Genomic DNA, 170,139 nt, shown 5'->3' on the forward strand with positions numbered 1-170,139 from the left:
CCGCACTGTACCGCCTTCCACCGTATACCGAAATAGCACATCTTCGGCGCCCCCGATATCATCCGTAACCATAAACGTCGCTGCATCTCCCGCCTTATAAACCCCACCCGTCATAAAACTGAACACCACATGGTCATCTTTGCCCCAATATCGATTCAGCATGACAAATGTACTGCCGTTAACTCCCTTCACTGTGCGGTTTCCATTGGCATTATACAGACCATTCTTGTCTTTCGCGAAGCTCTGGGGATCGGCATCAAATAGATGTGTAAAACTGGCTCGATCGATATGTTTATTCGGTTTACCCCATAGATACACACGATTGGCATCCACCGCCCAACTGCCGGAAGGTGTTATTAACTCAAACGTCGCTGCGTCAGCCCCCTTAATGATCTGAAGCACATCGTCAGGATGACCGAAGGGCTGACTTGTCCGAACAACCTCCGCACGATACACATGTTGCTGATCCATGGAAAGTCCAAGATGCTCCGTCCCGGCAAACGCTACAAAATGCTGAGCATCTGCCTCGTCGACACGGTATCCGTTGTAATACACATGATTGCGGTCACGACCAAAAGGTCCACCTAGCGGCTCGAACGTATCCGGGTCTGCTCCTTTTACAGTACGCCACTGAAAATAAACACGTTCCCGGTCCCGTGCAAACTGCTCATCAAGCGGTTCAAAGGTAGACCTGTCTGCTCCACGAACAAGGTTGAATACCGCTTTTGCTTCTCGATGTGGAGTACGGCCCCATTCTGTTCTATAAAAAATGGACGACGCCGTCTCATACCAATTGCCTCTGATTTGCATAGCGCCCTCTGCACTGTGGGCATAATTCGCATGCCACCAGCCATGTACGTCGGGATGATGTTCTTGCAGCCATGCCCTCACCTCATCCTTTTCCCCATTCGCATAGCGAAGAGAACTGGACAGATGGAACAGATGGTCCTTGTCGGTGCAATAGTCGTGATGAGCAATCACAGCATTCGTATCAATATCCTCAAATAGATGAAAATGCGTGCTGCTCTTTACATATAAATAACGTTGGTCCTGAGCAAAGTAAGGCGTATCCGGCAACAGCCGAAAGCTGCTCGGATCGGAGTCAGGCACGACCTGATCTTCTAGATAGACATACTGAGAGTCGAAGCAGTAATCTTCATCGATCACACGAAAAGCTTCCGTATCCCGACTGAACAAACTCGCCTTATTCTTGCGGGCATTGAACCACCATATTCCCTGACGATCACGCAGATAGGCGAAGGTCAACCATCCCTTTTGATACGTAGAGATGACTTCAAAATCCTGAGCAGTAATACCTCCCTTAATCGGAGTGTTCGTTCCATCCTCGTCATTATGCAATATCACCTGAAGGTCTTCATCTACAATAAACTTGTTCATGACGGTCCACCCTCCAACCATGATGTGAATTCAGTCTAGCTTTATTTTAACGTGTGTATTTGATCCACTCTACATCATCGTACTTGATATTTAGGAACATTTCCTCCGCTCTCACCGCTCAGCCACGATGAAATGAAGGTTTGTTCAGCAATGGATGGATTGTTCACTTGAAAAAGAGTCTGACCCAACTACAATATAAATGAAAGCGCTACATTTAATCTGATATCTTTCGGGAGGTGTATGTAATGGGTAACAGGAAAGCCGTCTGGTTTCTGGTCTTTGCACTCACGTTCACCCTGTTTGGACTTCATCCTGAACGAACAAGCGCAGCAAGTGTCACGATAACCAACGGTACCGATTGGCTCGACACCGCAGGTAACCCCATCCATGCGAACAGTGGCAACATTCTGCAGGTAGGCTCGACGTATTATCTGTATGGTGAACATGCGGTGGGCGGCAAGTTCGACAGCGTGAACGTCTACACCTCCACTGATCTGAAGAACTGGACTTTCAGCAACGCCATCCTGACCAAAGATTCTGCAACCGAGCTGGCCTCCAGCAAAATCGAACGCCCCAAAGTCATCTATAACGCCTCCACTAACCAGTATGTACTCTGGGCACATTACGAGAACGGTACGGACTACAACCTCGGGCGTGTAGCGGTCGCAACAAGCAATACCCCGAATGGCAAATTCACCTATGAGGGCAGTTTCCGCCCAATGAATTATGAATCCCGTGACATGACTGTCTTTGTTGATACAAATGGATCAGGTTATCTGGTTACTGCTTCACGCAAAAATGGCGGTGCCAATGATACGATGGCTATTTTCAAAATGAATGCAAGTTACACCGGAATACAATCCTTCGAGGGCTGGTTGTTCGAGAACGCCTATCGTGAAGCGCCTGCTGTTGTGAAAAAAGGCAACCGTTACTACCTCTTCACCTCTCAAGCCGCTGGCTGGTATCCGAATCAGGGCGCTTATGCTACAGCAACTTCCATGACGGGTCCATGGACTGCGCTTACGCCATATGGCAATCCATCTGCCTTTGGTTCGCAGATTCATGATATTGCCACGATTACAGGCAGCAACACCACATCCTACATCTACATGGGGGATCGCTGGAATCCGATGAACCTCGGAGAGCACAAACATATCTGGCTGCCGCTAACCTTGAATGATTCGAACGGAACCGCATCACTGGAGTGGTATACAACGTGGAATATCGACGCAGTAACGGGTGCGGTAACACCGCCTGCTCTCGTCAATCATGCACAAGGCAAAGCAGCTACCGCCAGCTCCACAGCCTCCGGCTCGTCTGCATCCAACGTCAATGATGGCAACTACCAGACTTCATGGGTGGCTTCCTCCAATAGCTGGCCTGCCTGGTGGCAGGTGGACTTCGGCGCACCGAAGACGATCACCGAGATCGACACGTCCTGGTTTATGTATAAAGGTTCCGAAGGATACTACAAATACAAAATTGAAATTAGCAACGATGGAGTCAATTACTCCACCTTGGATCGCACCAACAATCTGACCTATGGCTTTACGACCGATGCTGTGCATTTCACAGCCCGTTATGTGCGGATTAATATGGTGAACGCGGTCTTGTGGAATAATCCGGGTAACTGGTACACCCCAACTCTGCACGAAGTCAAAATGTTGGGTCCTGCAACACCAGAAGCCACAGGTTACAGCCGGTTCAGTTCACACAACGTTCCGGATCGATACATCCGTCATGCCAACTACACGGCTCGCGTGGATGCCAACGTCTCCCCTGTTCTGGATTCCCAGTTCCGCGTCGTACCGGGTCTTGCCAGCTCCACAGGAATCTCGCTTGAGTCCATTAACTTCCCAGGCTACTTTCTGAAGCGTAATGCCAGCAACAAAATTGTACTTGAAGCATATGCGGACACTGCAGCCTATAAGGGAGATGCTACGTTCCTAAGCAGCCCTGGTTGGGCTGACAGCACCAAAGTATCCCTTCAATCGTACAGTCAGCCCGGATATTACATCCGGCATTATGATTATGTTTTGCAGTTGGATGCTGTAAATGCAGCCAGCAGCGCAACTGTGAAGAGTGATGCCACGTTTGGGCGAACCAATTTCTAAGCAAGATAATTGGAGTTGAGGATGAGCCATCTACATCTACAATTTAGATCTCGGGAAAGGCCGTTTTTCAGGGTTCAAAACTGAAGAAGCGGTTAACGTGAAGGTGTGATAAAACGAGTTAAGTACGATCAAACCCCGCCCAAAGTGGAGTATTACTTAACCCACCGAGATAAAAGTCTAATGCCCATTCTGGAGGAAATCTGCAAATGGGGTGTGCATAACGTCCCAGAGACACAAACGCTGCATGAAATATAGTGAGTTATGTAATATATGCAAAAAAGCCTACTCCGATGGGAGTAGGCTCTTCTGCCAGTCTGATCTATCCAAGTTATTTGAAATTAGGATCAAACTTCATCACGTTCATTTTACCTTGTTCCTTATAACTCACATAGATGTTATCGGTGCTGTCTATGGTGATGTCTAGCTGAAGAACATCACCAGCGGAGAATCCGGCAGACCCTACGGGTCTCCAATCCAAATTCTCGTATTTCATCACAGTCACCCTGTTGCCGTCTGCTGCATCTCGATAAGCAACGTAAGGCGTTCCTTCGCTGTCAAAGGCCATATCTATGCTTCCTTCTTGAGATGAACCGACCAAGAATTCGGGAGTACTCACCTTCTCCCATGCTGTATCTTCTGACGGAATGGTGTGCGGATATTTCCACATTTCAACAACGTTGGAGCTGCTGAGATAGATCATATAAGGTACGCCAGATGGATCAAGCGCGGATGCAGCATCCATATTCGCAGTTATTAGATATGCTTTACGATCCAATTGTTTCCATGATCCATCTACCAAGCTATATCCTGTTGCCACAGGGGTACCAGTTAACCTGAATGGAGCAAATAAATACATGCCGTTGTTTGGTAATGGTGCGAGGAAGGCTCTTAGACCTGCGAATGCCTCTAGTCTCGCTTCTTGTTTCCATCCACTACCTTCATGATAACTCCATGACATAAGCATTGACGGTTCCGCAGCATTACCGGCCAAAATACCTCTAAACATCAGAAAAGGATTATCATCCTTATCGAAGGTAATGAAGAAGCTATCATTAACTTTATCCACTTTTCTGCTCGTCTTTCCATCATTCCAACTGAAATCAGAGATAGTAGATACTGGTCTCCACCACTTATGTTCATCATTATAATTCTTAAAGCTTACTTTACCTGAGCTATTCTTATAAGCAACATAAAGCTTGTCCTTACTGTCTATTCCGAGCGATATAGCTGAGCTCCCTAATCCTCCCGCTTTTTCAAGATCGCTTTGATTGCCAAAGGACTGCCACTTGCCTCCCTTAAATTGCATCACAAACACTTCGTAATTGTCCTTTATATAAGCCACGTAAGGAGTTCCTTGACTGTCGAAGATGACATTGGACTTACTATTCAAATCCAACAAGTCACCTACTTGCAGCCACGATGTCATCGTCCACTTCGCGTACAGGGTGATGTTTGACGTCACCGGCGTCATGAAGTCGTAGGCGATCTCCAGATCGCGATCGCTGTACCAACCTTCAAATCGATACCCTGCCCACTTCAGCGCAGCAGGTGCCACAGCTTTGTCGCCAGTAACCACCGTCTGACTACCTACTGCTGCTCCACCGTTACTGTCAAAGTCCACCGTGCGGCTGTTAAATGTCCACTTCGCGTACAGCGTGAGGTTACCCGTCACCGATGTCGTGAAGCTGTAGGCTTCATTCAGTCCAGCGTCGCTGTACCAACCGTTAAACACGTAACCGTCCCTCGTCGGTACGGCAGGCTCCGTAGCATTACCGCCGGTTTGCATATTCTGTTCAGCCACCAGTGATCCGCCGTTACTGTTGAAGGTGACCGTATATATAGCCGTCCACTTCGCGTACAATGTGAGGTTATTCATCACAGGTGTCATGAAGCTGTAAGATTCATTCAGACCAGCATCGCTATACCAGCCTTCAAATACATGCCCTGCACGGGTCGGTGCGTCAGGAACTACTGCCGTGTCACCTTCACTCACGGACTGACTGCTCACCGACGATCCGTTGTTACTGTTGAAGCTCACTGTGTAGCTGTTCTTTGTCCACTTCCCGTACAGCATCACATTGGCAATTACACCTTCTGTGAAACCATAAGGTATCATCAATTCGCTATCGCTATACCAGCCATCGAACGTATACCCTTCCAGCATCGGAGCGCCAGGAGCAGTAGCCACGGCACCTTCATTCACAGTCTGTTCTGTGACCAACGATCCGCCGTTACTCTCGAAAGTTACAGTGTAGGTAATCGGTACATATACCGTCCACTTCGCGTACAATGTCAGGTCTCCCGTAACCACCATAGTCGTGAAATTGTAGGCGTTCATTAGCTCACTATCGCTGTACCAGCCGCTAAACACATAGCCGTCTTTCGTCGGAGGGGCAGGAGCCATAGCCTTGACGCCTTCATTCACTGTTTGGGCATCTACTACCGACCCTTCATTACTCTCGAAGCTTATCGTGTAAGGGATCAGCCACTTCGCATACAGTGTGAGATCCGCCGTCACCGCTGTAGCGAAGTCGTAAGCATTCGTCAACGTGTTATCACTGTACCAACCGCCGAATACATAACCATCTTTCGTCGGTTCAGTCGGCGTACTAATCGTGGCGCCAAACCCCACAGTCTGAGCCGGCACTTCTTCGGACCCACCGTTACTGTCGAAATTTACAGTGTAGTCGTTAATTGCCCACTGAGCGGTAAACTGGACATCTTCAGCAGGCATCGTGGTCGGAGGCGTTGGCGACCAACCCGTAAAGCTATATCCCTGCCATGTCGGAGTGCCTAGACGCAACAGCATCGTCGCTCCGAAAGGAACATTATCCGTTTTATTTGTTGCCCCAGAACCGTTATAATCAACCGTCATTTGGTATACATCACGCTTATAATATACCTTCAACGCCGTTTTGCCGTTGCTCGTGATTAGATCCGTCAGTACCGAAATGCTGTCGTCCCGCACGAAGCCATCATAGGATCTCGGCTTGACATCCGCCAAATTCGCCTCGGTACCCGTAACTCCACGATACGATTCCGTATCTGCAACCGTATAGGTGTCACTTCCGATATTTTGCAGCAAGTACACGACCTGATAAGGCGTACCCTCTCTCCCCGTCCACTTCGCTGTATACGTAGTATCCTCAATCGGCATTGTACTTGGAGCTTCTGGCGACCAACCGGCAAACGTATATCCCTGCCTTGTCGGCACAGGTATACGAGCAGCAATGTTCTTGCCAACGGCTTCCGTTAGCGAGATTTTGGGCGCACCGGCATAACCCCCAACGAAGGTCATCTTTCGATTCTCCGGATAGTAATTAACTCTTACGACTGTCGAGCCGTCTCCCTTGATTAATACGCCGCTTACCGTTCCGGTCGCATAGCCCTGCTCCTTAAACCTGTCGGAGCTGATTCGAATCTCTGTGTCCGTTGTTCCAGTCCTATTTTCAGTATCCACAGGCGGAGCCTGTATTCTGCTGTTCGGGTCTAGCACATAATACTCAACCGTATACGGCGTATTCTTGTTCGCAATCCAGTGCGCGTACAGTTTCCGATCCTCCGCAGCCATTCGGTTCGGAATCGTGATCTTCGTGCCGCCGGAAGCGGCCGTATACCAGCCGTCAAAGGTGTATCCTGGATATACCGGGGTGACCACACTGATTGGCGCGTTATAAGGAGCCGCCACAACCTGGGTCACTCCGCTGTTCTGTGGATCCAGCTGAAGGATGTAGTCACCCACTCTGGCAAGCCAGCTTAACTGAATCGTACGCTTGAGTGGCTCGGACATGAACGACGCCGGTGCCCCCTTCCAGGTGATAACCAGATTGCCATCACTCACCTGAATGTTCTTGTCCACCACTTCAATCATCCCGTTTGCTGCGTCATACTTGAAGTTTGGATTGTCCACCTGAATATCGAAATTCGAGCGATCATACGCCTGTTCATCCGTATCGCCTGTCTTCAAATCAAAGGTATTCATCGTGACCCACAACTCCGGTACAGCGATGGATGACGCAGAACCCGCCATGTTCACTTTGAGCGACTTATCCTGTGGATAGGCGAAGTCGTAGACGTTCTGTTCTTCTCCAATCGTATACAGTGGCCACTCTTCATCGACCAGCTCCACGCCGCCGGAAAGCGCTCCATCTCCTAATTGAGCGCCGAGTTCGACCTCCAAATAGATCCCAATCTCGACGAACAGGGCACCTAAAGACTTCGTGGTCTTCACCCCGCTAATATTTTTCAATTGATAATAGAAGTAGCCCCAAAGATTCACATACACACCGGGTTCTACAGCAAGCCCGATACTATTCAACTTGACGCTTCCAATCCCCGCTTTGACCTCCATATGAATACCAGCTCGTAAACCGATCGTCCCCATCACATAGAAGGTAAATTGGTAATCTCCGTCTCCCGGCAAGCTGACCGTATTGCTCGAACCACTGAAACTCAATACGCGCAAGCTAACCGAGTAGCGCTTCGCCATCTTATAGTAGAAATCTGCCCCCACCGTCAGGTTCACCTGGGCGCTGACCACAAACTCCGCTTCAAATTTGACTTCCACAATACCTAAAGCCACGCGTACGCTCTTTTCAAAAAGCTCTTTCTTGATTAACGGAACCCACTCCGTGTCTTGCTCCAACATCTCTTGATACTTTTCCTTCAACGATTCCGCATCTACGGCAGTATCCTGCACACCCGCCATTACCGCTTTAATCTGTGTCGCAATGTTCTGAACCTTTCCCAACCTGCCAGCGTTCTTCTCGCCCACCCAGTCATTCATTGCATCATTTAACTTATCGTGTTCAACGAGAGCTATCTCTGCCGTGATGTTCATCCCGGTATAGCTATAAGCATCCAGATTCGCCGTAATTACATAATCATCAATGCTGTACCAGTAAGGAATCCCCCACTTTTTCAGCCAGTGCCCTTTCATATCCCCATTGATACCGAGGTCCAGGCTCATCTCCTGCACGAATGTACCCGTCATATGGATGACAAGATCGCTGTCTTCATTGATATTGACAACAATATCGGCACCCACTTGTAATGTAACGCTTACGCCTGAGGTTCGGCCGTCAATATTCTTCAGCCTCGTGCCGAGTGAAGCAAAAACGGTCAGATTCTCCACACTTACCCGGCTCCCTTTACTGGACGCTAGGGAGGACTGAGCCTTGATCTCCTGAATTTCCTTTGTCTCCATGGCGATGTCAGACAGATAATCCGCGGCTTCATTGACGAATCCGCTGTCTCTCGCTTGCTGCTCAATTTGCTCTTCGAGCTGTGCAATCTGTTCTTCCGAAAACAGATCGTCGCCGTCAATTGCTTGCTTCTGATAGATGTTGAAGGCATTTTCAATATCTTCAATGGTGGCATCTTCATACGTAATTACGTCCATCTCCGCCTCAGGCGTAATCGACGTAATACGTCCATAACCCATGATCTCAATACCTTCTTGATCGAATTGTCCATCATAAAAACCAATAAAGTCGCCCACATCAACAGTGGTCAGCTCATCCAAACCAAAGGGCTTGTACAGGCTGTCACTGTAGTTCATGGCAGTGTGCTCAACCGTGATGGAATGGTTATTGGGAATTCCATCCTTATCTGCTTCTATGCTCACCGGTAGAACATCCGGCTTGAACAACACTTGATTGGCATCTGCGTGATCATAAGTGTAGACACTTCCATCTACCGCCGTGATCTGGACATAGGCCACATCACCATCGTCTTCACCAGTCGTTTCGACTGTGCGCAGTTTGGGACTAACTCCCTCATAGATGGCTACGGTATCACCGACTTGAATTACCGTGCCAGTGCTTCCGGTGTACTTGAACGTTCCACTACTCGCATTCACTTCGGCGAGTGCATTTTCGCCACCTACCGTCGTAGTAACGACTGAAATCGCGGGCGAATCGACATCTGCTCCATTTATCACCATATCCGTGACATCCGTGAACGGAATGTAGATCATATTCGGATTGAGTGGAACATTCATGACTTCTTGTTTAGCAACGCTAAATACATAAATACTTGTCGTCGCGTCTTGGCCTTGGAAGGACAAGCTGTCATCCGTCAACGTAAGTTGATATGTGTTACCTTCAACGAACTTGCCGTTTTCGGCTGCTGACGATACCGTGAAAACTCCGTTCCCGCCAGAGACGGTAACCCCTTCGAATTCGGGATTCGCCGTATCCACGAAGTTCATCCCCTCTTTGACCTGGGATTCCGTTAGACTGCCCGATGAATCCTGCACCTTAATGGTGAAGTTCGGCGCGACATCCAGTACCGAATAGCTTGGTACGCTCTGTACTGCACGATCTATGCTATCCGTATACTTTGCATACAACTTTGTATCCGCGTTCAGGGTGCTGCCGCTTGCGAAGATGAGTGAAAGATCACTATCCGCAAACCACCCTTGGAATATATATCCTTCTTTTGTTGGAGCAGGTAGATTATTTAGCACCTGGCCTTTTCGTACCGTCTGCGCAGCAACTGCCGTGCCTCCGTTGCTCTCAAACGTGAGCGTATACGCAGTGGAACCCGTGCCTGGGTTACCTCCGTTATCTCCAGGCGTTCCGCCACCACTATTACCGCCGGTTGTTGGTGTCACCGGCGATGTCGGTGTTGGTGTTGGAGTAGGCGTCACCGGCGTTTGATTCTGATTTTTCCACGCCTCTACAACCGCGTTGTTGCGCATGAAGAGAACCGCTGCTTCCGCGCGAGTCGCTTGTGCACGCGGATTGAAGTTCCCCTTTTCGTCCCCGGTGAACACACCGGCTTGCCACAGCTTGATGACCGCATCAGCCGCCCAAGGCGATACATCCCCGAGATCGCCCGGTTCTGTCGTGACCGGATTCTCGGTCTGATAAGGGATCTGTTCGCTTTCGAAATACCGCAACGTCATCGTCGCCATTTGCTCCCGAGATACGGTAGCATCCGGCGAATATTTCCGATCCCCCGTGCCATCGGTAATTCCCTTCTTAACCGCCCATTCGACATATGGCGCATACCAGCTGCCCGCCTGTACATCGGCAAAGCTCGAAGTGGAGTACGCCCCCACATCGACTCCGGCCATCCGTCCAAGTGCCGTTACATACATGGCACGTGTCATTGTCCCCTTAGGAGAGAAGCTACTCGCGTTCGTTCCGCTGAATATGCCCTTCTCCTGCACATGGACGACTGCATCATAGAACCAGTCGGTGGGACTCACATCCTGGAATCCAGTAGATGTGGTTACTTTTGTCATCTGCATCGGCAGTTCAGCCGCTACTGCCGATTGCGCTGGTAATAGGGGCACGGCAGAAACTACTAAGCTGATCACCAGCATCCACATCAGGATCTGCCGGCTCACCTTCCATCCCTGTCTTACTTTCTTCACTTTCATTCATCCCTTCTATGTATAGATCAAACTAAAAAAGACCTTCCAAAATTGGTTTCTAATCAAGCTAATCAACAAAGCCAGACTAATAGCGGATACCACTGACCCAGATCGGGATCATTGGTTTCCTGCGAGTCAGTTCGCTCGACACGTGGAGATCAAGCGAGGAAAAACTTTACATACAGAAATGGAATTGTCCTAGCTGCGGCGTTCAGCACATTCAGCACATCAACGTCAGCTCAAACATCCGACTGAAGAGATCCGACTGCTTTAAGGTACGATAATGCCAACTTTACAGATTGAATTCGTTCACCGACCTTCCTGATCAGTCGCAGTCGAATTGTGACACCGACACAGCAAATTATGTCGTTTTTTCTTCCGTATTTTATCATGCGAGATAGGGGCGCTTGTGAATTATAAAGAAAACTTTAAGTAAGCAACTACTCGCAAGTGAGAACATCAATGACATCAAAAAATAGCGGCGTAGGGAAGGTAACTCCCACACCACTCTTTCATGAATTCTTTAGCTCGTCTGCAATCCATTCCAGATGGTTCTCTTCCCAACGATTCATCTACCAGAATCGACTATAACGAACTACTCTTCCCCCAACGCAGTCTTGGAGGAAGTGAAAAAACACTAATATGCCTCTTGGGTTTCAATGAGATAAAAGGCTCCTGCTGATTCTTCGCCACATTGTGGGCGATATGCCTGAAGCGCAGCCCGCTTTCAAACTCAGGATTAAGCGCAATCGGGATGCCCTTATGTACGGAACGTATAATTTCTACATCGGCATGGATCACGCCAATCACACCGATATTGAGAATATCGATAATATCCTGCATCTTTACCGTTGCCGAACGGGCTTCCTGTCCGTCGGCCATATTAATGATGAGCTGTGGCGGAGCCGGAATCATATCTTCTAATAATCCGATTACGCGATCCGCGTCCTGAAGCGATGTACGATGAGGCGTAGTAACGACAATAGCCTCACCTGCTGCCAAAGCCGCATTCCAGAATCCATTTTCAATGCCTGCCGGCGAATCGATCAGCACATAATCATAGTTCTGGGCTATTTGCTGTACAACCTCGCCAAAAACTTGCGGATCATCGTGATGCACCGTGTCGTTACTACAGGAGATAAAGGACAAGGTACTGATTCGCTTATCTTTGACGATCACTTGATGTAAAGCACATCGACCCGTCAGAAAATCAGAAATATGATACCTTACCCTATTACTCAAACCAAGCGGAATATCCAGATTTCTCAATCCAAAATCAGCGTCGATCAGGCAAACGCTGCTCCCCGATAAGGCAAGGGCAGTCCCGAGATTAGCCGTGACCGTTGTCTTGCCAACTCCGCCTTTCCCTGATGTGATACATATAACTCGTGCCATCGGAGCCACTTCCTTCTCTTCAAGTACTAATGCGGGACAGCAAGACAACCATTTCTTCACGTATTATCGTTTGATCCGGCTTGAATGTAACGTCCTCGTAGCTAATAATCAGTTGCAATTTGATGAAATATGTCGTTATATCGACCACAGTGATTTTATCATGATGGATTATCCTACTTGAGAAATCTAAAGAAAACTTTAAATCCGTGCGTATTGGATCGTTTAATTTTTCGGAGAGATGGCACATCATTTTGACGAGGATGGAAAAGCGCAGACTGGTGTTGAGGGATTCAATATCTTGAGTCGATTACGAAGCTAGTGGAAAGAACAAAAAATGGGCCAATAGCGTCAGATACTGCTCCAACGCCATTTTCCCATTTATAATAGACTACCCTTACTGCTATATTCATGCTTGTGACGCACTGTTAGCAACCAGCATATATCCGCTACCCCGAACCGTAATGATTCGCTCGGGGTCGGCAGGGTCAGACTCAATTTTTTTGCGTAAATTACTGATATGTACAGCAACCGTTCTCGTATCCTCCAGACTTTCCATTCCCCAGATGATTTGAAACAACGTATCGACACTGACGACACGATTCACGTTTTGTGCCATATAGGACAGCAGACTGAATTCTTTTTTCGATAAAGAGATAGATGTACTTCCCATGTTGACGGACTGCGTGTAGAAATCCAGTGTCAAACCTGGTAACTCCAGCAGTTGTTCCCTTCTACCCGTCGACACTCTGCGAAGGTGAGCCTTGATCTTGGCCATGAGCACTCCCGGACTGAACGGCTTGGTCACATAATCGTCCCCGCCATAGGATAATGCGCTAATTTTTATTTCGTCTTCCTCTTGACTGCTCAGAAACACAATCGGCGCACTGGTGAGATTACGCGCATTCCTGCACCAGTCAATACCGTTTTCATTAGCCAGCAATATATCCAGTATAATTAAATCCGGCTCAAACGATGCAAGCAGCTCCATCGCTTCTGACCCGCTATGACTGCAGGTGGAGACAAATCCCTCCCTATCACAATACACCTGCACAATCTCGCATATATGAGGATCATCATCAACGATCATGATTTTGTGCGTGTCCATCTCATCACCCCTTTCCTTCAATCACCGTACAAGGAAACGTTACATAGAATGTCGCCCCCATCTTGCCGTCGCTCTCCGCTCGAACCATTCCTCCGTGCGCTTGTACGATTTCCCTGCAAATTGCCAGCCCCAGTCCACTGCCCTCTATGCCCATTCCCGGCCGATCATATCTGTAATTACGTTCGAAGATTTGCTCAAGCTGATCCGGAGGAATCCCCATTCCAGAATCCTGTATGCTAATGACTGCATGGGGAGCATGATTCACCACTTCCACAACTAGTGCAATACGCACCAGCCCCCCGCTGGAGGTGAACTTCATGGCATTTGACACTAGATTAAATAAAGCCTGCTCTATTCTTTTCGCATCCATCTCGACAACTGGCAAAATAGATCGTCTATCCTCGGCATCTCCGATATCCAGTATGAAGTCTAATCCTGCGTCGCGTACTACCAACTCATATTGTTCAAAAAAACCATGCAAGAAAGGAATCATCTGAACTGGCTCCATTCGGTACGAGACTTGTCCAGTCTCCAAATGAGACAAGAAGGACAACTCCTCGATCATACGGTTAATCCTTATCGTGTTCTCCCGGATGTACTTCAGATATTGTTCATTGCGTTCCGGCTTGACCCTGTCCTGTATAGCTTCTACATATCCAAGCATACTGGACAACGGCATACGCAGATCATGCGTAATATAAGCAAGTAGCTTCTTCCTCCCTTGCTCGGAGTGAAGCAGTCGGTCATACGAGGTTTGGAGATCATCATGCACTGTAGATAAGGCCTGTGTTCGCTCCTGAACGGTCTGTTCCAGATTCATATTCATTTCAATCAGCTTGTCATTAACGTACTGTAATTCACGTGTAATTCTCTCTTCGTTCGATGCCGTCCTCGTAGATCGCGAAGACAGCAGAATCAGCTGCGCGATCGTAAATATCAATAAGCCAAGCGGAGATGTATTTCCAACTAGCGACCATCCGTTAAAATACAAAAAATCGTTGACAACCGTGACCAAAGTAACCACCGACACCAGCAGGAAGATCAGCGCTCCCTCCATACGTCGCACAGCCGCCTGAACCAGCCCGATCATCAGATAAATCATATGTAGAACTACCATCACACCGATTACCAGCAAAAATTTTGTATATATAATTGCAGGGGTTACCACTACAAGGATACAGAATGCACCAGTTACGATCCGGGTGCCAAGGCGAAACCATCGCGACACATAATTCGGAAAAATACAATCAAAATACATGGTGATGATATAACCGCTGAGGCAAAGAATCAGATATTCGATCTTGAACTGCAATTCCCAAGGAAAATGAGGCAACCATTGTGTAAAGATAAGCTCGCCGTTGAACAAGGATCGAATACCAAGCAGTACAGTAAACAGGCCAAAATATAACGGAGCTTTATCCTTACGTCGCAACATAAACAACAGCAGATTATACAAACCGATCACTAGCAAACTTGCCGTGATGAACATATCCCTGGCAAGATTCAGATTGGTCTTGGTCGTTAGTACGTCACTGCCACCCAGCTCGATATCCTTGGTAATGCCGCCCCGATGATGTTGGAAGTTGGATACTTGCATGACCAGCTCTAACGTGTCGCTTTCAGGCTGAAAATACACCAGCTTTGTTTCCAATTGCGGGGTCATGCTGTGCTTGTCCTGACCAACCTCACCAACTTCTGCCAGCAGCTCGCCATTGACCCATAATTTGTACGCATTAAAAATGCTAGGCAGCCGCAGAGCAAGCATCTCATCGCGATCCTGCTCGCTTAGATGAACGACCAGTCCAAAGGTTGCATAGCCTGTACCGCTCAGCCGCTGACCTTCTAACGGGTAGCCCAACCAGGAGCTTGGGATGTTAATCCAGTGGTCCTGATTTCCTTCCCTTGCCGAACGAACCCGCATATCCTCAGGCGACAGCAGTTCTTGCCAATAGAACGCCCACTTCCCTGTTAATTTTTGCGGATTCGTACTAAGTTGAGCCTGCGTTAAATCCAGAATACCTTCTTCACTTTGGAGCCTAGGAGAGTCCGGCGAAGAGAGGACGACATAGCCTGTAACCAAACCAATAACAGCAGCAATGATATACAACCAAACCTTACGAGAACCGACTCGGAGAATCTCCCTCATGATGAACCCAACCCCATTCTACAAGAGCGCAATAAGTAAGTTGATCATCCAAATAATATCATCAATACAGGAGAATGTACCCTGCAAATTTCTAGCAGGTGTCGATAGCTAACATCGCGATGATACCCTTTTGACGACGCGCGCTTAGCTGGGTGCGCCGCCACAAAAAAAGTACACACTTTGAAGTGCATACTGATATGAAGGATCTTATTCGCAATGAATAATTCGAGCACAATCTGTATGTGCCAGATTCACAGATGACTCATGCATTATAGTGAATTATTGATGATTTCTGTGAAGGGCTTCATGTTGTACGTGTCATCCTGAATGCGCCATTCTCCCTGATCTTGCAAAAAGGTGATATCGCCTGATAGCGGAATAGACTTGAACTCCTTGTCGTTCTTGTCTGTAAATTTCAGATCAAGCGTGTATTCCACCAGAATCCAGTCGCTCTTGTTATCTTTGATCTTGGTTTGTATATTTTCAGGATGCAGTTTCGCTTGTTCGATGTGTGCAACCTGAAGAGGCAAGACAATATATCGATTAGCCATGTAAGCCTCATAATTCCTGGAGGTCAGGAATGGCTTCATCGTGTCTCCTTTGGCCAATAGCCCTTCCATCTCTAACGTATCCTCATAGTCCTTGCCATCCACAGTGAGTTCTGTTGTCTTATACTCCAGTGACATTTCGAGCGCTTGTTGCTGCTCCTCCGCAGTCGCCTTCTGGTCCTCCGTATTACTTGGCTGCTCCGTTGCTGGTGGAGTGACGGGTTCAGTGCTTTCCGCTGGTTCAGATGGTGTACATCCCATTAACATGGCGGTGGAAAGAAATAATATACCCATCACATATGCCAACTTGCGCATGGTTAACCCCTCCCTTTCTCGTCAGTATTACTCTCAATTATCCCTTCAATAGGATATAATGTCCAGTTATTAGGTGCATCTGAACAGACACCCAGTGAATTACATCCATTGGGTGTCATCTTCATCATAGATTGTGTTATAGTCATCGGGAAGTGATTTGGAGGAGATAATGATGATGATCAAAATTACAACTGGACCAACTCTCGAAGGATAGCGCCTGCGGGTCCAATAACTGCGTGTTTCCTTCAACAATGAAGGTGTGAAAGCTATGTCAACCTATCAAATCGTTCCTATGGTCTATAATTCCAAGGAACAGATTGATACTATTATTTTGCTCGAACAACAATGTAAACAACTGGATTCCGCCCATCTAAAGGCAGACCTTGACCATATCAGCAAAAAAGACGGAGACCATGCACTCCTCTGTTATCGCCACGGTGATTTGGTAGGACTCCTCAGTTGGTATCCATCCGACGGCGTAACCGGGAATATTAATGCCATCGTACACCCAGATTTTCGTCGCCAAGGTGTGTTCGGCAGCCTACTGAAAAGAGCCATCCTGGATATGAAACCACAAGGGATTAACCAACTCAGTTATCGCGTTCCTCAGGGATTATCTCCGGGTGTTCATACTGCCCAATCCCTCGGAGCCATTTATGATCGTGCGGAGTACTCGATGCAACTTGTGAATGAGGTCCTTTCGGTTGTGGAGCCTCCTGAACTAACGTTGTCCTTGGCAGAAGCCGAGGATATGGAGTTTATGGTCACTTGCTCCTCCCAAGCCTTTGGAGATTCGGAGGACTGGACACGCGAGTACTTTATGCAAACAAATGAACCCAGCCGAGTCACCTATATTGTATGGCAGAATCAACTGCCTGTTGGGCTGGTACGGGTCAACTCCATTAATGCAACAACCGCATTTATTCATAACTTCTGTATCTTGCCTGCTTATCAGGGACAGAAACTGGGGCGCACTGCGCTTAGCATCCTGGTTGATCTCCTAAGGAAACAAAGTTACACAGATATTCGCTTATCCGTTGTTACCGAGAACAAACGTGCTTTGAATCTGTACCGCAGTGTTGGTTTTGAAGTGATTTCTGAGTATCACTATTTCAACGGTAGTTTATAAAAGGTAGTAGAGAGAGATCGTTTTCCGCAAAGGGAGACGGTCTCTCTTTTTATATATTGGAGAATTGAAAAATCAATTTATAACCATCGAACGTTTGCCCGTAAATCTCCCGATAGTTACCTTTAGTATAATTATCCACTGTTTTTCGCCAGAAAGATTGGCCAATCTTATTTTTCTCCGATGGATTGGTGAACAACTCCCAGTTTCCTATAAACATGCCGAAGATCGTCGATGCCGCGTATTCAGCAACGCCTACACCTCGAAACGGCTGCATCAGAAAGAAGTCATGTACAAAGAAATTCGTGCCTTGTGAACAATATGGCGGAGTAGCTATGAACGCAAACCCTGCCGGTATGCCATCCACAATCATGAGGAACGGATAAAGACACTCCGGTTTTTCCCACCATATGTTCTGGACGTTATACTGATCCTGCAAAGTTATATAATCAGGACTTGGCTCAAAAATGCCATGTTCGTTCGGGGTATGCTCTCCACCCAGACCATAATGTCCGGATAGATCATGAAGGTATAGCGGGTACATATTTTTAATCACATACGCCTCGTCTTTATTCGTTAATTTCACTTCTATATTCATATTCACCAACCTTACCAGATGATTTAAGGAGTTAATTCATGAACTCTCACAGCATAACCTTCTACCGTCAAATGAATTGTACGCGTAATTAACAACCTCGAATATGTAAAAAAGCTTTAATAACTATTCTTTATTCTTACAGGAAAAAGCCACATTCGATTGCTCGAACATGGCTTTTATAGTTTCATCCCTTTTTGCAATACACAATTTTCTTGATGCTATCGATGGATAAACAGTATTGGTCCGCAAGCTGATCGATGGTTGTTCCGGCAGCAAAAAGCTGGCGGATCTCGTCGTTCCGCTCCCGGACAATCCTTCTGCCACCCGAATTCTCGCCCCACTTCTTGTGGGCATCCTTGGGCCTCGGAATATAGATCAAGCCACCAGAGATATGACGCTGTATTTCTTTGAGTAATTCTTCCGGGAAGATTGTATCCGCATTAATATATTTCACGTTGCTCCACTCCTTAAAAGTTAAAATCTTTAAGGCAGCAGAGTCGTACAATGAACACATTGGATATGCACTACAATGATATGGCGGAAAAGAATTTCAAGCTCTATGCAAACAACCGCCGTTGTTCATCACATGGACTCTGCATAGAGCGGGTCGTTAAATTTATTATGAATCGAATCATGGTAGCCCCCCATTCAGTTAATCTTATTCGTGCTGAAGAACTTTTAACTGTCTATACCATAATAAGGTTTACTTTCCCTAATGGCAAAATCTACACGTCGAATCTGTAATATACCCCTGTTAATTCTTCTGATACGCTCCATAGCTTGTTTGAAATGTTAGCGTCATATAATTTTTCGATGATCTTAGCGCTCTTGGGATAGCCCTTAGTGCCGCCCATACCGCTGGGAGCAATATACTCCCCTCCCGTGATCGTCGGATCTGCTGCAGCATATAAGGTAGGTAATGCCCCCATATGTGCCGGTTGACTAATGATTTTCAAAAGACTGCGCATGAATATATTGGTCTGTTTCCCCGAACCGAAGGAAAATAGGTTGGTATGCGAAATTCCTGGATGAGCGGCGATACTCATGGAATCAATATGGGCGGAATTAAATTTATTCTGCAGCTCTTTCGCAAACATCAGATTGGCTAGCTTGCTTTGACTGTAGAACTTCATGGGATTATATCCTTTGGAGCCATCTAAATTATTAAAATCAATCGCACCATTATGAGCTGCCATACTACTTACAGTGACTACTCTCGATTTCGGAGTAGAGATCAATCGAGGCAATAGTAGACCCGTAAGCGCAAAATGGCCTAGATGATTACTACCAAACTGTAATTCAAAGCCATCTTTCGTCAACTGGAATGGAGGGTTCATAATTCCTGCATTATTAACGAGAATGGACAAAGAATCGTATTGCTCAAGAAAAGCGGCTGCGAACTTACGGATACTAGCTAAATCGCTAAGGTCAAGCTGCATAACGATTACCTCTCCAGCTACATGCACAGACGACTTTATTTTATTAGCTGCCTTTTCACCTTTTTCCAGATTACGAACTGCAAGGATAACTTTTGCGCCTTTTTCAGCTAACGCTAATGCCGTTTCATACCCTAACCCGCCGTTCGAACCTGTCACAATCACTACTTTATTGGATACAGTCGGGATGATGTCTTTAGTCCAAACTTCGCTCATTTGTCTACACACCTTTCTTATCTCTTCCTTGATACCCGAATATCCAGCGTTTGAATGCTCTTATCCCCCACCATACTGGCTTAAACTCCGTTCCAGCATCCCTCTAACCTGCTGCTGCAGTTCGAGCGGAGACACCACCTTCACTTCCGGCCCATAGGAGAGTAACTTTCGTGCTGTAAAAGAAAACTCTTCAGGCGGAATCAGTCCGCGCCATTCGTTATCTTGAACCGACTTGAACAACACATCTGACGCAGCAATCCTTGCTCCAAATTCCGTGAATTGCAGCACCACTTCTACGCTTGCTCTATCTTCTTTGGCATCTAGCCATGCCTTCAGGCTCGGAACAGATTTATCCACTGATTCCATAACCGTCAATTGCTGCATGCGATCCACCCGATACAATAATACGCGGTCCTTATTTCGGGCTGGCATGTACCAATGTCCCTGTTCATAGTAGATACCATAGGGAAAGACCTGGACTTTTTTACGCCCATTGCGGGCATGATACATAAATTCGATTTCTCTCTTTTCTACCGCTGCACCCAATATCGCTGTTGTTAAAGGCTCGGAATGCCCACCAGGATGCTGGACAAAGGTGATATGCTCTCTCATTCGCATAATCAGATCCTGTACATCTTCGGGCAAAGTAGAGAAATACTGCTCAGCCAGATGTTCACGCATGGATCCATAAGGAAAATCCGGTACTTGCTGTAGATATTCCAGCATCATAAACAGCCCTAATGCCTCCTGCTGTGTCAGTTGAAGGGGTGGCAAAATCCGATTGGGCAACACCCGGTATCCTCCGTTCACGCCAACTTCTGTGTACAAAGGGAAACCCAGCGCCTGCAATGCATCCAGATCTCGCTGGATCGTACGAATCGATACGTCGAACCGTTCTGCCAATTCCCGGGCAGTGAACTTTTGTCTGGAATCCATCAGGCGCATGATCGCCAATTTCCGATGATTCATTTATTCAACATCCTAACTACGTCAACTTTTGTCATAGTTAAAGTGTATCATACATTTTAGAAGGGAGCGATGAACATGTCTGATAACAAAACAATTTTGTACATTGCTATGAGTTTGGATGGATATATCGCAAGACTGGACGGTTCGGTCGATTGGTTATTTGATGTGGAGGGTGATGGTGGAGACAACGGGTATGCTGCCTTTTATGAAACGATCGGTAGCGTTGTTATGGGACGTTATACGTATGAAGAGGTGCTCACACTTTCCGAAGAATTTCCCTATGCGGATCGCCCAACGTATGTGCTTTCCCGCTCGGAACAGCCGCCCGCTCCGCATGTACAGTTTACAACCGAGGAGGTAGATACGCTCATTCCCCGGTTAAAACAAACTTCTGATGGAGATGTATGGATTGTGGGTGGCGGCATATTGGTTCAAGCTGTGTTAGCAAAAAAATTACTGGACGAGATTGAAGTCGCCATCATTCCCAAGATTCTTGGCGAAGGCATCCCCTTATTCCCGACAGGCACTGTGCCAAGTCAATTCAAAATGGTCCGAACCCAGACACTTGGACAGATCATTTCGATTCGTTATGAGGTACAGAACAGCGGCACAGCGGATACACCTTCGAATGTCTAGATAAGTAGAAAAGGGAAAGACCATTCTTGTGATAAATGGACACCATAAAGTTAGACACCATCTAACCATTGGGGTACCCGTTCATGAAAGAGTGGTCTTTCCATTACCATGTATCAAGTATCAAGTATCAAGTATCAAGTTATCCTATCATTCCTCGTACATATTCCGCTAACACCTCTGCCGTCCTACGGTGAGATAACTCGCCTGGATGGGTGCGCGCACCTACCGTCTCTTCGGTTGTATCAGGAAGCTGGATGATTGAGACCTTGCGGTCTCCTGTCCCCTTTGTATACGCATCAACCGCACGGTAGATGGCAGGCATCATGGGAAAACCAAGCATGCCATATGCCCAAACGAGTTGTGCTGCCGGATTGTTTTTTCGAAGTTTGAACAGGAACTGCTCCACTGCTTTCTCAAAAGCGGTCAGATCCTCTTCATGATACGTACCGTCTTCGTTCAGCCGCTGCTTGTACACCTTGCCCGTGTCGGGATCTTTCCACTCCGGTGACTGAAATGCACCCCCATCATTGCTGCCCAGGTTCACGACTACCACATCCGGCTGCCAGGAACTAAAATCATGCTGATCTCCTGCGCCTAGCGCATCGTTACGTTCACCAGTAAGCAAGCCACAGACCTTTTCGTAATACTCGGGGATGTTCCCTTTTGGATTGTTATCCCAACTTGTCAGCACACCCCAGCCACTTTGCGAGATGACCCGATACTCCGCATTCAATGCCTCTGCTGTCATAAACGTATAATTATGTATGGCGCTGAACCACATCGGAATCCAATCTTCCTCCGCTTTCGCTCCAATCGCACCTTCGCCAGATGTAATACTGTCACCAATGAACTCGATCTTGTACGGTTTTTCCTGCACAGGCAGGAACGCTCCATCGGATTTCAACGCATGAATCTGCAAGGCACAACCCGGGTCACCACTCATCGCTTGAACATCTTTGACGATCCGTACATTCTTCACCACACTCGCGTTCATACCTCGGAATACACAGACCCAGTACCTTCCCGCCGTTAACATCTGTCTGCTCACCGGAACACCGTTGATCAGAATGCTGATCCATGACTCATACATGTCATACTGCGACTCTACTTCAACCCATAGTTCGGATCCCTGTACATTGAGTTCAACTGCACTCCCCGTCCAAAATAACGTCAACGGCGATCGCTCTCCAGTTGTTCTGCCATGCACTTTAAGATTTCCGATCTCAGGCAGAGCATATACCTTTAAATTCTCATTAGATATCACGGTGCAGACCTCCTACGTTTGGCTCAGATTATAAGCAGGCTCTCTACATGCCTCGGATGTACGCTTAACTGATATTATGCAACTTTTGAAGCGCTTCCTCTTTGTTTTTCAAAAAGAAAACATGCTTGCCATTGTTACACTCATAGATGAAATCTCTCAGGCTCTTGCTGTTATGCCCTTCGAAATCTCCCACAATAGCAAGCTTAACATGATAGTTCACGTATTTCTGCAAAATCTCGCCTGCAAGCTTGGTTTTTAGTTCGAAGAACTCTTCCGTGATGTTCGATTTGTCGATAATGAGTTTATCAGCATCATCGGTATACCTTACCGAAGCCATCAAATCCAGTGCATCTTGAGCATTATTGATGACGATGCCATCACTTTCAATGATGGCGACCTTGGAATTTCCTTGCTGATCAATGGTTATGTTCATTTCACTTTCTCCTCCTCTGGAATTCGGCTTTTGGTTAAGAGTTAACATATCTCAGTTACTATAATTATTTAGTTATTCATCTTTTCAAGCGTCTCCATGTAGAACACATGCAGGAACTTTTTGATATTAACCTTGCCTTTGTCGCCTGCCTGATCTTCTTCCATGGCTCTCATCTTCATTCGAACATCCTGGAAGTCGAAGTACAGGGGAGCATAGTGCTCAAACTTGTGGTTGCTATAATCGGTGAGTCCAATCGAGGCCATGTTCGTTAACGCGCCAATTACCGTTCTGCGAATGCGTTGTTCCATCGCCTTGCTCTCTTTCTCCACGTCTTTGGGCGTAGACTTATAAGTCTGGGCAACCGCTTCATAGGACTCCTTCAGCGGCGGCCACTCCGCGACCTGCTTCTGATCAATCGCATACTCCATGAGCGCAATGATGTCCTTGCTACCACTTTCTCCGATAATCCCCAGATCCATTAGAATGCTTCTTGCCGCATCTCGCACCGTACGACCTTGAGCAGGGGCCGGCGCTTCCACCAGATTCAGTCGGGCCATCGACTGCTTGATCTCCAGCACGTAACGTTCATACTTCCACTGGTCATTCACTTTGCTGAGCACATGCTCCACTTCCACCCGATTAATCGGTTTATGAATGAAGAATTCAATGCCGTTCTGGTAGGCCGCCCCCACCATCTCCTTGTTCTCCACCTGAGAGATCATGATGAATTTCCCGGTATAACCGCCGTGCTTCAGCTTCGCTACCGTCTCAATTCCGTCCTGATCCGGCATCAGCAGATCAATCAGCACCACATCGGGACGAAGATCCATGATCATCCGTGCTCCTTCTATGCCGCCCTCAGCCATACCCGCAAGCTCGCCGATTCCACAGGATTCAATGATATCATGCAGCATGCTCCGACTCACCACATCATCATCCACGATCATGATAGAAAGTGTCATCGACATCGGCCCCCTTTATTAAATTCATCTTGGGAATAGCTATACGAAATGTAGTCCCTCTCGCTCCCAGAGGCGCCGATTCCACTGTGATCTGTCCCGTCAACGACTGAACGATATCACGTACATGGGACAGGCCAATGCCTGTCGCGGCAATGCCAACTTCATTGAACTTCGTTGTGTACCCCGGTTCAAAGATGACATCCCATTTGGCTTCGGGTACGCCTTTTCCAGAATCCATCACAACGAAATGCACGTTTTCTTCCTGCTCATATATACGAATTCGAATCGTCCCATCATGCTCAATCGCCTCTACCGCATTGGCAATCAGGTTATTCATTACCGTGAGAAGAGGAATGTAATACGGAGACTCACAATCATACTGTTGCTCAATGTCGATCTCGACCTGCTTATGCAGCATTTCGCTATATTTTCGGTTTGCTTTACTGGCAAAGTTCAGCACTTCAGACAGGCTCATGTTGACTGCTTTTTCATTATCATACAGCTTCAGCAGACCCGCCAGAATACGTTGTGAATCCTTCTTCACTTCATGAATCTGCTGAGCAATGCCCAGGGTGCGCTGACTGTATTGGTTCATGTCCTGCTCCCGGAGATCGCGATATAGATCATAGCTGTCAGCTGTAATGCCTTCGATCGTATTCATCGCTTTCTTCAGGTAAAAGACCTCGCCATACAGACCCGAGTTCACACTCAGCATCTGCTCCATCCGCTTCTCCTGCTCTGCATGCAAAAGCCGCATCTGCCTCACCGCAATGCTGTTATATAGCCCAATCACAAAGTAACTTCGCAGACCACCTACCACAAGCAGATACAACCATTCCTTCATATAAAAGATATTGGTCCCGCTTAACATTCCGCGAAAAAGCAGCTCAACAAGATTAGAGGAGAAATCGATACATGTGATTAACCCGCCAAGCAGAAGAGGCTGCATCTCATGGAATCGATGCTTGAATTTGCTAAGCCCATAGGCAAAGACCACATAATACACACCTGCCCCCAGGTTGTCCCGCATGCTTTCCAGTATGGAGACGGTCTGTACATGATTGATTAGATCTACCGACTGGAACAGCAAATTCGCGATGCCTGTCAGGATTCCTGTCTTCACATAAGACAGGTGTGGCATGATCATCAGCAGAAATAAAAGGATGCTAACCCCCAGCCCGATTCTGAAGTAATCTTCCCGGAACGGATTTATCTTGAATTGCGCCCCTACCGCAGTGGTAAAGGCAATGGCCGTCATCTGCACATTCTCATTTTTGACCCAATTGCGCATCGATCTTTTCACCCACTATAACAACGTTCAGCGCCCAATGTCGGAATCCGCGCTTCTAATGTTAAATATACTAACATATGAAAGAAGCATTAGAAATAATTAAAATTAGGGAATGAACACGCAAGCAGAACAAAAAGGCCGGAAGTTTTCACTTCTGCGGCCTTTTCCTTATATCTCATCCGGAATATCAAATGATACCATCGTTCCCTCACCCAGCTCACTTACAATCGATAATCCCTGACCATAACGTTGTAGCAACCTACGGTTCGTATTTGCAATGCCTATTCCGCCTTTTCCACCCAGTGTAGCACGCAGTAGCTCAGCAACCTTCTCGGGTTCCATGCCTTTGCCATTATCCTTCACCTCAATACGGGTATAACCCTCATGGCGAGTGATGGATAGGCATAACGTACCGCCTACATTGCGGCTTAATAGTCCGTGTCTGACGGCATTTTCAATCAAAGGCTGAATGGATAGCGGCGGGAGAAGCAACGGAAGGTCCGGCTCTACGTTTAATACCACCGACAATCGATCTTCAAATCGTGTTTTTTCAATAAAAAGATAGGCTTCAACAAGTTCCAGCTCATATGATAATTTCACCAGTTCCCCTGTGTTGAGATAGTTGAAGCTGATCCGTAAATAGGATGAAAAAGCATCGCCAAGCTTCCGCATATGCTCTGTATCAATATCACTTAAGACCATAAGTGAATTCAACGTATTAAACAGGAAGTGAGGCTGAATCTGAGCCTGTAAATAAGCGGCCTCCATGCGCAGGCGCTCTTGGATAGACTGATTTAGCATGGTCAATGCACGTATCCGATATTTCAGTTCCACCGCATCTACAGGCTTCGTGACATAATCATTGGCCCCCGATGCAAACCCCGTGTAGATATCTGGCGGCTGACTTCGTGCCGTCAACAGCAGCACAGGAAGCTCCGACATCGAGAATTGTTCCCTCACCTTCTGGGTTAACTCATATCCGGACATATTGGGCATCATCACATCTGTAATGAGCAGATCCCACTGACGTGTCCCGAGCAATTCCATAGCTTCCTGACCCGAACCCGCTGTAGTTATATCATATGGTTCCGTCGAAAGAATGCTGACCAACACATCCAGATTCACCGGATCATCATCCACAGCCAGAATGGTAGCTCTCCCCTCTTTTAACAACGGGGCCATCTCTGCTGTCGCCAAGGCTTCCGCGTCCCCCATACCTTGGCGGGGTAACAGGAATCCGCTAGGTGCATCTTCCATCATCTCAGCGGCCTGTTCCCATATCAGGGGAAGTTGTGACTGAGCCTGATCGGCGGCTTCATCCGCGAGTGGTAGATCGAAGCTGAATACCGAGCCCTTTCCGAGTTCCGAGTGAACCGTAAGTGCCCCGCCGTGCAGTTCTACGAGCTCTTTGCAGATGTTCAGTCCAAGCCCGATGCCTTGTCCATCACTGATTCCATACGACCCTTGTTCATACGGGAGGAAAATACGCATCCGTGTATCCTCATCCATGCCAATGCCTGTATCCGTCACATGAATCAGAGCATGTCCTTCACGAATTTCGGCACTTACGGATATCGTTCCTTCCTCTGTATGTTTAAGCGCGTTATGCAGTAGATTATACAAAATCTGAACGAGCCTTTCTTCATCAGCCATGACCTGAGGGAACGATTCTGGAATCTCCATATGAAGGCAAACCGGTTTTCGTTCTGCCATGAATTGCAGCATGGCGATAACGCCAGGCACAACCGACTGTATGGAAAGTGGCCCCTGACGTAACTCAATGCGGTGCTCCTTCAGCCGGACTACATCCAGTAGATCACCAAGGAGATGTGACATCCGTCGACCGATCGTAATCAGCAACTCCATATCCTCCAGGCTCCGTTCATCCAACCGGTTTTTCTCTCGGGTGATCACGTTGTGAGCGATGTTAATGATCCCGTGCAGCGGGGTCCGCAGTTCATGTGATGTATTCGCCAAGAATTGATCTTTAATTTTGTCGCCCTTCTGCAGTTCTGTGTTCAGCTTCATATTCTCCCTGACATTCCTGAAATATTTCTTGAACCAATAGGCGGAGAAGCCGGTAATGGCAAAGATGATGTCGATGGGATAATAGACTGTTGTCACATCTCTGGCTGTCTCGGCCACACTCCATATCAGGTTGGATGTAATGCCTCCTGCAGTAAGCAGCAGAAAAACAATATCCCGGTCCGCCTGTTTCCTGAAGATCATCGTTCCGACGATATATAGAAACCATATCAGGGATACAAGAAAGAATAGGTTAATGACGTTGTATTGGATCATGGCATAGGTAATATGAATGGGCACCACCACAATCACGGCCGTATAGATCAAGGTCATGACAACATGCCACTGTAGCCATGCCTTTCGTACATGAACCACCGTTAATCTCTGGAATAACAGAAGGATACAAGCATTTTGCAGCAACAATGAGATCAATCGAATTTTAATGCCCCAAGTATAATTAATTGGAAGCCATAACATCAATATATTATCATGACCCATCGTAACCGTGATGCCAACAGATAAAGTTAATACGGCTCCAACCAGCAAGGAACGTTCCTGTCGATTAAATGCGTAAAGAATACAGGCATACATGCCGTGGAGGAGCAGAACCAGAAAGGTGAGCATCTGAAAACCAATGGAATACCAACGCGAAAAATCAACGGCTGCCTGTGAACCAAAGCGAACAGGTTTGCTAATTCCGCCCATATAAGGGCTGTCGTAATTGGCCACGCGTATCAATAACTCAATGGATGTTGTTCCTTCCTGATCATAGGTCGCTGTATACGAAGTACTTCGGGGGATATATGTACTCCTATCCACGGAGATCTCACCCATGCCCCCGTCCGCGTCTCCATTCATCTCGATCTCGGAGGAACTTCGAATTCCCTTGAACCAGAAGGTAACAGGCGTCTGAAGCGGATCTGTCAAAATACGCAAGCGATATGTCCCGTAACCGTACGAACCCTCTTGTTTCTGATTCTGTGCACTCCCCCAGTCTCCTGGGACCTGAACACTCTTCGCACCGCCATTCCTCTTCGCAATATCTTGTTGGGTCAGCAACTCATCCGGGTAAAGTTCCCATTCCCCATTCAAGTACATGACAGGGGACTGATCCAGATCCACATCTCTCAAATCAAGCACCCCGTTAACGGCGCGATGCTCATCTACTGTGTGGAATAGCTCCGACCATACCGAGCGCATGCCAATTAACAATGCAAAAATGATCAGCATAATGAACAAATATTTGTAACGGTCCATACGTTTCGTTTGAAGTAATTTCATTAATTATTTTTTCATGACTTTGGTTAAACCGAGCTTCCAGTCCTGATACCATTCGGTAATGTCCTCACTGATCGGTATCTCCAAATCTTGCTCCATTCTGGTGGTTAAGAGACGATACTGCTCCTCCACACCGAGATCGTTGTGCATTTCATCATATAACTTCATTAGCATAAAATAACTTTCTTCTTCATCCGGAAGCATATGCTGGATACGTTGTGTACTCTCGACCACTTTCTCCGCCAGCCCATGCTGCTGGTAATACAGACTTAGTTGTCTCATATGATACAGCCACAGATAGCGTAATCTTTCTCGCTCAGGTTCAGCCCACATGTATTCATAATTGCCAAGATAGGTACCCTTATATAGATGAAGCGCTTGCTCATAGGCATGAACGGTACTTGCGTCTACGACTTTCCATTGCCTGATTTCCCGTTCCCACTGCTCACTATCCAACTGAGCCTCACCCAATTCGAGTCGATAGCCTGCCTCCAGGTGTCCACTCTGAATCGTGATCATATCCATATTGCAAGTTTTCAGGGTTTGGCGGACATGATACATTGCAGTGTAGAGTTGATGTGTCGTCTTCTCCTCTTCCATTCCCGGCCACAGAAGCTCCAGCAGAACACTGCGATGGATGACCTGGTTCCGGTGGTGAAGCAAGTATGCAAACAGCTCCTGCGCCTTGCTTGTACGCCATTTGGCAACCTGAACATCCTTGCCTGGAAGCTTAAACTGAATCTGATTAAAACAGCAAATTAAAGGTACGTTTGTATCCTTTGACCGCTGCTCCCGTTTTACGCTCAGTTTCTCTCTTACGCGGCTCACCGTCTGCTTCAATCGATCCTTTTGGATGGGCTTCATCACATAGTCCAAAGCCTGTAATTCGAAAGCATGCACCGCATATTGATCGTAACTGGTCACAAATATAATTTCGGTGCCCGGTGTTGCCGCCTGAATCTGTCTTCCCAGATCCATACCATCCATCTCCGGCATATGAATATCCAGAAATACAACATCAGGACGGTACTCCACAATACCCGCCACAGCCTCTGTTGGATTCATATATGTAGCGATAATTTCAATGCCGCTTACTTCTTTTTCTAGTGATTTTTGAAGGCCTATCAACGCTAGACGTTCGTCGTCAACCAATATCACTTTCACAGGAGCTTCCTCCTCGACCCTGAGGTCTTGAGATTTATTTTCACTATTATATCATAGGCATTTTAAGTATTTAGCGTTCTTCGTTATCCATTTTTAATTTTTAGCAATTTAATTGTATAATACTAAATAGAAGACAGGTTATCAGATCCGGTCTTGGAAGAGAGGAAGGTACCATATGTCAGATGTTAATCAAAGCTTTGGGCAAGCCCTTGTCAAATCATTAGTGGGGGAACGCGGTCATATCCGCATCGCCCGTGCTCTACCCGATATCGATGTCACACTTGCTGCTCGTACGCACGATGCCATGCCATATACGATCTATCAGTTGGTGAAGCACATGCATTATTGGCAACAATTCATGCTCGAACACTTGGAAGGACGCAAGCCACAGCTCCCTGCTAACGTGAGTGAAAGCTGGCCTGAAGAGAAGGGTCCACAGGACGAAGCGACGTGGAAGGCAGATATTCAGGCATTCTTGGATGGAGTTGATCAAGCCGTAGCCATTGCAGAAACTGCACAATTAGATGATCCACTGCTCTATTTCCCGGGTGAAACTAAAGCAGGACTTCTGCGCAATATCGCCTCCCATAACTCGTACCATCTAGGGGAGATTGTTCTGCTGCGTCGCTTCTACGGCGCATGGCCGCCTCCAGGTGGCGGGTTCCCGGCGTAAACGATATCTACAACAGATCTATGGAACGAATATACAGACACACCGAAGCTGTGAAAGGACGATTGTTCCTTTTACAGCTTCTTGTGGTTATAGGTAATTAACCTCCTTTGAAGTGCCAATTATAACGCTCATATCCTGCTCCAGGCTCATATATTACTTCAAAGTACGTATATGACTTTGAGGTGCGTACTTCTCATCCTTCTTTTTCTGACCCACAATATGAACAGAAGAAGAGAGGAGCATGTCCATTGAAACCCGAACAATCCGTTACCCGTTACACCGCACTTGTCATTGGTGCTGGAGGCGTCATTGGAAGAAACCTTATTGATTATCTGATGACACTTCCGCAATGGAATGTGATTGGTGTATCTCGCCGCGGAGGGGAAGATGCCCCTAGGTTACGTTATATATCAGCTGATTTACTGAACGAAGCAGACACACAAGACAAACTGAGTCATTTAACGACGGTTACGCATATTTTCTACGCCGCGTATCAGGATCGCCCAACTTGGGCCGAATTGGTACAGCCCAACCTGGCGATGCTCGTCAATGTGGTGAATACCATCGAACCGATCGCTCCAAATCTCCAACATATTAGCCTAATGCAAGGTTATAAAGTGTACGGCGCACATCTGGGTCCTTTCAAAACACCTGCCAAAGAAACGGACGCATATCATATGCCCCCTGAATTTAATGTCGATCAGCAACAGTTTCTCGAAGATCGGCAACCCGGAAGCAGCTGGACCTGGTCAGCCCTTCGCCCGTCTGTGGTATGTGGATTCGCCCTGGGCAATCCAATGAATCTTGCCATGGTTATTGGCGTGTATGCGGCTATCTCCAAGGAGCTTGGCTTGCCACTTCGATTCCCTGGGAAACCAGGAGCGTATCATTCGCTTCTTGAAATGACTGATGCAACATTGCTGGCTCATGCAACCGTATGGGCAGCAACCGATCCGCAATGTGCCAATCAGGCATTTAATATCACCAATGGTGATCTGTTTCGCTGGAATGAGCTATGGCCCAAAATCGCTGCGTTTTTCGAATTGGAACCAGCACCTCCACTGCCCCTTTCACTTGCAACAGTGATGGCAGATAAAGAAAATCTTTGGAATTCAATGATTGAAAAGTATGGTTTGATAAACACCCCTTATGATGATGTCTCTTCCTGGGCATTTGGTGATTTTGTCTTCTCGTGGGATTACGATTTCTTCGCAGATGGTTCCAAAGCTCGCCGCTTCGGATTCCATGATTTCATTGACACTGATACTATGTTTATGGATATTTTCAGAAATCTACGTGATCGCAAGATCCTTCCGTAAAGTAAATAAAATGCAAAATAAGCCGATTCCTGAATTCCAGAATCGGCTAATATAAGTCCCTCAACGGTCAGTAGTCGTTGGCGGCTTAAACAGAATTTTTCCTCGATCACCATATACATTCTCCACGTGTATATCGCCCCACCTACACATCAGATGAAGAATCTCTTTAAGACTCCATCCATACGCTGTTAACTCATATTCCACTTTAGGTGGGACCTGGTGATGGGAAATACGGACAATAACTCCCGCCTCCGTTAATTCACCAAGTTGCTGCGTCAACACTTTCTGAGTGATCGCAGGGATCAGTTTCATCAGCTCACCATTACGTTTCTTGCCAAAGGTAAGATGGAATAGAATAACAGGCTTCCACTTCCCCCCGATTACTTCAAGAAAAGCTTCCACTGCGGTGTTATATACCTTGATCGGTTCCTCCATATCACCTTCTGTCTCCCTTCCACACAACAGTTTAAAGAATCCCTGTCGATTTTTTAGACTTCTGGAGTCATCAGCCCTTGGATAAACGTCTCAAAGTTCGGTGCCAGCGGAATGATCTCTTTGGGATTCTCCCTCTTCACATAAACGACCTCAGGTTCTCCATCATTACCGAATGAACGATAATCGAGCATGACAACCCCCGACTCCGAAGGAGATACCGCGATGACGACACCAATCTCCGGATAACCTTCACGTTCAATCAAATTCCAGCTGCCTTGAATACCCGCTAGTGTGCGAGGCTTCTCACGGCCAATGCCCAGTATACCTTCAATTTCAACATAATCCGTAGCTCCCGTATCTGTGTTCGCCACAGGGAAATAACGATTGTACGGAATACCACCGTTATGTAGCTTCATCATCTCAATGTAGGAAGCCGGAAGTCGGAACACCAATTGCTCCTCCACAGACTCAATGAGACCATCACTTGGCGGATTGGACACATAGTGCTCCAGTGCCTGCTCACTATCGTTCCAGAATTCGCCGGATTCCGGTCTGGGAATCGCTTCAAAGGTCGCTACAACGTCAACGGGTACATGGAATTCTCCAACAGCCTCTGGATCCGTTTCAACTTCAGGTTCAGATTCGGACGGCTCCTCCATTTTGCTTCGAATCCATCCCAGAAACTCCAGCGTATCTTCATCCTCAGGGTCCAATTCATCCGCTCTTTCAAACGCCTGCAGCGCATGCGCATATTGCTCCAGATAATAATAAGCCAGTCCAATCCGATAATGCCAGAGTGGGTCACCTGTGCCCTCTTTAGCAACCGTCAGGAATTGTTCAACCGCTTCTTCATACTGTTCCAAGTTATTCAGCGCTCGTCCCAAATGGTTAACCAGCTCATAATCTCTTTCTTCCACAGGAATGGCTTGAATTGCATCTACAATTTCCTGAAATTCATCTTCTTCATGCCACTCTTGCAATTGAACCAACAGATCGTCTCTCATTCTCTTTTCCTCCCCGTTCATTCACTCATGATTACGTATTGAAAATTATACCACTATCCGGATCACCATCTCCAGCAAAGCAAGATCCTTAGGGATATCACGAAGCGATATCTTTTCATTTCCGATGACAAAGCTAAAAGAGGTAACCTGAACCTGGTTAAGAAAACCAGACAGGCTACCTCCTATATTCCTTCCACTATATTGCATTCTTCATTCAATTCAGCAATTCAACACAATCGTAGACCCAGCCTGCACTTAACCAGTTACCCAAGTCACTTGAACCGCTGATTGGCGTAATCGTGATGGTATTAGAACCATTCACGAAGTAGGATGCTGGAACATTCCAGCTAAAGGTTGTGTTGTTCCCACGATACGTACCAATGGTGAAGCTACGAGAATTGGGTTGTGAAGATGCAGCAGGATTGGTTAAAGCATGTCCATTAACCGTTACACTCGGTCTGCCATTATTGTAAGCTGCCGTAATACCGATGTTGAGCGTATGAGAAGATGCCGCTTGAGATGCATTCAAATTAAACGTTATTGTGGTTGGAGAATTCTGACCACGGAACTGGATTGCCGGGAATCGATTGGTCGCGCTACCGGTAGCATAGGTGACAGGTCCCCAGCTTGGGTTGCGACTATCGGAAGGGTGACGGATCGGAATCGTCTGTCCATTCAGCAACTCCCGTGGTGTACCATCCCAGTTGCCGATTCGCCAGATGTTAGAGGCTTTACTTGGGTCATTGTTGATCGTACGTGTATTCAGAGTCGTCGTTTGCCCTGCCGTGACATTAACCGTTTCCGTATATACGGCTAGTTCTCCCTTATAAGCTGTCATAGTGTACGTGCCCGGGATCATGCTGTATTTGGCTGCCGCGCCACTTGAAGACGTCCCCACCCAATACTGGGCATTGTTATTGGCGAACCCAATTGTGTATGCATAACCCGTATCCATCCCGGAGAGGCCATTAAGCACTACGTTCCCCCGACTGGATACCCAACCCTGCAGATTCAGACCAGACATCCAGCTGAAATCGGGTACACTTGGCGTACCTCCCGTTGTAAAGATCAAAGCGTACGGCCCATGCAGACCCAGGCGCCAATTCTCCGTCTGTGCATGTCCCGAGTTCATATAGTTATATACTTCCGTCTCTGTTCCACTTTGGAACTGGATGTCGCGGAAGAATGGACCACCAGAGCTTTTCTCCCGATTGCCGTAGGCCATAAATACACCGACGCCATTCCCCGTAACTCCACGAACGGATAAATCTTTGGCCTGATCATTACCATAATATTTGGAGGCCGACTGTCCATTTGCAAACCCGAACACATCCTGACTTTCAATCGCTCCTGTGTTACCTCGATTATTGGAATTCGCCGGAACACCTGTCAACACACTACCATTACCGCGGAAAATGTATCGCAGCTCCCCGATCGAAGGTTGAGCCGTGATATGCGTGGCCATGTATATGATATTCTCCCCACCACGTGAAGCATAATAGTGAGTTAGTGTGCTTGTGGATACCGTGATTAACACGGTTGATCCTGAAGGAGAGGTATTCCACGTCACATTGGCAGAGGAGCCCAAACCTGAGCCTATATGTGATCCTCTGTTGCTGTTCAGCTCCGTACCGTTCATTTTGGCTGAGATAATATCCCCATTGGTTTTGTTCACCACATAGACTAATCCTGATCCGGTGTTTACTTCAATTCTGGAGCCGTTATCCGTAACATTAATGGTTGCCGCGTGTCCGGTAGATGCAGGGTATACAACAGCTGTTGCGATCATAACGATGATTAAAAACAAACCAAGCGCCTTTCTCACTATACTTTTGGTCATGAGTAATTCCCTCCTTGGAACTCATTTAATAAAGCGCTTACATTATAATGTATAATAACTGACACTTCCGTCTCATATCGATATGTCTGCGTGCGTATAGAATAGAGTCATCACTTCATGTAAACCTGATCTCGCCACCCCCTTTTTAAATCACTCTTCTACATACAAGTATTCTTACAATTCCAATAAAATAATACCATTATATTACATAAATTTGCAATGAAAACGGCACGTATATCCGATAGCAAATTCTGAAAACAAAAAACGCAGCTTCAAAAAGCTGCGCCCGCAGATACCAAGCTAGAGACAGTATCATCTCTTCCGAATAGGTATCCATATCTCGCTTCTATATTGCTCTACAGTAACATCCTTGTGCTCATTCCATAACATTTCCGGTCCCTTACTCAGCTCATAGTCCGATGAAGGAAACCACTCTGCGTAAATCCGGCCCCACACCTCCTGAAGCGTATCAGGAAACGGACCCACCACGGTAAATACAGCCCACGTCGAAGCAGGAACTTCCAGCTGTTCCAGTCCTTCAGGCGTCTCTTTTGTCGTAGCTGCACCAATGTAATGATCCAGTTCTCCCTGTTCCACCATACGTCCCTCACTGAAATGGGCTGAAGCACTGATTAAGCCCAGAGGTTGGACGTTCGATGCCCCCTTAATCGAATCAATCAATTCCGGTGTAAGGCTCTGGTACATTGCAGCGATCTCCGGATTAACCCCGTTGAATACAATCGGCACCTTTTTACGAATACCCACGATTCGAAACGCCTCTTTATCTTCAATGCGGTAGTTCATTTCGCTTCCTCCTTGAATGGTCAGTTGAAATGTCATCCGTGGAAAGGCTTTAAGGGATGGGGCATGGTTTCGCGCTTCGGAGGGCGTAGTGTCATGCATGCTTTGAAATGCCCTAGTGAAAGAATCCGGCGATGTATACCCGTACTTTAGCGCAATATCAATGATTTTGCTGTCACTGTGGCTTAACTCCATGGCCGCAAGTGTCATGCGGCGACGCCGAATATATTCCGAGAGTGTTACACCACTAAGAAAAGAGAACATGCGTGTAAAGTGATACTCCGAGCAGCAGGCAATTCGGGAAATCTCCTTCATGTCCACGACATCCATCAGATGCTCCTCAATATGATTCAAGGCTTCATTTAACCGCCTCAGCGTATCCATATCATCCCTCCCACGTTAATTTAAGCTTAGCAAAGTCATTCTCTTTGCATCCGACATTACCTGCACCATTCTGTAGGCTCTTTGCACCCAAACCAGAAAAAAAGAGCAGCATCAGCTACTCTTTTCTAACCTTTATATTCACATAGATATTCACATATCGCCAGTAGTCAGGTCAAACCAGATACTCCGCCATAATCTGCTCGATATCATAGGGTGTAATACCTTGATCCACCGAATAGATTGTATCCGCTTGATCTATTGTATCCACCAGTTCTCCTCTAGCTTTGGCGTGGAGCATGAACAAGTCGTGCAGATCGGGTTTGCGTAAATTCGTTAGTGCTTTACCCATCAGCACGATACCTTTCTGATTCCCCTCTACGTTATTGTAGTATTCCGGATATCTGGTCAGCGCCAGGTCTGTCCAGATGACGGTGCGTTCGACCAGATCCATAATGACAGGGATCGCAATCTGCGTATCCGCGGTAATATCGATTTTGTTCGCTACGGTAGACGGTTCGAAAATCTCGCCAGACCCCGGCTTCTTCCTCATCATCCAGCCCACAAAACATTCGGGCAGATCACAATACGGATGACTGGTAAACGATAGCAGTGTCGCCACCACATATCGTCCACCATAAGCCACGATGGATGGAATATGCAGATCAATGAACTCACTTGCGCCATAAGGTGCAGTCACGATATCTCCGCTATGGACAGCCTTATAGTTAGAGGATCGCAGATTCGTATAGGAAATATGCTCCACATAGTTCCAGTCCTTATCGTACATCACCGCAGACAAGTCAATGTCCACGCGCCCTGTAGACTTTCCATCCACGTCCCCCTCTTTCCACCAGTTGAAGAAACGAATGGTATCACCCTCTGCCATCGGCACACGACTTCCACGAACGATGGTATGCAGAGCCTTGCTCGCCGATCTCTGGGAAAAGGGTACCAGATAATCATGAAGCTGTGGATCGACATAGGTCTTCCCAAGCGGGGAAAGGTTAGCGAATCGTTCTACCAGTGCCTGCTCGCACAACTGTACGACATCCTGACACGTCACTTCATCGATCTCTGGCAGCTCATTCGGAACAGCAAAAGCTTTGGCTACATTTCCTTTCGGGAAGAAGACACGCAGATCCTGCGGTTCATTACGGTGGGCAAAATGCTGTCTCACCTGCAATAACACCGGGGTAGATACTTGCTCCAGTACCTCACCAAATGCCAGCAGTACATACGCTTCATCTTCGGTCATCCGCAACAAGTGATCCAGTCTTCTCGCAAATTCACCTGGACGCTGTGACAACAGATCAATCAGACTCCAGACATTCCGATATTGGAAGGCAAGCTCCACACTTCCGTTGAAGGTCGAATAAGGTTTATTATTACGCAAAATATCAAAGGCTTCTTCGCATCGCGGATACCGAAGCTTATATTCCGAAGGATGCAGAATTTCGCCAAGGCGAATCCAGCGATCCTTATATCGCAGCATATCCTCCGTCATGGAGCCACACTGCTCCAATAATCCGAGCAAAAGGCGTCTCTCGCGGCGTTTGAATTTCCGGAAGGGAGAAGCCGCAGCCAGGCTGACATCACCATCGGACCAGGCAACAGCCAGACGCAGGACATCACTTGCCGTTTTGAAATACGGACCGATCCGGTCGATGTTCGCTTTTTCATGCTTCAACAGCGAGGCGACCACAAAGCCCACATTTTCTTTGAACGGAATCTCAGCGGGTAATAGCGCATCCACGTCTTCCGGGTCTGCATGCTCCAATACCGTGTCGATATCCGCCTTGTCTGTTTCCGAGATGGAACCTTTTGCTTCAATGATCTGACGGATGAGTGTCTGGAATGCTTGCTGGTTTCCCAAACCAATGACTTTCAAGTCCGTCTTCTCCAGCAAAGGCATTCGCTCCACAGATTGTTGATCCGGATAGACCACAGTCAGGTTGGTCAGATAATGAATAATCGCATTGAGATATAACTCGGCCTCATCCGCTTGCATCACCTGCATCGGGAATCCTGCATACATCGGTGTGTACTTCACATGTGCGCCGACCATGACTCTTAGATCAGCCACGAGTTGATGATACACTGTTTCAAATTGTTCCTTGGACAGCTGCCGCATCGCCTGCAGTAACTCATCCGAGAATGTGTATCCGAGTGCTTCAATATTTTTGAGGGCAGTCGCCAGATGTGTCTTAGGCAACTGTTGCTTCCCTTCGTTTGATTCGATAATGAGTTCATTCGCTCTGCGCAAATAGATTGTATTGTTCATGATAAAAGAGTCCAGGAAAGCCACATCCCTATATAACGTGGAAGGTTAGGGTTAGAAGGAAGGAATGTGATAGCCTGGACGCCTCCTCTCTGAAATAAAATCTTCAGGAGAGCTGCGACCCTATGATCTCCAATGATTGTAGAAGGAAGGATCGCAATAGCCTGAAGGCCAGCAGTTCAAAGTTTGTCGCCCGAACCTCTGGTGAACCCATCATCTCAGATTCCACGATCTGCCAACAGGGCGAAAGTATTACGACATGAATTTAAGAATTTAATAAAAATAAAAAAAAGCCTTTGCCGACCCCCAATGTCAGCAAAGGCTTTTCATTTTAAATTGTGTTTATTGATCAATCAAGTTTGTTACTTTCAACATTCTTGCAATCAATGCAGTGACCTCGGCACGAGTCATCGTGGTCTTTGGACTCAGCACCTCCGGCCCATTACCTTGGATGATCCCCGCTGCAATCAACTGGGCTACATCTTCTTTGGCCCAATTCGATACATCCGCTGCATCACTGTAACGTTCCAGTTCAGAGTTCATCTGATCCGGGCTAATTGCCGCTTCCGGCTCAATCAGACGGTAGGCACGAGCAACCATAGCAAATCCTTGCTCACGTGTGATCTCCTGATTACCGTTGAAGTTCCCATTATCGTAACCGCGAACGATACCGAATTCATTTGCAAGGGCTACCGCAGAGCGGAACCATGCGGAATCGTTAACGTCAGGGAATAGATTCTGTGGTGCATCCTGACGCATTAAGCCCAGTCCAAGCACAACAATCTCGGCAAACTCAGAACGAGTAACCTGACGGTTCGGTGAGAATGTGTTATCTCCGTTACCCTGCAAATCCAGTCTTGCAGCAATGTTGTTCACATCAATTTTACCCCAATGGGATCTGGCATCTTCAAAATCCTGCGGGTTCCAGATAACCGAGTAACTTCCGCTGCTACGCAAGTCATTAATGAGTGCGTAGTAACGACTACTGATCTTAGTGACAACCGTTGGTACATGGAAGATGCTACCGTCCGGATTAATGATTACGCCTGTAGTAATCCGGTTCGGATCGATACCTTCCGGAAGTGCAATATACTTCGGTGCATAACCGTTCAGCTGGCCGGATCGCACGGTCTGTCCATCTTTCGTAAACGTCAGATCCAGATCAACCGGTGTGACAAGTAGCTCGTATCCTTGGGATGCGGCTCTTGTCTCAGCGCTGTCAATCAAAGCATCCGAGGAACGTGCGATATCAACATGGACATCAATATCATTCAACGCTGCATTACCAAGCTGTCTGGACACACCATTCACGTCCATTTTACCGCCAGGTACCGGATAGATTGCCAGCGGATTGCTAATGTTCAGTTTGGAACCTTGATCCACCAATTGTTTCAGTGTTTCGAGGGTTAAACCGTCCACCTTCATATCCCCATCATTCGGTGAATGAATGGCGAACTGCTGGCCTGTGCCTTGTGACATGGCAACATTCAGCTTGGCTGGATCAACTTGAACCAATGTTTCTTTGTTATTAGATGGTTTGGATGTAGCAAATGGTTGATGGCTACCATCCCGTGTTGTTTCCAAATTATCCTTCACGGGTGCCGGAGTTGGCGTTGGTACTGGCGCAGGTGTAGGTGCTGGTGCTGGTGTACTTCCGCCGTTACCTCCCGTATTTCCACCGCCGCCATTGTTGCCTCCACCATTGTTACCATTGTCACTGGATGCTCTAGTCACGTTGATTTTATACGCCGTAACATTTCCAAGTGAATCGGTTACTCTAACAACGATCTTATTCCCACCGACTTGAAGCAGTAGATTCTCACTTACACTGCCACTTGAAACCTCGTTCCATTCTCCATCTCCAACAGCTATTTCAATCTTCGCAAGTGGATCAAGTGCCGTTGGCGTTAACTGAAATTGATATACGCTATTCGGAACAGAGATGGTGTACGTGTCTTTAGCCGGATCAAAGGCCGGGGACAAGCTTCCCACGGAAGGGACCAGCGTCTGCAACGTAGATTCATCTGTACCAATTACTTTGGTAAGTCCCGTTCTAGCGTTAGTCAGATCCTGAAGTGCCTTATCTACCAGCGCTTGAGTCGCTGTCGGTTCATTTAACACTCGCTCTGCTTCATTCATCGCAACTTTGAGTGCTTCCCAGCTCGCTGGTGTGTACGCTGACTCTTCGAGGCTTTCACCTGTAATTTCAGTTACTTTCGCTTGCAAAGCTGATTTATCTACAACAGGTACAGATGTTGTAGGGATTAAGCCCGTTCTTGCATCAGTCAGATCCTGAAGTGCCTTGTCTACCTGCGCTTGATTCGCTGTCAGATCATTAAGCACTCGATTTGCTTCATTCATCGCATCTTTGAGTGCTTCCCAGCTCGCTGGTGTGTACGCTGACTCTTCCAGGCTTTCACCTGTAATTTCAGTTACTTTCGCTTGCAAAACTGATTTATCTACAACGGGTACAGATGTTGTAGGGATTAGGCCCGTTCTTGCATCAGTCAGATCCAAAAGAACCTTGTTTACCTGCGCTTGGGTCGCTGTCGGATCATTCAACACTCGCTCTGCTTCATTCATCGCATTATCCAGTGCTGTCCAGCTCGCTGGTGTGTACTCCTCTTCGTCCAGTTCGCCTGTTTCGATATTACCGTTAATCTCATCGATTTTGGCTTTCAACTTCGCCTTATCAATAACATCATAACTTTTCGAATTCGACTCTTCTGAATCTGAATAGGCTGGATTGTTCGTCTTCGCTGTTACTGTCACTTTGTAGGTGCCTACTTCTAGCGATGGTACCAATTGCGACAGGTTAAGCGCCATTCCGGTTACTTCCACCGTCCGCTTCGTGCCGTCTTCCAGTTCGATTGTTACTTCATATTTATCTGCATGTGCAACTGCTTCCCATGTCAACTCATCGTCGGTCAGTGTGACGTCGGGTACCGTCAAAGGAGTAGCAGCAGTTGCAATGGTAAAGTACGAGTTCGGACCAAAACTAGAGGTATTCAGGGTTAATTGGCCATTCTCAATTAAATGTAATGAGTTTGGATTACCAAATTTAGCATCATCGCTGATCACAACATATTGAGGCAACGCCGGGTTAGCTCCCGTTTCGTCTACCTGAAGTGTAATCTGTGATTCAGTCCAGTTTGCTTTCTGTACCTTGTAGATACGCTCCATCCCAAGCATTTTTTTCTCATCTTTCGTAATCGGTGTTTTGAATTCAGTACTTGCTCCATTGTCACCAAACGTAAAGAAAGAAGAATCCTTTGAGAATTCATTTTTATTTGCAGAATTGGTATCCTCAACACTGTTGCCCAATGCAATCGTCAACGCAGATCCCTGTTCCTGCGCTTTGGCTTGTTTCTGCATCAATCCGCTCTGATCATCTCGACCGATGCTTGTAATGCGATGGGTAAAGACTGCGTTCTCCTGGGCATCCCAGATCGTAGCCATGTTTGAATCGACATATGAATTGGCTTTCGTCTGATCAAGCGTATAGCCGTATTTGATCGCCAGATATGTGCTGACTTTTTGGCGTTCTGCGTCCGTAAGAGCATGGTCAAATACGATGATTTCTTCAATCGTACCCTGCCAATATCCACTATTGGACGCAGTTGCCGGAATTAGCTTACCAACTACGGCTCCGTCCGAGTTACCAGTATTCCACGCCTTATTAAGTTCTTTTCCCCAACCACCCAGTTCCTGTACCTGCTTCATTTTACTGTACAATCTAGCTATATTCGTTCCAGTGTCTCCACCTGTCCAAGTAACAAATAGCTCGGTCGGGAATGTCATTTCCATAAACTTGTTGGGAGTGTATAAAGTCTGATTACTGTCACTGTTAAATGTTGTCAAGCCGCCCCTTGCGTCAACTTGAAGCATCCCCATACCCGTATAACCACCCGTTTGTACTCCCCATGAAATAACATAATTGATGCCATCAGTTTTATTGGTTTTACTAACGGTAATGATCGATCTGGGACTCTTCCCTTGAGGAAGCTTACTTACATCCAGATTCATAAAACTACTCGTGCCGTTATATTCCAATAGCGGATTGAAATTGATATTATGATTTTTATCATCCCAATAGGTCGGTTGATTAGCTTCCGTACTTTGGGTTGCGTTGTTTATTTTACTGCCTTGATCTTCCCAGATACTCACCTTTTCGCCGCTGGCAACTCCGCTTACCCGCTCTGGTCGTAGCCATAGTGAAGGGGATCCAACTCCGCCCGGACCAACAGGAGTCTGGTTAGTTGCCTCCGCTTGAGCCAAACTCATGGGCAACGTTCCAATCGCTAGAATAAAGGAAAGAACCAGCATGGAAATTCTTTGCCATGGTTTCTTCCGGATTTTTGCTGTGTACATAGTTTCCTCCTACTTAATATGTTATTTTTGGACTGCTTACTGACTCAAAACATCATATCTACCCTCATCTTGCTTATTCTACACATGGCCTCTTACCAAACTCTTACCAAACCTTTCACTAGCAAATACAACAAAAAACAGCCTTGCAAATGAAGCTGCAAGGCTGTATATTTCCAATTAACTATTCGAATTTTTCCATTGTTGGTACCATAACTCAACTTCTAGGCCAGGGCGTATACCTGCCTCTTGTTCTAAAGCGATAACCAACTGATTATATTGAGCGACCACAGGATCTTTATTGCCTAATCGATCGTAGGTCTTCATTAAGGCCAGTCCGACTTCCTCCAATGATGGTTCGAATTGCTGTACCCGGTAATATAACGTGAGTGCTTCCGTATTCTGTCCCAGTTCGATGTAATATTGTGCAAGTTGCATGGCATGATTACGCCATAGTGCATGCAAGCGCTGACGCTCCAGTTCAGCCCATACGTAATCGTCCTCACCATAATATTTGCCTTCATATTGATCTGAGGTCTGCCGATGTTCAGTTATTGTAGACGAAGATAATAGAGGCAATCGGGTAAGACGACTCTCCCATTCTTCCGCATCAATCCTGAATTCACCCGTTTCCAACAGATAACCAAACTGTTGATAACGAATGACCATCTTGTCCTCACCCATGAATTCGTTCATCATGCTGCGTAAGCGATGGATCCCACTGTGCAGATTGGATATACCTCTCCGCTCATCCAACTCTGGCCACAACAGTTCAAGTAGCGTATCCCGCTTAATTGGTTTGTTCCGATGGTGGAGCAAATAGGCGAATAACTCTCTAATCTTGGTTGTTCTGAACTTCATATGTTTTGGCGGCTCATTTGGGTGCACTTGGACTTGAAGCATCCCCAGACAACGGATCATCATGGATGGCCCTTCTGTTATATTCAGACTTGCTGACACCGTTCGGCGTTGATACATCTTCATCGTTTTTTCCAAACGGTCACGCGTTACAGGCTTCATAATATAGTCCAGCACTTCAAGCCCATAGGCTGTCAGTGCATGTTCGTTATATGCGGTTGTGAAAATAACTTCTGTTCCAGGAGAAACCTCATGGATACGTTCGGTCGCCTCGATCCCGTTCATCCCCGGCATTTGAACGTCCATGAAGACGATTTCCGGCAGATGAATTTCGATCTGATCTATGGCTTCCTGTGCCGTCAGAAAAGAGCCGATAACTTCGCAATCCTCTCTCTCTTGCAACAGTTTGTTCAACCTGCTCAGAGCGAGATATTCATCATCTACCAAAATCACTCTCATATGCACAACTCCTCTGGCTCACTGATCACCCTTTAATCTATAATTTTACCATAAATCCTAACGTGGGACCGCTATCATTTAAATATAGAATCTATGTTCCGGTATTCAAAAAAATGTTCATCTTTGGCAGAGGGCATGCAGGAATTTGAAGTAAACTGTCGAAAACTAAAGTCTGCCATGAAACCAATAACCTATAAAAAGATACCCCGTTATGTAGTGCTGTCGATTCTATTCCTGACTATTTTGCTTGGCTTTCGCTGGATATGGTCCGAGACTTTCACTATACCCGCACATCCTGAACCCATTGAAGGCTTGTTAGACCTTCGAGGCTGGGACCTCGCCAACACTTCACCCATATCCCTGGATGGAGAATGGGAGTTTTATCCCCAGACGTTAATCTCTAATCGTGACGTGAAAATAGCGGATAACCCATCCACACCGATTCAAGTTCCTGGTGACTGGCGTGATGCATTACCACAATCCTCATCGTCGTTTGGATATGGGACATACCATCTTCGCATACTTTTAGATCCATCTGTGGAGGAAGTCTCTCTCTGGGCTCAGAAAATCCAGACATCATCGATCATCGAGATGAACGGGACCATTGTTGCCGAATTCGGCCAACCTGCCACTCATGCCGAAGCCTATCGACCAGAAAGGACTGCATTTACAACTTCCTATGTGCTTGACGGTTCTACCGAACTCAATCTTTTGGTGCAGACAGCCAATTTTGACGATCCTTATAGCGGAGGGATCACACGCTCTCTCTATTTTGGTTCTCCAGAAGCCATTGGAAGTGAACGAGGACTATCCATTGACTTGCAAAAGATTACATTCGCTATACTGCTTTTGCACAGCCTATACGCTTTTGTCATGTTTCTATTTATCCGAAAGGAACGAGCTCTTCTGACGTTCTCGATGCTAACGCTGGTAGCTGCCCTAACGGTCGCTTCCGACCATGACAATCTGTTATTAAGTTGGATTCCACTCAACTTCACTTGGATCGTTAAGGCCAAAGCGTTCTCCTATCCGTTGTTCGCATTCTTTCTTTTACAAATGGCTAAAAGCTTCTCCCATAGTCTACAATGGCGTAAACTGTTCCGCATCTATGCCAGCGTGCTTGGCGTTTACTGTTTATTTTTGCTCGTCGCACCAGTGACGCTGATCTATCATGTACTTGAGATTGGGCTCTCTGATTTCCTTTATCTGTTTGCCATCGGCTGGTCTGTGTACCTATTCTTCCGAATGGCAGCCGAGAAACGAAGGGACGCAAGCTTTTTGCTCTTTGCGGCTACTAGCAGCCTATCAAGCGTGTTATGGGGAATTGTGAACTCACATAGCGAAATTACCAACGTGTATTATCCGATCGATGTGATCGCGGCCATGTTCGGCTTCTCCGCCTATTGGTTCAGAAAATACTTCCGTAATTCAAGTGAGATCGAGAAGCTGTACGAACAGCTCAAAGAAGAGGATCGCCAAAAGGATCAGTTTCTTGTGAATACGGCTCATGAATTGCGTACACCGCTGCACGGGATCATCAATATCGCCGAGAGCATCGCGGTCCGTGAACGTCGTAAATCAGGTGGGCAGCAGGCAGAAGACATGAAGCTGTTAGTTACCATCGGCCGACGCATGTCCCAACTGGTTGATGACCTCCTTGATGTCATTCGTTTGAAAGAAAAACGTATTACGCTTCAGAAGAAACCTTTATCTCTTGCCTCTGTCATTCCAGGCGTGATCGGTATGTTCCGATTCATGGCAGAGGGCAAGCCCATCCATATGCAGGTGGATATTCCTGAATCACTGCCGTTGATTCAGGCCGATGAGAGAAGACTTGTTCAGGTGCTCTACAACCTGTTGCATAATGCACTCAAATTTACCGATGAGGGTACAATTACCGTGTCCGTTCGGGAACATGGAGAGTACGTCTTGATTCAAGTTTCAGATACAGGTGTTGGTATGAGTGAGGAGATACAACAGCGAATATTCGAGGCCTATGAACAGGGGACCCCAGAGGCTCGTTTAAGCGGAGGAATCGGCCTCGGTCTCAATATCAGCAGGCAGCTCACAGAACTCCATGGCGGCCAACTCACCGTGCAATCCGTACCTGGGCAAGGATCGACCTTCCAGATCTCACTTCCACGGGAAGACACCGCATCGCTATCGGACCAGACTGAGCAGCAATGGGACGCTCACAGCTTCGATGAAATTGCGATTGCAGAGCCGCAGCAGCAGACCGTCTCTCAAGATAAGACTGCTGCAAGAATTCTTGCCGTCGATGATGATCCTGTAAACCTGCGAGTACTGATCTCCATGCTGGCGAATGAACCGTATCATATTCAACCCGCGGCCTCGGCGCTTGAGGCACTTGAATTATTGGATAAGGAGCCTTGGGACTTACTGATTGCCGATGTCATGATGCCTCATATGTCCGGTTATGAACTGACCGAGAACGTACGCAAGCGTTATTCGGTATCCGAGCTTCCCATCCTGTTGCTGACGGCCCGTAACGAGCCAGCGGATGTATACGCCGGATTCATGGCCGGTGCTACAGACTATGTCACCAAGCCCGTGGATGCCGTTGAATTAAGACATCGCATCGGGTCTCTGATCGTACTGAAACAATCTATTGATGAGCGACTGCGCATGGAGGCTGCTTACTTACAAGCACAGATTCAGCCCCATTTTCTTTTTAATACGCTCAATTCAATCATGGTTCTTAGTGAGATGGACACGGAGCGAATGCAGAAACTGGGCGATGCTTTTATCGAGTACCTTCAGACCAGCTTTCATTTTGTCAATTCGGAGAAAATGGTTGAGGTCACTCATGAGTTGGATCTATCCCGCGCCTATCTCTACATTGAGAAGGAACGATTCATGAATCGGTTGAACGTCATCTGGGATATCCCTGATGACCTTGATCTATCCCTGCCGCCACTCACCATTCAACCGCTCATTGAGAATGCTGTTCGACATGGTATTCTCAGCAAAGTGGAGGGTGGAACCGTCCATATCCGAATCATCAACCAAACAGCGTCCACCTTGATTGAAATCGAGGATGACGGTGTGGGGATGCAGCCCGAGCAGATCGAACGGGCACTGGCGTGGCCCAAGAAAGGTCCAGGCGGAACTGGAGGCATTGGATTAACCAATACACATCGCCGGTTGACCCAGATGTACGGACAAGGTTTGACCATCGTCAGCTCGCCGGGTCAAGGCACGAAAGTTTCCTTTGTCATCCCTTTGGACCGCAGCACAAGAGCCTGAGCGATAAGATCGTTCTATGACTCTACAGCGGCATATTGTACGATCCATATCCGTTTGCTTTGTGTAAGGTCTACGGGGAACGCGATGATAGCGGACATGTTCAAGTTCAATTCCAAGCCCAGGCTCGAGTTCAAGTTCAGGTTCTGATATACCAAATAAACCAAAAGAGAGCTAAGCACAGGGTTCGTCCCGGCTTAGCTCTCTTTTCTATGGCTTCATTATGATCTAACACGATAAACTAAACGTTATACGTGCAGGACATGTTTTTCATCCGATAATCCCAGCGCCTTGGCTGTTGAAGAATGAACCTCTTTGAGGAGATCCAGATTCTCCACAAGGGATATGCCGTAGGAAGGAATCATTTCCTTGATCTTTGGCTCCCATGCCTCCATATGCTGCGGAAAGCACCGCTGAAGAATCTCAAGCATGACCTGAACCGCGGTGGATGCACCCGGTGATGCACCTAGCAGAGCCGCAATCGTTCCATCTGCAGACGTGACCACTTCTGTACCGAATTGGAGCGTACCCTTGCCACCTTGAACGGTATCCTTGATCACCTGCACACGCTGGCCCGCCAGAACCATATCCCAATCCTCGCTCTTCGCACCCGGAACAAAGTCACGCAATTCTGCCATACGTTGTTCTTTGGATAACATTAGTTGTTGGATCAGATATTTGGTCAAAGAGATTTCTTTGACACCTGCTGCGAGCATCGTAAGCAGATTATGCATCTTAACCGACGTGATTAAATCAGCATTGGAACCCGTCTTCAGGAACTTCGGCGAGAACCCGGCAAACGGTCCGAATAGCAGCGACTTCTTATTGTCGATAAAACGGGTATCCAGATGTGGAACCGACATCGGCGGAGCCCCTACCGAAGCCTTGCCATATACTTTGGCGTGATGCTGTTCCACGACTTTTTGATTTTTACACACCATAAAGATCCCACTGACCGGGAATCCGCCGATATGTTTACCTTCCGGAATGCCCGTCTTCTGGAGCAAATGCAGACTTCCGCCGCCCGCGCCGATGAAGACGAATTTTGCCTTATGGCGTTCGACTGCACCACTCTTCAGGTTTTTCACGGATAATTCCCATTGTCCATCGCTGGTGCGTTTCATATTCTTCACGCTATGTTGGTAGTGGACGCCCACTTGTTGTTCCTTCAAATGTTTGATCAGCATACGCGTTAAAGCACCAAAGTTAACGTCCGTACCGGAGTCAATTTTGGTCGCTGCAACAGGTTCATTACTGGTACGATCTTTCATCATCAGCGGCATCCATTTCGCCAGCTCTTTCTTGTCATCCGAGAATTCCATGCCTGCGAACAACGGGTGATTCGACAAGGAGTCATAACGTCTTTTCAAAAACTGGACATTGCTCTCTCCATGTACATAACTCAAATGAGGAATCGGCATAATGAAGTCCCGCGGATTACGAATCAGACGGCTATTGACGAGATAGGACCAAAATTGCTTTGAGATCTGAAATTGTTCATTCACTTTAATCGCTTTGCTAATATCTACGGTTCCGTCTGGTCGTTCAACGGTATAGTTAAGTTCGCACAATGCAGCATGCCCGGTTCCGGCATTATTCCATTCGTTGGAGCTTTCCTCTCCTGCAGTGGCTAGCTTTTCGAAAACCTTAATATTCCAGTCTGGTGCCAATTCTTTTAGCAAAGTTCCCAAAGTTGCACTCATAATTCCGGCACCAATCAAGATAACATCTGTACTCGTTTGTCCCTGGCTCATGTCTACCGTCCTTATATCCTATATTTGCCAAAAGGATGTAAGCGTTATCGATTTGGCATTTGCAGCAAGCCCATTCTTGAACGGGATCGCACCTTCTCTGAATGATTATAACCTTGAACTAGTGTATCAATAATATAGAGCAATTTAAATATGCAATTTCAAGATATTTGCTATTCCATCAGTATACGCTAGTTTACATCGGAACGTTAGCCCGGTTATAGGCCTGAAAGATATATTTGTTCAAAACAAAGAAAGGAACCCGGTTTTAGGGGAACTTTGGTGATGAAATGGATGCACTAAAAGCCGCTCTCGAATCTCTTCGTAGGGCGGCTTCATATATAAATTAACGATTACAACCCCCGGCGTCTCCGGGAGTACTCAGAAGATTGAAATCAGTTCCTTTGTATACGGATGGCGTTCTTCAGCGAACAACGCATCTGCACCAAAGCGGTCAACGATCTGACCTTCCCGCATGACGATGATGCGCTGGCTCATGCGATGTACCGCGGCCAAGTCATGCGAGATGAACACGTATGAAAGACCAAGCGATGTCCGCAGATCGGTGAGCAACTGCAAAACTGCTCCTTGCGAGATCACGTCCAGGCTGGCCGTCGGTTCATCCAGAACAACAACGTCCGGTTCAATGCCAATAGCACGTGCAATCGTGACGCGCTGACGCTGTCCACCACTTAGCTCATGGGGGTAACGTCCAGCCAAATCGCTTGGAAGCTCGACCGCTTCAAGCAACTTTTGGACGTAAGCCTCCTTCGACGTATAGGTAAAGTGGGACAGCTCGGCGTTCCGTCCAAGTTGTTCGTACGGATCAATCAGCGAATCAGCAATCTTGAGCTTCGGGTTTAGTGCAGCCATTGGATTCTGGAAAACAATCTGAATCTTCCGGCGATGTGGCCGCAACCGTCGGCCGCTCAGCCGTGCAATATCCTGTCCACCCAGTGTAATCGAACCTGTATCTGCATCTTCAATCCGTAGCAGACAGCGGGCGAGCGTACTCTTGCCGCACCCGCTCTCGCCAACCAGGCCAAGGCATTCGCCGTGGTTCAGGGTGAAGGAAATATCGTTCACAGCCGTTCGGTCTGCCCCCGCATACGTTCGGCTCAGATGTTCCACGTGAAGCACAGGATTGCCAGGGGTGCTGAGCGATGAAGATTTGTCTGAACCGGCAATATCTATATCCGCATCTATATCTGTATGATCTGAATTTGTAGTATTTATGACTGCATTGTCTGTGTCTGCATGGTTTACGTCTTTTGCAAAATCTTGGCTTCGCACACCATGTTCTTCGGACTGCAGGAGCCCACGGTGTTCATCATTTGCGGTTGTCTTCATTCGGTTCCTGCCTCCTTCAATCCCGACTTCAGCGAACGACTCAGAACGGGAGCCGCATCAATCAGCTGGCGCGTATATTCATGCTGGGGATGGTCAAGAATGCGATGTTTCCCCCCAGATTCAACGATCTGCCCTTCCTTCATCACAGCCAAGCGGTTGGCATAGCGACGTACATGGCGCCAATCGTGTGTGATAAACAGAATGGCACAGCCCGTCTCCGCTTGCTTGCGTGCCAGCAACTCCAATACGCGATGCCCGGAGACACTATCGAGTGCCGTTGTTGCTTCGTCAGCGATCAGCAGACGAGGTGAGAGCATCAGCGAGGTGGCAATTGATGCCCGTTGAAGCTGTCCACCGCTCAATTGGAACGGATAGCGGCGCAGCAATTCAGCGCCAAGGCCAACCGATTCCAGCGCTTCCTCCGCTCGTTTCTTGCGGATGGCAGAAGACTTTTCCCCATGTACCTTCTGGTATTCATCAAAGTGCCCACCAATGCTGCGAAAGGGCGTAAATGCTCCCTGATAGTCTTGAAAAATATATGAGATGCGGCTTCCCCGCAGGGCGCGCATCTCCTTTGGCTTCCGTTCGAGCAGGTTGCTGCCTTCGAACATGACTCGCCCCGACGCATGCAAGTTGGGCGGCAGCAGACGACCAATCGCTTGCGAGAGCAAGCTTTTGCCACTACCACTCTGTCCAACCAATGCCATGAACTCGCCTTCGCGAACAGCCAGAGAGACTTGATCTACAATCGTACGATCCCGACTGGAGATGCTCAGTTCCTCAATGGAGAGAATCATGGCTGCACCTCTTTCTTCACGTCAAACCGGTCTCTTAGATAGTCGCCCAGCATGTTGGCGAGCAGCACTACCGAGACAATGGCAAGGCCCGGATAGATCATCAGCTCCGGCCGAGACTGGAAGTAAGGCCGTGAGTCGTTCAGCATCGCACCCCATTCAGGTGTTGGCGGCTGTGCGCCAAGGCCAATGTAAGACAATGATGAGATGAGTAGAATGATTTTACCCAGATCAAGACTGGCCAGCACAAGCACATGGCCTGCGATATGTGGCAGCAGATGTTTTCTCATGATACGACCGTCAGACAATCCGTTGGTCCGGGCGATGCGAATGTAATCCTTTTGGGACTCCGATAAAACTGTACTCCGAACGAGACGGGCGTAGCTGACCCACTTTACGATCACAATCGCCAATACCAGATTACCGATTCCCGCGCCAAGCAAGCCACTTAGCACAATCGCCACGATGGTATCAGGGAAAGCGAGAAAAGCATCAGCGATGCGCATGAACAGCTTATCGACCCAGCCACGTTTGTATCCTGCTATCAGTCCAAAAGGAATACCGATCAGCAGTGCAACACCGAGTGCCAGCAGACTATAACCCAGTGTTTGGCCGCCGCCAAGCAGCAGACGTGTCAGTACATCGCGGCCCAGATGGTCGGTGCCGAACGGATGGAGAGCACTTGAACCCTGCAATCGTCCGCGCAGATCGGTTAATGTATGATCATGTTTCAGAACTAAAAAGGCATACAAGGAGGCCGCGATGACCAGCAGTGCAAACAGCAGACCAATGATCGCCTGCCAGCTATGTTTTTTAGATTTTGTAGTTGGAATGGGCAGGGGTATGGTTTTCATCGGTGGGCCTCCTTTTCCTTGAGTTTCATTTCGGGATTCAAATAACGATAAGATAGATCAACCGCCGTATTCACGAGGAATACCACGATAGCCATGATCAGGATGTAACCCTGGATCAGTGGATAATCGCGCTGGCGGATGGCATCAACGACAAGCTTGCCAATACCCGGATAAGCGAATAACACTTCAATCACGACAACTCCGCCAATCAGGCTGCCGAGACTGACGCCAAATACCGTAATGACAGGCGGCAGACTGTGCCGGAAGGCGTGAAGCATGAAGATCCGGCCTTCGGATAACCCTCTTGCCCTGGCGGACCGAACGAACTCCTGACTTAGTGAATCTAGCAGGCTGGAACGCAAAAGACGCACATAAACGCTGGAGATGGCAAGTCCCAGCGTCAGAGATGGCAGAATAAGTGAGGTGAATCCATCCCGGCCCATGGTCGGCAGATTGCCAAAGCGTACGCCGAACATATCGATTAGGATTAGACCCAGCCAGAAGCTTGGCACCGCCGCACCCACAATGGAGAGCATCCGGCTGCCGCGGTCAATCCAACTGCCACGATGGAGTGCTGATAGCGAGCCGAGCGGGATAGCTATAACAAGCATGACCAGCAGTGCGCCAATCGTCAGTTCAGCCGTAGCAGGCAGCGCACGCATCAGGGTCTGCATAACTGGCTGGCCTGTTGAATACGATACGCCGAAGTCGAGACGAACAAAATCGAGCAACCAGTTGCCGAACTGGACAGGAAGCGAATCATTGAAGCCCATCTCCTCGCGTACAGCTTCGACCTGCTCCTGACTAACGGACAGTTCGTCCACGTTCAATATCGTCAGCACGGGATCACCCGGAGCCAGACGAATGAACAGGAAACTCACAAACATAATGAACAACAGAAAGATAAATACCTCAAGGAACTTCCGAAGCAAAATGCGAAACATTACATCACATCCAGCTTATTGGTAATCATGTAATATTCACTGCGAGTGGTAACCCAGTTCTTGATCTTCTTGCCGTTGTAGGCAACGATCGTACCTGGATGCAGCACGAATGAATTCAGTACGTTATCATGCACATAGTTGGCTGCCTTCTCGGCAAGCTCTGCGCGCTTCTCCGGTGCAACTGTGAGATTCAGTTCGTCGATGATCTTGGTCAGCTCTGGATCTTCCGATCCGCTGAAATTAAGGGCACCCTTCGGATGGTATGTTGCATTCAGGTAATAACCAGCATCTCCACGAGGGGCCGTCAAATTACTGTACGTTGCAATATCCCAGTCGCGATTAGACGCCATATAATCTTCTGGCGTGTCAATCTGACGAATCTGTACGTCGATACCGATCTTCTTCGCATCAGACTGGAACACTTGAGCGATCAGTGGTAGATCGGCACGAGCTGAATATGTCAGCAACGTCAGCTGCAATGGTTTGCCATCCTTGGTCATCACGCCGTTTTGCTGCGTGTACCCTGCTTCGTTGAGATAGTTTACAGCGACATCAGCTCCGGATTCCGTTGCCGTATCCGTATAGGTTGGTGCGAATGGCAGCGATGGCAGGAACGGCCCGATGGCTGCTTCGCCATAGCCGAGCAGGATCGTGTCCACGATACCCTGACGATCAATCAGCGCGTCCAGCGCACGACGAACATTAAGGTCCTTCATACTCTCCCGCTGCATGTTCATCGTTAGCTGATGCACGCGGAATGTCGATGTGGACTCAACCTTCATGCCGTCCATCGCTTTGAGCGATTCGAGGCTTTCGACTTCCGGACGGTATACGATATCTACCTGCCCAGATTTGAGCGCTAGTGTACGGGCATTGGCATCTTCATTGAATGAGAACGTGATGGAATCCAGAGGCGATGCTCCATCCCAATATTCATCATAGCGATCCAGTTGCAGCTTGCTGCCTGGGGTAAAAGAGGTCAGTTTGAACGGCCCCGTACCAATGGGCTTGTTCACAATGTCCGGCTCACTCACGTCGATAATCGCCGTGTTGGGGTTCACCAGTTCCGAAGCGAACTCCGGGAACGGCTGAGTTGTAGTGATCTCCAATTTGTCGCCCTCGGCTTCAATCGTATCAATCTTCAGCGCGTTCTGGATGGCTACATTCTCTTCCAGTGCCCGCTCAAGGGATGCCTTAACGGATTCACCCGTCATTGGCTTGCCGTTCTGGAATGTCACATCATCTCGCAGGTCGATCATCCAATGCTGCCCATCTTCGCTCTCCCAGCTCTCGGCGAGCCATGGAGCAACCGTCAGGTTATCTTCATCGAGACGAACCAACGTTTCCGTAATGCCCGCGCGCAGCGGCACATAGCTAGAATCCACATGTGGATCTAGCGAACTGGTGGAGAAGTTATATAGGAAATGAACATTTTTATTATCGGTGGATGGTTGCGCAGCGGGACTGGACTCAGATGATCCGCAGGCGCTCAACAGTCCAGCGCTCAAGGCCAAGGAGACCAGCGCTAGCAGTGGCGTCTTTTTATTCAAGGTAATGCCCCTCTCTCTTAATCGTAATCATTATGATCTAAACAATGAGTATTATCATATCGTAATGATTACGTTTTGACAAGAGTTATATTGGTGTTAGAACGAGAAAAAATCCGACTCTCGGATGAGAGCGGATTCTTCATGTTTTTTGTTACATATGAGTGCTTGATTAGTAGGTATTTCATTTGCGATCCGGGATTGTTTACATGTAGAACCATGCAAGATTCCTCGAAGAGTTATAGCCCTGTTTCGTAGTCTTCCAGCATATGTGACCAGTAACCTCGATGTTGTTATCACAATTTTAAAGGCTAACCTTCTTCAGAAAACGTTCTAATAACTCAGCGTACTCTTCCTGATCTTCTTCATCAGCCCATTCGAACTGAGAAAGATTACTCTTGATAGTCTGGAGTAATTTTTTCAGTTGTAATAAGTCTCTAAAATTATTCGTTTCAATAGAACAAAGAAGCTTCAACAGATGTCCATCATACATCTCCCCAGCAAGGGGATCTTCTGATAAAATTTCTATAGCCTTTTCTATACCAAGATCTATAAATACATGTTGGCCCAACATTCTACTAACATCTTCTAAGTCAAGCTCATCCACTTTCTTATTTATAAGTCTATCGTACCAATGATCTAAAGGTGAATCAGAGTTATCAGTCTGGATACTTTGATCTATTGAGTATATTTCTTTAATTAATTTACTCATTTATTTTATTCCTCCAAATGGTTCAAATAAATCCTCAATTTTTTTCAAATTAGTATTGGCCTTGTCCAAAGCCCCCTCCAATGTACTTTTCAGTGGAGAAGATAGATTAGGGTTTTGTAGGGAACCTTCTAATCCGCGCTTTATTTTACTTAATCCTTTGTATGAGTCCTGCATCTCTTGTAAATGATTCCAATACCCACCTGTTTTTTTGTTCGGCACGGGGTTTCCTTGTAAATCTCGTAAAGTACCCGAAAAATCCATCTCAGTAAGATGCTTATCAACTATATTATCTAATGTTGTAAGGTTCCTTTGTTGCGCTCTAGAAAGTTCCTCGACAATAGGAGAGTTTGGTGTTCCCTCAACTGCTCTCTCCGCTGGCTTATTAACCATTTTGGCTTCCGATTCAGCTTTCTTTATATTATTCTGAATCTTAGATGCCAAGCCAGATGACGAAGTTTTAAACGGTCCTGAACGTCCCGGCATGCTCCCACGAACCATCTGAATGGCCATGAATATTTGACTAAACTTCAGAGAGGTCACCATCATCTGAGCATACTTATCGGATACAGGCTCTCCTGTCGTAGGATGAATCCCCATTTCAAACGCCTTGATCTGTAACGCAAAAATATCTTCCCCAGGCGGTTCAACGTTCACAGCTTGCATGCGATTAAAGTCCAGATTTCCCTGATCCCTCTGATAAGCCTGAAGGGCAGCCTGATCAGCAACACCATTCTCGTTGACAGGCATCCATACCAATTTACCGAACATATTGATTTGAGCCATCCGATAGCCCTTATCACCCGAACCTGAATCACCTGATGATTTGGTCATCATAGCTGCGGCACCGACTGCTCCAATTGCACCACCCAGACTTACCTTCTGAGCATCTGCATCTTGGAAACGCGTGGCGATATCCTTCAATTCCTTGGATGTATTCACCATACTCTCCAGCGCTTTATCCAGTATAGGTCGTGACTGCTCGAACTCATAGTAAAATCGCTCCTGCGTCGCGCCCATCCACATCATCTGAACGAACATGATCTGTCTCGTCAGATCACTTCGTATACTCTCCAATTGTTGTCTGGCTTGATCCACCTGATTTGATACGTGATGTAGTTGTTCAGGGGTAACTTTGATTGTACTCATACGTTTCTCCGCTCATTCGAAATAGGATTATCCTATGTTAGCAGAAGTGTAATATGTAAACTATCCGGCTAACATCCTGATTTCACCATGGTAAAAACACAAGCTGCGCTCCTCATCGGTGCTATGGTCCTATATGCATATACCCACTTCAAGGCATATCCTACCAGTTTCAGTAAGCACCTCTTCTACTTCATTTCCTCCAACATCGCCCGATACCGTCCAATCTGCTCCTCTGTCGCCTCTTCCCGCAATGATTCCAACAATGCTGTGCACCTTATAAAATACCGATCCATCCCTAGCTTTTCCGCTAACTGAATCGCCTGCAAAATGAATTCCACGGCCTCCTGTGGTCTTCCCATCCACTGTTCATACAAAGCCCGCTGATAACAGTAATGGTACATATCATCGTTGTTTGAAGAATCCATTTCTCTACCAACACCCTGTATCTGATCTTCATACATATATAAAACCCGATCAATCTGCCATCTATGCCGCACTGCTGCCTCCGTAATCACTTTTAGACCCACCAACCATTCCTCCGGATGCTCAAGCAAAAAGTTCACAAACTCCTCCAGCAATTCCACCTGCCCGGCTTCAATCTCAAGAGCATATCGATTCACCTGTGCCTTATGCCTGAACTCCTGCACCACCTGCATACCTACCTCATCCAGATTCTCCATCCATCCCAGATCTGCATACTGATCGATACACGCCCGTGCCTGATCCACCTGTCCCATCTTCCGGTGAGCCATACCCCGCATCAAATGACTGAACCCGTAATAGTAGATCAAAGGCCGCTCGGTATGGATATACGCTAAAGGTAATACCTTTGACCGATACTCCTCTCGCTCTTCGTGGATCGACTGCACACATTGATATAACATGTCCGCCCTCTCCATCACCTTGTTCCAATTTTCAAAAGCCACAGCCATGTCCAGCATTTCAACAATGATGTCCGGTTTGAGTGATTTTAGAATAGATTTCCGCAAAGAAGAGCCTCCTTCTAAATAGGTTGGAACTAGGCTATTAAACTAAGTCAATTACGCCTTGCATAAAGTATCCCATTTATTTTCTTTTAGAAACTCCAAAGAAGTAGTACAATAAATCTAATATAATACTTAATCGCAGTTTTTTCAATATATTTTACCGCCTTTATGTCTCTGCTAAATACATCAATACTCTCCTAACCTTTAGGAGAGGTGGTTAATATGACAAAATTACGAAACACGGTAGGGGAACGAATTAGAGCAATTCGAAAAACAAAGGGTTTGACACAACAGCAGCTTGCTGAACTTTCCGGATTAGATGACGCGTATATTGGATCAGTTGAACGTGGGGAGAGAAATTTCTCAATTGATACTTTGGAGAAGATTGTCACGGCTTTACAGATTCCTGCAATTGAACTTTTTTTTGATCTAAATAATATGAATGAGTTACAGCTATTTCAACAAAAAGCAATCGATGAATATACAGATACTGTAAGAAAAATGAACATTAAACAAATTACCATTCTAAATAAGCTAGTTAAAAACATGCAAGAAGCTTTTGAATAGATTAATACTAACGAAATCCCCCTTATTATCGGTCAAAAATTCAAGGAATAAAAAAAAGAACGCTATGTTTGAATTTAGCGTCTTTTTCTAGTTTCCAGAAAGTCTATAATTGATCTCTCACGAAATCTCTCAAGATAATGACTAGCCTACTTTATCTATAATAAATTCTGTCACTTCTAATGTTATATTTTCCACGAACCCCTTATAGCTTCCCTTCACAGGGTTAACAGTGATTGCCCATCTATTCCACTCAGGATTCTTAACAGACCAATCAATCGCTTCTAACTGTTCGGTTTCTGTTTCCCAATCCTCTTTCCAGACAATAACTTCATTATCACTGGACATTATTGTAGCATTTAGATAAAGAGCAATTGCATTTTGAATAGGTTCATGACCAAGTACATACTTTACTACATCTCCTGGTACTTCTGGGAGAACAGAAAAAAACATAGTAAAGAACTTACTTAAGAAACTAGATATTTCATCATACTGACTCTTGATTAATTCTTCGTCTTTTCTATTAGGTGTTTTCTTTCCAAAGAGCAAATAACTGATAAATGTTTTAAATCTAGCCCCAGTAGAAAATGCTTGATTAGTTGGTCTAAGAATTTTGCTCTTATTTAATTCGATTTGGACAACTTTAAGAATCGAGGTAGTTCGATGTAACTCTTGAACTAGTAGATTCATTATGTCCCTTGAATCATATTGTGTTACTAATGACATCGATACTCGCCTAGCATTTGAATTAATATCAGAGAAAAGCTTACGCTCATCTTCTTCGGATAGCCCAAAATAAATTTGTGCAGTAAGAAAATTGGAAACGAAATTAATTTGCTCATCCTTATTCAACTTGTTTTTTTCAACGTACTTTTCCATTGCCTTTATCCTGTGTTGTCCATCTATAACTATTAATTTATCATCTTCTTCTAATTCAAGTGTGCTGGTTGCCCTATTATATTTGACAATTGGATTCTCTCGGAAAGAAAAAACTAAAGCTGGGAGAAAAATTCCGATCTCTGATTCTGCTTTATCGAAATATTTTAAAAGACCAGGCAAACGATTGTAGGATAAATCACGATTTATTCTATGATCTATTTTAGATATTTGTAATATATCATCTACTCTGATTTGTGTTGACATCATGCCTTTTGTTCTGCTTTTGTTAATTGTGTCAATAGTTCCTTTCAAGCTGATTTTAGACATGTGCTCTGGCTCCTTCATATTTTTCAATTAAATACATTGAAAATGTTCTTACTATTCTACCAATTGAACCAAAGTTATATTTTCTAGTCTGATTGTTATATTTAGCTGCTAATTTTCTAAAATCATTATTTTTATGGCTCCAATCAACGTTATATATAGCTCCCTTGAAAAACTCTTCCATTCTTTTGTTTGGATATTTCTTTTTCATTTCAAATACATACTTTGCTATTGCAACCATTACATTAGAAGAATAAACAACATATTTTTCACGGTCTAAAGCATCTTTCGGTGTGTACTTCACCAATAGGGTTAAAAACTCTTCTGTATTTTTCTTGTAGACTGGATAAGTTTGTGGACTAATTTTCGCATTCGAAGTTCGAGTATATGTACCTTCATTGAGTGTTTTTGCAATAACATATATTGTGGCCGCGGTAGCAAGTTTACTTCTTGTTGTTTTTGAACGACACTCAAATAAATCCGGTGAGATCGTAGGGTGGTTTGATACTATCTCTTTTATCATTTCACCATATAGATCATCTTTCTTATACATTATTAGTAGAGTATTATTCACCGCCGAAGATTTAGTGTTCACGTCAGTAAATAATTGTCTCTCTTTAACCAAATCTAGATTTGAGTATATTTGCACAGTTAATGGAAATGATTCGAGGTTGTCAGAGAATTCCACCAAACTCTTATCTTGAGGTTTTTGAGTAAGCATTGCTTCTACACGATTTTTAAGATGTTCAAATGCTTTTATTCGATGTTGCCCATCTAAAATAACTAGTTTATCATTCATGTTAAGCCTAAACTCAGATGTTTCTTCATCATACACACCTTTTCCTCTAGAAGAAAATATCATAGGTGCAAAGAATATATCTTCCCCATCTATTCCGGATTGTATATATTTACTTATAGCTGAAACTCTTTCGGGCGCTATGTCCCTCTGAACATCTCTATCTATTAATAAGAACTTAAGAACATCATTTACCGAGCATTGAGCTGTAACAATTTCTTGTCCAAACTGGATTCCCTTTGTAGCCTTTAGGACAATATGATTTCCTTTTTTTCCTAATACTGATAAGTCAAGCATTGGCTTCCCCCTTGAAGTTTTAAACTATATTTGCTTATATAGTACTTCTTTGTGGTTTATATTTCCATATGTATCTTTTATTCTTGATATATATTTCAAGTACAATTTACAATTGAGCATTGTTTTTGCTCTGCTGTATGTACATAATAAGTTCTAAATTAAGTACATATGAGATCTTCAACCGAGATCCATATGTACTTAATTACATTTAATCATACTATAATTTCACTGTTTTTAATTCTTCAATTACACTCTTAATTATATTTTCAATAGGTTTTGCTAAGAATGTGCTATCCTCTTTATCATCAACCATCGTCAAAGCTTTCTTCAAAATAAACTCTATATCTTTTTTACGAATAGATGCTGAACCAGTCCCCCTATGTTTATAAGCAACATCCCATGATGCAAGACACTGACTAACAAGAAGGAGGGTTAATTCATTCTTTAAATCTATTGTAGTCCGTTGAACAATTCCATTTAAAATTTTAATCTTTTTACTATCTGTAGGATTACATTCATTTGAAAAGTTATCTTGCCAAAGTAGAGGCGATTTTATAAAATCATCTAGTTTAATACTAAAGTAACTCATTATATTTGATAATGGCTTAAGGTTATCATAACCATCCCACTGTAATTGACTAATTCGGTGAGTCATGGCCTTGATCTTAGTCCAATGATTATCATCAAGTTTAGACTTAAAATTATCTATAAATAGACTTACAGTCTCCCCAACAATTTTATACAGTTTTCCGTAGTCATAATCAGGTAACCCTTCAATAGTTTCTTCAATTTCTTCTCCTTTTGCATGTATAAATGTAATTAATCTCTCAATTTCCTCTAACAACTCGTTATTACCTTTTATTTCCTTTAATTCATTAGTTCTTGATAAAAACAATGAGTTTCTTTTAAAGTGCTTCTTAGCATCTTCAACTGAAGATCTATTTACTCCAATGTCAATATATCCTTTCATTGCACTAGATAAAACTTTAAATATATTCTTTTTTTTGTCCTTTATATCAATCGCGGCCAAATCCTCTATACGATCTAACTGTGTATAGGCCATTATCATTTTTTGACTATTTCCGTGAGTTATTAGATCTCTTATAGCTATATTTGCAGTCTGGTTAATAGGATTACTACCATTATCAACAAAAATAATTAAATCTGCTTTTGAGGCAGTATCAATAATCTCAGAATCCAAACTATCGATAGCCTTTGTAGAGTGCCCAATACCAATAGTATCAATTAACGTTACATTATTCAGATTCTCATTATTCTTTAGTCTGTAAGGCTTAAAGTTAGCCTTTATTCTAATATCCGTTACTAATGGAGCAAAAAGTTCTCCAAACTTTTTACCATCATTTCCAGCAAAATATTCCATGTATTTTAATATAGTATCTTTTTCACCTTCGGCAAACCAAACTTGTGGCCATCCATTTAATTTTTCAAATTCTCCATATTTCATTGCTGAAACTTTACTTTTTATTAGTGCTATTATCTCCTCAACCAAATCATCTATGCTACTACTTTCATCTTCAAAATAATAATCAATATAAAAATCCAATTTTTCATCGTCATCTTTAAAATTAATATGTTGATTTTCAAAAAAAAGTTCGGCTTCGTTCTTTAAGTTTTTCGTTTTCTCAACAAATTGCTTTAAGGCAATATAATCAGAATTTCTTTTTTCGTCATCTCCAGAGGGTTTTCTAAAATGACCTAATATATAACCAAGTTTAAACTTCATATCTGCATGTGTTAATAATGTGTCTGCAATAGTTTCATCATCGTCTTCATCATCATCACCAAGAATTTGCTCTCTGATTGCTGCAATTATATTTTCTTTAATATATTGTTCTATTTGGGGTTCGCTTGCAAATACCACCGCTGCCTTTGCTTGTTCACTATTATTAAAGATGTATTCGATCCTCGCTGTAGTTGTGCGATTAGATGAAACTGCTGGAAAAGATATATTTGAAGGATTCGTCCCTATTAAATTCCGTATTAAGCTAGTTTTCCCTGAACCTGTAGGTCCAATAGCAGCCACAGTTACATGCTCTTTGCTTCTTGTATGACTTTTAATTTTACTATCTAGTAAATCAGATTTACTTTTATTTTGTTTTTTCAAAATAGCTCCAAAAAAACAATCAATTGTTTTTTCTTCAAATCCTTTAGATCTAGATATCTCCGTAGTTGCAATTTGGTAATTGCTTAAAAGCCAATTTAATTCCTCAACAATCTTTATTGCTAGTTCTTCATTGTTACCCAGTCCCTTTTTAATCTTTTTCCCTTGATTACCCGTTGAATCTAATACTATAGGATGTCTAAACTCAGTGAAAAATGCTTTTCCCTCCCCATTCTGTTTTAGATTTGCAGTATAATTAATATCTTTACGCACGGGATTTCCTCCTTTTAAATAAATGTTTATTTCATCAATAAATAAAATCACAATTTTGATTTATTCCAAAAAAAGAAGAAGTTAGAGGTGCAATACACACCTCTACTATAACCACTACTTAAGCTTTATGTAACCGATGTTTACTTTCAAATTCAATGCTTATTTTCATTACTGCCATAATTGTCAGATTAAGCTTCCACTTCATATACATCCCCCCTTCCAGAAACCACTAAAAATGTGACTGGGTGTTCCTGTGTAAATTATAGTCACATCCAGTCACACTGTCAATTAAAATTTTCAGGATATCTAGATGACACATTCTACTTATGGTATTTGAGGTGATTACGCATACAAAAAGACGCTCTTATTAACACTTTACAGTGTCTTCAGAAGCGCCTTCTCAAATACTCTATATGGTTTAATTTCTTACAACTTTTGGGACATCTGATAAAGGAATCTTTATCATCCTCATAAAACTCAAATAACTTCCCGCTCAAACTCCGCAAACTCCACTCTGTTCCGCCCATTCTGCTTTGCCTGATACAACGCCTTATCCACCGCGGCAAACAGCTGGGTCAAGTACCCCTCCGGATTGTCCGGCACATGGACAACTTCAAAGTCCTCAAAGGAAAGAATCCCAATACTTATCGTAATGGACACCTGCATAATCTCGTGATCCACCATGATGTGGTTGGACTCCACAGCTGTTCTTACGCGCTCCGCGATCTGGTTCGCCAGATCATGCTCCGTATGCGGAAGGTAGATCATGAACTCTTCCCCGCCATAGCGCGTCAGGATATCGGTACTGCGAATGGATTGTTTGACCGCCTCCGCCGTGCGGACGAGCACTTCATCCCCGATGACATGCCCATAGCGATCATTGATCGCTTTGAAGTAGTCGATATCGAGCAGCAGGAGAGAGAATGGTGTTTTGTATTGAATATTGGTAATGACCTCGTGATTCAGATGTTGGGTCAGATAACGACGGTTGTAACAGTTGGTTAAACTGTCCGTCAGGGCGAGTTCCTCCAGTTTGCGATTGGCCTCGGATAACTCCTGACGGATCAAGTCTAGCGCCTGGTTTCGCTCCTGTAGCGTTACGTTCTGGCGATTCATCTCTTTCACGTAGAAACGCTCCTGCGAGACATCCTGGAACGTGAGAATATGACCGATCGGCACAAGAGCCGAATCCACAATCGGAGAAGATTGCAGGATATAGTGCCGGATATTGTTGTCTCGCTCCACGATCACTTCAATGTGAGAGAGGGTATTTTCTTTTTTCTTATAATGATTCACGAACTCCCGGCAGCTGCCCACAACATGAACAGACTCCAGAAAGGCTTCCATATCAAAAGAATCCCCCACATGCAGATCCATAAAGGATCGAGAGGCTTTGTTCGCTTCAACAATAACTTCATTCTCATCCAGTACCAGGATGCCATATGGAATGGTATTGATTACGTCCTCATGGGCGATAGAGACCAGATCGAACACATTGTATCTTTTGATCACATAGACAAAGAACAGGTCCGACAGAAAGATCCCCAGCGAAGTCATGCCAGGAATGATCGGCAACCACCGGGCTAGAACGACATTCAGAATCGCATCAATTGTTGCAAAAACAGCCAACACCAAGATGCCCCACAGGGTGATTCTCACCTGTTTTGTGATCATGGCAGACGTCTGCGAAGAATACACGGCCCGGAATAGAACCACGAGAGAAGTCAAGAAATAGCTCACCAGAATAGTCATCACAACCCAGAACCAAAGGCCGTAATCCCGCTCGATGTACCCGCCCTCCAGTGGAATGACGAACTCGTTCCATGGATTTGCGACCACACCTATAGCCCCGATCACCGCAGGGACAAATAGCAAGAAGGTTCCTTTTGCACTCAGACGCTCTGAATAACCGGTAATAAAGATCGTCAGTAGAAGCCACCCGCTCCCAAGCAAGGAGACCGCAACGAAAGATAAGGTAACGTAGAACAATTGCAGACCGGAATCATCCGTGAGCGTACTCGCAAATTGACAGAAAGGCCAGAGCATCATCAACCCGTGAAATAAAAAGTACACTTTATGTAAGTTCGTAATTCTAACTGTAGCAAACACATATACACCTACACCAAACAAAAGGACAAATAAAAAGAGATCATACCATACTAAAGGGTTCACGAATCTTCTCCTTCTTAGATGCTACAATGACAACGTGGTTGTTCATGATTCTATGTGATACTTATATAAAACTTCAATAAACACCTATACAATTCTGCTACGCCAAACTTATTGGTTAATTTAACCATATCTTATCACACCACCATAAGGGTGAGTAGCCCATACACTGGAAGTCCGACCAACCTCTGATCGAAATGCTGATCTATTTCTGATTATTTATGAATGCTTCTGAAGGTTTAGAGTACTAACAGGAGAGGAAGTTCATCTGCTCTGAAGATATTTGGACATTGTCATGTGATTCATATTGAGCCATCCGGCTATCGGACGGCCCTTACATCATTCGTTTACTTCATCCAGAGGGAGATTGTCCGTGAATAGATCGGGGTTATCCTTCAGCATCTCCGTGATTACCTCTGCCGTCTTAGTCGCATCACACACGCTAACAACCGCATCACCGAGCTTTCCTTTATGCATCGCACCTTCGCGAACCAGTACCTCATCTACTTTCCAGAAATGCTCCGACCATGGCAACCCACAATGTCTGCGGGATGGTACTGAAATCTGACTTCCATCCGGTAAAACTGTATACAGCATCTCATGCTCGTCTGTCATTCTGCCAGGTATGTCCACCCACTCTTCGACCCCGTGGATAAATGTATTCCGCTTCAAATCAACGCCCACTAACAAGATGGTCGCTTTCCGATCGAGTAGTTTCCCCCATGCTGAACCTCTCGCACACGGTGTATCGAAGAGATGATCGTCCTTCGTAAATGCCTCTGCGTCCCTTCCCAGTGCCGCTACCGAATGCGTAGGGTGCCACGAACGAACTACGCCCGCACGTTTACGAAAAAGTTCAGGCAGAATGCCCACGCAACAGGTAGAATTTTCCACGTGGAACACTGGGTTATCCGCATTAATGGTAGACCACGTATGAGTGGGAAGCACCAACAATCCCTCTTTCATATAGTCGCTAAAGGCATCCAACACTGTGTCTGCTCCACCTTCAACCTCGCCTATACTTTTCATTGAAGAGTGAATGAGCACCGTGCCTTGCCTATCCACACCAAGCTGCTCTAGCTGCTGCATCAAGCTTTCTTTTGTATACATGTCCTTCCTCCTTCATTTCTTATCCCTTTTCGATGAAAAAGCAAAGCCTTGCTCAGCTTCACATCATGCTTCTCAGCATAACAAACAAAGGGCCGAGGGTTAACCCCCGGCCACAGAGAAAAAAATTGGTTGAGTTCAGGCAGTAGCTGCTAATCCACTTTTACTTAATAATAACGTACTCCAGATTCACCAGCTTCGCATATGTCACGATCTGATCTGTAGTCAGGTTCAAGGATACAACCGTATGGTGACCACCACCATTTTCGATCCATGCTTTCACTCCATCTTGGAAGTTCGGCTTCACGCTCCACAGAACACGTGCTACCGGCAGGTTAGGTGCTGGAACGGTTGGCTCAAATGCGGATACTTCATTGATCAGCAGTTTGTAATGTGTACCGAAGTCTGCCATGGATACCACGACACCTTCGCCTGCTTTACCATCGAATACGAGACGTGCCGGATCTTCACGATCGCCAATACCCAGTGGGGACACGATGATTCTTGGTTTCGTGCTGGCAAGTGTAGGATCAACTTCAAGCATGTGAGATTGAAGAATCGCTTCCTGTCCAGCAGCCATCTCGTATGTGTAATCTTCCATGAAGCCCGTGTTCTCGTTATGGGCCATGATTTTTAGCAAGCGATCCAGCGCAGCTGTTTTCCAGTCACCCTCACCGGCAAATCCGTACCCTTGAGCCATCAGGCGTTGTACAGCCAGACCCGGAAGCTGTTTCATGCCATGCAGATCTTCGAAGTTTGTAGTGAAGGCACTGTAACCACCTTCGTCCAGGAAACGTTTGATCGCAATTTCATAACTCGCTTGCACACGTACGCTGGCTTCCCAAGCTTCCTTGCTGTTCGTGCCGTAATCGAATTCGTAGAGGTCTCCATACTGAGCGATCAAATCATCGATTTCCTGCTCTGTTACGGCGTTCACGTATTGCACGAGGTCGCCAATGCCAAAGTAATCAACGGTCCATCCGAATTGGATCTGTGCTTCTACTTTATCACCTTCGGTTACGCCCACGTTGCGCATGTTGTCACCGAAGCGCGCTACTTTGATGTTAAAGCTCTCATTATAAGCTACCGCTACGTCCATCCAGTCAGCAACCTGTTGTTGCACTTCTGGGCGCTCCCAGTAGCCAACGACAATTTTATTTTGTTTTCTCAGGCGGGCATTAATGAAGCCATATTCACGGTCACCGTGTGCCGCTTGGTTCAAGTTCATGAAGTCCATATCGATGGTTGCCCAAGGAATGCTTTCGTTGAATTGGGTTGCCAAGTGCAGCAAAGGTTTTTGCAGCAATTTTGTACCACGAATCCACATTTTCGCTGGGGAAAACGTATGCATCCATGTGATCACACCTGCTACTTCGTCACGGTAATTGACTTCTTTCATCGTGCTCGTGATTTTATCTGCGCTTACCGCCAGATCCTGCAATACGAGCGGGTACGGCAGTACGCCGCTTGCATTAAGGGCATCCGTAATTTTCTGTGCGTTGGCTTTTACTTCACCCAGTGCTTCTTCTCCGTACAAGTGCTGTGAACCGACCACAAACCAGAATTCTTTTGCTGCTGACATATAATCATCCTCATTTCATTATTTTATAGTTGAACAAATGGGTTACACTTACCACTCCGATTGCAATACCATCTTCCGATCGCTGGTTATCCCCGGATTTTTTGATTCCCTTTTTGCAAAGGGAAAATCCTGTGATAAACGCGAAGTATATCCTTCCGAAGTAGCTTTCTTGCAGAAAGCTTTTAGCTTCGCTTCTTCAGATTGGTTCTGCACTCTCCGTTATCGTGTAAAAAGTATAGTTGAACAAGTCATTCCCACACTAAACCACTTGGAAGCCAGAACATGCTTCCAGTCACTGTTATAACCTAATTACTTTTGTCCGTAATACGCGTCTTTTCCGTGTTTTCGCAGATAGTGTTTATCCAAAATGCCTTGTGGCAGTTCCTTCGCGAAGTTATTCAATTGCCGCGCGTACAGGTTCATTTTGCACACTTCCTCCAGCACGACACTGTTTACCACCGCAGACTTGGCATCTTTCCCCCACGTAAACGGTGCGTGACCATGGAGCAACACTGCTGGAACAGCCATAACATCAATCCCACGCTGTTCAAACGTTTCAATAATGACGTGTCCTGTCTCCGCTTCGTATCCACGATCAACCTCATCCTGGTTCAGGAAACGTGCACAAGGCACTGCTCCATAGAACGTATCTGCATGTGTTGTACCCATTACAGGTACGTCCAGTCCGGCTTGCGCCCAGATAGTCGCCCACGTGGAGTGTGTGTGCACGATGCCACCAATCTCCGAGTAATGCTTATATAGTACGGCATGTGTTGCAGTGTCCGAGGAAGGTCTCATTTCACCCTCCACCACGTTACCGTCCAGATCAACCACAACCATGTCGCTTGCTTTCATCGTATCGTAGCTGACGCCACTTGGTTTGATCACGAACAGACCGCTTTCCCGATCGATTGCGCTGACGTTACCCCATGTGAATTTCACAAGTCCGTGCTTTGGCAGTTCCAGATTCGCCTGGAATACCTCTTCTTTCAGTTGTTCTAACATGTTATTCCCTCCCGTTCTCTAAATAGTGAATGTTCAAAAAGTCGGTTTTCAGTACCGAGAAGATGGGATGAAGCTAGAAATGGAGTAGCGGAGCGTAGATAGAGCTACGTGAGCCACGGACATTTCGGCTGAATTCCATATTCGATGTTGATGATGCCACTAGGCATCCTTCGTAATCAAAAGCGGTCTTTTTGAACAACCTCTACCAGATGATCTACAGCTGCCTGCTCAATTGTGAGCCCCTTCCGGTAGCGTTCGATAAATGCTTCGAACCCTTTCACATCCGATGCATCCGGCGCCACTTCGACACCCTCCACATCGTTAAAGACTTTCTGCTCCAGGAACACATCCAGGCTCTCCTCTTGATCCTTGTTGATCATGTACGAAGCCAGAAGCGCCATGCCCCATGCGCCGCCTTCACCAGCGGTAGACATTACCGACACCGGTACGTTCATCGCAGCAGCTACAATCCGTTGCCCGACGACAGGAGTCTTGAACAGGCCACCGTGAGCCAAAATGCTGTCAATCGCCACATTCTCTTCTTCCGTCAAAATGTCCATACCCAGCTTGAGTGCACCGAAGGCACTGAACAGATGTGTCCGCATGAAGTTTGCCAGATTGAAGTTGCTTTCCGGGGAGCGGACGAACAATGGACGGCCTTTCTCAAGTCCCGTAATGTTCTCACCTGAGTAGTAACCGTAGCTGAGCAAGCCACCACCATCAGGGTCTGCCTCCAAAGCCTTGTTAAACAACACGCTAAACAACTTGGCGTTATCCACTTCATATCCCATTGCTTGAGAGAATTCACGGAACAGTCCAACCCATGCGTTGATATCACTGGAACAGTTGTTGGCATGCACCATCCCTACTGGACTGCCATCCGGCGTGGTGACCATATCGATCTCGGGATACACTTTGGACAATTCCTTCTCCAGTACGATCATCGCAAATACGGATGTGCCAACGGAGATGTTGCCCGTACGTTTTCTCACGCTATTTGTTGCCACCATACCCGTTCCGGCATCGCCTTCTGGCGGGCAGAGCGGAATGCCTGCTTGCAGATCTTGCGAAGGGTCGAGTAACTTGGCTCCCGCTTCCGTTAGCTCACCTGCATTCTCACCCGCGAGATATACCTTGGGCAGAAGGTCCTCAACTTTCCACGGATAACCTTTGCCTGCGATCTGTTCGTCGAACTGTTGGATCATGGATGGGTGATAGTTATGTGTAGACTCGTCAATTGGGAAAATGCCTGAAGCATCGCCGATCCCAATCGCCTTATTGCCCGTCAGCAACCAGTGGATGTATCCAGCCAAGGTTGTCAGGTGATCGATCTGTGGTACATGCACCTCTTCGTTCAAAATCGCTTGATACAAGTGGGCAATGCTCCAGCGTTCCGGAATATTGAATTGCAGAAGCTCTGTCAGCTCCCTTGCAGCTGCTCCCGTCGTAGCGTTACGCCAGGTGCGGAAAGGTACCAACAGTTCACCCGCGCTATCCAACGCGATATATCCGTGCATCATGGCCGAGAATCCGATGGAACCGACCGTGCGCAGCGTGATTCCGTATTTCTGTTCCACATCTTGCTTCATCTCACGATAAGCCGTTTGCAGACCTGTGATGATATCCTCCTGGTTGTACGTCCAATATCCATCTTTCAGGAGGTTCTCCCATTCATAACTGCCTGAAGCGATGGTCTCAAAACGCTCGTCAATCAACACCGCTTTAATCCGCGTTGATCCAAATTCAATTCCGAGCGAAGTAGCGCCCTTGGTAATGGCTTCTTTCAAGTCCAATTGACTCATAATCACGTGTATCCCCTCTCCGGTCGCGATTTCACATCCCAAAGGATGCATATATAAGGTGAAGCTTTTACTTATGGCAGTAACTAATAATGAATTTTGTATAAATGCTTCCTGTTGTGTTTTCAAAGAATGCGCTTTCCTTTTCTGACAGCCTTAGTATATTTTTTGTACGTACATTTGTCAATAATATATAATAGTTATACTTACAAAGGACATATATTGTGCTCATTTTGACCATTCAAAGGTCTTATATGGCTATAAAAAGGCTATGCTGTAAGGTACACCTCTCTCTAAAAAGACCTGATGTGTACGGTTTACTTCAAAAATTGTGCTGTTTTATATGCATTCAAACTGAATCATGCTAAAATATGTACGTACAACTATTTGAACAACAACGTTGATATAGATGAGTAACGATGAAAGAAGTGGACTACGTGAAGCCAAAATATCAGGTCATCATTGATGATATAAAGAGTCATATCCTTTCGGGAACATATAGCATAGGCGAACAGATCCCCACCGAGTTGGCATTACAGGAAAGCTACACCGTAAGTCGCCAGACGGTGCGGAAGGCTATTTTGGAGTTATCGAACGAAGGGTTTTTACGCAGCGAAAAGGGTTCAGGGACTTACGTTAGCAATCAGTATCGATCACGATCAGGTGGCAATACGTCTAAGAAAACGATTGGTGTGATCACGACATACATCTCGGATTACATCTTTCCGTCCATCATCCGTGGCATCGAGAGTCGTCTGAATGAGGACAACTACTCGTTACTGCTGGCCAGCACCAATAATGATGTAGCGCAGGAGAAAAAAGCCCTCGAAATGATGCTCTCCTACGGCGTGGATGGCCTGATTGTCGAACCGACCAAAAGTAATCTCTACAATCCCAACATTGCATACTACCTATCGTTCAAAGAGCAGGATGTGCCGTTTACGATGATTAATGCATTTTATGAGGAGCTGGAGGTTCCGTTCTTCTGCCTGGATGACGTGCAATCCAGTTATCTTGCCACACGTGAATTGATCGCCAAAGGCCACACCCAGATCGGCATTATTGCCAAAATGGATGATCTACAAGGCAAGTACCGGATGAAAGGATACATCAAGGCACTGGGTGAAGCGAAGTTACGGTTCCATCCTGAGCAAGTGCTTTCCTTTGATACCGCATCGAAACCGGATTTATCCTCTAATGTAGCAACGTATCTGGACGAAAACAGGGATTCGCTCACCGCGATTGTCTGTTACAACGATGAGGTGGGACTGGAGGTCGTGAACGCCTGCAGGCAACTGGGCATCTCGATCCCGGATGAGTTATCCATCATTGGGCAGGACAATTCGTACATCGCCAAGAACGCCAACATCAGGCTAACAACGCTAACCCATCCCCAAGAACAAATGGGCCGCGATGCTGCCGACTGGGTAATCAAGAATCTGCAAGGCAAAAAGGATCTGCCAACGAACACCTACTATCAGCCGGTGCTGGTTGAGGGGGAGACGGTGAAGGAGATCGTAGTGGAATAATATTGTTGTGGGACGGGCGTTAAGTTGTTACCGAGCGTTTCTGTCCAACATAATTAAAGAAGGCCGTCAGAATATCCGCGGCCTTCTTTGTTTTTGTTCAATATAATGAGGGATTAACTTCTTCTTACATATACATATACATTTTCTCTAATCGAAACTACTTCGCCTGATCCGCTTCATCGCTTACCAGACTTACAACGACGCCTTTCTTCTCCAGCTTTTTCACAACCTGCTCTGCACGATCATTCAGCGGATTATTAGCCAAATATACCTCTGTTAGATGTGGGATGGTTTCGAGCACTGCAATATCCTCAATGAGGTTATCTTCTACATATAGATACTCCAAGGTCGGATGGTTCTTGAAAGGTGTCAGATCTTGAATTTTATTATCATTCATAATGACCCATTCCAACTTTAATTTCTGAAGAGGACTTAGATCAGTCACCTGATTCCCACTGGCGAGCAGACTGGTCAGTTTATGCATATTTTTTAATGGAGCCAGGCTTTTGATTTTGTTATTGTCCATAACCAGATTTTGCAGATTAGTCAGACCTAAAAGTGGGGAGATATCTGTAATCTGATTGCCTCCAACAGCTAAGAACGTCAATTTTTTTAGCTTGTTGAGTGGCTTAATATTTTTTATATTTTGACCAGGCAAGAATAGATCCGTCATATTAACGGCATGTTCAAGACCTTGCAGGTTAGAAATCTTACTTTTTGTTTCCATAGCATATAGGGATTTTAATTTTTTCAAATCGGCAGCCTTTATTTCCTTCTTAGCCGACATCTTCAGATCTGCTCGAATAACTTTGGCCAAGACCGGGTCCTTAATAAGCGACGACGCAGCCAAAACGCTCGTTGCCGGTAATAATACAAAAACCAAACAAAGTACGATCAACTTTTTGATGAATTGATTATGCATGTAGAATCTCCTTACATTATTTAATACTACAAATATACCATGATCTGGAATTGAATACATGGATATTATCTTCATCCTATTTTATTAAAAACCCTCCTGCTCTCATCCTATAACTGTTCCGTTAAGAACGGATAATGGACTACTTCAACAAGGAATGTAACCCTCTGTGCTTCATACCGGAAAACTTGTGGCTGAGGGTAAGCCCGCAGAGATGATAACCGCACCACAGGTCAAAGACATTTTTGGATTGGAATGTACGGTCATAGAAGACCCCGTCTCGGGATCACCGATGGTAGTACCTAAAGGGCGATATCATGCGAGATAGACCAATAGCGGCAGTTGCGACAAAGATCCCTTTGTCCTAACTGTCGCTATTTTATTTCGTCCACCACACCTCTTCCTCAGTCATGCCGCTTCCCTGTTCCGTTATTCTTATCTCTCTCCCTTGCTTTACTATCTTGGCTGTTATGGGCTCTGATCAAACATCCACTCTACAATGAGGACTACACCAAAAAGCCATACGGATGATGGTCCGTATGGCTAAGATGAATGACGTTGAAAAAGTTACTTCCAAAGCTCTTCAGCAATTTCCTTAATGAAGGAAAGCTTGCGCCATTGCTGTTCCTCGGTCAGATGGTTGCCTTCTTCCGTGGAAGCGAAGCCGCATTGCGGGCTCAGGCAGATTCGATCCAGATCAACATATTGTGTAGCTTCCTCAATCCGTTTCAGGATATCTTCCTTGTTCTCCAACTCTCCGAATTTGGAAGAGAAGAGGCCAAGTACAACCTGCTGATTGTCCTTCAGGAAACGAAGTGGCTTGAAGTCACCAGCCCGTTCCGTATCAAACTCCAGATAGAATCCAGAGTAGTTATCGATGCTCAGAAGTGTCTGCGCAATCGGCTCATAACCGCCACCGACTCCTGCAAATGTCGAAACATAATTACCGCGGCAGACATGAGTGGTTACCACGAGGTCTTCCGGCAGGCCAGATACCACATCTTCGTTCAGTTTTGCGAGTTCGTTTGCGTACTCTTCCACATTAACGCCAATCTGCTCCATCACTGTGATGAACTGTTGGTCACACAATGCACCCCACGTGCAATCATCAATCTGGATGCTGCGGCAGCCGGCTTCATAAAAAGCCAGGATGGATGCTTTGTACGCCCCAGCAATGTCCGAGAGAAGCTCTTGGCGGTTCGGATAGATGGCCTGTGTGCTTTCCTTATTATCTGCCCGGTCCAATTCGAATAGGAACTGGGCTGCTGCTGGAATGGACTGACGGGCAACAACGTCTTCCCCAGCCGCTTCTTTCAAGAAGGCATAATGCGCTACAAATGGATGACTGCTATAGCTGATTTTGCCGCTCAGACGAGCTGTTTCCGGTCTGGATGTCGCACCGTTGAATCGGTAGCCTTCCTCAATGATCGTCCGCTCTACACCATCCAGTCCCCAGAAAAAGTCCAGATGCCACCAAGAGCGGCGGAATTCGCCGTCCGTTACAGCCTGAAGGCCAACCTCTTTTTGCTTCTGTACAAGTTTCACAATCTCGGCATTCTCCACTTCATTCAACTGTTCCGTGGTAATTTCGCCGTTCTGGTATTTTAATCGGGCATCTTTCAACGCACTCGGGCGTAGGAAACTGCCCACAATATCATATCGAAATGGAGTGACTGTTCGTTGTTTAGGTTTTGTTTGTACGCTCATAGTTTAATCTCCCCGTTTATCATTATAGAATTAAATATAACATATCCGATCGGAATAACTGTTCTACAAAAGAGTTATAGCCCGCTATAGGTATTAGCTATAGCGGGCTATATTTAAGGAGACTCTATATACAATCATGTACCAATCTTACCTGACCGGATGTCCGGAACAGGATCTCAACATCTATGTTCTCAAGTCAACGTAAGAACGATCTGATCCCCGGAACGGGTGATTTTGTAGATACCCTCCTGCATGTCGATGCCATAATGCTTTTTCAGCAACCACTTGGCGTTGAGATCGGTCTCGACGACCACTAGATAATCGTAGCCGCTCAGAAGGTTGTCCATATTGTCCTCATAGAACAACACAATCCCATCCACATGAGGAGCATACAAGAAATACTTCCCTACATATTGCATGTAATAGTTCGTGACCTGTTGGTCCCTGTCTGAGGCGTAGAAGAGATATCTGTTATTATCCTCTTGCCCACCTGGGTACCACCGATCACCAGTAACTGCATGAATCTTGTAAGGGAGCGTTGTATCATAGCTTTGGGCGATAGACACGATACCATTATATTCGGACAAAAGGATGGTGGCCGCAACCGCCATACAGCCGATGATACCTTTTTGATAATGACCTTTTGTCTCAACCGTCTTAAAGGACTGATAATCTGGTACTTCACCGATCCGATAGTGGAATGATCGCTCCAGGTCGATCGCAGCGCACAACACCAGCCCACCGGCGAACAGCACCACGATACTCGATGCATAACGCTCAAATCCAGCCAGGACAATTGCTTCATCCAATGGCATGGAGAAGAGATACAACGCCAAAATACCCGCATAGTACAGTAACAGAACAACGTCCAAAGCAATTAATGCTTTCCACAAGTTCCACTTCTTCTTAAGCACCACGATGGCAAATACAGATGCTGCAATCGCGATAAGCTGGAAAATAACAATGCCGATCACTGGCCGTGTCGTCAGATCCGTACTGGCCTTGAGGAAAGTCCACAGAATCTCACGCATCTGCTCTGGCGTTTTGCCGGCTTGAATCCCCGAGGTAGCCACATCGAACTTGTTATCAATCCCTTGGAACACCGTTGCCATTCGCCAGCTCCAGCTGAAGTAGGGAATCAGCGCACCACAGATCGTACCCACTACAGCGAGTGCTGTTTTCCAACTGAACTTTTGTTTATGTTTTAGCCATGTATACACTAGGAATATCAGACCGATCGCGGCGAAAATAATACCCGTGCTCTTGATGATGGTCAGTAATCCCGCAAGCGGAAGAACAACAATACATGCCTTTTTGATCTCATTACGATATTGGTAAATCACTGCCAGGATCGCGAGTGCGTAGATCGGAAGCAAGAAATCCACGAGCAGGTTAGTGATCCGAATCGTAAGATTGAAAAACGAAAGTGTAGATAACCCGAGTCCAAGAAAAGCATACAGAAGAAAGCGTTTCTTCTCCGAAACGATGCCAAACATGGCATAAAAACAGGAAAAGATAAGCAATCCCTGTGCCAAGAGCATTACGGACTGGGAGTGCCCCATGAAGCGACAGACATAATAAATAAACGACGAAGTCCCCAGCGGATAGTTTTTAAAATCAATCAGGTTGGAGTCTGGCGTCGGAAAGGCATCTGTACTCAACATCTGCTTCAATACGATAGCCCAGTGGGAGAAATTATCGTAATGTGTTAATTGGTTCTGAAAGAGCACCAGCAAGAAAACAAAAGTCCCTGCCATGAATGAAAATTGGAATATGGAAAAGGACATACGTAATGATGCCCCTCGGCGTAGCCTAAGAATCAACAGCCACCCATACAAAAACAAACCTGCAATCAGAATGACAAGACTGCCCGTAAACAGCTGCCCTGCCAAACCACTCATGAAAACAAGGCAGGCAATCGAGGAAAACACAAATACAGGGATGAATTCCCAACGTAGTGAAAGTGCCTTCCGTACAAACTGCATATAACCAAGAAAGGAGAATATCAATAAAACTCCCATCACAAAATGAAGCACAATGAGCATCTCTATCTCTCCTAACCCTCTCTGGTGGAACGATCGGAATGTGGCTGAATCAAATCAGTCAGCAATTGGTCGATCATGCCCTTCTCCACAATATCATCGATATTCTCCACCGAGAGAAGCACTTCGCGCTCACGGGCTGTCGTTTTTCCCGTATGTTGCAAAATGACTTCAATATTACTCTTCGTATAAAAAGTAACGACCGCTCCTGCCGCAATTTCACCATGGAAACCCGTCGCGGAGAAGAAACGATAATTGAAGCTGCGCAGCGTACAGCTAGCATCATTGGTGAAATGAACTGGAAGCTGAAGGGAAAGTCGCGGCATTTTTCGCTGATCCGATCTGGGTTGAACAATCCGTTTTTTCACATTACGTAACATATCATCATAAGCCGTATCCCACAGATTCATCTGCTCTGGCAAGGAGTGTTTACGGTCGTAGATGATTTGCATGTATTGGCGGTTATCATTCTCATCAATCGGCTGAACCGTTGCGCAGTAACGCCAGCCTTCTCCATCCTGTTTCACATAAACGATGACTGCATCGAGATTGGCCTCATACCGATCGGTTTTAACAACCAGAGAGATGATTTTCTGCTCAGCCAAATAAATGGGATATGGGACATAGAAGGCAATACCTTGCTCAGATACATCCACCGTCTTGGCCTGATAACGCAGATTGTTGGCTTGGTCGTGAATCGTGACATCTTCCTGCGCCCGAATCCGTTCTGTCTCCCGGTACGCACGGCGGCCAACCATGAAGAACAGGGCGTAACACAGCGCAATCATGTTATGAATCAGCCAGAAAATAATAATACTGCTGAAGAACAGCGCAATGCCGTACTTGCCATTCACATACCGAATCACGGCTGCAATGGAAAGCAACAGCAAGAAGATATGCGGAAGTGCATATAACAGAGCAGACATCCATTGTCGACCGCTTGCTCTGCTTTTGTTGGTGACCTTGAATTTTTTCTCGCGAATTCCCAGCGTCTCCAAGAGAACCGGCCAGATCAGATAAGGCATGAATATGGTATCGATGACCTGACTCCATCGCTGATTCCGAATATTGCTGGACAGATACCGCATGGATACACTATAGAAGAAATAAGATGGAAGCCAGAATATTAGGATTTGCCAAAAGGTTGTATTCACAATCTGGAAGTCGAACAACGCAAACAAAATAGGTGCCAAAATGAAAATCAACCGATTAAAGAAGGACCACCAGTATAAGAAACTGCTTAAGTAGGTCACTCTCGTCCAGAAAGGAAGCTTGCCAGATAAGGGTGCACGCGTATTCTGCAGGCTCTGAATGATACCCCGTGCCCAACGAATCCGTTGTTTAATCATGCTCTTCACTGTTGTTGTTGTCTGCCCGGCAGCTTGAACCTCTTGAGTCGCATAGGTAATATAACCTTCCTGCTGCAAGCGGATGCTTGTCTCAAAGTCCTCGGTGATTGTATTGAGTGGAAAACCTCCGATGTCTTCCATGCCCTGCCGGGAAATGATCGTATTACTTCCTGTATAGGCTACCGCATTGGAGGCATTACGCAGGATGTTCACTTCTCTGGAGAAGAAATCCTGTTCATTCGGAATACCTTGCTCTGCATACAGGTTAAACTGGAATAGATCCGGATTGTAGAAGCTTTGCGGGGTCTGTACCAGACCAAGCTTGAACTTAGAATCCATCTCGTCCTCTCGGCGAGGACGCCATACCTCATTCTCCTTAATAAACGTGGAGAGCATGAAATAGGGTACCGTTTTCATCAAAAAGGTGTGCTGTGGAATCATATCCGCATCAAACGTTGCAATAAGCGGAGAAGAGCTTTTGCTCAGTGCATTGTTCAGATTGCCAGACTTGGCATCCTTGTTTCCGGGGAACCCCAAATATGCTACACCAAATTGTCTGGCAAGCTCCTCTACCTCTGGTCTTGCTCCATCGTCACAGAGATAGATATGAACCTTCTGCTTGTCCGGGTAATCCATGAACGTACAGGCATTAACGGTTTTATATAACAGATCAACAGGCTCATTATGCGTAGCAATAAATACATCCACATCCGGATAATACTCCGGCGGAACGATTGGAAAGTCGAGCTGTGTACGTTCTTTTTGCATCTTTTGAAAGAATAATTCAAAGGTTGTCAGTACGGTGACCGTCTCAGCCACAATCAGCAGCATACCAAAAATGACGTTCAGAACGCCCTCACCCCATGGCAACGTAAAGAACGTGCGCCATACCAAATAAATCGACATCAGGATCATCGTGATGACAAAAAAGATATTCTGCCTTTTTTCGTTTTGCACTACAACTGCTTCCTCCTTGCTGCAAATACCCATCTTCGCTGCAATTGGAAACTGAGCAGGAACAGCAAGGCATCACAGACGAATTTCGCCAATTTCTCATCTACGAAGAGAACGGTATGGAATATATATACACCGGTACTGGACAGCAAGATCACTACTCCGCATAACGTTAGATAGCGCCATAGACTTCCCTGGCTATCCTCCTTGCGGAATACAAAGTGTCTGTTCAGTACATAGTTGACCACAATGGAAATAACTCTCGCAATCACGGTTGCAAGCAGAATTCTTAAATAGTGCTGCTCACCCAATACGGGCCGTAACGCGTCGATCAAAAACCAGGCAATGCCCAAATCTATAACAGAACTGGCCACCGATGAAGAAATGAACCGCAGGAAATTGGAGAACAACACCCCCATGACCCGAGCACTATCCTGGATCGCTTTAAAATGAGTGCCTGCATTGCCATTTTCATAAATGACTTGAATCGGCATGGTATGGATTGGTATACCGGACTGAATGCACGAGATGAGCATCTGCAGCTCATATTCAAATCGAGTGCCACGAACATCCTGCATAAACGCAAGTAACCCTGGACCGAAGGCACGAAGCCCAGTCTGGGTATCTGACAGTTTTTTACCATACAGCATGGCAAAAATAAAGGAGGTCATCCGATTGCCTAACAGGGACTTTGGGGGTATATTCCCCTCGCTGAAGTTCCTTACCCCGAGCACCAATGAGTCCGGATAAATCCTTGCTTCTTGGGCTATGCGGTATACATCCTCAGCTGCGTGTTGTCCATCTGAATCAGCGGTTACGACGAAGGAAGATGCGTCGAATTGCTTCCCAATATACTCAAATCCGGTCTTGAGTGCCGCACCCTTCCCCTGATTTTCCGTATGTGTCAGCAGAGCACAACCGTTCTCACGAAGCTCCTCGAAAATCGACTGGTAGGCCTCACCAGATCCGTCGTCTACAATAACAATATTGGTCAATCCATACTCTCGCAATTGCCGTACATAGGTTGGAAGTCTCTCATCCGGTTCAAGTGATGGAATGAGGATGATCGCTTCGCCGTTTTGTTTACCTATAATCATCCTGATAAGCCTCAATTCGACATATTTCTACAATTTTTTTGAATATTGTGAGTATAACATCGAAAAGTCATACAGTAAACGAATAATTTGTATATATATTGGTAAAAAAGTCGCACTTTTTATAAGCTAATTCATAGGTAAAAAGCACTAGTAGAAGGTCAGTCTAGTACTACTCAAACCATTTCACATTTGGCTCTTGTTTCAGTACATGTGCCAGCACGGCATGCCGTTATCCACGGTGGTGATAGAAGTGAGCCTGCGTATCCAGAAGCCACTCAAAGCGTGAATGAGCGCCTTCCCAGAATGCAGTAATTTTCGCACAAGTTCATCTTCTGTCTCCATCGACCGATTGGACATGCATCGACTTACAAATCTGGACGAATGGCCACTTATGCGGATCACGAATTTGAATTAGAATTACCGTAGACGATTGAAAAAAAGGCTGTGATTCCAATGTTATTCGAAAGAGACAAATGGTTGCAGTATGGCATTCTGCGCGATGAGCCCTCTCTCGCTGAACGGTTGCCAGAAACACAGTTGCTTGAGAAGGATACGCTAACAAAGATGCTTCTTCAGTATCCCAGCGTTGTACTGAAACCTCGTAATGGCAGTTACGGAAGGGGTATCCTGTTCATTAAACGAAGCGGTGCAAATGCTTATCGTATTCAAAATGAAAATAACACAGTCACCATGAGAGACAACGAGCAGTTACTCGAATGGTTCGAACAAACAATCAAAAGTGATGAGTATATTGTCCAAAAGCGTCTGCAGCTTGCTCAAATTAAACACAGGCCGTTCGACATTCGGATCATGGTTCAGCGCAAAAAGGGTTCCTCGTCCACTTGGAACGTGACCGGTTCCTATGCTAAAGTCGCAGCACAAGGATACCAAGTCACCAATGTAAATAACCGCCCCATTCCCGTTATTAAAGCACTGAGACTAGCTCGAATTGGAGATCGGCGCTTACTTGTCAGAGCGGAACAAGTTGCACGATTAGCTGCCAAACGATTGGGAGAGCATTACCCTATGCTTAGACAAGTCGGGTTCGATATAGCCATCGACAAGAAACGGCGAATTTGGATTATCGAAGGCAATTATCAACCAGCCTTACGGCCTTTCCGACTTTTGAAAGATTCCTCGATGCACCGCAGAATATTATGGTACAAAGAACATTAAAGCAAAAGAAGACGACCAGCCTTTTACTCATGGCCAGTCGTCTCTTCCTGTTTAGTACCTGTTCTTGATATTAACCCTCTTCGGTTATTTCCGGCATTTTCTAATCGCACTTGTAACACGTGTCACTCGGAACTGATTTACCCCTACCTGTATAATGGCGAACTGGCTGTACGAAGTACCAGAAGAGGTATACGGTTCAGCCTCAATATTTCCACTCGGTGTTCTAACCGTCGCGGTGATTCTGGTTACCAGGCACACACCACGGTCGGAAGATCTCCAAGTCTCGTCACGCTGAACACTATATCTATCGTTGCTACAAAAGATGGATGCATACTCCACTACTCCACTCGCATTAAACGAAGTAGAGTTATAGATCTGAACAGGGTCATAACCACTAGGTGCTCCAGGTCTTCTATTTCCCATTCTCAAAACCTCCTTTTTATTGATAATCTATTAGATGCAATTAAATAGTTTTGGTGAGGTATAAATGTGGACAAGGCAGAAAAAGTGTGTTTGTCCGAGGGTCGCAGACACAAAAAAGAACCACCCTTTACTGTACAAAGGTGGTTCGAGAATTATAGTCCTACTGTCACTATCATCTTATTGAGCCAATTGAGTCGAAACGGTACATCATAGACGATCAAAACTCCCCATTGCAGATGCTTCTATTCTGCCGCCTCCGCCAACCATGCTTGCATAGCCGGAGATTCTGCCCGATTCAAACGTAAGGCAATTTCGGTATTGATCTTATCCGGCGGCATGACTTCAACAAGGATACATACGGACTCTCGCGATTGATTTAAGGCAAATACGCCTTCATCATCGAGCATTTTCATCGCCAGCTCCATGGCGTTCAGCCTCACATCCAACTCGCGCTTCCAATCATCATTCTCCAGTTCCGCAATGAAAGGACGCTCGTTATATCGTTGTTTGACATCGGCAAAGTGATCATCCCCAAAACAACAATAGGGCGAATCCGCATACGACCATTTGATGAGATCCGCAATCGTGGATACCGGCGTATCACTTTCCTCTGCTTGTCTAGCCGATTCCAACGCCAAAGCTTCCCACGACCATGCAGAAATGCTTGGCGCATGTCCTTCGCCAGTAGTGTATAACGTACAATAATAGTAACGTTCACCATTTTCAAAAAGGGTGCAAAAAGACTTTCTGGCGGCAGCAGCGATCTCTATGGCCAGTGTCTCTATTTCTTGCATTGGCTTCATGAATAGAGTTCCCCTTTCCATTCGTTGATCATTTGCCCCTTCGATATGAATTGGCTATTTGGACTAGATACCAGACACCTGCACCCACAAGGGCAGCAAACACCAGATTGATACAGCCGAACACGATGAGTGACTTTGCTTGGCCTGGACCAATCCGGAAAGCGGTAACAAGCTGGAAGACAGCCGGTAGCAAAAATGCCAGCCAGGAGATGGTTATAAGCTTTTCTGTTCTGAAACTCCACCATACTGCGGAACATGAGGCAACTAGCAGTACCCAGGTACAGATAATATTTAGGGCGAACGTCATTTCAGCCCCTCCTATTTGCCATGAATCACAAGTCTATATTTACTGAAGATCCACGATTGGCTCAATTTGTGCATTGCATCATGGCTTATACGCACAGAGGGCTTTTGCTCCTTCATCGCATCTGCATCAAGGGCTGAGAAGCGAAGGGGTTTGGTCATTTTTTTGATAGAGTCTCTGATTTCATCGAAAAACGCATAGGTCAGTGGCTTATGGTCCCGGATATCCTCATATATATAGTACTTTCCTTTTTCATCTTCCAAATTAACTTGGAAACCTTTCGGAAATGAAATCAAGATACACGGCAGTTCATCCTCTGCCCATTGTCCGTGATATGGAAAAGAAACCCCTTCATTTCTCACAAAAAATCCTGAACTTTCTTGATCCGATGCAATAGAAATAGAGTAAACAAAGAAGGGATGGATGTCATCTCTCTTTTCTCCTGCCACAAAATACTGATAGAACGTCTGATACTCCTCGTACACCTGATTATAATCATGCTCTGTTCGGGCAGCATTGGTACGATGGAATTGCGCTTGCCGATGCTCCAAAAGCTGCAAAAGGCTTTTAAACTCTTCAGGAGTGATGAAGAATCTCAGTTTATAGAATCCGCTATTCTTTAATTTGTCCATTTCTTTTCGCTCACCGCCCTGTTTAGAAATGTTATGCCAATGACCTTAGCAGTTCGGGTTCAACTATATATGTATCTTATTTCCATTATAGTGATTACCTTTCCTGAGTCTACCTACTTTACACCTGAATTTTGCGAATGAACTTTGAAAGGGTAGCGAAATATCAGGATCATTGCGCCTGTACGCGAGCAAAAGACATACGTGAGGTGAATTCCAGACTACCCGCCTTGTGAGGATGGGAGCACGCCAACATCTCATAATCAGCACAAATTAGCCGTACGGATGATCACCCGTACGGCTAATTTTGAATTATTCAGCTTTGCGAAATTGGAATTGTTAAGGTTTAACTACAGAGAGAAGAGACTCATTCCCCTCAGAGATCACCGTCACATCTGCTGCAAACGTAGCATCACTTACATGTAACGTTTCACCAAGGTCCATAGCACTAATGTCGAATTCAATCGACGTTGGCAAGTGTCTCGGCAATGCCTCCACTTCAATAGAAGATAATTGAACTTGCACGACTCCGCCCTGTTTTGTACCAATCGGTGTGCCGTTGAACTTCACAGGAATTTTAGTACGCAGGATCTCATTGGTCTGCACCTGCTGAAAATCCACATGAAGTAAATCCCGTGTAACTGGATCACGCTGGAGATCTTCCAACAATACAGTCAATGAGCCTTTCTCTTCAAACTGCAGTTCTATAAAACCAGACGTACCCTGCTTCAACCATTTTTGAAATTGTATTGTTGGAATATGAATCATTTCATTCTCCGTATTTTTGCCAAACACAATACCTGGCAAACGCCCGGATTTACGTAAATCCCTAAGTCGGGATGTATTTAATGGAATGCGGGTCTCCGCCTGAAAACTAGTAGTCATGCTATGTTCGCTCCTCTTTATTAAATGATATTTTCACATTTTTCATACTCATCCAACCATCCCCTGTTGGGGCTAAAGAGAGAAACATAGCATCACCACCTCCATATACGATCCAATTAATTTTAAAATACATTTAATGTAAGCACCCATAATATACATGAAGGCACTCTACTCCGAAGAGTAGAATGCCTATGGGATGATTCAACCCTATCATAGAAACATCAATTTGTCGATTTAACCCGCCATTTCCCATTTTGACGACTGGAACAGGCCTTCATGTCCTCATCTCAAATGTATACATCCTCGATACTCGTTGGATTCGTCAGAATTTATCATTCTGCGTAATTCCTCAAGCCACATGTCCATGAGCACCTTATTTCGGGGACAAGAAAAATCGCGTCCTCTAAGGAGAGAACGCGAAATAAAATAGATTGATTTTGTGTTTCAGCATCGTCAATTAACGCTTTCGGGCCACCACCGCTAACCTACCGTTTTCGGTCGAATACTCGCATGTGGACAGTACAATAAGCTTGTCCCCATACTGTGCTGTTACACCTGTGTCATAAAGAGAGAGTTGTTTGATATTCTGAACATATGAATCGAACTCGGCGGGCGTACTTACATTCTCAATCTGGTAGTATTTAAACACGTCGTCCGATTTGCGATAAACTTTTGACAGAATAACGGCAACAATCTCATACTCTTCCTTTTCGTAAAGCGTGCTGAACTGGAACGTCGCATGTTCTTGATAAAAGCTTTCGTTCTTGTACTTCATTAAATCTTTAAACATCCAACCACTTTTCATGTGATGACCATGAACCAGCAAAATGTCCGAATTGTTGGTCGTACTAGACTCGTCCAAAAAAGGAAGACCGCCTTGGTTTTCTTTTCTATCGAAATCATGATTGAGATAGTACTCCGAATCCTGTGGGCTCTGCATGACTGGGTACTCAATTCGGGTACCGTCAATCTTCAGCCAGCCGACGATGTCTGAGTTCCTCTCGTAAAGATCTCGAAATTCGGGAAGCATAACCGGCTCATTGCCTTTATTGAACAAAAGGGAAGGGAATGCATCCCCTCCCCCTTGTTCTGATCCTTCTTTCCAAACCTTTGTTAACTCTTCGATTTTCTGCTTCTCGGCATAATCTCGCAAGAAAGTCCTCGCAAGACTGACAAGTGAAAATACCAACACAAGCAAGGAAACAGCGATAAGAACTTTTTTAGTTTTGCTCATTTTTCTTACCGCCTTCCCTTCCATTACTGGATGTGCTTTTTCTTCTTGTACCCGAGTAGACAGAACCCGATCGTCATTAAGGACATCAGCGCCAAAACCATATACAAGAATGGCGATTCACTGTTATCTCCAGTTTTCGGAGCATCGTCCAACTCGTTGCTATCGTTCTTAAGCTGATCGTTACCATTGCTTGGTTCAGGCGTTACCGTGCTCGGATCTGGCGTTACGGTGCCTGGTTCAGGCGTTACCGTGTCCGGATCTGGCGTTACCGTGCCCGGTTCAGGCGTTACCGTGCCTGGTTCAGGCGTTACGGTGCCTGGTTCAGGCGTTACCGTGCCTGGTTCAGGCGTTACAGTGCCTGGTTCAGGCGTTACCGTGCCTGGTTCAGGCGTTACCGTGCCCGGTTCAGGCGTTACGGTGCCCGGATCTGGCGTTACGGTGCCGCCTCCGTTGTTACCATTGCCGCCATTGCCGCCACCAGAACGAATTGGCTTCATTGGCACATCGTACCTGACAATGTCAAAATCGACTGAAATGGTACCACTTGTGTGCGTTTCGTATCCGTCCTTCGTTACGATCAGATAGTAATCCGCTTCAGGAAACACCATGTACGCATAGAAGCCATCTGCATCACTACTCTGCTCCGGGCTCTCGTTGTCGTACGGGGGGAAATTTGGAACCTTTGGAAGCGTTACTTTCGTACCCGGAATGCGGCCGTTATCTCTATTCCGCTGCGTATCCGCATAATACAGTGTAACTTTGGCTCCATCAATTTTCTTGCCAGTGACGGCATCTCCTGTCGTTTCATCATAGACCGTACCGTAAGGGTCGACTAACTCCTCTGAAATATTCAGCTCTCCGTTAGCTTTAACGTCAAGTTGCGCCACTTTGAGGAGCAATTCCTCGCCGGTCTCAGCTTGATAGCGAACTTCCATTGTGTACGTCTGCTCGCTTAGCCCTTCCACAGAGAAAGTTCCATTCGTAGCCATAGGGAATGCTTTAGGTTGGCCGTTTTCCTTAATATAAATGCCATCCTTGTCTTTCAAATAGATATGCATCTGGCTAGTCAATAAATCGTTGAATAGCACTGTTGTTCCATCCAGTTGTTTAAACAGAATGATCCCCACGGCCGTAATGTCCGCTGGAACAGTCTCGTCCGTTACACTTCTGTTCACATTTGCTTTCTGCGTAAACTCAACAGGTACATCCTTACCGCCTACCCGATACATCTTCGTATATCTGATCGTATAGTCGGTATCCGCTACGGCTGGGATTGAATATTCACCCTTCTCATTCGTCTGCGTCTGAATCTCTTCGCCTGTCTTCAGATCGGTTACCTTAATCGGTGCATTCGGAATGACTTCTCCTGTGTTATTGTTACGCAACACGCCTTCCAGATACGGTCGGGTATTGACAAAATGTGCTTCAGACCATTTTTTCTCTGGAATAGTGCCAATGTGAATGAGACTCTCTGGATCAGTCACATAGCCATCTTGCGTATAATCATCTTGGGTCACTTTGTACTGAAGATTGGTTGGAAGCCCTTGGACAATGAACGTCTGGCCATCTGTAAGCTCAAAGCTCTCACCGCTCTTGATCATGCCCTTGCTGCCGTCTGATTTCTCATAGACGTAGGATTCGTCCGATCCCTCGCCGGTGAAGGCAACCGTGTACTTAAACAGCTTCTTCTTGTCTTCATCTTTGCCTTTAACTGTGTTGCTGATTAATAGGCCGCCCTTCAAGACTCGCACGTTCGTGAATGGGGCATCTTCATCAATGCCTTTCATGACTCCGGTATAGTACCGTTCCTCAGGAGTAGTCATGTATTCATCGGTTGTATAATCTTGTTGGGTAACTGTGTATTTCAGATTCTTAGGCAGGCCCAAAATATCCAGTGTCTCTCCATCCTTGAGGCGGAAAGTACCGCCGGACTTGATCGAACCTGTGTTGCCGTCCGTCTTCAAGTAAGAGTAACTTTCCTCTTTGCCTGTATCCTCAAAGTTGACGGTGTACTCGAACTCCTTCGTTTTATCGCCCCCGTTGCCCATGACCGTATTGCTGATGGTCAGCTTGTTAACGGTCCGTTCATTGATGAAGTCCGCCTTGTGATCACCTTTATTCACGATTGAGCCAGACAGCTCTCTCTTACCCGGTGTGGTCGTATAACCATCAACGGATGTATAATCAGCCTCGGTTACGGTATAGACCAGATCCGCAGGCAAGGCTGGGAACGTCACAGATTCCCCGTGCTTAAGGGTAATCTTGCCTCCGCTCTTGATCGTGCCGAACGTATCATCCGACTTCTTATAGGTATACTCTCTGTCCTTACCTTCGCCGGTGATGGTCACGGTGTACTCAAACTCTTTGTCCGGATCACTGCCGTTGCCTTCCACCTTATTGGTAATGGTCAGCTTGCCTTGGGCCGGTGTAGGCACGATCAGTGGATTATCAGAGGTTAATTTCACCCCGTCTACCCAGATGGGCTTCCCGGGCGTATTCCCTACATATACTTGGTATACTCTTGTAGTTGGCAGCCAAGTATTGGTGTCAATATAAGTTTCTTTCAGCTCATAATACCCTGGATCAGGGAATAGCAGATTAAGTTTCCCTCCGCTATCGGTTTTTCCTTTGGTAATTATAGTTCCGCCGTCTTTCTTATAGAGTGTAAACTCTACGTCTTTTAGCGGATTGCCATTGGGATCTACCTTTTTCAGAGGCAACAGAGCATTGGAACTTGAACTGCCAGCCACGTCCGAACTGTCCAGCGTACTTTCGCTTCTGGCACTGACAGATTTCAGATTGTCATCGCCCTCCAGTTTTACCTCGTTGCCCATTGTGTCTCCAGCTTTCGCTGTAGATGGATCAACTTCTGTTTGGTACACAAACTGGTAAAGCTGATTAGGATCGTCCATTTTAAATGTTAGAACCGTAGTGCCACCTGCGCCTGGTACAGCTTCTACTTGAACTTCAGCATTCGGGTCGCTGAGGTCCAGTGCTACGCCCTCTCGTTCAAGAGTGCCGCTTGCGGTCAATTTAGCAGGATAGACTGCCATACTAGGTGATGTCAGCACAAGCTTTCCGTTTTCTTCATAACGCAAATTCATGCCTGCACCCAGGGTATCCTGCAAATAAACACCCTGCTTCATGTTAAATGGCGGGGTATAGTTCACCGTCCATTCCAGCACTCCTGGAACTGGCTTAGTTACCGACTTTCCAAGGGTCTGAATAGGTACAATAACTTTGCGCTGTTCGGTGACAACCTTCTCTACTCCACCCCATGTCATATGAAGGTCGGCTTTGTTATACAGCACCTGTTTGTCTGTGCCGTTGATGGTGTATTCCTCTAAATACTTCTGCAGAGCATCGTTGGAAGGTCTTGCCTTCACCAGAATGATATAAGGACTTTCCAACTTGGAGAAGGTGAAAGTACCCTCGTTTCCAATGTGTGAAAAATGGACTACATGAGAACTAGTACCTGGTTCAATTAGAGTTCTAGCATCGTTTCTAACACCATATTCTGTTCCTGCACCATTGTCCGAAAATCCTTTCCAAAGCTCAAAGTCCTTAGTTTCAGAAAAAGGAACGAATTCCCAGCCTTCGGGAAGTGTATCCACTAGCTTAATATTACTAATGACTCGATTACCGCCATCCTTAGCCATTTCTTCTGTGTTATATCCAGGCATATTTACCCCTAAACGGAATGTGACCGTTTTGGTTGTCCTGTCATAGCCAGAAATTGTCCATGCTTCATTGTTATCATTTCTAATGTAACTGCTAACGTTATTCGGCGTCACATTTTCAAAAGTACCATCTACTTTTAATGGCTTCGAAGCAAAGAGCATATCCTTGTTCAACATATGCAGGTGTAGGTTGGTGCTGTTATCTGCTTTTTTTACGGTTTCGCCATCAATGAGCAAAGCCCGATTCGAAACAGTTTTCCCTGCGTTAATATCCTGTCTGAAGAGAATGTTCGGGTTGGTCTCAAGTGCACGGAAGCTGAAGGATGCCGCTTCTTCGGTGTATCCGGTCACCTTGATCAAATCCGCCACCACTTTACCGTCCACGGTTAATGGAATAGCTTTCATCGTCAATCCGGTTGCATTCGACTTCAGAGTTCCCGCTTTGTACTGCTTCCAAAGCTGCGCAGAAGTGATATTTGCTTTAATTTTCGCAATTGTCTCCGCACTCACCTCGCTGGTTTCATCTACAGCGTTGTCCAAGACGTTCAAGTCACCGCCATGCACAAGGACATCGTATACTGCCGCGTTAGGTAAGGCATACTGTGGTGCTAGATTAACGGTCCACGTGATACTGCCCAGGTTATAATCCTCGGTTGATACTGCGCCTGTTTTTGTAAACGTGTGTGCGCCAATGCTGACGACTGCCTCATCTGTCACCGCAATAGGTCTTTTACCCGTCATTACATCGTTGTTCTGTATACCACCTGTTGTATCCAAATTCCAGTTGGCACGAGGGTCAATTTGGAAGCTGGAACCACTTATTGCCTTGCTTTTAATCAACAATTCGACTTTTCCGTTAATATCCCCGAAGGAATAAACGCCGTTCGAATCTGGTGTAATTAGCGCTTCTTCAGATACAGCGCCATCTACCCATGTCTGCCATGCAGCCGATTCAAATTCCAGCCCAGCCGGTAATACATTTGTGATGGTAAAGTCCTTTAACCCTTTTTTGTTATATTGGTTAACTGTGATCTTCCATGTAATGGTTTCATTCGCATGGTCATACGAAGCGCTGGCCTGAATCCAGTCGGGAGCAAAGGAAATCTCCAAACCTGACTGCACCAACATATTATTGTCTTTTCTCAGTTCCACTTTACCATTCATATCCCGGTGGCTGCGACCGAGATTGGCTGGCGGATTCCGATACTCGTAATAATAAGCTTCCTTTGAAATCCATGTTTTATATTCAACCTTTGGATCTAGACCTGTTCCCTGTGGAAAAATGTAAGTCAGCGATCCGTCTGGACCAACGACTGGAGTTACATTTTGGTCATTTACTTTAAATGATTCCTCCATATAGGTGCCGCGGGCATTTCCAGGGCTGGTATTGTACGTTGAGGGATTCGTATAAAAGGTCTTTCCGTCTAGTGGCAATTTGATTGTTTTATCAAACTGATCAAACGCAGATACGGTTGACTGCCAGGTAACAGCTCCCTCAACAAATTGCGCTGGTTGAATTCCGCGATAACTATACTGATCCCACCTGATCATTCCAGGCGAGCTTAAAGTAATGTTATACTCTGCTGTAACATCTGGGTTCTCTAGCTGATATGCACCACCAAAGATGTTGATCGGCTTTTTATCGCCATACGCTAGTCCCGTTATATCTGCATTGGCCGTAGATTCAAAGCTGAAGGCAATACCTCGTCCAACACCATTGAAAAAATAATCATCACCGTTAAATACAATCTTGATGCTATTTGGAGTGAAATAGGCGGTACCCAGCTGTTTTGTACCTGATTCCGTCTGTGCATTCAAGGTTTTAGTAGCTGTTGGCAGCACCACTTCCTTGAAGTAATCTTCTCTTTTCAGCTCGATCCAGTCACCCTTTTGGATGTATTTCTCAGGATCTGCATTAGTTGGATTTGGGTCATCACCATTCACTGGTACCTTGAGACCTTCCGATTTGAGCGTAAAGGGCTGTCTACCCTGAATAATACCGTTTGGATTAATAACAGCATTCCCCTGCGTCACTTCCAGCGGAAAAGTTGAATTAGATTCCATAAATACCGCTGTTTTGTCCGTTGGGACTGCCGCCATCGCTACGAAATTATTCGGTTTGTCGTTCACTGCCTCAGGTTCCGAAAGCGGTTCGTCGTTCACTGCCTCAGGTACCGAAAGTGGTTCGTCGGCACTCGGTGAGTCAGATTCAATGACCGCTTCCATTCCGGAATCGGTTGGCACACTCTCCGCATATGCGGCGGTGGAGTATATCACTGTCTGCAAGACGAGCAACATTGCCAGAAATAAAGACAATAACGGTTTACCTATATTGCGTTTTTGTTTCAAACGAAAATCTCCTCCACTTCTAAAATTTTTGCAGCAACCAGAAACTTTTTCCCTTTCCTTTGGCCATTCCATCCTTACAACAGAAACTGATAAAATTCATCAAGTTCATATGGCTTGCCTTACCATTTTACTTTAGAGCCCTTACCAAATTCTGAACACTAAACGGTAACCAAACCATAGAGCCAATTCAGACATAGATTTCTCCATAGAATCGTGGATTTTAAGCATAAAAAAACATCCTAAATTGGGATATGGCATTCTCCTGGATAAACCCTTTTCACCAATTAAAGAACTACTTGATGAGAGGGTTTATCCGTAGAGGAATGCTCATTCGCCCGATAGGATGTGTTTCTCTGTTTAATATAAAGTTTGAATAAGTTCTACATTATGAAGCTTTTGCTGCAACAGCTTTTTCAATTAATGCTTTTGCATCGTTAGTAGTCAGACCTAGTTTAGGTTGAAGTGATTTTTTATCTGTTCCAGCAAAAATACCTTTGTCAATCAGTTTTGCCATAGGTTTAATTGCATAGGCAGACACGGATTTACCATCTTCGAAACTAGCAATAATCGTAGCAGCGTCTTTATCAGTCGCTTGATCTTTTACCAATTTAGCAAGAATGGTAGCAGCTTCTTCACGCGTGATATCCCGATCAGGATAGAAATTTCCACCATAACCTTGAATGAATCCAGCATGCGTAGCTTCAGCAATCGCATCTGCATATGCAGCATTAGCCGCAACATCCTTGAATGCAGGTGCTGTAGCTACTTCGTTAAGTTTCAACATGTCGACCAGAGCACTTACAAATTCAGCACGAGAAATGACTTCTGTTGTTACAGGTGTTTCTGTTGGCTCAGTAGATGCAGCCAGGTTTGTGATACGTCCTTCATTTTTAGCTTCGATGCTACCGCCCTTATACGTGTCTACGATGTATTGGTAGAATACATCCAGATCGATAGGACCTGCCAGGGATGATTTAGCATCCAGCAGCACTTTATAGTTATCTCCACCTGCAGCCATAAAGTTGTTAACTACAGCCGTATATGTTTTTGCAGGATCAATCGTTGTTCCATCTTCAAGACTGAGACCAGTTACGCGTTCTGCGACCGGCTTATTGAAATCTGCAGTGTATTTCAAACCAGAGATTTGGAGTGTTTTGGTATTAGGTGTACCGTCAGCATTGGTACCCCATTGCTGCTGCAACAACGTTTTAACCTGTTCGCCCGTCAGCTCAAGTTTTACTAGAGTATTACCAAACGGTTGGATTTTGGCAAGATCAGCAAAGGTCACATCGCCTTGTGGCAGATCCGCACGGATACCGCCTGGATTCATAAATGCAAAGTCAGCAGCACTTGCCTTATCCCCAAAGTCTGCTTCACGCATTGAATCTGCAATGAGGTTGCCTAGAGGGGCTTCGTTATTATAAGCATCTGTACGGGTAACAGAACCATCCGTTGTACCTACTGGCTTCGTCAGCTCAGGATGCTTGTCTAATGATTTTTTAATAATAGCTAATGATTCAGGGTCTTCTTTTACACCCTCTTGGAGAGTCGTTGTAACAGTCGCTGATTTTTCAGTTACATCCCCGGTAGCAGGGTCAATCATCAGCTTGATATCTTCAAACGCCGTACCATAGGAATAAGCTTGAACGATCAACTTTCCATTCACTTCACCGTTAGCCAATGCATGATTGTCACCTGCAACGATAACGTCAACAGGGGAGTCCGCCGGTAAAGCTTTTGCCAGATCAGCTGCTTCTCCAGTGGTTACGCCTTCTTTGGTTGTTGCTGGATCATGTGCCAATACAATGATCGTTTCTACACCTTGGTCTTGCAATTCTTTAGCATATTTATTAACGGCTTCCACTTCTTCTTCTGCGCTTAAGAAACGTACGCCAGCTGTCCCAGATGGAGATACTTTGGCAGGTGTTGATTTCGTCACTAGTCCGATAAATCCAATTTTGACTCCGCCCACTTCTTTAATCACATACGGCTTAATCAATGTTTTTCCTGTGGCAGTTTCAATCACGTTTGCATTGACGTAATCAAATTTTGCACCGGCATGCGTTACCTTACCTTCTTTTGGATCAAGGCCACCAAAGATCTGTGCCTTTAAAGCAGCGACACCTTGGTCGAATTCGTGATTCCCTAAGGACCCTACATCGAAGCCCATCATATTCATCCATTCCATAGTAGGCTCGTCACGATCCAAAGATGAGGCTGGAGCAGATGCACCAACAGAGTCTCCATTATGGAAGAGTAGGGAGTGTTCATATTTGGCTTGAGCTTCTTTGAGATAGGTTGCTAGAATTGGAGCCGTTCCTGCCTTCTTATCACCCACGATTGATGTGGTATCTAACTGACCGTGGAAATCATTGATTCCAATCAAGTGTACTTCTACATCGTTACCTGCGGCAGAGACAGAACCTGCTGCGCCCAATAGTTGCGTGAGTAATAGTGCAACGGTAGCTACACGCAGTGTGCTTTTACCCAAAACTTTTTTCCAAAACATGAATGAAAAAACCCCTCTCCAATTTTAGATCCTGAGATATTTTACCATAGTTCAATTCATAAAAATCATTAAATATATAAAATGGATGTAAAAAGTTGAGAGATTGATAGAGGAGATGAATACCTATGTCTCGAGCTGCACCAAAATTAGTGTTTAGCTTCAATTTATTCAAGCGAATAATAGGTTTTTTTCTAGCTCAGGAGACGAGAAGTTATAACGCATTGGTTGTAAGTAATAGATTCAAAATTTCATATAGAAAAATATGGCTTTTATATTTTTTGTTGCTATAATGGAAAATAAAGTATGTATTTTCACTTGATGATATAACTCCTCTACTAAAAAACACTTAGCTTCCATCTCCTAAAACACACACATCCCATTACATAATATGTATCAAAGATTTTCACACTTCTATTAAAGGAGGTGACCGTTGGGAGCATTTTAGATCTTAGTTCCCGTTTTACACCAGATGGGGACGTGTTACCTCACCGCTCCTGACTGAATACAACGCAGAAACATGCAATAGCTGTAAGGATTTGTTGTTCTATGCATTTAACTTTAACCATTATAAGAAAAATAGGAGCGTGTCCAATGAACAAACGACTTTTTCCCAGATCTTTTCGAGTTCTTATGGCTTGCTTGTTGATTCTTGCATTTGCCGTACCAGCAACAGCTTCTGCTGGCTATCTTGGAGATAAGCTCACGATCGGCCAAAGCATGGCTAAGGGTGACTATCTCACCTCCCAAGATGGTAGATTTTCAGCCATTTGGCAGAATGACGGGAACTTTGTTATCTATCAAAACGGTTCTTCTCTCTGGAGTAGCGGAACCAGTAACAGTGGGGCTCTTTCGTTCAATTTTGAATCACAGTACGGGAAACCTGTCATCTATAAATATGGCATGAAATATCAAGATGTTTACCAATATGGTTATCGTTATGGCTTCAACCCGGCTACAGGTAAATTTGAATATTACACCGGTTGGGGATGGGATAAAGTTTTGATGATCGATACTTCTGTACAGGTAGCTGCTTGGTCTCCCAATACGACCTCATGGATTCCAGGTCATCACGGGAGCAGCTTACCGGCTAACACAACGGGTGACACACTGGTCATGCAAAGTGATGGGAATTTAGTTCTCTATAACACAACCCTGACCAACAGCAATTATCCGAACAGTTGGATTCCTGTCTGGGCTTCCAATACGGGTGGGCGTTAAAAAAATGAAGAGCCGCATGCTTTGCGGCTCTTTTTTGTTTATCAGGAGGATATCATTGATATTGTTCATATTGCTGTTGAATAGACAACGAAGGCTGTAACCCAAGTTCATGAAGCAGTAATTGTGTATATTGCTCATAGTGGTTATGTAGTGATTTTCGATCTCCCATGGCTCCCAATATACTTAACAACAGCAATGTTGCCTCTTCCTCAAACTCATTGCGGGATACAATTCTTCTGGCAATGCGTGCTGCTTCATTATATTGATTCCGTTCCAGCAACCAGGTTGCAAGACGCTTGGCATAGGAAACGTACACAATTAACAATCTCTCACGTTCCCCTGTCGCCCAATCAAAAGATTTACCCTCAAACAACTCGCCTACGAACTGTTTCTCTAACGCTATGGCCGCTTCTTCATTAGCTATATTGAATTCGAATAACTCCAACATGGTCTGTTCGAATCGAATAAAATCAACATCGGCTTGATCTAAATCTACCCGATATTGCTCTTGCGCTGATAGGATCATCTCCTTGAACCCATGTTCGGATAACACCTTTCTAAGCTGATAGACAATCGTATTCAAGTACACTTCCGCCTGCTTGAGAGGCCTCCCTGGGAAGATATCCTCCAGGATTCGGGATTTGGCTACACTTCGACCCTGATGAACAAGCAGATAGGCAAATAGCTCCATGCTTTTTTTGGATTTCCATTTTACTGCACCCGCTTGTTTGCTGCTAGCCTCGAAGCAACTCAGTCCATGAACCGTCAGCCGATTAGGCGCAATGTCGTCAGCAAGATTAGAAGAAGATCTGCGTCTGCTGGCCGCCCTAGTGAGCGTCTGAGCCAGTCGCATTCTGGAAATCGGCTTAACCATGTAGTCCAACGGATAAACATCGTAAGCGTGAATCGCATATTCTGCATGCGAAGTGGTAAACACAATGTCAAGATCATTACAAACTGAGATCAAGCTGCGTGCAAGCTCTAATCCATTGTCCGTAGCAATCTGGATGTCCAGGAATGCGAGATCCACTTCCCTGTTCTTAACGAAATCGAGTGCCTCTGCCGCATTCTGAAAGCTTCCGACAATCTCCACATCTTGCATACTCGACAGCATCCGCTTCATTGCCAACAGCATGGCAGGCTCATCATCAACGATGAGTACTTTCATCTCTCTGTTCCGCCTCTCAAAGTGAAGTGAAATACGCTTCCTTGTTGCACCGTGCTTTCTGCCCACATATCTCCACCACTTAGTTGTACGAACTGCCGACTTACGAGCAGTCCAAGCCCTGCCCCTTTTTCACCTAATGTACCCGCCATGGAGTTGAGTTGCTTCTCGTTAAATAGCTGACGAACTCGCTCCTCTTCCATACCTACTCCGTTATCACGAACGGACACGATCACCATGTCTCCTGACAACTGAGCGTACACTTCGATTAAACCACCCAATTCGGAAAATTTGATGGCGTTGGTTAATAAGTTACGAATAATTAAACCAACTGTTTCCCGGTCTGCATATACATGGGTGCCTATAGCAATCTTATTCATCACGCTGATATGTTTACTCTCACTTTTAATGTGTAACATATGACAACAGTCCTCAACAACCTCCGAAAGCTCCAGTAACTCTGGACGAAGTGTCATGTCTTCAACCTGACTGCGAAACCACTCCAACAAGTTATTAGCCATTCCAAGTGCATTACGAATCTGGTCACCCAGCTGCTCAATGATCTCCTGATGATCCGCAGCGAAGGATTGCCTGTCCGCCTCCAGTAACTCCACGAGTTGAAACTGCAGCGCTAGCGGACTGCGAATATCATGCGATATAATTGTAACCAGTTGATCCTTCAACTGGTTCAACTGTGCCATCTGCTCCAGATGCCGTTGTTTCTCTGTAATATCAAAAATAAGAGAAATATTACCCTGTGCCTTACCCAGTGTATATAATGGATATACGTTTACACTATATATTTTTCTTTCTCCATCCAGCCACTTATCAATCTCTACACTGCCCGGTTGCATAGACTTGCTCAGCTTATACCATTCTGGCCAGGACGCTAGGATTTCCGATATATTCCGACCCGAAATATTGGTATAGCCCAACTCTGAGAACCATTGTGAAGCTCGATTATTGTTATCGATGACCTTTCCCGAACCATTCACAATCACAATACTCTCCTGCAACGTATCGAGCACAATATTCCTGGCAATCGGAACGGTAGAGAAGAACTTAATCCTCAGAATAATCACCAGCATAATTGTCCCTGTAGATCCGCAGTAAACTGTTAATGGAAGTAACCATGATGACCACTCAGGCTTCACAAATTTGATAATCTCCAGGACAAACGGTAATGTAGCCAGAAGGAGAACCCACATTCCCGGCTTACGATAATCACTCCTAATATTCCTTACATACTGAAATAAATAGTAGAGGCATATAACCACTGCACTATAGCAAATGAGGCTGAATGCTCTAGAATAGAGGGTTTTTGTTGTGACTAGGTGGCCATTATAAAGCTCAATCGTCAGATATATAAAATGAAGGTTTGGGTCAAGCCACATAAGCAACGACCACGATACAAATACGGCAAACAATAGGATCTTCCATTGGGTCTTCAGCAGCTTGTCTCGACCGACTAAGTGATAAACGAATAAGATCAAGAAAGGGACCATTACATTTTGGGTCGTATTCTGAATATTGCGAAAAATTAATTTAGTCATAAATACATCGCTATGTCTCTCCAGAATGATACTGCTTGAGTACATCATTCGGCATACGATCAAACCTACGAGGTAGATTACTCCGCGCTCTCGTCTAAACCCGTACACAGTGAGTAAGATGATACCCGTCATGATCAATGAAACAATCATCAGGATAAGTTCTACAGTGGAATTCATACATCAGGTCCCTTTATATTTAAATTAAGAAAATAGACACCTTATGCCTTTTCTATCCATAATAGTAGAGGGAATTATGGATTACAAGCATATCTCCTATCAGGCTTCAACAAAAACTGACCCCTGTTGTCATCTAATGACATCAGGGGTCAGTCCTTTATTGCTTAATGTATAGATTTCCAAAGTCGCAAGAGTACAACCGCAGCTTCGGCTCTTGTTGTTCGTCCCTCCGGAACAAATCTATTACCCGCTTGCCCTTTCAGAAGTCCGTGCTCCTGAGCAGCTTCGACATATGCCTTGGCCCATGTTGGAATGCTTGTATTATCAGAGAAATAAGAGCTAGCCGTACGATCAGCATTCCACTTCATGGCCTTGGAGACCATCGTAGCTATCTCTGCACGGCTTACCGTTTGCTTCGGACGTAATGTTCCATCGGGATATCCTTGCAGAATTCCCTCGGCTACGGCTGTCTGGATCGTCAGGTGTGCCCATGCCGGGATGCTCTCTGCATCGCTGAAAGACACCTCACTTGATTCGTTACGTATCGGGATCTGAATTGTCCGCATCAGCATAACGGCGAACTCCGTTCTTGTTACGTTGCCTCTTGGTACAAAGGTGTAGGCATCTATCCCCTCCACAATACCCAATTCTGCTGCCTCGCATATATCTGATGTTGCCCAGTGATTCTCGATATCCGTGAACCGACATACCGGAGCTGAAGGAACATGATGTTCATCATGGGTCATACGGTTAATGGTGACGGTATACGTCTTGATCGTTCCATCCTCAGCTTGAACCGTAAGGGTTAACACATTAGCACCCATCACCAAAGGAACAGTCGTCATCTCACTTATCCGTTCTCCCAACAGCTTCACAACCGCCTTGGGATGGGCTGAAGCTACTTCCAGTTCAACCTGCGCAGCGTCTGTTTCTACTGTATACGTCGTAGTCCCCGACGTGAACTTAGGAGATAATTCCAATGTCTTTCCGGAATTATAAACATTTATTTTAGCTAAAACTGCCTGGTTAGATCGGGATGGGGTTACCGAAGGCCCAACAGGTGAACTACCGCCTTGATCTATTGGGCTCGGTGCTGGTGCCGGCGTTGTGTTATCCTGTAGAAATGGATTCGAAACAGCAGCCTTAACATTCCCTACTTTGTCTACTGCGCGAATGTGTAAGTACCAACTTCCATTCCCGCTAGTCTGACTCAACGTATCGCCGTCACTAAATGGCAACCAGCCCATTGCCGGAACGGCGGTACTTTGCGTCCACACATATTGCAGTGAATGATCATCTATTCCGCTTTGTAGGTCGCTGACCGTTACGATACTCGCTGCAGTTTTCGCTGCCACTACACCACCATTCGTACCAAACTGCACTTCCGGAGGCGTTGAATCGATCGCCAGCGTAATGGTATACGTTTTACCGGGTAACAAGTAGGGCTCCACGCGAACAGGAATAACCGTATCCGTGGTTGCTCCCGCAAAGTTTATCGTCTTCGTGCTACCTGACGGCAGCAGCTCACCGTTCACATACATAACTGTCTGGTCAGTGCTCTCGAGTGTCGGCGTTACATCTACACTGGATAGCGATTGACCGTCGTAATAATACGTGTAGTCCATGACTGCAGGATCAAAGGATTCCGTGAAATTCCCTTCCTCTAGCTTAAGATCTCTCAGATTGGCATTCCCAGGTACATTCATTTGTCCATCCTGATTATATCCCCAAGTAACTAGGGTACCATCTGACTTTAAGGCAAGCGAATGTAAATGACCTGCAGCGACCGCCACTACTCCTTCTAAGTCGGTTGGTACATCGGTTTCACCACTAATATTTTCCCCCCAGGCGACCACCGTGCCATCTGACTTTAGCGCTAGTGAATGAGCTTCTCCTGCAGCGATCGCCACTACTCCTTCTAAGCCTACGGGCACATTGGTTTGACCACCATTATTACCTCCCCAGGCAACCACCGTGCCATCTGACTTTAGCGCTAGTGAGTGAGATGCTCCTGCAGCAACCGCCACTACTCCGTCTAGGCCTACAGGCACATTAGTTTGACCAACATTATCGCCTCCCAAGGCGACCACCGTGCCATCTGACTTCAGTGCAAGCGAATGGAGGTTACCAGCAGCAATCGCCACTACTCCGTCTACAACCACGGGTACATTGGTTTGACCGTTGGCATTGTTCCCCCAGCCGATCAACGTGTTGTCTGACTTCAGCGCAAGTGAATGGTTGCTTCCTGTGGCGATAGCCACCACATCATTCAAGCCCGCTGGCACGTTTAGTTGACCAACGCTATTGTTACCCCAGCCGACAACAGTACCGTCCGATTTCAATGCAAGTGTATGGAAATACCCAACATCGATTGCTACAACTTCACTTAAACCTAAGGGAACGTTTAGTTGACCAAAGTCGTTTCTCCCCCAGGCCACCAACGTCCCATCTGACTTTAACGCCATTGAAGCAAGACCGCCTGCGTCTATTTTCTCTACTTTAACAGGTGAAGCAGGACCTGCAGCATAAGCCGATCGAACATCAAATGGAACGATTGTGCTGAACAACAATACGAAGCATATAACAAGATAATCCATCTTTCTCCAATTAAACGATAACAATATGTATTCTCTCCTTCATCCCTTTGATTCAGGCAACGCCAGAGCATACTTTTTGATCAGATCCGAGAGTCATCACCCTCTATGGATATTAACAGAGCGCTATGAAAGAATAATGAAAGAAATAGAGTGGTGTTCTTACTGTTTTTTATATTAGACTAATACTTAACATATAGAGGATGTGATTGTTTGACAGGTATCATAGGTGTTTTAGTCTTATTAACAGGATTAATTATGGCAATTTGGCCTTACTTTGCTTGGTATATTCGACTGGGATGGAAGTTTAAAGATGCGGAGCCAAGTGATTTAGCACTAAGTACTGGACGGATCTCAGGCATTGTCTTGGTGATTGTCGGTTTTATACTGATCGTTTCAAGTTGCTCCACGGGAAGCGGAGCGGACAGCAAATGGGCAGAACAATTTAAAGAGAAACTTGATGCAGGGCAAGTAAAAGAAATCAGTATCGGTATGATTAATCCCACCATATTAAGCGAGGAAGAAAAAAATACGGTTATCCAAATGATACAAGATGCAGAACTTAGACCTTTTGATGCAGGTGATGTGTTTGGATCGAACAATGCTGGAAAAATTACATTTACAGACGAAACGAGCCTAGACATCATTATTTTCGGACCTTCTGGAGGAATCGAATTGCATCCGAAGGCTACTGAGAAGGAGTTTGAGATCATGAGTGAAGAGTTAAAAAATTGGATTGACTCAAATTATAGTGATTAGTAGTGTCATAAAACTTTTGCAATTGCCCTCCAAGCAAAAAGGATCTGGCAGCTTAATTCCAGATCCTTTTTCCATATTGAGGCTTCGAATTTTTAATGTCAGATCAGATACTAACGAATATTTCAGCCGCAACTAGTTCTTATTTCGTTTGTTAACTTCAATTGCAATGAACTCTGGCAAATAATTAGGAGTACAGCCCTTTGATACCATTTCATCTTTATAAAGACCTGTATTTTCACCAAGTTTAATACAACGCGCACGATACTTTTGATCATAAATGCCTATCCAGCCTGCAATGAAATTCATAGCCCACTGAACTTCCGGCTCTTCCTGCGTAATACTAGCTTCAATTGCAGATAGTAAGTCCTCGGTGTTATTAGGAGGCGTTTGTCCGGTCCATCTCAATCGCGCTTGATAATACCAAAAAGCTCGCCTTTGAAGAGCAGAAGGACTTTTTTCCCATGACTCCATCAATGCAATGGTCTTCTTGTCTTTGGTGAGCTGATTAGCCATTAACCAATCCATTAAGTTATTTCGCTCATCAAAAGTGTGAGTCTGCATATCATTATCAAACTTATTAAGCAATTCTTGTGAGAGAAGTTTTTTATCCATAATTAAAATAGCTAATAGTCTGGGCAAAAACGCTTCGGTCGACCAAAGTTCCATAGCTAGTTCGTGATCTTTTTTAATATCCTTTGCGATTTTTCGTAATTCGCCTAGCTTAGTTTTACTATTGATCTGCTGTAGAATGTCCCCTGCTTTTGAAGAGTAGTTCATTTCTATACTTTTATCCTTATTCATTTGATACCACAGCTCCTTTATGGTGAAAATCTTTGAAAAGCGGAAGGGCTATTTCCCATGACTCCATCAACCGCAGTAAGATAAGCTTATTTTCATATATTGACAAATAAATGTGTTAGACTACTGAAAGAAGAATTGCCGAATCTATACTAAAGAAAGCTACACAACTGGATACAGGCAGTTATTACGATAAACGTAGTTAGAAAGGAAACCCCATGAATAGTTCCTTGAAGCAACGAATGAAATCATTATTAGCACCAGTGTTTCCCGGTGGAATCATAACCATTCTGATATTTTCCCTTGATTACTTCCAATTCGAACTTGTTGAAAAATTTCTACTTTTTGCGGCTTTTGTCATTGTACCTCTTGTGATTTTACTTTTGAATCATGACGAAAAGAATAAACATCAACGAATGATTTATGCTGCTATGAAATGGCTTCAATTTCCCGCTGCGCTTCTTACCCTGGCCTCGGTAATGAGTAATAAGATGTGGGGGTTAGAAAGTACGGAAATCCCAGGGATTCTGTCTCTTGGATGGCTACTGTTCACACTGCTGCTTGGCATCTATGGCTTGACCACGATTGTAATCTCTAAAGGAAAAGCAGCTGAAATAGCGATTGGTGCGGGGCTCGTTTATTTTTTTATCGGGGGCATTTGGTTTACCTTATATCAATATCAATTGACCCTCTTTCAAGCTAATCCTGCAACGCACGCGTTAAGCTCGCTCCACTTTCATTTCTCATCTGCGATCGTTCCGATTTTTATTGGTGCACTGGGACGCATCATGACGAAGAAAAGTTGGTATCCCTGGGTTGTTGCCATCGATATCATCGGACCCATATTGATTGCTATTGGTATGATTTTCTCCAAGCCAATTGAATACGTCGGTGTCACTTTGTTCGCCTGTAATATTGTGGTTTACACCGCTTATCTCCTTACTTACTTGAGGAAAAACGCTTTGGATATTAAGGCAGCCTTCTTTTTAGGCCTTTCTTGTCTAGCCTTTTACACGGTTATTGTCATTTCCATCTTCTATCCGTTACTGAAAAATATGTACTCCTTAACCATACTCGATTTCATTCCCATATACGGATCTCTGCATGCGTTTGGTTTTGTCTTATGTGGACTGATTGGTTGGGTGTATATGGTGGACTTCATTAAGGAAAAGGCTAACCAATCGGCTTCATAGGAGTAGTTTAGTCAGGTTCGTGCTATAATAGTGATCACATAAATAACATTCATCATTCTGCCGAGATGGCGATGATTAAGGAGATTGAATTTTGACGAACAACCATGATACTGGAGCAGTTAACGAACTACCGGAGAACTTTGAAGAGCTCAAACGAGCGGCTAACCGGACGTCGAGCTGGAGAGAAAGACTGAATGCAGTGAACGAATTGGGGAACTGGAATACAGCCCCTACCATTAAATTGCTGCAGCATGTTTTGAAAAATGATCAAGTGTTTCAAGTGCGCGAAGCCGCATATCACAAGCTCAAGCAGTTGGATGAAGATGTACAAATGCCTGCCAAAAACAAAGGTGAGCTGTTTAAAGGTACTAACAAAATTTTGCTACGGATTAAAAAAAGCCTTCCTGAAGGTCACACATTCGAGCAATTTAAGGAAAAACTGCAAAAGACACGTCTGGATATCTATGATACTTACGAGGGCGACAAAGATGCTGAGTTCGATTCCTGGCTCCATGGAATTTGGGAGACACTAGGTAGAAAATAACCGCCGTTCACCGTATAATAGCTGAGTACCAAGCCACTCCATCAATGGAGTGGCTTCTTTATTTTTTCAGCGTCACCTCCATTAGATATGAGTTAATTTTTTCTAAAAAGTTGCTGCGGTCAAACTTATCTGACAAAAAAACGCCCTGCCTACTGATTCTTAAAAATCAGTAAACAAAGCGCAAAGTTAGAGCCTACATTCAATTTCACATGTACATTCCCCTGTACGATGCGAAGTTGTGTGCTATAAGATTTATTCTGGTATATAAGGAAGATCCAGTGTCTTCGGAACGTTGATGACATGCTTTTCTGTATAAGTGCGGATACCTTCCACGCCGTATTCACGGCCAATACCGGATTGCTTAACCCCACCGAAAGGGAACCGAACGTCGAGCCCCTGCACAGCAGCTGTATTGATCATAGTCGTTCCAGCTTCGAGTTGACGTGCAACGGAGATGGCATCCTCTTCTTTCCCCCACACAGAACTCGTCAATCCATATATACTTTCATTGTGTAGATGAATAACCTGCTCTTCATCGTCAAATGGAAGAATCGGAACCGTAGGACCAAACTGTTCCTCCACTACAATCGGATCATGAACATCGCAACCTAAGACAAGCGTAGGTTGTAGGTAGTAACCTTGTTCAAACAGCTTCTGATCAAGAATTTGACCGAGAGGGATGACCTCAGCCCCACGCTTTTGCGCATCTTCAACCAAACCAAGCACATAATTTTTCTGCTTCAGGTTATTAAGTGGACCTACTGTCGTATTTGAATCAAATGGGTCACCAATTCGAATCCAGCGATTAGCCGCCTCTATATATTTTTCCACAAACTCATCATAAATAGAACGGTGTACATACACACGTTTGGCGATCATACAGATCTGGCCTGCTGTCAAGAAATTAGAAATGACAATCCGGCGCATTGCTCGCTCATCATGAACATCAAAACTTTCCAAGAAGATAGCCGCATCATTACCACCAAGCTCAAGCGTCATATCCTTAATCGTTTCCGAAGCCGCTTTAATAATATGCTTAGCTGTTGCGGTTCCACCTGTAAAGGCGATTTTAGTAACAAGAGGATTACTAGTCAGTTCAACGCCCACATCCGCATCACCATGAACGACATTGATTACACCAGCCGGGAACTCACTCGCAATAATCTCTGCCACTTTCGCTGCCGCCAGTGGCGCATATGGACTTGGTTTAAGCACAATGGTGTTACCCGCAAGTAAGGCAGGAGCGATCTTAATCGTAGATAAAGCAATGGGATAGTTCCATGGACTAATTGCTGCCACCACACCAATGGGATCATAGGAAAGAATCGTTTTACCATTCTCATGCTCTTTGATCTCTTCCTGTAGAGCCGATTTAGCTTCATTACAAGCAAACTCCATCCACATTAACGAAACATAAATTTCACCGTGTGCATCATACAGGGGCTTGCCATGCTCTCTAGACAGCAAATGTACAATTTCATTCTCAGCCGTTCTAATCTTCTCAATCGCCTTGCGCATCATCATAATGCGTTCATCAATGGGGGTCTGCTTCCATGTTTTAAAAGCCCCTGCCGCCGCTTCAATCGCTTCAACCGCTTGTTCTTTCGTAGTGACAGGGAAATAACCTACGATCTCAGTTGGGTTTGTCGGATTCTCTTTTGCTACCTGCGAAAGGGATTTTACATTCTGACCATTAATGAACGCTTCAACGATAATTGTCTCTTGGTCTGCTTGAATTGTCATTTTACATCCCCTCCGTTATTTAAATGGATTAATTCCAAACTTCTTCTGCAATTTCCTTCACATAACGAAGTTTACGCCATTGTTGTTCTTCCGTTAAAATATTGCCTTCTTCTGTAGACGAAAAGCCACATTGTGGACTCAAACAAAGTTGCTCAAGTGGTACATAGGTTGCCGCCTCTGCAATCCGAGCTTTAATGTGTTCTTTATCCTCTAACTCGCCTGTTTTTGATGTGAGTAAACCAAGCACGATTTTCAGATCTTTTCGATTCACATATTGTAATGGCTCAAAACCACCTGAGCGCTCATCATCAAATTCCAGGAATAATCCATCTACGTTTAAGCCTCCAAAGATAACTTCAGAAGCGTAATCATAACCACCCGTTGAGAAATAGTTCGATTTATAGTTACCACGACAAATATGCATCGTCACCACTAAATCTGCTGGTTTATGAGACAAGGATTCATTAATCATGCGCTGCATCGTTTTCAACTCTTCCGCCGGTTCCAGACCTTTAGCACGTAACTTATCGTGACCAGCGTCTGAGAATAGGTCTGCCCAAGCTGTATCATCTAATTGCAGGTATCGACATCCTGCATCATAGAAGGCTTGAATTGCTTTTTGATACGCCGCAATCGTATCCTGGAGGAATTGCTCTCGGTCTGTATAGATATTAGCGTCATTCTCCAATCGATATAGAAGCATGTTGGGACTTGGAATGGTCTGTTTCGCTACTGCGTCACCTGCATGCTTTTTCAAAAACTCAAAATCCTGAACAAAGGGATGACTCGAAAAATCAACTTTACCAACAACACGAATCCCGCCCTTGCGCGTTTGCATATTATGGAATTTCGGTCCGTCTATTTGCTCATACAACTCTACGCCATCCAAGCCGCCCAGAAAATCAAAATGCCACCAGCTTCTGCGGAATTCACCATCCGTAACTGCCAATACGCCATTTTCTTTTTGCTTATCAATAATTCGAATAATCTCTTTATCTTCCACAGCTCTTAATTCCTCATATGTGATGTTGCCTGATTTATATTGTTCACGTGCCTGACTTAAATCTGCAGGACGTAGAAAGCTACCTACATGATCATTACGAAATGGTATCATAACTATTTCTCCTTCTAACTTTTTAGTCTAATGAGTATAGCATGATGGAAAGGAATGCTTGTTATATGAAAAAAGCATGGCTAGTCATAGCTTTTAACAATAGCTACAAGACTTTAATACGCAAAAATCCACAACTTCATAGGGTAGTGGATGTGATTTTACCTTTTATCAATATCAATTCAGGCTAACATACACCTTCCTATCTCTGCCATTATAATTATTTTCTAGTATAATAACGGGATACAACAAACATTTTAAAATAGAAGGAGAGTTGTTATGGAATATCATGTATCCATACATGGGAATGATCAAGGAAAAGGAACAGCGGATCAACCCCTTCGTACCATATCACGCGCTGCGGCTCATGCCATGGCCGGTGATACAGTTATTGTTCATGCGGGAGTATACAGGGAATGGGTTAACCCGGCTAATGGAGGAACAGCGGAGCATAGAATCGTATATCGATCCGCAGGAGACGGGGAAGTCGTGATTACAGGAGCTGAACGGATTACCAACTGGAATTCTGAAGGAAACCATGTCTGGAGCACAGAAGTGCCCAATTCCCTCTTTTCCGTTCGCAATCCCTATGAGGTAGAGCTCAGTGGAGACTGGTTGTTTGACGGGCCCTTCCCAATTCATCTCGGCGATGTCTATTTGGATGGCAAATCATTGTATGAATGCGATAGTATTGAAAGCGTTCACAATCCTGAAGTTTGGTCCGAAGCCAAGTATCCCAAGGATTCATTGTTAAAATGGTATGCCGAGGTTGGTTCTACAACAACAAAAATCTGGGCCAACTTTGGTGGAAAAGATCCTCGTACGGAAAATGTAGAAATTAATGTACGTCCTTATTGCTTCTGGCCTGTGAAACCGGGAATTAACTACATCACTGTAAGCGGCTTCACTCTGCGTCAAGCCTCCCCCCAATGGGCACCGCCTACAGACTACCAGGAAGGTTTGATTGGACCTCACTGGAGCAAGGGCTGGATTATTGAAAACAATATAATCAGTGAATCCAAATGCGTTGGTATTAGCCTGGGTACCGAAATCGGTACAGGGCACACCAAGTCTTTGGAGAAGCATAGTAAAGGTGGTACTCAACGCGAGCAGGAGGTTATTTTACAAGCATTACGCTCCGGCTGGCATAAAGATAACATCGGCAGTCACACAGTTCGAGGTAATGTGATTCATGATTGTGAACAGGCAGGTATTGTGGGTCATATGGGAGCAGCCTTCAGCCACATTTATCAGAACCGTATTTATAATATTCACCACAAACGACTCAGACATGGTGCCGAAGTAGCGGGAATTAAACTGCATGCTTCCCTGGATACTCAAATTAGCGAAAATATAATGTATAGCTGTTACCGTGCGCTTTGGTTGGACTGGCAGGCACAGGGCACTCGCATCAGCCGTAATGTATTTTTTGACAATCTTTCGGAGGACCTCTTCGTTGAGGTTTGCCATGGTCCATATATGGTCGATCATAACCTATTTCTCTCTCCGATGAATTTCAGGAATATGGCCCAGGGCGGGGCATTTGCTCATAATTTGTTTGCAGGCCGATTTGTAGTTCGTTCCGAAATTACTCGTATTACGCCATATCATTTCCCTCACGAGACGGCCATGGCGGGATACTCCAATATCACTGGGGGCGATGACAGGTACTACAACAATATCTTTATAGGTGACAATGATCCTAATAAGGAGCCTGTGCCCATCACCTTCTTTGAGCATATTCCCCTTAAACCAAGGGATGAAGTTGGAGAGGACGGGAAGACGGTCATGGATGGTATCCCGGACAACTCCAGATGTTATCTGCATGCTGTGGGACTTGGCGGCTACGATCAACATCCGGATGTGAAAGATAAGAAATGGTGGGAATACACCAAAGAGGAGCTTATGGAGCTTGGCGATGCCGCAAAGGATTTCTTTATAGGCAATGCCGTACTTCCGGTAGCTATGGGTGGCAATGTATTTCTTAACGATGCGGTTTCAAGCCGTCACGAATCCCAAGCGAAGATATATACACAAAAGGGTATGAACGTTGAGATTGATCCTGCGCTAGGTAAGGTGCACATTCAGATCAATGAGCCCGAACTTCTTCGGGGAACCTCTGCAATGTTAGTTACCACGGATCTGCTTGGAAAGACTTATCACGCCAACATGAAGTATGAGGAGCCGGACAGTAGTCCATATCATTTTGACTCCGATTTCTTCGGAACAAAGAGACCCGATGCAGATGTAACACCTGGTCCGTTTGAATTAACCGAAACGGGTACTCTTGATTTTGAAATTTAAGTTTATGATTGAGGGTCCAGTCATTTCAGGTGATTGGATCTTTTTTGTGTGTAAAGCCTCTACTACGCTAATTGTGACAGGGTTCACCGGTTAACTCAAAAAGTCCATATCAATATAAGGCCTGTTATTTAATAAATTTTCATAGTAGAAGCGTCGGGCTTGCTCATACCATTCAGTCCAATCAGGAGCGTTAAAGTCTCTGCTTCTATAGAGCGCAGCTAAAACTCTAGCTTGCCTTAAATTTATAAATAGTGGAACTTTGTTTAACTGGCTTTGGCTTACAGTGTATTCCTTGCAATAGCCATTTAAGAAGTTGCAATAGTAGCGTTTTGCAATCTCCTTCCTCACATCTCCAGACACAACCCAAGGAATTGGGATTTCATAAAATAATGGTGTAGCAATATCAGAAACAAACCAGCTATATTCCACCTCATCATAGTCAATAATAAAGGCTTTATCCCCATCATTAAGATAATTGCCAGGGCTGATATCCCCATGAATAAGACCATATGTATTTTTTTCCTTGGGCAGGGCACTAATTTCATTAATTAAACGATCATAGTTACTGTGTAATTCTAACGGACAATACTTCTTAAAAGATTCTAATAGAGTATTACCACTCCATTCATGGCGTGGGTTTTGGGTCGAGTAATTAAGCGATAACTTATGTATTTTCCCGACCATTTGTCCAATATTTTCATAAAACGTATTGCTCTCCTCAGCGATTACTGCATTTCTGCCTGGTGCTTTCTCAAAAGCTGTCACAATAAAGGACCCGTCAATGATATGAATAAGATCCCCTGATGAAGATTGAATAGGCCTTGCTACTTTCATTCCGCGATCAGCCAGAAACATGATGAAATCTAGTTCCGCTCTTGTTAATAATTCATTTCGATGGGTGACATGCGTAATTCTTAAAATGACTTCTCTATTTTCAACGACGCCGGAATAAACGAAATTTTGAAACCCATTTAATTCGATAATGGAGTTCTCACGTATTCCAAAACATTGTGCGGACTCTTTCAATATATCTTTTGTGAATAGTAGTTTAATCTTTTTATCCATATAATTTCTCCCCTTTACTTCTATGGTAACAAGAGGTACCAAATGAGATATATGCAGAATTTGATTAGAATCAACTTTTACACAAAAAGTCACATCGGAAAACTCGATGTGACTTACAAATGAAGATATGTTTCTTGAGTGTATGATTCTTCAATACTTTCGTAGGAAAGACCTTCGCCCTAATTGTTTGAGAAATACAGTAGCTCCTCTCTCCTAAAGATCTGGGAAACAATAGACCCAGATGTATGTAGTACCAAAAATCCCTTTTAACGATTCTTTCGTTATTTATATTTCCTTATTCTGTAATATTTTTTGCAATGTTGAAATTTTAACCCTTCTTCAGATGAAGCGATCAACATTCCAAGCCTTCTTAATCGTGTTTCTTCTTTCTTGGCGCTCATTACCCACCAGATAGAATCTCTTTTATAGGATGGTGATAAATTAGTGAAGAATAACCAGGCTGTTTGATTTGCCTTGATTTGTTCTTCATATTCTTTGGCAAGTTCCACGTTTCTTTGTTCAGAGGAATAGCCTTGTGCATCGGTTCTGTTGTTAAAGACGTGCATTCCTTCTGGTCTCATCTTTCCAAGCTGTATTAGTGCTTTTACCTTCTTTACGTTCACAGCACTCCATACACTATTTACTTTGCGCGGAGTAAAGCGAATCTTATAGCTTTGTTTATCAATGGTTTTTCGTATACCGTCAATCCACCCAAAACAAAGAGCGGCATCTACTGATGCAGACCAAGTAAGGCTTGCACGCCCTGTACTTATCCCAAAATAGCCCACCCAAATTTCAATAGCTTCAGCATGATGTTCTTCTAACCAATCTTTAAACTCTTCTTGGTTTTTGAAAAAAACTACATCTCCCATTATTCCAGCCATTTTAATATCGCTTGGTTTGTTTCTTCCGGCTTTTCTTCCTGGATCCAATGACCGCAATCCAGATTAACCACTTCCACATTGGGCACGAACTTTGTCAGGTTTTCAGACTTCGCAACCACATCCCGGTCGCCGTAGATCATGAGGGTCGGCTGCTGGATGATTGGGTTCACTTTCGCCAATAAGCGCCAGTTGCGGTCAAGGTTCCTGTACCAATTTATGCTGCCCGTGAACCCTGATGTTTCAAAAGCGGAGACGTAAACGGCCAGCTCGCTTTCGCTCAATACGGGCTCACCGAGCGGTGTTTCTGCTCTGGCGAGATTGATCAACGCCATACCTGGCTCAGGTGCTCTGAGAGGCTCGTTCTTCCGGTACAGGTTGCGAAGGAACCTGTATGTATTGTCTTCGAATACGGCGTCCGCGACGCCTGGCTGTCGATTGAAGTGGACGAAATAGAAATCGCCGCCAAGTATTTCTTCCATGAACTCGATCCAGGGTTTTTCTCCGCGCTCTTGATAAGGCAAGCTCAGATTTATCACTTTATTGACGCGGTTTGGATGCAACAAGGTCAGTCCCCAAACGACGAATGCACCCCAGTCATGACCGACAAAGGTAGCATCCTCGTATCCATAGTGATCGAGAAGCGCGATGAGATCACCCGACAAGTGTTCAATGTCATAGTCTGTTACTTCGGTTGGACGGGATGAGTTGCCGTAACCCCTCTGGTTGGGGACGATGACATGGTAGCCTGCTGCGGCAAGTGCGTCCATCTGATGGCGCCAAGAATAGGCATGCTCTGGCCAGCCGTGGCAGAGTACAATAGGTTTTCCAGCGTTTTCTCGGCCTGCTTCAAACACTTCGAGTTCCACACTGTTGACTGAAATAAGGGTGGGCTTGGGAAAATCGGTTGGATTAAACATTGAATTAAAACCTCCTTCTTTTGATACATGTAGTATAATGGATAAAAGGTGACACCTTAGTGTCACCTTTATAAAATCATGTAAAAAAAGAGGGCAATTATGGACAAAGTGGAGAGACTCATTTCGATTATCATGATATTGCTGAGGAAAGAGATTGTTTCTACAACGGAATTCTCACAACTATTCAATGTCTCCAAAAGAACGATCCTTCGCGATATGGAAACATTGAGCTTATCGAACATCCCAATCTACTCTGTCAATGGCGTCAAAGGCGGCTACGGCATAATGGACGAATACAAGGTCGATAAACGCCTTCTAAGCAGCTCCGATTTACAGAATATATTGGCTGCGCTCGGCGGATTGGAACAACTCCTCCTTACTGAAGAAGTGGAAAGAACGATAAAAAAAATAGAGGCAATGGTTAGTCCATTGTCTCTGAATCGTTCCATTCAACTGTCGTTTTATGTTTGGGAAGGTCGGTCCGAGATTCTTGAAACCTTAAAGATATGTCAAGAATCCATTTCTAAAAAAAGGCTGGTTTCGTTTGATTATACAGATAAAGACGGGGCTGTAACGAATAGAATGGTCGAGCCCTATGAGCTGCATTTCAACGAATCGAGTTGGTACTTGAAAGGATTCTGTTTACATCGACAGGGATATCGAACATTCAAGTTATCGCGGATCGATCATATTACGATGGATGAACGTAGGTTTCATCCTAGAGACGATTGGTCAGAGCAAGGTCGCGTTGCAAGTTATCTACCGCAATTCGTCACGATTAAGGCATGGATATCGCCTAGCATAAAAGATCAAATCATCGAAAGGTATGGTCGAAGAAGTATTGAAGACCATAATGGTGGATCTTTATTAGCAACTATTTATGTCCCACAAAATCATATGGGATTTCAATTGTTAGCAAGCTTCGGCACTCATCTAAAAGTTGTAGAGCCCAAGTCCTATGTTGAAGACTTTCGAAATTATTTATATCAAATGATGGAGAATTATTCCTGATATATTTAGCATTAAAGCTTCAACCTTCAACTCAACTTTTCGCCCTATTTATGGTACGGTTCCCCCCGATTGATTTTCACAGCGCGATAAATCTGCTCCACCAATACCAGCCGCATAAGCTGATGCGGCAGGGTCATGCGCCCGAAGCTCAAGCGCTGCTTTGCGCGGCGCAACACCTCATCGGAGAGCCCGTGGCTTCCTCCGATGACAAACACGACATGGCTCGTCCCATACGTGCCGAGCTTGTCGATCTCCAATGCCAGCTCCTCGGAACTCCAGAGCTGGCCATCCAAAGCGAGCGCGACAACGTGCGCCTCGCTCCTCACATGCGCGAGGATGCGTTCGCCCTCGCGCTCTTTTACCGCCCGAACCTCAGCTTCGCTCAGGGTATCGGGCGCCTTTTCGTCTGCGACCTCGATCATCTGAAACTTGATGTACGGGGCGAGCCGCTTGGCATATTCCTGTATGCCCAGCGTGAGATATTTTTCCTTCAATTTGCCTACGCCAATAATCTGAATAAACATGAAATTCATTCCTCCTAAATTGTCTTGCGAGATATTCTATAGGTAAGATGCTTCATCGCATCGTTCGTTCCAACTGTATTATACCTATACTACACATTTCTCCAAATTCTAACGAACTCCACACACCTTAATCAGCCCCATTTCGGCTCTTTTAAAATCTAACGAATCTGAAACACGCTACTTCGCATCAAACGAGCACTCCCCACCACTTTCGAGGCCATTTCAGCAATATAACGTGTCTACGATTCGTTAGATTTCAACCAGGCTGTGTTTGCCTCATATAAGGCGTCTCGAGTTCGTTAGAGCTACTCGGCCAGTCTACACCCACGTCACTACCCACATCGCTGTTACCCAACGGCACTTTCCCCCATGCCTCAGCAGCTTCCATTTCTATTACCTACAACTTGCACCTTTACTACAACCTAGCCCACTCCCAACTCGGAACTCGGCACCTACCTACCTTAATCTTCTCTTACTCTCGGCCTACTCCCACGTTAACCCCTACGTCCCCACCCAGCTCCACGCTGCCTAACAACCACCACCAATTCCCCACACAAAGACAAAAAGAGCGCTCATCACGCTCTCCTTGGCTTCTTGCTGTGATGTTCATACCGGATGGAAAGTCAGCCCGAAGCGCCACCTTAAGTCACGCCTCCGGCCATCTAAGTCCTACAGTACGCTAAACGACGAGAAATTCCGCATGCTGTTCGCACTCTGCGCACTTTGCAGGCGGGTCCCAATCGGCAAATTCCGTCTCCTTCAGATCAACGATATCTGGAGCGTCCTCATACTCATCGACAAACATGTCGATGGCAATGTCCACGTGTTCTTTGCATACAACGTACATCCGTTAAGCATCCTTTCTGTAACCAGCTATGTTCCCGATTCACAACCGCGTATCCCATTACAGGATAGCCACTTCTCAGTTCTATCACACCTGCCGCCGAAAAGAAACCCCTACACGCCTAATGACAGCAAAAACATCCCTCCCACTTAACAGGATAAGGATGTTTGCCCTTTACTTATACCGTTTCTAGAATTCCATTGTTATACTTAAGGCCAAGAAATTTCGCCTTTAATTACCTGAGCGCTCGTCTCCAGATCGCCTGTATTCGTAAAGTCCGGATATGCTTTTTCCATTTTTGCAATCAGTTCTTTAGAATCTTTGGCTGTCTCTGTCTCTGCCTCTGCTTCAAATTTATCAATATAATCACGAGTGAATGTAACACTCGTTATATCCCCGGCACTGGTACCCAGGTAATGACCTGGAATCACTCGCTCTGGATTCAATGCAATAATTTGGTCTAGCAATTGGCGCCAGTAGTCACGGCTCTCTGACGTTTGGTTATCTGCAATCCAGACATGCGAATTTTCGTAGACAGGAACACCACCAAGTACAGTCTTAATGGAAGGAATCCACAGGAATGTATGGGACGGATCGGAACCATCTAGACCGATAATCTCTACGCTTTCCCCATCTACGGTCAATTGAGCACCGTCAAGGACATTCGGAACAATCTGTGCAGTTGGTGCATTTTCTTTCAGAATCGGATTCCAATAGTCATTCTTCACTTGAATAGTTTCCTTGATTCCTTCCACCGTTGCTGGAGTCGCAACGATTTTTGCATCAGGGAACGCCTCACGGATTACCGATAGACCGAAGTAATAGTCCGGGTCCTTGTGGCTGATATATACGGTGGTCAGTTTTTTACCCGAATCTTTAATCATTTTGACCAATTGCTCGGCATCATTCTTTTGGAACTGCGCATCAACGAGCACGACTTCAGTTGGACCTTCAATCAGATTTGATGAAACGCCAAAAATGCTGTTTTCCCCAGGATTATAGGTGATCACTTTCAGCTCCACCGCTGGTGTGTTTGTTTCCTCGCTCTTTGTATTTCCAGCACTAGCAGCATTGGATGAAGAGTCTTCCGCATTTTCGGTTTTACTTGCTGTACCCGCACAAGCACTCAGAATTAACATGAAACATAGAACAAGCATAACGCCCATTGATGATTTTTTAGTAAACATTTAATTGATCTTCCTCTCTTTATGTCGCCGCCATCATCATAACAATGCATCTAGCAGCCAATTCCGTTGATTTTTTAAACCATCCTATAGTCTGGTTGTACAATTGCTTCGACTAAATCCCCCTTCAAATCATTATATGTAACTACTATAGTTACAACTTATATGATGTAATGATTATAGTTACAACTAAATGCGTATGTCAAGTTATTATCAGAAAAATCTACATCTAATTATTTCTCTGCTACTCACAGACTTTATAAAAACAACAAAAAAACCAACCAGAATTTTCTGATTGGCCCCCATTTAACTTCCCCTAACCCTGTAATACGCTTTATTCCACAGATTCAGACTCTATATGTCCAATACTAATTTTACTTCAATCCCGACTGCGCCTTCGTCAACAGCTTCCCACCTTGAAAAGCAATAACAGCATTGGCACCATTGCCGGCTGTGCCTTTATAGTTGTAAACCACCATATTCTCCGCTTCGCTCAGCGCTTCACCTTCGCCGCCGAGGATCTCAATGACATCTCCCACCGACATGCCAACCTCAAGCTTCTCATACTGGGCAAAGGTAATCAGCACCCCGTCGCCTTTCCCGGCCGATCCGTTGTTTCCCGATGTTACAGGCGTTTGACCACCAGCCTCACCTACCGCAATCACACTTGTACTCAACTCATTCAACTTGGTCTCAAGTGCTGCGATCTTTTGCTCCTGCTCAACGCTCTTGGCTCCCTGCTCCACCAGTTTCTTCTCAAGCCCTGCAATCTTCTCTTGCAGAGCACTTGTATCTACAGATGCTCCTGTCGTAGCTACCTCAGATCCACAGGCGGACAGCATAAACAGGGACAGCGCCAAGCTCGTTCCCCCAAGCATCTTTTTCCTCAAATGTTTCATCAAAAATACCCCTTCCATTCTGAAATAAAAATATGATCGACAAACAGATGTTATTGCATCAGCGACCGTCTCCAACATATTGACAACAGTTTACCACAGCCCTAGTCTTATGTATCTGCTCCTTTGGCTCCGGGTCTAACTGATCATGAGAATATAAAATGGTTGATCTACTCATTTACTGTCGAACGAGCACATCCACTCATAGTCGGCCAGTGGTAAGTACCAGTTAAGTACTCCTTTTCTTATTTAATTACAATCTAGCCCACCCCTTACAACTAAGCATTGCGCAATGCTCATCGTCCAACAACTAAAAAAGAGTGGTCAGTTGATCTGATCACTCTTCTAGCATTCCCTATTTCAATCCACGCAAAAGTATGGGCTCGCTCGTTGATCTTCCCTTACTCCGGTTTATCCGTCAGCTTCACTGATACCTTCTCAGCTTTGCCATCCCGGTAGAAGGTCACTTCAATCGTATCCCCAATCTTCTTCTCATCGTACAGATATTTCCGCAGATCCAGCGTGGAGGTAATTTTTTGCCCGTCAAACTCCGTAATGACATCATTCAGCTTCATACCTGCTTCAGATGCCGGACCGGATGCTTCCAGCACAACCACACCGCTGTCCACATGAGATGGCAGCTTCAGATCCTTACGTTGCTCGTCATCCAGTGGTGCATAAGGGTTGCTCAGATCCACCGTGTACACGCCGAGGTATGGACGAGATACTTTGCCGTTCAGTAGCAGGGAATCTACCGTTTTCATCACTTCGTTCATCGGAATGGCGAAACCGAGACCTTCAACGCCCGTATCCGAGATTTTCATCGTGTTGATGCCGACCACTTTGCCGTTCAGATCGACCAAAGCACCCCCGCTATTACCTTCATTAATCGCCGCATCCGTCTGGATTACGTTTTGCTCCCAGTCGTACACTCCGTCCTGATTAATAGATACAGGCAGAATGCGATCCGTGTAACTGACAATACCGGATGTCAGCGTACCGCCCAGACCAAGCGGGTTCCCGATTGCCAACACCGTTTGACCCCGCTGAAGTTTGCTGGAATCACCAATCTCCGCGACTGCACCTAGCCCTTTATCTTCTGCGGATAATACAGCAATGTCACTTACACGGTCTTTACCGACCAGCTTTGCCTTATGTGTCTCCCCATCTACGGTCACAATCTCCAGATCACTCGCACCCTCCACAACGTGGTGGTTGGTCATAATATAAGCCTTGCCATCTTCCTTCTTGAAAATGACCCCTGAGCCCAGCGCCGAATCTTCCATCGATAGACTGCTACCCGTTTTATGGTTCACAATGCTCACCACGGAAGGACGAACATGGGCTGCTGCCTGGATAATCCGGTCGTATGGATCAGCTGCCTGCGCTGTCTGTGCACCGCCTCCACCACCATTACCTGTAGCATTAGCCAGCGGTAACGAAGCGGGCTGTGTGATGAAGCTAAACAGCATGACGGTCACGATGGAGCTGATCACTGAGCTAATCACAGCTACCTTCACTGTGGAACTGATTCCTGTACGCGATCTACGCGGATTGCTCCAGCGGTCACGTCCACGTGCTCTGCCTCCAGGGCGGATGATCTGAAGTTTGCCTTTCTGTTCAGGTTCGGCGCGTCTTGATACTTTGGTTGAATAAAAATCGTCTCCAAACAATCCCATCGTGATCCTCTCCCCTTCGTTGTCACGCATCAAGACCCTGACTGCCGCCTAAGTTGTCGCATGGTTCAACGATGGTGTTCTTACGTTACCCCACTCCAGCCACAGCCGAGCTTCCGATCGCTGTTACTCACAAATTTTTTTATTTCTTTTTCCTAGGTAAAATTTGTTCATAAAGGCGAACGCTACGCTTCTCCAGCCTCGCTCTGTGTCTTTCGTTACGTGCGTACCGTAAATAACCTCTCGTTTTCCCATGCTTTTTTGCAATTTTAAAAAATGGTCTTGCATATCGCCGCATCCCGGCATCAAATCAAGATACAGCGTCTATGTACAACAGAACGGACACGCCATTCTGTCAGTGACTCTATCAATCATGCTCTCGCATTCTATGACATGCCATTTCACACGCAAAACAGCAAAAATCACAATGCTCCTCATATACTAAACACGTCAAATCACAAAAAGTTGCATATTTACGAAAATTAAAGCAAATTTCCGCTATAACGCGCTTAACAATAAAGGTCCATAGTATCTATCACCACAAAATCCGGTCCGCTAAGCGCCATTTTTGCAAATTTGAAGAACTTTTTCACCCCTGCATAGTCACAGGTTCAGCATACACGTCTCATCACACAAATGTTAGCGGCAAAAAGAGGAATGTTTTCCATCAAGCCTGACTACAATAATAGTAAAAGACAATTCGAAGCTTCATAGAGGAGGATATATATGGATCGCACACGTACACTCACTGCCATGGATGAAGTTCATATGGCGGCCAAGCTGGCCGATCTCAAGGAAGAACACTATCGCAACACCCTTGCACTCAGTACCATCATTGAACTGCTTATCGATAAAGGCATCCTAACCCGCGAGGAAGTCGAGCGCAAAGCCGCCGAACTGGACAGCTTTATGGCTCACCCACCCTATCCCATGGCGTAGGACGGTCGTAATACGTATCACAGAGTTTGAACTCATGATCCCGATAAAAGCATCCACGGCTCTCCATCGCGTCGCGCACCGACATTTTCGCCAAGTCCATCATATTATGATCTCGGCTAAGATGTGCCAGATACGTGCGCTTGATGCGTCCGTTCATCAGTTCACTAAGCGCTGCCCCTGCCGCTTCGTTCGACAAATGCCCAATGTCGCTCAAAATCCGGCGCTTGGTGTTCCACGGATATCGCCCCATACGCAGCAATTCGACATCATGATTCGCCTCCAGCACCAGCACGTCAGAATCAGAGATGGCATCGCGAACCTTGTCGCTCATGTACCCAAGATCTGTTGCAACAGACAGCTTCTCCGTACCATCATCGAATGTGTACCCTACCGGCTCAGCTGCATCATGCGAGATCCCGAAGGATTCCACGCGCAGTGACCCAAAATCATGCTTTTCACCCGTCTCAAATACCCTCCGGTTTTCCTCTGGAATCGCCCCGACCGACTTCTCCAGTGCCGCCCACGTATTCAGATTCGCGTAGATTGGTAAATTATATTTCCGAGACATCGCGCCTAGTCCTTTAATGTGATCGGAATGTTCATGTGTAACCAGAATCCCGTCCAATTCTGCCCCAGAAATCTCCCTTTCCTGAAACAGTGCATCCAATCGCTTCGCACTAAGACCCGCGTCAATCATGAGAGAGGTACCCCCATGCTGTATGACTGTGGCATTACCTGTCGAACCGCTGGATAACACGGTAAAATATATCCCCATAACGCATTACTCCCCTGGTTTGTCTGTCTTGGGACTGAATACATCCCCACTGATGCCCTGCACGTACAACACTTCGCCACTTTCCAGCACGAACCGCCATGCCGGCATCGCTACCTGTATATCTGAATTGAACAACTGGCCGTAATAGCCCAGCTGAATATCTTTGACAATTGCATCATTTGGCAAAAAGTTCTCGATCAGCGTTCCCAGCGCCTTCGACGCCGGAAGTACCTGCTGATCGCTCTCCTCTGCGGTCGTAATCCGCACTGGAGTCTGACGGTAACCCGTTATTTTCTGATCGCTGTAGAATAGCTCCAGACTCACATTGAAGAGCGGCCATTTACCATCCACCAATGGGTGAAGCACAAAAGCCCCATCCTCGGCCATCAACTGATCCAGCCGGTATGTCCCAATCTGTGGAATCTCACGCTCTAATGCATCTTCCAGCTCACTTTGCGAGAAGATCAACTTGCTATCTACAGGCTGTTCCAGTTCCATATCCACGCCAGCCCTGTCCTCTTCAATGAACTCATAGGACAACTTGGGCAGCTTTGGCGTTTCATTTGGAATCGGAGCCAGCACCTGAATGCCCTTCTCTTCCATCGCCTGCTGTGTATTATCTGCCAGTGAGGTGAAGTCCAGATTGGCTCCGGCCGTCTCTCGCGCATCCATCCAGATCTGGTAGCCCAGCACCAGATTGAGCAGCAGAAAGGCATAGATCAACACATTTTTCGCCCGTCCCCAATCCAAAACGTTCCCCCCTAACTTAGCTGCTTGCAATACTTTCTCAAGTTGCCTACACCTTCCACCGTAACTGGCCGTTTATAGCCTTTGAACTTAAAGCTATACGATAACGGAGAGGGCAGAAATAACCTGAAGAAGCGGAGCGTTCGCCTTTACCACCAGATTTCTCCCGTGTTAAAAGGGAATTCAAGAAATCTGGGGGTAACAGCGATCGGAAGGTTATTCTGCACGCGTAGTGATAAAGTACAGCTACTCTTTGGTTCAAAGACTACAACCCATCAAGAAACGGTGGTTTCCTCCCCGTTTCCAAAGCGGATCACCCATACCGGGATCAGCTTTAGTCCGTCTTCAATCGAAGAAGGACGATACGCCGGGTAGACATCCACCACCTGGCGATTCTCACCTGCTACCTTTTTAATAAGAGCCTTCAGCTTGTTTCCGCCAGGCAACTTTACCGATTTCTTCGTCTCTGCACCTTCGTTCAGGTATTCCAGTGATCGCTCATAACTGGATACCGTCTCCTGCTGCATCTCCATGCTGATCGTGCCAAAGCGGAACTGCATGGAATCCATAATCGGATAGCTACCATAATACTGTTGGAATTCAAGCTGCGTCTTGATGTCGGCGGTCTCCAGCATCATGCGCGAACGGCCTTTCCAGCCACCATGCTGATTCACAAAGTCAACCGCAGACAACGCATCCTTCGCGGGATCAATCTGTCCCGCAGGCGGTGCCGCCGGATCGGTGTAACTGATCCAGCGCTGTTCCTGTTTTACCTGCAGACTACGTTTACTATCCGTGTAGATCTCCGATCCATCTTTTTCCCGGATATTCCGGGTCATGCTTGGATCGAAAAACAGACTACGCTGCATTTGCTCAACCGTGAATTGCCCTGTCGGCACATCTGCCTCAATCGTCTCCAGAGCTTGGGCCGGGATATAATACCCGCCAGCCATCAGCGTATATGGCGTCCAGTTCGTACCGAAGTCAACATGCTGCTGCACGTCTTGTACTGTCAGGTCCGCCTGCGTTGCTTCGTATACCACGTCTCCCTTGGCGCTGAAGAACAGCGCATGGGCCTTCGTTTCATTTTTGGACGTATAGATCGAGATTCGGTTAATCGTCTCCCCTTGAAATAAGGAATCCGTCCCAAGCCTCATCACCCGCTGTAATAAAGCTACGGGAATACCTTCTTTGAACGATAGTTCAAACCCAGGGTTCTCCTTGCGAATCTGATCCCAGTTCACCGATTGCACACTGCGGCGCTGAAAATCATCGAACGCCCGCCCCTGTAACCTTGAATAGATCAACTGATAGAACGTATTGCCAGGGTAAAACACCGTATGTTTATCCTCACCCAGATGAATAATCATCTGATCAGGGAAGATCAATTCTTCAATATTCCGTTCCTGACCCATATTTTCCGTCTTCACATAGTTCGTTTCTGACGTCACAATGGAATCCCCGCCTCCGGGCAAACGGTAGATCAGAAAATAACTCTGAACCAGACTGGCTACAACAAGGGCGGCAAGCACCAAGGATTTAATCCGTTCCTTCACGGTGCTCACCCCCTTTCTCACGCATCGGCAGTGTGAACGTTACTGTCGTTCCCACATCTACTTCAGACTCCAAAGAGATGCTTCCATCATGTGCCTTCACAATTTCCCGGGCAATGGACAGTCCTAGCCCTGTGCCTCCCATACTGCGGGAACGAGCCTTGTCCACCCGATAAAACCGCTCGAAAATGCGATCCAGATCGCGCTGTGGGATACCCATTCCGGTATCCGATACCGAGATGGCAAGTGCGTGTTCATCACTGCGTCTAGCCGCAATCGTAATGGTGCCGCCTTCCAATGTATATTTCAGCGCATTGGACACGACATTATCCAGCACCTGATCAATCTGGTCGCGATCCAGCGGAACAGCCGGAATATCATTCTCTACAGACAGCACAGGCTGAATATCCTTCTGATGCATCTGGAACGAGAATCGATCCGTCACTTCCTCCAGCATTTCCAGAATATCGGTTGGCTGCTTGCGCAGTAAAGCTTCCTTGGAATCCAGCCGCGATAGATGCAGCAGATCCGTAACCAGTCGTATCATTCGTTCCGTCTCGTTCTGAATAACACCAACGAAACGACCGGCAAGCTGCGGATCTTCCAATGCCCCGTCATCCAGCGCTTCCGCGTAACTCTTGATCGTCGTCAGTGGTGTACGCAGTTCATGGGATACATTGGCCACAAATTCACGCCGGGATGCTTCAAGTTCTTCCTGCTCGGTAACATCCTGAAGTACGGCAATGGTTCCCGTGATTCCCCGTTCACGTCGATGAACCGGTGTGAACGTCATCCGAATGACCACAGGCTCTTCTTGTCCTGCGGGTGCAATCTGCAGCAAAGTTGAACCTGTGAAACCACTCGCGAGGGCTTCCGCATCCTCCGGATCAATGCCGAGTAATATAGCGAAGTGTCTTCCTTCAATATCAGCAGGATGCATACCCAGAATGCTGCTGGCACGACGGTTTACGAGAATAACTTTACCGTACTCATCCGTAGCAACCACACCATCACTCATATTCGTCAGAATGGAGGTCAACTTCTCCTTCTCCTCTTCATTCAGTGAAAGTGCATCCCGAAGCCTGCTGGTCATATAGTTAAAAGCCCGACTGAGCTGACCAATCTCATCCGTGCCAAATACAGGTGTCTGTTGATCAAAGTTACCTTCTGCGACCGCTGTCGCTCTCCGAGTCACTTCCTTAATCGGCTGCGTGATCGTATGGGACAGAATCACGCCAAGCACCGCCGTTAACACCAGGGCAATCAGGATGCCGGAGATGAAGATTTTGTTGATTCCCTCCATCGTGGAATACAGCTCGTTCATGGATGCCGCGATGTAGACCGCGCCAATGATCTTGCCGCCGGACAGCACCGGCTTGGCGACGACCTTTTTGCGAACATTATCCTCGTCCACGATATATTCCTCATTGTCCCGAATGCCTTGCAGCGCACGGCTGACAACGGTTTGGGTATTTTTGCGCCCCACATAGTCCGAATGTGAACTTAGCGAGGTCGTGAGTACCTTGCCGCTGGCATCCAGCACCTGAATCTCGGCACCGTTAATGTTGAACAGGTTGTTCACCAGCACACGCAGATTTTCCGTTTTGTCCTCGCCAGCCTCTGCTTCTCCACCAGCCATCGTCTCCCCCACGAGAACCGACAGCATCTCCGCACGCGCCTGCAAGTCTTCCGTAAAGTTGCTCGTTAGTGAGTTCTTCATCGCGCTCACAAAATAAACCCCGATCAATTGCATCGCAATCAGAATCAGCAGTACATAGATAATGATCAATTTCGCCTGAATCGTTCGGAAGAACGAAAATCGCGCGAATCGGCCCATTATATCCCCACGCTTTTGGCACTGCGCACGAGATAACCGAGCCCGCGGCGAGTCAGAATCGTTTCCGGTTTGCTTGGATTCTCCTCAATCTTCTCACGCAAACGACGGATCGTGACATCCACGGTACGTACATCACCGAAATATTCATATCCCCATACCGCTTGCAGCAGATGTTCCCGTGTCATAACCTTGCCGGAATGCTTCGCCATATAATAGAGAAGTTCGTATTCACGGTGGGTCAGATCAAGCGGTTCTCCGCCTTTATAAGCCGTATACATGTCCATATCAAAAGCCAGATCAAATAGCCGCATGACCTGCTTCTCTTCGTCTTCATGCGCTTCTGCCGTAATCGCAAGCTTTTGCCGTCTGCGCATCTGTGCCTTCACCCGTGCAAGCAGCTCACGCGTACTGAATGGCTTCGTCACGTAATCATCCGCACCCAGCTCCAGACCAAGCACCTTGTCGATCTCGCCATCCTTGGCGGTAAGCATAATGATTGGCATCTCCAGATGAGCGCGCACCTCACGACAGACATCCATACCGTCCTTGCCCGGGAGCATCAGATCCAGCAGCATCAGATCCGGTTTCTCGGATAACGCCAGTTCAACCGCACGAATGCCATCAAATGCACAGATGACCTCGTACCCCTCTTTTTCCAAATTAAACTTCAGAATGTCCGCGATGGGCTGTTCATCGTCCACCACCAAAATCTTCCCCTGCATCGGCTAAGTTCACCCCTATATCCTGCTTAATCCGCGTTAGCGTTTATATCTCTCTTCTATGTTTAGCTTGTACCAAGCCTGCTTGATTTGTTTCTCTAGTTTGTTGTTTATACTCTCTAGTTTAACATACCTGAAGCACCGTCACATCCCGATCAGGGGCTTGGAAGGTCTTTCATCTGAAAATTTTTTACAGCAGCAAAAAACAAGGCCAGCATTATAGCCAACCTTGCTCCACTTAAGCTCTATATTAGTTCAAATACGTTAACGGATTTTCTACCGTTCCATTCTTAATAATCTCAAAATGCAGATGTGTTCCAGTCGAACGACCCGTGTTGCCCATAACGCCGATACTCTCGCCTTTTTCAACCACTTGTCCAACCTTAACGCCAATGCTGTTCAAATGTCCATACAGTGTTTCGTATCCGTTACGGTGGTTAATAATGATGACATTACCATAACCGCTTTTCTGTCCTGCAAAAGTAATTACACCCTCATCAGACGCTTTCACATCGCGGTTACCTACCAGATCGACACCTTTGTGCTGGCGACCCCAACGTTGTCCAAAGCTGCTACTCATCGTTGCATTTGATACCGGCCAAGCAAATTCACCTGTGCCCTCACCAACAACTTTTGTTCCGCTAAGGACTACTTCAGTTACAGCTGCTTTAATCACTTCCTGACCAAGCCACTCTTCCTGAACCACTTCACCATTTTCTTTGGTTATACGGTACTGCATGCTTTTCAAGCCGCTTTGTCCTGGGCGCACGACTTTTGTTGTACCTGCTTTCAACTCGTCACTTTTGCGCACTTCCACTTGCGGTTTGATCTCAATCTGTTCAACAACCTGCTCAACCGATTTAACGGTTACCGCCGGTTTCGGAACGGTCAAGGTCAGTTCGTCTCCGATTTGAAGCGACGTTTCCTTGATGCCCGGATTATGCTGGCGAATCTCGCTTTGTGTTATTTCATACTTGGCAGCGATCGAAGAGATCGTATCTCCTTCACGAACCACATAAGTTACAGGCGCGTCTTTACCAACGGTTAAAGCTTTAACCGCCTCGGACACATCCCATATTTTGTTTGGATCAGCCTTCACCACATCCGTCGCTACATCTTCCTTGATGCCTACAGACTTCAGGGTTGTGCTTGGTCCCTCCTCTTTCTTCGAGGAATTAGCCGATACCGACTTCGTCTTAAGCGAACTTCGCACAGCCGATGCCGATATGTATTTGCTCTGCACTTGTTCCAGGATTGCATCAGCTGTTGCCTGATCCTTCACAATACCAATGACTTCACCGTCTACCTTGAGTTCTACACCTTTGGCGTAGGCTGTCAGCATGTCACCCAGTTTGTCCAGCGTCTCGTCACTGTTCACTTCAGGTTTGTACGCTCTTACCGTTTCGGTTGTGATGCCATCCGTGTTCAGCACCATCTCTGCATCCGGATATTTATGTTGATATTCCTCAGTTTTGTCTGTAAATAGTTGTTGTAATTGTGCCTCATCTGCAATGGTACCAATCTCGCTACCTTTAACCATTACTTTATAGTACGGTACGGTGTTTGCAGTAACATATTGTTTGCCTGCGAACCCGAGCGATGCTGCGATGAATACACCACATGCTGCTGTAATGATCCATTTGCGCGAGGCCAGAACGCGCTTCTTATTCACACTGAAGGTGGACATGCTCATGTTGTTTTTGTCTTCGGCCGTCCGGTGTTCCCCGGATTGTTCGTGTACCCGGTCTTTGCCCGGTTGGCGTATGCCTCTGAAACCTTTCATGATTCTCTCCTTTTCAGCACTTCTCAGTTCGCATTTCTGTCAAGACATCACCCATCGTGTCTGTCCCATGCTCGTTGATACTTGTATTGGGTGTCCGCAAAATCAGGACTTTAGCTGCGCTCGTAAAAGTGTCAAAATTTTAACCTTTTATCACACCCGTATACTTTAACACAGGTTTTACACTCATTTCAACTCTACACGTCACACCGCAAAGCCACGCCCCGCTTGCTTTCCCTGAATTATCCATAAGATAGTACGGCTGGTCCATCACCCATTATGCCTCAACATCCGCTGTACTATGTACTTTTGTTCGCAAATTAAGACTAGGTTCTAAGACCCAGTGAAATATGCTTTATTTTTCATAAAAATACATATAAAATCCCTCACCAGATCAACTCTGATAAGGGATTACGTAAACAACCTGTTTGTGGTTTATCTTAAACTGGATTTCAGCTCATGCCACAATAGAAATTAACTTTTATGTCTCTATTCTTTGACTGCAAGAATTACAAATCGCTTTTGCTGTACTTCCCAGAATCCATTGTGCTCCATCTCCATATGAATATCCATTAACGGCTGACGGAACTGTTCCACTTTGAAATCAGGTACTTGCCACGGGATAGTCTTTAGATAATATACCAGTGCGCCTATATCATAGAAACGTTGTGCAGGGGTTGCTTCCCGTTGCTCCAGAATACGGAATCCACACTGTTCCAGCTGAAGAACAGCACGATCCAGTTCCCATCCAGCGTAATCCGCTGGCATAGGAATGCCGAGCCGATCATTGATCTCCCTGCAATCTGACCAACCTACCTGTTGAGTTAGAAACATTCCCCCTACCGATAGAATCCGCCTAACTTCCCGCTCATCATACGACTCATGCCGATTAAGAATCAGATCGAATTCCCCATCTGTGAAAGGAAGTTGCGAATCATCAGTCACTGGAAGCACCTTCACACCGAGCGGCTGTAAACGTTCCTCTGCAATTGGTATGTTGGGGAGATAGCCCTCGGTCGCACATGTGTATGGAGGAAGGGGACGGAGTCTGGACAGCATCTCTCCTCCACCAGTCCCCATGTCGAGCATTCGTTCTGTTTGATTCAATAATCGGCGCGCCATCGTTCCATATGACCAAGGCAATATTCCGCTCTGGAGTCGCCCACTCCCTGTTACATAGCTAAAATCCCAGCCACTAAACGGCTGGTCCGCCTCTTGCAACCCTTGCTCGTATCGCTCTTTCGCCGCCTCGGCAAACTCTTTTACTGATGGTTCTGAATTAGAATGATATAAGTTCATGGTCAATACAACCTCCAATTAGTGTATTCGTAAACACAAGTCCATAGGTTCTCTTGAAAGCACCTATGAACGGAGGTCCACGAATTGGACTGGAGGTTTCTGCAATGTTGCCTGAACGTTTTTATATGTTGTGTTCTTTACCTTTATATTTCATACACTTTTCCCTCCTATAAGCATTTCCAGAATTTATTTAAATAAATTATATTCAATCATCCTCGACAAGTCCATTACATTATGAATCAGGCGATACGTCTATGAGCACGCCTGTCTTCCCTGCCTGCCTATCATCCTATTCTGTTTGCAGTACTTCCATCAGGTTGTCGTACTCTTCACTGGTCAGGTACTTCGAGATCACCTGTTCAATCTCACGTAATTCCTGTTCCGTTAGGCCACCTTCCATGGCACCTGAGATCTGTTGCATTTCTTTCTGTGGCAGCTTATTCATGAGCAGGCTGAAGATTTTTTCTTTCTCCTCTGCTGGCAGCTTGTCCTTCGCTCCTGTAATGTCATCCGGTGATACAACAATGGCATCATTGCCTGAAGAAGCACCGCCGCTGGCCGCTCCGGTTCCATTACCTGAAGCCGAACCACTACCCTGATCTGTTCCTGAGTCATTACCCGTGCCCGTATCCGTCCCATTGCCTGCGCTTGTGCCTGAGTTTGATCCTACGGTCGTATCTGTACCTGAACCTTCCCCTGTGCCCTCATTTGAGCCGCTCCCTTGGGACGCATCGTTGCCTGCATCTACGCCAGATTGACCACTCTCCGTCCCATTCCCCATAACGGAAACAGCATCTTCCGGAACCTGCTCTTCGTCCGCTCCTGTCGGCTGATCTGTCGTCCCATTTCCTGATTTATTACCCTCGCTGGTTTTACCACCCAAGGCACCTTGGAACATGGCGGTTAACCCCATGGGTTGACCCTCCCACTGAATATTGAAACTCGCGAGTAGCGACTTCGCATATGACTGTACAATTAATCCGGTCGTGAGCAGTGTCAGTGAACTGACCAGCAACACGGTTAGCACGATTTTAACAAACCACACAAGCAACTTCATTCCGTTCTCTCCCTCCGATTATCCCACCCGTCTAGCATGCGCATGCTGGGGTCTGTGACTCTACTGTTAACCAGTATTGACGGAAATCTTGGGATTATATCCGATAAACATACAAAAAACCTCCAGTCATCGCTATAAAAGCAACAACTGGAGGCTTAACATGCCTAAATCGGCAGAGGATTCTATTTTATAATTCAAGAAACAATCTCTCTATTTCTTCGATTACTCGTAGATTGGAAGAACTTGATTCGTTTGCTCACGGTTACGACCAACGGAGAAGATGGCAATTGGAATGCCTGTCAGTTCGGAAACACGTTTTACATAATTCTGTGTGTTCACTGGCAGGTCTTCAAGTTTCTTCGCTCCAGTGATATCTTCGCTCCAACCTGGCATCTCTTCGTATACTGCTTCACATTCTGCCAGCATTTTGAGGCTTGCCGGATAGTGTGTGATGACCTCGCCGCGGAATTTGTATCCTGTGCAGATTTTTACGGTTTCCAGACCTGTCATTACGTCCAGAGAGTTCAGGGACAGACCTGTGATTCCACTGACACGACGCGCGTGGCGAACAACAACACTATCGAACCAACCTACACGACGTGGACGTCCAGTTACCGTACCGTACTCATGTCCAGTCTCACGGATTTGGTCACCGATTGCATCATGCAATTCCGTAGGGAATGGGCCATCTCCTACACGGGTTGTGTAAGCTTTTGCTACCCCAATGACTTGCTGAATACGAGCCGGGCCTACGCCAGAACCGATACATACGCCACCTGCGGACGGATTGGATGATGTAACAAATGGATAAGTTCCTTGATCAAGGTCCAACATAACGCCTTGTGCGCCTTCAAACAATACTTTTTTGTCCTCATCAATATATTCGTTCAGAACAACCGATGTATCACGTACGTAAGGACGCAGAATTTCAGCATATCCGAGGTAATCTTGCAGAATCTCTTCAACATCAACAGGCTGGCCGCCGTAGACTTGCTCGATGACACGGTTCTTTTCTTTGACCAGATGACGCAGTTTCAGTTCGAAATCTTCAGCATCCAGCAGGTCAACCATCCGAATACCAATACGAGCTGATTTGTCCATGTAACATGGGCCAATTCCTTTGCCAGTCGTACCGATTTTGTTCGGGCCTTTGCTCTCTTCTTCGAGTGCATCCAGTACCATGTGATATGGCAGGATGATATGTGCGCGCTCACTGATGGACAGGTTCTTCGTTGTAAAATCATTGTCATGAATATAGTTAATTTCTTCGATGAGTGCCTTCGGGTTGATAACCATTCCGTTACCAATAACACACGCTTTATCCGTGTAGAAAATCCCTGATGGAATCATCGTCAGTTTATATTTTTTGTTATCAATCAGAATTGTATGACCCGCATTGTTACCACCTTGATAACGAGCCACCACATCAGCGCTCTCCGCCAGATAATCCGTGATTTTACCTTTTCCTTCGTCTCCCCATTGCGTTCCCACTACAACTACCGTTGACATAGTTAACATTCCTCCGTGGGTGCCTTGCGCACCTTTGTATTGGTCTGTCCGTCCTCTATCCCGGCAGGCGTGTTACGCAATAAACCGACTGAGAAGCGTGCTAACGGACAGTAAAAATGTCCTTCCGTTACATTCAAGGGAAGGTTTGCGCTGCTTTAACGCAGCAGTATTAGTGTACCAGTACCCTTTTTCAAAGTCAAATCAAATGGCGAACAATTAGATATAGTACAACCGTAATGTTCGGGATTTACCCATTATTTCAACACAAAAAACCGGAGACTTCAGTCCAAGCTTACTTGACTGCTATCACCGGTTCAAGGATACCCATTTCAATGTGAATCTATATCTGGTATTTATAACACATGTTTGCGTTCAGTTGCTCTAATGGTTGATCTTCGGGACAGACGATTCTCGCTTATTGATCGAAGCCGTCAGCACCTGCCCATTACATCGCGAAGGCGTCATTGTGCGCCCTCTCGTAATTGACGAATTTATTAAAGTTTTTCAGAAAGACCAGTTCAACCGTACCTACCGGACCGTTACGCTGTTTAGCGATAATGATCTCGATAATATTTTTCTTCTCGGTCTCCTGGTTATAGTAGTCATCCCGGTACAGGAACGCTACGATGTCGGCATCTTGCTCGATCGAACCCGATTCCCGCAAGTCACTCATCATCGGACGTTTGTCCTGACGTTGCTCTACACCCCGGCTCAGCTGGGACAAGGCAATAACCGGAACTTCCAGTTCCCGGCCAATCTGTTTCAGTGTACGTGAAATCTCGGATACCTCTTGTTGACGGTTCTCCCCTGCTTTACCACGACCACTAATCAGTTGAAGATAGTCAATCAGGATCATACCGAGGCCTTTCTCTTTCTTCAGGCGACGGCATTTGGCACGAATATCCGCTACGGTAATCCCTGGCGTATCATCTATGAAGATGTTGGCTTCTGACAAAGCTGCAATACCCATCGTCAGCTTCTGCCAGTCTTCATCACCCTTGAAGTCACCCATACGCATTACGCTGGCATCCAGGTTGGCTTCAGCACAGATCATACGTTGCACCAGCTGGGCAGCTGACATCTCCAGACTGAAGATGGCTACCGTCTCCTGGGCCCGAATGGCTACGTTCTGAGCGATATTCAGGGCGAAGGCCGTCTTACCTACGGAAGGACGGGCCGCTACAATGATCAAGTCACTGCGCTGGAATCCGGCAGTCATCTTGTCCAGATCGATAAACCCGGACGGAATACCTGTTGTTGTACCCTTATTCTGATGAAGTGTTTCCACACGATCGAATACTTCCATCAGTACGTCCTGTATGGCTATAAAACCACTACTGGAGCGACGGTTGGAGATCTCCAGAATGCGACGTTCAGCTTCTCCGAGCATCGCTGCAACATCTTCTCCGCCTGTATATCCTTCGCTCACGATCTGTGTTGCCGTACGAATCAGGCGACGCAGCATCGATTTCTCTTCGATAATCTGAGCGTAATAGTCTACGTTCGCGGCTGTAGGTACACCATGGGCTAGCTTAGCCAGATAACTAACGCCCCCGATGTCCTCCAACTCACCTTTATCCTTCAGAAGCGAAGTCAGTGTAACAAGGTCAATCGGTTGATTTCCCTCACCAAGCTGGATCATCGCTTCAAAGATTAATTGATGGGGTTTATCATAGAAATCCTCGGTTTGCACCCGTTCCATCGCTGTAATCAGGGCCTCGCCCTGCAACAGGATTGCACCCAGCACGGCCTGTTCGGCTTCCAGGTTCTGCGGGGGAATCCGGTCGAATAACATTTCTCCGCCCATCTTACTCTTCCGTTACCTGTACCTTCAAGGTTGCCTTCACTTCAGGGTGAACCTTGACAGTTACTTGTGTTACGCCGAGTGTACGAATAGGCTCGTCCAGCTCAATTTTGCGTTTGTCTACTTTCAGACCCTTTTTAGACAAAGCTTCTGCGATCTGTTTGCTAGTAATGGCGCCAAACAGACGACCACCTTCGCCGGACTTGGCTTTCAGTTCAGTCACTTCTGCTTCCAGCTTTTTCGCAAGTGCTTCCGCTTCCGCTTTCTCTTCCTGTTTGAGTCTTTCTTCAGCCGCCTTCTGGTTGTCCAGTGTCTTCATGTTGCCGTCTGTTGCCAGACGTGCGATTCCCCGTGGCAATAGGAAGTTCTGTGCGTAACCCTCAGATACTTCTTTCACTTGCCCTTTCTTGCCTTGACCCTTCATATCTTTTATAAAAATGACTTTCATTCGAACAGCCCCTCTTCCTTTTCGATTTCAGCCAGTACGTTCGTCAGCCGTTTTTCTGCCTCTCCAAGCGTTCCTTCAAGCTGCACGGCAGCATTTGTCAAATGTCCGCCACCGCCCAGTCGTTCCATGACAACCTGAACATTCATGCGCCCCAGCGATCTCGCGCTGATGCCAATCAGTCCATCCGGACGCTCACTAATCACAAATGAAGCGACCACGTCGGTCATGTTCAGCAATGTGTCCGCCACCTGGGCGATCATCATCTGTGAAATCTTGCTGCCAGGGTCTGTGACCGCCAGCGCAATGTTTCCATATACCATTTTAGCATGCTTTATGATTTCTGCCTTAGCAATATATTCTGACAGATCCTCTTTCATCAACCGCTGGATCATAATGGTGTCCGCACCGCTACGGCGCAAGAAACCTGCCGCTTCGAACGTTCTGGACCCCGTGTGCAGTGCAAAATGCTTCGTATCTACCGTAATCCCGGCAAGTAGAGCCGTAGCTTCTAGCGGAGTGAATTGTACCTTATCATGAATGTATTGCAAGAGTTCGGTTACCAATTCGGCAGCAGAGGACGCATAAGGCTCCAGATAGATCAACACTGCGTCATTGATGAACTCTTCGCCCCGGCGATGGTGATCCACAACTACGACACGGGTAGCAGACTGTACCAGTTTTGGCTCCATGGTCATGGAGGCCTTATGAGTATCCACCACCACCAACAACGTGTGCTCGGTCATCATCTGGGTTGCCTGTTCCGGTGATACAAATGCTTTGGACAACTTCTCGTCCTTGTTCACTTGCTCCATCATGCGTTCAATCGATGGATTCATTCCATCCAGAACAATTCGTGCTTCCACATTGTACAGACTGGCCGCTTTCCACACGCCGATGGATGCGCCGATCGCGTCCATATCCGGAATTTTGTGCCCCATGATGAGCACCCGATCGCTCTCCTGCATCAGATCACGCAGCGCGTGCGCAATAACGCGGGCTCTTACCCGTGTCCGTTTCTCCACTGCGTTAGACTTACCGCCATAAAAAGACAGGCGTTGTCCGGACTTCACGGCAGCCTGATCACCACCACGTCCAAGTGCCATGTCCAGACTGGACTGTGCCAGTTCTCCCATCTCGCTGATGCTATCCGATCCAAATGCCAGTCCAACACTGAGTGTCATTGGCACTTTGAGGTCAGCAGTCATCTCCCGAACTTCATCCAAAATGACAAATCGGCTCTGCTCCAGTTCCTGCAAAGACTTATGATTCAGCATCAACAGATAACGATCAGAAGACAAACGGCGCAGGTACACTTCGTACCGCTTGGCCCAAGACGTAATTTCGCTGGTCACTCGAGCAATCAGCGCTGTACGCTGTTGATCGTCCATGCCTTGGGCAGCCTCGTCCAGATTATCCAGAACGAGAATTCCCAATGCAAGGCGTTCATTTTCATATTTATCACGAAGAATGGCTAGCTCCGTAATCTCGTATACATATACATACCGCTCCTGCGGGTTATGAATAACTCCATAATGCCGATCATCCAACTGGAATTCGTCATGGAACTCCTTGGATGAATGTTCCTTCGTCCCATCCTTCTTCTCTTTAGGCTGAGGAAGTTTGGGAAACAAATTAAGTAGCGGATTACCCACCATTGTCTTCTCCTGGAACATCTCCGCGACAAAGCGGTTATGCCACTCTACCGTACGATCTTCGCTGTACAGCACAATTCCGAATGGAAGCATGCTGACCGCTTCCCCCTCCATCCGTTTGATCCGAATAGATAGGCCATTAATGTAGTCGTTAAGCTCACGGCGGAACGCGAGCTCCGCCTTAATCATGACGATTCCCAGCGCCGAAGCCAGTATCAGACTAATCAAACCAAGCGTCCAGTTATAAATGGTAACGAACATAACGAGCAACAGCAGCAGTATGAACGCCCATACGGTATAGTAGCCGTGCCAGCGTTTCTTCAGAAATTTAGGCATGACTCATCACCCTATCGTTTTGATTTCGATATTGCCTCACGAAGCGGGAACGCCAGATCGATAATTCCGATAATCCGAAGCGGACCAATGAAGAAGACCGCAGCCGCCAGGAAATATGGTATAACCGGATTCCATTTCTTTGTATGTGAGAGAAAGAAGAAGAAACCGATCGCTTGAATCATGAAGCCCAGATTGATTAACGGCGACAGATTCATGGCAATCATGGTCCAGTACGTTCCATCACTTTGTCTGGAGATCACTTCGATCAACAGTGCAAGGAAATAATACCAGATCAATGCACGCGGCATACGCCACTCTCTCGCTGGTGGAAGCTTCGATACCACCACACCCATCACGTTCAGAATCGGACGAGCTATGGCGTGTGTAATAAAGGCCATTACCATCGATGTGACAACGAGAGCAAACGGAATCATAAGCTGTGTTTGTTTGGCAACATCCTCGGTCATCTCAGGTGTCCATGCAAACCCGTTGATCATCTGATTCGATGTATTGGTTAACGGTTCAATGGTCAATTTGACCACATCTTCAATATAACTGGACAGGTCGAATTGGAAAATGACACTGCCGACCAAGAGCAACAACAAGTATTCTGCCAACATCATGCCACTTCCCGCCATCAGGGCGAACAGGGCTGATTTGCGTGTTTTATACGCGTGACCCATAACGATCGCAGGCAGGGTAAAGATGAGCAATAGTAACAGATAGATGGGGTGGAATACGACCAAAATAACGGCTACGGGCACGAGATGCCATATAAATGATTTTAAAGATAATGAAGCATACAAAATAACTCCCGGAATCATCATAAAAAATATGGCAAGTACCGATAAAGGAGTTAACAGCGAAAGTAGCAAGAGCAGATAAACTGCGCTCCAAACAGCTGATTTAAAGCTAAATTTCAACAAATTCACCTCTTACGCATATGATCTTCTAGCGCGGAAATATCCTGGTACCAGTCTTCAAGCTGGTGACCTTCCTGTTTATGCTTTTTCAACTTCTCAACTAGCAGTGCATCCAGATCCTTGAAAGGAATACCGAGCCTGCGGCCCAATATGTAACTACTCATAATCAAACTGGCAAGACTGTCCCCGATTCGAGTTGTACTGCCTTCCCATAACGCCTTGAATAATCGGGATACCTGATCAAGCACTTCGGTTTTCAGCCATTCAATCACTTTAGCGCGTTTGGCTACATCCAGTTCTTTAGGCATATTGGCGAAAGTCACTCTCCCCCGAAAAAGCTTTATTCTCGATTATAGCATAAAAAGAGGGCCCGCAAAATTACCCCAAAAAACGGAGAAGTTCTCCGAAACTGATGTCAGGTACTTATGCGGAGTCCTCCGTACATCCTATCGACCTATATATTTGTAAAAAACTTCGAATCCGCCCCTGATTCAGGACTTCTTAAGTTTAACATGATACCGGACGGCTGTGATTATCCCTAATGAAACAATAATGTTTAAATTCGTAACAGACTTACTTAGCCTTGATCGATTCTTTGGCTACAATGCCCTCGCAGTACTCAATAATCTGACTCCGTCTGACAATACCAATGAACCGATCCATATCATCGACCACAGGAACAAAGTTCTGAACTTTAGCCAGATTAATCAGGTCCTCCATGTTGGCGTTAATGGATACAGGTTTAATATCCAAGCGAAGGGGAACATCCTTGAGCAAGAACTTTGAAGCGTTTTCAAATGAAATCTTTCCCTCGGCATTCTTCATATACCACAGTAAGTCGCCTTCGGTAACCGTACCAATATATTTGCCCTCTTTATTCAAAATGGGTACCGCCGTAAAACGATGATATTCCATCCGTTCCAACGTTTGCCGCAGCGTAGAATCCGACGTCACGCACGTAACCTCTTGTTTGGGTAGCAAAAAAAATGCGATGTTCATACCCTTGTGTATCCTCCTTGTGAATTTCTTCGTTCAACTTATCTCGCTCAACTTATATTATACGGATTAGAACGCAGGATGTTCCAAAAGGATAATAGTTCTCAATACAAAGAAAAAAAACAGCAGCCCGCGAATAAACGTACTGCTGATTGTGGTCTACAACACATCATTGGTATGGAATTGGTTATTCAATCTTTTGCCGGTCAGGGATCATGACTTCACCGGCTGGGGTCGATTGATCCATCCAGTTGTTAATCAGCTCTTTGGCATATTGGACATCTTTCTCGTCAGCCTGACCATAATAGATACCGTCTTTTTTCATTCCCTCACCCAGGATGGTGAAGCTTGAAATCTGCGGTTTCTCCTGAGTAAGCACTTGTTTGGCCAGATCAATAATGAAAGATGCTCGCATATCCGTCTGGAAACTGTCACCCATGATCTGAATCAATTCCGGAATTTTGGCGATTTGATTCAAATTCAGCATCTCATTCGCCATCGCGTTCAGGAAAATCTGCTGCCGCTTGGTACGATTAAAATCGCTATCCTCACGGTATCTTACATAATACAGTGCTTCCTGCCCGTCATAGATCGGCTTACCACCTTCAATCGTGAATTGCACATGATCCGGGTTCTTGTTCACAATGTCCTCATCAATTGGCAGTTTTACACCACCGAGCGCATCAACCACTTTTTTGATTCCATCGAAGTTGATCGTTGCATAATAACCCACATCAGCATCAAGGAATTTCTCCACCGTATTGATGGACATATTCTCCCCACCAAAAGCATAGGCATGCGCCAGCTTATCATAATCATCTTCGCCGTCCTTGTTGGCATCCCGTCCTACAATCTGCACATACGTATCACGTGGAATGGATACCAGAAGCACACGGGATTCCTTGGGACGAACTACAGCATAGATGACGGTATCGGAACGTCCACGCGTCTTCTCATAGGCGCGTTTATCCGAACCGAGCAGTAATACGGAGAAAGGTTCCTTACGGTATACCGTTGGATCAGGCGTGTTGTTGCCTTCTTGCGGTACATAAGAACGGGATAACTGATCTTCTACCGAACCGGCGAGAAACAGATCAAATGCCGCTACAGCCAGTTGCTGACGGAACAAATACCCTCCGATTAACAAAACAACAAGTGAAACGAGCGTTATATATAGGCCTTTTCTTCTTTTCTTCTTCTTATCCTTAGTTCTGCTTTTCATCCATCGATTCCTTCTTCACTATCGAAATGATACTGCCTACTATATAAGTTTCATCTAATATTTACACTAATAACGGAGAGGTCGGAAAAAACCTGAAGAAGCGTAGCGCTCGCCTTTATCAACGGATTTTTACCTTTTGAATAAGGTAATTTAAAAAAATCTGGGGATAACAGCGATCGGAAGGTTATTCTGAACTCGCAGTGATGAAGTGTAACGATTCGTTCAACTTATATAATACCAATTAAACGTCTGGGATGCCTTGTGACTCGGTGTTCACTGAAGTTTTCTCTCTCTTGAATCAAGACACCGCTTACGCTCGTTCTATTGTAATCATTGCAGGAGCAAGAAAAGTTACAATCCGGTTAAATTGAAAAGAACAGCGACTCCTTTTTAGCTACAAAAGGTGCACTGTTCTCTTCATTTTCACATGCGATCCTATCCGTTCGTGGATACACTTTTCACATGTTGGCTCTTCTCTCTTTGACGCAGACGTCCCGTTATAAGCGCAGCTACCAGCGTAAGCACACTGAATACCACCGCAGACCAGAAAAGGCCATTATAACCCTGCCCTGTCGTTTGATGCACTGCCTGGAGCAACACATCACGGATACCTTCATCAGGAATCTGAGACAGGCCCTCTGTCAGACTGGATACATCACTCCCTGATGCTCCACCCGACGCATATTGCTCCAGCATCTCCGGCGGCACCTGAATTCCTTTGTCAGCGAATCCTGCCTGAATGTTGGACCCCAGATTAATGAAAGAACGTGCCAGGAATCCGGCGAAAATGGTAGGTGCAATAGCCATCGCCATCTGGCGGAATAACGAGCTGGTCGCTACCGCGATGCCTTTGTTGTTCTCCCCCGCCTGTTCCGTGACAAGTACATTAACTGGCGCACCAAGCATCATGCCGAAACCGATACCTACGAGTGTACTCGCGATGACAAATTGCCAGATATGCTCCACCCATAGCGGGAACAGCAGGAATCCAATGGCAGATAGTAGGCCCGCAACCGATAACGTCCAGATTGGCCCCTTGCGGTCAACGAGGTATCCACCTCCACCTGCCCCGATGCCGGATGCCAGCGCGAGTGGAGTAAACCAGTACCCGGAAGCTGTATTGGATACGCCGAGATATTGCTCAACAAATCCGGGAATAAAGATCACCGAGGCCAGAATGGCTCCCGAGAAAAAGGCAATCAACAGCGTCCAGCGAAAGGACGCAATGCCCAGAAGCTGTGTCGATACAACAGGTTCACGTTCAGATCCTTCCAGCCTTTTTTCCATGAAGTAAAAGATCACCAGAATGATCACACCTGCCAAGAAAAAGCCGTAGAACATCGGTGATCCCAGGCTTTGAAGCATGTTCACACCGTTCAGATTGCTGAAGCTATACATTAAACTGAGTACACCCAACGTTAGGACAGCAATGCCGCTCCAGTCCACTGCTGCACGATTCAGTTCCTGCTCTTCCTGAATAAATCGAATACCTGCAATGAATAGCAGAATGGCGATAGGCACGTTAATCAGGAATAACCAATGCCAGTTGCCAGTCAGATCCAGTATAAAAGCACCGACATTGGGTCCCAAGATAGCGGCAACACCATTCATCCCTCCGAGCAGACCCAAGGCTGTACCTTGTCGCTCCGCCGGGAACTTGCTTAATACGTATGAGCTGGCAATGATAAAAATCCCACCACCGCCCAAAGCTTGAATAACACGAGCAATCAGGAAAAAGGTAAACGATGTGCTCAGCGCGACAAGCAGGGACCCGATCCCAAACAACGCCACTTCAATCAAAAATAGTTTCTTGCGACCATAACGGTCCGACAGTTTGCCCGCAATAGGTACACTCACCGCAAGCCCAAGTGTGTAAAGCGTAATCGTCCATGCTCCCCATGTTGGCGACACACCAAATGATGCATTTAAGGTGGTCAGTGAAGAGGTGATGATCCCGTTATCCAGTGCAGCCATAAATACCCCTATGGCGAACAGGATTAGCGGCCATTTCATTTGTTTTTGCATCACATGTTACCTCCCGATCAGATCGTAAATTCAGTATCGTACAGTTGGTTTGGTACATATATATTAAACCGAGTTGAATAATAATGACTCACTGGTCATTTTAAAACAAAAGAAAACCATATGTCAATTTAATAATATGGTTATATGGATCAATTTACCTCAGATTCGATAAAATAGAGCTACCACATGTTCAGTCGAACCTGCGGACAGCCCTCATATCTTATCTATCGTACTAACGCTTGCGTAATGCTTCAATAATCTGGTCTGACTCGGTTTCCCGAAAACCCATAGTTGAATAACTTCCGAGTCTCCACAAAACGCCCTTCACGAGTATCTGTTCCAAATACAACTGATATCAGTCTTTTGCCATCACGTTCAGCTGTCCCCACAAAATGATATCCGGAATCTTCATCATACCCGGTCTTCAATCCGTCATTCCCATCGTAAGCATACGGCCCGCCAATAGAGGACAACATCCAGTTCGTGTTACTCATGTACATCCCTTTTTGGTGCATTGATACTTGCATTTGACTGGAAATTCTTAAAATCTCGGGATGGTTATTCAGCAGATATCGCGCAAGCTTACATGCATCTATAGCCGTCATTAAGGTCTGCCCTTGTATATCCATCGGACGGTTAGGACCAAGCAGCTTTTCACTGAGGCCCGTTGAATTCGTGAATTGTGTATCCTCAGACAGCCCAATCTGAGTTGCTTTTTGATTCATTTGTTGCACAAACTTCTGCTCTGTACCACTGATATGTTCAGCCAGAGCAACCGCTGCATCATTGGCTGAATAGACAGCTATGATCTCGAACAACTCCTGAACGGTGAATTGCTCTCCTTGTTTCAGGGTCAGTTGACTGCCCCCCACTGAGCTGGCATACAGACTCACATTAACAAGATCATTCCAGCCTATATCACCATTGATCACGGCTTCCATTACTAACAGTTCTGTCATCAACTTACTGACGCCTGCCGGAGCAATCTCTTCGGAGCCGTTAAAATCCATTAAGATCTGTTCAGAGTTCATATCCATTAGTACCGCAGATTCAGCTTTAATTCCCGGTTTGCCTACCAACATGTCCGGTTTCACACCCAAATATATAATAAGCAAGAGAGCTAGCAGCATACCTGCCCGTTTCCACCATTTTTTCATAAGATGATCACCTCTTACCTATATAGACGAAGTAAAGAGGCATTTTGTCTGCACTTTTTTGAAAAAAAGTTAAATTTTTTTTATTTTTTGGTTACAAAAAAAACATGAACCCCATACACCCATGCCAGAGTGTACAGAATCCATGTTTTTAAAGACACTTTTTATTCATTTTCCCAGGAGAATTCTTCATTAATAATCTAGCAACCGGCTTCTTAAAGGACCCCAATCCTTACAGCTGCTAATTTAAGAATGTTTTACTGAGCTACAACTGCTTTGTCTGCATTAACTTGCAGGTCGCTCAGGTAAACGCCTGTTCCATCACCAATCGCATAGTTCATTACACGTTTGTTAACGGGTGCTACAACTGCACGATACAGTGTAGGGAATACAGGAACTTCATCTACCATGTATTGTTGCCATTGATTGTAGATCTCTTTACGCTTGTCTACATCAAATGCTTCAGCTGAGATACCTTGTGCCAGCAATTTGTCATTCTCTTCGCTGGAGAATCTGGAGAAGTTGTAGAGTGCATCACGGCCATACAGACCAGATGGATCTACGTCAATACCAACGCCCCATGCTGCTTGATACACATCAATGTTCGGATCATCTTTACCTGTGTTACCTACACGGTCATAGAAGCTGTTGAACTCAACCATTTCCAGATTTACTTTCAAACCAATAGCTGCCCATGATTGAACATAATAACGAGCCAATGGTTCAGCTGTGTCTCCACCAGTCATGGATACAAAGTTGATTTCGAGTGGTGTTCCATCCGGATTCGTACGGAATTCACCATCCAATTTATAACCAGCTTCGTCGAGCAATGCTTTCGCTGCTTCTGGATCATATGTTACACCCTTATTGTTGGAATCATGGAATTCTGGGTGAGATGGTGGAATCAAGGTTGTTGCATTCCAACGCAGGCCATTATAGAAACGTTTACCTACTTGATCGTTATCTACAGCCATCCACATGGCTTTACGCAAGTTTTTGTCGCCCATTTTTGCTTCGGCATTGCTTACAACTTTTCCGTTCTCTTCATCCCACGTACCTAGTTTGAAACCGATGTACGTATAAGCACGATCGATTGCGCCCAGGAATTCTACGTTGGACAGGTTAGCATTGTCTTTGTATTGATCTGTCGGGAATGCATCCACAAGATCTACCCCGCCAGATTTCAGTTCTTGAACAACCGTTGTCGGGTTGATAACTTTCAGAGTTACACCATCCAGTTTTGGAGCTCCACGCCAGTAGTCATCGTTTTTAACAAAAGTTACAGACTCACCTGGAGTGATAACATCCACTTTAAATGGACCAAAACCAATTGGTTTTTCACGTACTTCTTTGGAAGAAGACATTTTGGCTACATCCATATCGCCGAAGATATGTTTAGCCAGTGGATACGTCCATACGCCACCTGTCAGCAGGGACGGAGTAGATTCTTTATACGTAATGCTGATTTGTTTGTCGCTCAGCACTTTAATACCAGAGATTGTTTTTGCTTTTCCAGCATGATACTCGTCCATACCTACTATGCTAGTGAAGTTGGAGTCATAACGTGGACCATCATACGCTTTGTTACCAATCACTTCATAAGCAAACTGCAGATCTTCAGCCGTTACCGGTTTGCCATCATGCCAGTTCACATTATCACGAATGGTCAGTGTGAACGTTTTGCCATCTTCGGAAGTCTCATATGTTGCAGCACCATCATTGGTGTACACATAGTCTTTATCCCAAGTCAGCAAACCTTCATCAAACCATTGAAGAACCTGTGCATCCGGGTTACCGGAATAGAAGTTAAAGTTCAGTGTACCTTCAAAAGCAGTATCCGATACAAGTCCGAATGTAACTGATCCACCCTCAATCGCAGTACCCTCATTCGTTTTGACATTGTTGAAGTCATCAATGGAGTAAACGCCCTCTTCATTAGCAGGTTTTTCCTCCGTTTTTCCCTCTTCTGTGTTGGAAGCTGGAGCTGGAGTAGCTGCTTCTTTCTCAGAGCAAGCTGCGAGCACCAATACAAAGACCAACATCATCGTGAAAAATAGTCCCCGTGAAAATAATCCCTTTTTCATGAACCTTTCCTCCCTTTTTTTAACCTCTTCTTTGTCTTGCATCAGTCGCACGCTTTAGGGCTTGACCGACATTATTTATACTCAACATCAATACCAGAATCAGTACCGATGCGGGTAGCCATATCCACCATCTGGATTCCAGGGTTTGCGGATTACGTGCATAACTTACGAGTGTTCCAAGACTAGGCGTACTTTCGGGAAAACCAAATCCCAGGAAAGATAACCCTGATTCGAGGCCAATATTGGCAGCGAGATTCAATGTCATCGTTACGATGATAATGGAGCTCAGATTCGGAAGAACCTGTGAAAAAATGATCTTGAGATGCGATGACCCCAATGTTTTTGAAGCTTTTACATATTCAAGTTCTCTCTCCTGCAGTGCCTTAGACCGAATTAATCTAGCAATTCCCATCCATAGGAAGGCAGTCATGATTAGCGAGAACGAAACAATATTATATTTGGGTACTGCTGTAACAAACGCGATAACAATCATCATGAACGGGAGAATCATGAAGAAATCCACGATACGCATGAATATATTGTCAATTAGTCCTCCGAAATAACCAGAAAGTATACCGATTACGATCCCCAAGAAACCTGTCATTACCGTAACTAGAATGGCAATGGATAACGAGTTCCGAGTTCCGATGATTAGTTGTCCAAATACATCACGACCTCCGTAATCTGTTCCTAACCAGTATTGTGCAGAAGGCGGCTCATACAAAGCGAATAGATCCACTTTAACAATTTCATCTTGATCCAGGATCAGAGCAGTTCCATAGACTATTAATAAAACCAGTCCCAAAAATATGAGCGAGATTAGTGCCACCTTATCCCGGACAAGCTCTCTCCATAAGATACTCAAGCTGGAGGGGCTTTTATCAATCTTCTGTGAAGTTACAACGACATCATTGGCCTTGCTCATCTTATTCACCCCGAAATCTTCAAGTTCTTACTTGATCCGTATACGCGGATCTACTAATCCCAGAATAATGTCAGATAACAGCGAACCCAGGATTGTAGCTATACCAAATAGCAGGACAAGTGCGGTTACAACACTGAAATCACGAAGAGAGATTGAGTTAAGGAACAGCTGCCCCATGCCTGGGTAACTGAATATACTCTCAATGAAAATAGTACCTCCGATAAGTCCTGTAATCTCATAACCGAAGAATGCGGCAATCGGCAGTAGAGAGTTCCTTAAAATATGCCTGTTGTAAACTCGTGACTCCGAAGCGCCCTTGGCTCGCGCAGTAAGAACGAATTCTTTATGCTTGATATCAACAATTTCGCTACGTAAGTATTGAACGGTTGATACCGTAGTAATCAGTGCCATGGATAATGCCGGTAATAACAGATGATAGAACTTGCTTGTAATGTAACTGAATGTGCCTGGTGTAAGTCCAGGTGCCACGCTGCCCCCCGTTGGGAATAACCCAAAGTGGAAACCAAAAATCCATAACATAACCAGTGCAAAAATGAACAACGGTGCTGCGAACCCCAGATAGGTGTAACCCGTAATTAACCGGTCAGACCATGTATCATTATAACGACCACTGATAATACCAAGTGGGATCGCGATCAAATATGTGAAGACAAGTGTTGCAAAAGCCAGCCAAAATGTATTTGCAATTCTTTGACCAATCAGATCAGAAACTGGCATCTTGAATCGGAAAGATTGTCCGAAGTCGCCCTGTGCGGCATTTCTGATCCAGTCCCAATACTGTACATACCATGGATTGTTAAGTCCAAGTCGTTCCCTCTGTTCATCCAAAGCTTTAGGATCAATACTTGGATCGAGCAATCCGGTTAGTGCATCTCCTGGCATGGCTTTGGCCATCAAAAATACCAAAAGACTTAATAAAAAGATTTGAGGGATCATAATCATGATTCTTCGTACTATTATTTTCCACATATGGCCTTCAACCTTTCTGAGGTAGAGCTACTCGGTGAGTATCGGAAATGGATTTGAGCGAGTATGCAAGCCCTTCCTCATCAAAGAAATTTCGGTATGAATTTTCATACTCAGATTTGACCTGTTGACGGAAGGCTACCATTTCCTCTCGTTTGGTTGGGTCCATATCCGGAATGGCTGCAATGAGACGTTTGGTATAGATGTGTTGTGGATTCTCAAAAATATCATTTGTTGTGCCCTGTTCCACATATCGACCTTTATACATAATTCCAATCTGATCACACATATGACGGATGATGCCCAGATCGTGACTGATGAACAGATAGGTCAGATTTAATTCTTTTTGAATTTCCTGCATGAAGTTGAGTACCTGAGCCTGTACCGATACATCGAGTGCAGATACAGGTTCATCAGCGATAATTAACTTCGGCTTCAGTGCAATAGCCCGTGCAATGCCGATCCGTTGACGCTGCCCCCCTGAGAATTCATGCGGATATTTGTAGATTGATTCCGGACTCAGGCCAACCTTTTCAAGTAATTCTCTTACTTGTCTTTTTTCCTCGGTAGCTGTCAGACGCTCATAGTTACGGAACGGCTCAGCGATAATATCGATAACCCGCTTCTTTGGATTCAGTGATGAATATGGGTCTTGAAAAATCATTTGTACATCCCGCTGAAGCTGCCTGTTCTTACGTCGCTCCGTAGCCAGATTTTTGCCGTTAAACAGGATCTTTCCGTCAGTGACATGGTTTAGCCCAATAATGGCTCTGCCTGTTGTTGTTTTTCCTGAACCTGATTCGCCAACCAGACCATAAGTCTGTCCTTCTTCAATGGAGAAGCTAACATCATCAACAGCCTTTACACTGCCAATTTCCCGTTTAAGCAATCCACCGCGAATCGGAAAGTGTATCTTAAGCCCTTCTACTTCGAGTAATGCCATTATGTTATTCCTCCTCAGCTTTGGTCAGGGAAATGAAAGTGCTGGTAACAGGTACACCGTACAAAGTGACCTGGTGCAATTTCATGCATCTGTGGGTTCTCTTCATGAGCCGATTCACTAATCCATGGAATTCGGGCTTTGAATCTGCACCCTTTGCGAGGAAGATTTTTGAGTGATGGTACGATGCCTTGGATGACATGTAATTTGGATCTTTCTTCAGACAGGGTGGGAATAGAGTTCAACAATGAGCGGGTATATGGATGCTTCGCATCGTTCATCAATGTGAAGATATCTGCGATTTCAACAATTTCGCCTGCATACATAACTGCTACGCGATCAGCCATCTCAGCTACGACACCCAGATCATGTGTAATCAGAATAATGCCTGCGTTAATTTCACTCTTCAGATCACGGATTAGTTCCAGGATCTGTAGTTGAATCGTAACGTCAAGCGCCGTCGTTGGCTCATCGGCTATTAGTAGCTCCGGTTTGTTGGCAATCGCAATGGCGATAACAATTCTCTGTCTCATACCACCAGATAATTCGTGGGGATACTGCTTGTATATTTGTTCGGGACGTGGAATCCCTACCTGATTCAATAAGTGAATGACCTTTTCTCTCTTCTCTCTGGAAGACAGCTTGGACTGATGAAGTGTGAGAATCTCTTCAATCTGTTCACCAATAATCATTAGAGGATTTAGTGCGGACAATGGGTCCTGAAAAATCATGCCCATTTCTTTGCCGCGTAGCTTGTTTAACTTGCTTGGGGAGATGTTGGCAATATCTTGTCCTTTATAGAGGATCTGGCCTTCGATTTTTGCTTTGTTATGCAAACCCATAAGAGAGAATGCAAAAGCACTTTTACCTGACCCGGATTCACCTACAATCGCCAACACTTCATTTTTCTTCACCGTAAGGTTAACGTGATCCACTGCTGCATAATAGTCATCTTCAATTCTGAATGATGTTGTTAGATTTCTGACTTCCAATAGCTCTGTATTCAAATCAATCACCCTAACCCCATAATTTCCGTAGATTGTATTCGTGTGTAGAGAAATGCATCCACTGTATATTTCCAAGTTCTTGAAGATAACGAACAATAGCTTATACAAAATACCAAATTGTTAGGAGAAACAAGTTTAAGAGACTTATATTTAGACCATTGGTCAATTAATGTTGATAATTCCTAGCGGAATTATATATCAAAATAATTAATGTAATCATACGTGTAATTTTAGCTAACGTCAATGCTTATTTTGAGATTTTTGGTATAAATGTTTTTTATACTACAGATTTGGATATTAGTAATACTATAAAGGCTTATAGCAGAGAATTTGAGAGGCGTTATCTTGTTTTTGGCTGTGAGGTGTACATAAGCAATTGGTCAAAATAACATATACATAACATAATAGTTACATCTAGTGTATGTGTATGCTTTAAATTAAGTAGACAATCTTAATTTTGCGTGAGGTAAATGTTACATATATGAGTGATGATTATATCTCGATCTATAGCTAAATTTTATTTAATCAGAGCCGTTATGCTTACAATTGAAATAATATGTGCGATCAAAGTAAAAAATCTAGTTAATCTAGTATAGTTTTATTTATTTGCTAATGTAAAGACCAAATTGTCATCTTTTATCATTTATTTTACAAAAGAAAGAAAAAAGCCCTGCATAATGCAGAGCTTATCTAATAATTATTCATTTAAGTGTATATATAACACTTTTCACTAAGAGTCAGGAGGTCTTTTACCACGTTTTAACTCATTAATACTCAAACCAAAATCCATCTGCAAGTGAGGATAGTCCGGAAAGTTTGCCCAATCTCCACCCCAAGTGAAACCTAACTCTTTGGCGAGGTCCACAACTTCCATCCAGTCTGCCTTGCCATTGCCGTTATCATCCCGTTCCATATCCCACACCACATCACCCTCAGGCGTCCTCAATGCAAAATCAATTGCTAATCCGTAGTTATGATATGACTCACCACCACGCGCATTAGTAACGATATTGCCTGTGCTTGAGCGTCCTTGGTTGAATAGTGCATCTTGCTCCTCGGAACTTCGGTAACCGTGGGTGATAACAATCTCTATTCCACGTCTCGCTGCCTTACGTACCAATAATTTCTCATTCTCTGCAACCACAGGATGTAGGCCGGTGATTGGCAGAGCTTCTTGGATTGTTGTCCCAGGCCACATATTATCTATATCACCTTTTTGCTGTAACCACACATATATAATAGAAAGTAAAAGAGTAGCTATAATCCAGTTTTTCAGACTCTTTTTTCTCTGTTTGCCTTTACGTTTTGATGTATTCATATCCACTCCTGGTGTTTATTCTGAAATAAACAGCTATTTCTGCTGCCTGTACCTTTTCAGTAGATTAGACTCTATTATAATTCATTTGAGCCTTGAATGCTTCTATCACCACAGTATTGAATTCTTCCATTTGTTAGAGTGGATCTGTTATTTCTATTACTTCTATTGATATATACAAAAAAGCAGCCGGCTATAAGCCGACTGCTTCGTATCCAAGCTGAGTAAAAACTACTCAGTTGTGTATGGCAATAATGCGATTTGACGGGAGCGTTTGATTGCAATCGTCAGCATGCGTTGATATTTAGCGCTAGTACCTGTTACACGGCGTGGCAAAATTTTTCCACGTTCGCTGATAAATTTACGAAGCAAGTCCGTATCTTTATAATCGATGTGAGTAATTTTGTTAGCTGTGAAGAAGCACACTTTACGACGTTTATTACGGCCGCCACGACGTGCCGGTCTTTTATCGTTGTCTCCGCCTTCTCTTTGCTTGAAGCCCATGCTTTTCAGTCCTTTCCTATCATGTAACCCATATCTCCTAAGAGTATCAGCTCATGTTAAAATGGCAAATCATCATCCGATATATCAATCGGTTTTCCGTCATCGGAAAAAGGATCCTGATTGTTGCTACGCGAATTATTGTTATTGTTCGCGCGTCCGCCGCCTCCATAAGAAGGCTCTTCACGCATTGGTTGCCCACCGCCGCCACCGCTATTATCACGGTTAGCTGACTCCAAGAAACGGACATTATCGGCAATGACTTCGGTCACGTATACACGTTTTCCTTCGTTATTCTCGTAGTTCCGTACTTGAATGCGTCCTTCGACTGCAGCCAGGCGTCCTTTGCGCAAGTAGTTCGCACAGGTCTCGGCAAGCTGTCTCCAGGTTACGACCGGAATGAAATCGGCTTCCTTTTCTCCCCCTTGGCTTGTAAACGGTCTGTCCACTGCCAAAGTAAATTGCGTAACTGCCACTCCTGCTGGAGTGTAACGCAACTCAGGATCCCGGGTTAACCGTCCGATCAGAATGACACGGTTCAACAATGTAATCCCCTCCTTCAGAGCGTATTGGTGCGTTAATCACGAGTAGTCTTAAGCAGACTTAACGTCGTTGGTAATGAGATAACGAATTACTTCGTCAGAAATCTTCATGAGACGCTCAAGTTCAGTTACAACTGCTGGTTCAGCAGTGAAATGTACCAGAACATAAAAACCATCACGGAATTTCTTGATCTCATACGCAAGACGGCGTTTACCCATAACGTCGTGAGCTGTAACTTCACCACCGCCGTTGGAGATGATGCCTTGGAATTTATCGACTGTAGCTTGAACAACTTCTTGCTCAATGTCAGGACGAATAATGTACATCACTTCATATTTGCGCATAATTTTCACCTCCTTATGGACTCTGGCCCTCAATCTAGGTTGAGAGCAAGGAACGAGCACAAACTCGAACTATATTAATATAACAAATACCGAGTCAAAGTGCAAGCAAACGTTCCCTGTACATATTGGCACATGATCAGACCGGCTATGGAGCACACTACAGAAGCAACAAAGTAACATAATCTGCAGAGGAGGTTTTATCATGGGCGAAAAAACCGAGTTTGAACCAGGAGACAAAGCCCCAAACGATGGGGAGTACACGGAAGTTGGGGAAAAAAGCTTTGTCACGGAAATTCAGAACCCAAAGCGGGTAACGTTGCAAAAAGGTGAAGCTTTTCCCGAAACAAGCAATCATAATCGCAAGTGGAAGAAGCTGACCAAAGCCCGCGTCCATTAATCGCAATACTTTTTTACGATCCATGTATATAAAACGGAATAAAGCACATAATACAATCAGGCGGTGCACGAGAGAGGTGTGGTTCCGTTGGACAACGAAGCCGATCATTCGCTGTTGGAGATTCATCACGTAATTTAAGAAGCAAGTGGTTATGTGTAGTAAGGCCCTTCGTCTGAAGCACGCGTATTGCTACGTGCAGTACACCAAGTGTCTGATTGTTACGACCGATTGTTTCCTAACAAACAAATGCACCGCCGGATAAAGAGCCCTTCGGGGCTCTTTGTTTTTCGTTCGAGTCATTAATGATGCATCTGATATGGATACATGTTCAATACATATTCGATAAAACGTTATACCAAAAAAGACTTTCCTAATGGAAAGTCTTCTTATCGATCTTTTTTATTAAACTCAATGTGTATTGAGTAAATTACAATTGAAGTGGCGGAAAGGGTGGGATTCGAACCCACGCACGCTGTGACACGCCTAACTGATTTCGAGTCAGCCCCCTTGGGCCTCTTGGGTACCTTTCCGCAGCAATATTGATTATAGCATGATCATTTACAGAACGCAACACTCCTACGGAGCCTGCATGTAAACGTTATTACGCATACTGCATACCGAATTATTGCAAGATCAGGATTCAGTGGAATCTTCGGCTGAACGCAGGACCTTCTTCATGTTTTTCTCAAATTTCGCTCTTGGAATCAACACGCTGTGTTTACATCCGACACACTTAATCCGAATATCCATACCCATACGAATGATCTCCATCTCATTGCTGCCACAGGGATGCTGCTTCTTCATCTGCACGATATCCCCAAGCTGGAAACTTTTACGCTCCACCTGTGCCATCCCCCTCATCTTTCTCCAAAGCTACTGCCTGTTCCAATACAGCTTGATTGCTCATCTCATGATACTCCAGCGTTTTCTTCACATCGCCCTGAATCTGACGTTCCACCGAAGCACGAGAGTTAGGCATACATTCAGCCACAATTCGCACCACATACTCTGATGTGGACATCGACTGTATACCGAGCACATCCGGCACCTTCACAATATTTAGGTCACGCTCTTCAATCCCAACCAAAGACTTTTTCACCAGATGTACTGACTCATCGAGACTTAAGTCCGCCTTCATCGGAATATCCACTACAGCCAGCGAATTCGACATGGAGTAGTTCGTTACACTTGCAATCGCCCCGTTTGGGATAATGTGCACTTCGCCTTGCCAGCTGACCAGTTTCGTTGTTCTAAGTCCGATCACTTCAACCGTTCCCTTGTAGGTTCCCGTCTGAATAACATCCCCCACAGCGAACTGGTCCTCCAATATAATGAAGAAACCGGTAATAACATCCTTGACCAGACCCTGTGCACCAAAACCAATGGCAAGCCCGAGCACACCGGCACTCGCGAGTAGCGGTCCAACTTGGATATTGATCTCAGATAACAGTAGCAGAATCATAATAAAATTACATGTTATGGAGGTCGCATTTTTCAACAGTTCCCCTACGGTTACGAACCTGCGCGGATTCACGCGAATCTTGCCTTCCTGCTTGCGTTCCATGGAACGATCTATAATTCGATAGACTACTTTAATGACAATACGGGTGATGATAAAAATAATGATAATCCGGATTGAGCTGAACATGATGTTAAGCCACATATCGGGATCAGCAATTTTGTTCCAGACTTTATCCGTCCAACGAAGGGCTTCACCAACGGCGGTTGCGGCACCACTAGCTGTAGTCCCTTGAGCAAACTGAAATGACAACATTCATCATCCCTCCTCTACATCGGTATGTTATCATAGCTGTCTTCTGTTTTGAAATAGAGGCCTCGGATCTCTACGAACTCATTACGAATGATCTTCTGCACTCGCCCCAGATCCTCTTTTGGAAACTGAATACATAACGCACACCCTGCTGTAATTTCTTTTGGTGTAGGGAACAAATCAATCTCTATCTCAGCAAACTCCAGCAGCATTTCAGCACGCAGTGCCTGCTGGGTTGAATCAAACGCAATCAGCATCCAATCGTTAATCCATTCGTCCATATCCGGCTCCTTTCGCCATACGTCCAACCCTAGAGAAAAAGCTTGTCCTCGTGAAGTATAAAACGCTCTACCTTTCCATATACTGTTACTACTATTCCAAGGGAAAGGATAGATCCTATGAATCCTACTTCGCGTTCCTTTTCATCACAAGACATGACCAGTTTGAAAATCCCCCATACCGATCCAAGTATTCACTCGGCCATTACCCATCGTTTAATGTTCCATCTCTATAAAGCCCATTCTCTGCAAAATGTAGTGATTGTCTGCATCGGCACAGATCGCTCAACAGGCGACTGCCTTGGTCCTCTGGTCGGATCAGCCCTTTCCAAGTGGGACAGCCCTTTATTCCATCTATATGGTACCTTGGATGAACCAGTCCATGCGATGAACCTGCAAGATACACTCCACAACATACAGAAAACACACCATAACCCTTATGTGATTGGCATTGATGCCTGTCTCGGACAATCATCCAGTGTGGGATGCATTCAAGTTGTGAATGGTCCACTCAAGCCGGGTGCGGGGGTAAATAAAGAATTACCGCCGGTCGGCGATATCCATCTGACAGGTATCGTTAACGTCGGCGGCTTTATGGAATACTTTGTTCTACAGAACACACGGCTCAGTCTTGTTATGCGCATGTCCGAGATTATTTCCAGCAGTCTATACTCGGCCATTCGGGAATGGCATACACGTTCTACTCTGCTTGCTGTGCCAGAGTAATAGCTTCCTTTTCCTCTGGGGACAGAGTATACGTGGACTCTCCCCCTTTAAGAGGTTTGGCATATACGTAAGAACCGTCACGGTTATATATCCCCGTAAGGATCATGCCATCCTGGCTATCGTTAATCATAGCCATTGAGAAGCTCAGATCACTGCCACGCTCTCCATATGCATTGTACCTTTTCACGCCAACTTTACCTTGAATGCGGGTCAGCTTTTGCATGACAACTTGCAGCTGATTCGTTTGCAGTTTGTGTTCATCCTCAATGCTGTCCATCTGAATTTTCAGATTAACCAGCAACGATTCCAGGTCCTCTACTCCACTGCCAGCCATCATGGCTTCATATTTACGTTTAAACTTTCGTAACTTTGCCCCTTGAACAATACTCACAATCAGCAAGATCACCGTAAGTAATGCCATTCCGCCAATAATCCATAACAGCTGTTCCAGAATCAGCTCGTTTAATTCAGCCATGTAATTGCAACTACCCCTCTATATTTTTGATCAGATTAACGTCTGTCCTGTAATATTATCATTCTTTATAAATCAACCCGATATCCATAAGCTTAATCAAGCAACCCTGTATCAAATGAGTTCATCATTTCAACTCTAATCTAGTCTGCTCCAGTCAATTCCAACACTGCCTTAACGAGTGCTTCCACATGTTCTCTAGTTGAATTGTATCCCACACTGGCCCTTACTGCTCCGGTAGCGGTTGTACCAGCAGATTCGTGTGCAAGGGGTGTGCAATGAAAACCGGAGCGAACCGCAATCCCATAATTCCGATCTAAACGGAAGGCGAGTTGTGCTGAATCATACCCATCTACAGTAAAAGATACTAATCCAGTGCGTGGCTGTCCAATCTCTGGACCAAGCATTCGTATACCCTTAACGGATGACAACCCATCCATCATAAGTTGGGTCAGTTCCCACTCATGTTTGTAGATGAACGCGGGTGTCATCTCAAGTACATGTTTCACACCCGCATTCAGCCCTGCGATCCCGACTGTATTCGGCGTCCCCGCTTCATACCGATCAGGACGCACCTTTGGCTGCTCTACAGCTTCTGACTGACTTCCTGTTCCTCCATGAAGTAAAGGCTCTATATCGAGCTCTGGAGCAATGTACAAGCCCCCTGTACCCTGAGGACCAAGCAGTCCCTTATGCCCTGGAAAAGCCAACATATCTATGCCCAATTGTTGTACACTCACAGGCATAACCCCAGCACTCTGAGCCGCATCTACCAATAAGATCGCCTGATGTTTACGACATAGGAGCGAAATTTCTCCAATAGGAAGAATACTGCCAAGCAGATTCGAACTATGTGTACATACCACCAATCTGGTATTGGAACGAAACATACGTTCCATTTGCATCAGATCAATGGCTCCCGCAGCATTAACAGGTACATAATCAATCTCGACATTTCGGAGTCTGCGCATATACTCTAGTGGTCGTCTGACTGAGTTATGTTCAGCCATGGTGGCAATCACATGGTCGCCCTCTCTGAGCGAGCCTTGAATAGCTAGATTTAGCGCTTCTGTCGTATTTGATCCGAATGCAATATCATTCGCATTTTTGATTCCAAAGATATTGGATATGGATTTTCTCGCCTCGAACAATACACGACTTGCCTGAACAGCCATACGGTGACTTCCTCTGCCAGGATTGGCTCCGGCAATCTCCAATGCACTCAACATCGCATCACCGACAGCAGGTGGTTTGGGCCAAGATGTTGCTGCATGATCTAGATAGATAACTCCCTCCACCTCACAACCACCTCTGTCCTATAAATTAATAATTCGCCTGCACATATTGCACATATAACCCTATAAACAAAGAATGACATATCGTTTCTCCATGATACAGAGGCGATATGTCATGACATGAGTAAGCCCCGCATGTTGTTAATGAATCATAGAGCCGACTGTTATTGTAACAATTCCAATAGCCGTTCCAGATCCTGTTGACTGTAGTAGTTGAGCTCAATTTTACCTTTATCTTTATTGTGCTTGATTTTCACTGTGGTTTTGAAACGTTCACGAAGAGATTCTTCCAATGTATCAATGAATGGATCTTTCTTTTTTAACTTCGATTTGGCTTTAGCCTCACCTGTTTTGGAGCGATCCAGTTGTTGAACAGCTTCCTCCAACTCACGTACACTCCATTGCTGATCAATGGTCTGTTTGGCAAGTTGCTTCACTATAACCTCGTCTTTAACACCCACGATCGCACGTGCATGTCCCATAGATAATGTTCCACGTGAAACATGGTCTTTTACTTCTTCGGGCAATGATAACAGACGCAAGAAGTTAGCAATGTGAGAACGTGATTTACCTACTTTTACAGACAACTCTTCCTGAGTCAACGCGAATTGATCCATTAACCCCTGATAAGCAACTGCAACTTCCATGGCGTTCAGATTCTCCCGTTGCAGGTTCTCGATCAACGCAATCTCCATTACCTGCTGATCACTGAAGTTGCGGACTACAGCCGGTACCGTGGCATTACCACAATATTGCGAAGCTCTGAACCGTCGTTCTCCGGCAATAATCTCATAACCTCGTAATACAGGACGAACAATAATGGGTTGTATGACACCATGCTGACGAATGGACTCAGCAAGTTCATGTATTGCGCCCTCATCAAATACTTTACGTGGTTGATAGGGGTTAGCCCGCAGTTGACTAATCGGGATTTCTACGACTTTATCATCGTCATTAATTGAAAGCGAAGGAATGAGGGCATCAAGACCTTTTCCAAGCCGCTTACTCATAAGAAATCACTTCCTTTGCGAGCTCTAAATACACTTCCGCCCCTCTTGAACGAGGGTCATACGTAATAATGGATTGACCATGAGATGGTGCTTCACTAAGCCGTACGTTACGTGGAATAATCGTTTGATATACTTTTTGTTGAAAATACTTTTTCACTTCTTCAATAACCTGAATCCCCAGATTGGTCCGCGCATCAAACATCGTCAGCAATACCCCTTCAATCTGCAGGGATGTATTCAGATGTTTCTGTACCAGACGTACTGTATTGAGCAACTGACTTAATCCTTCAAGTGCATAATACTCACACTGAATCGGAATGATCACCGAATCGGAAGCAGTCAACGAATTGATCGTTAACATACCAAGAGATGGTGGACAATCGATCAGTATGTAATCATAGTTTTTTTTCACCATGGCGAGTGATTTTTTCAGGCGAACTTCCCGTGATATCGTGGACACCAATTCGATCTCGGCTCCGGCAAGCTGAATCGTTGCAGGTATGATATGAAGGCCTTCAATCTGAGTCTCCAAAATTGCTTCTTGAGGAGGAACCTCATTAATAATGACATCATATATACAATTAGCCACATCTGCTTTATTGATTCCGACTCCGCTGGTTGTATTCCCCTGAGGGTCAATATCGACAAGCAATACTCTTTTCCCGAGTGAAGCCAGTCCTGCACCCAAGTTAACAGATGTCGTCGTTTTCCCCACACCGCCCTTTTGATTTGCTACGGCCATAATCTTAGACAATTACTTCACCTCAAATAAAATAGGAGTCTTTTCTGTAGGTTGTGAGATATTGTTAACAAAAAGCAGGCGGCTATCGTCCACACAAACAACAACTACCGTTCCATCAATATACCGTTCTTTAAAAATGTTTGACCTAACATGCTTTATAGACATAAAAAGCGGCCCATTGCCGCCATAAGCTTCAATTATTTGCGTTTTGGAATATGGATAACGATCTCATAATGATCCTCATGGTCTGCTTCTTTGGTTTTGATGTCCAGACCAGAGCCAGTTACCATATCAATGGATTGGCGAATTGTATTAAGTGCAAGCCTTACATCCTTGGTAAAGGAAACACGTCTAGATTTTTTAATCTTGGAAGATTCCTTGTAGAAGGCAACACGTGCCTCTGTCTGTTTCACATTCAATTCTTTTTCGATAATCTCACCGAGCAACTTCATCTGCAGTTCTTCCGTATCCAGAGAAAGTAATGCTCTTGCATGCCGTTCAGAAATTTTGCGTTCCATCAATGCGGCCTTAATGCCGTCCGGGAGCTGTAACAACCGAATTTTGTTCGCGATGGTTGACTGGCTTTTGCCGAGTCGTTGTGCCAGACTTTCTTGTGTCAATTGATGCAAGTCGATCAGCTTCTGATAAGCGACAGCTTCCTCAATGGAAGTCAATCCTTCACGCTGCAAGTTCTCAATCAGTGCAATGGATGCGGCCTGAGAGTCGTTGAATTCACGCACAATAGCCGGAATCGTATCCAAACCCAATTTTCGAACTGCACGCCAGCGACGTTCCCCGGCAATAATCTCATATGATCCATTTCGCACGCGAACGACAATAGGCTGAATTACACCATGTGTTTTGATCGTCTGCAACAACTCATCAATTTTATCATCATCAAAAATAGTACGGGGTTGATATGGGCTGCTCACAATTTCATTAACCGGAATCTGTTTGATCTCATCTCCGTTATTGCGCTCCGCCAAACCAAACAACTTCGAAAATTGTTCTTTCATTCCGCAGATTACCACCTAGTTTCGTAATAGCTCCCACAGTCTTTGCAGGTGCTTCTTATTCAATAAGCGACCTTTCACATGCATCGTTCTTGGAATAAGTTTTGCCTTTCATAACGCTTTCTGTCATGCAACATCGAACGCATATCCATCTATCTATACATATAATCTATGATCGCTGTGACCCAGGATCGGATACTTCTATTCTATCATCTTTTCTATCATAATCCTATGCTTACCTATTCTTTAAACTCTACTAATTATCCTGCTTTTTCTTTGTGAATATTGGAAATATGACGACTTGCACACATTCAATTAATGAAATTGTTCATGAGTTACTGTGCGTAAAATTCATCAATACAGGTTCTTTAAAAGATATGTAATACGAAGTATCTGTAATGTTGATCCAGTCCTCCATTTTAGAAAACAAAAAAAAGAGAATGTTTCACGTGAAACATCCTCTTCATCCATGTCTAAAATTCTATTTTGTTTTGACTTACTTCAAAACCATCACGCAACTATATCAGCGGAGTCTTCATTGGAGTACCTGGTTTACGCGGATACTTATATGGTGTCTTATCAAATTTCTGAATCAGAATGATGTGACGCTCTGATTCTTCAACCGGCAGCTGGAAAGGATGAACGGCCTTAACCCGTCCTTTCAGCTGATTGAAGCTGAACTCCGCTTCCTTCATTTCTTCACGCGGGTCTCCGCCCTTCATGGCAGCGAATATTCCACTTTTACGAACAAACGGAAGGCAGAATTCATTCAGCACAGCCAGCTTGGCTACTGCACGCGCCGTAACGAGATCGTAGCTGTCACGATACCCTTCTTTGCGTCCAATCTCTTCAGCACGTCCATGGACCAATTCTACATCAGTCAGACCAAGGATATCTACCACATGCTGTAGAAAGCCAATACGTTTATTTAATGAATCAATGATCGTAAGCTTAATATGCGGGAAACAGATCTTCAGTGGCAATCCCGGAAAACCCGCACCTGATCCAATGTCAGCAAGCTTATTCACTTTAGTCATGTCAGTATAAAAAGCCAGCGATACCGAATCATAGAAATGTTTTGTATACACTTGCTCCCGATCCGTAATTCCAGTCAGATTCATCTTTTCATTCCAGGATACCAGTTCCTGATAATACAATTCGAATTGCTCCAACTGGAGTTCGCCCAGCTCTAATCCATGTTTCTTTAAGCGCCGCTGCAGTTGCTGTTGAATATCGTCCATTATTGTCCCCTTGCTGCGGTTACACGGTTATAATGCTCCAGGTAGACCAGCAGAATGGAGATGTCGGCAGGAGTAACTCCAGCAATACGAGAAGCCTGACCAATCGAGATTGGACGAATCGTAGCGAGCTTCTGTTTGGCTTCCATAGCAAGACCATGAATCTCATCATATACGATGGTGTCCGGAATTTTCTTTTTCTCCATCTTTTGCAAACGTTCCACGTGGATCAATTGTTTCTCAATATAACCCGCATATTTAATTTGTATTTCCACTTGTTCTTTCATATCTGCTGTCAGTTCTACCTCAGATGGTGAGAGCTGTTCAATCAGTTCATACCCCAGCTCCGGGCGACGCAGCAAGGTAAGCAACGTACTGCCATCCTGAATAGGTGTAGATCCGTACTCTTCCAGCTTGGCATTCACTTCAACCGGGCGAGCTTTAGCCACTTTCAGACGTGCAACTTCCTGCTCGACTTTCGCCTTTTTATCCAGGAATTTCGCATAACGCTCTTCAGGGATCAGGCCAATGTCATGTCCGATTTCCGTCAAACGCATATCTGCATTATCATGGCGAAGCAACAGACGATATTCAGCGCGTGAAGTCAACAGACGATACGGTTCATTTGTACCCTTTGTTACCAAATCATCAATCAGCACGCCAATATAACCTTGGGAACGATCAAGTATTACCGGCTCTTTCCCCTGTACTTTGAGTGCAGCGTTGATTCCAGCCATAACACCTTGTCCTGCTGCTTCTTCATAGCCAGAGGTACCATTAATCTGACCCGCCGTAAACAGACCTGGTAGACGTTTAGTTTCCAGTGATGGCCACAATTGTGTAGGCACCATCGCATCGTATTCAATCGCATAACCATTACGCATCATTTCCACTTTTTCCATACCTGGAATGGAACGCAGCATAGCCAGTTGAACGTCTTCTGGCATACTCGTAGACAACCCCTGTACGTAATACTCGGATGTGTTCTTGCCTTCCGGCTCAAGGAATATCTGATGTTTCGGCTTGTCACTGAAACGAACAATTTTATCTTCAATGGAAGGGCAATAACGTGGTCCGGTTCCTTCAATAAGCCCCGAGAACATCGGAGCACGATGCAGATTATCATTAATAATCTGATGTGTATCCACAGATGTATACGTCAACCAGCAAGGCAACTGCTCATTATCGGAAGATTCTGTTTCATAGGAAAAGAACTTCGGCTTGTCATCACCAGGCTGAATTTCGGTTTTGCTAAAATCAATCGTATCCTTATGCACACGTGGTGGTGTACCCGTTTTGAAACGAACCAGATCAAAGCCCAGTTCACGCAAATTCTCTGACAATTTAAGAGAGGGTTGTTGATTGTTCGGTCCACTCTCATACATCAACTCGCCCATAATTACTTTACCGCGCAAGTATGTGCCTGTTGTCAGAACGACCGCTTTGGCCCGATACTCTGTTCCGGTCTGAGTCACAACGCCTACACATTTTCCGTCTTCAACGATCAGTGAATCAACCATACCCTGACGCATTGTCAGATTACGTTCATTCTCCATCGTTTCCTTCATTTTATGCTGGTAGGAGAATTTATCTGCCTGAGCACGAAGCGCGTGAACAGCAGGCCCTTTCCCCGTGTTAAGCATCCGCATCTGAATAAAGGTTTTATCGATATTCCGTCCCATTTCTCCACCAAGTGCATCAATCTCACGGACAACATGTCCTTTAGCCGGTCCCCCAATAGATGGGTTACAAGGCATAAAGGCCACCATATCCAGATTGATCGTAATCATTAGTGTTTTGGACCCCATACGAGCTGCGGCCAGCGCGGATTCCACACCAGCATGCCCTGCACCAACGACGATTACATCATAACTGCCGCCATCAAAAGCCATTCCCGTTTACCTCCTTATTCCGCTGCATTTGGTGTAACTCACGCAGACGGATCATGTTCTAAAATAATGAAACTACTTCTAACCGTTCATCGGAACTTGCATTCCTATCTATATGAAACCAACACGTAATGGCTACAATATCATTCCATCCTTTGACAACAGGCAGAAATTGTACTTTTCTATCATACACTACGATTTAAGTCAAACGGCAGTATATTTTTTTACTTTCCTAGACAGAACTGGGAGAAAATCTGATCAATTAATGCATCATGTGCTGTATCTCCAACAATCTCGCCCAAATGCTCCCACGCCAAACGAACATCAATCTGAATCATATCGATCGGAATGAACTGCTCTGCTGCTTCATAGGCATCCACCAGGGACTGCTTCGCTTTTTTGAGCAAAGCAATATGACGCACATTACTGACATAGGTCAGATCTGCGGACTCCAGTTTACCACTGAAGAATAGCGTAGAGATGGCATCTTCCAGTCGATCCACACCCAGATCATCTTTCACCGACATCGGTACAAGCCGTTCTTCCGGAATGTAACGAAGCAGCACGTCACGTTCTACCTGTGGCGTTAAGTCCATTTTATTCATAATGATTATCGATTGTCTACCGCGGATTTGTTCCAATAATTCAATCTCATCGGGATGAAGTGGCTCCGCAGCATTCACAACCATCAAGATCAGATCAGCTTCACTTACCGCAGAACGAGAGCGTTCTACCCCGATCTTCTCAACAACGTCCATCGTTTCCCTTATTCCTGCCGTATCAAGCAACTTGAGCGGGATATTATTGATCGTAATGAACTCCTCGATCACATCACGAGTTGTTCCTGGAATGTCCGTGACGATGGCCCGGTTGTCTTGCGCAAGTGTATTCATCAATGAGGATTTACCTACGTTAGGTCGTCCAACGATAGCCGTCGTGATACCTTCTCGCAGGATCTTTCCTTGCTCTGCTGTAGTCAGCAATTTATCAATTTCAGTCATAACCTGACTGGACTTTTCTTTAATAAAATCAGACGTTAACGACTCCACATCATGCTCGGGATAATCGATATTCACTTCAATATGAGCCAGTGTTTCCACCAATGTATATCGTAGATCACGCAATTTGGAGGACAACTTGCCTTCAACCTGTTTCAATGCAACCGAGAAAGCTCGGTCCGACTTGGAACGAATAAGATCCATGACACCTTCCGCCTGAGACAGGTCAATCCGCCCATTAAGGAAAGCACGCTTCGTGAACTCACCGGGTTCAGCCAGACGAATATCAAGCTGCAACAACAGGTCCATGACCCGTTTAACAGACACTACACCGCCATGCGCACTGATCTCCACCACATCTTCTGTTGTGAACGAGCGCGGTGCTCGCATGACCGTAACCAATACTTCCTCAATCTTTTCCCCATTAACGGGATCTATGATATGACCATAATGAACCGTGTGAGATGCTGCCTGAGTTAAAGGGGTTTTGCTGCGAAAAATCTTTTCCGTCTCCGACACTGCTTCCGGGCCGCTGACCCGGATCACGGCGATACCCGCCTCTCCGACAGCCGTTGATATCGCTGTGATCGTATCACTGATCATGGTTATCTCTCCTTGCTCTATTTTAAATTGCCGTCCCTCTGAGGACGCCATATCCATTTTCAAATCTATTAATGTTATATCATATGACATGCTGCTTATCGTATTAAGTCCACTCTTTACTTGTTCTACGCACCTTATCAAATTGCTTCTGTACGAAAAAAGCAATGGCTTCTGCACCGGGCAGGAAGCCATTGCGTCTTCAATTTCGTGTTATTTCGTCGTAATAACCACACGCCGATTAGGCTCCTCGCCCTTACTTAACGTCTTAATCTGCGGGTGATTTTGCAGTTTTGCATGGATGACTTTTCGTTCGAGCGGAGGCATTGGTTCCAGTACAACTTCCTTACCGGTACGGATTGCTTGTCCAGCCAACCGTTCAGCCAGATCCTCCAGTGTCTTCCGCCGACGTTGACGGAAATTCTCCGCGTCGAGCACAATTCGAACGAAGCTTTCCGAATATCGGTTCGCTACAATGTTCGTTAGATACTGAAGCGCATCCAGTGTCTGTCCACGTCTACCAATAATCATGCCCAGATCTTCCCCGGCAATATTGAAGATATGTCCATCCCGTTGTTTTTTGATATGCACTTCAACATCCAGTCCCATACCTGCTGCGACCTCTTTCAAGAAAGCAGCCGCTTCTTCATAGGGATTTTTAGCTGCAACATCCTCGAGTAATGCATCTACTTCAGACTTGTATGCAGCTGGTTTGATCGGCTGTGGAACAACTTCAGGTACAGGCAATAATTTCACTTCAACTTTGGCCGCCCTCACCCCGAACAAACCCAGGAATCCTTTTGACGGCTGCTCTAACACTTGTATCTCGACCTTGTCCCGACTTACGCCAAGCTCGGTCAATCCTTGGTTTACAGCATCTTCAACGGTTTTTCCTGACGTAATGACTTTGGTCATTTCGATTTTTTGGCCCCTTTCGACCCTTTTCCAGATACGGTCGCTTTGCCACCGTTTTTGCGTTTAGCTCCATTTTTGGAAGAGCTATTCTGCTTCACGTTGACCTCAGCCACGATTTTATCATTATTCCGGTAAAGGAAATAGTTTTGCACGATCGTGTAGATGTTACTGTAGAACCAGTACAGCGGAAGTGCTGACGGGAACTGATAAGACATCACGAAGATCAAAATCGGGTACACCCACAGCATAAACTGCATCGGACCCACTTGCTGTGCAGGGTTCATACGCATCATCATCCATGTTTGAATGAATGTTGTGATGGCAGCCAGCACTGGCAAAATAAACAGGTGATCGGGTGATCCGAGCTGGAGCCACAAGAAATCATGCGTTCTCAGACTGGAGTTTCCGTAAATTGAGTTATAAAGTGCGATGTAAATCGGCATCTGAATGATAAGTGGCAGACAACCGGCCATCGGATTAACTTTGTTCTCCTGGAACAACTTCATCGTTTCTTGCTGAACTTTCTCAGGTGTATCTTTAAACTTGGCTTGAATCTCCTTCAGCTGCGGCTGAATGGCCTGCATAGCTTTGGAGCTACGGACTTGTTTCATTGTTAGTGGTAAAATCAATGTCCGTACAATAAGCACCATCACGAGGACGGCCAGTCCATATTCACCTTTGAACCAGTTGGCGAATGTATCCAGCGCCAGTGAGAACCAGTACACAACATTGGCTTGCCAAAAAGAATCACTATTCTTTAGATCTTCCGTAGTAACCCCGGCTCCTTGTGGAGTACATCCGGCGAGCACAGTGACCATTGCAATGACTGCAATGAGGAGAATCCACTTCCCCTTTGATGTCTTCAATCGCGACACTTCATAACCCCTCTCTTAACCAATCCATTCCATCGTAAAATCATACCATAATTAGGAGGACAAATAAACCGAAGCTTACCGCTTGCTCGACTTCAAAAGAGAGCCCTTTCGCATCGCATGTAGCAGGCTTTTTTCCATTTCCTTATAGGGCATGTCCAGTGCACCTTTTCTGACGATAAAAATCAGATCCATCTGCGTGACGATTTCATGCTCATGATGACGAACAATTTCCTTGATCATGCGTCTCATCCGGTTGCGTACGACAGCGTTTCCGATTTTCTTGCTGCATGATACGCCGACCCGAAATTGTTCCGTATCTTTACGGCGACAGCCATACACCACGAATTGATGATTGGCAAACGATTTCCCATACCGGTATACGCGACTAAAGTCCGCCCGGTTTCGTAGACGCAGTCTTTTATACACGGCGCTTCTCCTTGCTCTTCTCCACCAATGTTATTGACGGAGGCCTCATTACTGATTTAGTATAGGCTTTCTTGAATGACGGTAAACCGCCTTGGCGACAACTTCATTTGGGATGATTGTTAATCAGCTACTTGAACTGATCCGCATTCATTCGGGATGAATGTTGATTGGCCATTTAAACCTATCAACGATTCATCATTATATAAGGTAAGTTTTCGAAAAATGGAAAACTCACTCAACATACATCGTGTGTGTTCAGCACTTTTTCGCAGACCATTCAGACCTGATCTGTAGCAGCATCCAGTCTGATTTGAGCTAATTAAGAAAAAAAAGACCACCTCGGTGGTCTTCAATGCATTAAGCACTCAGGTTTTTACGGCCTTTAAGGCGACGTGCGGCCAAAATTTTACGGCCGTTGCTCGTGCTCATTCTTTTCCGGAAACCATGAACTTTTTTACGTTTGCTAACGTTCGGTTTGAATGTAGGTCTCAATGTATTGCACCTCCTCACAAGGAAATACTTATGTGATGAATCACTTTCATCTTCACAGAAAACACCTTTATATATTTAACCATGATCACCTGGAAAAGTCAACTGCATGGCGCAAGGCTTCTCCCTCTTTTATATACACTCTTCATCCCATCCATAGTAATGACCACAGTCCGTTCACTTCAATACCAATTTCAAGCCCCGAAGAGAGTCCTGAAAGTTATCCCCAGGCCCCGATCAGATGACCATATTTCAGCATTTATAGTTATCCACACCCTCCAATACCCGTTATCATCTTTATTACATCCTGTTTAAAGTTATTCACATGTGGATAATGATTATAGGCTATTACTATCGTCGAATTCTAAACAGGTTGTATCCGCTTCAATTAAGGTTTACAAGCTTTTGAGAAAGGTGTAGGATAAAAATCACATCTTGTATACAAGTATATGGATGAAGCCGATTTACTTATCCGCCTTTAGTAGTCCTTTGAAAAAAACATTAGCCGTTAGCTTGTAGCTACAGACTATGGATTGAACTGAATGTCCAGTCCGCAAAATAGTTATGCTATGATCAGTAATGAACTGATTACTTATTAATAGGAGCGTTAGCCATATGTTATTTCCTTCTTCCTGGCTCCAAGGGGCTTCCCGTGGTGAAGCCATTGCCTGCGAATTAAGGCTGCGGATCATCAGCGGTACCCTTCGACCTGGAGAGATTTTGTCGGAAAACCGAATTGCGGCTGATTTTGACAGCAGTCGTTCACCTGTCCGTGAAGCGTTACGAACATTGTCCAATGAAGGACTTATTCGACTTGAACGTATGGGGGTCGTTGTCATTGGACTACGAATCAAGGATGTTGAAGAATTGTATGATGTCCGTTTCCTGATTGAAAGTTTTGTGCAGCAGCGACTTGCTGGTGATGTCCCAGAATCATTAATCACCCAGCTGCGTAACGTGATCGACAAAATGCAACTTGCTGGACGGCATCAGGACGCCGTCGAATTCGCCTATCAGGATCTCGTTTTCCATGAAACGATCATTGAAGCTGCTCAGCATTCCCGTATTTCACATCTATGGAAGAGTATTCGATATGTTGTGATGACCGTTATGCTGCTCACAACGCGCAGAGTATTTGTTCAAGGTGAGCAGAAAGTAAGCGCTGTAATTGAGAAACACCGTTTGCTCGTTGAAGCACTTGAATCAGGTGACAAGGTACTCATTCAGGCTGGAGTCCGCACATATTTCCAAGATTCTGGCAAAACTCTGCACCAAAGCTTTGATTCCTAATGGGTGCAAGGCGTTTGCAATCATATCCGTCGTGAATGATTGCGCCTTAACTTGTCGACAAGTATACAAAATGCGATTTTGTTTTAAATTTGGGCATGATAAAACTACATTTTTCGCCAACACCTTCTGCGGTACTGGTACACATTTAATTGTTGACGATAATTTCACTTGTAAGCGTTCTATATCAGAAATAAAGGAGCACACAACATCATGAGCACTCTTTTTGGACTATCCCACAACGCAACATTATTGGTTTGGACGTTAATTGCGATCGTTTTTCTGATCGTTTTGATCTCCAAGTATAAATGGAATCCCTTTATCACTCTGCTGTTGTCCGCATTAATGCTCGGTTTGCTTACAGGCATGAAACCTGCCGATGTGATCTCTTCCATTACCGGGGGACTTGGCGGCACACTTGGAACCATCGCAATTGTTATTGCTCTCGGTACAATGCTTGGTAAGATGATGGCCGAATCTGGTGGTGCCGAGCGCATTGCAACTACATTGGTTGATCGGTTCGGTGTGAAACGTGTGCACTGGGCCATGATGATCGTTGGATTTATCGTGGGTATTCCCGTTTTCTTCGAAGTTGGCGTGATTTTGATGATCCCCATCATTTTTACCGTTGCACGTAAAACCAACATGTCTTTGTTGCAGATTGGTATTCCCATTTTGGCGGGTCTGTCGACTGTACACGGTTTGGTCCCACCCCACCCAGCGCCAATGATAGCGATTGAAGCCTTCAGCGCGGATCTGGGTAAAACCATTTTGTACTCCCTTATTGTTGGTATTCCTACAGCGATTATTGCAGGTCCTTTGTTTGGTAAGTTTATTGGAAAAAGAATACACACCGAACCGCCAGCAGAACTGGCTGAACAATTCGCAACCAAAACAAACAGCAACATGCCTGGGTTTGGTATTACCCTGTTTACCATATTGCTGCCGGTTATTTTGATGCTGATTGGTTCCATAGCAAGCATCATTGACCCAAATGCCACGAGCGGTTTCACCGTTTTCAGTGAATTTATCGGTCATGAGATCATTGCTTTGCTCATTTCAGTTGTATTTGCCCTCTTTTCACTCGGCTTTGCACGTGGATTCACCAAACACGATATTTCCCGTTTCACCAGTGAGTGTCTGGCGCCTACGGCGACCATCATTCTCATTATTGGTGGAGGCGGTGCCTTCAAACAGGTATTGATCAATAGTGGTGTAGGTAACGCCATTGCTGAAGTCGCTACCCATGCCAACATCAACGTGATCCTGTTTGCCTGGCTTGTCGCTGGGCTCATTCGTGTAGCTACCGGTTCAGCAACCGTAGCCATGACAACAGCCGCCGGTATTGTCGCTCCAGTGCTTGCACTAACACCAGGGGCCAATATTGAGCTGGTTGTACTCGCCACAGGTGCGGGGTCACTCATCTTGTCTCATGTAAACGATGCGGGATTCTGGATGATCAAAGAATTCTTTAATATGAGCGTTTCCCAGACATTGAAAACGTGGACCGTTATGGAAACACTATTATCTGTAGTGGGACTGATCTTTATTTTGCTCCTGAGTACAGTGGTATAAATGGAGTATCTATAGTAGAAAGAAATTAAAATCTCATCGCTTTCTGGAGAAAGAAGGATTAAATACATGAACAACTATATGATTGGGATCGATATTGGTACCACCAGTACCAAATCCGTATTATTTACCGAGCAAGGCTCTGTCGTCAGTACCTCAACGCAGGAATACCCTTTGTATACCCCGGCACCCGATGTTGCCGAGCAGGACCCTGAAGAGATTGTGCAAGCAGCCCTCCGCTCTGTGCGAGGAGTTATGGATCAGAGTGGTGTTGCTGCCGAGCAGATCCTGTTTGTATCCTGTAGCTCGGCTATGCATAGTGTCATTGCCATGGGACAGGATAATAAACCCTTAACCCGTTGCATCACCTGGGCGGATAATCGAAGTGCAGCTTGGTCTGCCAAGCTGCAAGAGAATGGATTGGGCCATCGCATTTATCTGCGCACAGGTACACCGATCCATCCCATGTCACCGCTGACCAAATTAATGTGGCTGCGCCACGATGAACCTGAACTTTTTGAGAGTACCGCCAAATTTATTTCGATTAAAGAATATCTGTTCTTCCGTCTATTCGGACAATATGTCGTCGACCATTCCATCGCTTCCTGCACAGGTTTGCTCAATCTGGAACAACTGGACTGGGACGCAGAGGCCCTTGAGGTTGCAGGCATTACACCCGACCATCTCTCGAAGCTTGTACCTACAACACATATATTAGAAGGAATGAATCACGAATCGGCTGAAAAAATGGCTCTCTCCCCCTCCACGCCCTTTGTTATTGGCGCAAGTGATGGGGTTTTATCCAATCTCGGCGTGAACGCCATTGAACCTGGTGTTGTCGCAGCAACCATCGGAACCAGCGGGGCCATTCGCACTGTCGTGGACCGTCCGGTTACCGATCCCAAAGGTCGAACCTTCTGTTATGCCCTCACAGAGAATCTTTGGGTCATTGGTGGACCTGTGAATAACGGTGGCATGCTGTTTCGTTGGGTGCGGGATGAATTCGCCGCGTCTGAAGTGGAGACAGCGAAACGACTTGGCATCAATTCCTATGATGTACTGACCAAAATTGCCGAACGTGTCCGGCCGGGATCGGAAGGACTTCTGTTTCATCCGTACCTTTCGGGCGAACGTGCCCCTTTATGGAATCCGGATGCCCGTGGCTCCTTTTTTGGCTTAACACTCCATCACCAGAAAGAGCATATGATTCGTGCTGTCCTGGAAGGGGTTATTTTCAACCTATATACGGTACTGCTCGCCATGGAAGAACAGATTGGGCAACCTACCTCCATTCAAGCCACCGGTGGGTTTGCACGCTCTCCTCTCTGGCGCCAGATGATGTCTGATATCTTCAATCAGGAAGTGGTTGTACCCGAGAGCTTCGAAAGTTCCTGTCTGGGTGCCGTCGTGCTTGGTTTGTACGCTACAGGGCGGATCCAATCGCTTCATGCCGTTTCTTCCATGGTCGGTACAACGCATCGGCATACCCCTATCAAAGAGAATGCTGTACTCTACCAAGAGCTGCTGCCCATCTTTATTCGGATTTCTCGCAAACTGGAAGAGGAATACGCAGATATCGCTGAATTCCAGCGTAAGATGTCCCTTCCCCGTCTCTAAATCATCAATCCATACTTCGTCTCCGCACCAAAAAAAGAGGGTGTCCTCTAAAACCAAAAATCGGTTTTAGAGGACACCCTCTTTTGCTATACACGCATAATCTATCCTTTGATTTCATATTATACATTTATACACTTCAACCTCCATATTCGAGTATCAGCTTACCTCTTGATCCTGATAATTCTCATTACATATGTCTCAAAATGAAGTCATCTATGTCCATTATTCTTATACATTGCCATCACAGAATTACCATCTGCTCAGAAAATACACCACTGATCTTGTTCAATTAAAAGCATGAGTTTACTCCCCCTCTCCGGCTCCCATCCAGATACTGAATTCGTCGCTTTCACCATCGCCCCATTGGCAAGAAAAACACGAGGGTGAGAGGTCACTCTTTTTCCGATCTCAATCATGCTCCATTTTCACTTCACGGTTATCCACAGACAGGTTATTCACAAACGAAGAATACTTTTACACACAATTTGGCATCATTTGACGGATAACCTGTGTATAAGACATTTTTGGTTTTTAGGTCATTCTGTCGAAAATTAAACAGTTTATAAACAATATATTGTGTTGTGACTAAAAATTATACACAAGTTATTGAATTTGTGGATAAAATCACGCGATACGTTGAAATGCGGGGTTTCTTTTGCTATGATTGTATTACTTTTGGATGTGAATATGTGATCTGACCCATAATATTATCAACAGCCTGTGGATAAAGTTGTGAACAATTTTCCGTTGTTCATACTTTTTTTGTTTTCGACCTGCGGGGGTTTGGGGATAAATTCAACAATATATCTCGTATTTCGACACTGCATCATGGCTTAAGCCACACTTGGAACATGTAAAAGGAGTGACAGTCT

General features: G+C 45.4%; 131 protein-coding genes and 1 tRNA gene (1 of these 132 cut by a window edge). 22 read left to right on the plus strand and 110 right to left on the minus strand.

The window, feature by feature from the left end:
- Nucleotides 1-1,398, minus strand: partial view of a DKNYY domain-containing protein gene (locus V6668_RS29715; RefSeq protein WP_338707370.1) — the 5' portion only. It extends 15 nt beyond the left edge of the window; the window shows 1,398 of its 1,413 coding nt (coding positions 1-1,398); the start codon lies at nucleotides 1,396-1,398; its stop codon lies beyond the left edge, outside the window.
- Nucleotides 1,399-1,643: 245 nt separating this feature from the next.
- Between V6668_RS29715 and V6668_RS29720 the strand changes: the two genes are divergently transcribed.
- Nucleotides 1,644-3,512 carry an AbfB domain-containing protein gene (locus tag V6668_RS29720; protein ID WP_338707371.1) on the plus strand — a complete coding sequence of 623 codons (1,869 nt, stop codon included), beginning with the start codon at nucleotides 1,644-1,646 and terminating at the stop codon, nucleotides 3,510-3,512.
- Between the two features lie 105 nt (nucleotides 3,513-3,617).
- On the plus strand, nucleotides 3,618-3,767 hold the full coding sequence (locus V6668_RS29725) for a winged helix-turn-helix transcriptional regulator (protein ID WP_076252040.1): 150 nt from the start codon (nucleotides 3,618-3,620) through the stop codon (nucleotides 3,765-3,767).
- A 73-nt stretch (nucleotides 3,768-3,840) separates the two neighbouring features.
- Here the strand turns inward: V6668_RS29725 and V6668_RS29730 are convergent, their stop codons facing one another.
- From V6668_RS29730 to V6668_RS29750, 5 genes are all read right to left on the minus strand, one after another.
- Complete coding sequence (locus V6668_RS29730; RefSeq protein ID WP_338707372.1) at nucleotides 3,841-10,902, minus strand: InlB B-repeat-containing protein; 7,062 nt, start codon at nucleotides 10,900-10,902, stop codon at nucleotides 3,841-3,843.
- Between the two features lie 579 nt (nucleotides 10,903-11,481).
- Nucleotides 11,482-12,291 carry a septum site-determining protein MinD gene (gene minD, locus V6668_RS29735; RefSeq protein WP_036671782.1) on the minus strand — a complete coding sequence of 270 codons (810 nt, stop codon included), beginning with the start codon at nucleotides 12,289-12,291 and terminating at the stop codon, nucleotides 11,482-11,484.
- 406 nt (nucleotides 12,292-12,697) lie between these two features.
- The gene (locus tag V6668_RS29740) at nucleotides 12,698-13,396 is read right to left on the minus strand and encodes a response regulator transcription factor (protein ID WP_338707373.1); all 699 of its coding nucleotides are present in this window, start codon (nucleotides 13,394-13,396) and stop codon (nucleotides 12,698-12,700) included.
- Nucleotides 13,397-13,400: 4 nt separating this feature from the next.
- Nucleotides 13,401-15,542: an ATP-binding protein gene (locus V6668_RS29745; RefSeq protein ID WP_338707374.1), complete on the minus strand. Its 2,142-nt coding sequence runs from the start codon at nucleotides 15,540-15,542 to the stop codon at nucleotides 13,401-13,403.
- Nucleotides 15,543-15,811: 269 nt separating this feature from the next.
- The gene (locus tag V6668_RS29750) at nucleotides 15,812-16,405 is read right to left on the minus strand and encodes a hypothetical protein (RefSeq protein WP_338707375.1); all 594 of its coding nucleotides are present in this window, start codon (nucleotides 16,403-16,405) and stop codon (nucleotides 15,812-15,814) included.
- A gap of 268 nt (nucleotides 16,406-16,673) precedes the next feature.
- Between V6668_RS29750 and V6668_RS29755 the strand changes: the two genes are divergently transcribed.
- Nucleotides 16,674-17,534 carry a GNAT family N-acetyltransferase gene (locus V6668_RS29755; RefSeq protein ID WP_338707376.1) on the plus strand — a complete coding sequence of 287 codons (861 nt, stop codon included), beginning with the start codon at nucleotides 16,674-16,676 and terminating at the stop codon, nucleotides 17,532-17,534.
- 49 nt (nucleotides 17,535-17,583) lie between these two features.
- Here V6668_RS29755 and V6668_RS29760 read toward each other — a convergent pair whose 3' ends face one another.
- From V6668_RS29760 to V6668_RS29775, 4 genes are all read right to left on the minus strand, one after another.
- Nucleotides 17,584-18,117, minus strand: coding sequence for a hypothetical protein (locus tag V6668_RS29760; protein ID WP_338707377.1), 534 nt, complete (start codon nucleotides 18,115-18,117; stop codon nucleotides 17,584-17,586).
- A gap of 196 nt (nucleotides 18,118-18,313) precedes the next feature.
- On the minus strand, nucleotides 18,314-18,583 hold the full coding sequence (locus V6668_RS29765) for a CD3324 family protein (RefSeq protein ID WP_036611734.1): 270 nt from the start codon (nucleotides 18,581-18,583) through the stop codon (nucleotides 18,314-18,316).
- A gap of 271 nt (nucleotides 18,584-18,854) precedes the next feature.
- On the minus strand, nucleotides 18,855-19,781 hold the full coding sequence (locus tag V6668_RS29770; protein WP_338707378.1) for an oxidoreductase: 927 nt from the start codon (nucleotides 19,779-19,781) through the stop codon (nucleotides 18,855-18,857).
- Nucleotides 19,782-19,841: 60 nt separating this feature from the next.
- Nucleotides 19,842-20,750, minus strand: coding sequence for a YafY family protein (locus V6668_RS29775; RefSeq protein WP_338707379.1), 909 nt, complete (start codon nucleotides 20,748-20,750; stop codon nucleotides 19,842-19,844).
- 69 nt (nucleotides 20,751-20,819) lie between these two features.
- Here V6668_RS29775 and V6668_RS29780 point away from each other — a divergent pair, with 69 nt between their 5' ends.
- Nucleotides 20,820-21,386, plus strand: a complete 567-nt coding sequence (locus tag V6668_RS29780; protein WP_315372108.1) for a dihydrofolate reductase family protein — start codon at nucleotides 20,820-20,822, stop codon at nucleotides 21,384-21,386.
- A gap of 139 nt (nucleotides 21,387-21,525) precedes the next feature.
- On the opposite strand, the gene V6668_RS29785 is transcribed toward V6668_RS29780, so the two are convergent.
- From V6668_RS29785 to V6668_RS29810, 6 genes are all read right to left on the minus strand, one after another.
- Nucleotides 21,526-22,650, minus strand: coding sequence for an SGNH/GDSL hydrolase family protein (locus tag V6668_RS29785; protein ID WP_315372109.1), 1,125 nt, complete (start codon nucleotides 22,648-22,650; stop codon nucleotides 21,526-21,528).
- A gap of 64 nt (nucleotides 22,651-22,714) precedes the next feature.
- Nucleotides 22,715-23,083 (minus strand): DUF4180 domain-containing protein, encoded by a 369-nt coding sequence (locus V6668_RS29790; protein WP_100526690.1) that lies wholly within the window; start codon nucleotides 23,081-23,083, stop codon nucleotides 22,715-22,717.
- Nucleotides 23,084-23,151: 68 nt separating this feature from the next.
- Nucleotides 23,152-24,045 (minus strand): response regulator, encoded by an 894-nt coding sequence (locus tag V6668_RS29795; RefSeq protein ID WP_315372110.1) that lies wholly within the window; start codon nucleotides 24,043-24,045, stop codon nucleotides 23,152-23,154.
- Nucleotides 24,017-25,336: an ATP-binding protein gene (locus V6668_RS29800; RefSeq protein ID WP_338707380.1), complete on the minus strand. Its 1,320-nt coding sequence runs from the start codon at nucleotides 25,334-25,336 to the stop codon at nucleotides 24,017-24,019. The genes V6668_RS29795 and V6668_RS29800 overlap by 29 nt, the downstream gene beginning before the upstream one ends.
- A 168-nt stretch (nucleotides 25,337-25,504) precedes the next feature.
- Nucleotides 25,505-28,642 (minus strand): hybrid sensor histidine kinase/response regulator, encoded by a 3,138-nt coding sequence (locus V6668_RS29805; protein ID WP_338707381.1) that lies wholly within the window; start codon nucleotides 28,640-28,642, stop codon nucleotides 25,505-25,507.
- Between the two features lie 3 nt (nucleotides 28,643-28,645).
- Nucleotides 28,646-29,803: a response regulator gene (locus tag V6668_RS29810; RefSeq protein WP_338707382.1), complete on the minus strand. Its 1,158-nt coding sequence runs from the start codon at nucleotides 29,801-29,803 to the stop codon at nucleotides 28,646-28,648.
- Nucleotides 29,804-29,978: 175 nt separating this feature from the next.
- Here V6668_RS29810 and V6668_RS29815 point away from each other — a divergent pair, with 175 nt between their 5' ends.
- Entirely contained in the window at nucleotides 29,979-30,476 is a 498-nt protein-coding gene (locus V6668_RS29815) for a DinB family protein (RefSeq protein WP_036611762.1), read from the plus strand.
- A 248-nt stretch (nucleotides 30,477-30,724) separates the two neighbouring features.
- The gene (locus V6668_RS29820) at nucleotides 30,725-31,795 is read left to right on the plus strand and encodes an SDR family oxidoreductase (protein WP_338707383.1); all 1,071 of its coding nucleotides are present in this window, start codon (nucleotides 30,725-30,727) and stop codon (nucleotides 31,793-31,795) included.
- Nucleotides 31,796-31,855: 60 nt separating this feature from the next.
- Here the strand turns inward: V6668_RS29820 and V6668_RS29825 are convergent, their stop codons facing one another.
- From V6668_RS29825 to V6668_RS29855, 7 genes are all read right to left on the minus strand, one after another.
- Nucleotides 31,856-32,230 (minus strand): winged helix-turn-helix transcriptional regulator, encoded by a 375-nt coding sequence (locus V6668_RS29825; RefSeq protein ID WP_036671801.1) that lies wholly within the window; start codon nucleotides 32,228-32,230, stop codon nucleotides 31,856-31,858.
- A 53-nt stretch (nucleotides 32,231-32,283) separates the two neighbouring features.
- Nucleotides 32,284-33,234, minus strand: coding sequence for an SMI1/KNR4 family protein (locus tag V6668_RS29830; RefSeq protein WP_036671802.1), 951 nt, complete (start codon nucleotides 33,232-33,234; stop codon nucleotides 32,284-32,286).
- Between the two features lie 214 nt (nucleotides 33,235-33,448).
- The gene (locus V6668_RS29835; protein WP_076252072.1) at nucleotides 33,449-35,074 is read right to left on the minus strand and encodes a rhamnogalacturonan lyase B N-terminal domain-containing protein; all 1,626 of its coding nucleotides are present in this window, start codon (nucleotides 35,072-35,074) and stop codon (nucleotides 33,449-33,451) included.
- A 312-nt stretch (nucleotides 35,075-35,386) separates the two neighbouring features.
- Nucleotides 35,387-36,259 carry an AraC family transcriptional regulator gene (locus V6668_RS29840; protein WP_338707384.1) on the minus strand — a complete coding sequence of 291 codons (873 nt, stop codon included), beginning with the start codon at nucleotides 36,257-36,259 and terminating at the stop codon, nucleotides 35,387-35,389.
- Nucleotides 36,260-36,431: 172 nt separating this feature from the next.
- On the minus strand, nucleotides 36,432-38,540 hold the full coding sequence (locus V6668_RS29845; RefSeq protein WP_338707385.1) for a TerD family protein: 2,109 nt from the start codon (nucleotides 38,538-38,540) through the stop codon (nucleotides 36,432-36,434).
- Between the two features lie 339 nt (nucleotides 38,541-38,879).
- Nucleotides 38,880-42,908 (minus strand): S-layer homology domain-containing protein, encoded by a 4,029-nt coding sequence (locus tag V6668_RS29850; RefSeq protein ID WP_338707386.1) that lies wholly within the window; start codon nucleotides 42,906-42,908, stop codon nucleotides 38,880-38,882.
- A 177-nt stretch (nucleotides 42,909-43,085) separates the two neighbouring features.
- On the minus strand, nucleotides 43,086-44,222 hold the full coding sequence (locus V6668_RS29855) for a response regulator (RefSeq protein ID WP_253504502.1): 1,137 nt from the start codon (nucleotides 44,220-44,222) through the stop codon (nucleotides 43,086-43,088).
- Nucleotides 44,223-44,399: 177 nt separating this feature from the next.
- Between V6668_RS29855 and V6668_RS29860 the strand changes: the two genes are divergently transcribed.
- Nucleotides 44,400-47,489 (plus strand): hybrid sensor histidine kinase/response regulator, encoded by a 3,090-nt coding sequence (locus V6668_RS29860; RefSeq protein WP_338707388.1) that lies wholly within the window; start codon nucleotides 44,400-44,402, stop codon nucleotides 47,487-47,489.
- Nucleotides 47,490-47,734: 245 nt separating this feature from the next.
- Here the strand turns inward: V6668_RS29860 and V6668_RS29865 are convergent, their stop codons facing one another.
- From V6668_RS29865 to V6668_RS29905, 9 genes are all read right to left on the minus strand, one after another.
- Nucleotides 47,735-49,240, minus strand: coding sequence for a malate:quinone oxidoreductase (locus tag V6668_RS29865; protein WP_076252082.1), 1,506 nt, complete (start codon nucleotides 49,238-49,240; stop codon nucleotides 47,735-47,737).
- A 378-nt stretch (nucleotides 49,241-49,618) separates the two neighbouring features.
- Nucleotides 49,619-50,587 carry a dipeptide/oligopeptide/nickel ABC transporter ATP-binding protein gene (locus tag V6668_RS29870; RefSeq protein ID WP_338707390.1) on the minus strand — a complete coding sequence of 323 codons (969 nt, stop codon included), beginning with the start codon at nucleotides 50,585-50,587 and terminating at the stop codon, nucleotides 49,619-49,621.
- Nucleotides 50,584-51,384 (minus strand): ABC transporter ATP-binding protein, encoded by an 801-nt coding sequence (locus tag V6668_RS29875; RefSeq protein WP_036671813.1) that lies wholly within the window; start codon nucleotides 51,382-51,384, stop codon nucleotides 50,584-50,586. Before V6668_RS29875 ends, V6668_RS29870 begins: the two co-directional genes overlap by 4 nt.
- Nucleotides 51,381-52,235: a nickel transporter permease gene (gene nikC / locus V6668_RS29880; protein WP_338707391.1), complete on the minus strand. Its 855-nt coding sequence runs from the start codon at nucleotides 52,233-52,235 to the stop codon at nucleotides 51,381-51,383. The genes V6668_RS29875 and nikC overlap by 4 nt, the downstream gene beginning before the upstream one ends.
- Entirely contained in the window at nucleotides 52,232-53,179 is a 948-nt protein-coding gene (gene nikB, locus V6668_RS29885; protein ID WP_062836581.1) for a nickel ABC transporter permease, read from the minus strand. The genes nikC and nikB overlap by 4 nt, the downstream gene beginning before the upstream one ends.
- Nucleotides 53,179-54,729: a nickel ABC transporter substrate-binding protein gene (nikA, locus tag V6668_RS29890; RefSeq protein WP_338707392.1), complete on the minus strand. Its 1,551-nt coding sequence runs from the start codon at nucleotides 54,727-54,729 to the stop codon at nucleotides 53,179-53,181. Before nikA ends, nikB begins: the two co-directional genes overlap by 1 nt.
- A 301-nt stretch (nucleotides 54,730-55,030) precedes the next feature.
- Nucleotides 55,031-55,438, minus strand: coding sequence for a contact-dependent growth inhibition system immunity protein (locus tag V6668_RS29895; protein WP_338707393.1), 408 nt, complete (start codon nucleotides 55,436-55,438; stop codon nucleotides 55,031-55,033).
- Entirely contained in the window at nucleotides 55,439-56,584 is a 1,146-nt protein-coding gene (locus tag V6668_RS29900; RefSeq protein ID WP_338707394.1) for a WXG100 family type VII secretion target, read from the minus strand. It abuts the gene before it with no gap.
- Between the two features lie 185 nt (nucleotides 56,585-56,769).
- Nucleotides 56,770-57,573 (minus strand): DNA-binding protein, encoded by an 804-nt coding sequence (locus V6668_RS29905; RefSeq protein WP_338707395.1) that lies wholly within the window; start codon nucleotides 57,571-57,573, stop codon nucleotides 56,770-56,772.
- A gap of 219 nt (nucleotides 57,574-57,792) precedes the next feature.
- Between V6668_RS29905 and V6668_RS29910 the strand changes: the two genes are divergently transcribed.
- Entirely contained in the window at nucleotides 57,793-58,137 is a 345-nt protein-coding gene (locus V6668_RS29910; protein ID WP_338707396.1) for a helix-turn-helix transcriptional regulator, read from the plus strand.
- A gap of 141 nt (nucleotides 58,138-58,278) precedes the next feature.
- On the opposite strand, the gene V6668_RS29915 is transcribed toward V6668_RS29910, so the two are convergent.
- From V6668_RS29915 to V6668_RS29950, 8 genes are all read right to left on the minus strand, one after another.
- Nucleotides 58,279-59,340 (minus strand): DNA sulfur modification protein DndB, encoded by a 1,062-nt coding sequence (locus V6668_RS29915; protein ID WP_338707397.1) that lies wholly within the window; start codon nucleotides 59,338-59,340, stop codon nucleotides 58,279-58,281.
- Nucleotides 59,333-60,430 (minus strand): DNA sulfur modification protein DndB, encoded by a 1,098-nt coding sequence (locus V6668_RS29920; RefSeq protein ID WP_338707398.1) that lies wholly within the window; start codon nucleotides 60,428-60,430, stop codon nucleotides 59,333-59,335. Before V6668_RS29920 ends, V6668_RS29915 begins: the two co-directional genes overlap by 8 nt.
- A 217-nt stretch (nucleotides 60,431-60,647) precedes the next feature.
- The gene (locus V6668_RS29925) at nucleotides 60,648-62,825 is read right to left on the minus strand and encodes a hypothetical protein (RefSeq protein WP_338707399.1); all 2,178 of its coding nucleotides are present in this window, start codon (nucleotides 62,823-62,825) and stop codon (nucleotides 60,648-60,650) included.
- Between the two features lie 477 nt (nucleotides 62,826-63,302).
- Nucleotides 63,303-64,997 (minus strand): diguanylate cyclase, encoded by a 1,695-nt coding sequence (locus V6668_RS29930; RefSeq protein ID WP_338707400.1) that lies wholly within the window; start codon nucleotides 64,995-64,997, stop codon nucleotides 63,303-63,305.
- Between the two features lie 336 nt (nucleotides 64,998-65,333).
- On the minus strand, nucleotides 65,334-66,104 hold the full coding sequence (locus V6668_RS29935; protein WP_338707401.1) for an AAC(3) family N-acetyltransferase: 771 nt from the start codon (nucleotides 66,102-66,104) through the stop codon (nucleotides 65,334-65,336).
- Nucleotides 66,105-66,264: 160 nt separating this feature from the next.
- Nucleotides 66,265-67,683 carry an L-arabinose isomerase gene (gene araA / locus V6668_RS29940; RefSeq protein WP_017691494.1) on the minus strand — a complete coding sequence of 473 codons (1,419 nt, stop codon included), beginning with the start codon at nucleotides 67,681-67,683 and terminating at the stop codon, nucleotides 66,265-66,267.
- A gap of 309 nt (nucleotides 67,684-67,992) precedes the next feature.
- The gene (locus V6668_RS29945; protein ID WP_127547460.1) at nucleotides 67,993-68,688 is read right to left on the minus strand and encodes an L-ribulose-5-phosphate 4-epimerase; all 696 of its coding nucleotides are present in this window, start codon (nucleotides 68,686-68,688) and stop codon (nucleotides 67,993-67,995) included.
- Between the two features lie 176 nt (nucleotides 68,689-68,864).
- Nucleotides 68,865-70,490: an FGGY-family carbohydrate kinase gene (locus V6668_RS29950; RefSeq protein ID WP_338707403.1), complete on the minus strand. Its 1,626-nt coding sequence runs from the start codon at nucleotides 70,488-70,490 to the stop codon at nucleotides 68,865-68,867.
- Nucleotides 70,491-70,924: 434 nt separating this feature from the next.
- Here V6668_RS29950 and V6668_RS29955 point away from each other — a divergent pair, with 434 nt between their 5' ends.
- Nucleotides 70,925-72,016 (plus strand): GntR family transcriptional regulator, encoded by a 1,092-nt coding sequence (locus V6668_RS29955; protein ID WP_036671907.1) that lies wholly within the window; start codon nucleotides 70,925-70,927, stop codon nucleotides 72,014-72,016.
- 157 nt (nucleotides 72,017-72,173) lie between these two features.
- On the opposite strand, the gene V6668_RS29960 is transcribed toward V6668_RS29955, so the two are convergent.
- The 5 genes from V6668_RS29960 to V6668_RS29985 form a co-directional block, all read right to left on the minus strand.
- Nucleotides 72,174-72,938 (minus strand): leucine-rich repeat domain-containing protein, encoded by a 765-nt coding sequence (locus V6668_RS29960; RefSeq protein ID WP_338707404.1) that lies wholly within the window; start codon nucleotides 72,936-72,938, stop codon nucleotides 72,174-72,176.
- A gap of 564 nt (nucleotides 72,939-73,502) precedes the next feature.
- The gene (locus tag V6668_RS29970; RefSeq protein ID WP_338707405.1) at nucleotides 73,503-74,642 is read right to left on the minus strand and encodes a 5-methyltetrahydropteroyltriglutamate--homocysteine S-methyltransferase; all 1,140 of its coding nucleotides are present in this window, start codon (nucleotides 74,640-74,642) and stop codon (nucleotides 73,503-73,505) included.
- A gap of 191 nt (nucleotides 74,643-74,833) precedes the next feature.
- On the minus strand, nucleotides 74,834-76,687 hold the full coding sequence (locus tag V6668_RS29975) for a hypothetical protein (protein ID WP_338707406.1): 1,854 nt from the start codon (nucleotides 76,685-76,687) through the stop codon (nucleotides 74,834-74,836).
- A gap of 11 nt (nucleotides 76,688-76,698) precedes the next feature.
- On the minus strand, nucleotides 76,699-78,990 hold the full coding sequence (locus V6668_RS29980) for a glycosyltransferase family 2 protein (protein ID WP_338707407.1): 2,292 nt from the start codon (nucleotides 78,988-78,990) through the stop codon (nucleotides 76,699-76,701).
- On the minus strand, nucleotides 78,990-80,084 hold the full coding sequence (locus tag V6668_RS29985) for a bifunctional glycosyltransferase family 2/GtrA family protein (protein ID WP_338707408.1): 1,095 nt from the start codon (nucleotides 80,082-80,084) through the stop codon (nucleotides 78,990-78,992). Before V6668_RS29985 ends, V6668_RS29980 begins: the two co-directional genes overlap by 1 nt.
- Before the next feature lie 453 nt (nucleotides 80,085-80,537).
- Here V6668_RS29985 and V6668_RS29990 point away from each other — a divergent pair, with 453 nt between their 5' ends.
- Nucleotides 80,538-81,260, plus strand: coding sequence for a YheC/YheD family protein (locus V6668_RS29990; protein ID WP_338707409.1), 723 nt, complete (start codon nucleotides 80,538-80,540; stop codon nucleotides 81,258-81,260).
- Nucleotides 81,261-81,344: 84 nt separating this feature from the next.
- On the opposite strand, the gene V6668_RS29995 is transcribed toward V6668_RS29990, so the two are convergent.
- The 8 genes from V6668_RS29995 to V6668_RS30030 all read right to left on the minus strand — a co-directional run bounded on the left by V6668_RS29995 (nucleotide 81,345) and on the right by V6668_RS30030 (nucleotide 94,076).
- Entirely contained in the window at nucleotides 81,345-81,683 is a 339-nt protein-coding gene (locus V6668_RS29995; RefSeq protein ID WP_051449797.1) for a hypothetical protein, read from the minus strand.
- A 242-nt stretch (nucleotides 81,684-81,925) separates the two neighbouring features.
- On the minus strand, nucleotides 81,926-82,486 hold the full coding sequence (locus V6668_RS30000) for a DUF4303 domain-containing protein (protein ID WP_338707410.1): 561 nt from the start codon (nucleotides 82,484-82,486) through the stop codon (nucleotides 81,926-81,928).
- Between the two features lie 28 nt (nucleotides 82,487-82,514).
- Nucleotides 82,515-82,793, minus strand: a complete 279-nt coding sequence (locus V6668_RS30005) for a hypothetical protein (RefSeq protein WP_036611832.1) — start codon at nucleotides 82,791-82,793, stop codon at nucleotides 82,515-82,517.
- An 11-nt stretch (nucleotides 82,794-82,804) separates the two neighbouring features.
- The gene (locus V6668_RS30010; RefSeq protein WP_076329313.1) at nucleotides 82,805-83,422 is read right to left on the minus strand and encodes a hypothetical protein; all 618 of its coding nucleotides are present in this window, start codon (nucleotides 83,420-83,422) and stop codon (nucleotides 82,805-82,807) included.
- Nucleotides 83,423-83,758: 336 nt separating this feature from the next.
- A complete protein-coding gene (locus V6668_RS30015) occupies nucleotides 83,759-84,304 on the minus strand; it encodes a 50S ribosomal protein L25 (protein WP_076329312.1) in 546 nt (181 codons plus the stop codon).
- A gap of 457 nt (nucleotides 84,305-84,761) precedes the next feature.
- On the minus strand, nucleotides 84,762-85,538 hold the full coding sequence (gene srtB, locus V6668_RS30020; protein WP_076252250.1) for a class B sortase: 777 nt from the start codon (nucleotides 85,536-85,538) through the stop codon (nucleotides 84,762-84,764).
- A gap of 23 nt (nucleotides 85,539-85,561) precedes the next feature.
- Nucleotides 85,562-91,567, minus strand: a complete 6,006-nt coding sequence (locus tag V6668_RS30025) for a DUF7601 domain-containing protein (RefSeq protein ID WP_338707411.1) — start codon at nucleotides 91,565-91,567, stop codon at nucleotides 85,562-85,564.
- Between the two features lie 385 nt (nucleotides 91,568-91,952).
- The gene (locus V6668_RS30030; protein WP_338707412.1) at nucleotides 91,953-94,076 is read right to left on the minus strand and encodes a 5'-nucleotidase C-terminal domain-containing protein; all 2,124 of its coding nucleotides are present in this window, start codon (nucleotides 94,074-94,076) and stop codon (nucleotides 91,953-91,955) included.
- Between the two features lie 591 nt (nucleotides 94,077-94,667).
- Here V6668_RS30030 and V6668_RS30035 point away from each other — a divergent pair.
- On the plus strand, nucleotides 94,668-95,294 hold the full coding sequence (locus V6668_RS30035) for a hypothetical protein (RefSeq protein WP_051447237.1): 627 nt from the start codon (nucleotides 94,668-94,670) through the stop codon (nucleotides 95,292-95,294).
- Nucleotides 95,295-95,346: 52 nt separating this feature from the next.
- On the opposite strand, the gene V6668_RS30040 is transcribed toward V6668_RS30035, so the two are convergent.
- The 3 genes from V6668_RS30040 to V6668_RS30050 form a co-directional block, all read right to left on the minus strand.
- The gene (locus V6668_RS30040) at nucleotides 95,347-96,462 is read right to left on the minus strand and encodes a response regulator (protein ID WP_338707413.1); all 1,116 of its coding nucleotides are present in this window, start codon (nucleotides 96,460-96,462) and stop codon (nucleotides 95,347-95,349) included.
- Complete coding sequence (locus V6668_RS30045; RefSeq protein WP_338707414.1) at nucleotides 96,459-98,189, minus strand: sensor histidine kinase; 1,731 nt, start codon at nucleotides 98,187-98,189, stop codon at nucleotides 96,459-96,461. Before V6668_RS30045 ends, V6668_RS30040 begins: the two co-directional genes overlap by 4 nt.
- Nucleotides 98,190-98,353: 164 nt before the next feature.
- Entirely contained in the window at nucleotides 98,354-100,810 is a 2,457-nt protein-coding gene (locus tag V6668_RS30050) for an S-layer homology domain-containing protein (protein WP_338707415.1), read from the minus strand.
- Between the two features lie 186 nt (nucleotides 100,811-100,996).
- Between V6668_RS30050 and V6668_RS30055 the strand changes: the two genes are divergently transcribed.
- Nucleotides 100,997-101,542, plus strand: a complete 546-nt coding sequence (locus V6668_RS30055; RefSeq protein WP_338707416.1) for a DUF6199 family natural product biosynthesis protein — start codon at nucleotides 100,997-100,999, stop codon at nucleotides 101,540-101,542.
- Between the two features lie 132 nt (nucleotides 101,543-101,674).
- Here the strand turns inward: V6668_RS30055 and V6668_RS30060 are convergent, their stop codons facing one another.
- Nucleotides 101,675-102,343 carry a DNA alkylation repair protein gene (locus V6668_RS30060; protein WP_338707417.1) on the minus strand — a complete coding sequence of 223 codons (669 nt, stop codon included), beginning with the start codon at nucleotides 102,341-102,343 and terminating at the stop codon, nucleotides 101,675-101,677.
- 215 nt (nucleotides 102,344-102,558) lie between these two features.
- Between V6668_RS30060 and V6668_RS30065 the strand changes: the two genes are divergently transcribed.
- The gene (locus V6668_RS30065) at nucleotides 102,559-103,533 is read left to right on the plus strand and encodes a YndJ family transporter (RefSeq protein ID WP_338707418.1); all 975 of its coding nucleotides are present in this window, start codon (nucleotides 102,559-102,561) and stop codon (nucleotides 103,531-103,533) included.
- A 91-nt stretch (nucleotides 103,534-103,624) separates the two neighbouring features.
- Nucleotides 103,625-104,077 (plus strand): HEAT repeat domain-containing protein, encoded by a 453-nt coding sequence (locus V6668_RS30070; protein WP_338707419.1) that lies wholly within the window; start codon nucleotides 103,625-103,627, stop codon nucleotides 104,075-104,077.
- 252 nt (nucleotides 104,078-104,329) lie between these two features.
- Here V6668_RS30070 and V6668_RS30075 read toward each other — a convergent pair whose 3' ends face one another.
- Together V6668_RS30075 and V6668_RS30080 are read right to left on the minus strand one after the other, a co-directional pair.
- Nucleotides 104,330-105,820 carry an aldehyde dehydrogenase family protein gene (locus V6668_RS30075; RefSeq protein WP_338707420.1) on the minus strand — a complete coding sequence of 497 codons (1,491 nt, stop codon included), beginning with the start codon at nucleotides 105,818-105,820 and terminating at the stop codon, nucleotides 104,330-104,332.
- A gap of 28 nt (nucleotides 105,821-105,848) precedes the next feature.
- Nucleotides 105,849-106,934 carry a 5-methyltetrahydropteroyltriglutamate--homocysteine S-methyltransferase gene (locus V6668_RS30080; protein WP_338707421.1) on the minus strand — a complete coding sequence of 362 codons (1,086 nt, stop codon included), beginning with the start codon at nucleotides 106,932-106,934 and terminating at the stop codon, nucleotides 105,849-105,851.
- A gap of 276 nt (nucleotides 106,935-107,210) precedes the next feature.
- Here V6668_RS30080 and V6668_RS30085 point away from each other — a divergent pair, with 276 nt between their 5' ends.
- Nucleotides 107,211-109,235 (plus strand): right-handed parallel beta-helix repeat-containing protein, encoded by a 2,025-nt coding sequence (locus V6668_RS30085; protein WP_338707422.1) that lies wholly within the window; start codon nucleotides 107,211-107,213, stop codon nucleotides 109,233-109,235.
- A 90-nt stretch (nucleotides 109,236-109,325) separates the two neighbouring features.
- Here the strand turns inward: V6668_RS30085 and V6668_RS30090 are convergent, their stop codons facing one another.
- From V6668_RS30090 to V6668_RS30100, 3 genes are all read right to left on the minus strand, one after another.
- Nucleotides 109,326-110,300, minus strand: a complete 975-nt coding sequence (locus tag V6668_RS30090) for a phosphotransferase enzyme family protein (RefSeq protein WP_338707423.1) — start codon at nucleotides 110,298-110,300, stop codon at nucleotides 109,326-109,328.
- A 281-nt stretch (nucleotides 110,301-110,581) separates the two neighbouring features.
- Nucleotides 110,582-111,232 carry a YdeI/OmpD-associated family protein gene (locus tag V6668_RS30095; RefSeq protein WP_255319789.1) on the minus strand — a complete coding sequence of 217 codons (651 nt, stop codon included), beginning with the start codon at nucleotides 111,230-111,232 and terminating at the stop codon, nucleotides 110,582-110,584.
- Complete coding sequence (locus V6668_RS30100; protein ID WP_127547506.1) at nucleotides 111,172-112,101, minus strand: alpha/beta fold hydrolase; 930 nt, start codon at nucleotides 112,099-112,101, stop codon at nucleotides 111,172-111,174. The genes V6668_RS30095 and V6668_RS30100 overlap by 61 nt, the downstream gene beginning before the upstream one ends.
- 99 nt (nucleotides 112,102-112,200) lie before the next feature.
- On the opposite strand from V6668_RS30100, the gene V6668_RS30105 reads away from it, so the two are divergent.
- The gene (locus V6668_RS30105) at nucleotides 112,201-113,112 is read left to right on the plus strand and encodes a helix-turn-helix transcriptional regulator (protein ID WP_127547508.1); all 912 of its coding nucleotides are present in this window, start codon (nucleotides 112,201-112,203) and stop codon (nucleotides 113,110-113,112) included.
- Between the two features lie 44 nt (nucleotides 113,113-113,156).
- On the opposite strand, the gene rlmH is transcribed toward V6668_RS30105, so the two are convergent.
- The 5 genes from rlmH to V6668_RS30130 form a co-directional block, all read right to left on the minus strand.
- Complete coding sequence (gene rlmH / locus V6668_RS30110) at nucleotides 113,157-113,636, minus strand: 23S rRNA (pseudouridine(1915)-N(3))-methyltransferase RlmH (protein WP_127547510.1); 480 nt, start codon at nucleotides 113,634-113,636, stop codon at nucleotides 113,157-113,159.
- Nucleotides 113,637-114,315: 679 nt separating this feature from the next.
- Nucleotides 114,316-114,483 (minus strand): CxxH/CxxC protein, encoded by a 168-nt coding sequence (locus V6668_RS30115; protein ID WP_017691462.1) that lies wholly within the window; start codon nucleotides 114,481-114,483, stop codon nucleotides 114,316-114,318.
- Nucleotides 114,484-114,689: 206 nt separating this feature from the next.
- Complete coding sequence (locus V6668_RS30120) at nucleotides 114,690-115,667, minus strand: MBL fold metallo-hydrolase (RefSeq protein WP_338707424.1); 978 nt, start codon at nucleotides 115,665-115,667, stop codon at nucleotides 114,690-114,692.
- Nucleotides 115,668-116,038: 371 nt separating this feature from the next.
- Nucleotides 116,039-116,563, minus strand: coding sequence for a hypothetical protein (locus V6668_RS30125; RefSeq protein WP_338707425.1), 525 nt, complete (start codon nucleotides 116,561-116,563; stop codon nucleotides 116,039-116,041).
- Nucleotides 116,564-116,961: 398 nt separating this feature from the next.
- Complete coding sequence (locus V6668_RS30130) at nucleotides 116,962-118,239, minus strand: S1C family serine protease (protein ID WP_036611896.1); 1,278 nt, start codon at nucleotides 118,237-118,239, stop codon at nucleotides 116,962-116,964.
- Between the two features lie 723 nt (nucleotides 118,240-118,962).
- Here V6668_RS30130 and V6668_RS30135 point away from each other — a divergent pair.
- Complete coding sequence (locus tag V6668_RS30135; RefSeq protein ID WP_036611899.1) at nucleotides 118,963-119,175, plus strand: hypothetical protein; 213 nt, start codon at nucleotides 118,963-118,965, stop codon at nucleotides 119,173-119,175.
- On the opposite strand, the gene V6668_RS30140 is transcribed toward V6668_RS30135, so the two are convergent.
- The 27 genes from V6668_RS30140 to rpsF form a co-directional block, all read right to left on the minus strand.
- Nucleotides 119,144-119,950 (minus strand): MBL fold metallo-hydrolase, encoded by an 807-nt coding sequence (locus V6668_RS30140; RefSeq protein WP_036671861.1) that lies wholly within the window; start codon nucleotides 119,948-119,950, stop codon nucleotides 119,144-119,146. The genes V6668_RS30135 and V6668_RS30140 overlap by 32 nt on opposite strands.
- A 6-nt stretch (nucleotides 119,951-119,956) precedes the next feature.
- Complete coding sequence (yycI, locus tag V6668_RS30145; RefSeq protein ID WP_047841111.1) at nucleotides 119,957-120,700, minus strand: two-component system regulatory protein YycI; 744 nt, start codon at nucleotides 120,698-120,700, stop codon at nucleotides 119,957-119,959.
- Between the two features lie 272 nt (nucleotides 120,701-120,972).
- A complete protein-coding gene (locus tag V6668_RS30150) occupies nucleotides 120,973-122,253 on the minus strand; it encodes a YycH family regulatory protein (protein ID WP_338707426.1) in 1,281 nt (426 codons plus the stop codon).
- Nucleotides 122,237-124,087 (minus strand): cell wall metabolism sensor histidine kinase WalK, encoded by a 1,851-nt coding sequence (gene walK / locus V6668_RS30155; RefSeq protein ID WP_036671863.1) that lies wholly within the window; start codon nucleotides 124,085-124,087, stop codon nucleotides 122,237-122,239. The genes V6668_RS30150 and walK overlap by 17 nt, the downstream gene beginning before the upstream one ends.
- Nucleotides 124,087-124,809 (minus strand): response regulator YycF, encoded by a 723-nt coding sequence (yycF, locus tag V6668_RS30160; protein WP_017691453.1) that lies wholly within the window; start codon nucleotides 124,807-124,809, stop codon nucleotides 124,087-124,089. The genes walK and yycF overlap by 1 nt, the downstream gene beginning before the upstream one ends.
- 247 nt (nucleotides 124,810-125,056) lie before the next feature.
- A complete protein-coding gene (locus V6668_RS30165) occupies nucleotides 125,057-126,589 on the minus strand; it encodes a peptidoglycan DD-metalloendopeptidase family protein (protein WP_338707427.1) in 1,533 nt (510 codons plus the stop codon).
- A 486-nt stretch (nucleotides 126,590-127,075) separates the two neighbouring features.
- Nucleotides 127,076-127,885: a class I SAM-dependent methyltransferase gene (locus tag V6668_RS30170; protein WP_338707428.1), complete on the minus strand. Its 810-nt coding sequence runs from the start codon at nucleotides 127,883-127,885 to the stop codon at nucleotides 127,076-127,078.
- A gap of 289 nt (nucleotides 127,886-128,174) precedes the next feature.
- Nucleotides 128,175-128,942, minus strand: a complete 768-nt coding sequence (locus V6668_RS30175; RefSeq protein ID WP_338707429.1) for a hypothetical protein — start codon at nucleotides 128,940-128,942, stop codon at nucleotides 128,175-128,177.
- Between the two features lie 222 nt (nucleotides 128,943-129,164).
- On the minus strand, nucleotides 129,165-130,451 hold the full coding sequence (locus tag V6668_RS30180; protein ID WP_036671866.1) for an adenylosuccinate synthase: 1,287 nt from the start codon (nucleotides 130,449-130,451) through the stop codon (nucleotides 129,165-129,167).
- Nucleotides 130,452-130,896: 445 nt separating this feature from the next.
- Nucleotides 130,897-132,258 carry a replicative DNA helicase gene (gene dnaB / locus V6668_RS30185; protein WP_036611922.1) on the minus strand — a complete coding sequence of 454 codons (1,362 nt, stop codon included), beginning with the start codon at nucleotides 132,256-132,258 and terminating at the stop codon, nucleotides 130,897-130,899.
- A 1-nt stretch (nucleotide 132,259) separates the two neighbouring features.
- On the minus strand, nucleotides 132,260-132,703 hold the full coding sequence (gene rplI, locus V6668_RS30190; RefSeq protein ID WP_036611925.1) for a 50S ribosomal protein L9: 444 nt from the start codon (nucleotides 132,701-132,703) through the stop codon (nucleotides 132,260-132,262).
- Complete coding sequence (locus tag V6668_RS30195; protein WP_338707430.1) at nucleotides 132,700-134,691, minus strand: DHH family phosphoesterase; 1,992 nt, start codon at nucleotides 134,689-134,691, stop codon at nucleotides 132,700-132,702. Before V6668_RS30195 ends, rplI begins: the two co-directional genes overlap by 4 nt.
- Nucleotides 134,692-134,702: 11 nt before the next feature.
- The gene (locus V6668_RS30200) at nucleotides 134,703-135,614 is read right to left on the minus strand and encodes a DUF2232 domain-containing protein (RefSeq protein ID WP_036612044.1); all 912 of its coding nucleotides are present in this window, start codon (nucleotides 135,612-135,614) and stop codon (nucleotides 134,703-134,705) included.
- Between the two features lie 5 nt (nucleotides 135,615-135,619).
- A complete protein-coding gene (locus tag V6668_RS30205) occupies nucleotides 135,620-135,922 on the minus strand; it encodes a MazG-like family protein (RefSeq protein WP_017691445.1) in 303 nt (100 codons plus the stop codon).
- A 265-nt stretch (nucleotides 135,923-136,187) separates the two neighbouring features.
- Nucleotides 136,188-136,613: a CBS domain-containing protein gene (locus V6668_RS30210; protein WP_017691444.1), complete on the minus strand. Its 426-nt coding sequence runs from the start codon at nucleotides 136,611-136,613 to the stop codon at nucleotides 136,188-136,190.
- 184 nt (nucleotides 136,614-136,797) lie between these two features.
- The gene (locus V6668_RS30215; RefSeq protein WP_036671869.1) at nucleotides 136,798-137,832 is read right to left on the minus strand and encodes an LCP family protein; all 1,035 of its coding nucleotides are present in this window, start codon (nucleotides 137,830-137,832) and stop codon (nucleotides 136,798-136,800) included.
- Between the two features lie 435 nt (nucleotides 137,833-138,267).
- On the minus strand, nucleotides 138,268-139,857 hold the full coding sequence (locus V6668_RS30220) for an MFS transporter (protein ID WP_338707431.1): 1,590 nt from the start codon (nucleotides 139,855-139,857) through the stop codon (nucleotides 138,268-138,270).
- Between the two features lie 251 nt (nucleotides 139,858-140,108).
- Entirely contained in the window at nucleotides 140,109-141,014 is a 906-nt protein-coding gene (locus tag V6668_RS30225; RefSeq protein WP_282319776.1) for a D-alanyl-D-alanine carboxypeptidase family protein, read from the minus strand.
- A 254-nt stretch (nucleotides 141,015-141,268) separates the two neighbouring features.
- Nucleotides 141,269-143,095, minus strand: a complete 1,827-nt coding sequence (locus V6668_RS30230; RefSeq protein WP_338707432.1) for an oligopeptide ABC transporter substrate-binding protein — start codon at nucleotides 143,093-143,095, stop codon at nucleotides 141,269-141,271.
- A gap of 19 nt (nucleotides 143,096-143,114) precedes the next feature.
- Nucleotides 143,115-144,020, minus strand: a complete 906-nt coding sequence (locus V6668_RS30235; protein ID WP_338707433.1) for an ABC transporter permease — start codon at nucleotides 144,018-144,020, stop codon at nucleotides 143,115-143,117.
- Between the two features lie 27 nt (nucleotides 144,021-144,047).
- Nucleotides 144,048-145,010, minus strand: a complete 963-nt coding sequence (gene opp4B, locus V6668_RS30240; protein WP_338707434.1) for an oligopeptide ABC transporter permease — start codon at nucleotides 145,008-145,010, stop codon at nucleotides 144,048-144,050.
- A gap of 7 nt (nucleotides 145,011-145,017) precedes the next feature.
- Complete coding sequence (locus V6668_RS30245) at nucleotides 145,018-145,950, minus strand: ABC transporter ATP-binding protein (protein WP_338707435.1); 933 nt, start codon at nucleotides 145,948-145,950, stop codon at nucleotides 145,018-145,020.
- Nucleotides 145,951-145,964: 14 nt separating this feature from the next.
- Nucleotides 145,965-146,954 carry an ABC transporter ATP-binding protein gene (locus tag V6668_RS30250; protein ID WP_036612047.1) on the minus strand — a complete coding sequence of 330 codons (990 nt, stop codon included), beginning with the start codon at nucleotides 146,952-146,954 and terminating at the stop codon, nucleotides 145,965-145,967.
- A gap of 730 nt (nucleotides 146,955-147,684) precedes the next feature.
- The gene (locus tag V6668_RS30255; protein WP_338707436.1) at nucleotides 147,685-148,272 is read right to left on the minus strand and encodes a M15 family metallopeptidase; all 588 of its coding nucleotides are present in this window, start codon (nucleotides 148,270-148,272) and stop codon (nucleotides 147,685-147,687) included.
- Nucleotides 148,273-148,500: 228 nt separating this feature from the next.
- On the minus strand, nucleotides 148,501-148,773 hold the full coding sequence (gene rpsR, locus V6668_RS30260; RefSeq protein WP_017691433.1) for a 30S ribosomal protein S18: 273 nt from the start codon (nucleotides 148,771-148,773) through the stop codon (nucleotides 148,501-148,503).
- A gap of 56 nt (nucleotides 148,774-148,829) precedes the next feature.
- Complete coding sequence (gene ssb, locus V6668_RS30265) at nucleotides 148,830-149,315, minus strand: single-stranded DNA-binding protein (RefSeq protein WP_017691432.1); 486 nt, start codon at nucleotides 149,313-149,315, stop codon at nucleotides 148,830-148,832.
- A gap of 48 nt (nucleotides 149,316-149,363) precedes the next feature.
- Nucleotides 149,364-149,657: a 30S ribosomal protein S6 gene (gene rpsF, locus V6668_RS30270; protein ID WP_036611944.1), complete on the minus strand. Its 294-nt coding sequence runs from the start codon at nucleotides 149,655-149,657 to the stop codon at nucleotides 149,364-149,366.
- Between the two features lie 202 nt (nucleotides 149,658-149,859).
- Here rpsF and V6668_RS30275 point away from each other — a divergent pair, with 202 nt between their 5' ends.
- Entirely contained in the window at nucleotides 149,860-150,054 is a 195-nt protein-coding gene (locus V6668_RS30275; protein WP_036671877.1) for a YjzC family protein, read from the plus strand.
- Between the two features lie 439 nt (nucleotides 150,055-150,493).
- Here V6668_RS30275 and V6668_RS30280 read toward each other — a convergent pair.
- From V6668_RS30280 to V6668_RS30295, 4 genes are all read right to left on the minus strand, one after another.
- Nucleotides 150,494-150,584: transfer RNA gene (locus tag V6668_RS30280), tRNA-Ser, on the minus strand.
- A gap of 103 nt (nucleotides 150,585-150,687) precedes the next feature.
- A complete protein-coding gene (locus tag V6668_RS30285) occupies nucleotides 150,688-150,897 on the minus strand; it encodes a DUF951 domain-containing protein (protein WP_036611950.1) in 210 nt (69 codons plus the stop codon).
- Nucleotides 150,887-151,828 (minus strand): mechanosensitive ion channel family protein, encoded by a 942-nt coding sequence (locus V6668_RS30290; RefSeq protein WP_152682965.1) that lies wholly within the window; start codon nucleotides 151,826-151,828, stop codon nucleotides 150,887-150,889. Before V6668_RS30290 ends, V6668_RS30285 begins: the two co-directional genes overlap by 11 nt.
- A 14-nt stretch (nucleotides 151,829-151,842) precedes the next feature.
- Nucleotides 151,843-152,106, minus strand: coding sequence for a DUF3343 domain-containing protein (locus V6668_RS30295; protein WP_338707437.1), 264 nt, complete (start codon nucleotides 152,104-152,106; stop codon nucleotides 151,843-151,845).
- Nucleotides 152,107-152,223: 117 nt separating this feature from the next.
- Here V6668_RS30295 and yyaC point away from each other — a divergent pair, with 117 nt between their 5' ends.
- Entirely contained in the window at nucleotides 152,224-152,829 is a 606-nt protein-coding gene (yyaC, locus tag V6668_RS30300; protein ID WP_017691426.1) for a spore protease YyaC, read from the plus strand.
- On the opposite strand, the gene V6668_RS30305 is transcribed toward yyaC, so the two are convergent.
- The 12 genes from V6668_RS30305 to rpmH all read right to left on the minus strand — a co-directional run bounded on the left by V6668_RS30305 (nucleotide 152,804) and on the right by rpmH (nucleotide 164,794).
- The gene (locus tag V6668_RS30305; RefSeq protein WP_036611960.1) at nucleotides 152,804-153,304 is read right to left on the minus strand and encodes a DUF4446 family protein; all 501 of its coding nucleotides are present in this window, start codon (nucleotides 153,302-153,304) and stop codon (nucleotides 152,804-152,806) included. The genes yyaC and V6668_RS30305 overlap by 26 nt on opposite strands.
- Nucleotides 153,305-153,444: 140 nt before the next feature.
- A complete protein-coding gene (locus V6668_RS30310) occupies nucleotides 153,445-154,599 on the minus strand; it encodes an aminotransferase class V-fold PLP-dependent enzyme (protein ID WP_338707438.1) in 1,155 nt (384 codons plus the stop codon).
- 161 nt (nucleotides 154,600-154,760) lie between these two features.
- Nucleotides 154,761-155,606 carry a ParB/RepB/Spo0J family partition protein gene (locus tag V6668_RS30315; RefSeq protein WP_036611964.1) on the minus strand — a complete coding sequence of 282 codons (846 nt, stop codon included), beginning with the start codon at nucleotides 155,604-155,606 and terminating at the stop codon, nucleotides 154,761-154,763.
- Nucleotides 155,599-156,360, minus strand: a complete 762-nt coding sequence (locus V6668_RS30320) for a ParA family protein (RefSeq protein ID WP_036611966.1) — start codon at nucleotides 156,358-156,360, stop codon at nucleotides 155,599-155,601. The genes V6668_RS30315 and V6668_RS30320 overlap by 8 nt, the downstream gene beginning before the upstream one ends.
- A gap of 185 nt (nucleotides 156,361-156,545) precedes the next feature.
- Nucleotides 156,546-157,364 (minus strand): nucleoid occlusion protein, encoded by an 819-nt coding sequence (gene noc, locus V6668_RS30325; protein ID WP_036611968.1) that lies wholly within the window; start codon nucleotides 157,362-157,364, stop codon nucleotides 156,546-156,548.
- 515 nt (nucleotides 157,365-157,879) lie between these two features.
- The gene (gene rsmG, locus V6668_RS30330; protein WP_036611970.1) at nucleotides 157,880-158,602 is read right to left on the minus strand and encodes a 16S rRNA (guanine(527)-N(7))-methyltransferase RsmG; all 723 of its coding nucleotides are present in this window, start codon (nucleotides 158,600-158,602) and stop codon (nucleotides 157,880-157,882) included.
- On the minus strand, nucleotides 158,602-160,491 hold the full coding sequence (mnmG, locus tag V6668_RS30335; RefSeq protein WP_036611972.1) for a tRNA uridine-5-carboxymethylaminomethyl(34) synthesis enzyme MnmG: 1,890 nt from the start codon (nucleotides 160,489-160,491) through the stop codon (nucleotides 158,602-158,604). The genes rsmG and mnmG overlap by 1 nt, the downstream gene beginning before the upstream one ends.
- A 221-nt stretch (nucleotides 160,492-160,712) precedes the next feature.
- The gene (gene mnmE / locus V6668_RS30340; protein WP_036671881.1) at nucleotides 160,713-162,089 is read right to left on the minus strand and encodes a tRNA uridine-5-carboxymethylaminomethyl(34) synthesis GTPase MnmE; all 1,377 of its coding nucleotides are present in this window, start codon (nucleotides 162,087-162,089) and stop codon (nucleotides 160,713-160,715) included.
- A 210-nt stretch (nucleotides 162,090-162,299) separates the two neighbouring features.
- The gene (gene jag / locus V6668_RS30345; protein WP_036611977.1) at nucleotides 162,300-163,001 is read right to left on the minus strand and encodes an RNA-binding cell elongation regulator Jag/EloR; all 702 of its coding nucleotides are present in this window, start codon (nucleotides 162,999-163,001) and stop codon (nucleotides 162,300-162,302) included.
- Nucleotides 162,998-163,876 carry a YidC/Oxa1 family membrane protein insertase gene (locus V6668_RS30350; protein ID WP_036611979.1) on the minus strand — a complete coding sequence of 293 codons (879 nt, stop codon included), beginning with the start codon at nucleotides 163,874-163,876 and terminating at the stop codon, nucleotides 162,998-163,000. Before V6668_RS30350 ends, jag begins: the two co-directional genes overlap by 4 nt.
- 75 nt (nucleotides 163,877-163,951) lie before the next feature.
- Nucleotides 163,952-164,302: a ribonuclease P protein component gene (gene rnpA, locus V6668_RS30355; protein ID WP_036611981.1), complete on the minus strand. Its 351-nt coding sequence runs from the start codon at nucleotides 164,300-164,302 to the stop codon at nucleotides 163,952-163,954.
- Nucleotides 164,303-164,659: 357 nt separating this feature from the next.
- On the minus strand, nucleotides 164,660-164,794 hold the full coding sequence (rpmH, locus tag V6668_RS30360; protein WP_017691413.1) for a 50S ribosomal protein L34: 135 nt from the start codon (nucleotides 164,792-164,794) through the stop codon (nucleotides 164,660-164,662).
- Nucleotides 164,795-165,406: 612 nt separating this feature from the next.
- Here rpmH and V6668_RS30365 point away from each other — a divergent pair.
- From V6668_RS30365 to gntK, 3 genes are all read left to right on the plus strand, one after another.
- Complete coding sequence (locus tag V6668_RS30365; RefSeq protein WP_338707441.1) at nucleotides 165,407-166,081, plus strand: GntR family transcriptional regulator; 675 nt, start codon at nucleotides 165,407-165,409, stop codon at nucleotides 166,079-166,081.
- A gap of 210 nt (nucleotides 166,082-166,291) precedes the next feature.
- Nucleotides 166,292-167,653, plus strand: coding sequence for a gluconate:H+ symporter (locus V6668_RS30370; protein WP_036671886.1), 1,362 nt, complete (start codon nucleotides 166,292-166,294; stop codon nucleotides 167,651-167,653).
- Between the two features lie 66 nt (nucleotides 167,654-167,719).
- Nucleotides 167,720-169,267 carry a gluconokinase gene (gene gntK / locus V6668_RS30375; RefSeq protein WP_338707442.1) on the plus strand — a complete coding sequence of 516 codons (1,548 nt, stop codon included), beginning with the start codon at nucleotides 167,720-167,722 and terminating at the stop codon, nucleotides 169,265-169,267.
- Nucleotides 169,268-170,139: the final 872 nt, after the last annotated feature.

The organism is Paenibacillus amylolyticus, from assembly GCF_036894225.1.
GTDB lineage: Bacteria > Bacillota > Bacilli > Paenibacillales > Paenibacillaceae > Paenibacillus > Paenibacillus amylolyticus.

Bases quoted from the DNA above. Each gene is read 5' to 3' on its own strand.
- V6668_RS29720 (WP_338707371.1), top strand. From the start codon at position 1,644: ATGGGTAACAGGAAAGCCGTCTGGTTTCTGGTCTTTGCACTCACGTTC.
- V6668_RS29730 (WP_338707372.1), bottom strand. From the start codon at position 10,902: ATGAAAGTGAAGAAAGTAAGACAGGGATGGAAGGTGAGCCGGCAGATC.
- minD (WP_036671782.1), bottom strand. From the start codon at position 12,291: ATGGCACGAGTTATATGTATCACATCAGGGAAAGGCGGAGTTGGCAAG.
- V6668_RS29740 (WP_338707373.1), bottom strand. From the start codon at position 13,396: ATGGACACGCACAAAATCATGATCGTTGATGATGATCCTCATATATGC.
- V6668_RS29745 (WP_338707374.1), bottom strand. From the start codon at position 15,542: ATGAGGGAGATTCTCCGAGTCGGTTCTCGTAAGGTTTGGTTGTATATC.
- V6668_RS29750 (WP_338707375.1), bottom strand. From the start codon at position 16,405: ATGCGCAAGTTGGCATATGTGATGGGTATATTATTTCTTTCCACCGCC.
- V6668_RS29755 (WP_338707376.1), top strand. From the start codon at position 16,674: ATGTCAACCTATCAAATCGTTCCTATGGTCTATAATTCCAAGGAACAG.
- V6668_RS29770 (WP_338707378.1), bottom strand. From the start codon at position 19,781: ATGAGCGAAGTTTGGACTAAAGACATCATCCCGACTGTATCCAATAAA.
- V6668_RS29775 (WP_338707379.1), bottom strand. From the start codon at position 20,750: ATGAATCATCGGAAATTGGCGATCATGCGCCTGATGGATTCCAGACAA.
- V6668_RS29780 (WP_315372108.1), top strand. From the start codon at position 20,820: ATGAACATGTCTGATAACAAAACAATTTTGTACATTGCTATGAGTTTG.
- V6668_RS29790 (WP_100526690.1), bottom strand. From the start codon at position 23,083: ATGAACATAACCATTGATCAGCAAGGAAATTCCAAGGTCGCCATCATT.
- V6668_RS29795 (WP_315372110.1), bottom strand. From the start codon at position 24,045: ATGACACTTTCTATCATGATCGTGGATGATGATGTGGTGAGTCGGAGC.
- V6668_RS29800 (WP_338707380.1), bottom strand. From the start codon at position 25,336: ATGCGCAATTGGGTCAAAAATGAGAATGTGCAGATGACGGCCATTGCC.
- V6668_RS29805 (WP_338707381.1), bottom strand. From the start codon at position 28,642: ATGAAATTACTTCAAACGAAACGTATGGACCGTTACAAATATTTGTTC.
- V6668_RS29815 (WP_036611762.1), top strand. From the start codon at position 29,979: ATGTCAGATGTTAATCAAAGCTTTGGGCAAGCCCTTGTCAAATCATTA.
- V6668_RS29825 (WP_036671801.1), bottom strand. From the start codon at position 32,230: ATGGAGGAACCGATCAAGGTATATAACACCGCAGTGGAAGCTTTTCTT.
- V6668_RS29830 (WP_036671802.1), bottom strand. From the start codon at position 33,234: ATGAGAGACGATCTGTTGGTTCAATTGCAAGAGTGGCATGAAGAAGAT.
- V6668_RS29835 (WP_076252072.1), bottom strand. From the start codon at position 35,074: ATGACCAAAAGTATAGTGAGAAAGGCGCTTGGTTTGTTTTTAATCATC.
- V6668_RS29840 (WP_338707384.1), bottom strand. From the start codon at position 36,259: ATGGATACGCTGAGGCGGTTAAATGAAGCCTTGAATCATATTGAGGAG.
- V6668_RS29845 (WP_338707385.1), bottom strand. From the start codon at position 38,540: ATGAACAATACAATCTATTTGCGCAGAGCGAATGAACTCATTATCGAA.
- V6668_RS29850 (WP_338707386.1), bottom strand. From the start codon at position 42,908: ATGTACACAGCAAAAATCCGGAAGAAACCATGGCAAAGAATTTCCATG.
- V6668_RS29855 (WP_253504502.1), bottom strand. From the start codon at position 44,222: ATGAGAGTGATTTTGGTAGATGATGAATATCTCGCTCTGAGCAGGTTG.
- V6668_RS29860 (WP_338707388.1), top strand. From the start codon at position 44,400: ATGAAACCAATAACCTATAAAAAGATACCCCGTTATGTAGTGCTGTCG.
- V6668_RS29865 (WP_076252082.1), bottom strand. From the start codon at position 49,240: ATGAGCCAGGGACAAACGAGTACAGATGTTATCTTGATTGGTGCCGGA.
- V6668_RS29870 (WP_338707390.1), bottom strand. From the start codon at position 50,587: ATGAAGACAACCGCAAATGATGAACACCGTGGGCTCCTGCAGTCCGAA.
- V6668_RS29875 (WP_036671813.1), bottom strand. From the start codon at position 51,384: ATGATTCTCTCCATTGAGGAACTGAGCATCTCCAGTCGGGATCGTACG.
- nikC (WP_338707391.1), bottom strand. From the start codon at position 52,235: ATGAAAACCATACCCCTGCCCATTCCAACTACAAAATCTAAAAAACAT.
- nikB (WP_062836581.1), bottom strand. From the start codon at position 53,179: ATGTTTCGCATTTTGCTTCGGAAGTTCCTTGAGGTATTTATCTTTCTG.
- V6668_RS29895 (WP_338707393.1), bottom strand. From the start codon at position 55,438: ATGAGTAAATTAATTAAAGAAATATACTCAATAGATCAAAGTATCCAG.
- V6668_RS29900 (WP_338707394.1), bottom strand. From the start codon at position 56,584: ATGAGTACAATCAAAGTTACCCCTGAACAACTACATCACGTATCAAAT.
- V6668_RS29910 (WP_338707396.1), top strand. From the start codon at position 57,793: ATGACAAAATTACGAAACACGGTAGGGGAACGAATTAGAGCAATTCGA.
- V6668_RS29915 (WP_338707397.1), bottom strand. From the start codon at position 59,340: ATGTCTAAAATCAGCTTGAAAGGAACTATTGACACAATTAACAAAAGC.
- V6668_RS29920 (WP_338707398.1), bottom strand. From the start codon at position 60,430: ATGCTTGACTTATCAGTATTAGGAAAAAAAGGAAATCATATTGTCCTA.
- V6668_RS29935 (WP_338707401.1), bottom strand. From the start codon at position 66,104: ATGTATACAAAAGAAAGCTTGATGCAGCAGCTAGAGCAGCTTGGTGTG.
- araA (WP_017691494.1), bottom strand. From the start codon at position 67,683: ATGTCAGCAGCAAAAGAATTCTGGTTTGTGGTCGGTTCACAGCACTTG.
- V6668_RS29945 (WP_127547460.1), bottom strand. From the start codon at position 68,688: ATGTTAGAACAACTGAAAGAAGAGGTATTCCAGGCGAATCTGGAACTG.
- V6668_RS29950 (WP_338707403.1), bottom strand. From the start codon at position 70,490: ATGAGTCAATTGGACTTGAAAGAAGCCATTACCAAGGGCGCTACTTCG.
- V6668_RS29960 (WP_338707404.1), bottom strand. From the start codon at position 72,938: ATGCATAATCAATTCATCAAAAAGTTGATCGTACTTTGTTTGGTTTTT.
- V6668_RS29970 (WP_338707405.1), bottom strand. From the start codon at position 74,642: ATGAGCGTACAAACAAAACCTAAACAACGAACAGTCACTCCATTTCGA.
- V6668_RS29975 (WP_338707406.1), bottom strand. From the start codon at position 76,687: ATGCTCATTGTGCTTCATTTTGTGATGGGAGTTTTATTGATATTCTCC.
- V6668_RS29985 (WP_338707408.1), bottom strand. From the start codon at position 80,084: ATGATTATAGGTAAACAAAACGGCGAAGCGATCATCCTCATTCCATCA.
- V6668_RS29990 (WP_338707409.1), top strand. From the start codon at position 80,538: ATGTTATTCGAAAGAGACAAATGGTTGCAGTATGGCATTCTGCGCGAT.
- V6668_RS29995 (WP_051449797.1), bottom strand. From the start codon at position 81,683: ATGGGAAATAGAAGACCTGGAGCACCTAGTGGTTATGACCCTGTTCAG.
- V6668_RS30000 (WP_338707410.1), bottom strand. From the start codon at position 82,486: ATGAAGCCAATGCAAGAAATAGAGACACTGGCCATAGAGATCGCTGCT.
- V6668_RS30005 (WP_036611832.1), bottom strand. From the start codon at position 82,793: ATGACGTTCGCCCTAAATATTATCTGTACCTGGGTACTGCTAGTTGCC.
- V6668_RS30010 (WP_076329313.1), bottom strand. From the start codon at position 83,422: ATGGACAAATTAAAGAATAGCGGATTCTATAAACTGAGATTCTTCATC.
- V6668_RS30015 (WP_076329312.1), bottom strand. From the start codon at position 84,304: ATGACTACTAGTTTTCAGGCGGAGACCCGCATTCCATTAAATACATCC.
- srtB (WP_076252250.1), bottom strand. From the start codon at position 85,538: ATGAGCAAAACTAAAAAAGTTCTTATCGCTGTTTCCTTGCTTGTGTTG.
- V6668_RS30030 (WP_338707412.1), bottom strand. From the start codon at position 94,076: ATGTTTTGGAAAAAAGTTTTGGGTAAAAGCACACTGCGTGTAGCTACC.
- V6668_RS30035 (WP_051447237.1), top strand. From the start codon at position 94,668: ATGAACAAACGACTTTTTCCCAGATCTTTTCGAGTTCTTATGGCTTGC.
- V6668_RS30040 (WP_338707413.1), bottom strand. From the start codon at position 96,462: ATGAAAGTACTCATCGTTGATGATGAGCCTGCCATGCTGTTGGCAATG.
- V6668_RS30045 (WP_338707414.1), bottom strand. From the start codon at position 98,189: ATGAATTCCACTGTAGAACTTATCCTGATGATTGTTTCATTGATCATG.
- V6668_RS30060 (WP_338707417.1), bottom strand. From the start codon at position 102,343: ATGAATAAGGATAAAAGTATAGAAATGAACTACTCTTCAAAAGCAGGG.
- V6668_RS30065 (WP_338707418.1), top strand. From the start codon at position 102,559: ATGAATAGTTCCTTGAAGCAACGAATGAAATCATTATTAGCACCAGTG.
- V6668_RS30075 (WP_338707420.1), bottom strand. From the start codon at position 105,820: ATGACAATTCAAGCAGACCAAGAGACAATTATCGTTGAAGCGTTCATT.
- V6668_RS30080 (WP_338707421.1), bottom strand. From the start codon at position 106,934: ATGATACCATTTCGTAATGATCATGTAGGTAGCTTTCTACGTCCTGCA.
- V6668_RS30085 (WP_338707422.1), top strand. From the start codon at position 107,211: ATGGAATATCATGTATCCATACATGGGAATGATCAAGGAAAAGGAACA.
- V6668_RS30090 (WP_338707423.1), bottom strand. From the start codon at position 110,300: ATGGATAAAAAGATTAAACTACTATTCACAAAAGATATATTGAAAGAG.
- V6668_RS30100 (WP_127547506.1), bottom strand. From the start codon at position 112,101: ATGTTTAATCCAACCGATTTTCCCAAGCCCACCCTTATTTCAGTCAAC.
- V6668_RS30105 (WP_127547508.1), top strand. From the start codon at position 112,201: ATGGACAAAGTGGAGAGACTCATTTCGATTATCATGATATTGCTGAGG.
- rlmH (WP_127547510.1), bottom strand. From the start codon at position 113,636: ATGTTTATTCAGATTATTGGCGTAGGCAAATTGAAGGAAAAATATCTC.
- V6668_RS30115 (WP_017691462.1), bottom strand. From the start codon at position 114,483: ATGTACGTTGTATGCAAAGAACACGTGGACATTGCCATCGACATGTTT.
- V6668_RS30120 (WP_338707424.1), bottom strand. From the start codon at position 115,667: ATGTTTACTAAAAAATCATCAATGGGCGTTATGCTTGTTCTATGTTTC.
- V6668_RS30125 (WP_338707425.1), bottom strand. From the start codon at position 116,563: ATGAAACATTTGAGGAAAAAGATGCTTGGGGGAACGAGCTTGGCGCTG.
- V6668_RS30130 (WP_036611896.1), bottom strand. From the start codon at position 118,239: ATGGGATTGTTTGGAGACGATTTTTATTCAACCAAAGTATCAAGACGC.
- V6668_RS30135 (WP_036611899.1), top strand. From the start codon at position 118,963: ATGGATCGCACACGTACACTCACTGCCATGGATGAAGTTCATATGGCG.
- V6668_RS30140 (WP_036671861.1), bottom strand. From the start codon at position 119,950: ATGGGGATATATTTTACCGTGTTATCCAGCGGTTCGACAGGTAATGCC.
- walK (WP_036671863.1), bottom strand. From the start codon at position 124,087: ATGGGCCGATTCGCGCGATTTTCGTTCTTCCGAACGATTCAGGCGAAA.
- yycF (WP_017691453.1), bottom strand. From the start codon at position 124,809: ATGCAGGGGAAGATTTTGGTGGTGGACGATGAACAGCCCATCGCGGAC.
- V6668_RS30165 (WP_338707427.1), bottom strand. From the start codon at position 126,589: ATGAAAGGTTTCAGAGGCATACGCCAACCGGGCAAAGACCGGGTACAC.
- V6668_RS30170 (WP_338707428.1), bottom strand. From the start codon at position 127,885: ATGAACTTATATCATTCTAATTCAGAACCATCAGTAAAAGAGTTTGCC.
- V6668_RS30175 (WP_338707429.1), bottom strand. From the start codon at position 128,942: ATGAAGTTGCTTGTGTGGTTTGTTAAAATCGTGCTAACCGTGTTGCTG.
- V6668_RS30180 (WP_036671866.1), bottom strand. From the start codon at position 130,451: ATGTCAACGGTAGTTGTAGTGGGAACGCAATGGGGAGACGAAGGAAAA.
- dnaB (WP_036611922.1), bottom strand. From the start codon at position 132,258: ATGGGCGGAGAAATGTTATTCGACCGGATTCCCCCGCAGAACCTGGAA.
- rplI (WP_036611925.1), bottom strand. From the start codon at position 132,703: ATGAAAGTCATTTTTATAAAAGATATGAAGGGTCAAGGCAAGAAAGGG.
- V6668_RS30195 (WP_338707430.1), bottom strand. From the start codon at position 134,691: ATGCCTAAATTTCTGAAGAAACGCTGGCACGGCTACTATACCGTATGG.
- V6668_RS30205 (WP_017691445.1), bottom strand. From the start codon at position 135,922: ATGCCTAAAGAACTGGATGTAGCCAAACGCGCTAAAGTGATTGAATGG.
- V6668_RS30210 (WP_017691444.1), bottom strand. From the start codon at position 136,613: ATGAACATCGCATTTTTTTTGCTACCCAAACAAGAGGTTACGTGCGTG.
- V6668_RS30215 (WP_036671869.1), bottom strand. From the start codon at position 137,832: ATGAAAAGCAGAACTAAGGATAAGAAGAAGAAAAGAAGAAAAGGCCTA.
- V6668_RS30220 (WP_338707431.1), bottom strand. From the start codon at position 139,857: ATGCAAAAACAAATGAAATGGCCGCTAATCCTGTTCGCCATAGGGGTA.
- V6668_RS30225 (WP_282319776.1), bottom strand. From the start codon at position 141,014: ATGAAAAAATGGTGGAAACGGGCAGGTATGCTGCTAGCTCTCTTGCTT.
- V6668_RS30230 (WP_338707432.1), bottom strand. From the start codon at position 143,095: ATGAAAAAGGGATTATTTTCACGGGGACTATTTTTCACGATGATGTTG.
- V6668_RS30235 (WP_338707433.1), bottom strand. From the start codon at position 144,020: ATGAGCAAGGCCAATGATGTCGTTGTAACTTCACAGAAGATTGATAAA.
- opp4B (WP_338707434.1), bottom strand. From the start codon at position 145,010: ATGTGGAAAATAATAGTACGAAGAATCATGATTATGATCCCTCAAATC.
- V6668_RS30245 (WP_338707435.1), bottom strand. From the start codon at position 145,950: ATGGCATTACTCGAAGTAGAAGGGCTTAAGATACACTTTCCGATTCGC.
- V6668_RS30255 (WP_338707436.1), bottom strand. From the start codon at position 148,272: ATGAATACATCAAAACGTAAAGGCAAACAGAGAAAAAAGAGTCTGAAA.
- rpsR (WP_017691433.1), bottom strand. From the start codon at position 148,773: ATGGGCTTCAAGCAAAGAGAAGGCGGAGACAACGATAAAAGACCGGCA.
- rpsF (WP_036611944.1), bottom strand. From the start codon at position 149,657: ATGCGCAAATATGAAGTGATGTACATTATTCGTCCTGACATTGAGCAA.
- V6668_RS30275 (WP_036671877.1), top strand. From the start codon at position 149,860: ATGGGCGAAAAAACCGAGTTTGAACCAGGAGACAAAGCCCCAAACGAT.
- V6668_RS30290 (WP_152682965.1), bottom strand. From the start codon at position 151,828: ATGTTGTCATTTCAGTTTGCTCAAGGGACTACAGCTAGTGGTGCCGCA.
- V6668_RS30295 (WP_338707437.1), bottom strand. From the start codon at position 152,106: ATGGACGAATGGATTAACGATTGGATGCTGATTGCGTTTGATTCAACC.
- yyaC (WP_017691426.1), top strand. From the start codon at position 152,224: ATGAATCCTACTTCGCGTTCCTTTTCATCACAAGACATGACCAGTTTG.
- V6668_RS30305 (WP_036611960.1), bottom strand. From the start codon at position 153,304: ATGGCTGAATTAAACGAGCTGATTCTGGAACAGCTGTTATGGATTATT.
- V6668_RS30315 (WP_036611964.1), bottom strand. From the start codon at position 155,606: ATGAGTAAGCGGCTTGGAAAAGGTCTTGATGCCCTCATTCCTTCGCTT.
- noc (WP_036611968.1), bottom strand. From the start codon at position 157,364: ATGAAAGAACAATTTTCGAAGTTGTTTGGTTTGGCGGAGCGCAATAAC.
- rsmG (WP_036611970.1), bottom strand. From the start codon at position 158,602: ATGGACGATATTCAACAGCAACTGCAGCGGCGCTTAAAGAAACATGGA.
- mnmG (WP_036611972.1), bottom strand. From the start codon at position 160,491: ATGGCTTTTGATGGCGGCAGTTATGATGTAATCGTCGTTGGTGCAGGG.
- mnmE (WP_036671881.1), bottom strand. From the start codon at position 162,089: ATGATCAGTGATACGATCACAGCGATATCAACGGCTGTCGGAGAGGCG.
- jag (WP_036611977.1), bottom strand. From the start codon at position 163,001: ATGACCAAAGTCATTACGTCAGGAAAAACCGTTGAAGATGCTGTAAAC.
- V6668_RS30365 (WP_338707441.1), top strand. From the start codon at position 165,407: ATGTTATTTCCTTCTTCCTGGCTCCAAGGGGCTTCCCGTGGTGAAGCC.
- V6668_RS30370 (WP_036671886.1), top strand. From the start codon at position 166,292: ATGAGCACTCTTTTTGGACTATCCCACAACGCAACATTATTGGTTTGG.
- gntK (WP_338707442.1), top strand. From the start codon at position 167,720: ATGAACAACTATATGATTGGGATCGATATTGGTACCACCAGTACCAAA.